Origin of the sequence: Bacillus sp. LBA3-1-1.1 (assembly GCF_040676495.1) — a bacterium.
Classification (GTDB): Bacteria; Bacillota; Bacilli; order Bacillales; family Bacillaceae_G; genus Bacillus_A; species Bacillus_A nitratireducens.
Genome location: NZ_JBEGIB010000018.1, coordinates 57,527 through 288,212 on the forward strand (window position 1 = coordinate 57,527; position 230,686 = coordinate 288,212).

Genomic DNA, 230,686 nt, shown 5'->3' on the forward strand with positions numbered 1-230,686 from the left:
GCGGTTATAAAGAGCAAGTGGAAGTAGCGAGCAGAATTCGTGACATCCTTCAAGATAGTAAGTTAGTGACAAAACAAGGAGAACTTCGTGTACAGGATGCATATTCACTTCGTTGTATCCCACAAGTACACGGTGCTTCTTGGCAAGTTTTAAATTACGTGAAAGAAAAATTAGAAATTGAAATGAATGCAGCGACAGATAACCCACTTATTTTTGATGGCGGGGAAAAAGTAATTTCAGGTGGTAACTTCCACGGACAACCGATTGCATTTGCGATGGACTTCTTGAAAGTTGGAATGGCAGAACTTGCAAATATTTCAGAGCGCCGTATTGAACGCTTAGTAAATCCGCAATTAAATGACCTACCACCATTTTTAAGTCCAGAGCCAGGACTTCAGTCTGGTGCAATGATTATGCAATATGCAGCGGCTTCACTCGTTTCAGAAAATAAAACGTTAGCACATCCGGCGAGTGTAGATTCAATTCCGTCGTCAGCTAACCAAGAAGATCACGTGAGTATGGGAACAATCGCTTCACGTCACGCACATCAAATTATTCAAAATGCAAGACGCGTTCTTGCGATCGAGATGATTTGTGCGATGCAAGCAGCGGAGTATCGAGGAATCGAAAATATGAGTACAGTGACGAAGAGCTTCTACCATCAAGGTCGTCAACAAGTACCTTCTATTACAAATGACCGCATATTCTCAACGGATATTGAAAATATTACACATTGGTTAAAAACGAATTATTCGATAAAAGAAAGATTAGATGTAAACGCAGCACTATAAAACGAGAAAAGGGAGAGATTGAAATGGAAAAAGTACAACAAACAATTCGCGCGCCAAGAGGCACTGAGTTACAAACGAAAGGATGGGTTCAAGAAGCTGCACTTCGTATGTTAATGAACAATTTAGATCCTGAAGTTGCTGAAAAACCAGAAGAATTAGTTGTATATGGTGGAATTGGCCGTGCAGCTCGTAACTGGGAAAGCTACAATGCAATTGTTGATTCATTAAAAACGTTAGAGAGCGATGAAACGTTACTTGTTCAATCAGGAAAACCAGTTGCAATTTTCAAATCACATGAAGATGCACCTCGCGTTCTGTTAGCGAACTCAAACTTAGTACCAAAGTGGGCGAACTGGGATCACTTCCGTGAACTAGAGAAAAAAGGTCTTATGATGTACGGCCAGATGACAGCTGGTAGCTGGATTTACATTGGAACACAAGGGATTTTACAAGGAACATATGAAACATTTGGTGAAGCGGCACGTCAACATTTCGATGGATCATTAAAAGGTACAGTAACACTTACTGCTGGTTTAGGTGGTATGGGCGGTGCACAACCTCTTGCTGTAACGATGAACGGCGGTGTTGTAATTGCTATTGATGTTGATAAGCGCAGCATCGATCGTCGTATTGAAAAGAGATATTGTGATCTGTATACAGAGTCTTTAGAAGAAGCATTAACTATTGCGAACGAGTATAAAGAGAAGAAAGAACCGATTTCAATCGGATTGTTAGGAAATGCAGCGGAGATTTTACCAGAACTAGTGAAGCGTAATATCACGCCAGATTTAGTTACGGATCAAACATCTGCTCATGATCCATTAAACGGTTATATTCCAGTAGGCTACACGTTAGAAGAAGCAGCGAAACTTCGTGAAGAAGATCCAGAACGTTACGTACAATTATCAAAAGAAAGTATGAAAAAACATGTGGAAGCAATGCTTGCTATGCAAGAAAAAGGCGCGATTACATTTGATTACGGAAATAACATTCGCCAAGTTGCTTTTGATGAAGGTTTGAAAAATGCATTCGATTTCCCAGGATTCGTTCCAGCATTTATCCGTCCGTTATTCTGTGAAGGAAAAGGACCGTTCCGCTGGGTAGCGCTTTCTGGTGATCCAGAAGATATTTATAAAACTGATGAAGTAATTTTACGTGAGTTTGCTGATAATGAGCATTTATGTAACTGGATTCGTATGGCTCGTCAGCAAGTTGAGTTCCAAGGTCTTCCATCACGTATTTGTTGGCTTGGTTACGGTGAGCGCGCGAAATTTGGTCGCATCATTAATGAAATGGTGGCGAATGGTGAATTATCAGCACCAATCGTTATCGGTCGTGACCATTTAGATTGCGGATCAGTAGCATCTCCAAACCGTGAGACAGAATCGATGAAAGACGGCAGTGATGCAGTAGCAGACTGGCCAATTTTAAATGCATTAATTAACAGTGTAAACGGTGCGAGCTGGGTATCTGTTCACCACGGTGGTGGCGTTGGTATGGGTTATTCACTTCACGCTGGAATGGTTATTGTTGCAGATGGAACAGAAGCAGCAGCAAAACGTATTGAGCGCGTATTAACTTCTGACCCTGGTATGGGTGTTGTTCGTCACGTTGATGCAGGATATGACTTAGCTGTGGAAACTGCGAAAGAAAAAGGCGTTAACATTCCGATGATGAAATAAGGAGGAGAAAACATGCTGGACACTTTACTAATAAATATCGGTCAATTACTAACAATGGATCAAGAAGATGGCTTGTTAAGAAGGGAAGCGATGAACACGCTTCCTGTTATTGAAAACGGTGTGGTTGGAATTGAAAACGGCGTAATTACTTTCGTTGGAACAGCGGAAGAAGCAAAAGGGATTCAGGCGAAAGAAGTTATTGATTGCGGCGGGAAAATGGTTTCTCCTGGTCTTGTTGATCCGCATACTCATCTTGTATTTGGTGGATCTCGTGAAAATGAGATCGCGCTGAAATTACAAGGAGTTCCGTACCTAGAAATTTTAGAACAAGGCGGAGGTATTCTTTCAACTGTAAATGCAACGAAGCAGGCGACGAAAGAAGAACTTGTTCAAAAAGCGAAATTTCATTTAGACCGTATGCTATCTTTCGGTGTGACAACTGTAGAAGCTAAGAGTGGTTACGGATTAGATGATGAGACAGAATGGAAACAATTAGAGGCAACGGCGCAATTACAAAAAGAGCATCCAATCGATTTAGTTTCCACATTTTTAGGTGCTCATGCAGTTCCGAAAGAGTATAAAGGTAGATCAAAAGAATTTTTACAATGGATGTTAGATCTACTGCCAGAAATGAAAGAGAAGCAATTAGCTGAATTCGTCGATATTTTCTGCGAAACAGGTGTGTTCTCTGTAGAAGAATCAAAAGAATTTTTATTAAAAGCGAAAGAGCTTGGCTTTGATGTGAAAATCCATGCAGATGAAATCGACCCTCTTGGTGGTGCGGAAGCAGCTGCTGAAATTGGTGCAGCATCAGCGGACCATTTAGTTGGCGCTTCTGATAAAGGAATTGAAATGCTTGCAAACTCTAATACAGTAGCAACGTTATTACCAGGAACAACTTTCTATTTAAATAAAGAAAGCTTCGCTCGTGGTCGTAAAATGATTGATGAAGGTGTAGCGGTTGCTTTAGCTACAGACTTTAACCCAGGTAGCTGTCCAACTGAAAACATTCAGCTTATTATGAGCATTGCGATGCTAAAACTGAAAATGACACCAGAAGAAGTTTGGAATGCCGTAACGGTTAACTCATCTTATGCTATTAATCGAGGCGATGTAGCTGGGAAAATTAGAGTTGGTCGTAAGGCAGATTTAGTTTTATGGGATGCTTACAATTATGCTTACGTACCGTACCATTACGGCGTAAGTCATGTAAATACAGTGTGGAAGAATGGTAATATTGCATATACAAGAGGTGAACAATCGTGGAGCACGGCCACTATTTAAAGAAAAATGCAAAATTTATTGATCGTGAAGTGACGAAATGGAGTGAGATGATTAAAGATTGGGAGGAAGGCGTAGAAATATTCGGTGCAGCCTTAATTGGTGCACCCCTTTCTAAACCATCTATTAGTCATTCAGGGGCATGTTTTGCACCGAAAACAATTCGTGCGATGTTAGATGCATATAGCACGTACGCAATTACAGAAGAACACGATATGAAAGAAAGTGTTCTTCATGATTGCGGTGATATTACGATGCATGTGACAGATATAAAAGAAAGTCATAACCGGATTGCGAAAACAGTTGGTCATTTGACGAAAGTAAACCCGAAAATGATACCGATTGTTCTTGGTGGTGACCACTCGATTAGTTTCCCGAGTATAACAGGTTTTGCAAATAGTAAAGGAAAGGTCGGTATTATTCAATTTGATGCCCATCATGATTTACGCAATTTAGATGATGGTGGTCCATCAAATGGTACACCGTTCCGTAGTTTACTAGAAAATGATGTGATTACAGGAAAACAACTCGTTCAAATCGGAATTCGTAATTTTTCAAATGCACGTACGTACCATGGATATGCAAAAGAGCATGGCGTGACAGTGTATACAATGAAAGATGTAAGAGAGCGAGAAATAAAAGATCTTATTTCAGAAAGTATTGAAGTATTAAGAAAACAAGGTGTGACTTCTATTTATATTTCTCTTGATATGGACGTATTAGACCAAGCGTTTGCGCCAGGCTGTCCAGCAATTGGCCCTGGTGGAATGGATAGTACAACTTTACTTGATGCAATTGAATTCCTTGGTAAAGAGCCACTCGTTCAAGGGATGGATATAGTAGAAATTGATCCAACTCTTGATTTTAGGGATATGACGAGTAGAGTAGCTGCACAAGTGATTATGAGTTTTCTGTTAGCGCGAGAAACGATTAGTAAACAGGTTAGTATATAAGCGAAGAATTGTGTGTGTGAAGTTTTGAAGTAACCGTTTTTGTCTTTCATGTTGCATATTATATAAAAATACATCGCTACTTATATGTAGTGATGTATTTTTTGTTTTACAAGGTATTTAAAATTGGAGGAAAAGGTAAAAAAAATGCGGGTTCTTTAGTGTTTCTGTACAGATTGAATTTTTATGTATAAATAAATTGACATGGAAAATAATTTTGTGATATTATAAAAATTTTGCTAAAAAAATAAATGTGTGTTATGCTTGAGAAGGTTACCATATATGGAGGTGGATTATTTGTTTCAAATTGGCGATAACATTGTTTATCCAATGCACGGAGCAGGTATAATTAAAGCCATAGAAGAAAAAGAAATTTCAGGGGAAAAACAACAGTATTATGTTATAAAAATGTCGGCTAGTAATATGGAAGTAATGATTCCTATGGGGAAAATATTGAATTCAAATATACGACCAGTTACAACTCTAAAGGCATTAACACACATAATAGATGTTTTTCAACATGGAGAATCAGATAGATTACTTACGTGGAAACAAAGGTATAAATTGAACACTGATAAAATAAAAACGGGTAAAATACAAGAAGGTGCTGAAGTTGTACGTGATTTATTACGTATGCAGAAAGAAAAAGCACTTAATGCAAGCGAAAAGAAAATGTTAGATAACGCACATGAATTTTTGATTAGTGAACTGGGATTAATTGAAGGTATCACAGAAAATCAAATAAAAAGCTTTTGTTAAGATTCATTACAAATAATGTATTACATCCCAAAAAAGGACTTGAATTTTTTGGGAGCATAATTATAGAGAATCAATCATTTCAAAGACATTCAACTCTTTCAAACCACTTTTAGAGCATTAACCTCTTTTGTTATTACTACAATCAAATCCATTTTTATTTTTTGATTTCTTTTACGAATATTCGAAGTTTAATTAAATACTTCGATAAAATAGTTACTTAATTTTTGCAATCCTGATTCACACTGGCACGGACGAGGAGCCGTAAGGATGAAAGAGAGGTAGGGCTTTCATTGTTTTAGGTATATATAAGTTATTATTTTTAGAAGAATACTGAATCACTCTCACTTCTATTGTTAAAGGTTTTTTATATGTGAAGAGATAATAATTGTTTATTTTCTTTATATAAAAGAGATAAACGAGTTGTCATCCATATTTGGTCAACTAAAAAAGGTTTCCTACTTAGGAAACCTTTTTAATTTTATTTATTCCAGTTCAGGATATTTTTATTTTGTTAGTTATCGGGAAAAAGTAAACGAATATTACTCCATTACAATAATTGGTTTAATCGTTTTTCCTGTTTTAGAATCTTCAAATGCTTGAGCAATTTCTTCAAAAGAATAGAATTGAACAAACTTATCGAATGGGAATAGTCCTTTTTGATAGAAATTAATTAATTTTGGAATGAATAGTTGTGGTACTGCATCACCTTCAACTACCCCTTTAATTGTAATAGCTTTTACGACAATTTCATTTGTTACGTTTAAAGTTAAATCTTTTTTACCAACAGCAACAGTTGCCATTGTACCTTTTACTCGTAAGCATTGAATGGATTGCAGTGTAACAGTATTTACGCCAGTTGTTTCAAATGAGTAATTAGCTCCACCGTTTGTAATTTCTTTAATTTTGGCAACTGGATCTTCGTTTAAGCTATTAATCGTGTGTGTAGCCCCTAATTCCTTCGCTAATTCTAAACGACTATCATGAATATCAATGGCAATAATTGTAGTACATCCAGCAATTTTAGCTGCCATTAAGCCACTAAGGCCAACAGCACCAGTTCCAAATACAACTAGGCTACTACCTGGTTTTGGCTGTAATGAATTTAGGATCGTACCGCTACCAGTCATAATTCCACAACCAAGTGGTCCTAACAAACGTATATCAACATCTTTTGGTACTTTTACAGCATTATTCTCATCAACCACGGCATGGTATGCGAATGAAGATTGGCCGAAGAATTGAGAAATGTCATTATTGTTAAGATCGTGTATAGGTGTTACATTGCGTTTGTTTTTTCCAGAGAAGTTTAATTCAATCATATTTTCGCAAGCGCCAGCATTACCATCTAAGCAATTTTCACAATGACCACAGTAAGCGAACCCAAGTACGACATGGTCACCAGGTTTAACAGAGGTTACATTACTTCCCACTTTTTCTACGATACCAGAACCTTCATGTCCTAAAACAACTGGTTTTGGTGTTGGCATTGTACCATCTAAAACTGTTGCATCTGTATGACATATACCCGAAGCGATAATCTTTACTAATACTTCATCGTCTTTAATCTCGTCTAAGTATACTTCTTGCATATTAAAATCTTTTTCAGGTGTAGAAACGATAGCTTTTGTTTTCATTGTTATCCTTCTTTCTAAAAGTTAAATAAGAAAAAATACTTTCAACTATCTAAGAATCTTTTATTAGTTCCTAAAATTTCGTTGGTATAATTAAAAAACAAATGAATTATTGAAACCTCGTTAGTTTAAGTTTGAACATAGTACATTGGAAACAGGTTCTTTTTTGTTAGTAAATAATTAAATAATTAATTACCAATATATTCTATAGTAATAAAACTAGAAAAAAAAAACATCCACTTAATAAGTATTTTCCTCATCCACTTACTGGACATTAGAATAAACAGTAGAGTCCTGAATTTCAGAATCCTTGAAGTAAAAAACGGTTAGTTTTATTATACGAATATTCCTACATAAGAGCGTATAAATTGACGTTACTATCTAAAAGTAAGTATGATGCGATTATAGTTAGATTTTTTTAGGGGGAAGAAAAATGACAAGTTCAAATAATAAAGCGGCAAGTATTTATGAAGGAACAAATATAAACGCTTGGGGGTCTTTTGATAATATTGAAGAAACGAAGTTATTTCATCCGATTCAAATTGGATCTTGGTCTCTTCGTAATCGCATAGCGATGGCACCGATGACGAGATGTTTCGCGAATCATGAAACGGGAGTAGTTGGTACTGATGTAGTCGAGTACTATAGAAAGCGCGCAGCTGATGGAGTTGGATTAATTATTACAGAGGGAATCGTCATTAGCTCAAGAGCAAAAGGAAATCCAGGAGTACCAGGTATTTATACACAAGCGCAAGTCGATTCTTGGAAACCTGTTACAGAGGCAGTACATAAAGAAGGCGGAACGATTATTGCTCAAATATGGCATGTTGGACGTATGAGTCATCACGAAATAATTGGTGGTCAAATGCCGCAAGCACCTTCTGCTATTGCTGCGGAGGGGAATGTTCCTCGTTTTCGTAAACCATTTGATACACCAGAAGCAATGACAATAGAAGAAATAAAAGAAGTTATCGGTCAATATGCACAAGCTGCAAAGAATGCGATAGAAGCTGGATTTGATGGTGTAGAAATTCACGGTGCACACGGATATTTAATTGACCAATTTACTTATGAATTTGCGAATAAGCGTACTGATAAATACGGCGGTGACTTAAAACAAAGGTTAACGTTTATGAAAGAAGTTGTTCAGGCTGTAATTGAAGCAGTTGGAGCTGATAAAACGCTTCTTCGCTTCTCTGCCTTTAAAGGTGATAATCCTACTTATATGTGGGAACATCCTGAACTTGCAATTGAAACGTTTGTAAATATGTTTAAAGAAGTTGGATTAACGATGATTCACCCTTCAACGATGAATTATACGCAAGTTATTGCTGACGGTAAGAATTTTCATCAATTAGTAAGAAAGTATTGGGATAGTACTATCGTAGGAGTAGGTAATTTGAATCCGAAAGAGGCAGAAGAAGCACTGCAAGAAAAAACAATTGATGTAGCGGCGTTTGGAAGACCATTAATCGCTAATCCGGATTTTGTTCATCGAATTAAAAATGCTGAAAGTTTAGTTGAATATGATGCGAAAGAGCATCTTGCTACGTTAATCTGAATAAGGATAAAAGGAGAACACATGAAGTGTTCTCCTTTTATTATGGAATTTCATAGGGGGAAGCGGGATGAGTGAAACTCTACTCGTTATTATTAGTATATTGCTCTTTTTGATGTTACTTTTAATTGTCTTTTTTATTATTACATTTTTTATAAAAAAACGGACGCACCATTCTATATTAAAACTGCATCCATACTTAGGAAGAATGCGCTATTTACTTGAAAAGATAGGACCGGAATTCCGGCAATACTGGTTTGATCATGACACGGATGGAAAACCTTTTTCACGTTACGATTTTCAAAGTGTTATGTTCTTAGCGAAATATCGTTCTGAAATACTTGGTTTTGGATCGAAACGAGATTTTGATGCATCTGGCTATTATATTGCTAATACATTGTTTCCGATTTTAACAGATGAATTAAGTGTAAATCTCACGAAAGAAAGTGAGGGGAAAAAGTATGTAATTCATAAAGAAGGATTATTTTCAAGAAGAGAGAAATTGACAGCGGATACAACAAATCTTTGGTTATATGAAGATGACGATGCAATTATAGTTGGTGAAAATCGTAAATACCCATGGAAGCTACATGGAATGTTTGGAGCATCAGCGACATCTTACGGTGCGATTGGAGAGAATTATATTTTAGCGAGCGGTTTTGGTGCGAAAATGGCAGGTGGATCGTGGATTAATACTGGAGAAGGGGGTGTAATTCCAGAACATTTACATACAGGTGCGAATATCGTTGCACAAATTGGTCCAGGGTTATTCGGATACCGTGATGAAGACGGGAATTTTTCAATGGAGAAATTTATGGATAAAGCGAAAGAAAGTAATATTAAGGCGTTCGAGTTAAAATTTGGGCAAGGTGCTAAAATACGTGGTGGCCATCTAGAGGGACAAAAAGTAAATGAGAAAATTGCTTCTGTTCGGAACGTACGAGAAGGGGAGACGATTAATTCACCGAATCGATTTTCATTTTTAAAAAATGCAGCGGATACACTTTACTTTATTCAAAAGTTGCAAGAAAACGGTGGTAAGCCAGTCGGGATGAAAATCGTAATTGGACAGCAGAAGCCTCTGGAAGATTTATTAAAAATAATGAGTGAATTAAATATTTATCCAGATTTTATTACAATTGATGGTTCAGAAGGTGGATCGGGTGCTACGTATAAATCGATGGCAGATAGTATGGGGCTTCCGCTTCTACCGGCATTACTTACATTTATTGATACAGCAAATCATTATGGTGTCCGGGATAAATTAAAGGTGTTTGCCTCTGGGAAATTAGTCACACCAGATAAAGTGGCGATTGCTTTAGCTATCGGTGCAGATGCCGTAAATTCAGCACGCGGATTTATGATGGCAAGCGGTTGTATTATGGCGCTTCAATGTAATTCAGGACAATGCCCATCGGGGGTTGCAACTACGAATCCACACTACCAAAAAGCATTAGATCCGTATGAGAAAAAATGGCGAGTAATGAACTATGTTATTAGTATGAGATATAGTTTGTTTTCATTAGCGGCAGCAGCAGGGGTAAAGAGCCCACGCCACTTAACAAGGGAGCATATTGTATTTAAAGATGAGGTGGGGAGAGTAGTACCTCTTTCGGAATTGTTTCCTGCTGTAAGTGAGAAGTAAATATATAGTGGAACAAAAAATGTTGGTAAAAGTCATACGTTTGTATGGCTTTTTTGATTATAGTAGTATGGGTATTAGTTATCAGAATATTGCTTTTGATGAAAAAGTGAAACGATATACTCATTGACAATAAAAATTAATTAGACTATAATAAATCTCGAATTCAAGATAAATTTTAAGGATAGTCAAAATAATAAAGCTAATATTTTAAATAATGTTAAACTAAGCACATTGTAAGAACTGTAGTTTTTTTGTAAATTATCTCGAATTCGAGATAATTTTTGAGCTAAATGAAATGTGGTAGTTTTTTAGAGAAATACCTCAATTTTGAAAAAAATAGTATTGCGGATTGAACTTTATCATATGGACAAAATGAATAATGAATTTTAGCGAATAAATGTTTTTTGTAATGAAATAAAAAAAGGGGTGGAGAAAGTGGAAAAGAAAACGATGGGAATTCATCACATTACAGCAATCGTAGGTCACCCACAAGAAAATGTAGATTTTTATGCGGGTGTATTGGGATTGCGTTTAGTGAAACAAACAGTGAATTTTGACGATCCAGGTACGTATCATCTTTATTTTGGTAATGCAGGAGGAAAGCCTGGAACAATTATTACGTTTTTCCCATGGGCAGGTGCTCGTCAAGGTATTATTGGGGACGGTCAAGTAGGCATTACGTCTTATGTCGTACCAAAAGGTGCAATGGAGTTTTGGGAAAATAGATTAGAAAAATTCGACGTGCCGTATACAAAAATGACTCGGTTTGGAGAACAGTATATAGAATTTGATGATCCACATGGTTTGCATATAGAATTAGTTGAAAGAGAAGAGGGCGAATTAAATAATTGGACTTTTGGGGAAGTTACGCCAGAAGTCGCAATTAAAGGATTTGGCGGTGCTGTTCTTTTATCGGCACAACCTCAAAAAACTGCTGAATTGTTAGAGCGTGTTATGGGTCTTGAGAAAATTGGAGAAGAAGGTGAATTTATTCGATTCCGTTCTTCTGCTGATATTGGAAATATTATCGACTTGAGGTCATCAACAATCGGGCGTGGTCAGATGGGTGTTGGTACAGTCCATCATATTGCTTGGAGAGCGAGTGACGATGCTGATCAACTAGACTGGAAAGAGCATGTGTCTCGTTTTGGATATGGTGTAACCCCTGTACAAGATCGAAATTATTTTAACGCGATTTACTTTAGAGAACACGGTGAAATCTTATTTGAAATTGCAACAGACCCTCCTGGTTTTGCCCATGACGAATCTTTAGAGACGATGGGTGAGGAGTTAAAATTACCGGACCGATATGAACAACATAGAAAACAAATTGAACAGACACTCTTACCATTTGAAGTGAGAAATCGAGACTAAAGTGATTGAAAGGGGAAAAGGATTATGATGAAACATGTTTTTCAAAAAGGAAAAGATACGTCAAAACCAGTGTTGTTATTATTGCATGGTACAGGTGGTAATGAATTAGATCTATTACCACTTGCAGAAAGAATTGATCCAAAAGCTTCTGTATTAAGTGTTCGTGGAAATGTATTAGAAAATGGGATGCCTCGTTTCTTCCGCCGATTAGCAGAAGGTATTTTTGATGAAGAGGATCTTGTTTTCCGTACGAAGGAATTAAATGAATTTTTAAATGAAGCAGCAAAAACATATGAATTTGATAGAGATAATATCGTAGCTGTTGGGTATTCAAATGGAGCAAATATTGCAGCGAGTTTATTATTCCATTATGAAAATGCCTTAAAAGGTGCTATTCTTCATCATCCAATGGTCCCAAGAAGAGGGATAGAACTTCCTAATTTAGTAGAGAAAGCAGTGTTTATTGCTGCTGGAACAAATGATCCAATTTGTTCACCTTCTGAGTCAGAGGAATTGAAGATGCTATTAGAAAATGCAAATGCTAATGTAACAATGCATTGGGAAAATAGAGGGCATCAATTAACGATTGGTGAAGTAGAGAAGGCAACGGAATGGTATGAAAAAATGGTTTCACAGGCATAAATGATAGACTAAAACGGGTATAAAATCATAAAGATTTTATACCCGTTTTTTGTTGTAATTTAAGGGGTTAAAAGAGAATAGGAAAACTATGTTAAAATATAAAGAAAAGTAAAGGGGTTCCTGTTTGTTAATGAGCAGGAGCGTGGATTTTTCTAATAATGAGGGGGAAACTATTAGATGGCAAACTACGAAAATGAAGAAATGCTAACGGGAGGGAATGTTTCAAACGTATATCGTTCGAAAGATACTGTTCGACGAGAATTAAAGAAAGGCAGTACGAAAATTCATAAGCTATTAAATCATTTGGAAAACAAAGGTTTTAGTTATGCACCAAAGTTTTTAGGTATTGATGATAAAGATAGAGAGATATTATCATTTATTGAAGGGAAAGCCGGTAATTATCCTTTAAAAGAGTATATGTGGTCTAATGATGTTTTAAAAGAAATAGCGAAGATGCTTCGGCTTTATCATGATGCTGTGAGTGATTTTCCTTTATCAGATGATTGGAAACCGATGGATAATACGCCAAATAATATTGAGGTTGTATGCCACAATGATTTTGCAATATACAACATTATTTTTAATAACGAAAAACCAGTAGGTATTATTGATTTTGATGTTGCTGGTCCTGGGCCAAGACTTTGGGACATAGCCTATACTCTTTACACTTGTGTCCCATTAAGTAGAGTTTATTATAAGGAAACAGGTGAGGCGGTTTATTATAATTCATTACAGCATGCAGACCGCATAAAGCAAAGAGTTAAATTGTTTTTTGAGTCCTATAAAAGTGATGGCATCGCCGAGGAATATTTGGAGATGGTACTTCTACGATTAGAAGGATTATGTAAATACATGAAAAGAAAAGCACTAGAAGGCGATATGAACTTCCAAAAGATGATAGATGAAGGGCATCTTGAACATTATGAAAATGATATTCAGTTTATTCGTAAACATGGAAAAGAGTGGATTTAATAAAATAAATCGTATACAAAAATAAAGCTCAGAGTCATATAGGGACTTTGAGCTTTTTAACGTATTAGTGTAGATGTTTTCCACAATAACCCGACTACTTATAACAGATGTCTTTTACTATATTAATGTAGCATAGTTAAGAGTTTGTTACAGGCTGAGCTGTAGCAATCGGTAATTGGATATCGACAGTTGTTCCTATGTTTAATTCACTGGAAATGAATAATTTTCCGTGATGCTCTTGAATGATTTTATAGCACATCATTAAGCCAAGGCCAGTTCCTTTTTCTTTCAAGCTATAAAAAGGTTCGCCAAGACGAGCCATGCGCTCTTCAGGAATCCCACAACCTTCATCCATAATGCGTATTGAAACAAAATCATTTTCTAACGAAGCTGTTTGAATGAATATGTTACCACCATCAGGCATCGCCTCGATTGCATTTTTTAATATGTTAATCAAAACTTGTTTTAATTGATTACTGTCACATTGAATGTCAGAAATATAATCGAAATGATCCATGATGATATGAACGCTATGCATAACTGCTGTTGGTAAAATAAAAGTTACAACGTCTTCAATTAATGCTTGTACGTTGCATGTATGAATAGATAACACTTGTGGTTTAGACATCGCCATAAATTGGCTTGTTATAGATTCCATTTGTGAAATTTCACTCAACATAACGTCCACATACCATTTATTTTCCTCATTTATTTCTGGATGTAATAATGTTAAAAATCCTTTTAATGAAGTGAGTGGGTTTCTAATTTCATGGGCAATTCCAGCTGTCAGTTGTCCTACTACTGCAAGCTTTTCGGATTTTCGTAATAACTTTTCAGTTTCTTTTAGTTCGGTAACGTCTCTTCCCATCACTATAAGACCTTTGCGTGAGCCATCAGGGTGGAAGAGCGGAACTTTTGAAATACTTAAAACTAGGTCGGAATCATCTCTATGTATAATAAATTCCTCTCCGTGAAGAATTTGTCCTTTTTGCCATGTTAGTTCATCAACTTCTTCACAATGCAAAAAAGATTCGCGGTACGCTTCGTTATATTGAATGAGTTCATTATCTCTTTTTCCACGATAAGGAACGTTATGGAAATTGAAACAAGAAAGCGCATAGTCATTTGCTTCAAGCCAGCGCCCTTCATGATCCTTAAAAATAACAAACGCAGGCATTGAATTCATTAATGTGCGTAATCGTTTCTCACTCTCTTGTAATACTTTCTCAATTCTTTCTGATTTTTCAAGGGGTTTCATAATGGCGTATACACCTGTTAAACGGTTTTCAACAAAAATAGGAACTAATTTTGTTACGACATCTAGTGAATATCCGTCTTTATGATAAATAGAGACGATATACTCTTTTTGATTGTCAGCTGCAGTATTTTTTATGTATTGTAGTACTTGCTCAGAAATATGTGCTTCTAAAATAGAAGTGATTATTTTTCGCTCTAATTCGCTAGAAGTATAACCTAATATTCTTTCAGCAGCGGGGTTAATATGTAAAATAACTCCTTCTAAATTCAATGAAATAATACTATCAGGATTATGTTCAAAAAGAGATGCATACATTTCTGCTAAAGAACGATTTTGTATATGGTTTCGCAAGCGTCCAGATACGTTCGGATGACGCTTTTTTTGAGTAGATGAATATTTTTTACGACTCATAATATTTCCTCCGTACAACTAGCATCTAAAAAAGATTAATCTAGTACTAACTATAATATAGGTTCAATATGTATTTCTATAAAAAATGGAAATTATATAATAAATTTTCTTTTTTATTTTTAGTGGAAGGTAAAAAAGGTAGTAATAAGAGAATCTTATATTGCTTTATTAATTTTTTCTAAGTTCCATGAATGTATTTTCGTTATAACATTAGAATAGAAGAGGGGGAAGGAATATGAAAAATTATATTCAAGGAATTGATCATGTACAAGTAGCGGCGCCAGTAGGATGTGAAGAAGAAGCACGAGAATTTTATGGTAATAAAATTGGTATGGAGGAAATCCCAAAGCCAGAGGAATTAAAGAAGCGTGGTGGGTGTTGGTTTAAGTGTGGAAATCAAGAGATTCATATCGGAGTTGAGCAAAATTTTAATCCAGCTAAAAAAGCGCATCCAGCTTTTTATGTTTTGAAAATTAATGAATTTAAACAAGGGTTAATAAAGCAAGGTATTGAAGTAATAGATGATCATGTGCGACCAGATGTAATCAGATTTTACGTGTCAGATCCGTTTGGAAATCGAATTGAATTTATGGAAAATAAAAACTAGGTGGAGATCCACCTAGTTTTTTACACTTTTCTAAACAATCCTAATACTTCAACAGTCTCCGTAATATTAACGAATGCATGAGGATCAATTTCCGAAATCGTTAGTTTCATACTTGCCAATTCTTCACGTGAAACGACTGTCATAAGTACACGTTTTTTCTCGTTTGAATAAGCACCTTCACCATCAAGTAACGTAATTCCACGTACTACAGTTGAAAGAAGCTTTTTTTTCATTTCTTCTGCTTGATTTGTTACAATCATAAGTGTAACTTTACGATGTTTCGTATGAACGGCATCAATTACTTTACCAGTCACATAAATTGAAAGTAAGCTTGTAAGGGCAACATCCCAAGTGAAGAAAAATCCTGCAATGACAACAACAACAGTATTTAATACAATAAGGAATCCACCAAGTTTAATATCTCGCTTACGAGATAACAACATACCGATAATATCAAATCCACCAGTTGAACCATGGCAGTTAAAGACAAGACCGATACCAGCTCCGGCGATGACACCGCCAAATACAGATGATAAAAGTGGATCTGTTGCTACGACTTTTACTGGAACATAGTATAATGCAACAGATAATACAATTACAGAAACAACCGTGTTAAAAATTACTTTTTTTCCAAGACCTATGTATCCTAAAATAAGGATAGGTAAGTTCAATACAAAGTTAATAATACCTGTGTTTACAGGGGTTACAATCCCTAAAATAATAGCAATTCCGCCAATTCCACTACTTAATATTTTATGGGGGATAAGGAAAAGATTAAAGGCAATTGCAATAATAATAGAACCAAAAATAACACCAAGAAATCTGACCATCTCTTTCCCGTCCTTCACTAAATAATCATATTATTTCAAGATTATATATGAAATTGAAAGTTTTCGGGGAAAACAGTTTATTTTGGAAAATTAGATTAATCTAAATAGTTTGAGTATTCGGTAAAATGGGAGGGGATACAGATATGAAGATAACAACGTACCAACAGAAGGGTCCTTTAAAACAAGAGTGTGAGGATTCATTTTTTTGTAATGAAGATAAAATGATTTATGGTGTATGTGATGGAGCAACACCGCTCGTTCCGTTTGGTGATGAAGAAGGGCATAATGGAGCATACATCGCTTCACATTTATTTGCAAGTCATTTTACTTCGCTACGAGAGATCAATAGTTTACAAGGTGAAGTTGCAAAGGCGAATGAATTATTGCAAAACAAGATGCTAGAGTACAAGGTTGATACGAGAAAAAAAGACCAACTGTGGTGTACATGTATTGCAGCAGTTCAAATAGAAGGCGAGAAACTTGAATATGCACAATTAGGTGATTGTATGATCGTTGCAATACTTCAGGATGGAGCGATAAGAGTATTAACGAAAGATACAGTTAAGGGAATTAGTAAACGTGCAAAAAAGAAGAGAGAAGAAGATCGTAAAAAAGGATTACCAGTCCCGGAAGAACATGCTTTTCAAGATGTTCGGGAGCAGTTGAAATACAACCGCTATCTTGCGAATGTACCAAACGGTTACTCAGTTGCAAATGGGATGAAAGAGTCAATGACTTATTTACAACATGGGGAATTAGATGTAGCTGATGTAAGTGGGATCTTTATTTGTTCGGACGGATTGTTCCATCCGGAGTGGTCGTTAGAACAAATTGTGGTATATATAAGAAAGAATAGCATAAAAGAATATGTAGCAATCATTGAAAGGCTAGAAGGAGAAAATAGAATAAGACCAGATGATAAAACAATTATTATAATTGATTTTTAAGGGGAGGAAGTTCAAATGGAAATTAAATGTGTAAATTTAACATTTCAAGATGAATTAGTTCCTTTAGAGAAAGTAAATAAACTGATTGTCCACCATACGTCAGAAGATGGATGGGATGTGTATAAAACCCACGAATTTCATCAAAAGGTAAGAGGATGGAGCGGGATTGGTTACAATTATTTTATTGAAGAAGATGGAACTGTAGTCGAAGGGCGAGGTTTACATATTGGAGCACATGCGAAAGATAATAATAGTGACACAATTGGAATATGTATGACGGGAAATTTTGATAAATATGATCCAACTACTGTACAAATGAATTCATTATATTCTTTATGTAAAATGTTTATGAAGCAGTTTGCCATAGAGAAAGGAAATATACTCGGCCATAGGGAGTTAGAAGGGGTTACAAAAACTTGTCCAGGAAATCGCTTTTCTATGGTAGAGTTAAGAAAAGTATTATCTTAAATATAGAGGAGTAACGAATGATGATGAACATAAAAATACCGAATGATAAAAAAGAAGAGCTTGTAGCACAAATTCAGCAATTTTTCGTCGAAGAAGATTTAGATGAAATTGGACGTTTCCAAGCAGAACGTTTAATAGAAGAAATGATAAAGTTAGTAGGACCATTTGCATACAATCAAGCAATTGGAGATGCAAGAAAACTTGTAACTGAAAAATTAACAAATATTGAAGAAGATTTGTATGTGTTAGAGAAGAATGAAGGGAAGTAAAAAGAGCTATTTTGGTCGTCTTCCGTCAATTATAAAATAAGTATATGCCACGGCTTTTTTCCGATGTTTTGTTTGGAAAAGGCCGTGAAATTGTTTTTGGACATATAAAATAAACCTCTTTTTTTCCAAAAGGGACCCTAGAATTAAAAAAACGTTATTCTTTCTTAACAAGCTAGATGAGAAAGAATAACGTTTTTTTTTTGATTGAGATTAAAAATATATTATCTTAATTTTATCTTTTTTTAATAATTTATTTATGGGCAATTTATAGTTGCTATTTATAATTCATATATATAACAGCTATGGATACTACGAAAAAGAACTTTGGAGGTGTAACGATGTAGGTAGCGACATACTTCGTATCAAAGTTGGGGAATTGAAAATTTGTATACAACTAGCTGTAATCAAAATTTAAAACATGAATTGCTCACATAGAATCTTCTTTTGGAAGATCAGTGGTGTAATTCTTTGTTAAATGAAGGAAGGTATTGGGAAGCTATGAATAAAACTATTTTAAAAACATGTATCATATCAGCAGTTTTAGGTGGAAGCTTATTGAGTGAAAATAGTGGAGGGGTGAAAGCGGAAGAGGTTACACCACAAACTATTCATACTGGTGTATTTAAAGATGTTCCAAAGGGGCACTGGGCATATGAGGCGATTCAACAATTAACAGGTAAGAAAATTATTTTCGGCTATGATGATGGGAGATTTGGTTTTGGAGATAACGTGACACGCGAACAAGTTGCAACTTTAATGTATCGTTATTTTAATGTGGCAGAAAACAAAAATCATCAGAACCCATATGGGGACGTAAGCGAAGATTCGACAAGCTATATAAAGGAAATCTTGTCTTTAACAGAAATGGGTGTTTTTAAGGGTGATGAGCATGGGAACTTTAGACCGAAGGAATCCTTAACACGTGCAGAAATGGCACAGGTTCTTACAAATGCTTTTCATTTAAAGGCAAAGAGTGATCATACTTTTAATGACGTTTCGACGAACTCATGGGCAAGAAATGCAATTAGTGCTGTTCAAACAAATAATATTGCAAAAGGAATAGGAGGAGGGCATTTTGCTCCAAGTATGGATGTGACGCGTGAACAGTATGCACAATTTTTATACAATGCAATACAAGAAACTAAGCGAACTCAACAAACGAAAGGCCAACTACTGGCTAGTATACTTGGTGAAACAAATTGGAAAGGGACAAAAGTCTATGACAAAGATCATAATGATGTAACGAAAGAAAATCAAAATTTCATTGGGCTTGCAAAGTATGATGCTAAAACTGCAAGGTATGAATTTTTTAATGCAAATACAGGGGAGAGTCGTAATGATAGCGGCACCTTTTTTATAACCAATGATGGAAAGAAAAGAGTGTTAATTTCTGAAACACAAAATTATCAGGCGGTTGTTGAATTAACGCAATTAGATAAGGAGAAATTTACATATAAAAGAATGGGGAAAGATGCAAATGGGAACGATGTAGAAGTGTTTGTTGAGCATGTTCCTTATCAAGAAAAAGAGCTTTCTTTCACCTGACCTGATAAAAATCTAGAAAACTCGACGGGGAAAATAGTTACAGACGTTGATGGAGATGAAATCTTATCTAGTACTCTATGGAACGGAACAGTGGTATTAGATGAACAGGGTAATAATGTAACAAAGTACAACTCTAACTTAATCAGTCTAGCAAAATATGATAAAAATACAAATAAATATGAGTTTTTCAATGTGAATACAGGGGTAAGTCGTGGAGATTATGGTTTCTTCGATGTTGTACATGGGAATAAAATAAGAGCTCACGTTTCGTTAGGAAATAATAAATATGGTGCGGTTCTTGAACTTACAGAGTTAAATAAAGATAAATTTACGTATACAAGAATGGGGAAAGATGCGGATGGAAAAGATATAAAAATCTTTGTCGAGCATGAACCGTATACAGGTGACCTAAAACCAGATTTCACAAAGTAAATAAAAATAAGATGTAAAATTAATCTTAAAGCAAATAATCTTTTGTAGCAAAGGCATTATCTTAGAAAATGTTAGTAAGGAAAAACCTGAGTGATTAGGATTAGGTAATTATACAATAGAAGTAAAATAGTTGTTTATAGACAAATAGATGCCTTGAGGCATCTATTTGTCATTTTAAAATGATCTTATTGGTGAATATAAAATACAAACTCTCTTTTCTCAGATCTAGTAACTTACTACTTGTACAACCATACATCTTTGCTCTTTTTTATTTGCTCTCTTTATATTCATGAACTTTCTCTTTTACATTACCGACAGTATCTTTAGCAGTGCCTTTTACCTTATCCCATTTTCCTTCAGCTTGTAATTTTTTATTGTCAGTGACTTTCCCAACAACTTCTTTTACTTCACCTTTTACTTTATCAATGGCACCTTCTACTTTTTCTTTTAAACCATGATCATGCTTAGTCATACATTTTTCCTCCTTGTAGTTTGATTAGAATTCTCTTTTCATATTGCAAGTTGAATGATGTATCTAGTAATAGCGTAACGAATATAATTTGAATATTCAAGTGATTGATAGAATAGAAAAGGAATTGTCATAAAATGTATAAGGTTGTAACGGATGGAGAAAGAATGTTAATTATATGTCTTTTGCAGTCCATATTGATTTTGTATAAGCAATTTTCATATGGGCACGTTCCATATTATTTTGACTGCCGCTACCGAATCTTGCTTGTCCAACTATCAAATTACAATTGGCTTCAACAGCGGTCTCAATTCGTTTTTGAATTAATGCAGAATGACAACCTTTACGTTGGAATTCTGGCAAAGTAGCAGATGCAGCTAATGAGGCAACACCGTTATTTATATAAAGAACTCCTATACTAGCAGGAGTGTTTTGAACTTCTGCTATGAAAAAATGCCATCCTGGTTTATCGTAAAGAATTTCGTTATTTTGGCGGACGCCATCTTTTGTAAAGGAAGGCATGTTAAATCCACGTACATATATGTCTGCAAAAATATCAAATTCATTTTCTTTTAGTTGGCGTACTGAAATGTTAGAAGGAAGAAGGGCTGGATCTTCTCTCGGTATACTATATAAAGCGGTATGGAAGCCCGATTGGTAAAATCCTTTTTGAGATAAGTATTGAAATAATTCAGCTGTACCTTGTTGAGCGGGTGTAATTTCAAAACGACAAGGGATTTGTAGCGATTGATAATAAGAGATGATTTCATCTATCTCATCTGTATTTGTAAATGTAATACCTTTTACCGTATTAAAAGCAGGACCAGCAATTATTTTTGATGAAAAGGCAGTGGCGCTCCCGAATTTTTTCATTTGTACTTGCATTGGATTTCCGCTTATTGCTTGTAGTGCCTCTAATCTAGAAGAAAGCATATGTATTTCTGCGTTCTCAATTTTTTGTGCCGTATTGACTGTCATAATTGTACTCATACGATTCCTCCGTCAATAAATATATTTCATAGTACATATACGATGTTTGTTCTGAGACTCCTGTTGAAATGTAAGAGAATAAGAGGTTTTTTGGAAGGGAAATGGAAGTGGACTGTCGAAGGGAGTAGAAACAGATTAAAGGTGGTGCGCTCATGAAACAGAAAGACGTGCAGACATGCTCTAATTGTGGTTCTCATAACATAGGAGAAGGTGAGTTTGTCGGTTATGCACAAATAAGGAAAAAGGAGACGATGTTTACATCATCTCCAGTAGATGCTTATATTTGTACGGATTGCGGGAATATCCTTTTATTAAAGGTACGGAATTATGAAAAGTTTAAGCAGAAGCCGTTATGATTGTTAAGAAGTGGTAATATAAAACGTCGTATACGAAACATCTTACATTAAGTTAATTTAATATAAGTGACATTTTACATATATATGAGTACGCCTTAAAAAAAGAGATAAAAACATATACTGTATGAGATGCTCATCATTCATTACATGACACAGAAAAGTATATAGAAGAAAAAGTAGTCATTTTAGAATGATTCATAACGAAAACTCCTTTAAATGAAGAAAGGAGTTTTTTTGTTTTTTTTATAACAATATTTACCTTTAATTGTTATAATTTGTTATTGGGAGGGGTTGTTTTATTAACGCCATAATCATAGAAGAAAAACAGCTAAAACGTATACAAAACCGCTATATAACATAGTCGCAACCGTAAGTTGACAAAGTGCAACCGCAGGAAGATAGAGATAGGAGCAATGTTTATATACAATTTAGTTAAGAAAACAAGGGGGGACACACATATGGGATTTGGTGAGAAACTTTTTAAATTAAGAAAGGAAAAAGGCCTTTCTCAAGAAGCGTTAGCTGAGAAATTAAACACGACAAGGCAAGCGGTCAAGGTTTTCCAGAAACTGAAAAGTTAATAATGATTGGAAATGTATTTGAAGTATCGCTTGATTACTTATTAAAAGAAACTGCTGAGCAAAGTAATGAAAAGGAACATGGTTATTATGTAAGTAAGGAAATGGCAGAAGGGTATATAGTATATGGGCAAAAAATTTCTAAATATATCGCATTAGGGTTTAGTATGCTTATTTTATCTACAATACCGTATTTATTATTTAAAGAAGATCCAACAATGTCTACATTCCTTACCATTATTATTGCTGTCCTTGGAATTGGAGCGATTATGGTACCTGTAACGATAGAAGAGAGTCGATACAATGTATTGAAAAAGGAAGAACTACTATTTGATCCAAACTTTTTAAAAGAATTGACAAAAAGATATGCGACTATTAAAAAGAAATATGCTGCAGTAGTAATCGTTGGACTTTGTTTCATAGCAGCGGGTGCAATACCATTTTTGTTTGAGAAAAAGCATATCACTTCAGGAGAGTTAGTACAGTATTATCCTTACTGTGTTGTTCTTATTGCTATAGGTTTCTATCTTTTCGTTCGCGTTTTAGGAGTGTTAGAAACATATAAACTTTTAGTTGAAAATGAAGAGTACAGTAATCGTTTCATTTTTAAATTAAAAAAGAAAGTAAGGAAAAAGGTAGATAGTTTTTAAATAGGAGAGAACCATGTTTTGTATCGTATGTATTCAAAACATGGTTTTTCTGTATTTTCTGAATTATTTCCAAAGAAATAATTCAGAAAATACAGAAAAATATCGTAATTATTTGTAGAAGTCTGTTATAATGAACGAAATGAAAACGCTTTAAAGGGAGGATGTAAACAATATGATGATGAATGTACCTCTAACAATTAGTTCTATGATGGAAAGGGCAGAAAAACTATTCCCAAAGAAAGAAATTATTTCACGGACACATGATACAGTTACGACATTAACGTATAAGCAGCTAGGGGAAAGGACAAGAAGACTTTCAAGTGCGTTAAAAAAGCTTGGGATTAAAGAAGGCGAGCGCATAGGAACGTTAGCGTGGAATCATCATCGACATGTGGAGGCATATTTTGCTATTCCAGGTATTGCTTCCGTATTACACACAATTAATATTCGTTTATCTCCTCAACATATTTCATACATTATTCAACATGCAGAAGATCGTATTTTACTTATTGATGAAGATCTTGTACCACTCATTGAGAATATCCAGTCTGAATTATCGACTGTACAAGCATATATTATTATGACTGATAAAGAGGAGCTCCCAAAAACTACACTTCAGCCTGTATATCATTATGAGAAACTTTTAGAAGAAGGCGAGCCAAATTTCCAATTTGTTAAAGATATTGATGAAAATACACCTGCTGGTATGTGTTATACGTCAGCGACTACAGGGAATCCAAAAGGTGTTGTTTATACACATCGTAGTACAGTGTTGCACTGTATGGCACTCGGATTAGCGGATACGACAGCTTTATCGGAAAGTGATGCAGCAATGGCTATTGTGCCAATGTTTCATGTGAACGCTTGGGGACTTCCTTTTGCGGCTACTTGGTTTGGGGCAAAACAAGTTCTTCCGGGACCGATGTTTACACCGAAAATTTTATTAGAAATGATGCAAACTGAAAAAGTAACGATAGCTGCGGGTGTGCCGACAATTTGGCTTGGTGTTTTACAAGAGTTAGAAAATAATAGTTATGATTTATCTAGTATAACGAGATTACTATGCGGAGGCGCAGCTGCACCGAAAAGCGTTATTAAAGCGTTTGAGCAAAAATATAATGTTCCTTTCGTCCATGCATATGGCATGACTGAAACGAGTCCACTCGTAACGCTTGCACGTCTAAAAAGCTATGAAACAGATTTGGCGTATGAAGAACAACTTGAGATAAGATCTAAGCAAGGATATCTTGTCCCTGGTGTAGAGATGAAAGTAGTCGGTACAAGTGGTGAAGTGAAGTGGGACGGTACGGAGATGGGAGAACTATGTTTACGAGCGCCATGGATCGCTGCAAGCTATTATAACGATGAGCGTACTGTCGAAGGTTTTCGTGATGGATGGTTATATACAGGAGATGTCGTTACGGTTGATGAGGAAGGGTGCGTAAAGATTGTTGATCGTACGAAGGATGTTATTAAAAGCGGGGGAGAATGGATTTCCTCAGTTGATCTTGAAAATGCTCTAATGGCACATGAAGCTATATTTGAGGCGGCTGTCGTTGCAATTCCACACCCGCAGTGGCAAGAGCGTCCAGTTGCCTGCGTTGTACAAAAGAAAAATAGTACTGTTACAAAAGAAGAACTATATGAATTTTTAAAACCACAGTTTGCGAAGTGGTGGTTACCAGACGATATTGTATTTATGGAGGAAATTCCGAAAACATCTGTTGGGAAGTTTTTAAAACAGGCGCTTAGGAAAGAACTTGAGCATTTGCATAAAGAGAAATAATCGAATTTTTATTTGTAAACTTATTTTTAATTTCAGTTGACAAGAATCGAATGGAAAGATAATATAACTCCTATAATATGTTATCTAAAAAATATTTTAAGTTTACAAATAGGAGAAGCAAATATGAATACAAAAAACTTAGTTTTCGTCGCTTTATTTAGTTCTATTATGGGAGTGTTAGGGTTAATACCTCCAATTGCTCTTGCTATTACACCAGTTCCGATTACATTACAATCACTCGGTGTTATGCTTGCTGGTGGGTTGTTAGGCTCACGTCTTGGTGCATTAAGTCAGCTTATTTTCTTACTTATAGTTGGAGTTGGAGCACCATTACTTGCGGGTGGACGAGGTGGTCCAGGTGTATTTGTTGGGCCAAGTGCAGGATATTTACTTGGTTATATCATTGGAGCGTTTGTTATTGGTTATTTAATTGAGCGTTTACGTGAAGTTTCTATTATAAAGGTATTATGTATTAATATAATTGGTGGTATTTTCGTAGTTTATGTATTTGGTATTACTGTACAAGCTTTCTTAATGGGGGTTTCCGTATGGGAAACGATGAAAGTGAGTGCTGTGTTCTTACCAGGGGATTGCATAAAAGCAATTATAGCAGCAATTCTCGTGACAAAATTACATCGTTCATTGAAACACATTATTACGCCCGCTTTAAAGAATAGAAAATATACAAATGCGGGATAAGAAAGAGAAGAAACACGTTCATTGCGTGTTTCTTTTTATTATTTTGTAGAGAAAGGATATTTCATATGGGAATTACAAAAGAATACAAAAAGTATGCCTCTTTACAACCGAATAAAATAGCAATTAAAGAAAATGATAGAGTGTTAACATATAAAGATTGGTACGAGTCAGTTTGTAAAGTAGCAAACTGGTTGAATGAAAGTGAATCGAAGAATAAAACAGTAGCAATTGTATTAGAAAATTGTGCTGAGTTTTTACAAATATTTGCTGGTGCTGCTATGGCTGGGTGGGTTTGTGTGCCGCTAGATATAAAATGGAAACGAGATGAGCTTAAAGACAGACTAGTGATTAGTAAACCAGATGTTATTGTGGCGGAGCAGTATAGGCTCAATGATATATCCTGCGAAGAAGGAAGGATTATTGAGCTTGAAGAATGGAAAGAAATGATTGAGAACTATCTTCCTATCTATCATTCTGTAGAAAATGTACAAGACGCTCCTTTTTATATGGGATTTACATCGGGATCAACAGGAAAGGAAAAAGCATTTTTACGTGCGCAACAGTCGTGGGTTCATAGTTTTGATTGTAATGTACATGACTTTCATATGAAAAAGGAGGATTCTATTTTAATAGCTGGGACGCTTGTTCATTCTCTTTTCTTATACGGGGCAATAAGTACATTATTTCTAGGACAAACGGTACACATAACGAGAAAATTTGTACCAGTTCAAGTGCTATCTAGTATAAAGATAGAGAATATTTCTGTAATGTATACAGTCCCTACAATGCTTGAGTCTTTGTATAAAGAAAATAAAGTAATTGAAAGTGAAATGAAAATTATTTCGTCAGGAGCGAAATGGGAAGCTGAAGCGAAAGAAAAGATGAAGAATATGTTTCCTTATGCAAAAAGATATGAATTTTATGGTGCGTCGGAGCTAAGCTTTGTAACGGCATTGGTCGATGAAGAGAGTGAAAGAAAGCCGACTTCAGTGGGGAAAACTTGTCATAATGTACAAGTTCGAATATGTAATGAAGCAGGAGAAAAAGTACGGACAGGCGAGATAGGAACTGTATATGTGAAAAGTGATCAGTTTTTTATGGGTTATGTATCGGATGGAGCTATTATCCCGCAATTGACCAAAGATGGTTGGATGACAGTACAAGATGTGGGCTACCAAGATGGAGAAGGATTTATATATATTGTTGGTAGAGAGAAGAACATGATTTTATTTGGAGGAATCAATATTTATCCAGAAGAGATAGAAAGTTTGCTATATACGCATCCAGCTGTTGAAGAAATTGTTGTTGTTGGTATAAAAGATAGTTATTGGGGTGAAAAGCCTGTCGCTATCGTAAAAGGAAGTGCTACAAAGCAACAATTAAAGAGTTTTTGCTTACAACGATTATCATCTTTTAAAATACCGAAAGAATGGCACTTTGTTGATGAAATACCTTATACAAATAGCGGGAAGATTGCTCGTATCGAAGCAAAAAGTATGATTGAAAACCGGGAGAAGATATATGAATAGGGCGGTTATTGTAGAAGCGAAAAGAACACCTATTGGTAAAAAAAACGGGATGTTGAAAGATTATGAAGTTCAGCAATTAGCAGCACCACTTCTTACGTTTCTAAGCAAAGGAATTGAGAGAGAAATAGATGATGTCATATTAGGAAATGTCGTTGGACCAGGAGGTAACGTTGCAAGATTATCTGCTTTAGAAGCAGGGCTCGGTTATCATATACCTGGCGTAACGATTGATCGGCAATGCGGTGCTGGATTGGAAGCCATTCGCACCGCGTGTCATCTCATTCAAGGTGAGGCGGGTAATTGTTATATTGCAGGGGGAGTAGAGAGTACAAGTACGTCATCTTTTCAAAGTAGAGCGAGGTTTTCGCCTGAAACAATTGGGGATCCAGATATGGGATTAGCGGCTGAGTATGTTGCAGAGAAGTATAACATAACGAAAGAGATGCAAGATGAGTATGCTTGTCTTAGCTATAAAAGAACGCTGCAAGCACTGAAAAAAGGATATATACAAGAAGAGATATTACCTCATTATTTTAATGGATTATTAGACGAAGCTATAAAACGAGAAATGAATTATGAAAGAATGATTAAAAGAACGAAACCTGTATTTTTACAAAATGGAACAGTAACGGCAGGGAATTCGTGTGGTGTAAATGACGGGGCATGTGCCATTCTTGTAATGGAAGAACGACAAGCTCGGAAATTAGGATACAAGCCTGTTCTTCGTTTCGTTCGTAGTGCTGTAGTTGGAGTTAATCCGAATCTTCCAGGGACAGGTCCGATATTTGCAGTGAATAAATTATTAAATGAAATGAATGTAAAAGTAGAGGATATAGATTATTTTGAAATAAATGAAGCATTTGCTTCAAAAATTGTGGCATGTGCAAAGGAGTTACAAATTCCGTACGAAAAATTAAATGTAAATGGTGGTGCAATTGCGCTCGGTCATCCGTACGGTGCGTCTGGAGCTATGCTTGTAACACACTTATTTTATCAGGCGCAAAGAGAGCATATGAAATATGGAGTTGCGACATTAGGAATTGGTGGGGGAATTGGACTTGCTCTATTATTTGAAAAAGTAGAAGACTAGCAAGATAACTAGTTTTCTACTTTTTGAGGAACATAAACATTGCTACCAGGTTTTGCTTTTATTTCATTCCAAGCAGCAATCGCATCAGCTTTTGATTTTCCTTTGTTGTATGGGTCTTCGAAAAAAGCACGAGTAAAACGATTGTATTCAAATTGTGTGCCGATAGTTGTTTTATAGGATGGGTCTTTTTTACGTTCGTTTTCTTCGTACCAAAACAATATAGCGTCTTCATATGTTTTTCCGATATTCTCTTTGAAAAACTTTTGAAGAGCTACTGTAAAGCGAAAGTTTGCTCCGATTTTTTCTTTGAAAAAAGCACGAACATCTTCGCTACAGCGGTGATTGTTAGTAATAACAGTTTGAAGGGAAAGATCTTTATAGGATAGGGAGGCTTTACTCACTTTTTGCCCAGAACTGTTTTTTAATATTTTACCAGTATTTAAATAATGTGAGATACGCTCGGTTATTTCGATCTTAGAGCCACTAGCTGGCAAACCATGCTCACGACAAAATGTTTGGAGTTCTGCTTTTAACCAATAATAGTTTTGGAAATCTTCAAGTGATATAGACTTTGTTAAAGGTGGACGCATGAATGTAATAACTACTTTCTTCCATAATTTTCTTTAATTATAAAACGTATGTTCTTTTAGTGGAAGAATTAATTTGTAAATATAATGGGAAGAGGAGATTACATATGGAAAATGTAATGCAAGTTCGTGTTACGGGGATTTTAATTGAAGATGAAAAGATATTGATAGTAAAGCAAAAAGTGGCTAATCGCAATTGGTCTTTACCTGGAGGAAGGGTAGAGAATGGTGAAACGTTAGAAGAAGCGATGATTCGAGAAATGAGAGAAGAAACAGGGTTAGAAGTTAAAATTAAGAAGCTACTCTATGTTTGTGATAAACCGGATGCTAGCCCATCTTTATTGCATATTACGTTTTTGCTTGAAAGGATTGAAGGTGAAATTACGCTACCTTCTAATGAGTTTGATCATAATCCAATTCAAGATGTGCAAATGGTGCCGATTAAAGATTTAAGTCAGTATGGTTTTTCGCAAACTTTTATAACTCTTATAAGTGATGGTTTTGCAAATGCAGGGAGTTATCAAGGGGTGAAACAAAATATAGGTCTGTAAATAGAGATGAAGGATAGCTATTAGCTATCCTTCGCAAAAATATTTTACACCGCTGACTGTAAAGAAGAAACAAGCTGATTTAAAAATTCGTCCCCGGTCATAATTGCTTTTCCACCGCCGCGAGCACTCTTTTTATTTCCTCCGCCTTTTCCTTCAATTGTAGGAAGGGCATCTTTTAAAAGAGCATTCATATCGAGTGTCACTGCTTTACCACAAGCAAGAATACATTGTAATTTGTCCTCATTTTCAATAACGAAGTATGTAATTGCATGTTCTTGTTGTTCTGTAATAATAGCAGACAGTTTTGCAGTTTCTTGCATAGGGCGGTTTGTAAATACTTTAGAAATAAGTATACCACCGTGTATTTCTAAAGGCTGTTGCAGTAGTTCATTTGCCTCTGCAAATAATAATTTTTCATTCATTGTTTGTATTGCTTTTTCGTTTTCTTTTTGGGATGTAAGAAGTTGGGATACTTTTGCTGGAATATCAGTGTCGCTACTGTTCAATTGTTTAGAAACATCTTTCATAATTTGTTGTTGTTGTCCCATTAATTTTAGTGTGCGCCAGCCAGCGATAAACGTTAAGCGTATACCACCTTTATTGCGCTCCCATCCTAGTACTTGAATAGGCCCTACTTCACCTGTATGTTTCGGATGTGTTCCGCCACAGCCGTTATAATCGAAGTTTTCGATTATAACAACGCGTATATTTTCTGTCATAGTCGGTTCTTTGCGAAGAGGTAGTGTTTTCGCTTCTTCTAAGTTCATCCACTCTATACGGATCGGATGGTTTTCAAAAACAATTTTGTTGGCAATTTGCACTGCCTTTTCAACTGTTTCTACATGCAGATTTTCTGTTTCTAAATCAATTGTTATCGTTTCTTTTCCAAGATGGAATCCGATCGTAGGTATGTTAAAATGATCCCAAAAAGCAGCAGATAAAATGTGCTGAGCTGTATGTTGCTGCATATGATCAAAACGGCGATCCCAATCTATTTTACCCTCTACTTCTTCTGTATGTAATTGTTCTACTATGAAATGACGAATTTCTCCATTTACTTCTTCAACGTTACTTACCGGAATACCATTTAAAGTTCCAGTGTCGTGTGGTTGTCCGCCGCCTGTTGGATAAAATGCAGTTTCATTTAAGACAACATATAAGTTTCCTTCTGTACAATAATCTTGCTTTATAACTTTAGTAGTAAAGTCTATCTTATAAGCGTCGATGTAATATAATTTTTGCTCCAATTTTCTTTCCCCTTTCGTGTTAGCTAGTTTCATTGTAAAGCAATTGAAATTAGTTTCCTAATATTTCAGAAGAAAGAAACTATTTTTAGAATTTTCTTGCTATAATAAGAAGAAAATGCGGGGGTGAAATAAATATGTCATATGAAAACGGCGTAGATAAACTGCTTAGTTTAAGCAGAAATATTTCTGAATTATATCGAGAACTAAATGAAATGACCCGGATTTTAACGGACTGTAACCGAGAAAGTGTGAAATTTGATCGGTTATATGTAAAGGAGTTACTTTGGAAGAAAGAAGATGTACTAGAAAAATATGACCAACTACTTGTACAACTTTGTATTAATGAATGCTTTGATTTAAAGAGTGTCATTACAGGAGAATATAAGTATACATACGAAGAAGTAGAAAGCATAGTTTTACAATTTAATGAAACGTATAATGTCGCGATTTTAATTAAAGATGTTTGTAAGGAATTACAGTTTACATATGGAATTGATATGGACATAACGAGAACAGCTCGGGTACAAACATCTCAAGTATAAAAAGGGAAAAGAAAGCAGATCCTTTGCTTTCTTTTTTTTGTAGGAAAAGGGAGAGTAGGTTAGAGATGAAGGGGAAGTTACAACAGATTCATCCGCTTGGAATGACAATAATAATAGGGACTTTATTTGCGAGGTTCGCCACTTCAATGAGTATTCCTTTTTTAGCAATTTATTTAACGACTGTTAAAGGGGTATCAGCTGGAATGACGGGTGCTATTATCGGAACGAGTGCACTTGTTGGAGTTTTTGCTAGTTTTATCGGAGGGAATTTATCGGATCGATTCGGCCGAAAGATGATTATAATATGGTCCATGATTGTTTGGGTGTTTGTATTTATAGGTTTTTCAGTTGCAGATCATGTTTTAAGTTTCTTTTTATTAAATGCTTTGAATGGATTATGTAGGTCCTTTTTTGAATCGACTTCAAGAGCCTTATTATCAGATTTAACGAAACCAGAGTATCGTTTACTCGTATATAATTTGCGTTATGGTGCAATAAATGTTGGGGTGGCGATTGGTCCACTTGTCGGATTACAGATTGGAAGCGCAAAATCAACAATTCCTTTTTTAGTAGCAGCTGGAGTATACATTTTATATACAGCTATATTGGCGTTCCAATTTAAGAAGTATCCACTGGAACGAAAGAAAATAAATAAAGAAAAGCCTGTTACAATGTTAAATGCAATTCGTATTTTGCGAAAGGATGTAGTATTTTTAGTTGCTTTAGTCGGTATTATTTTGAGTAATTGTGGCTTTTCGCATTTAACGACGACAGTATCTCAATACTTTGCAAATGCACATATATTTCAGGATGGAGTAAAGTTGTTCTCATATATGCTAGCTTTAAATGCAATTACGGTAGTAGTTATTCAATACCCTGTTATTCAAATGTGTAAAAAGTATACGCCATTAGCGTCTATTATGGTTGGAACGTTATTTGTGAGCGGGGGATTGTTTGGATTTGGACTAGTAGAATCCATGTTAGGGGCAGCTATTTGTACAATTATTTTTACATTTGGAGAAGTTTTAATGTTCTCAATGACAGATGTATTTATTGATGAGATCGCTGATTCCAATCTGAAAGGAACATACTTCGGAGCGATGGGCTTTTCAGGAATTGGAGGAGTAATTGGTCCTTGGTTTGGGGGAGTACTTCTCGATTATTACGGGTATCAAAATGGATTTGTAGTATTTTTAGCGCTAGCTATATTTTCAACTGTAGCATTTCCTGTACTTTTAGTTACAAAAGGCTTATTGAAAAAAAGATATGATAGAAATTCTAATATAGAAATGCATGCGAAATAAAATAAGCCCCAGCAAGTTACTGGGGCTTATTTTTGTATTTATATTAACTCTCAATTTGAAAAAAGAACCTTCTTTTCATGCTTATCGGCAGCTTCGTTTTTGGAAATATGAATGGCTAAAAATCCATTCTCTAAGCAGGCCAGCATCTTCTTATAAATAATATTAGCGGGTAAAGGAATGGTCCGCTGTAAAGAAGTATTTTTATGAAGTATGCATATGTTTAGGCCTGTCTCCATCTTTTTAATGAGTACATTTTGTTCGGTCACATTTGGTACATCTGTTTCCAAAATGTATTCTTGTTCTGTTTCACAAAGGTCAATATGAATTTGATTTGGAAAACTAAAATTACTACAAGAATCAGAACAAAATTGTTCCATCCATTCTTCGAAACCATCAACATGAAAAAGACAATCCTTCTTTTTCTTGCCCATGTAAGACACCCTCCGTAAAATCTCAATTCATACTATGTTATGCATGAATGAACCAGGGGTGAAGAATAAATGGAAAAATATAAACATTGTATGTGGCAAAGGTAGCTAGTGTGAATGTTTTGTTTTACATATCATGATGCGCATGATTTTTTTGATGAGAATGATTACGGTTTTTTACCTTATGAGATCCGCTTAATGGTTCAGGTTGTCCTTTTTTTTCTTTCGATTCACGATTGTTTTTGCCCATTGTATATAACACCTCCTCTTCCTATTTAGAATGAGAGAAGTTTGCGAATTTATACGAGAATGTTTTTAGAAAAAAGGGTAAAGATAAATGGGACTAACTATTACAGAAAGGGGATCATATAATGCCATATCATAAAGATAAACAACAAGCTTTTCAAGCTGCACAGCAAGGAGTTACACAAGCAGAAAATATATTCAATAACATTGTGAAAAATGATCCAAACTACGGTCATGATTTAAAAGAGTTACGCCAAGAGGTCCAGGAAGCGTATGAACAGATTCAAAATGCGCTAGAAGTAGCTTCGGAAACACAACGTCCACAACTTGAGCAATACGAAAATAATCTCCAAAATATTATGCGAAATGTAGATCAATTAGAAAAGTAAATGAGGTTGTTGTGAATTCAACAACCTCAAAACTTTTAGAGCTAATATGAAGAAACAAAAAATTATACTACTAATTTTTTCTTTAATTTGTGCAGTACATATATTTCAAGTGGATAAAGTGGAAGCTAAAATGTTGTTACGAAAAGAGTTAGAGCCAACTGGCTATGTAACGTGGGAAGTGCCAAATAATGAAAAGGTTATTGCAATCACATTTGATGATGGTCCAGATCCAACATACACGCCGCAAATTCTAGATTTATTACATCAATATAAGGCGGAAGCAACTTTTTTTATGATTGGATTTCGAGTTCAGCGTAATCCATATTTAGTAAAACAAGTGTTGAAAGAAGGACATGAAATTGGAAATCATACGATGAATCATTTGTATGCGAGTAATTCATCAGATGAAAAATTAGAAAATGATATTTTAAATGGAAAGAAATATTTTGAAAGATGGGCGAAAGAACCGTTATTGTTCCGTCCACCAGGTGGATATATTAACGATGCTGTATTTACTACGGCAAAAAAAGCTGGGTATCAAATTGTTCTATGGTCATGGCATCAAGACCCTCGTGATTGGGCGAATCCAGGTACTGAATCCATTGTAAATCATGTTGTGAAAAATGCTAAAAGTGGAGATATTGTACTGTTACACGATGGGGGAAGTGATCGTAGTCAAACAGTGGCGGCGTTAGCAAAAATTTTGCCAGAGCTGAAAAAGCAGGGTTATCGATTTGTAACAGTTTCGGAGTTGTTACGTTATAAACATTAGAGAAAATCCCAAAAGGTATACCTTTTGGGATTTTTCGTTACTGATTCTTTTTTCTTTTCTTATTGTTTTGTCGTTCTGCTGGTGTTAAAGGTTCATTTGCGAACTCTTCGTTATAACCAGCTCCTTGTCCTTGTGCGGATGCAGCATTCATTCCTGAAATAATATGATTGGCTTTTCTTTTACCCATTTTTTTCACCTCTATAATGTTTTTTTATAGACGAACCATGAGTTGTTCATAGCATATATGAAAGTAAAGTAAAACGCTGAAAGAGCGCTTTACTTTATGGTAATAGTATTCATAAAGAGCATGGACACTATTCAAATTTAGAAAGATAAAGAAAACTTATGGTAATCCATAAGTTTCTTATTATTTACTTATTTAGAAAGTTGTAATAAGATATTATCGTAAGGTATTGAAAAGTTTGTCTACATTTTATATTCAGACAACTTAGTCACGTTTAACAGGGGGGAAACATAATGGTCAAACATAATCCATTTCAATCACGTGCAACTTTCGAAGTAGATGGAAAAACGTATCATTATTATCAATTGAAAGCGCTTGAAAACGCAGGGGTTGGCAACGTATCTCAATTACCATATTCCGTGAAAGTTTTACTTGAATCTGTACTTCGTCAAGTAGATGGACGCGTAATTACAGAAGAACATGTTACAAATTTAGCAAAATGGGGAACGAAAGATGTTCAAGATATCGATGTTCCATTTAAACCATCTCGTGTAATTTTACAAGATTTCACTGGCGTTCCAGCTGTTGTAGATTTGGCTTCACTTCGTAAAGCAATGGCAGACATGGGCGGAGATCCTGATAAAATTAATCCGGAAATTACTGTAGACCTTGTAATTGACCACTCTGTACAGGTTGATAGAGCGGGTACGGCAGACGCGCTTGCATTCAACATGGACTTAGAGTTTAAACGTAATGAAGAACGTTATAAATTTTTAAGCTGGGCACAAAAATCATTTGATAACTATCGTGCAGTTCCGCCAGCAACAGGTATCGTACACCAAGTAAACCTTGAGTATTTAGCACCAGTTGTTCACGCTGTGAAAAATGCTGAAGGTGACTTAGTTGCATACCCGGATTCATTAGTTGGAACAGACTCGCATACAACAATGATTAACGGTATCGGTGTTCTTGGATGGGGCGTTGGTGGTATTGAAGCAGAGGCAGGAATGCTTGGACAGCCTTCATACTTCCCAGTACCTGAAGTAATCGGTGTGAAATTAACTGGTACACTTCCAAGTGGTACTACAGCAACAGACGTTGCATTAAAAGTAACGCAAGTGTTACGTCAAAAAGGTGTAGTTGGTAAATTCGTTGAGTTCTTCGGTAATGGACTACAGAGTATGCCTTTAGCTGACCGTGCAACAATTTCAAATATGGCACCAGAATACGGCGCAACTTGTGGATTCTTCCCAATCGACGACATTTCATTAGAATACTTACGTTTAACAGGTAGAGATGAAGAGCAAATTCGCGTTGTTGAAGAATACTGTAAAGCGAACGGTTTATTCTATACAGCAGGCAGTAAAGATCCAATCTACACTGATCTTGTTGAAATTGATTTAAATACAATCGAATCTAACCTTTCTGGACCGAAACGCCCACAAGATTTAGTTCCACTTTCAGATATGAAAGATGCGTTCCACAAAGCTGTTGTAGCACCAGTTGGAACACAAGGACTTGGATTTAATGAGCAAGAGTTCGATAAAGAAGTGAAGGTTACATTAAAAGATAAAGAAGTAACGATGAAGACAGGTGCAATTGCAATCGCTGCAATTACAAGCTGTACAAATACATCAAACCCATACGTATTAATTGGGGCAGGTCTAGTTGCGAAGAAAGCAATTGAAAAAGGACTTGAAGTACCTGATTACGTAAAAACATCATTAGCACCAGGATCTAAAGTTGTTACAGAGTACTTAGATAAGTCTGGATTAACAACATATTTAGATCAATTAGGTTTCCAAACAGTTGGTTACGGCTGTACGACTTGTATCGGTAACTCTGGTCCATTAGCAGATGAATTAGAAGAAGCGATCGCAGCAAACGATTTATTAGTAACATCTGTTTTATCTGGTAACCGTAACTTTGAAGGTCGTATTCACCCGCTTGTAAAAGCGAACTACTTAGCATCACCACCACTTGTTGTGGCATATGCACTTGCAGGTACTGTTGATATTGACCTGAAAAATGATGAAATCGGTAAAGATGCAAATGGCAATGCTGTTTACTTCAACGATATTTGGCCATCAGCTAAAGAAATTGAAGACGTAGTTCAAAGTGTTGTTACATCTGAACTGTTCAAGAAAGAATATGCGCAAGTATTTAACAGCAATGAGCGTTGGAATGAAATCCAAACTTCAAATGAAGCTTTATATACTTGGGATAATGACTCAACATACATTCAAAACCCACCATTCTTTGAAGGTTTATCTAAAGAGCCAGGTGAAGTTGAAACATTATCAGGTTTACGCATAGTTGGTAAATTTGGTGACTCTGTAACGACAGACCACATCTCACCAGCAGGTTCAATCGGTAAGCATACACCAGCTGGACGCTACTTATTAGAAAACGGCGTACAACCAGTTGACTTTAACTCTTACGGTTCTCGTCGTGGTAACCATGAAGTTATGATGCGTGGTACATTCGCAAACATTCGTATTAAAAACCAAATCGCACCAGGAACAGAAGGCGGATATACAACATATTGGCCAACTGGTGAAGTAACATCTATCTATGATGCTGCTATGAAATATAAAGAAGATGGCACAGGCCTTCTAGTTGTTGCTGGTAAAGACTACGGTATGGGAAGTTCTCGTGACTGGGCTGCAAAAGGTACAAACTTATTAGGTATTAAAGCAGTAATCGCAGAAAGCTTCGAGCGTATTCACCGCAGTAACTTAGTATTAATGGGTGTATTACCATTACAATTTAAAGATGGCGACAGCGCTGAAACATTAGGTCTTGTTGGTGACGAGTCATTTGAAATTCAAATTGACAAAACGGTTAGACCACGCGATCTTGTAAAAGTAGTTGCAATCGATGCAGAAGGCAAAGAAAAAAAATTCGAAGTAGTGGCTCGTTTCGATAGTGAAGTTGAAATTGATTACTACCGTCACGGTGGTATCCTGCAAATGGTTCTTCGTGAGAAAATTGAAGAGTCAAAAGTGTCAAACTAAATAATTGAAATGAATGATAAGGAAGCTAACGTATGTTAGCTTCCTTATTTTATGGAAAGGGATGAAACCAATTGGTTTCATCCCTTTCTTTTTACTAAAAATGGAGGGAACGTCATGAAAGAGTATAAAAGAATATTGTTACCGTTACGACAAGAGAAAATATTAGTAGTAGCAGCCATATGTAGTGGAATAATTGCTGCCATTTTAAATTTATCTAGACCACTTTTAATGGGATTAATTGTTGGTAATCTTATTCAGAGGGAGTTAAAAGATGCATATATGTACATTGCATTGTTTGTGGGGAGTAGATTTATGATGTGGACGAATGCACTTGTGTTTGGTTATATAAGTGCAAAAGCGAGTCAACGTATATTACAAAAGAAGCGTATAGACTTATTACGTCACTTTTTTTCATTACCCTTTGAAGAAAGCGAGAAGGTAAAACAAGGAGAGCTAGAAACATTAGTCGTTTCTGATATCCCGAACTGGATAAGGTTATATGGATCTATATTAATCGAATATATTCATGCACTTGCGCAATTTATTGGTGCGCTCATAGCACTACAACATATAGATATACAGTTCATATGGTGGGTAACTCCGTTTTTATTTTTCAGTGCAATTGTTCCGATGCTTATGGGAAAAAAGGTAAGGAATATTGCGGGGATTGCTCAAAAAAATCAATCAAGTGTTGTAGAGATGATGTCACAGTTTGTAAAAGGTATACAAGATTTGCGCAGTTTACAAAAAGAGAGCTGGGCAATTGGTTTATTTAAAGGAGTTACAGTAACAGCTTATAAAACAGAAGTAAAGAAGACGATGTTGCAACGTTGTATTGGGATAGTTGGAACGGTAATAGAAACAGGCGCATATGTAGTCGTTCTTATTATAGGTGCACAAAAAATAATGAAGGGGGAAATGGAAGTCGGTTCGCTTGTGGCGGTATTAGCTACAATTGAGATGTTATTTTTTCCTGTTCGTTATGCAAGTGATTTATTGATGATGACACAAGTTGCTATTGCTTCGGCAAATCGAGTTTTTTGTTTTTTAAATATAGGAGCTGAATACAGAAATGTAGAGAGAGCGATGGGAATGAGTTTAACAAATGTTTCATTTCAAGAGAACGGTGAAGAGAGATGTAGAGTTAAAAATATTCATTTGCAAATTAATCCTGGTGAACTCGTCATTATTGTAGGAGAAAGTGGTGCAGGAAAAACAACGCTTTTAAAATTAATAACGGGTTTGTATAAAACATCTAACGGTAGCATTGTTTATTATGGTAATGGGGCTCGAATGACTACAGTGTGGCAAGAACCTCGTTTCTTTCGGACGACAGTAAAAGAGAATATGTATTTCGGGGAAGAGTATTTAGAAAACCAGTTAGCAAAAAATATTGAACTTGTAAATGTGAAGCCGATTATTAGGGATCTACCTGAAGGGATTCAAACTGTACTACATAAAAGCGGTGAAGAGTTTTCGGGAGGAGAAAGAAAACGTCTTGCATTATTGCGAGCGATTGTATCAAATCCAAATCTCATTATTTTAGATGAACCAACTGCGGGATTAGATCCGAGTAATCAAGAAGTGGTTTGGAATATGCTGAAAGGGTTAGGAGGGAATGTAACGAGAATTGTGACAACACATGATGTCGAGAGGGTGATGATAGCAGATCGAGTTGTGGTCATGAAGAATGGAATTGTTGTGGAATGCGGGGATCCTAGAGAATTATTAACGTGTAAGTCATTGTTTAAAGAGATGCTAATAAAAAGATAAGAGCTATATAGTGCTCTTATCTTTATTCACTCTTATTAAGTTGATACGTATAAGACTCAGTATCGTTAGTGCTAAACTCTTTGACTAGAGTAAGTTGATTTGTATCCGGATTATATTTGAAAATTTTGACCGTATGTTCGCTACTTAGTGATGGATTATATTCTTGAATAGCAAATGTATTTTCAGCAATCTGTGTCATATTACTGGTTGAAACATTTTCTACGGCATCATGATTTGTAGAAATTTCAACAACTCTTTCACCGTTGAAAAATAAAAGAACGATTACTAAAACAACTAAACATATTCGTATATAGCGAAGTTCTTTACTTATAGGATGTTCTCCCAAAATAATCATCCTTTCTATAACTATTGTATAGTAGTGGTGGTAGTCATCGTGAAGAAACTAAGAATACCGAGACCGGCTAAAAGGATAAATGAGATTAAAGCGATAAGGAGACAAATACGCCCAACTTGCTTTTTTTCAGGATCTTTACTGAAGAGCGAGATGATCCAAGTGATAATCCCGATTGGGGAAAATATAAAACTAAGAATATATAAAAGTATTTTTTCGAATAAATTCATAAAATCCCCCTTTTTGAAAGTTCTATCTGTGTAGTTTTCTTCGTATTAGTGCTGCTGTTATGTAGGAAAGTACAGAATAAACAGCACTATAAATAATCCAAGCGTCTAAGTTTTGTAAAGTTAGGTGTATATCAAATCCCGAGACGATGATGAAAAAAATAAGTGGAACAGTAAAAGAAATAATAATAGCAGCCCATTTGAATTTGTATAGCAAGCCGCTAAAACAAATACATAGTAATGGTAAAGTGAAGAAAATAAAAGTAAAAGGGTTGATAAGTAATTGTAAAATACATATCACCTCGCAGGTTTTGTATTTATTTCTAATTATATGATAAAAAGGTAAATATTTCATCTTAACTGAAAATATTCTAACTATTTCGAATGTGAATATTTCCAAGCTTGTCCGTATAAGCTAAAATAAGGTATATAGTATTTTGGTGATTATGTTATAAGAAGATAAACACGTTAGGGTGATATAAAATGTGGCGGAAGCTTACGATTATTGTAGTGTTACTTTGTTTAGCGGGATATGCAGCTTATGATCAGTTTGGTAAAAAGAATCAAGTGGTACAAGAAAGGCCAGCAAAAAGTGAAGCTGCTATGAAAGAGATGATCGCAAGGAACGGTATTGAAATAGGAAAGAGTGCACCAGACTTTGAATTGACAAAGTTAGATGGAGCGAAGGTAAAGTTATCGGATTTAAAAGGGAAGAAAGTTATTTTAAACTTTTGGGCAACGTGGTGTGGACCTTGTCAGCAAGAAATGCCTGATATGGAGGCTTTCTATAAAGAACATAAAGAAAATGTAGAAATTTTAGCAATAAATTATACGCCTTCAGAAAAAGGAGGGGGAGAAGAAAAAGTAAGAAATTTCGCTAAAGAAAAAGGGATTACTTTTCCTATTTTATTGGACAAGAACATTGATGTGACAACAGCGTATAAAGTAATTACGATCCCAACTTCGTATTTTATAGATACGAAAGGTGTTATTCAGGATAAGTTTATTGGACCGATGACGCAAAAAGAGATGGAGAAACGGGTTGCTAAATTAAAATAACGGTGAAAAGGTAGAGGTGGAAGTTGCCATTTCTGCCTTTTCTTTTTCACGTAGTGATAGCACCATGTTATGATAAAAGAAATATAAACGTTTAGAGATAAAGGGGTGTATAGAGTGGGGAATGTATCCTTACCGTTAGATTATGTTGTAATTGATTTTGAAACAACAGGGTTTAACCCTTATAATGATAAAATTATTCAAGTTGCAGCAGTGAAATATCATAATCATGAACTAGTAGATCAGTTTGTTTCGTATGTGAATCCAGAGCGTCCAATTCCGAACCGGATAACGAGTTTAACAGGTATTACAAATTATCGCGTTTCGGATGCACCGACGATTGAAGAAGTGTTACCTTTATTTTTAGCATTTTTACATACAAATGTTATTGTCGCTCATAATGCGTCTTTTGATATGCGTTTTTTGAAAAGTAATGTAAATATGCTTGGGCTGCCTGAACCTAAAAATAAAGTAATCGATACTGTATTTTTAGCAAAGAAATATATGAAGCACGCGCCTAATCATAAACTTGAAACGTTAAAGCGAATGCTTGGAATTCGTCTAAGTTCTCATAATGCATTTGATGACTGTATTACGTGTGCTGCTGTTTATCAAAATTGTGCAGCTATTGAAGAAGAAGGGAAGCGAAAAGTAAATAAGGAAGTACTTGATGAAACCGTAGTATACGAAGCGGTAAGAGAAATACTTGTACGCAATAAACGAAATGTAGAATGGCTACGTTGTATGAACGTAGGTAGTTATCTAGATGTAAAAGCTTTTTATCCAGTTATGAGATTAAAGGTAAAAGGGCGAAAGAAATACGTATTAACAGAGATATTAGAAGATGATGTAAAGGGAATATGCACGAGCTTAATATGTGAACCGGCGTTAAAAAGTGAAGTTGGTAATACGCGAATTATGCTTAATAGCTTAGAGGATGTCTTGAAATTAGAAAGTTATATTTTAGAACAGTATGATTTTGTATTACAGGCGCTTCATGATTATAAAGAAAATGAAAAGAATGCAGATGAAAAATTGAAAGAGTATTTAAATGTTATGGTATAAAAAAACTCCGTGTGCAAAATATTGTACACGGAGTTTTTTTAGGAGTATTAAAACATAAAATTTTCTTGCAAATCTGATTAAAGAGTTTTTCATTTGCTCATACTATGTAGTAAGAAAGTGAAGGAGAGAGGGTGAACAGCATGAGAAGAAGTCGCCGCAAATCGTTTGAAGAACTTGTAAATGAAAATAAACAACAATTATTAAGCGATCGTGATGCAATCGATCGAATTGAAGAACGTATTGAAAAACGTTATGAAATGAGACTTTTTAAGCAGGCTGAATAATTCTTAACACTAGTACGATACTAGTGTTAAGGAGGCGATAGTAATGGGTAATCCGAAAAAGAATTCAAAAGACTTTGCACCAAATCAAATTGGAACACAATCGAAAAAAGCTGGTGGCAATAAAGGGAAGCAAATGCAAGACCAAACTGGCAAACAACCAATTGTAGATAACGGTTAGAAAAGAAGGATATTATCATTCTTCTTTTTTGTGAGGGAATTAAAGGTGTATTTTCAACAGCGATATGAAAAAAGGGCTGACTTATGTCAGCCCTTTTTCGTGATTGTGAAGTTTTCAACGAGTAAACGCCAATTTTGTGGGAATGGTAGACCAATTTTCCAATAGCTAATGCCGCCTATACCTTGTTCCTTCATTAAATTAAATTTACTTTGAACGGACCGTGAATCTTCAAACCAAACTTCGTGTTGTACGCCGTTTTCGTCAAAGTAATTGAAATGAGGAGCTTGAGCCGTGAAATCATAGCGGATAGGAACATTGTATTTATGAGCTAGTGCAACGGCTGCAACGGAGCTGATTGCTTTTGCGGGTGGATTTCCTTGTTTGAACGGAAGTTTCCAATCGAAACCATATAAATTTTGCCCCATCATAATTTTTTGTGGTGGCATTTGAGATTTTGCATATTGAAGTACTTCTTTCACAGGACCAATAGGAGAAATCGCCATCGGTGGCCCGCCTTGCCAACCCCAGTCGTATGTCATAATGACGACGAAATCAACAATTTGTCCTTGTGCTTTATAATCATGAGCCTCAAAAAATTTCCCTTTTTGATTGGAACTTGTTTTCGGTACAAGCGTTGTACTTAATGTGTACCCGCTAGGTAAACGTGTTTTCACATTTCGTAAAAAACGATTATACGCTTCGCGATCTTCAGGTGCCACACTCTCGAAATCGAAATGAATGTCTCGCATGCCATATTTTTCAGCTGTTTGCAAAATGTTAGTAATGAACTTGTTTTGAATTGTTGCATCGCGTAAAATAACCGAGGTTAGATCGGCACTGAAATTTCCATTTTCGATATTTGTAATAACGAGCATAGGGATGGTTTTACCTTGCGTTGCAATATTAGCGATTTTCGCTGTTTCCGTTGGTTCTTTTAAAGTGCCGTCTCTTTTTGCTTCAAAGCTGAAGTAGGCTAAATATGTTAAAAATGGATTAATAGCACGTGTAGCACTTACTAAACTTTCTTTTATCGGTATTGTTGAAGGCTGTAAATAAGCGATGGATTCTACTGCTCGTTTTGTACCTTTTGGTATATATAATTGTTGTCCGACATGGAGAATAGATTTTAATGAAAGATTATTAACTTTAGCTAAGCTAGCGAGAGGAACGTTATACGTTTGAGAAATTCGATAAAGGCTGTCACCAGGCTGTACATAATAGTTATTACCTTTCGTATTAACGATAAGTGCCTGACCAACAACGAGTGTTTCAGCTGGATTTAGTCCATTGTCTTTTACAATTTCTTCAGGTGTAGAACCATACTTTGATGCTAAACCATAAACACTATCACCGCTACGAACAGTTACAATTTGGATCATGTGCTTGCCCCTTTCGGTAAAAGATTCACTGTTTTTATTTTATTTTTGATTCCACTGTATTATGATTAAATGTATGCAAGGTAGCAGAAGTGAAAGAAGGCGAATAGAAATGTTTGTAGCAGAACATGAAGTTGAAATCCGCTATGCGGAAACAGACCAGATGGGTGTTGTTTACCATTCAAACTATTTAGTGTGGCTGGAACTTGGGCGCACTAAACTTATACAAGAATTAGGATTTTCGTATGTTGAAATGGAGAAAGAGGGAATTATTTCTCCTGTATTAGACTTGCAAATTTCATATCGTAAAGCGATGCGTTACGGAGAAAAAGCAATTGTGAAAACGTGGATTGATACTGTGAGCCCGCTTCGTGTTGTATATGGTTATGAAATATATAACGGTGATGGTGAGCTTTGCATTACTGCAAGTACAACGAATATTTGTGCGAAAAAAGAAGGGTTCCGCCCTGTATCATTTAAAAAATTATATCCTGAGTGGTATGCGAAATATGAGGAAATTAAAAAGAAATAAAAAAGCGTGGCAGAAGCCACGCTTTTTTATTTTTCATAATTAAATTGAGGGAAATCATCACCGTCGTTAAATGTAACAGATAAATTATGTCCATCGAAGAACCACTCATCATCGCCTTCAATAAAGAAGTTAATACCTTCTTCTTGAGTTTGAACAGCAGGATGTGCAGGGTCATCTTTACGAATACCTAAAGAAAGTCCTTTTTGCACAGTACTGCAACCGCCGTATTGTACGAAAAGGCGTAGTGTTTCACCCAATTGTAAGTTTAATTCGTTTTTATACCATTGTGCTGCTTCTTTTGTTACGGAAAGATTCATGTATAGTTCCTCCAAATTATATTGCTTTTTCTTTAGTATAAAAAATAACGCAAAAAGACGCTATTAATATGCTTCACGTTTTCTTTTTGCGTTATGTGGGTTACGATCTTATTTTTGCTTTTTTGAAAAGTTTGCTTTCGGTTCAGTTTTATTTATAATTCGTCCGATATTTGCACGGTGTTTATAAATAACCATACCTGCTAATAAACACATTGCAATAATGAAGATTTTATCCCCGCTAACAATTGATGCAATAACAGCAACGACAGCTGTTACCATAGAAGAAAGTGATACGTATCTTGTTGTAAATAAAAGGCTGAAAAAGACAACAGCTAATATTGCAAAAACAACTGGTGAGTAGCATAATAGCACGCCAGCAGAAGTTGCAACTGCTTTCCCCCCGCGGAATTTCGCGAAGATTGGATATACATGTCCAAGAACTGATGCTAATCCGAACCATAGTGGGTGAACATCTAACCCGAAAATAATCGGTAGACTTGTTGCTAATGTACCTTTTAAAATGTCAGCAATTGTAACGATGAAACCTGCTTTTTTCCCTAGTGTACGGAATGTATTTGTTCCGCCTAAATTACCGCTTCCATGCTCACGAATGTCAATTCCATAGCCAATTTTTCCAACGACTAATGCAAACGGAATCGAGCCAAGTAAGTAGGCAACGATAAATAAAAGATATGTAATAACCATGAGTTCAGTCTCCTTTATACAAATGTGTTGATAAAGGGTAAAAAGAGTTTTTCCCGTATATTGTACCATACATTTGTAAAGAGCACATTTCTTTTTTACAAATGAAAAAGTCATTAATTTTTTAAAAAAATTTCACAGGAATGTTACATTTTTCACAAATACACTTGAACTATATGTTGTATGATTTTAATTAAAAGACAACAACATGTTGGTGGAGGGTTATGAATGTTGAAACAAAATGTACGTGGAGAAGAATTAATGAAAGTATTTGAGACAATTATCCACGGTAATGAACAAGATTTAATGCAGGAAAATGCAAATGTAGATGGCCGATCTCCAATGGGAGTGATGGGAACGTTCGCATCTGAGAGCGCAAAGTATTATGCTGTAGCAAATTTACTATCAGATCAAGTGAAAAAAGCGATAGATCAAAATATATTATATCCACATGATTTGGATTTTTATGCAACAGGAACGACGACTTGTTCGCAAATTCCTTTAGCACAAATGCTTGCTACCGGTTTTCATACTGGACATGGACATATGAGACAACCGCAAGACATTAAAAGTGCGTTGGCGCTTTCTTCAATTATTTTTCAAGCGAATCAAAACATGCAGCATGGTGGTCAATCGTTTGCACTCTTTGATATTGATTTAGCTCCATATGTGAGAAAAACAGTAGCGAGACATAAGAAACGATTACAGTCATATCCGCTTACGAAAGAACAAATAGAAGAATTTGCATGGAAAGAAACAGAAAATGATACGTATCAGGCGTGTGAAGCTTTCATTCATAATTCAAATAGTATGCACAGTAGGGGCGGGGGACAAGTACCGTTTATTTCTATAAATTATGGAACAGACACATCAAAAGAGGGACGGTTATTAGTTAGACAGCTTTTAAAAGCGACACAGGCTGGTCTTGGTAAAGGGGAAACACCGATTTTTCCTATTCAAATTTTCAAAATGAAAAAAGGTGTGAACTTTGAAGAGTGTGATCCGAACTATGATTTATTTGAATTAGCGTTAGAGACAACGGCTGAACGATTATTCCCTAACTTTTCATTTTTAGATGCGCCATTTAATGCAGTGCATTATGATGGAAGACCGGAAAGTGAAGTATGTTACATGGGATGCCGTACCCGTGTTATGTCTAACATACATGGAGAAGAAACAGCGATTGGAAGAGGGAATTTATCATTTACGTCTATAAACTTAGTCAAATTAGCGTTAATTAGTGGTTCAAAAGTAGCGTTCTTTGAAGCGTTAAATTATTATTTAGATCTAGGAATTAGGCAATTATTAGAGAGATTTGAGTATCAATGTACGAAGCGAGCGAGAGATTTTCGATTTTTATATTCACAAGGTGTATGGCGCGGTGGAGAAAAGTTACAGCCTGAAGATTCTGTAGCATCCATTTTAAAACAAGGGACGTTAAGTCTTGGTTTTATCGGTCTTGCGGAATGTTTAGTAGCTTTAACAGGAAAGCATCATGGAGAAGATGAAGAATCATGGAAACTCGGGTATGAAATCATTTCCTTTATGAGAGATAGAATGGATAAAGCGACAGAAGAACATGAACTGAACTTCTCAGTAATTGCAACTCCTGCCGAAGGGTTATCAGGGAAGTTTGTGAAAAAAGATAGGGAGGGATTTGGTGTGATTAGCGGTATAACGAACCATAATTATTATACGAATTCATTCCATATCCCAGTTTACTATAACATTCAAGCGATAAATAAAATTCGTTTAGAAGGACCTTTCCATGCCCTATGTAACGGGGGACATATTACGTATATTGAACTAGACGGAGCAGCTATGCATAACAAAAAGGCATTAAAGCAAATTGTGCAAGCGATGGCAGAGAATGGCGTTGGATACGGTTCAATTAATCATCCAGTTGATCGTTGTAAGTGCTGTAGTTATCATGGAGTTATTGGGAATGAATGTCCAAGCTGTGGAAATGAAGATGAGGCTAATATAGAAAGAATTCGCCGTATAACGGGCTATCTTGTAGGAGATATGTCGAAATGGAATAGTGCGAAACGTAGTGAAGAGATGGATCGGGTGAAGCATAAATGAAAGTTATGAACATCATTCATGATAGTGTAGTAGATGGAGAAGGATTGCGGACAGTCGTGTTTTTTGCGGGCTGTCCGCATCGTTGTTTCGAGTGCCATAATCCGGCATCTTGGAATGTTTGCAACGGAACTGAAATGACAGTAGAAGAAATTGTGAAAGAGATTGCAAGTAATCCATTAACTGATGTAACATTTTCAGGTGGAGATCCATTCTTCCAAGCTGCTGAAGTGAAAAAAGTAGCAAAAGCTGTGAAAGATTTGAAAAAAAGTCTATGGATGTATACAGGTTATACGTTAGAAGAGATACAGAGTTCTCAAAATAATGATATGATAGAGTTGTTACATTATGGGGATGTTTTAGTCGATGGAAGATTTGAAATCGAGAAAAAAGATTTAACACTTCCATTTCGCGGAAGCTCCAATCAACGTATTATTCGATTGAAAGAGTAAAAAGGCGGGATAGATTATATGAATAAAACAGTATTACTTGTTGAAGATGAAAGAAGATTACGTGAAATCGTTAGTGATTATTTTCGTAATGAAGGCTTTGAAGTAATCGAAGCAGAAGACGGAAAAAAAGCGTTAGAATTATTTGCAGAGCATGAAATTGATTTAATTATGTTAGATATTATGTTACCAGAAATAGATGGATGGTCTGTTTGTAGACGAATTAGAAAAGAATCAGCAGTACCAATTATTATGCTAACAGCTCGTTCAGATGAGGATGATACATTACTAGGGTTCGAATTAGGTGCAGATGAGTATGTAACAAAACCTTTTAGTCCAAAAGTGTTAGTAGCTCGAGCAAAGACATTATTGAAACGTGCGGATGGTGCGGTAGGTGTAACTGAAGAAAATGCTATGTCTTTAGCTGGAATAGAAGTGAATCGACTATCTAGAACCGTTTTAGTCGATGGAGAAGAAATTATATTGACACATAAGGAGTTTGAGCTTCTTGTTTATTTAATGGAGAATAAAGGAATTGTGTTGTCGCGTCAACATTTATTAGATCAGTTATGGGGATATGACTACTACGGCGATGATCGAACGGTTGATACACATATTAAAAAACTGCGAAATAAGCTAGGAGATAGAGCGAAGCATATCGGTACTGTCATTCGAGTGGGTTATAAGTTTGAAGAATAACCTTTAAGTTACTATGCACTTTAGCTTCGGGATATAGCAAATTTATACTCTCCTTTGTAGGTGGAATGTACAAAAAATACTTTTCTTGTCTACAATGATAGATAGGAGTATTTTTTAAATTGGATTTCACGATGAGTTCACAAGAAGGACACAAAAAGTGACTATACTGAAAGTACGAGTTCACCAGAGAGGGGAAATAAAACATGGGATATTACGACGGACCGAATTTAAATGAAGAGCATAGTGAAACGAGAGAAATGAAAAAATCAGGTAGTAAAAAAGGATACTTTTTTACAGGTTTAGTTGGAGCTGTAGTCGGGGCTGTTACAATTAGTTTTGCAGCACCTTACATGCCATGGATGCAAAATAATGGCGCGGCAGTTTCATCATTCAATTCTAATCAACAAGTGGAAGGTACGCTAGCTCCTGTTGTTAATAAAGCGAAGGGCGAAACTGATTTGCCAGGTATGGTTGAAGGGGCAAAGGATGTTGTAGTTGGTGTAATTAATATGCAGAAGACTATTGATCCGTTTGCAATGCAACCGGCAGAACAAGAGCAAACAGCTGGCACAGGATCAGGTGTTATTTATAAAAAATCAGGAAATAAAGCATATATTGTAACAAATAACCACGTTGTAGATGGTGCAAATAAACTTGCTGTTAAATTGAGCGACGGAAAGCAAGTTGATGCAAAGTTAGTTGGTAAGGACCCTTGGTTAGACTTAGCAGTTGTAGAGATTGATGGATCTGCTGTTAATAAAGTTGCAACTTTAGGTGATTCTAGTAAACTTCGTGCTGGAGAAAAAGCAATTGCAATCGGTAACCCACTTGGATTTGACGGTAGTGTAACGGAAGGTATTATCAGTAGTAAAGAACGTGAAATTCCAGTAGATATTGATGGGGACAAACGTCCAGATTGGCAAGCACAAGTTATTCAAACAGATGCAGCGATTAACCCTGGTAATAGTGGCGGTGCATTATTTAACCAAAACGGTGAATTAATTGGAATTAACTCAAGTAAAATTGCGCAGCAAGAAGTTGAGGGGATTGGTTTTGCAATTCCAATTAATGTCGCAAAACCAGTTATTGAATCGCTTGAAAAAGACGGAGTAGTGAAACGACCAGCTCTTGGTGTAGGTGTAGTTTCATTAGAAGATGTGCAAGCTTATGCATTAAACCAATTAAAAGTACCAAAAGAAGTAACAAATGGCGTTGTATTAGGTAAAATTTATCCAGTATCACCAGCAGAAAAAGCTGGTTTAGAGCAATATGATATTGTAGTAGCATTAGATGATCAAAAAGTAGAAAATTCACTTCAATTCCGTAAATATTTATATGAAAAGAAAAAAGTAGGCGAGAAAGTAGAAGTTACATTCTATCGCAACGGTCAAAAAATGACGAAAACAGCTACACTAGCAGATAATTCAGCTACAAAGAATCAATAATCGGAATAAAAGAAAGTCTCTTTCATGTTGAAAGAGACTTTCTTTATCGGCTATACTAAAGGAATAGGAGGGATAAATTATGACAATTGAAAACCCAACTCGTACGGAAATTGGTGAAGTATTAAAGAAAAGCAAAACGATTGCGGTTGTTGGATTATCGGATAAAGCAGAACGTACATCGTATATGGTTTCAAAAGCAATGCAAGATGCAGGGTACCGTATTATACCGGTAAACCCAACAGTAGATGAGGTGCTTGGAGAAAAAGCAGTTTCTTCACTAAAGGATATTAAGGGACATGTTGACATTGTAAATGTATTCCGCCGCTCAGAATTTTTAATGGATGTTGCGAAAGAGTTTGTAGAGATTGATGCAGATGTTTTTTGGGCACAATTAGGAGTACAAGATGAAGATACATATAAACTTTTACAAGAAAAAGGCTATACTGTAATAATGGATCGTTGTATTAAAGTAGAGCATGCGATGACAAAGTAGTTTATGTTTTGGTAACGGAAATGTTAATTCCGCCCCTTATATATGATGGGGTAGATGAACGAGGTGTTCATCATGAGATTTTTTAAAGGCTGTTTTTGGGGATTGTTACTTGTTATCCCGTTTTGGATATTGATCATTTGGATCATGATAAAGGTTTGGAATGTGTAATCTTGGAATACATATCCATTTCTCGTTGACAAACGATTATTTTTCTGAAATAGTAGCCTAGAGGAATCCTTGTGAAAAAACAAGGATTTTTCTATTGAAAATGGTATATAAAATAGATAAGATAACTTGCCAAAACTATAGTCGAGGCGTTATTCTATAATAGAAACATATGTTCTGATTTGATTAGGAAAGGGGCAAGGAGTTTGGCGAAGCATCAGTTCCAATATAATGAAGATGCAATTCAAGTGCTAGAAGGACTTGAAGCCGTTCGAAAACGCCCGGGTATGTATATCGGGAGTACGGATAGCCGTGGATTGCATCATTTAGTATATGAAATAGTAGATAACTCCGTTGACGAAGCGTTAGCGGGATTTGGCGACGAAATTTCTGTCGTAATACATAAAGATAATAGTATTAGTGTTATTGATAAAGGGCGAGGAATGCCTACGGGAATGCATAAACTTGGGAAACCAACACCTGAAGTTATTTTAACTGTACTTCATGCTGGTGGTAAGTTTGGTCAAGGTGGCTATAAAACAAGTGGTGGTTTACACGGTGTTGGGGCATCAGTTGTAAATGCCTTGTCAGAATGGTTAGTAGTAACGATTAAACGTGATGGAAGCATTTATGAACAACGCTTTGAAAATGGTGGTATTCCTGCAACGACGTTAGAGAAAATCGGGAAGACAAAAGAGTCTGGTACAACAATGCATTTTAAACCAGATACAACTATTTTCAGTACAACAAATTACAATTATGAAACATTATGTGAGAGATTACGTGAATCTGCATTCTTATTAAAAGGAATGAAAATCTCGATAAAAGATGAACGTAATGATTTAGAGGATGTATTTCATTATGAAACAGGAATTGAAGCTTTCGTTTCATACTTAAACGAAGAGAAAGATTCGATTCACCCAGTTGTATACTTCACTGGTGAACAAAACGGAATTGAAGCAGAGTTAGCATTCCAGTTTAACGATGGCTATTCAGAAAACATTCTTTCGTTTGTAAATAATGTACGTACAAAAGATGGGGGAACACACGAAGCGGGATTTAAAACAGCAATGACGCGTGTGTTCAATGAGTATGCTCGTAAAGTATCGTTATTAAAAGAAAAAGATAAAAACTTAGAAGGTACAGATATTCGTGAAGGTGTAGCGGCTATCGTTTCTGTACGTGTACCAGAAGAAGTACTTCAGTTTGAAGGGCAAACGAAAGGGAAACTAGGTACAAGTGAAGCTCGTTCTTCAATTGATGCAATTGTATCTGAGCATTTAGCTTACTTTTTAGAAGAAAACCCGGATGTTGCTACACTTCTTGTGAGAAAGGCAGTTAAAGCAGCGCAGGCACGTGAGGCTGCTCGTAAAGCGAGAGAAGAAGCGCGTACTGGTAAGAAGAAGAAAAAATCAGAAGGTACTTTAAGCGGAAAGTTAACCCCTGCGCAATCACGTAATCCGCAGAAAAATGAATTATATTTAGTAGAGGGTGACTCTGCCGGTGGTTCTGCGAAACAAGGGCGAGATCGCCGTTTTCAAGCTGTATTGCCATTACGTGGTAAAGTAATTAACACGGAAAAAGCAAAGCTTGCTGATATTTTTAAGAATGAAGAGATTAATACGATTATATACGCAATTGGCGGTGGCGTAGGGAACGAGTTCGCTGTTGAAGATATTAACTACGATAAAGTTGTTATTATGACCGATGCGGATACGGATGGAGCACATATTCAAGTGTTACTACTGACGTTCTTCTACCGCTATATGAAGCCACTTATTGAAGCTGGTAAAGTATTTATCGCACTTCCACCTTTATATAAAGTAAGTAAGGGAAAAGGGAAAAGTGAAGTAATTGAATATGCATGGTCTGATGAAGAGTTAGATGGTGTAACAAAAAAGGTCGGTAAAGGCTATATGTTGCAGCGCTATAAAGGACTTGGCGAAATGAATGCCGATCAATTATGGGAGACAACGATGAATCCTGAAACACGTACGTTAATTCGTGTGAAAATTGACGATGCATCAAGAGCTGAGCGTCGAGTTACGACATTGATGGGTGATAAAGTAGAACCTCGCCGTAAATGGATCGAACGAAATGTACAATTTGGTATGCAAGAAGAGGGAAATATTTTAGAAAATGAAATGATTATGGAGACGGAGGTGGAATAACATGCAGGCAGAGAAGTTTCATGACCTCCCGCTTGAAGACGTGTTAGGTGACCGCTTTGCACGTTATAGTAAATATATTATTCAAGACCGTGCGCTTCCAGATGCGCGTGACGGTTTAAAACCGGTACAAAGACGTATTTTATATTCTATGTATGTAGAAGGAAATATACATGATAAAGCGTTTCGTAAATCAGCTAAAACAGTAGGTAATGTTATTGGTAACTACCATCCACACGGAGATTCCTCTGTATATGAGGCGATGGTACGTTTAAGTCAAACTTGGAAAGTACGTAATGTTTTAGTTGAAATGCATGGTAATAATGGTAGTGTTGATGGCGATCCAGCAGCGGCAATGCGTTATACAGAAGCACGTTTATCACCAATCGCATCTGAGTTATTACGTGATCTTGATAAAGAAACAGTAGAATTTGTGTCAAACTTCGATGATACGAGTGAAGAACCAGTCGTATTACCGGCAATGTTCCCGAACTTATTAGTGAACGGATCGACAGGGATTTCAGCTGGTTATGCAACAGAAATTCCTCCGCATCACCTTGGAGAAGTAATTGATGCGACGATGATGCGTATTGATAAGCCGAATAGTACTGTTGATGATTTATTAACAGTCATTAAAGGGCCAGATTTCCCAACAGGTGGTATTATTCAAGGGATTGATGGTATTAAAAAAGCGTACGAAACAGGGAAGGGTAAAATTATTATTCGCGGAAAAGCAGAAGTTGAAACGATTCGTGGTGGGAAGCAACAAATCGTTATTACAGAAATTCCGTATGAAGTAAATAAAGCAAACCTTGTTAAGAAAATGGATGAATTACGTCTAGATAAAAAGCTAGATGGAATTGCTGAAGTGCGTGATGAGACAGATCGTACAGGTCTTCGCATCGTTGTAGAATTAAAAAAAGAAGTAAATGCTGAAGGTATTTTAAATTATTTATATAAAAATACAGATTTACAAATTCCATATAATTTTAATATGGTAGCGATAAATCATCGTCGTCCAACACTTATGACATTACCTAAAATTTTGGATGCATATATTGGACACCAAAAAGAAGTTGTTACGAGACGTTCACAATATGAATTACGAAAAGCAGAAAATCGTCAGCATATTGTAGAAGGTTTAAAGAAAGCATTATCAATTTTAGATGAAGTGATTGAAACAATTCGTGGGTCTAAAGATAAGCGTAATGCGAAAGATAATTTAAGTGCGAAATTTGGATTTACAGAGGCGCAGTCAGAAGCAATTGTTTCGTTGCAACTATATCGTTTAACGAATACAGATATTACAGCGCTAGAGCAAGAAGCAGCTGAACTTAGTAAGAAAATTATAGAGTTACAGTCGATTTTACAAAGTGAAAAAAGACTTCTTCAAGTTATTAAAACAGATTTGAAGAGAGTAAAGAAAACATATAGTGATGATCGCCGTGCGATAATTGAAGAGGAAATTGAAGAAATTAAAATTGATGTGGAAGTTATGATTCCGCAAGAAGATGTCATCGTTACTGTAACGAAAGAAGGATATGTGAAACGAACAGGTTGGCGTTCGCATAATGCATCGAACGGGAAAGACTTCGGTATGAAAGAGGGTGACATCTTACTTGAGCGTTTCGATACAAACACGACAGAAACCATTCTTTTATTTACGAACAAAGGAAATTATATTTATCTTCCTGTATATGAAATGCCAGAAATTCGTTGGAAAGATTTAGGTCAACACGTTGCGAATCTTGTTACACTCGAGCGAGATGAAACGTTAATTTGGGCAACAGTCGTACCGAATTTTGAAGAAGAAAAACGATTTATCGTATTTGTTACACGAAACGGTATGATTAAGAAAACCGAATTAAACCAATATAAAGTACAGCGCTATTCAAGAGCGTTCGTCGCTGTAAACTTGAAAAAAGAAGATGAAGTTGTTGATATATTTGCGACAGATGGAACGAGTGATATTGTTCTTGCAACTCATGGTGCATATGCACTTATTTTCCATGAAGATGAAGTAAGTCCAGTTGGTGTAAGGGCCGCTGGTGTAAAAGCAATTAATTTAAAAGAAGATGATTATGTCGCTTCTGGTAAACCGTTAAATGGTGAAAAAGATCAACTTATTCTCGTGACGCAGCGAGGTGCTGTAAAACGTCTAAAAGCATCAGAAATTGAGAAATCAACGAGGGCGAAGCGAGGTCTTGTTATTTTCAAAGAGTTAAAGCGTAATCCGTACCGCATTGTCGGTATTGAAATTGTGCGAGACGATGAACTAATTTACATGAAGACAGAGAAACACATCGTAGAAGAGATTGATCCGAAAGCGTATCGAAATAAAGACCGGTATAGTAACGGTAGTTTAGTATTAGATGTTAATGATACTGGTGAAGTTGTAGAAACGTGGACGAAGAAAAGAACGGAGTAAAGGAAGCATCTTGCTATCATTCATAGCAAGATGCTTTTTTATAAGCAAATCATTATGTATATAAAAATAATCTTGTTATAATAATGAAATGAAATCGTTCTCACAAATGGAGGGGCAACATGAAAAAAATAGGTGTAGGGATTGTAGGATTTGGATTTTCTAGTACAACATTTCACATCCCGTTATTACAAACGATAGAAGAATATGATATTCGTGCTATTTTATCATCAAAAGAAGAAGTAGTGAAACAAGCATTACCAAATACTGAAGTTGTTGACACAATTGAGGAATTAGTAAATCGTGCTGATATTGACTTAGTAGTTATTACTTCACCGAATACAACGCATTTTCCATATGTAAAAGAAGCGATTGTACATGGTAAGCATGTTGTTGTGGAAAAACCATTCGTTGTTTCAATTGAAGAAGGAGAAGAACTTATTTCATTAGCGAAGCAACATAATGTCGTTTTAAGTGTGTATCACAATCGCCGTTTTGATAATGATTTCTTAACGATAAAGAAATTGTTAGAAGAAAAAAGAATAGGGAATGTATACGCATATGAAGCGCATTTCGATCGTTTCCGCCCACATGTACGTGATCGCTGGAGAGAAAAGAATTTACCAGGATCAGGAATTTTATATGATTTAGGCTCACATTTAATTGATCAAGCATTATCATTATTTGGGAAACCAGATGCGATACATGCTGATGTAATAAAGCAACGACCAGGTGCAGAAATTGATGACTACTTCCATGTTGTACTTTACTACGGAGTAAAGCGTGTCATTTTACATAGTAGCAGTTACGTAAAGCAAGCAGGCCCACATTTTACACTGCATGGAGATAAAGGTTCTATCGTGAAGTATGGTATGGATTCACAGGAAGAACAATTAAAGACTGGAATGAAGCCAGGAGATAATGGTTATGGAGCAGACTCTGAAGAGAATTTTGCTACTTTAGAAACAGAAGAAGAGTTAGTACGTATTCCGACAGAAGTTGGCTGTTACGAAATGTATTATAAAGGTGTAAGAGAAAGTATTGTAAATGGTGAGAAACCACCTGTAACAGCAGAAGAAGGTTTAGATGTTATTAAAGTGATTCAATTAGCTATTGAAAGTAGTGAAACGGGTAGAGTTATTCCTGTAAAATAAAAAAGACACGAATTTCGTGTCTTTTTTTATTAGGAATATGCGAATGTGACTAAGTATTTAGTTTAGTCGTTTGTCATACATTAATTGGATTTGTATGCCGTAAGGATCTTCAATAATACCATATGCTTCACTAAATATATTTTTTTCTAGTGGAGAGATTATTTTCACATGCTTATCGGAAATTATATTATTATAAAATCTTTGTATTTCTTCTAAATTAGCACTTTGAATGCAAAGTGACATGTTATTTCCAACGCTATAACGTTCAGTAGGATTCATTGTATCTTCTGCTATCATTAGTTTTGTATTCCCAATTTGTAAAACAGAGTGGGCAATATGATCTTTATTTTCATTTGTAATTTTAAAAGAACGATCTCTTTTCGCCAGTTCTTCGTACGTAACAATCATTAACTTCTTGGCTTCTAAATTACGTGTATAAAAATTAATTGCCGCCTTTGCTTGCCCATTCATTGAAAGAAAAATAGCTATTTCTAATGTCATAAATATATAACTCCTTTATTAGTTAATAATTATAATATAGACTAAAAAGGTTTCAATACATGACACCTTTTCGGGAGGGAAATATGAAAAAAACTGAACGAATAAATGATATGCTTATTTTCTTAAATAATAAAAGGTATTTTAATTTAAAAGATTTAATGGCTAGATATGATATTTCTAAAAGTACCGCTCTACGAGATATTCAATCATTGGAAGAAATAGGTGTACCAATATATTCTGAACTAGGTAGAAATGGAAGTTATAAAATTATAGAAAATAGTGTGTTATCGCCAATTTATTTTAGTGTGGATGAAATGTATGCGTTATACTTTTCGATTCTTACATTAAATGGATACAAGACAAAACCATTTAATGTAGAAAGTATTGCGCTTGAAAATAAATTTAAACATGTATTACCTGATAATGTGAGTAAAAATATTTCAATCATGGAACGAACGCTTTCCTTTGAAGTAACAAATCATAGTAATTTTAGTCCGTTCTTAAAAGAAATTTTACAGGGGATTTTTGCTGAGCGAGTTTATCATTTAACATATTTAAAAGAAGATGAGGAGAAAGCATTGGTCGCCCAATTTATTCGAATAGAATCTAAATTTGGCCAGTGGTATGCTAAAATCTTTAATTTTGAGACAAATAATGTTCAAATAATTAGATGTGATAAAATTCTTTCTATTGTGGAAACAAGCAATGTTAATCCAAAAAATCTTGAAGAATTATTAAGTTATCTTACTGCTTTTCACAGAAAGCCTGATGCAACTGATTTTATTGTCATTGTTAATCAAAAAGGAAAAGATATTTTTGATAAAGAGAATTATCCTTCCATGAAGATACAAAAAGAAAATGAAAATTACATTATAACAGGCTATTTTAACAAGAAAGAAGTTGATTTTATTTCAAGTTATTTTCTGAATTTCGGAGAAACGATTATCTCAATTCAGCCTGTTATGCTAAAAGAGTTAATCTATAATAAGGTATTATCTATAAAGCAGCATTTAACTTCGTTAAGATAAAGTTAGTTTTAATAATTTTTATGGACATGAAAAGCCCTTGAGATTTAAATATCCAAAGGGCTTTTTTGTGATTTTGTTTGTTCTTTAGAAAAAATTATTTTTCTGGGACAGAAAGTCCATAAAAAAACATAGTGACTATATCTTGTATATGTTTTTCTCGATCTCCTTCAAGAAGTTGTGCCCCGAAATCATCACCTAACTTAGTGAACATTTGAATGTAAAGTAGCATCATTTCTTTTGAAAGGTGTGGATTAATTTCATTTTTTTGCTGTGCTTGTTCTAATATTTCTAAATACCAAGGCAGGATTTTTTCGTTTTGATAACTATAAATAAATTCTCTGAGCGCTTCGTCTCTTTGCATCATTTGTAGTAACATATCAGGCTGAAATAACCCGCCAGTATTCATTTTTCTTACAATCATTTTTTGCATCATATCATGAAAAGGTAAGTTTTCTTCTGCAAGATCTTTATAATATTGAAATTCAGATATTATAAATTCTTGTATCAGCTCTCTAAATAACGCATCTTTACTTCCAAAATGATTATAAATTGTAACTTGAGAAACGTTTGCTTTTTTTGCAATATGTTCTATTTTCACTTCATTAAATCCACGTTCTGAAAATAATTTAAAGGCCGCATCTTTAATGGCACGTTTTTTCTTTTCTTTCACTTTTTCAAAGCCGTTCAAAGTAATCACCTCATTTAAAATATACAAGAAAAAATAATTGAAAACAATATTTTTGAAATATGGACATATAAATATTTCAAAAAGTTGTTGCGAATATGAAAGGTGAGGAGTACAATGATTTTGAAATATCATACATTAAATATTTCAAAAAATGAGGTGGGCTTATGATTTCAGTTCAAAATGTCACAAAACAGTTTTCAAATGGGAAAGGCTTGTTTGATATTACATTTGAAGTGAAAGAAGGAGAAGTGTTTGGCTACTTAGGACCAAATGGAGCTGGAAAATCAACAACGATTCGTAATTTAATGGGATTTATAAAACCGACGGCTGGTAAAGCGACAATTTTCGGGTTAGATTGTTGGGAAGATGCTGCGAAAATTCAAAGAGAAGTTGGCTATTTGCCAGGAGAAATTTCTTTTATTGAAGGAATGAATGGATTAGATTTTTTAAATTTGATACAAGGAATGCGTTGGTTAAAGGAAACGAAGAGACGTGATGACTTGATAGAGCGTCTGCAATTCGATGTGAAAACACCAATTCGAAAAATGTCTAAAGGAATGAAACAAAAAGTAGGGATTGTTGCTGCATTTATGCATGATCCAGAAGTACTAATTTTAGATGAACCAACATCAGGACTCGATCCACTTATGCAACAAGTGTTTATAGATTTAATATTAGAGGAAAAGCAAAGAGGGAAAACGATTCTTATGTCGTCGCATATTTTCACTGAAATTGAGAGAACTTGTGACAGAGTAGCTATTATTAAAGATGGGCGTTTAGTAACGGTAGAAGATATTCATGATTTACAAGGAATGCGAAGACAAGTAATAGATGTAACAGTATCATCTCAAGAAGAAATTGAGTCTCTTAGACAATGTGATTTGCAATTTGAAGGAGTGAAAGGTAGAGAGGCGTCAATTATTGTGCAAGGAAATTATCAAACTGTTTTACAAATACTTTCAAACTATAATGTAACTGCACTACAAACGAGAGCGACGGATTTAGAACATTTATTTATGCATTATTACGATAAGAAAGAAGGGGTAAAGCATGAATAAGCAACTATTTTTAGCTAGTTTGAAAGAAACGCAAAAAAGTATTTTGAGTTATGCTACTGGTGCAGCTCTTTATTTATGGTTATTAATTTGGATATTCCCATCGATGGTTTCAGCGAAAGGGTTAAATGAATTAATAAGTGCCATGCCTGATAGTGTAAAAAAAATCGTTGGAATGGAGAGTCCAATTCAAAACGTAATGGATTTTTTAGCTGGTGAATATTATAGCCTATTGTTTATTATCATTTTAACAATTTTTTGCGTCACGGTTGCAACGCATTTAATTGCTCGTCATGTAGATAAAGGAGCAATGGCATACTTGCTAGCAACACCTGTATCTAGAGTGAAAATTGCTATTACACAAGCGGCTATTCTCATATTGGGACTACTGATCATTGTAACTGTTACGTATGTAGCGGGTATAGTAGGTGCAGAATGGTTTCTACAAGATAATAACTTAAATAAAGAATTATTCCTGAAGATTAATGTAGTTGGAGGGCTAATATTTTTAGTAGTTAGTGCGTATTCATTTTTCTTTTCTTGTATATGTAATGACGAAAGAAAGGCACTAAGTTATTCAGCAAGTTTAACAATCTTATTTTTCGTATTAGATATGGTAGGTAAATTAAGCGATAAGTTAGAGTGGATGAGAAGTCTATCATTATTTACATTGTTTCGTCCAAAAGAAATTGCTGAAGGAACATATAGTATATGGCCGGTAAGTATAGGCTTAACTCTTGGAGCGCTTTGTATCTTCATAGTAGCAATTGTAGTGTTTAGGAAGAGGGATTTACCGTTGTAAAGTAGAAAGTCCACTTAATTAGTGGGCTTTTTTTGATGAGGAGGAAACTAGTGAATCATTTATTTCGGGTTAAGCTATACGTACATGATATTGAAAAGTCAGTATTGTTTTATGAAACAATACTTGGATTAAATTTGTATAAAAGAAGTGAGCATACAGTACGTTTTAATCATGAGTGTTTTTCCCTATTACTAGCTAGTGATACGAAATTGAATGCAAATCATTATTTTTACAATCAAAAAGAAATGAAAGGAAATGGCTTTGAACTAATTATCGTTGTCGATCGGATTGAAGAAGTATATGAACGTTGTAAAGAGAAGCGATGTGCAATACAAGAAGAGATTCAAACTTATCCATGGGAGATGAGAGGATTTAAAGTTGCGGATCCGGATGGATATTTCTTGAGAATTACGTCTAGGTAAAGGTAAACATGGAGAATGTTTGCCTTTTTTGTAGAAATATTCAAAAAGAATTGAACCTTTTTCTAGGATACTCCGTCTAATATGTGTAAAGTTTAATTAATAGAGAGGCTGAAACAGGAGGACCAATTGTGAAAGTAATTCCTTTATATAAGATGATTGTAAAAGAAGAAACAGATGTTTCTTTAGCAAAAAAGGGTAATCATGAGGCTTTTATGACACTTATACATACAGAAAAAGTAAAGATGTATCGCATTGCGAAGGCGATGTTACGTGATGAGACGAATATAGAGGATGCAATGCAGGCAACAATTTTAAAAGCTTATGAAAATATAAAAAAACTGAAAAAGGAAGAGTTTTTTCAAACTTGGCTCATTAGAATTTTAATAAATGAGTGTAACAATATAATTCGCTCTTATAAAAAAGTAATTGTAATTGAGGATCATGATAGTAATATGGTGGCGTTCGATCGATATGAAGATATTGATCTTTGTAATGCTATTCAGTCCTTAACGGAAGAACTAAGAGCTGTAACCGTACTTTATTATTATGAAGATATGAATCAAGAAAGTATTGCAACGCTTTTAGAAATTCCAAAAGGCACGGTTAAATCAAGATTGTCACGTGCAAGGGAACAATTAGAAGAGCGATTAAAGATGGAGTAGGAGGTGGTTAAAATGGATAAAGAAAAATCATTTGATGAAAAATTAAAAAAGAGAATAGAAAAGGATAATACCGTATTGCCACAGGCACTAAACGAAAAAATTAATGATACACTTCATAATCTTCCTGTAAAAAGAAAGAGTTATAGAGTACATATGATGTTTATTAGTGCCGCTGTTCTAACGCTATCAATTGTATCTATGTCTGAGTTTTCTATACAGAGCTTTGCACAAAATGGAGGGATGTTTAATTACGTAAAGAAGAATGCGTTTTCTGATTATGAGAATGAAGAAGAAATAAAGTCGAACGTCAATTATCCAGATAAGGAAAAGATTCATCAAAAGATGCTTGATTCAATTGATCACTTCCAAAATGTTTCAGGGCAATTCGAAGAATATTCTAGCTCTACAAGAATTGCTACAACATATAAATATGCGATTGATACGGAGAAACAAAGTGGTATTTCATCTAAAGAAGACAAGCTATCGAAAAAAAGCACGATGATTTATAGCGAGGAAGGAAAAAAAGAGTTTAATGATAAGAATAATACGTATAAAGAGACGAGATGGAGTCCAAAAGAAAGAAATAATGGAATAGTAAAATTAAGCCCTACGGAAAGGTTATTGAGAAAATCAGGTGAGAAGAAACGGTATGATGACGAATATGTGGGATTCGCTAAGTACAGTATTCAATCAGAATTTGCTGATCTATTAATTCGATATAAAGATTGGAGTTATAAAGAAACGAAGTATCTTGGACTTGATTGCTACAAAATAGAAGGGGTAATAAACATAGAAATGCCTGTAAGTACATCTGAAGATTTAAGAGGGAAATTTGAAATGGTTGTAGAGAAAAATACGGGGATTATGTTGAAGTTCCTTAGTTTCGATGAAGGTATGATTCAATATTCGATTACGACTGAATGGATACAAATAAACAAAGGATTGAAAGAGAATGTATTTCAAAAGGATAGCACTAATTATGAAAAATTGAAAAACTTATTAGATGAATAGAAAACGGAGGGAACTATATGGAGAATACCTCTCCTTCAAGAGAAAAGAAAAATAAACGAAAATATAAAAAGACAACGATAATAAGTGTATTGTTAGGAGTATTACTATTTGGCGGAGTTGGGTATGGTGCCTATGTATATATGAAAACTTCTAATCTCGTACAAAAATCTAATTTGAACTTATCGCGTGGTGAAAAATCAAATTTACGTGAGAAAGCTGTAAAGCCAATTACACACAACGTTTCAATGTTAATTATGGGAATTGATGAAAATCAAGAACGGCAAAAGGGCTATAATGGTGCATTTCATACGGATGCATTATTGTTAGCTACGTTTAATAAAGAAGATAAGACAGTGAAATTAACCAGTATACCAAGAGATACTTATACATATGTTCCAATCGAAAAGAAAAAAGATAAAATAACACACGCATATGGAAGTGGTTTCGTTAAAAACGGAAAAGATGGAGGGCCACAAGCTTCTGTTGAGGCAGTAGAAAAGTTACTGCAAGTACCGGTAGATTATTTCGTGAAATTTAATTTTGGATCATTTATTAAAATTGTCGATGGGCTCGATGGTGTTGAGGTAGATGTCCCGGTTGAATTTACTGAACAAAATAGTAAAGATGAACCTGATACGATTCACTTGAAAAAAGGGGTTCAAAAATTAACGGGAGAAGAAGCACTTGCTTTGGCGAGAACTCGTCATATAGATAGTGATGCAATGAGGGGACAGCGCCAACAACTTGTTATTGAAGCGATTTTAAGTAAATTAAAAAATGTAGGGTCTATTACAAAAGTTGAGAAAATGGTTGAGGCCGTCGATGGTGATTTTAAAACAAATTTAGCACTGGATGATATTTTATCTTTTTATAAATATGGTTTAGATTGCTCAGTTGAGAAGATTCAGCTAAATGGTGATGATTTATATTTACCAAATGGCCCAAATGGGCAACGGGTATATTATTATAATCCTAATAAAAAAGACTTACAAAATTTGAGTAATACACTCAGAACACATCTTGGATTAAGTGAGAAACAAATTGAGGAAAATTAAAGCAGATCTTATATCTGCTTTTTTCGTTAAATAGTATATCGTTTATATTTAGTTGTTATATACTATTTAAAAATTTCTCGTAATAGTGTAACATAATAACGGGGGTTCAAGTTAAATAACAAGGGGGCTATCACATAAAATAAATGATTGTCATCGATAGAAATAGTATGGGAGAAATGAAAGAAACAGGGGAGTATTGAAAATGAAAATTGTAAAGAATTTAACATTCCAAGTTATTGTGGCAATTATTTGTGGTATTGCAGTAGGAGCGATTTGGCCTAGTGTTGGACAACAAATGAAGCCAATTGGTGAGACGTTCATTAATATGATAAAAATGGTCATTGCACCAATTATCTTTTTAACAATTGTGCTTGGTATTGCAAGTATGGGAAGTATGAAAAAGGTAGGACGCGTTGGTGGGAAAGCGTTATTATATTTTGAGATTGTTACAACTTTTGCTCTTGTCATTGGTATTATCGTAGCGAATGTCGTACGTCCTGGAGATGGATTAGATCCTTCAAAGTTAAAGGGCGGAGATGTTTCACAATATGTACAAAGCGGGCAAGAAATGCAATGGATGGACTTCTTTTTACATATAGTGCCTTCTAATATGTTTGAGGCATTTGCAAAAGGTGATATATTACAAGTATTATTCTTCTCCATTTTATTTGGCGCAGGTTTAACGATGCTTGGGAAAAATGGACAACCTCTTATCGACTTTTTTGATAGGTTGTCGAAAGTGTTCTTTAACATATTATCAATTGTTATGAAATTGGCACCAATTGGGGCGTTTGGTGGAATGGCGTTTACAATTGGGAAATACGGTTTAAGCACATTAATACCGCTTGGTAAATTAATGATTTGCGTATATGCGACAATGGCATTATTTGTTTTTATCGTTTTAAATTTTATTTGTAAACTGTATAAATTTAGTTTGTGGAAATATTTAGTACATATTAAAGAGGAATTACTCATTGTTTTAGGGACATCATCATCCGAATCTGTACTACCGCGAATGATGACAAAGATGGAAGACTTCGGGTGTTCAAAGCCAGTAGTAGGCTTAGTTATTCCGACGGGCTACTCATTTAATTTAGATGGAACGACAATATATTTATCAATGGCAACCATATTCTTAGCGCAAGTTTTTCACATTGATCTTTCACTAGGTCAACAATTAACTATAATAGCTATTTTACTAGTTACATCGAAAGGAGCAGCAGCAGTAACAGGTGGAGGATTTATCGTATTAGCATCTACTTTATCTGCACTGAATGTTATCCCGTTAGAAGGGTTAGCACTTTTACTGGGTGTTGATCGTTTCATGTCAGAAGCAAGAGCAATCGTTAATTTAATTGGTAACGGTGTTGCAACTGTAGTTGTTGCAAAAAGCGAAAATGAATTCAATGATGAGAAGTATACGAGAGTGTTAGATGAAATGAAAAAAGAGAAAATGGCCGGATAAAAAAGTCAGCTTTGCTGACTTTTTTTATTTTTGTAGGAAAAGAGTTTCTAAAAATATACATTATTTATTAACAATAATTCACAGAGATTTAATGTGTAAATATAGTAAAGACTATTAAAATGGTACATTTATATGAATGAGAAATAGAGTTTGAACATTATATGGAATTTTTATGAATATTACTGTAAGAAAATAATTTTTTAAAAATTTTTAATAATAATACTTTACAAATTTTAAAAAATTAGTAGAATAAGAAGTAGTAAGAATCGCCTGATAAATATATAGAGAAAAACAGAATTATCAGAAAATTCTTGATTAGATATCGTTTAGAATTAGGGAGGGTACAAAAATGAAAAAGAAAAAAATGAAAAAACTAACAGCAGTTGTAGTACCGGTTTTAGCAATGAGCATGGCACTAACAGCATGTTCTACATCAGGCGGAGATAAAAAGACAAGTACAAACTCAAGTGGAGATAGCAAGTCAGGGGAAAAATTAGCGGCAAAACAAGTATTGAATCGAACAGTAAACCAAGAGATTCCAACGATGGATTCTTCTAAATCAACAGATACAGTATCTTCACAAATGCTAGGGAATACGATGGAAGGATTATATCGTCTTGATAAAGATAATAAGCCTATTCCAGCTGCAGCAGAATCTAGCACGAAAAGTGAAGATGGTAAAAAATATACATTTAAACTGCGTAAAGATGCAAAATGGTCAAATGGTGATCCAGTAACGGCGAAAGATTTCGTATATGCTTGGCAACGTCTATTAGATCCAAAAACAGCTGCTGAGTACGCATTTATTGCATTCCCAATTAAAAATGCAGAAGTGGTTAATAAAGGAGAAAAACCTGTAGCTGAATTAGGAGTGAAAGCGGTAGATGATCTTACGCTTGAAGTTGAATTAGAGCAAGCAGTACCGTACTTCTTAAACTTAGTAGCATTCCCATCGTACTACCCATTAAATGAAAAATTCGTAAAAGAAAAAGGGGAGAAGTTCGGTATAGAGTCTGATACAACAGTTTATAACGGACCGTTCGTTCTTAAAGATTGGAAGCATGAACAAGGATGGCAATTAAAGAAAAATGATCAATATTGGGATAAAAAGACTGTAAAACTTGAAGAAGTTAACTTCAGTGTTGTTAAAGAGCCAGCAACTCTTATCAATTTATATGATAGCGGACAAGTTGATTTCGCTTTATTAAATGGAGAGTTCGTTGATAAATATAGAAGTAAGAAAGATGAATTTGGCACATATTCACAAGTAAGTACGTACTTCATTCGTATGAACCAAAAACGTGCTGGACAAGACACACCATTAAAGAGCAAAAAATTGCGTGAAGCAATTGCGCTATCAATTGATAAAAAGAATTTAGCAAATGTAATTTTAAATGATGGATCAAAAGAATCTGATTTCTTAGTACCAAAAGGATTAGCGACTGGACCAGACGGTAAAGACTTCCAAGAAACGTTTAAAAATGGTTTGAAACCAGATGCTAAAAAGGCTGCAGCAGCTTGGGAAGAAGCGAAAAAAGAGCTTGGCAAAGATCAAGTTACAATTGAATTCTTAAACTATGATACTGGTAATGCGAAAAAAGTTGGAGAATATGTAAAAGATCAAATCGAGAAAAACTTAAAAGGTGTAACAGTTAACATTAAACTTCAACCATTTAAGCAAAAACTAAAATTAGAATCTGAGCAACAATATGATATTTCATACGGTGGTTGGAATCCGGATTATGCAGATCCAATGACATTCTTAGATATGTTTGAGTCTAAGCATTCTCATAACCAAATGAGCTTCTCTGATCCTAAATATGATGAAATGGTGAAGAAAGCTGGTACTGAATTAATGGGTGATGCGAAAAAACGTTGGGAAGAGTTAGGAAAAGCTGAAAAAACATTACTTGAAGAAGATGTAGCGATTGTACCTTTATATCAACGTGGAGATTCTTATGTTTTACAACCAAATGTAAAAGGTGTAGTAAAACATAATATCAGTCCAGAATTTAGCTTTAAGTGGGCATACGTGACTGAAAAATAATAGAGTTAAAAAAGCATTTTAAAGTAGCTTAGCTACTTTGAAATGCTTTTTTTAGTTCAGTTAAATAGAGAAGAATAAGGCGTATAGTACGTACATATAGTAGATGGGGGATAAATCATACTAATTTATGAAGATAAAAATCAGAATATTTAAAACAAAACTATTTACAAACGTGAAAAAAAGAGTAGAATAACATTAGTTATAATTTTCTGAAAAGTAAAACATTAACAAGGGGTCTCTCAAGGGTTGGTAATGTACATATAATTAGGGAGGGTATAAAAATGAAGAGAAAAAAGATGAAAAAGTTAACAGCGGTTGTAGTGCCAGTTTTAGCGATGAGTGTTGCATTGACAGCATGCTCTGGGTCAGGTGGGGAAAAGAAAACGACTACTACATCTAATAGTGGGGAAGAAAAAAAATCTGATATTAAATATGCAGCGAAGCAAGTATTAAATCGTACGGAAAACCAAGAAATTCCAACGATGGACACTTCTAAATCTACTGATACATTAGGGGCACAAATTTTAGGGAACACGATGGAAGGGTTATACCGTCTTAATAAAGATAATAAGCCTATTCCGGCTGCTGCAGAATCTAGTACGAAAAGCGAAGATGGCAAAAAATATACGTTTAAACTGCGTAAAGATGCGAAATGGTCCAATGGAGATCCTGTAACAGCAAAAGATTTCGTGTTCGGATGGCAGCGCTTACTTGATAAAAACACAGCTGCAGAATATGCATTTATTGCTTACTATATTAAAAATGCAGAAGCGATTAATAAAGGAGAAAAACCTGTAACTGAATTAGGAGCGAAGGCAGTAGATGATTACACGCTAGAAGTAGAATTAGAAAAGCCGGTACCGTACTTCTTAAATTTATTAGCATTCCCGTCATACTATCCTTTAAATGAAAAATTCGTAAAAGAAAAAGGAGAGAAGTTCGGATTGGAAGCGGATACAACGTTGTATAACGGGCCGTTCGTAATGTCTTCATGGAAACATGAACAAGGCTGGCAATTGAAGAAAAATGATAAGTATTGGGATAATAAGACTGTGAAATTAGAAGAAATTAATTACAGCGTTGTAAAAGAAGTGGCTACAAAAGTAAATTTATATGATACTGGATCGATTGACTTTACATTACTATCAGGTGAATTTGTAGATAAATATAAATCGAATAAAGATGAGTATGGTGAGTATGCAGAATCAAGTACATTCTTCTTACGTTTAAATCAAAAGCGTAACGGACAAGATACGCCGTTAAAGAGCAAAAAGCTTCGTGAAGCAATTGCGTTATCAGTTGATAAAAAAGGTTTAGCAAACGTTATTTTAAATAATGGATCAAAAGCAACAGATCAATTGGTTCCAAAAGGGCTTGCGGCAGGACCGGATGGAAAAGATTATCAAGATACATTTAAAAATGGTCTGAAATATGATCTGAAAAAAGGCGCAGCTGCTTGGGAAGAAGCGAAAAAAGAACTTGGAAAAGATCAAGTTACAATCGAATTACTAAGCTATGATGATGGAACTGCGAAAAAGATTGCTGATTATGTAAAAGATCAAATTGAGAAGAATTTAAAAGGTGTAACAATTAACACGAAAATTCAACCATTCAAACAAAAATTAAAATTAGAGACTGCACAAGATTATGAAATTTCTTATGCAGGTTGGAGTCCAGATTATGCGGATCCAATGACATTTATTGATATGTTTGAATCGAAGAGCCCATATAACCAAATGAGTTATTCAAACCCGAAATACGATGAAATGGTACAAAAAGCAGGTAATGAATTACTGTCTGATCCGAAGAAACGTTGGGAAGCGTTAGGAAAAGCAGAAAAATTATTCCTTGAAGAAGACGCTGGATTAGTTCCTTTATATCAAACAGGAAGATCATATGTAATGAAACCGAATGTCAAAGGAATTGTGAAACACAACATTAGTCCAGAATATAGCTTTAAGTGGGCGTATGTAACTGAGGATGGCGGCAAGAAATAATATGAAAGCATTTCAAAAGTGGCTAATATGCTTTTGAAATGCTTTTTTTTATGAATAGGAGAATAAGGCACATGGGAATTTTGAGGCCACTTTTAAAGTTTGACTGTAGGAATAGTAGAAGGGATTCAATAAGACAGCTAGTGATATCATTTTTATAAGAAAAATATAGAACTTAGCGATAGAGAAGAATAAGAGGAGGTATGTTTACATATAGTAGATGGGGGATAATTCATATAGTAGTAATAGTAAAATAACAAGTTACTATCATAAAAAAATAAATATTTAGAAAATTTACAAAACTACTTTACAAAACTCAAAAAAATAGTAGAATATTAATTAATAAGAATTTTCTGATAACGAAAGTTAATAGGGAATCTCTAAATGTTAATATCGTACATATAATTGGGGAGGGTACAAAAAAATGAAGAGAAAAAAGATGACAAAATTAACAGCGGTTGTAGCACCAGTTCTAGTAATGAGTATGGCATTAACAGCTTGCTCGGGATCAGGGGATAAAGATAAGGCAAGCACAACGCCGAAAAGTGGCGAAAAAGAAGGCGGAAAATTAGCTGCAAAGCAAGTACTTAATTTAACGGAGAGCCAAGAGATTCCATCTATGGATTCTTCAAAAGCAACAGACCAAGTATCGTTTCTTGCTTTAAACAACGTAATGGAAGGTTTATATCGACTTGATAAAGATAATAAAGCAGCACCAGGGGTTGCTGAATCATATAAAAAGAGTGATGATGGTAAAAAATATACATTCACATTAAATAAAAATGCGAAATGGTCAAATGGAGACCCTGTAACAGCGAAAGATTTCGTGTTTGCTTGGAAACGTGCGGTAGATAAAAATACAGCAGCTGAATATGCATACATTATGTTTGATTTAAAGAACGCAAAAGCAATTAATGATGGGAAAGCACCACTTGATACGTTAGGTGTAAAAGCTGTAGATGACTACACATTAGAAGTAGAATTAGAAAATCCAGTTCCTTACTTTGTAGAATTAACTTCATTCGGGACATTCTATCCGTTAAATGAAAAATTCGTAAAAGAAAAAGGAGAAAAATACGGTTTAGAATCAGATACAACGTTATACAACGGACCATTTACATTAACAGACTGGAAACATGAAGAAGGTTGGAAGTTAAAGAAAAATGCACAATACTGGGATAATAAAACAGTTAAGTTAGAAGAAATCAACTTTAACGTAGTAAAAGATAGCGGTACACGTGTAAACTTATATGAAAGTGGACAAATCGATCGTGCAGCACTTGCATCTGAAATGGTTGATAAATATAAATCAAATCCAGATTTCTTTACACAAAAAACACCGTCAACGTTCTTCTTACGATTAAACCAAAAACGTGGTAATCAAGATACAGTGTTAAAGAGTAAAGATTTACGTCTAGCGATTGCAATGGCATATGATAAAAAAGGCTTAACGAATGTAATTTTAAATGACGGATCTACACCTGCAGATTACTTAGTACCAAAAGAATTTGCGAAGAGTCCAGATGGAAAAGACTTCCGTAAAGATAACGGAGATATTTTAAAAACAGATGTGAAAAAAGCAAAAGAGCATTGGGAAAAAGCGAAAAAAGAACTTGGAAAAGAGCAAGTAACTGTAGAGCTATTAAACTACGATAGCGATAATGCGAAAAAAGTAGGTGAGTTCTTAAAAGGAGAGCTTGAGAAGAACTTACCGGGCTTAACAGTGAATTTGAAAAACCAACCGTTTAAACAAAAATTAAAATTAGAATCAGATCTAGATTATGATTTATCTTACGCTGGTTGGGGACCTGATTACTTAGATCCAATGACATTCATTGATATGTTCGTTACAAATGGACCTCATAACCAAACTGGATATTCAAATCCGAAATATGATGAAATTGTAGAAAAAGGTAAAGGCGAGCTATTAACGAAAACGAAAGATCGTTGGGATAGCTTACTGAAAGCTGAGAAAATGTTACTTGATGATGCTGTAATTGCACCATTATATCAACGTGGTGATGCTCTTGTTCAAAGAGCGAAAGTAAAAGGTATTATTCACCATCCAGTTGGTGGAGATTACAGCTACAAATGGGCATATATTTCTGAAGATAAGTAAGAGAGAGGGCGCGCGATGCGCCCTTTTTTTATGCACTTTTCTTCCTTCCTGGAATATATAAAATAAAAAAGGGAGAATCCCATGAAAAGAAACTCGTACATTGATTTTTTAGCTTATTACGGAATAGGGAGTGCTCATCCTGGTGGTTTTACGTTAACGAAGCAATTGCTATCTCAATTGCCACTTAGACACGGAGCAAATGTTCTTGAGATAGGTTGCGGCACGGGGAAAACAGCGGCGTATATGACAAAAGAATTGGGTTATAAAGTGACCGCAGTTGAAAAGAATGAAATTATGATTCAAAAAGCGAAAGATAGATGGTTGTTTGATGGTTTAAATATACAATTGATTCAAGGCGATGTAGAAGGATTACCATGTTTAAATGATTCATTTGAACTAGTACTTGGAGAATCTATACTCGCGTTTACAAATAAAGAAAAGGTTATTTCGGAATGTTATCGTGTATTACAGAAGGACGGAAAGCTTGTTGTCATTGAAATGATTACCGAAAAACATATTGAGAAGAAAGAGGAAGAAAAGATTGGACAGTTATACGGTATGAAAGAATTATTAACTGAAAATGAGTGGATTCATTTATTTAAAGTAGCAAATTTTAAAAGAATTACAATTGCGGGTGGCGGAACTATTGCAGAAACAGTTGCAGGACATATGGAAGAGCCAGAGTGGAATGTATCACCGTTTATTCCAGAAGAATTGTATGAGGCGTGGGTGCAACACGAACAAGTATTGCTTATGTATCAACATATTTTAGGTCATCGTATTTTTATATGTGAAAAATAGAGAAAGAGAGTTGGCTAAAGATAGCCAACTCTTTACTATGTTAGATGAAAAATAATGCAGCCAAAGTAATTCCAAAAATAAAGCCAAATCCGAGTTCAACGCCCCAGCCACAACCGCCGCCACCCCAGCCACAACTATCGCAACCACGACCGCCGCATCCACAGCCACTAAATCCACCACCGCATCCAAATCCACAGTTATCACATCTACTAAGACCGCCGCAAATATCACATCCACCGTTTGAATATGCGTTATAGTATCCGAATCCTGTATCAAAAGATGAGCGCTGTTGCATTGGTTCAATCCAAACAGAATCGTTTGTTACATCGATTATTTTGCCTAAGTGAATGCGACCATCGCGATCTTCAATTCGAACAACTTTACCGAAATAACGTTGGCATGTATCATAACATCTTTTTCTATGCATGTTCTTTCCTCCTTCCGCATTACCGTAATACGATATGTAAGCAGGACAAGTGCGGCTTGTACGAATGACCTATCTATCATAATTGTTATACGAAAGGGGAAATATACGAACAGGATACATAACGAGGAGGAAGAGAAATGAAATCTACAGACCAATTTCAGACGTACGAAGTTCCTTGGGAAGAATTTATTGAAGCATTGCGGGGAGAAATGAAGAAACAAGTAGGAGCGGATATTATAGACACAGTAGTTTGTAATTTGGAAGATGGTTTTGAAGTGTATACATATGTGCAAGGAGATTTGGATTTTGAGTATACAGAAGCTCTTGAACGAAAATACGGGAGTGACGGGAAAATCCCTAATTTGTTAACAGTTATGCTGGTAGCTAGCATTTATAATACGCCTGAAGAGAATATACGTTTACATGCAGATCAGAAGGAAAATCCGATTGTTGAAGTATATGTGAAGAAATAAAGAGTGCGCTAATTATAGCGTGCTCTTTATTTCTTGTATTGAAAAGAAAATCAAACTTTAGTGTTGGAATTTATAGCGGGAAAAGTATGAAAGCTATGTGTTATTTCAGATATATAATAAGGAAAAAACTCGAAATAAAATATGGGAGTAGTTCATTTTTATTTACATAATGTACTCGTTGTGAACTGTTGTCCTAAAATACAAGTCATATATCTTGTTTCCTCTCATAAATTTAAACATAGGAATTTGTCTACAAAGGTGGCGAAGCCTCATCATGAAAATTCGAATTTGTGCCACGTTCATGCTATTTCTATTTATATGTTTACCTTTTTCAGTTTTTGCAAAAGGAGAGGAGGCAAAGGAAAGGGTCGTTTCACTTGTATATGATGATTCGGGCAGCATGAGAAATAACGATCGCTGGAAGTATGCCAATTACGCCTTGCAAAGTTTAGTTGCGCTATTAGATGAGAAAGATAAATTTTCTTACGTTCCAATGAGCAAGCCGAATGCTCCATTAAACATTTCATTAACAAAGGATCAAAGGCAAACAGAAATTGAGGGGATTGGGGCGTGGAAAACATATTTAAATACTCCATTTAGCGCAGTAGAAACGGCGATGCAATCTATAAAAAAGGAAGCAGATATAGATGGGAAACGTGAATTTTGGCTTATTGTATTAACTGACGGGGCATTTAATGATTTGGAGAAAGATAAGATTGGCGGAAAAGAACAAATTACACAGAAGTTAGCGCAGTTTAAGAAAGAAATGGATTCGAAAAAGATCTCTTTACATCCAGTCTTAATCACGATGGAAGAGGATTTAGGACAGCAAGAAAAAGAACAGCTAAATACGTTTAAAGAAATATGGAAGAAAGAGATAAATGGTGTTACGATGCCATCTAGTGGTGAGGATGGCATTGTAAAAAGTGTAAATCAAGTGGCAGCATTAGTTGCCAATCGTGACCCATTCTCCTCGGTTGAAACAATTGTCAAAACGAAAATAGTAGGGAAAAAAATAGAAATTACAACGCCGTTCCCATTAAAGCGTATGACGCTTGTACGACAATCATCGTCTTTGTCTAATTATAAAGTTATGCAAATTTCTAAACCGTTACAAGTGCAGTCTTCTTTTTCCATACATGCACCAGGAGAAGCTAAATTATTCGGAAATATAGTACATGTAAGTACAGCGAATCAGGAAGTGATTAAGCCAGGAACATATACGATAGAAGTGGATCAAGATATTGAGAACGAAGGGTTACAAGTACTTGTTGAACCAGCGCTTAATTATACTGTTTCTACGTATGACAAAGATGATAAAGATAGAAAAAATGTTGAGAAAATGTACGAAGGAGTAACGGCTGTTATTGAAGCAAAACCTACGGAGCTACCAATTCAAATTTCTTATTTTGAAGCAGAAGTAGAAATAGACGGAAAGCAGTATCCGATGAAGTGGGATGATAAAAGACATGTGTTTTATTATGAGACAAAAGTTGGCAAAGAGTTAGTACGCGGAAAAGTTCATATGAACATAAAGGGATTTTATCGGCAGACGAAAGAATTCAAAATTGATACATCCGTAAAACCGAAATTAACACTTCAAACTGTTACAAAAGGTTACGAAGAAAAGGTAACGAATTTGGAAAATAGTAAACCATTTATTTTACAGCCGCAGTTAGATGGTAAACCGATGACAGAAGAGGCTGTAAAGAAACTATTAAAATCTACTGGTGTCACATCCAATCAATCAATCAACTATGAAGTAAAACAACATGATAATCAAATTTACGTTTATCCTCGACCTTATTACTCCGACACATTCAATTTTACAGATACAGGCACCGTAGAAGCTACCATCACGATTAATGATTCGAAATTACAAGAAGTAAAGGAAAAGATTGTACTTCGCATTGAAAATGCACCGTTTTTTGAGAAATATGCGCTCATTTTTAAATTTGTAATTCCTATCACTTTATTACTTTTAGTAGTAGGAATTATTATTTTAGGATGGATTGTCCGTCCAAGATTTCACCGGAAAGCACTATTGTATTACGAATGGGATCAAGAGGTAGCGAAAGATTGGTTATATCAATCTGAACCAGAGTTACTTAAAAATAAATGGTGGAAGCACTATTTTGGCATTCCATTCCGAGCAGAAAGAAAGACTGTGCAATCCGTTACGTTTATAGCAAAGAAAGGATCGAAATCGATATTTGTAGCGAAAGAGTCACAAGTAGTAGGAATGATAATTGATGGGATGTTTATAACAGAGGATGAGGTTGGAATGGAACATAAGACACTATATCCAAATGAACTTTTAGTAATTGATAGAGGATATGGTAAAGAGATTTACAGGTACGAGTGTGAATAGGAGATAGGGCAAAGAGGGGAATTTTAGCTTTCTCCCCCTTTTTCAAACAAGCAAGAATAGGAAGGTGGTTCACATGACGTTACAAGTTCCAACGATATTAATTGGTTTAGGTGGAATCGGTAGTACTGTGACACATCAAATATATGAAAGGCTACCTGAGGAGCGCCGAAAAAAGGTAGCGATGCACGTATTTGATACAGATGTGAATACATTGAGTAAATTTGATCATATTCGAAAGTTTAAGACGCAAACAAGTTCGAGTAAAACGCCAAGAGAGTATATTGCGGGAGATCCAACGATTCCAGAGTGGTTTCCAATGGACCCGACTATACTTGATAAACCACTGACAGAAGGGGCAGGACAGTTACGCGTCATTTCCCGTTTAGCGTTACGTGCTGCGATGAAAGAAGATAAACTGACATCCTTTTGGCAAGAAATCGAGAAGATTTTTCCGGTTACAAGCGATCAAACGGAATATGGAGTGCGTGTCATTATAGTAACATCACTAGCGGGCGGAACAGGTTCAGGGATGTTTTTACAAATCGCATTATATTTGCGTGAAATGCTTCGGAAAAAATTGCAGCATCACAACATTTTAATTCGCGGTGCGTTTTTAATGCCAGATGTTTTAGTGAAGACGAGAACGGTTAGTGCGAAAGAGTTTGAAACGGTGCAAGCAAACGGCTATGCCTCGTTAAAAGAATTACATGCTATTACACTCGGCTCTACCGGTGAATTATCAAAACGGGGCGGCGTCACGATTGAATTAGAATATCGTCCTGATCAAGTGGATGAAGATGGAAGAACGAATCATACGATAAAGCAGCATCATTTACCGTACAATTATTGCTTCTTATATGATTATGAAAATTTACATGGGCACCATTTGCACAACTTATCAGATTATATGGAGCAAATGGCAAATACAATTCATTTACAGTTATTTAGTCCAATGTCTGCAAATCATTTTGCACAAGAAGATAATCAAATTCAGCAATTGGCAGAATCGAGCGGGAAAGGTAGATATTGCGGAGCAGGAACGGCAAAACTTATTTATCCGTATGAGCACGTTTTGAAATATTGTGCTTTAAAATGGGCGGTTCAAGGTTTAGATGAATCTTGGCTTCATTTAGATCAACTGTTTCAAGAAAAGAAGCAAAGATACGACCAAGATGTCAAACGTGGTATGCAGCGTGAAAAGCCAGAGCGAGGGAAAAGTTATTTAGAAGATTTAGAGCATCTTGCTACTCGTCCAGAGCAGGCCCATATTTTTTATAGACAAATGTTCAATGAAACGCGTGAAGGAGCAGAGGGCGGTAAGGTCGGTGTCGCAAAGTCTAAGTTGTTTTTAGAGGCTGTTGAAAGCTATGTACACCGTACAGTGCAAAAAGATGAAGAATTAAACCGCCTGCAGCATGAGTGCAAAATATCGGCTGCGAAACTTAAAATAATGGAACAAATGAAAGGTGAAGTAGCGAGAGTTGATCATGCGGTTCGTTTATATGCGTATGCGATTCCGAGCCGTGTACATGAACATGTAACTACCCTTTTATATGACATGATCGAATCAGATCGCTTTACACCGAGTGGCTCAGAAGGACAGTCTTATCAATTAAATACATGGTTTTTAAAGAAAACGGATCCTGTCCATCCCGTCGCAGCGCGTTTTATGCTGTATGAAATTCGAAAGCAGTTAGTAGAGAAGATGAATCGACTACATGAAAATAATGAACAAAAGCGTAATTTAATTCAAAACTACGATAAGAAATTTAATGTGAGTAATATTGATGGAACGGTAACAGCTGTTCGCCGAGTAGAAATCGCGCAGCAACAAGGCTGGTTTGGAAAAATGATTAATAATCAGCAGCGTTTGTTTAAAAAAGAATTTGAAGATATTGTAACGCAGTACGTACACAAATTAAGTGAGTATCGTAAAGAAATGTTGTTAGAACTCGTGTATCAATCGCTATACCAAGCAGTTGATAAAATGATTCAATATTGGGAAAGGTTTTTTGATAACTTACACGAAACACGTGAAAATTTATTGTTTGAAATTCAAAAGCGAAGTAAAGAATTTGAGGGGAAAACGAACCCAACGAATGTATACGTATTAGCTGAAGAGAAATTGCAAGAAAAGATTTGGCAAGATATGCAGCAACATTTAAATTTAGGTGTATTACCGAAAGATATATCAGCCGAAATTTATATGAGCTTGTACGGGGAATATTGTCGTGATGCGAAGGCCGAAGAAATTCAGTCAAAAAAGGTTGAAGACTTCTATCGTGAACATATATTGAGTTATTGTTATGACGAACTTCAAGTGCGCTATCGTGACAAATTAGAGCTTAATATCGTTGAAGCATTGCGAAAAGAAGCAGATTTCAAGAAGCGTGATCGTGATGAATACGTTCGTGAAAAAATTGAAGATCTCTTCCATTTAGCAAGTCCGTTCGTTCCGAAAGTTTCTCATCACAGAGAATTACAATATTGGGGCGTACATCCATCTTTAAAACAAGAATTGCAAGAAGAGTTATTGCAAGAAATGTTCAAAGAAAAAGATACGGTAAACGAGACGTTTTCACCATTTGAAGTGATTTGTTATCGTGCTCATTACGGATTATCGCTACAAGATTTTCCTAAGCTTTCATCTGGGCATATTTCAAATGGTTTTATGAATGATAAAGGTGATTACTTTCAATCGTATTATCGCCGCGTGAACAAATTAAATAGTAAAAAATCTAGTTTGACGCCGCATTTAGATAAATATTGGCACTTGCCAGCCTTTATGCCAGACTTGAATGCAACGCAAACAAAGTTAGATTACGATAAATGTAATCGTGCTCTTCTATACGCGTATATGTACCGCTGGATTAGTTTAGTTGCTGTGGATGGACAATTCGTGTATCAATATAACGGTGTCGGCCGTAGCTTTTTAATCCAGTCGATGGGGAAAAATATTTCAAGCGAAAGTTATAAGTTGCACAGAGCGTTGCTTCATAATCCGTTCATTTATGAAAACATCTTGTCCAGGTTTGAAGAAGAACAAGACAAAGCGATGATACAAGGTGGACATTTATATACACATCCATTTGTATTAGGTGCTCAAGATATTAGATGGCTTCGTAAAGAGCATGTCCATAATATTTTAGATATGATTTTAATGTATGATCGTGAGGCAAAATATGACCCGACGTTAGAAGAAACATCCGACGAGTTGTTAAGATTATTCCTTGATGAAATTGAGTTGTATTTCCAAAATTACTACGGAACAGGCGCGGATATGGTTGCGAAGAAAGAAAAAGAGATGTTTATTAAGCAATTGTGGGATCGTTCGTATGCGAAAGGGTATGTAGATCCAAATAGTGCACCTTATAAAAAATGGCAAAATGTATTACATGTTCACGATGAAGAAGAAGCACCAAAAACGAATGTATAATGATCGAAAAGGGAATCCTTAAGAATGGCAATACAACTTTAGAAAAGAGGGATTCCGATGCCGTTTTTAGGGAGTGTATATCAAATATTTGGATTATATCCAGAAATTTATTATGGAATGATTTCAGCGGAGTTGCAAGAAGAAGTCCAAAAGGAACATATCGATAATAATAGTACAGAAATTGAAGCAGAAGAATAAAGCGCAGATGAAAATCTGTGCTTTTTTTATTTTTTAAGTCAAAATGCCGTGTGTAATGTGTGGAGTTTATATAGGGAGTGGAAGTAAATCATGAATATTATTAATGTGTAATAGCAACAGTAATAAAGATTGTAATGAGTAAGGGATAATTTTGAAAAAGAGGTTTCTACGAATGAGCTTATTAATAAAGAAAGCAATGAATGAAGAAAAGAAAAAAGTGTTAAAGCAAACTTTAGGAGCAATTGATTTAACGCTTTTAGGAATTGGAGCGATTATTGGTACAGGCATTTTCGTATTAACAGGTATTGTAGCGGCGAAACATGCTGGTCCAGCAATTGTATTATCTTTTATGTTAGCTGCAATTGTATGTGCTTGTGTAGCCTTTTGTTATGCTGAATTTGCATCTACAGTCCCGGTCTCAGGAAGTGTGTATTCGTATACGTATATGACATTAGGTGAGATTTTTGCTTTTATAGTTGGCTGGTGTGTCATGTTAGAGTACTTATTAGCTACTTCTGCGGTGGCGGCGGGATGGTCAGCCTATTTTCAATCATTGCTACTAGGGTTTAATATTCATATTCCGGCAATCATTGCTTCTGCACCAGGGATGGGGAATGGCGGAATTATTGACTTGCCAGCGGTTATTATTATTTTAGTTGTTACATTTTTACTAAGTCGTGGTGTGAAAGAAAGCGCACGTATAAATAATATAATGGTTATTATTAAACTGGCTGTTATTTTAGTATTTATTATTGTAGGAGCGAAATATGTAAAGCCAGAGAATTGGCAGCCGTTTCTTCCTTTTGGATACCATGGTGTTATTGGAGGAGCTGCTACTGTATTTTTTGCCTTTTTAGGTTTCGATGCAGTTGCAACAGCAGCAGAGGAAGTGAAACGCCCACAACGTAACGTTCCAATCGGATTACTGGTCTCTTTATGCATTTGTACAATTCTTTATGTTGGTGTTTCATTTGTGTTAACTGGAATGGTTCCATTTACGGATCTGAATGTAGCTGATCCAGTTGCGTATGCACTGCGTATTGTAGGAGAGGATAGAATTGCTGGTCTATTATCAGTTGGAGCGATAGCTGGTTTAACAACAGTTCTGTTAGTTGCTATGTTTGCATTTGTTCGAGTATCATACTCGATGAGCCGAGATGGCTTGTTACCAAAAAGATTTTCGAGTGTTCATAAACGTTATCAAACACCATTTTTTAATACATGGATTACGGGTATTCTTGCGGCTGTATTAGCAGGTTTATTGGACTTGAATTTGTTGGCGAATTTAGTGAATGTGGGAACGATAACAGCGTTTATATTTGTGTCTATTGCTGTAATTGTATTAAGGAAGACACATCCTAATTTGGAAAGACCGTTCCGAGCTCCGTTAGTTCCATTCTTACCTATACTTGCGATAGTAAGTTGTTTATATTTAGCATTAAATCTTTCTAAAACTACTTTAATCAGTTTTGCAATTTGGGTTATTGTAGGTATTTTTATCTATTTTATATACGCGAAAAAACATAGTAAGATTAGAAATAGAGTATAAGGTATTACAATGATGGTTGTAGGTTAAAAAGATTTATTTTTTACCTATAGCCATTTTTATTTGTACGCACCTTATTTTCGTGTTAACATAAAGCGAATTTTTTAAGGGAGAGAAAGAGATGAAATGGATTTATTTTATTATTATCAACGTTATAGCATTTAGTATGATGGGGCTTGATAAGCGAAAAGCAAAGAAAAAGCAGTGAAGAACGCCAGAAAGTACGTTATTTTTATCAGCTGCAGCTGGAGGAGCGGTTGGAGCTTGGATTGGTATGTATATGTTTCATCATAAGACACATAAAAGTAAATTTGTCTTCGGTATTCCAGTGCTCGTTATTATAACAGTAGGAATATTTTTATACATATAAGGGATTTGTAAGAGGAATGTCGAAAGAAATGCAGATTGAATATTGGTAAAGTAAGCATGTGAGACCTTATAATGAAGAAAAAAAGAGAAGAGGAGAACAGGGAAGATGGGGAGTCAAGCAGCACAACAAAAGCAGGGGATTATATATGCCGCGGGTGCGTATACGATGTGGGGAGTCCTTCCGATTTATTGGAAATGGGTGGAGGAAGTACCGGCAGATGAAATATTAGCGCATCGCATCGTTTGGGCATTTGTTTTTATGTTGTTAGTTTTAGGAGTAACGAAGAGATTTCGTCAGTTTGGTGGGGAGTTAGTGGCCCTTTTTAAACGACCTAAATTATTAATGTCATTAATAATTGCTTCGGTACTTATTAGTGGAAACTGGTTTGTATACATATGGGCAGTAAATCATAACCATGTAATCGAAGCGAGTCTTGGGTATTATATTAATCCACTTATAAGTATTTTACTTGGTACAGTTGTTTTAAAGGAGAAGCTTAATTTTTGGCAATATGTTGCGGTTGGTTTAGCTGGATTAGGTGTTGTTATTTTAACGGTACGTTTCGGATCAATTCCATGGGTTTCTCTTTCACTTGCTTTTTCATTTGGATTATATGGATTAACGAAAAAATTATTAAATTACGACGCAACAATCGGGCTTACGATGGAAACGATGTTAGTGACGCCATTTGCACTTATGTATTTGTTTATGACAGGAGTGCATGGTTTCGGTTCGTTCGGTTCTATTTCGGCAATATCAACGTTTCTTTTAATAGGTGCGGGTATTGTTACAGCATTACCACTCTTTTATTTTGCTAAAGGAGCACAACTTATTCCGCTCTATATGATAGGATTTTTACAATACATCGCACCGACTATTAGTTTAATTTTAGGTGTGTTCGTTTTTGGTGAACATTTCACATCTACTCATATGATTGCGTTTTTCTGTATATGGGTTGCTTTATTTGTCTTTTCAATGGCGAAAACAAAGTTTCTATTACAGAAACAACCGAAATTTATTAAAAATAAATCAGCAAAAGTATCATAATGCGTAGTATTTTCTACGCATTTTTCTTTATACTTATATTATATAGAAATTCCATTATAGTCAGTGAGGAGCTGAAAAACATGGAAACAATTTTACATAATGACCCACTTATAGCAGCTATAATTTCTTGGTTTTTAGCACAGTTAACGAAAGTTGTTTTTAAATTAATAAAAACAGGCGAGTTTGATTTTGCTAAGTTTTTCGCTTCAGGTGGAATGCCAAGTTCGCATGCTTCGACTGTTACTGCACTCGCTACAGGTGTCGGAGTGGTGGAAGGTGTGGAGAGTCCAATATTTGCGGTTGCCGCTATTTTTGCTATTATTGTTATGTACGATGCTTCAGGAGTAAGGCTTGCGGTAAGTAAGCAAGCGAAAATATTGAACGATTTTTTCCATGGTAGACAAACAGAATATAAAAAGTTAAATGAGCTCGTTGGACATACACCGTATCAAGTTGTTGTTGGTGCGCTATTAGGAATTGTTGTCGGTGTTGGGTATTGTTTGTAAGCAGAATGTGTGTAATACACGTTCTGCTTTTCTTTGTTTTCATACATATTTAGCTAAGTTTTCGAATATCGTATACGGACTTAGAAAGGGTGGGTGAGCAATGTGCTACTATACGACAAAGTGCGTGAGGAGATAGAGCGGAGAACGACTGCACTTCAAACGATGCAAAGGCGAGACGGAACATGGCAATTTTGTTTTGAAGGAGCATTGCTAACGGATTGTCACATGATTTTTTTACTCAAATTATTAGGACGAAATGACGAAATAGAGCCGTTCGTGAAAAGGTTAGCGTCTCTTCAAACAAATGAAGGGACTTGGAAATTATACGAAGATGAAAATGGAGGGAATTTATCCGCGACGATTCAAGCATATGCTGCTTTACTTGCTTCGGAAAAATATTCGAAAGAAGATATGAATATGAGGCGAGCTGAAATGTTTATTAAGGAACACGGGGGAGTTTCTCGTGCTCATTTTATGACGAAATTTTTATTAGCGATTCATGGAGAATATGAATTTCCTACGCTTTTTCACTTTCCAACGCCAATCTTATTTTTACAAGATGACTCCCCCCTCAGTATATTTGAGCTAAGTAGCTCAGCCCGTATACATTTAATTCCGATGATGATTTGTATGAATAAGAGATTCCGTGTAGAAAAAAAGTTATTGCCAAATTTAAATCATATTGCAGGCGAAGGTGGACAATGGTTTCGGGAGGAGCGGTCTCCGTTGTTTCAATCGTTTGTAGGTGATGTGAAAAAGGTAATAGCTTATCCACTTTCTTTACATCATAAAGGATACGAAGAAGTGGAGCGCTTTATAGGAGAACGTATAGATGAAAATGGAACATTATATAGTTACGCGAGTGCTACGTTTTATATGATTTATGCTTTGCTTGCATTGGGGCACTCTATTCAGTCTCCAATTATTGAGAAAGCTGTGATGGGATTAAAATCTTTTATATGGAAGATGGACAGAGGAAGCCATTTGCAAAATTCTCCTTCTACCGTATGGGATACCGCTTTACTTAGCTATTCATTGCAAGAAGCTAATGTAATGAAAGAAAATAAGATGATTCAAAAGGCAACGGAATATTTACTACAAAGACAACAAACTAAGAAAATGGATTGGAGCGTACATGCACCATCAATTATGGCTGGCGGCTGGGGATTTTCAGATGTGAATACGACAATCCCTGATGTAGACGATACAACAGCTGCTCTTAGAGCGTTAGCACGAAGTAGAGGGAGTAGCAGAGTAGATAGTGCGTGGGAAAGAGGTGTGGAGTGGGTAAAAGGATTGCAAAACAATGATGGAGGCTGGGGAGCTTTCGAACGGGGGGTAACGAGCCGTATATTAGCGAATTTACCGATTGAGAATGCGAGTGATATGATAACTGATCCGTCCACACCAGATATTACAGGTAGGGTGTTAGAATTTTTCGGCACATACGCACCGAATGAATTGCCTGAAGAGCAAAAAAAGAAAGCAGTCAAATGGTTAATGGATGTACAGGAACTGAATGGATCATGGTATGGGAAATGGGGGATATGCTATATATACGGTACATGGGCAGCGATGACAGGTCTACTTGCATTAGGAGTACCTTCTACTCATCCGTCGGTGAAAAAAGCAGCTTTATGGCTTGAACATGTACAGCACACAGATGGAGGCTGGGGAGAATCATGTCAAAGTAGTGAGGAGAAAAAATTTGTTTCGTTACCCTTTAGTACACCGTCACAAACAGCGTGGGCGCTTGATGCACTCATTTCTTACTATGATCAAGAAACACCAATTATTCGAAAAGGAATTTCATATTTGCTCGCGCAGTCTACTATGAATGAAAAATATCCTACTGGTACAGGGTTACCGGGTGGCTTTTATATTCGGTATCATAGTTACGGACATATATATCCGTTGCTCGCTTTGGCACATTATATAAAAAAATATAAAAAATAAACCGAGAGTAGCTCTCGGTTTATTTTTCGGGTAGTAGGTCCCTGTTGAAAAGAATAAGGAACGTTGTAGTGCCTTATTTTTCTGATGACTGGCGTTTTTGACGTGCATCAGCGGCATTTGCACGTGCGTTTGCTTCTAAGTCATTGTGGTCAGCGAGTTCGCGAGAGAACTCAACATCAATGCCATCAGCAGATTTGTTTCGGTTTACATTTTTGTTTTTCATTCGACACAATCTCCCTGTGTTTTATGCGGCGTTGCAAAGTTAGTTTGACACAAATAGACTTTTTTATACAAAGAGGATTTGGAAAGCATAGAGCCGAAATATACAGTATAGCTAATAGAAATGGGGGATAGGGATGGACTTGTTAAATGGAAAAACAGCAGTTGTAACAGGTGCTGCGCAGGGGATTGGAAAAGAAATCGCACGAGTTTTTGCAAAACTAGGGGCTAAAGTATTAATTAGTGATGTAAATGAAGAGAAGCTACAAAAAACGACACGTGAGTTATTGGATGAAGGATATGAAGTGAGCTTATATCGATGTGATGTGAGCAATCAAAATGAAGCGAAGTCGCTAATTGAATATGCGGTTCAAAAATTTGGTACACTACATATTTTAGTGAATAACGCTGGGGTTACAAGAGATGCAATGTTACATAAAATGGAGAAGTCTGCTTGGGAGCAAGTATTACAAGTTAATTTAACAGGCGTTTTTTATTGTATGCAGCCAGCACTTCTTTATATGAGGCAACAAGGATATGGGCGTATTATTAATATATCTTCAATTAGTAGAGAAGGAAACATAGGACAAGCAAATTATGCAGCTACAAAAGCAGGTGTTGTAGGCTTAACAAAAACAGCAGCGAAAGAGGTTGGGAGTTTCGGTATTACTTGTAATGCCATTTGTCCAGGGTTTATGGATACAGATATGACAAAAACGATACCAGATAAAGTAAAAGAAAAGATGATTGGCGCGATTCCAGTTGGTAGAATTGGAACGCCAGAAGATATTGCGAACGCAGCAGCCTTCTTAGCATCAGAATACGCTTCCTATATTACAGGGGAAGTATTAAATGTGAGCGGGGGATTGCAAGTTTAAATGAATACATAATGAAAAGAACCTGACCGGATAGGCCAGGTTCTTTTTCGTTAGTTTAAGTTGAGCCAAACGCTCTTCACTTCTGTATAGTTATTTAATGCGTAAGATCCCATTTCACGACCAAGACCGGATTGTTTAAATCCTCCGAATGGAGATGCTGCATCAAAGACGTTATAACAGTTTACCCATACTGTACCAGCACGTACTTTACTTGCAACATAGTGTGCAGTTTTAACATTTTCTGTCCACACACCAGCCGCTAAGCCGAATTGTGATTTATTTGCACGTTCAATTACTTCATCAATATCGTTAAAAGGTATTGCAGAAATAACTGGACCGAAAATTTCTTCTTTTGCGATCGTCATTTCGTCATTTACGTCAGCGAATACTGTAGGAGAAACGAAGTAGCCTTGATCGAATGGATTACTTCCTCCGCAAAGTACTTCAGCGCCTTCTTCAATCCCTTTTTCAATGTAGCCCATTACACGTTTTTGTTGTTCTTCGGAAACGAGAGGACCGATTGTTGTTTCAGGGTTAAGACCGACACCTTGATTTAGTTTTTTAGAATAGAGGACGAGATCAGCCATGACATTATCATACATTTTCTTCGGAATAAATAAGCGTGATCCAGCAGAGCATACTTGTCCTTGGTTAAACATAACACCAGAAAGTGCACCAGGAATCGCGCGAGATAAATCAGCATCTGGCAAGATGATATTTGGTGATTTACCGCCTAACTCAAGTGTAACGCGTTTTAATGATTCAGATGCTTGTCGCATAATTTGTTTACCGACTGGAGTAGAACCAGTAAATGCAATTTTATCAACGAGTGGATGATTAACAAGAGCTTGTCCAGCTGATTCACCGAATCCAGGAACGATATTAATAACACCTTTCGGGAATCCAGCTTCTTCAATTAATTCAGCTAAGTATAGAGCGGATAGTGGAGTTTGTTCTGCAGGTTTTAAAACGATTGTACATCCTGTAGCAAGCGCTGCTCCCATTTTCCACATTGCCATAAGAAGTGGGAAGTTCCAAGGGATAATTTGACCAACAACACCAACAGCTTCATGGCGTGTATAGTTAAAGTAATCACCAGAAACAGGGATTGTTTGACCAACGATTTTCGTCGCCCAGCCAGCATAATAGCGCATATGCTCAATTGCAAGTGGTATGTCTGCTGCCATTGTTTCACGGATTGGCTTTCCGTTATCTAACGTTTCAAGCTGTGCAAGCTCTTCTTTATGTTCTTCCATTAAATCAGCTAACTTGTACATAAGACGGCTTCGCTCAGCAGTGCTCATGCGAGACCAAGGTCCTTCATCAAAAGCCATGCGAGCTGCAACGACAGCTTTATGAATATCTTCGCGACCAGCTTCAGAAACAACGGCAAGTGTTTCGCCGGTTGCTGGGTTAGGTGTTTTGAACGTTTTTCCGGAAGCGCTTTCAATAAATGCTCCGTTCACATATAATTTCTTTGTGCCTTGAAGAAATTTTTCTACCTTTTCATGAAGATTTACAGCTAGTTGACTCATTGTATAACCCCCTTGAAAATATAATTTAAACGCAGTACGAGACGGCGTTTATTCCGAAATCAAGGATGTGGAAACTAGATGAAAAGCCTCTACTTAAAATCATAAATAATAAATACTGAAAATTCAAATTTCATTTTCGTTACAATTGTAAAAAATATGTAATGAAACATTGTATTCTATATAATTACAAAAAATCCTGCGCGTTTTTGTTTTCTAGTAGGAAAAACTAGAAGAACAGTGGTACAATTATACATCGTGAGAGGGGGGAGAAAATGAAGAATTATCATGATGATCCACGCTTTCGAGTTGCCCATAGAGAAGCGTTAATTGGTCTTGGATTAGCTATTATTAATTTTATAATATGGTATGGATTTGCTTATGGGCTTGGAAGTAAGGATCCGAGTGAATATACATATGTATTAGGTTTTCCAGCATGGTTTTTTTATAGCTGTATCGTTGGATTTATCGTAATGGTTATTTTGCTTATTTTAGTTGTTCGTTTTTTATTTCAAGATATTTCACTCGATGAGGAAGAAAAAAGTGAGGAATGATAGATGAATTGGTATGTAATAATCCCAATGATAATTTCTTTTATCGTTGTGTTTTTAATTGGTGTATATGCATCAAGACGTGTACAAGCAACCGCTAATAATAAATTTTTACAAGAATATTTTCTTGGTGGACGTGAGCTCGGCGGCTTATTATTAGCTATGACAATGATTGCTACGTACGGTAGTGCAAGTAGCTTTATCGGCGGGCCTGGTATTGCTTACAATATGGGTCTTGGATGGGTGTTGTTATCAGCGATTCAAGTTGTAACAGGATATATCGTTTTAACGGTTATCGGTAAAAAGTTTGCTATTATCGCTAGGAAGATGGAAGCAATTACGCTTATTGATTATTTGAAGGGCAGATACAATAATAAAGCGGTAGTTGTTCTTTCTGCGTTATGTATTATAATCTTTTTGTTCTCAGCAACAGTAGCCCAGTGGGTTGGTGGCGGACGATTAATTGAGTCACTAACAGGACTTTCTTATACAACGGCATTATTTTTATTTACATTTTCTGTACTTGTGTACGTGCTAATTGGTGGGTTTCGTGCAGTTGCTTTATCAGATACGTTATTAGGAATCATTATGTTAGTCGGAACAACAATCATTTTAATTGCTACTGTCATTGCTGGTGGTGGAGTTGAAAAGATTATGCAGGAACTCATTCAAATTAATCCGAATTTAATTACACCATTCGGAGCAGATGGCAGTTTAACGAAATCATATGTGACATCGTTTTGGATTTTAATTGGAATCGGAGTCGTTGGGTTACCACAGATTAGTGTGCGTGCTATGTCTTATAAAAATTCAAAAGCTATGCATCAAGCGCTTATCATTGGGACGATTGTCGTTGGTACAATTATGATTGGTATGCATTTAACTGGTGTATTTGCACGAGTAGTACTTCCTGGTATAACGGTACCGGATAAAGTGATGCCGCTACTCGCGATGGAAGTGTTACCACCTTGGCTAGCTGGAGTTTTCTTAGCTGCACCAATGGCAGCGATAATGTCTACAGTAAACTCATTACTTTTACTTGTAAGTTCGTCAATTATTAAGGACATATATGTGAATTACATAAATAAAGATGCAGCAGATAGTACGATAAAGAAAGGTAGTCTATGGATTACTGGTATCGTAGGATTACTCGTATATGCTGCAGCTATTAAGCCACCAGATTTTTTAATATGGTTAAATTTATTTTCCTTCGGTGGTTTAGAAGCGGCGTTCATTTGGCCGATTGTACTAGGTTTATATTGGAGAAAGGGAAATGCAACTGGAGCTCTTGCATCTATTCTAGTTGGAGTAGGCTCCTATATGTTAATTCATCTTTGCTTCCCTAATCCATTTGGTATACATACAGTTGTTTTCCCAATTTGCTTGGCGTTTATCGCTTACATCATTGGAAGTATGAGTGTTGTGAAAAAAAACAGTATAAGTTAGAAGAAAAACGTAGTCCATATAGGACTACGTTTTTCGTATAAATTTGTTCTTTTCTATTCTGTATATCCATGGCTATTCATAAATTAATAACAACTGAGGGGATGGAGTTGAGGTCGATGAAAAAAGTGTTGTTTTTGGGAGACCCGGGAATTGATGACTCTTTAGCCATCATGTATGGATTGTTGCATCCTGATATTGATATCGTTGGAGTTGTAACTGGATATGGGAATGTAACGCAGGAAAAGGCGACGAGTAATGCGGCGTATTTATTGCAAATAGCTGGCAGGGAAGATATACCTGTTATTAATGGTGCTAAAATACCTTTGTCTGGTGATTTTGTGACGTATTATCCAGAAATTCACGGCGCAGATGGCTTAGGACCTATTAAACCCCCAAAAGCTTTTTCACCAAATATAAAACCCTTTTGTGCATTTTTCGATATTCTTGAAAAGTATAAAGGAGAATTAATTATTGTTGATGCTGGTAGGTCAACAACATTGGCAACAGCTTTTATTTTAGAAAAACCGATGATGAAGTATGTGAAAGAGTATTATATAATGGGCGGTGCTTTCTTAATGCCTGGTAATGTTACACCAGTCGCGGAGGCGAATTTTCATGGTGATCCTATTGCGTCACAATTAGTTATGCAAAATGCAAAAAATGTGACAGTAGTGCCGCTTAACGTTACATCCGAAGCAATTATTACACCAGAGATGGTAAAATATATTACGAAACACTCTAAAACAAGTTTTAATAAGTTAATCGAACCGATATTTACGTATTATTATAAAGCTTATAAAAAGTTAAATCCCAAAATAACAGGTAGTCCAGTACATGACGTTGTTACAATGATGGTAGCGGCAAATCCATCTCTTTTAGATTACGTGTATCGCCGTGTTGATGTCGATACGGTTGGAGTTGCAAAAGGAGAAAGTATCGCTGATTTTCGCCCGCAACCTGATGCGAAAGCATTGAAAAATTGGGTGAGAATTGGTTGGTCATTACATTATAAAAAGTTTCTTGAAGATTTCGTGAAAATTATGACGTAGACATAATAGGAGCATACAAGTTAAAATAATGGAGATGATTATTTAAATAATCATCTCCATTATTTTGTGTTTAAGAGATAAATAGAGAAGAGTTACACAATAGGAGAGGAATTTTACTTGAAAAAAACTATGGTATGCGCAGTGATTGTGGGTATTTTTGTTTTGCTGATATCGGGTAACTTTTTAGTGAAAAAAGTGTGGAGTTCAAATAATGATGATGCGCAGTACATAGCATCCTTTATTGAAGAACATAAAGATGAAAAAAATAGCGCTCTTCTAGTAAAGAGAAATGATAAAGTTGTGTATTCTGTAAATCCAGATGTTGTATTGCCAGTTGCTAGTACGATGAAGTTAATTGTGGCGCTTGAATATACGAAACAAGTTACAGAGGGGAAAATCGATCCGTCTAGTTTCGTTTCAATTAATGATGTGAATCGTTATTATGTGCCGAGTACAGATGGTGGTGCACAAGATAGATGGCAAAGTTACTTGCAAAAAAAAGAAAAGATAACTGAAGGAGCGGTTTCTTTAGAAGAAGTTGCAAAAGGAATGGTTAAGTTTAGTTCTAATGCAAATACTGAATATTTAATGGAGGTATTAGGATTAGACAATATTAATCGGAATTTACAAAGTTTAGCGCTTCCTGCACATCAACCGCTATTTCCGATTGTTTCATCTTTATACATTCCGGGATATTTGCATAAAGAATTACATGTTCCAAAATATAAAATAGAGAAAAAGTTAAAAGAAATGTCTCAAGAGCAATATCGTGAATATGCTATGATTATTCATGAACGCTTAAAAAAGAAGGGACCATTATTACAGAAGGAAATTCCTCTTTATTTAGAGGAACGATATGATAAAATTTGGTCTGATAGATTGCCTGCTGCTTCCGCTAACGATTATATGGTACTGCTTCAAAAGGCCAATCATCAAGGTGGTCTTACAGAAGCGGAGGAAAAAGTGTGGGCGAATATCGTTGAAACAGATATGAGTGCGAAGAAATATCGTAAAACATTCAGGCATGCCGGGCAAAAGAATGGTTATACACCATGGACGGTAACTAAAGCAGTTTATGCAATGGATAAACGCGGAAACTGTACAGAAATTGTTTTCTTGGCAAATAATTTAAATGAAGATGACAGTGCTGAAATACGTAAACATTTAGCAAATTTACATTTCCAAGTATTGCAAAGTGATAAGTATGATGCGACTTTTATTAAATAAACTCGGTGCTATGAGCGCCGAGTTTATTTTTACGTACAAGCACTTTTTTTCCATCCCTGGGTATGATGGGTAGTAATACTTAGGTGGGAGGGGAAAAGGTGATGAAACAGAGTAAAGAAGAGTTTATAAAGAGTGAAGGCGCTGATTTCCCTGGGAAAACATATGTGGATTGTGTATTACAGCATGTATTTGATTTTCAGCGTAATTATTTATTGAAAGAAATGTTTCAAGTGCATAGGGCACATATTATTATGTTAACTGAAGAAAAGTTAATGAAAAGAGAAGAAGCGAAAGTTATATTAACAGCCCTTAAAAAGGTAGGGGCAATTCCAAAGGATCAGTTGCTATATACAGAGCAACATGAAGATCTTTTTTTCTTAGTTGAACATTTACTTTCTCAAGAAGCAAAGTGTGAATTTGTCAGTAATATGCATATCGGTAGGAGTAGAAATGATATGGGTGTAACGATGTATCGCATGAGTTTGCGGCAATATGTATTACAGTTAATGGAACATCATTTATTGCTGCAAGAAAGTATGCTGGAGCTCGCTGAGGAACATATGGAAACAATTATGCCTGCGTATACACATACACAACCAGCGCAACCAACAACATTTGGTCACTATGTTTTGGCGATTTACGATACGATGCAAAGAGACTTAGAACGAACGAGAAAAGCGTATCATCTTGTAAATCATTCTCCAATGGGGGCAGCTGCCCTTTCTACAACAAGTTTCCCGATTAAGCGAGAACGAGTGGCACAGCTACTGGGATTTATAAATGTAATTGAGAACTCATATGATGCTGTCGCTGGGGCGGATTATTTATTAGAAGTTAGTTCGTTGCTAATGGTTATTATGACGAACACGAGTAGATGGATTCATGATTTTTTACTATTAGCGACGAAAGAATATGATGGGATTACTGTAGCGAAGCCATATGTGCAAATAAGTAGTATTATGCCGCAAAAACGAAATCCTGTTTCAATTGAACATGCCCGCGCTATTACGAGTAGTGCTTTAGGGGAAGCCTTTACTGTATTTCAAATGATTCATAATACACCATTTGGCGATATTGTCGATACGGAGGATGACTTGCAGCCGTATTTATATAAAGGAATCGAAAAGGCGATTCGTGTTTTTTGTATTATGAACGCAGTTATTCGAACGATGAAAGTAGAAGCAGAAACGTTAAAAAGTCGTTCATATAAACACGCGATTACGATTACAGATTTCGCAGATGTTTTAACAAAAAACTATGAAATACCATTTCGGCATGCACATCATGCAGCAAGTACGATTGCGAATATGTCTATGCAGCAGAAGAAAGAATTACATGAATTAGATTTCAAAGAAGTAAATATGTACTTGCAAGAAAAGTTAAGAGTAAATTTATTAGAAGAAGAGTGGAAAGAAATTATATCACCAGAAGCTTTTATTCAAAAAAGAAATGTATATGGTGGTCCGAGTAAAAAAGAGATGGAGCGTATGATTCAAAAACGCAAAGAATCTTTTCGAAAAGAAGAAGAGATATTTGAGAAGGAAAAGAAGAGAGTGTTGCATGCTGAAAATGATTTGAGCACATTAGTTTCAAATATTATTGAATCGTAAAAGAAGGATTTAATGAATTAATCGCCAATACTTAATTAAAATATAAATCGAGGGAAGAGATTGTCGATGATTCAATTAAACGTATATGAAGAGGTTCTCCGTTTTAAAGAAGATGTTACACCATTTTTAGAAAAGAATGAGCAGGCAAATAATTTAATATTAGGCGTTTTACAAGTTGTTCAAGAACCGATATTTATGGCGGTAGCGAAACGAGGAGAAGAAGTTACGATTGTGTTTCTTCAAACTGTGGAGAAACAAATGATTGTTGCAACTTCTGAAATTGCGGAAGAGGATATAGTGGAACTTGCAAAGGAGTTAATGAAAGTATATCCGGATATTCCTGGTTTCATTGGTAATAAGAAAGTCATACCGAAGTTAGCTGAAGAGATTGCGATATTAGAACAGAAAAAAATTGTAGTTGGAATGGGGCAAGGTGTATATGAATTAAAACGAGTAAAGAAGAAGTGGAACGAGGATGGGATTTTTCGTACGATAAATAGTGATGAGCTACCATTAATAGAAAAATGGATATATCAATTTTGCGAAGACGTGAAGCTACCTACTACGAAAGAGGAAGCGAAACAAACCGCGCATACATTAATAACTACCAACCGTCTATTTGGTCTGGAGGTTGGCGGGAAATTAGTCTCTGTAGCTGCAAAAACAAGACCAACTACAAATAATATAACAGTTAATTTCGTATATACGCCGAAAGAAGAACGGAAAAAAGGGTACGCATCAAATTGTGTAGCTGCACTTAGTCAACGTATGTTAGATGAAGGTTACAAAACAACGACATTATATACTGACCTGGCAAATCCAACATCGAATAAAATTTATCAAGAAATCGGTTATGAACAGATTATGGAGTCTGTACTTCTATTTTTAGAGAAGTAGAATGAAAAGGCACACTAGTATAGCGTGCCTTTTTGTTATTCATCAATTCGAATTACCTCACCTTGCGGGAAGTCCTCTGTTTCTAGTAAGCTACGAATAGCTTTCGCCACATATTCAGGTGATAATAGCTTTCCTTCTTCTTTTAATGTGATGAAGCGGTCTAGATTTGTGAAGTCTTCTTTATTTGTTTCGCGAATTTGTGCTTGCATATTTGTATCCACAACACCAGGTGCAAAAGCGACGATTTTTACTGGATATTCTTTTTCCTCTTCTTCAGTCGCTACGCATTGTGTAAACATATTTACGCCAGCTTTCGTTGTACAATAAGCGCCCCAGCCAAAGTAAGGATTTTTTCCTGCGCCAGATGAAATGTTAATAACGCGTTTATCTACTTTCCAGTCTTTCGTATGTTTCATGAACGTAGATGTAAGAATCATAGGGGCAAGTAAATTAATGTGAACGTTTGTAATGAATTGGTCGCTTTCTGCTTTTTCAATCGGCTTCATAGGTGCAACTGTACCCGCATTATTAATTAAATGAATAGAAGATACATTGTCTTCTTTAATGGATGAAATGATTTCGTTAAAGTTAGTTTCTAAATGATGTACATCTTGAAGATCTAAGGAATGGAAAATGCAATTGCTGTTATATTGTTCTGCGAGTTTAGTAAGTTCTTTATTTTCTCTTCTAGAAATAGAGATGATACTCGTGTTTTCTTCTAACAATTGCGCGGCGATTGCCTCACCTAAACCTTGTGAAGTTCCTGTTATGATAACGTAGCGCATAGTTTTATAAACTCCTCTCGTATGTGCGGAATTTTTTTGGACAACGTACACTCATAGTTTGTCTACATTTTATAGTATAGAGCACTTTTTACTATAAATGAAATGAGATGATTACGTGCCTTTTTTGAATCGCTTTACAACAACAGTAACTGGTGCCGTCACGTTTACTGGGAATACGTTGGGAATTAGTCCTACATCGCCTGCGCCAGGTAATATTTTTGGTACACTTGCTGTATTTACGACAGTAAATACGTCGTTACAAGTACCAGGATTTCCAGCAGGAACAACGGATGACTGGCAATTGAATTCTTCAAGTGCAATTTTAAACCTTCCGGCAGGGAGTAATATTTTGTATGCAGAGTTGGTTTGGGCTGGTACTTTCCGGACTGATACGGAAGATGTATTACCATTTTTAAATGATAATATTACATTTACAACACCAGCAGGAACATTTTCAGTTACGCCAGACCCTGCTACCGCGCAGCAAGGTTCGGTAGGAAACCAGTTTTATTATGCTCGCTCTGCTAATGTAACGAATCTTGTAAGTGCAGGTGGGGCAGGCACATATACAACAGGTGCCGTGCCAGCTGCAAGAACTTCAGCTGATCCAACAATCAGTCGTTCAGCTGGCTGGACGCTTGAGGTAGTTTATCAAAATGCAAGTTTACCACTTCGGAATTTGTCAGTATATGCAGGTCAAGAAATTATCGATGCTTCATCCCCGCCAGTTGATGCTACTATTTCAGGATTTGCTACTCCAGCAACAGGAGCTGTTACAGGAAGAGTGCTCGTAACTGCTCAAGAAGGTGATTCTAACATTGTTGGAGACCAGCTTCGCTTTGGACCGAATGCAAATGCTACAGTCGCATTATTCGGACCGAGAAACCCCGTGAATAATTTCTTTCAATCACAAATTTGTAATGATAGTGGCAATCTAGATACGAGCGGCACATTTGGAGATTTGAATCAGCCGTTAGGAATCGCTTTAGCGGTCCGAAGACAAGGGTGGGATATTACGAATGTAGATGCCTCATCTTCTTTAGTAAACAATCAGACGTCAGCAACTGTTCGCTTTGTCACAAATGGAGATGGATACGCTGCAGCTGGTTTTGGTGTTCAAATTGATGCGACAGGTCCAATCATTAATCCTGTTAAATCGGTTAATAGAACAGTTGCAGGGGTAGGGGATACTCTAACCTATACGATTACGGTCCCGAACACAGGAACAGGAAGTGCAGAAAACGTTGTATTACAAGATAGTATTCCGAACGGAACGACATTTGTAGACTGTAAGTATAATCACCGATATCATATTTATTATATTCAGGTTTTTGATTTAAATATAACATACCAATTTTAGCATCCTCTCTAAAGAAAGTAATGGATATGGAACATTATATGCAAGGTGAAGTAAGGCGAACTATGTTGTATGAAATAGTAATGTGCAAAAATGTTAGTAGGCAAGATGAATAAAAGGGAGTGGAATGTATGAGATACGAAATGGGATTATATAATAAACCTTTTCAGTCAATTCAATCAGGAAAAAAAGTATATGAAGTACGCTTATACGATAAAAAACGTCAACTTATAAAACAAGACGATGAAATTGTATTTACGAACCTTACGACAGCAGAAACGATGGCTGTAAAAGTAACGGAGATAAAACGATACGAAAGCTTTAAAGCAATGTACGAACAAATTGATAAAAAATTATTTGATTGTGAAGAACTTAGTATAAAAGAAATGTTAGAAAGTACATACGAAATATATACGAAAGAACAAGAAAATGAATGGGGAACAGTTGCGATTGGTGTTGAGGTAATAAAGTGAGAAGAAATCGTGGTGCAGCTATTATTGTACAGGACGGTAAAATCGCTCTTATAAAACGTGTTCGAGAAGATGAAATGTATTTTGTTTTTCCGGGCGGGGGAATTGAAAAAGGAGAAACACCTGAAGAAGCAACGAAGCGAGAGGTTTATGAAGAATTAGGGGTACATATACAAGTGAAGAATCTGATCGCAAAGGTGGAGTATAAAGGTACGGAGTATTATTATAATGCCCATATTATAGATGGAGTGTTCGGAAGTGGTAAAGGTGAGGAATTCGAGCTGAAAGATAGAGGGAGTTATATTCCAATATGGACGCCGATAAATGAGTTGCCAAATTTAAATGTAAAACCTTATGATGTGGCCAAATGTGTATTCGATTATTATGGAATATAAGGTCTGACAACATACAAAAAAAACCATTGACATAGCCTTCTGATTTAAGTATTGTATTCGAGTATGTTTATAATCAGGAGGTTTATATGAGCAATCAAACTACTACACATCATGTGAAAATGACAACAGCAGATCCATCTGGAATCGGTCTATTTGGATTAGCGATGGTAACACTTGTAGCATCGTCTCAAAAGTTAGGCTTAACAGATGGCGTTTCACTTGTATTACCATGGGCAATCTTTTTAGGAGGATTTGCACAAATCTTTGCATGCATTCACGATGCAAAGCACAACAATACGTTCGGTACAACAGCATTTGGTGCGTACGGCCTATTTTGGTTAGGTGTTGGAATGACTTGGTTAATTCAACTTGGAGTATTTGGCGAAAAATTAGCCCAAACTGCAGATTCAAAACAGCTTGGTGTAGCCTTTATCGGATACTTGATTTTCACGATCTTTATGACAATTGGTGCAATGGAAACACATAAAGTATTATTTATGATTTTCGTCCTTATTGATTTCTTATTTATCGGTCTTTCATTAAGTACTTTAGGTGTTATGCCACACGCAATGCATAATTTAGCAGCGTATTCTGAGCTATGTATTTCATTATTATCTTTCTATGGTTCAGCAGCAGCCGTGTTAAATACACACTTCGGAAAAGTTGTATTACCAGTTGGAAAACCATTTGGTATTTTTAAAAAGTAATAAAGAAGAACGGATGATTGTATAGTCATCTGTTCTTTTTTTATGGAATTAAATAAAATAGCAAAAAATATAATTGAAATTGATTCTCATTATTAATATAATGAGAATGAGAATCATTTATTGTAAGAGGGGGATGCCAAAGTGGCGAAAATTTTAATAGCGTATGCAAGTATGTCAGGGAATACAGAGAGTATTGCTGATTTAATTAAAGTAAGTTTAGATGCCTTTGATCATGAAGTAGTATTACAAGAGATGGAAGGTATGGATGCTGAAGAATTATTAGCTTATGATGGAATCATTTTAGGATCTTATACGTGGGGTGATGGTGAATTACCATTTGAAGCGGAAGATTTCCATGATGAGTTAGAAAATATAGATTTAACGGGGAAAAAAGTGGCTGTTTTTGGATCAGGTGATACGGCGTATGAACTGTTTTGTGAAGCAGTAACGATATTTGAAGAACGTCTTGTAAAATGCGGGGCAGAACTTGTACAAGAAGGATTGAAAATTGAATTAGCTCCAGAAGATAAAGAAGACGTTGAAAAATGCAGTGATTTTGCAATTGCTTTTGCTGAGAAGTTCTAAGAATGGGAGTGTCAACGTGGAAACAATGTTAAGTGCAACTGCTATTACAAAGTTAAGAGATGGAAAGCTTTTGTTAGCTACTACATATAATGGTTTATTCATTGAAAAAGATGGAGAATGGAAACAGATTTTAACTGGATTCCAAAAACGAATTCGAGATTTACATAGTGAAGATAACGTAGTTTACGGAGTAGGAGACGAAGGAGTTTTTATTCGTAGTATGAATGGTGGAGAAACGTGGACGATCCAGCGCTTTCCAACGAAAGCAACGAGCTGGAATGTATGTAGTAATGAAAATGGAACAGTAATTGCTCATGGAGATAAAACACTGTATCATTCTAATAATTTTGGTTCCACATGGGAGACTATTCAGCCATTTCTTAATTACGATAGCGAGGCACCATCTATTCGATCATTATTTTTATATAAACATTACTTATTTATCGGTACGAAAATACATACTAAATATGGTGGTGTTTGGCTTTTTGATTTAGAGACAGGTAAATTAAAAAGGATTAAAATAGCGATGAACCAGATGATTTCTGCGTTGACTATACATAATTCCTATTTAGTAGCGGCAAGTGGATCGTGCAAGGGAGTTAGTGGGAATATTTCTTTTTGTAAAATAGATGATAGTATTGAGAATGAAAAAATATGTTGGCATACATGTCAAAGTGAACAAAAAGCTAGTAGCTATTTAGATTTAAGTGTAGATCAACATGTGTTATATACAACGTCAACGCAAAATAAGGCGGGAATTAGCACTGTTTGCCGTGTGCTTCTGGAAGAAGGAATTGTTACAGTATGTGATTCGGTTAAAGGGCATGGTTGGCGCATTGTGAATGAAAAAGAAGACTATGTTGTAGCTGGATCAGGTGAATTAAAAGCGATGCAATGGAAGAAAAAAGCTGTATAGCTTAAAAAAACTTTACTTTTATTATATTGATATGATATAGTTACTTTAAACCATTTTACTTTTAATAATATAGAGATTTAAATGAGCTGTAACTTCCAAGGGGGTAGCAATGTTAAATCTCCTTCGGGGGGTTGCAGTTTTTTAATTTATGACGTATTATTGTAAAGTGGTTGAAAATGAATATGTACATATAGGTACATTGTAGGAGGATTTTTTAAATGCAAAACGGTAAAGTAAAATGGTTTAACGCAGAAAAAGGTTTCGGTTTCATCGAAGTTGAAGGCGGAGAAGACGTATTCGTTCATTTCTCAGCTATCCAAGGCGACGGCTTCAAATCTTTAGAAGAAGGTCAAGAAGTTACTTTCGAAGTAGAACAAGGTAACCGTGGACCTCAAGCTACAAACGTAAACAAGAAGTAATTATGAAAAAAAGAAGGGCTTGCCCTTCTTTTTTTTGCGTTCTTATTGAATATCCTCCAATGTACATATGATAATAAGACTGAATTTTTGTTTTTTTACACGAGGTATTTCATGCATAAAGTACATTAATAAATAAATACTGAAAATAAAGTATTTGTGTGAAAAGGAATTTAGAAAGAGGTAAATAAATTGAAAAACGCTACACATTTCATTGTGTTTGATATTGAAAGGAATTTTAGGCCGTATAAATCGGAAGATCCGTCAGAAATAGTTGATATTGGAGCTGTAAAAATAGATGCGAGTACAATGAAGATTATTGGAGAATTTTCAGAGTTAGTAAAACCAAGTGCCCCATTAACTCGTCATACAACAAAATTAACTGGAATTACAAAGAAAGATTTAATTGGTGTAGAGAAGTTCCCTCAAATTATAGAGAAATTTATTAAGTTTATCGGAGAAGATTCTATATTTATTTCATGGGGAAAAGAAGATTATCGTTTTCTATCTCACGATTGCACATTGCATGGTGTAGAATGCCCATGCATGGAAAAAGAGAGCAGATTTGATGTGCAAAAATTTGTTTTCCAAGCGTATGAAGAATTATTTGAGCACACACCAAGTTTACAATTTGCAGTGGAGCAGCTTGATTTAACATGGGAAGGTAGGCAACATCGTGCTTTCGCAGATGCTGAGAATACAGCGAATATATTTCTTAAAGCATATAGTGAGAGAGATATTAATAGGCGATACAAGAGACATGGTGAGCTTGAACTTGTAAAGAACGGAAAACTAACAGAAAAAGCGAAAAAAAAGATGCGAAAATGGGCATTTAAAGAAATGAAAAAAAGTGCAGAGCGTCCTTTTGTATGGAGTGCATTTGAAAATAGTGACACGTGGGAAAGTATAACGGAAAGATATTATATAAGTGAATCTGCAGTAGAACTTCTAAAAAAACACTTTCCTACTGCAGTGAGAAAGGCAGAGCGGCAACTTAGGTATTTGGCTGAGATGGAGGAGAATACAGAGGTTAAATGAGATTCTCCTCCATTTCTAACTACATAAATTTAATTTTATCGCTTTGACGGTGGATAAAGTCTTCATATTAAATAAAAATTAATTTGTTGTTATAATTGCTTTGAAAATAAAGGCGTAGTAAGAATTGTAAAATGTATTAATAAAATAAGAACTCATAGAAATGAAAGAGTGGACAGTTAAATGGAAGCGATCTTTAATATTTTAACCGTTTTAGTTTTTGGTGTAATATTCACGTTACTTTTAGCAGTAATTACACTTCCTCTTATAGCAAAGAAGAAGAATTGGAAAAAGCTTAACATATCTTTAAACCGTGGGGTATTAACGATTAAAATTGAAGAGTAAGATAAGATTTTTATACAAGGGAGATGTGATAGTGATAAACTTGGATATCAAAGATGTCAACGTAAAGATGGAATTAAACGGTGTCTTTTGGAATGAGGATAGAATTGCTGAAATGATGGTGACTACAAAAGCAGAACATTCTCTTATTCTTCGTCTGTTAGTTGACTTAGAAAGTAAAACTATTCGTACGATGAGTGCCGAGATAGTGAATGGATTCTGCCCTCTATGCGAACAGAAAAGGGATGAATGTAGTGAACTTAATGACTCACAAAACAAAATGGATATTTTAGAAGAAGCCTACGATTGGGTGAGAGAACATCCAAAATATCGTTTTCAATTATCTTTTTACGAGTACAATAAATTTGAGGTAGTGAAGTGAAATTTTCATTTTACCAACATACATAGTGACTAAAAGGACACCAAAAACTTATAGAAGGACTTGGTCAACTAGAAATATTGAAGCGGATATCTCTAATGGAAATACGCTTGTACAACAAGGAAGAAATCTACTTGACGCTGCAACAAATGTTATCTTGGATTAAAAATAAGCATATTTTGTATAAAGCAGAGAAACCGATTCTTAGTAGAATCGGTTTTTAATATAAATGTTAACTATGTCCAAAATAAAAGAGCGCTTGTTAAAAGCGCTTAGTAAAAATAATTATATGGAAGCATTTATTCAATCCCGTTCGTATCATAAGAATACTGCTGCTTATTCTCAATCCGCTCAATTACGTCTTGCAACTCATCCGGCTTCAGAAACTCAATGGGAGAGAAGCCTTTTTCAAACGTAAGTGTGTCAGCCTCAATCATTAATACATAGCGGTCGTTTACCTTTGCGATATGTATTAAGTCTCCGAAATCAGCAAGCAGGGCCTTCACAGAGATATGATCTGCTTTTAACTTTAATTCCACTTCAGGAGCATGCTCAACGATTTGAGCGGTAGCTTCCATTACTTCTTCTGTTGAAAATTGTTCCATAATTTCGCGTTTCGGACTGGCAGCCCATACTTCCATCGCTTGGTCGAACTGTTCACGTTCTTCAGTACCTTCTTCAAATACATCTTCAATTTGGTCGTATACCATGTCCATTACTTGTGTTTTCATAATTTCAGGCATAGAGCGTTCGTATTCGACGAATTTTAAGAAGTCTTCAAAGTAGCGGGCGTGTGATGCTTGGTGTATTTTTAGTTCGCCAGGCTCCACCATACCTTCTTCAGGCATGTACGGATATTGGATAGATTTCATGTTTTTTGTTGTGATGGCCATTTCGACGTTACGAATCAGTGTGGATTCATCGGAAATAGAAGCGACTTTCGGCTCGAAGTCACATTTCATAACGAAAACGAATGGATCATCAAAGTATTTACGTAGTTTTGCTTGCGCAATTAAAAATACACCACCGCGTACAGCACTTGTGTCAAGATATGTATAAACGAGAGGCTCGCTCATATCTTTGAAGTTTTCCTTTGTTTCCGCAAAGCGAATACGATTAAAAAGGTTGTAATGAGGGTTTGAATCAAGTTCATGTCCTTCTTCTACAATAAAGCGACCAATTTTGGTTGGGGCTTGTTCCGTTTTTGCGTGACGTTCTACTTTTCGCTTTGAAATTTTTAATAATTCACCATTCAAAAATTCTTTTAAGGAGCTATCTTCATATTCTTCAGCGTCTAATGTTTGAAAATGTTTATAGCGTTTATCAACTGCTTCACCTTTTCCTTCTACTTGTACTACATAAAAGGAAAGAAAATTTATTTCAAAATCCATTTTTATCACCTTGTTTCATTTCATTAACTCTTATCAGTATAGAGATGTAAAAAACTTTCGTCAATTTATATAAGGAAGGGGGAGTCCCTTCCTTATATATTTTTTAGTTTTCGAAATTAAAATCCGTCTTCTAATGCTGAAAATGGAATGTTTAGTCTGTTTTCTATTGTACGTAAACGTTGGTTTAAGCGGTTTAATCTACGTGTATGACGCTCAACCGTGTTTTCTAATTGACGTACTCTTTGCTCAAGCTCATTTACTCGTCTTTCTAGTTGACGGTTTCCAGCACCAGGAAAAGAGATTGGAAGTTGGAATTGTCGATTTTGATCATATGGATTAACTTGTTCTACTGGATCTATATATTGTTGGTATTGTGCTTGTAAATCATATTGAGGCTGATAAGCATTTTGGTTATATGGATCGTATGGATTGTAGGGGTACATAAAACATCCTCCATTTCTTTAAAATAGGTTAAATTCATCATAATGTATGTGCAAAAGCGGAGTAGTGGCACGGCAAATACCTAGATGCGCTGAATGGATTGATTTTTTTGATCTATAAAAAGTTGGTTTCAGTTGTTTAATAATGATCATATATGTGAAATCAGCATTACGTTTTATGAAGCATGTAGGTGAATAAAGAGGTGAAATGAAAGAGTTTTACAATTGTATTTCATCCGTTAAATGGTATATACTGGATAGAGATAGGTTACATAAAAGTTACAATCTTATCAAACTCAAAAATTTATATAAATATGTATAGACATTTACAAAAGAAAAGAGTAATTTAGATAGAGTAAAAAACAACTTGTAACATTTTCTAAATATATTGTAAAATGATTGTAACAAAACATACATAAAATGAAATAAAACTTAAGAAATAATGTTGGGGAAAAGGAGAGAGTATATTGTTCCGAAAAGTAAAGGGTATATTAGTAGGGGTACTATGCGTAGCTGTAGTAAGTGGTTGTGGCGCAAAAGTAAGTGATGTGGCATTAGTGAGTGATATTGGTGGGAACGTTGTAGAGGCTAAGGCTGATGTACAGGATTCAATTAGCTTGGTTGATGCGCGTACTGGTACTGAAGTGAAAAAATTAGACTTATCGAGCTTAGGTTATTTTGAAGATGAAGCGAAATTCAAAAAATCGGTAACGAAGGTTGCAAGTGAAGTTGGGAAAAGCGTTGACAAAAAGATGGTTCCTTCACGTATAGCTCCTGATGGAAGTTGGCAAGAAGGAAAACCTTCTTATGAATTAATGGAAAAAGAATTAGTAGATAAACTATTAAACGTAGGTATGTGGGATTCTTCATATCAATTACCTATTGTTGAGAAAAAACCTATCGCAACATTAAGTGATGCGCAAGGAAGTGGCACGGTAATTGGTAGATATGAAACGAATTTAGGTGGATCAGCAGGTGGCCGTATTGAGAATATTCGTTTGTCGGCAGCGAGCATAAATGGAGTTGTATTAGCAAAAGGAGACAGTTTCTCTTTCAATGCATTAATCGGTGATACAACGCCAGATAAAGGATATCAATTAGGTAAAGAGATTGTAGATGGTAAATTAGTAGATGGTTATGGTGGTGGCGTTTGTCAAACATCATCAACTCTATACAATGCAGCAGATCAAGCTGGTTTGAAAATGGTAGAGAGAACTACACATTCTAAAACAGTAGGTTATGTCCCTCAGGGAAGAGATGCTACAATTGCGTATCCATATTTAGATTTAGTATTTGAAAACACAAATGATGCGCCTGTTAAGCTTTATATGGGCATACAAGGCGGAAAGTTAGTTGCTGAAGTACATAAGATGAAATAAATATTTAGTTAAAAGATAATAAAGTAAAAGATTTATAGTTTCTATAAAAGAAGCCATCTCTTCTGAATTTCAGAGGAGATGGCTTTTTTTATTAACGGCCCACAAAAACTATTAATTCTGATTTTTCTTATTTACATAGTGTGTTTTTAGTTGTATCCTTCATAGTAACGGCTATGTTAATTTATTTTGAAATAAAGGACTAGGAGAGGAAGTTATTCATGGTACAAATTCATCCGAAAACACATATTGGTCATGTGGAATTTAAAGTTAAAGATTTAGGACGTCAAATTGCTTTTTATGAGAATGTAGTAGGGTTAGAAATAATTAAGCAAGAGGGGAATAAAGCATATTTAGCAGGAAAAGGTGGTAAGAATACGTTACTTGTTCTTGAGCAATTAGAGGATGTAGTGTTACAAGAACCACGTACGACTGGTATATATCATGTTGCCTTTTTGGTCCCGACTCGTGAGGCTTTTGCTTCGGCATTATTTGGTGTGCTTCGTAATAAGAACGTAATTGATAGTCCAGCTGAGCAAGAAGGACGTTATACATATTCAAATGAAATTTTGCCAATTTCAAGATTTAATAGCGCAAGCGATCATACGTATAGTGAGGCGTTTTATTTACAAGATTTAGAAGGAAATGGTATCGAGATTTATGCAGACCGTTCTCGAAATCAGTGGGGAGAAGGACCAGGAGGAAGTACACCACTTGATTTAAAAGAACTAGCAACGCTCGTTGATTATGAGTTTGATGGATTACCTGCTGATACTGTCGTTGGGCACGTACATTTACGAATAGCTGATGTAGAGAAATCACATGAGTTTTATGTAGAAACAGTAGGCTTTGAAGTACAGCAGCGTGAAGATGATTGCTTATTTATTTCAGCAGGTGGATATCATCACCATATTGGTGCAAATACGTGGAACGGGGTAAATAATCCACATCCACCAGCACATGCAACTGGACTGAAGGTGTATACGATCGTATTACCTCATAAAGAAGCGTTAGATGAGGTGAAAGAAAGATTAATAGAAAAACAACATGAAATAAATGAAACTTCAAATGGATTTACTGTAGTAGACCCAAGTGGTATTACAGTCCAGTTTGAAATAGAAGCAGTATAAAGTGAAACTTTAATCAGTGGGGGTTTTGTTCATCCACACTGATTATTAGTTAAACCAATCGGGCGTTTATGGGCAGTTAATCTCTTGCCTAACTTCTTTGTTCTAGCTGAATTTTGAGGTGGGAGTTGTAATGCCCGTTAACGCGGGATAAAACAAGCCAGAAAGTGTGTAATCACTTTCTGGCTTGTTTTTGATTATTTATAGCTCAATCCAATACCTTCTCACAACATTACCATCCTCTTCAGTAAAATCCTCATCACGAAGACCACCATTATGTAAAATTGTTTTCTCTGAAGCAGTATTCACTTCGTCGCAAACGACAAGTGCTTTCGTGATGTTTAATTCTTTCGTTTTTTCTAGTGATAACTCTAGTAATTTCGTAGCATAACCTTTTCTTCTTTCAGAAGGGCGAATGCCATAACCGATATGACCACCAGCGTTAAATAGATGATCAGTTAAACTATGACGTATATTAACAGCTCCTACAACTCTATTTTCATCTGTCACGAGCCAATAAGTAGAATCTGGTACCCAAGTTTCAGGAATATTTATTCCGTTATGTGCGTCGTGTAATTCTTGAATCATTGCCGTGAAATTAGAAGGATTTTTTGAAATAACCCATGGAATCATCGTTTCACCGCTATCTTTCCATTCGTTATAAAAATCTAAGTATTCTTCTTGTAAATCAGTAGTAGGTGTAAGTAAAGAGACGTTCATTGTTAGTAAGCTCCTTTTATTTATGTTTTATTTCACAAAAATTATGATATAAAATGAAAGCGTTTTCTGATTTTCTCAACCTCATTTCATGCAACTCATATGCCATTTTTAACTGGAAATAAGTTAGACGTTGAACTTTAAAGGTTTTTGTATGAGAAGTAGGTTGTTTTATTTATGATAATATTTAAAATATTATCATAAATAACTGGGATATTAAATGTATTTTAATAAAATGCTTTTATATCGATGGATAGATGCATGTGATAATTTTTGTTTTATCTCTCTATAATGAATAAAAGGGGGAAGTGCCCGTGAGCTTACATATTGATTTTATTATACGAATCGGTGTTGCTGGTTTGTTAGGGGCGATAATCGGTATTGAAAGGGAAATTCGCTCAAAAGAAGCTGGATTAAAAACACATTTCTTAGTAGCCGTAGGGAGTGCTTTAATAATGGTCGTTTCGAAATATGCTTTTTCGGATATTGTGTTTGAAGAACATATGGCTCTTGATCCGAGCCGGATTGCAGCGCAAGTTGTTAGTGGAGTTGGATTTTTAGGTGCAGGTACAATCATTATTCAAAAGCAGGCAGTGAAAGGATTAACGACAGCGGCTGGTTTATGGGCTACAGCAGGAATAGGGCTAGCAATTGGAGCAGGTATGTATGTTGTAGGGATTGGAGCGATGATTCTCGTTTTGATTGGTTTAGAGATTGTAAGTCGTATTTTTAAGGTGCAATTTTTATTTCCGCAAAATATAACAGTGCAAATGTGTATAAATAAGCAGGAAGCGGTACAACAAATAGTAGAGACGCTACAAGTGAAAGGTATTCCAATACTTTCATATGAAGTTGAAGCTTTACAGCAAGATACAGAAATAGTTTATAAGGTAGGAATGTAATTGAAAAATATATCGTCAGAAGAAAAGAATGCATTTATTCAGCATATGCAAACATTGCCGGAAATTACGTTTATAAAGTTAAAATCATAGTGTTGAAATAGAGGATAGATGTAGCAGGAATTTCGCTATTATCTATCCTTTTTTGACATGAATCACATGTGAAGTCAAGTGTTAATTTCACTTTGAATGGATACATGTGTGAACGTTCCCTTCTTTTTTTCTCAATACAGAATAAATAGTCAGAATAGTAAAATAATGGTGCAGGACACTAAAAAATGTAAGGTAGGGGAGAGTATGAAAGGCTATTCAAAAAAAGTTTTAGTGGGGGTAAGTTTTGCTAGTTTAATGTTAGGGAGTTTTCAAGGAAGCATATTGGCGGAAGATACTAAGGGAGAGCAAGTTTCATATCGAAATGTGCTAAAAATGGAGCCGGTTGGTGTACAACTGCCAGTGGAAGAATTAGCTCATTCATCGAAAGTATTAGAAAGCAAGTCTTTTGAGAAAAGGCTACAATTTGCTGATTTATCGCAAAGACCGCCAGAAGTAAAAAAGGAAAGTAAACAATTAGCTGTAGCAAAAACTTATACAATTGCTGAATTAAATCAATTAAGCAATCAACAATTAGTAGATTTACTTGTAACAATCGATTGGGAGCAAATTACGGGGCTATTTCAGTTTAATAAGGACAGCCTTGCATTCTATCAAAATGATAGTAGGATGCAGGCGATTATTGATAAATTGAAGCAGCAAGGACAAGCTTATACGAAGGATGATTCAAAAGGGATTGAGACATTAGTAGAGGTATTGCGCTCTGGATTTTATTTAGGTTTTTATAATGCAGAATTAAGCAAACTTAATGAACGGAGCTATCATGACAAGTGCTTGCCGGCGTTAAAAACGATTGCGAACAATCCAAATTTCAAGCTCGGTACATTGGAACAAAATAGAGTTGTATCATCATACGGAAAATTAATAGGAAATGCTTCGAGTGATGTGGAAACGATAACATCGGCTGCAAAGATTTTTAAGCAATATAATGATAATTTTTCTACATTGGTAGATAATCTTTCAGCTGGAAATGCGATTTACGATATTATGCAAGGTGTTGATTACGATATTCAATCGTATTTGTACGATACGAGAAAAGCACCGAAAGATACAGTATGGTATCAGAGAATAGATAGTTATATTAATGAGTTAAGTAGATTTGCGTTAATAGGAACGATTACAGAAAAAAACGGATGGCTTATTAATAATGGCATTTATTATACAGGTAGACTCGGTATATTCCATAGTACGGGGACAAAAGGATTACAAGTTGCAACAGATGCGATGAAAATCTATCCTTATTTAGGTGAGCAATATTTCGTAGCAGCTGAGCAAATTACGACGAATTATGGCGGAAGAGATGCAAACGGTAACGTTGTTAATTTAGATCAAATACGAGAAGATGGGAAGAAAAAGTATTTGCCGAAAACGTATACGTTTGATGATGGTGCAATTGTTTTAAAAGCCGGAGATAAAGTGACTGAGGAGAAAGTTAAACGTTTATATTGGGCAGCAAAAGAAGTGAAGGCACAATTCCATCGTACGGTTGAAAGTGACCAACCGTTAGAAAAAGGAAATCCCGATGACGTATTAACGATGGTTATTTATAATAGCCCTGCTGAATATCAATTTAACCGTCAATTATATGGATATGAAACGAATAACGGTGGTCTTTATATAGAAGGAACAGGTACGTTCTTTACTTATGAACGTACGCCAGAAGAAAGTATTTATAGTTTAGAAGAATTGTTCCGCCATGAGTTCACGCATTACTTACAAGGTAGATATGAAGTGCCAGGACTTTGGGGACAAGGTAAGCTGTATGAGAATGAGAGATTATCTTGGTTTGAAGAAGGGAATGCTGAGTTTTTTGCAGGGGCAACGAGAACAGATAATGTTGTACCGAGAAAGAGTATTATAGGAGGACTATCTTCAAATCCAGCAGAACGTTATACGGCAGAGCGAACGTTAAATGCAAAGTATGGAACGTGGGATTTCTACAATTATTCCTTTGCGTTACAATCGTATATGTACAATAAGAGATACGATATGTTTGACAAAATTCATGATCTTATTAGGAAAAATGATGTGACAGCATATGATGCATACCGCTCTGCATTAAGTCAAGATGCGAATTTAAATAAAGAGTATCAAGACTATATGCAAATGTTAATAGATAATCGTGAGAAATATAACGTTCCATTAGTATCAGATGATTATTTAGCAACTCATGCACCGAAACCAGTTTCGGATATTGCGGCAGAAATTACAGCGGAAGCAAAATTAAGTAATGTATCAGTAAAGAAAAATAAATCACAGTTCTTTAATACATTTACACTACAAGGAACATATACAGGAACTTCTGCAAAAGGAGAAAATGAAGACTGGAAAACAATTACGCAAAACGTTAATGATACGTTAAAACGTTTAAGTGCGAAAGAATGGACAGGCTATAAAACAGTAACAGCTTACTTCGTGAATTACCGTGTGAATGCATCAGGGCAATTTGAATATGATGTTGTGTTCCACGGTATTAATACAGAAGAAGGTGCTGTGAATAAAGCGCCAATAGCGGTTATAAATGGTCCGTATAACGGAAATGTAAATGAAGCAATCTCGTTTAAAAGCGATGGATCAAAAGATGAAGATGGGGAAATTGCTTCTTATAAATGGGAGTTCGGTGATGGTGCGGTAAGTAATGAGCAAAATCCAACTCACGTATATACAAAAGAAGGAACGTATACGGCGAAATTAACAGTAACAGACGATAAAGGATTAACTAATACTGCTACAGCAAGTGTAACTGTTCAAAAGAAAGAAGATAACAGTGTAGAAAAAGAGCCGAATAATTCATTCCAAACAGCGAATAAACTGCAGTTAAACCAATTATTACGTGCAAGTTTAGGAAACGGTGATACAAGTGATTACTTTGAAATAAATGTGGAAACAGCTAGGAATCTCCAAATTAACGTAACGAAGGAAAATAATATTGGGGTAAACTGGGTTCTTTATTCAGCAGCAGATTTAAATAATTATGTTACGTATGCTCAGACGCAAGGAAATAAATTAGTGGGCAGCTACAATGCGCATCCAGGTAAGTATTATTTACATGTATATCAATATGGTGGGGGAACAGGGAATTATACGGTAGAAGTGAAGTAACAAAAAGGTCGCCATGAATGGCGACCTTTTTGTTATGCGTTATACCCGAATAATTTTAGATCTTCTCCGGAGTCTGAAATTATTTTTTCGAATCGCAATCCTACTTTTTCTAACAGATTGCCTGAAGCAGCATTATCTATAGAAGTAATTGCTACAATTCGTTTCATACCTAGCTTATGTACACCGTATTCGATTACCGCAGCAGCTGATTCATAGCCGTACCCTTTCGAACGGAATTTTTCTAAAAAGGCAAAGCCGATATCAACATCTTCTAATGAATCTCTTTTAATAAGGCCGCACATGCCAAGTGGAGTGAGATCTTCTTTTCGTTCAACTAAGTAAAGACCAAAGCCCATTTTATTATACATATCGAAAGGTCCGTTTAAGATGTAATTTTTTGCATCTTCTAAGTTTTTAACCCTTTTATCACCAATAAACTGAATCCATGCAGGATCATTTACTAACTCAAGAATGAACGGAGCATCTTGTATATCGAACCAACGAAGAGTGAGTCGTTCAGTTTCAAGAACTATCAATCTATTGCACCACCTTTATAAGTTATAATGATTAGTATGGATTGTGTAACACAAAAGCGCAACATATTTTAATAGAGCCCAGCTTGTTCACATAAAGTTCGATTGTTTTGTATAAAAGGATATTTTATAATTAGGATTGACTGTAAAGAGTGAGATGCTTATACAATGACTCCTAGGAAACTAGGAGTTTTTACTATGTAACTATCATTATTACTAAATATGACGCACTACACATTCTACTTAAGGAGGTACATAATGAAGAAATTATATAATGCATCGTTTACGTATTTAATTATTGGTTTACTATCAGGAATTTTCGCTAGGGAGTATGGAAAGTATAAGGGGATTGTAGGATCTACTTTGTTAAATCTTTTGCATACACATACACTTGTACTTGGCTTTTTCTTCTTTTTAATTGCATTAGGATTAGCAAAAGTATTCGCGTTTCATGAAGCGAAAAGTTTTAATAAGTGGTTTGTTTTACATAATATTGCATTAACTTTAATGTTAGGTTCGCTAGCAGCGAGAGGGCTCCTTCAGCTAAATGGAGCGGACTTTAAAGGGTTAACTTATATTGTAGGGTTTTCTCATTCGTTGATGGCAGTTACTTTAATTTGGTTTATGTTGTTAATAAAGAAGTCATTTAAAATATAGTTTTATTGAAAAGAACTTGCACTAATTAGTGCAAGTTCTTTTTGTTTATTTGACAGTAGGAAGCGAATTTTATATATGTAAAACTTGAATTATTTAATTTTTCGGATTATTATGTATAAAATAGTTAACATATTTTGTAATTCTAATTTGTAGAAAGTAGGAGAGTGTACGATGGAAATAACGGTAGAGCGTTTAGTAAATGAATTAAGGGGTGTACTTCCCGAAGATCGAGTAGTTGTGAATAAGACAGTAAGAGAGTTACATAGTAAAGATGAATCTTATCATACTAGTAGTTTACCTGATGTAGTTGTTTTTCCGAAGACGACCGAAGAGGTCAGTAGGATAATGAAAGTAGCGAGTGAGCATGAAAAACCTGTCGTTCCTTTTGGGGTAGGTTCTAGTTTAGAAGGTCATATAATTCCTTATGAAAAGGGGATTACAGTTGATTTTTCATTAATGAACAAAATACTTGAAATAAGAGAGAAAGATTTTCTAGTGAAGGTACAACCGGGAGTGACACGCTCTCAGCTCAATAAAGAATTGAAAAAGTACGGTCTGTTCTTTAGTGTAGACCCAGGTGCAGATGCAACGTTAGGTGGAATGGCTGCTACGAATGCAAGCGGAACGACAGCGGTGAGATATGGAGTTATGCGTGATCAAGTTCGTGATTTAGAGGTGGTACTTGCTGATGGGGAAGTAATACATACTGGAAATTTAGCAGCGAAGTCATCATCAGGTTATCATTTAAATGGAATTTTCGTAGGATCAGAAGGTACGCTTGGATGCTTTACAGAGTTAACATTAAAAGTATACGGCATACCAGAACATGTTATGGCTGCGAGAGCATCGTTTCCAACTATAAATGATGCGGTAGAAGCTGTTATTAATATACTGCAAGCGGGTATTCCAATTGCGAGAATTGAACTTGTAGATGAATTATCTATGAAACAAGTAAATCATTATAATGAAACAAGTTACAGAGAAGAGCCTACATTGTTTTTAGAGTTTCACGGTAATGAAGCTGGGCTAAAGCAAGACATTGAATTTACGAAGGAAATTGTTTTTGATCATAAATGTAAAGAAGTTGCTTTTGAAACGGAAACTGCGGCGAGAAATAAATTATGGGATGCACGGCATAATCTAGCGTACTCTTACGTTCATAGCTATCCTGGTAAAAAACTAATGAGTACGGATGTTTGTGTACCAATTTCAGAATTAGCGGGTGCAATCCAACATGCGAAAGAGACATTAGATAAAGTGGGTCTTGTTGGTGGTATTCTTGGCCATGTAGGAGACGGGAATTTCCACGTGCTCTTAATGGTTGATCCAAACGATAAAGAAGAAGTGGAAAAGGCGGATGAAATAAATGAAAGTATCGTTTTATATGCTCTTAAACGAGGTGGAACGTGTACGGGAGAACATGGTGTTGGAATCGGAAAACGGAAGTATCAAGAAGAAGAACATGGCGCGGCATTATTCGTAATGGAAAAAATAAAGAAAGCTCTTGACCCGCAAAACATTTTGAATCCGAATAAAGTTTTTCAATTGAAGGATAGGGGATGATTGGGTGAAAGTACTAGAAGCGATAAGTAATATAGCTGGAAAGCATTTTGCATTTTGGGTTATTTGTATTGCAGCTATTGCATATTTCATTCCTGGACCATTTCTAGGGTTGACTAGTTACATAACGATTCTACTTGGAGTTGTCATGTTTGGGATGGGATTAACATTAAAGGCTGTTGATTTTAAAATCATTGCTACAAAACCATTGCCAGTTATTATCGGTGTATGTGCTCAGTTTATTATTATGCCACTTGTCGCATACGTACTAGCTTACGTTATGAAGTTACCAGCCGAATTAGCGGCTGGATTAGTGTTACTCGGTTCTGTACCGGGTGGCACTGCATCAAATGTTATGGTTTATTTAGCGAAAGGAAACTTAGCGTTGTCTATTGCAATGACGTCATTATCAACTTTATTAGCGCCAATTGCTACACCTCTCATTTTATTATTACTTGCAGGACAATGGATGCCAGTGAATCCTATGTCTATGTTTCTTTCTATCGTACAAGTCATTATCATACCTATTATTTTAGGATTATTAGTGAAGAAGTTTTTCCCTAAAACTGTTACTAAAGGAATGACTGTTATCCCTTTAATATCGGTTGTCGCAATTATCATTATAGTTTCAGCGGTGGTTTCAGCCAATGTAAGTAGTATTACTTCTTCGGGACTTCTTATTTTTATTGCAGTTATGCTCCATAATGCATTTGGCTTTTTGCTCGGATATATAACAGCGTTCGTACTTGGACTAGACGAAGGTACAAGAAGAGCTATTTCAATAGAAGTAGGAATGCAAAATTCAGGCTTAGGTGTTGCGCTGGCAACAGCACATTTTGGACCAGCGGCGGCACTTCCAAGTGTATTAGCGGCAGTGTGGCATAACATTGCAGGGCCAATTTTAGCAACAATCTGGTCAAAAAATGCAAAGAATTCTTTCAGTGATGAAAATTTATCGGTAAATATAGAAAAATAGGAGAGCAACCTTTTAGTTGAAATAGAGGAATGATAAAAAATGCAAAAACGTATTGTACATTTTGAAGGGCTAGTTGTTTTGGTAGCCACGATTTATGCGTATTCAGTATATGAATTTAGTTGGATTATATTTTTTGTGTTCCTTTTAGCGCCCGATTTATCAATGTTAGCGTATGGTATAAATAATTATGTTGGTGCTAAAATTTATAATATATGTCACACATATATTATATCCATATTAATTGCTATCATAGGTATCTATTTTAAGGTAGATTCCGTTATAATGATTGGTTTAATATGGACAGCCCACATTGGAATGGATCGAATGTTTGGATATGGATTGAAATATGAGACAGATTTTAAGGATACTCATATTCAGAGGTTATAATTGCTTTTGAGGAGAGGGATACATTGAAACAGAGAATTACTATCGAAGAATATAACATCAAATGGGAAAGTGAATTTTATAAACTACAATCGCTCATTAACAATGTAATAAAAGAACTTATTTTGTCCATTGAGCATGTTGGGAGTACATCTGTTAAAGGACTTGCAGCAAAACCAATATTAGATATTGATATTGTAATAGAAGATTATAAAGTTTTTCCTGAAGTAGTAAAAAAGCTTGAAACGATAGGGTACTATCATCAAGCGGAATGGAGCTTTAATGGGAGAGAGGCGTTTGGCAGAAAGGACGCTTTCGTTCCGTGGGACGGGGAAAGTACAGTTTGGATGGAACATCATCTATATGTGTGTGATAAGAATAGTGAAGAGTTGAGGAGACATGTAGCTTTTCGTAATTACCTTCGTGAACATACCGAAGTTGCTATTAAATATGGAAGCTTAAAAGAAGAGTTAGCAAGAGCGTCAAAAAATCGAGCTAGCTATAATGAAGGTAAGACAGCATTTATTACAAATATATTGGGGCAAATGAACTAAGGCGGCATGGAGTACATGCTGCCTATTTTTTTGAAATAGAAGGCTGCCATTGTAAAACAAATACAATCTGGCCCTGTTGATTGATGCGATTACTAAATATAATAGGAAATAAAATAGAAAAGACTGGAAAAGAGGGAGCTTATGTACATACCAAAATATTTCGCAATACAAGATGAAGAGATGAAGTACGAAATAATTGAACAAAATAGCTTTGCGACATTATTTTCTCAACATAACGGGGAACCATATGCAACGCATTTACCGTTGTTATTAAATAGGGAGACTCTAACTTTACATGGCCATTTCGCACGTCCGAATGAACAGTGGAAAGATAGTGGAAATCAACAAGTACTCGCTATATTCCAAGGCCCACATAGTTACATCTCGCCGTCATGGTATGAAACAAACAATGCAGTACCAACATGGAATTATGTTGCGGTCCATGTATATGGAGAGTTGGAAATTGTTGAAGATGAACAGGAATTAATAGATTCTCTTCAAGATTTAGTACATAAATATGAAGATCCACAGAGCACCTACTCACTTAATGATGTAGACCCGAATTATATGGGAGGATTAAGTAAGGGAATAGTTGGGTTTAAAATAAAGATAAATAAAATAGAAGGAAAAGCGAAGTTAAGTCAAAATCATTCTGTGGAAAGAAGAAAATTAGTTGTAGAGAAACTTGAGAAAGTTGGTAGTGAGGGGAGTAGGGGGATTGCGGAGTTGATGAGAAAATAAAGTTTACTTGAAAGGGAAATATTCTAAATAAGCATATTTAAAAAAGACCTTCTGAATTGAAGGTCTTTCGTTTTTTAAAGCGCTTTTACAGCTGTTGTTGAGTTGTAGTCTTTACTTACGTCAACAGATTGAACAAAGTCAGGTCTTTGTGGTGCGGGAAGATCAGCGTGACTTGCTTTATATGTAAATGAACTATTTATCCCAATAGACACAATTCCAATAACAGATAATCCTAATAAGATAGAACTAATTTTTTTTATCATTTTAATGCCCCTTTCTCAAAAGTTTTTTCTTTTGCTTGTAATGCTTTATGAAAATACTCACTTGCTTTTATGTGATTATTTTCATCGTAAAGTTTAACTGCTAATTTTTCTGAATATTCTTGAGTGTAGTTATATAAAGATTCTTTGTCGAAATACGTAATTCCTTCAAGAATAATATTTTCTAGATCTTCAGTTGTCTCATTATTGTTAAGAGAATTTAAAATTTTAAAATGAAGTATATATTCATCATTGTTTAGTTCTGTACAAACTTCCAAACCTTTTTTGATAAGTTTTTCAGCAATGTTTATTTCACCAAGTTTAGAATGCTCTCTGGCTTGTAAAAAGAGCGCTTTAAAGTGTGTAGGTATTTTGGTTGACACCTCTGATAAATGTCGAATCGCTAGAGAAGACAGGTTTTGACTTGCATAGAGCCAACCTAGATTATTACGAACGCTTAAAACTAAATCATTTTCGTTTAGTTTTTGTAAAATGGAAAGAGCAGAATTAAACTTTTCCTCTGCTTGTTCATATTGCTTTAAAAATACACATGAGGAACCAATTATATTGTCGCAAAGTGCTAATTTTATCTCGAACCCGTTTTCAGTCATGAAAATATTTCTGGCTTTTGTTGCTTGCTGAATTGCTTCAATAGGTTTATAAAAATGTTGATTAAAGATAGCGAATCGGTAATTAAATTCTGCTTCCTCTAGTTTATCTGAAACATTTCCTAGTAGCTTTTCAGCATTTTCGTAATGTTCGCTAGCTAAGTTGTAATTTGTTGTTAAAGTAGCATGAATTGCTTTAAAGAAATGATAGTAGTAAGAAAGTTGGTGATTAGCTGGAATCGAGTAAGAATCTATCTTATTGAAACTGTCTTTTGTAATACTTAAACCATCAGTTAAAACTTTGAAACGAAAATTTAATAGAGAATAGTATAATGCTAAGTTCTCATCTTCCTCAAAGTTTAGTTCCTTTTCCTCAATTTCATGCTTTAAGTTTGTCGCCTGAGACACATCTTGTTTAAGCATAGCTAAATACCAATCATTAAATAATTTCGTAATTTGTTCATTACCTTGTAGTTGAACGTTCATGAAATCCCCTCGCTTTTTGAATATTCTTATAAATATAGTATCAAAAATAACAATATTTAGAAATGATGTTTTATATTTCTCAACATTTGTATAGTAGAGTTGTGATTAAGCTCATTGAAATGGAGTTGAGTTTGTTTTTGGAGTAAAGAAAGAGCAGAGGAGATAGTATAAAAAAGGTGTGTTCAAACAATTTGTATGAACACACCTTTTTTTATGTTAAACAATCACGTCCCACAAAAAGTACGATAAGGGCGATTTGACGGCGCTGGAGGCATGCAGTAATCCGCTTGTTCTTGAGAATATTCATAAGGATTTGCTAAAGCTTGAAGAAGTTTCTCCATTACGCTATAGTCTCCATCTTTAACAGCTGCTTCTAGTGCTTCTTCTACTCTGTGGTTTCGAGGGATGATTACTGGGTTGTTATTTTTCATCAACTTGTAGGCATCATCTTGTGATTCTTTTTGTCTTTCTAACCGAGATTTCCATAGCTCGTACCATTCTTTAAATTCAGGACTTTCAAATAAAGGTGCATTTTCTAATATATTGTCAGTTAATGCACGGAATGTATTTGTATAATCTGCTTTATATTTTTCCATTGCTTTTAAAAGTTTCTCAATAAGTGATTGATCTTGTTCTTCCTTGCTAAATAGTCCTAATTTCTTCTTCATTCCGAGGAACCAATTGTTTTCGTACTGCACACTGAACTTTGAAATTTCATCTTGTGCAATTTTTAGTGCTTCTTCTTCATCTTCATGTAGTATCGGTATTAAAGATTCAGCTAAACGTGCGAGATCCCATGCAGCCATATATGGTTGATTTCCGTATGCATAACGGCCTTGTGTGTCAATAGAGCTAAATACTGTTCCTTGGTTATAACTATCCATAAAGGCACATGGACCGTAATCAATCGTTTCACCGCTAATCGTTATATTGTCAGTGTTCATTACGCCGTGAATGAAGCCAACGAGTTGCCATTTTGCGATAAGGCTTGCTTGTTTCTTAATGACTTCTTGTAGTAGTGCGACATATGGATTTTCAGTAGATTCAACTTCTGGATAATGTCTTTTTATCGTATAATCAGCTAAAGCTTTGAGATCTTCGATTGAGCCTCGAGCTGCGGCGTATTGGAATGTTCCAACGCGTATATGACTGCTTGCAACTCTAGTTAAAATAGCTCCAGGTAACTTCGTTTCGCGATAGATTGGTTCGCCAGTTGAGACTACTGCTAAACTGCGAGTAGTTGGAATATCAAGCGCGTACATCGCTTCACTAATAATATACTCACGTAGCATCGGACCGAGTGCAGCGCGGCCATCACCACGGCGTGAATATGGAGTTGGACCGGAACCTTTCAATTGAATATCAAACCGTTCGCCTGAAGGAGTAATTTGTTCGCCAATTAAAAGGGCACGACCATCTCCTAACATGTTGAAATGACCAAATTGGTGCCCAGCATACGCCTGAGCTAGTGGATGAGCTCCTTCTGGGATTGCGTTACCAGCTAAAATGGCAACTTCGGTTTCCTTTTTTAATTCCTCAGGAGTAAAGCCAAGAGATATTGCTAAAGAATTATTTAGTTTAATTAACTCCGGTGAGTGTACAGGAGTTGGGGGGATTTCTGTATAAAATGATTGTGGTAAAGTCGTATAACTATTATCTAAATTCCAACCTGCTTCATTATTTTTAGTCATTTTATCTCCTCCTTGTTTATTTTTTTATTATGTATTTGTACGTATGTATTCTTTGTAAAATTAGCTAAAAGTATAATATGATATTTCCCCTTGAAATCTATTGTAAGGACTTCATTGCACTATGTCTATTTAACAGCAAATAATAAAACTCCATTTTAAAAAAATGGAGTTTTATTATTATTTGATTTTTACAATTATCTTTCCTTTTGCTCTTCCAGACTCTGAATATTCCATTGCTTTTTGAGTATCTTCAAAAGGGAAAATGCGATCGATTATAGGTTTGATTTGTCCAGATTCAATATACTTTGCAATTATACGTAATTGATCTCCGCTTGGTTTCATAAACAAAAAAGAATATTGAGCATTATGCTTTTTTTCAAGTGCAGTAAGTTTTTTGCTTGCTAATGAAAATAAGAGTGTTTTGAAAAATCCTGAACCAAATTCTTTACCGAAGCGAGCATTTGGCATTCCTGAAACGGAAACGATGTTGCCGCCGCTTTTTATAATATTGAATGATTTTTCGAGTGTTGTCCCGCCGATTGTATCAAATACTGCATCATAATCTTTTAGTATTTCTTCAAACTTTTCTGTTTTGTAATTAATAATTTCATCTGCGCCAAGAGACTTTACTAAATCGGCACCAGCTTCACTAGCAGTCGTTGTAACGGTAGCACCCATTATTTTTGCTAACTGAATTGCGAAAGTACCAACACCACCAGATCCAGCGTGAATTAATATCTTTTGTCCTTTTTCTAGTTGCATGATGTCATGTAGTGCTTGATAGGATGTTAAGCCAACGAGTGGAATCGACGCCGCTTCCTCAAAACTTAAATTTTTTGGTTTTAAAGCTATATCATCCTCATGAATGGCTATATATTCCGCGAAAGTACCAATCTTATTTTTTCTTGGACGTGCATATATTTCATCGCCGACTTTAAAACGAGTTACTTTTGATCCAACCTTTATGATGACACCGGAAAAGTCATTCCCAAGGATTAGGGGCATTTCATATTTAAGCAACATCTTTACTTTTCCATCGCGTATTTTAAAGTCAATTGGGTTAATACTAGCTGCATGAATTTCTGCGAGCACTTCATACTCATTTATTTCAGGAGTAGGTACCTCTGCCATACGCATTGGAACTTTCCCGTATTTATCAATTATCATTGCTTTCATTTCTTATACCTCCAAATTTCAATAAAAGTTGTGCAATAGCTTTTCAATATCTAATACAAGATTTTTTAATACACCTAATTTTGTACGTATATCAATATAATAAAAGTTTTTTGTACCTTCTTTTCGCATTAAAATAATACCGGCTTCTCGTAAAATCTTAAGGTGATGTGATACTGCTGGTCGAGAAAGGTGTGTTTGTTTAGTGATTTCTCCAACACGTAATCCAGTTTGACATTCTGTTTTCATTAGAACTAACAAAATAGCTTGACGTGTTTCATCACCAATTGCCACTAATACTTTTTGACAATTAATAAAATCTTCTTTAATAACATTTAATTGTTCTTGTTTATTCATTTTAATCACTATACCTCCAATAATTAGTCGAAAGGTTTAAGATGATGAACCATTATATCGATACGGTAATGCTACATGAATGTTGTATGAGCTGCAATATTGAGAAAGAAAATCGAGACGAATCAATCTGTACGTATTGAAAATTAGGGAGTATTTATTATAGGTAATAGAAAAAACATTGTAATTAATGGATTTTGAAGGTAGAAAATGATTTAACAATGCGTTGTCTGCGGGGGAAAGGGTAGCCATTTAACAATAAAATAAGCGGTCATAACCTTGTATAATTTAAAAGGTTATGACCGCTTATAATGTTTTTATTATTTTTGATGTCTACATCAGAAAATAGTTCAACGTAAAGTAGGACCTTCTTTTTTATCCTTTCATACACACACAAATTAAGTGATTTGTAGATGTATGAAAGGATAAAAGTAATTTGGGGCGTAATCTATCTATATGATAATTCAAAATGAAATATAAGTCTATATTTTTGTTGGTTTTTTGATTATATTTATGTCACTGAGCTCAGAAGAATATATGTGGAGGGAAAATATATGAAATCGAAACATGTACCAGTTTTAATTGTTGGAGGAGGATTATCAGGATTATCGTCTGCATTATTTCTTGCAAAACATAACATCGATTATTTACTTATTGAAAGGCATCCGTCTACTGCGATTCATCCGAAAGCAGGTGGAATCACTTTTCGTACGATGGAATTATTTCGAGAATTAGGTCTAGAAAAAAGGATTAGATTAGCTGGTAAAGCGTTAGAGAATTGTCGCGGGAGAATTGCGGTTCAAACAATAGCTGAGGTAAATAATGAAGAGGTGGAACAAATAAGGGCGGCTCAGTACGAAAATAATGAAAATTTAGTTCGTAAAGTGGAAGAGATTAGCCCATCAAAACAAACTGCTTGTTATCAAATTACTTTAGAAGAGATGATGTTACAATACGGGCAAAAGTTAGGCGGAAATCTATCTTTTAATCATGAACTGGTTTCTTATGAGCAAAATGAAAACGGGGTAATAGCAACTATTCGAAATCGTGACACGAAAGAAGAGAGTACTATTTATTGTGATTATGTAATCGCAGCAGATGGAGCGAAAAGTAAAATACGTGAACAACTAGGTATTTTAACCGAGGGCCGTGGTACAATCGGTGGTTATTATATGAACATATATTTTGAAGCAGATTTAAGTGAATGTATTAAAGGAGACGCATTCGGTTTTACTATGATACGACATCCAAAAGTAATTGGCGCGCTTATTCCAGTCGATAACGAAAGTAAATGGATTTATCATGTAGCTTATGATCCACTAAAAGGGGAGCGACCAGAGGATTTCTCTATAGAACGCTGTAAACAAATTATTCAAACTGCAATTGGAAGTATGGATATTAAGCCAGAAATATTAAGTGTTTTACCGTGGGAAGCGAGTGAAAGTACAGCGGTAAAATTTCAGGACAATCGCATCTTTTTAGTTGGTGACTCAGCACATATTATGCCGCCAACAGGAGGATTTGGTTCAAATACAGGAATACAAGATGCGCATAATTTAGCTTGGAAATTAGCGGCTGTTATAAAAGGGAAAGCAAATCCAAAATTGTTAGAAACGTATCATGACGAGAGATATCCTGTTGCAAAATTAACGACGGACCATGCGAGTAGTATATTATTTCGTGCTGCGGGCAGAGAAGAAGATAATTTGAGTAATATGGATAGTTTAGCTGTCACTGCTGGTTATCAGTATTGCTCAGAAGCAATTATAGACGAATGTAACACACCGCATAGAATGAATATAGTTGATTTGAACGGACGCCCGGGAACGCGTGCGCCACATTTTTGGGGAACTTATGAAGGAAAAGAAGTTTCTATACTTGATCTATTTGGTAGCAACTTTGTGTTACTTACTGGAGCAGAGCCTAGTACTTGGACTGAAGCTGCACGTGACGTTTCATCTAAATTAGGAGTAAATATAAAAGTGTATCGTGTTGGTTTAAGTGGAGACTTTGTTGCTCAAAAAGATGTTTTGAGTGAACTATATGGGATAGGGCATGGAGGTGCTGCATTGATTAGACCAGATGGCTTTATAGGATGGCGTTTGGAAAAAGAGGTAGTAAATCCAGATGTAGTGCTTGAAGAAGTAATGGGTAATTTATTATGTGATTTTTAAGTAACTAAGGAAGTATTGTCTTATATAGGACGATACTTCTATTTTTTTAGCTTACAAAATAAAATTGTTTAGTGAAGAGCCATTATTATTATAAAAAATATGTAAATTAATTCCCTTTCTTTTTGTTGTTATTAGAATTTTTTTAGTTTTTAGTTATAAGTGTTGGCAATTACTAGATTGAATCATTTTTTTATTGTATTATATTTCCTAGAGATTATATATTACGCTAGAGAGTGGGACTATTTGACTATTGAACCTCTTATTTTATCAAATAAAGAAGTATATGTATTAACTGGTATATTTGACCATGAAACGATGATTGGAATTGAGAACCCCTTTGAAAATTGGTCAGATGAGGAAATAGACAAAGAATTAGATGTAATGTACGAGAATTGGACAAACGAAGAGCTACTCATAATAAAAGAAGATGAAACATTATGTGACAAACAACTTTTAGAATATTTTCGTATTTGTTTAACTACAGGATTTGTTATTGAAGTACAGATAAGTAAAAACAGCGCTTTAGAAAAAAACATTTTCTATTTTAGTGAGAAAAAGGTTATACAAAATGTAATAACAGATGATAACGGTGAAAAACAATGTACATTTAAAGAATGCGGGACACCAGAGGTAGCTTGGCAATTTATATATCAAGCATTACAGCCTAAAAATACTTTCTCTCGTCCAAATTATACATTTAAAATCCCTTCTTCTGCATATAAGGAAACTATTTTAAATCAATCAAACAAGCAATTAGTAGATTACTTGAAACTTTACTTAGATGATCAAGCTTCCTTAGAGTTAGCAAACATTATACATAATCGTGAAGAATTAAATACTGTTCAAGTTCATTATTATATAAAGGACTCATGGTCTACAGACTGTATTCAGTTTTTATATAGTCAAAACCAATATTGGCTAATCCAAAAAGTTTTAGATAATAAGCAAACACAAACGAATTTTATTTGCCTTGATACCTTTACAATTACTGAAGAGATAAAGAAAATGGTACTTTATCTTAAATCATTAGGCGGTAAAACAAGGTGAGCGGTGAAATTAAGGTTACTCCTGATCATTTAAGGAAACTGGCTTCTAATATAGAACAAACAGCTCATGAGCTATCTGAAACACATCAACGTATCAATCAGCAGTTATTTGATATTCCTTTCCAAGTATCTGGAAGAGATGCTGTGTTAAATCAATCCCAATACGCAGGCTCAGTGTTAGCTACTATAACGACAGTTTTAAAAGAACATAGTGATGCATTAAGAAAAGCTGCTGATCGTTTTGAGAAGGCTGATCAACAAGAAGTTTCATTTGGAGAAGAAGCAATTGATGTTAATTGGTTTGCACCGTTGGGTGGCGATATTGGTGATTGGAAAGATAACCCTACGGGATCATTATTTACTTTACTTGGTACTGTAACTGAAGGTGCAGCTGCCTACAAGTTGGCAGCTTTACATAATAAAGGTTTGCGTGTAGCACCCTACACAAATAAAAAAGGAAAAGAAATGGTAAGGTTTCAAAATCGCAACGTACTAAAGGATAAAAATGGACTTAATGTGATAAGGCGTACAAAATTACCTTTAGCCGAAGTAAAGCAAATAGACGATGTAAAAAGACATGTTTTATCACCAAAAGAAATTCTTAAAGATTCATTGAAATTAAAAACAAATGTTTTAGGCTATGCAGCTGTAGGATGGGATGTAATTAATGATACAAAGGAAAATATTGAAAATAAAGCGTCAAAAACTATGATAGCTGGTGATATTATTGGTGATGCAGCAATCGGGATTGGTACAACTGCTGTAAGTGCCTTTGCGGGAGCCAAAGCAGGTGCATTGGTTGGAACTTTTTTGGGAGGTCCAATCGGAACTGTTGCTGGAGCTTGTATTGGCTTTGGTGTTTCTATAGGAGCTAGTATAATAACAGATGGAATTAAGTTTAACAAAGGTGATTGGAATCATGATGGTAAACAGGATTCGATAAAAGATAGAGTTAAATCTGGAATCGGAGCAGCTTTAGATAAAATTTTTTAGTTTTTGGGAGATTAATATGGAAAAATACCACGGAAAAAGCACAGAACAAATTATTCGGAAATTGATGCCTGACAGTGTAAGGTCGAGTGTCGTTATGGTGTGGGTAGTTATTAATTTTATGATTTTAACCCCATTTTTATTTCCTCCAACCTTTACTATATACTTATATATAATTTTACCTTTTCTTTTGTCTGCTAATATATGGGGGGTATGGGTATTTTTTTGTAAACCAAATGAGCCAAGGTTGGTACACATTTTATATAATGGATTTATGGGAATAACTTTTTCTTTTGGAAGCTTTATAGTGATTCAAAAGCTTGCATATACTTTTATTAAAATTGAAACACCTCTGTTTTTTATTGTTACTTTTGTGCTTTACATTTTTACAATTTATAAATTGACTTCTATTGGAATGAAAAGTTTTTTAAAGCGATTAAACAATGAAGAAAATGGAAATATCAAAATTTCTCCAATTGTTTATTTTTCAGGATTGGGATATATTATTGGACAGATATGTATAGGTTCATTATCACAAAATGCTTTAGCGACGGTCTTAATTTTAGTCTTTTCTTTATTTGCTGTTGTGTTTAGTATATCTGGAGCTTACATATGTGTATATATCGATTTAAAGAAGCGGAAAACCAAGCTAGGTTCCTTAAATTCTTAGCAAAAAACAATTAATAAGGAGGGGCCATACAATGAATTCGCAACTTTTTCCTATAGGCTCTATTGTAATTTTAAAAGAAGGTACAAAGAAACTCATGATTTTCGGGAGGAAACAACAAGTAGAAACGGATGAGGTAAGAAAATTCGATTATATGGGATGTCCTTATCCAGAAGGCTATCTGAATCCAGATTTCACTTATTTATTTAACCATGATGATATTCAAGAAGTTGTTTCAACAGGATATGAAGATCAAGAAGAACGTACTTTCCAAGAAAATGTATTGTCTAAAATATAATAAGAAATAATGTAAAAAAACTGTTTAAACAAGCAGTTTTTTTTACATTATTTCTTATTAGTGATGCAGCAAATGGAACCTTTATTGGAGTGGAATAAGCTTGGATGTTTTCATGGAAATTAGTATGTTCACTGATGGAATCAAATTTAACAAAGGTGATTGGAATCATGATGGCAAACAGGATTCGGTAAAAGATAGAGTTAAATCAGGAATTGGAAATGTATTAGATAAAATCTTTTAATTTTTTATGAGGTGTATAATGGACAAATATAATGGCAACAGCATAGATGATTGTATGCGGATATTAATACCATTTGATATAAGAAATATTGTAGGGGCCTTTGTGTGGGTTATCATGAATTTTATGCTACTTATCATTCTATTCATATTTCCGCCGTACAATATATACTCTTACGCAGCTTTTCCATTTTATGTGATATGTAATCTATGGGGAATTTGGGTTTCTATTCATAAGCCTCGGCAGCCTCAATTGCAACATTTACTATATTCTGGATTTGTTGCGTTAAGTATTTCATTTTGTAGCTTTATAGCTGTGCAAAAGTTAGCTTACGAATTCGTAGAAATAGAGTCACCTTTATTTTCTATTCTATCGCTTATTGCATATAGTTTAATTGTTTATAAATCTGAATTATTTTGGATTAAATATTTTACAGCCCGCTTAAGGGGGACAACTGATCAAGATGTGAAAATTCCTAAAATTGTATATTTTTCGGGTTTAGGTTATATGATTGGTCAAGTTATTATTGGGATTTTGAGCCAAAAAGCTATGGCGATTGTGCTAATCGTTATTTTGTCATTTATTTCAGTTGTTTTCCTAGCGCTAAGTACACATTTGTATTTTTACTTTGATTTCAAAAAACAAGGTATTACTTCGCGACATTTAAAAGAATTATATTCTCAAAAGAAGCCTAAATTGTCAAGGAAGGAAAGGAGACAATCCACGGCTGCTTCGGGACATGTAAATATACCACATTCTCAAAAGAAACCTAAACTTACAAGAAAGGAGAAAAGACAATGAATTCACAACTGCTCCCTATAGGTTCTATTGTAATTTTAAAGGAAGGTACAAAGAAACTCATGATTTTTGGGCGGAAACAACAAGTAGAAACGGATGAGGTAAGGAAGTTCGATTATATGGGGTGCCTGTATCCAGAAGGCTATATTAATCCAGATTTCACATGTTTATTTAACCATGATGATATTCAAGAAGTTGTTTCAACCGGATATGAAGATCAAGACGAACATACTTTCCAAGAAAATGTATTGTCTAAAATATAATAAGAAATAATGTGAAAAACTGTTTAAATAAGCAGTTTTTTTACATTATTCCTTAATTCCAGTTTGGATGTTTCATTCCATGTAAACTAGTACCACCTGTGACGATAATTTGTGCACCTAAACCTTGTTGATAAGCATGTAAAGGAGTTTGCCAATTACCAGGATGGGAACCACCGAAAACGAAAATTGCATCACACTGTTGTGGTGTTGATTCTTTTAGGAAAGCGATTTCGGTTATTTCTTCAATTTGTTTTTTCGTAAGATGTGGGACTTCAGGATATTTAGGGATTACCATATGAAAACCTCCTATATAGTGAAATGTTAAATTCATTATATAGCGATGTTGTTTAGTGGAAAAAGGGAAGTTTTTCATTTGACAGTTCCCCTTTTATGATAACTCTCCTATAAACAAAAGTTCTCCTTCATCATAAAATTTATCTTCATCCTTGATTATCTCTTGGAAATGCAATGTTTGGACACTGTTAGAAATTGATATTTTCCATTCATGCCCGAAGTCGGAAGCATTGGAGAGGGGAATCCATTTTTGAAATTCGTTATCTCTATTGAAAAAATTTTGAAAGTAGTCATCGTTTTTAAATATGATGATTTGTGAGTTCCATAAGCTTGCTATTTTGATCATAACAACGACTCGATATGTATTTGTATCGTTCGGTTTCATTGTCATTAATTGATTCGCTTGATTTAACAGGGTTTGAATGCACAATCGCTTTACTTTCCTAGGTGTTGTACTAGAATCGATAAAAGCTTGAGAGCCTGGTAAAGACATATGCCAGTATTCATCGTTATAGAAAGTAGACGGAAATGCTTTAGTAGAGTCTTCAATTCTTTTTATAAGAGTTTTTGTTTTTCGTTTCATTCCGCGTATTTTTTTTTCACGCATTGTTGATCATCTCCATAAATTTTTGCAAGGCAGCTGAGTGGAAAATATCTTTTCGAATAATAAAAGTAGTAGGAACCTTTCTAAAGTGATTTGGTAATGTATTTAAAGATAAACCATGTTCGTAATCTGGAATAATAGATTTCAGCATAATAGCCGTACCCATACCTGATTTTACACATGCAAGTATTGCTTCAATTGTTCCGAACTCTAGTATTCTTTTAGGTGAAATCCCTTCTTCTTGAAGCCAGTTTTCTAATAGTTTTCTGTAATAACAACCTTGACTAAAAGCGAGTAAATTCAGTTCTTCTATTGTTTTAAAGGAAGATAGAGGAGTCTTGCTAATGAGAACGAGTTCTTCTTCTCGAAATGAAAGTGTATGAAGTTCAGTATGCTGAATATTTCCAGCGATAAGAGCCCCGTCTAGTTTTCGCTCTAAAACGAGCTGAGTTAATTGGTCTGTCGTATTTGTTTCTAGAATCAATTCAACTTCTGGATACTTTTCATAATAGGTCGTTAATATAGGCGGGAGACGAACGGCTGTTGTCGATTCTGTACACCCGATTTTTAACGTGCCTTTTGGCTCGGTTCCGTTACTTTGGACAGCTTGAATGGATTGATCGATTAAGTGGATGATTTGTTTTGCATATGTTAATAAAATTTTTCCGTTAGAAGTTAAAGTAACGCCTTTTCCATTTCGATAAAATAAAGGCACACCTAACTCGATTTCTAGTTGTTTTATACGCATCGTTACACCTGATTGTACATAGTTTAAATTTTTTGCGGCATGAGATATATTTCCTACTGTCGCAACTTCGTAAAAAACCGTTAAATCTTTTATGTCCATTTATTATCACCCCGAAAAAGGTATCAATTTTTTTGATGGATTCTATTATTAACACTTATTTTACATGATATCAGAACCTTCATACAATGAAAGGGAGATGGGGGGAGATAACGTTGATAAGTGAAGAAAAAATTGAAAAGTACAGTAGTTCTAATAAATGGATCATGTTAACTTTGGCAACGGTAGCACAGGCAAGTGCAACACTTATAACATATGGAGTAGGGGTACTCGCTTTATTTTGGAAACAGAAATATGCACTTTCGAATATGCAGGTTGGGTTGTTAATAAGTGCTGTAAATATTGGTCCGCTGTTTTTTATGCTTTTTGCCGGAAGGTTACTTGATCGATATAACGAAAGAATATTAATTGGAGCGAGCACTGTATTACTTGGCGGGGGGCTTTTACTTGCTCATATGGCAAGGGGATTTATTGGGCTATTATATGTCCTTCTTTTAATAGGAACTTTTTATAGCGTATCCCAGCCAGGGGGAAGTAAAGTAATCTTGAAATGGTTTCCGAAAGAAATGCGCGGATTAGCTATGGGAATACGGCAAGCCGGTATACCTATTGGCGGGGCGTTAGCAGGAGTAACGATCCCTTTGCTTACACTTAAATTTAGTTTATCTTATACGATAAATGTTATTGTAACTATATGTATAGTAGGTGGGTTATTGTTTTTCATATTTTATAAGGAATCGTACGTACGAGAACACACGAGCCAAGAAAATGTAAGTATTTCTTTTTGGATGCAGTTAAAAAAGGTAATATGTAAAAAAGAGCTGTATCCAATTTTTATTACAGGTATTTGTATGATTTCTTTACAGATGGTATTAGTCGGACATTTTATGAAGTTTTTAGCTGTTGAAAAATCGATAACACCTATTTTAGCAGGGAAAGTATTTTCGGTTATGCTATTTGCGGGAATGATAGGCCGAATTATATTAGCTACAATAAGTGATACATATTACAAAGGGAATCGTCGGACACCGTTGTTTATTTGTGTATGTATTTCTTCTTGCTTAATTCTAGTTGTTGTGATGAGTATACATACAATGAGACTTGGGGCATTATTTGTGGTAAGCGGACTATTAGGATTTTTTTGCAATTGGTTGGTTTAGTCTTTTTATGGTCGAAGTTGCTGAGTCTGCAAGTGAGGAATCGGTAGGTTTAACAATGAGTTTTGCACTTACGCTTAATCAAATTGCTATTATCTTTGCACCTGCTTTGTTTGGTTATATAGTAGATCGAGAAGGCTACACATATGCATGGATGGGGATAGCTGCATTACTAAGCGTTTCAGCAGTAAATTTATGTAAAAGTAAATGAATATTAAAAATGTAAATCTTTTATGAAGAAAATCTAAAGAAATGTCATGGGAGTGACATTTCTTTTTTAATTATGCTGTATAATCAATTTGTAAATGAGATTCGTTTTCATTAACGCTCATTTCCTCTTTTGAAATTACCTGTAATTTTAGCCATAATAAGTTGTTTTTCTTTTTCGTTATTTGCCCGATTTATTTTGTTTAAAAATTTTTCAGCATCATTTCCTTTTAAAATTGTAATCTGTTTTCCGTAATATTCAATTGAAACTATATTGTTTTTTGTTACTCGATAATGAAACATCATATCATCTAAACGATTGCGCTTATCGGTCTTTTTCAAATTAACGCCCCCATTCTTGTTAATGTGTAACGAATGTTACATAAAAAATCTAAATTAAAGTTGGATGTATCCGATTGTAAGGTGGAAATTTTGTAAAAAAGAACTACAATAGAGAGTAGTTAAAATTTGAACGTTAGAAAAAGGAATCTAGTTTAATATGAGGAATAATAGAGTAGATAGATTATAAGATATTTAAAAACTAAAAGATATAGAATAGAATGGAAAAGTATAAAGTGAAACTAGATAAAAGAGGGTTCCCATATGTTTAAGAAATGGTTAATCGCTTTCTTTGTTTTTGCTATTTTTTGTGGAAGTGTCGCTGCACTCATACATGCAAATAAAGAAAAGAAATACAGTTTGAAGGCATTTTCAAATTTTGAGGATAAAGTTGATGCGAATCAGCAAAAACGTTATGATATTGCAGCAACGAAACTCGATCAATATTTAAAAGATAAAGGATTTAACGGAACGGTTCTCGTAACGGATAAAAATAATGTGGTTTTACGAAAAGGCTACGGGTATGCGAATATAAAAGATAAAGTTTTAACAACGCCAAGAACAAAATATCGCATCGGTTCCATTACGAAAACGGTAGTTGCAATATCTATATTACAGCTAAGAGAAAAAGGGAAATTAAATATAGAGGATAATGTGAATAAATATATTCCGTCGTTTCCGGCAGATAAAAATATTACGTTAAGAAATTTGTTAACACACACTTCTGGATTGCCAGAGCAGGGACAAGGTGGTGTTGATGCAGCATCACGCTTAAAGTTAGTAACATGGATTGGATCACAAAAGCTTGAATTTCCTGCAGGAACGGGATGGAGATATACAGATTATAATTATATGGTGCTTGCGTATATTGTAGAAAAGTTATCGAATAAACCGCTTTCTGAATATGTGAAAGAAAATATTTTTACTCCTGTTGGGATGTATGAATCTGGGATGGGGGCAACTTTTCCTGGAGATATGTTTTTAGCAACAGGGTATACGAAAAAAGATAATGAGTTAGTAACTACGCCTCGTTTAAGAATGAATTGGCTATATGGTTGTGGTGAAATGTACACCACTGTTGATGATATGAAAAGGTTAGATGAGGCAATTATGGATGGTAAGCTACTTTCTAAACAAAATTTATCAGATATGTTTACTGTATCACCCGCTAGGAAGTATGGATTTAGTTTCTACATTAATGCAGATTATAATCATAATCATGGAGTATTAGCTGGATGGAACACATTTAATAATTTTAATGGAGATAAGCGAATTTTTGTGGTTCTTTTCTCTAACGTACAAAATGGAATGAATGATGCATTTAATCAAGAGTTTAGAAAGATGGCGAAAGATTTAATAGAAGGAAAATAATTAGGTAACAATCGGTATTGATATAAAATTATCAATACCGATTTTTTTATTTAGTAAAGTTTTATTTAGTGAACAAGCGTGTATGAGAGGGAATTAATATTAGAATAAATTTATGAAGGAAGTTAAATGATATTAATGTTAAATATAGGGAATTTTTTGTGAATGTCATCTATTTGTATTGAAATTATGTGATTATCATGCGGGAGAATAATTGGTAATTTTTACATTGATGAAAAAGCTTGAGCTTCACACTATGTTAAGCCTTACATTATTGTAGACATGAACAGGAGGTTGAAAAATGAAAAAAGTAGTAAAGTTTTGTTTAATAGCTACATTATCTATAACGATTATTAGTGGATGTTCTTTTGAAGGGAATAATGAAAATGTCAAAGGGAAAGAGGATAAAAAAGTAGAGGTACAGAAAAACGCTGGAAAATATACGATGCCGGATGAAAAAGATAAACATGAAGGTACATGGCTACAATGGCCTCATGAATACACATATGGTCAAGAGTATAAACAAGAAGTCGAACCTATTTGGATTAAGATGGCAAGTGCTTTAACTGAGGGTGAAAAAGTCCACATTGTTGCATATGATGAGGAGGAGAAAGAGCGAATCAATAAGCTTTTAATAGATAAAGGGCTGAATATGGCTAAAGTTGATTTCTTTATAGCTCCTACAGATGATGTGTGGGCAAGAGATAGTGGACCGATTTTTGTTTATGACAATAATAAAAACCTAAAAATATTAGATCCAGCATTTAATGGTTGGGGAAAGAAAACTCCTTATAAAAATGATGCCCGTATACGTGAGAATGTTAGTAAACAATTAGGGATTGAAAGAATTGATTGGGGGAAATTTGTCCTTGAAGGTGGCGCAATTGAATTAGACAGCAATGGGACTGCTTTATTAACTCGAAGCGCAGTAACGAATAAAAATAGAAATCCTGATTTATCAGAAGAGGAAATTGAAAAATATATAAGTGACCTTGGGGTGACAAACTTTATTTGGTTAGATGGAGTGCCTAATTTAGATATTACCGATTTTCATATTGATGGATTTGCTAAATTTCATGATAAATCTACAATCGTAACGATGGCGGAAGATGACTTGGCTGAATGGGGCTTGTCAAACAAAGATATGGATAAATTGTTAGATGCAAAAAATGCTTCAGGACAGAAATATAAGTATGAATACTTACCGCTTAGTAAAGATAAAGTTACTTTAGAAGATGGAAAAACTCTTGATTATAAAGGGTCGTATATCAATTATTATATTGGAAATAAAGTTGTATTGGTGCCTAACTATAACGATCCAAATGACAAAATCGCAAACGATACGATTCAGAAGTTATATCCGGATCGTCAAGTAGTGGGAATTGATGTGAGAGAACTTTATAAAAATGGCGGAATGATCCATTGTGTGACACAGCAACAACCGATTCAATTGAAGTGATCGATTATAGTTTCGTTATGTTGCTTTATAGACAAAATAGGTGAAATGCTATCTTTACTTATTTTGTCTTGTTTTAACATCTGTAATAAGAATGAAATGTATAATTTTAATGTAATGATAATTAAATAAAAATATATTATCATTATTGATTTATATGGAAAAGGAGAAAAATGTTTGTGTTAAAGAATTTAAAGAGAGTATTTTCGTTGTTCCCTGTCGTTCTACAGTACATTATAAATGTAGCTTTGATCTGTTTGGGAATTGTTTTAAGTGTGTTTCTTATGAAAGAAGTCATTCAATTTATACAAGAACTGAAATTGAGTGGTGAGGAATCTAGTTATCATTTAATTGATAGCATTGTCGTATTCTTTTTATATTTTGAATTCATCGTAATGATTATAAAGTATTTTCAAATGAACTTTCATTTTCCATTACGTTATTTTATATATATAGGTATTACGGCCATTGTTCGTCTCATTATTATAGACCATGATAGTCCAATGGATTCATTGTTATACGCATGTGCGATTCTTGTGTTAATTAGTGCTTTATTCATTGCAAATTCTAAAATAATGCGACGTGATTTAGTAGAGTAACATTTGCAGTTGGAATTTAAAAAGGAGTGACAGTATTGACAGAGATAATTTTAACTAGCCTCATAATAATAGGGTTTATGATTCTATTATTTAATTGTATCCTTTCATAATTTAAAAGAATAACAGGTTAATAAGGAAAGAGGTTTTTGTAAATATGGTTCATTACAATAATCAAAATAGTTCACATCAAATATTTACATTAAAGGGAACGATTATAAGAGATATCTTCCCGCAAATTTTAGTATATACATGTATTTCAACGGTAGTGGCTGTGATTCATTATTATTATGCTGAAATACATATAAATCAAACACCTTGGGTAATTGTTGGAGGGGCTTTAGGTCTACTTTTAGTTTTTCGTACTAATACTGCCTATGATAGGTATTGGGAAGGTAGGAAGCTGTTTGGTACGATTGGTGCCTCTACTAGAAATTTAGCAGTTAGCTTTTTATGTCATTGGGAGTCTGGAGAGGGAAAGACGGATAAGGAAAAACTAAAATTTGTACAATTATTAGTTGCTTTTCCAAAGATAGCGAAAGGACATTTGAGAGATGAAAAAGATTTATCTGAAATAAAATCATTGCTTGATATTTGTTCTGAGAAGGAAAGAGAAATCTTGGCTAAATCTATTCATTTACCAATTAGTATAGTTTTTATGTTAAAAACTATACTATCAAAAGGTTTAAAAACAGGTCAAATTCATCCAAATGCGATAATTAATATGGAGACTGATTTGAATACTTTGCTTACGTCTGTGGGTGGATGTGATCGTATTAAAACAACACCTATTCCTTTTGCGTATTTTGCTCATATAAAAAGTTTATTGATTATATTTTGCGCAACTTTGCCAATTGGTCTTGTTGATTGCCTGGGATGGTTTACAGTACTTGCAACTATGTTTATAAGTTTTGCATTTATAGGTATTGAAGCAATAGGAGTTGAAATTGAGGATCCATTTGGTCAGGATCCAAACGATCTTCCGTTAGAAGGAATTTGTATAGGGATAGAAACACATTTAGTGAATTTATATAACGAAAACGAACTATTAGAAGTTATGGATTTGAATCTCGATAAAAAAATCATCTAATCCCTCATTGTGTACGACGATTAAAATTAAAAAACCTTGTCAAGAGTCAATTTACGGCTTAACGACGGCTTTATATTTTTTATATAAATATATAATATTTCTCCGTGCTATAATCCATTCATGAAATGTGCACGTTTCAAAAATTGTAATGAAAAGAGAAATGAATTGGGGAATAGTTCGCTTATTGAAAACAGTTATTCAATCATTATTAAAAAGCGAGGTAAATAATATGGAACAAAAACATAGTGGCATTATTTTTACTGCAATACCAGATAAATCGAATGAATATTATCGACCATTTTATGAAGACATTATTTATTTTAATGAATACTTAAATGAAAATAAATCATTTACTGATCAACTTGTTTCTTTATCCGTTGAAGAGCAAGACTTTCATACAAGCTTTTTTGAGTATGATGATATTTGGCTAAGAGATGTTGCACCAGTTGTCACAAATCATTTAGTTAAATTTAAATATCAACCAAATTACTTACCGAAAGATCAATGGAGATATTTAGATCAACAATTTAATAAATGGTTGAAAAAGAACGATTTTGAATATGTGAAGTCTCCATTGATATTAGACGGTGGAAATCTTATTTGGAATAAAAAAGATACTGTTATATTAACGGAACGCATATTTGATGATAATTATGATTGGACGGAAGAAGAAATTATAGAGCAACTGGAATGGGATTTGGATGTGAGTCGCGTTATTATTATTCCTGCTGAAGAAGGGGACGTACTTGCACATGCAGACGGAATGGTTAAATTTATTGATGAACATACGATGTTTATTAGTGATTTTTTAGGGGATCATGAATTTAGATATAATGTTCAAGAGATTATTCAAGAGCAAATGCCAGAGGCTGAATTTATAGTTGTTCCTTCGTCATATACAGAGAAGGGTCAATACGATGAAGAGATAGCGTCAGCAAAAGGTTTATATATAAATATGTTAGAAACATGTGATACGCTTTACGTTCCTAAGTTTGGATTAGCTAAAGATGGGGAAGTTTTACGATATATTCAACAGCATACGGAGAAACAAGTTATTCAAAGTCATGTAGGAGAAATATCGACAATGGGAGGCGCGATGAATTGTTTAACGTGGTATTGTCCTAGTCATTTGTTACCTTCAAAAATGAAAAGGCTGAACGATCAAAATGAAGGTTCTTCAATCAGAAAAATATTTGATTGGTTTTAATAAATAAGCTTATATAAGAAAATGTATTCAAGGGGTATTTATATGTATACAATTACTGAATTTTCACGGATTTGTAAAATGAGTACACGAATGTTAAGGCATTATGATAAAGAGGAAATATTGAAACCAGCGTATGTGAATCCGGTAAATGGATATAGATATTATGAGCAAGGGCAGCTTGAAATAGCGTTGAAAATTAAAAAGCTAAGAGAGTATAAGTTTCCTTTACCGAAAATTAAAATCATTCTTCAGTCATCAGATCAAGATTCATTTATTAAACATATGCAATCGCAAATTATAGAGTTGTCTCATGAGGTGAAACAAAATTTACAGGTTATTTCAGAAATGAATGAAATGGTAAATATGAATCATGCTTTAAATACTGCTTGTCATAGAAATTACGATATATTTATTGGAATGAGAAATGAAATAACAGTAATTGCTCAAAGACTGCAAATAAATATAGATGATATGGATGATTATTTTTATGACTTATATGAAAAAGTACAAAAGCATAACTTACAAATAGTGGGTTCGCCCTCTACGGTCTTTTATGATGAAGAGTATATTCCAAATGAAAGTGATGTTGAATTAAGGATTCCGGTCATGCATGGGAACAATAAAGATGTAGTACAAGAATATGAAATAAAAAAATTAAATCCACATCAAATCGTTACTACTATGCATTATGGAAGTTATGACTATATAGGCTACGCTTATATTGCGTTAGAAAAATGGATTGAAAGAAATGGTTATGTAATAGATGGTTCACCATATGAGGTCTACATAAAGGGATCTGAATGTGATTGTTTAGTAGAAGAGTATGTCACACAAATTTGTTTTTTAGTTATGAAAATAGAATGAGAATAAGGATTGACATTAACATTATGTCAATCCTTATTCTATTTATGTAAGTAATTCATCATAATAAAAAGGAGAAAGAATATGAAAAGAACAATCATGATTATTTGTCTGATTCTAAGTATGACATGGGTTTCAGCGTGTACTCCTGGAGTAGGAGAAGGTGAGAATGGTAGCTTCGTTCTACCAAATCAGTTGCCCAAAAATGTAGTGTTTAAAAATGGTACAATCTATACTTCAAATGGCAAGCAAGACATTGTAGAGGCTGTAGCCGTTAAAGAAGGGAAAATTACATTTGTTGGTTCAAACAAAGATGTAGAAGAATTTATAAATGAAGATACGAAAGTGGTGGATTTACAAGGACGTTTTATTCTCCCTGGTTTTGTGGACAATCATAATCATATATTTGAGGCGAAATCACCAGCAGCAGGGAATTGTAGTGTCTCATCAGATGCTTCGCTGCAAGAACAACGCTCGTATTTAAAGGCTTGTAAAAAAAATGTGAAAGATGGCGAATGGATAAGTGGAACAGGGTTTAGTTTGGAAGAGCTGTTAAAAGATATGGACGAAAAATCAGAACAACAAACGCCATTACAAGTTCTTGATGAGTTATTTCCTAATAACCCCGTATTAATTATGGAAAGAACCTCTCATTCTGTATGGGTTAACTCAAAAGCACTGGAGTTAGCTGGAATAAATAAAGATACGAAAGATCCGCAAGGCGGAAGAATTATTCGGGATCCAGAGACAGGAGAAGCTTTTGGGATTCTTTATGATACAGCAGGAGATATCGTGATGGAAAAAGCATGGAATTCTCAGCCCAATCTGTTTGAAAAAAATTATGAAGGTTTGCTGGACGGATTAGATGAGGTTGCGAAGAATGGTATTACAACAGTCGGTGATGGACGTCTTTATTGGAAGCGAGGCTGGTTAGACGTTTGGAATAAAGTACATGATGAAAAAAAATTAACAACGCGAGTAGTACTTCGCCCATGGGTATATCCAAATGTAAATGAAGCAGAACAAATGGAGTATTTCAAAAAAATTAAACGTGATGATTTGTCATCCCGCATGCTTATTAATCAAGTGAAAATGTATAGTGATGGAATTAGTATTAATAGTACAGCTAAAACGCTTGAAAAATATAAATTTGAGTGGTTTAAAGGAACCCCGTATGGTTTGAACTATATTCCAGAAGAAAAAATGAAATGGTGGTTAACTGAACTTAATAAACTTGGTTACGGTGCACTCATTCACACAATTGGAGATGGCGGGGTAAGAGAGAGTTTAAATGCAATTGAAGCAGCGAAAAAAGAAGGTGCGAATCAACCTTATACGCTTACGCACGTGGAAATGGTAGAAGATAGTGATATAAATCGTTTTGTTAAATTAGGTATTAGCGCTGATTTTCAAGTAGGTCATGATTTTGCGGAAGATCCTAAACAAAGCTGGGCGAGTACGTATTTTACAAATCAACAGATGAAACGAATTATGCCGTTAGAACGAATTTGGAAAACAGGAGCAAACGTATCACTTAGTAGTGATTGGGATGTAAATGAACTAAATCCACTTGTGACGATTTCAAATGCACTAAGCATTGATGAAAAGGGCTTGTCTGATGTATACGCAGCTATCGATGCTTATACAATTAAGCCAGCTAAAGCATTAGGTCTTGATAGTGTTACTGGTTCAATTGAAGTAGGTAAATCAGCCGATATGATATTACTAAATGAAGATATTACTAAAATGAGTACCGATAAGATTCCGAATGCGAAAGTTTTAGTGACGGTTTTACAAGGAGAAGTAGTGTATCACAAGGGAGAATAAAGAATCAGTTTATGAAGTAGTTAATATATTTCTGTTGACCTTAACACGATGTCAAAGTTTAGACTGAACTTACATTCGTAGAAGGGGTGAAAACGTATGAGAAATAGTTTATTTTATATGCCTGCTGAGTGGAAAAAACATGAGGGAACATGGCTCCAATGGCCTCATGATAAGGCTCATAGAGGTGAAGGTTATAGAGCTAAGTTAGATGATATTTGGGTAACGATGGCAAAGGAGCTTCATTACGGAGAGAATGTGCATATTGTTGTATTTGATGAGGAAGAAAAAGTGCATGTCCAATCGAAGTTAATGGAAGCAAACGTAAATATGGACAAAATTAGTTTTTTAGTTGAAGAAACGGATGATGTTTGGATAAGAGATAATGGACCGATCTTTGTAAAAGATAAGGAAGGCAATCTCTGCTTAACACACTGGATTTTTAATGGCTGGGGGGAGAAATATCCATATGAAAATGATGCTGTTATTCCGGAAAAAATAAGTGGAATGTATAGCATTCCAAAAGTTAAATCTAGTGTTTGTATAGAAGGTGGAGGAATAGAGATAAATGGAAATGGCACCTTAATGGCGGCAAAAACTTCTATTATAAATGAAAATCGAAATCCTACACTAAGTCAGGAAGAGATTGAAATAGAGTTAACGAAGTATTTGGGAGTAACGAATTTTATATGGATAACTGGTATTCGCGGAGAGGATAATTATGATGAAGATACAGATTACCATATTGATGGGGCAGCGCGTTTTGTAAATGAAAATACAATTCTTTATGAATATGATCCTTTCGGGGAAAGCGAATCATACCTTTTGGAGGCGTACGAAAAGCATTATCAAGAATTGAGACAAGCAAGAAATATAGATGGAAAGCCATTTCAGCTCATACCAGTACCGGTGACAAGAAAAGTGGTAAAAGAAGCAGACTGTAAGGGCTCATATTTGAACTTTTATATTGGAAATGAAGTTGTATTAGTTCCTATATATGGCGATGAACATGACAAGTTAGGGCTTCAAATCATTGAAGGGCAGTTTCCAGGAAGAAGAATTGTCGGTATTTATGTAAATGAACTGTTTGCGTATGGTGGCATGATTCACTGTGTGACGCAGCAACATTTAGCATAAAGTAACCGAAATGAAAAAAGCATGCAGAGTATATACTCTGCATGCTTTTTTATAATGCTGAAAACTCTTCAACAAGTTGGGTAAATCGATTCAATGCACTTTCAATCGGTTCTGGTGTAGTTAAATCAACACCAGCTTTTTTCAGTAGGTTTAATGGATAATCAGAGCTTCCGCCTTTAAGGAATTCGATATAATTTTTCTGAGCATTTGGGTCGCCGCTTAATAATTTATCAGCGATTTGGATTGCAGAGGCAAATCCAGTTGCGTATTTGTACACGTAAAATGGACGATAGAAGTGTGGAATTCTAGACCAGCCGTATTTTACTTCTTCGTCAAATACGAGAGAGTCACCATTATATTCTCTAAATAAGTTTTCGTAAACTTCGCTGAAGACTTGGGCATTTAATGGTTTACCTTGCTCGGCCATTTCATGTGTGATTTTTTCAAACTCAGCAAACATGATTTGTGTAAAGAAAGTACCTTTAAAGCTCTCAATAAAGTGGTTAATTAAATGATTACGCACGTTCGTTTCTTTTGCTTCTTTTAATAAATAGTGAATTAATAACACTTCATTTACTGTAGAAGCAACTTCTGCAACAAAGATAGTATAGTGTGCAGAAATCCTTGGCTGGTATCCGTGTGAGTAATGCGTATGCATACCGTGACCGCATTCATGAGTAAGAGTGAAAAGGCTATTTAAATCATCATGATGATTTAAAAGAATGAAAGGATGAACACCGTATACACCAAAGTTATAAGCGCCAGAACGTTTTCCAGGTGTTTCTCTCACGTCTATATAGCGTTTATCTTTAAAGCTTTTTAATGTTTCAATATATTCTTCACCTAAAGGAGCGAGTGACGCGATCATTATGTCAAACGCTTCGTCGTATGGAATGTCTTGTTTTACACCTTTTACTAAATCAACACTCAAGTCGTATTGTCTTAGTTCATCTACATTTAATTTTTCTTTTCTAAGTTCATTATATGTATGTAATGATTGAATGTTTTTTTTCGTCGTATCGATTAAATTTTCATATACTTCTTTCGGAACCATATCGCCAAATAATGATTTTTCTAAAGCTGATGGATATTTTCTTAGCTTTGAAACAGTAACATTATTTTTAATAGCAGCAGATAAAGTAGAAGCGATAGAGTTTTTTAACTGAACGTATGGTTTGTAATAAGCTTTATAGGCTTCTTTACGTTTCTCACGATTCTCATCTTCTATTAACTTTGCATACATGCCGCGCGTTAAATTTACTTTTTTTCCATCATCAGTAGTCACGTCACCAAATAGTATATCTGCATTATTTAACATGCCAAATGTATGCTGCGGAGAGGAAAGTGCTTCACCCATTTGTGATAAAATCGCTTCTTGGTCTTTATTCAATACGTGTTTTTTATAACGGTATAATTCAAATAAGTCTTCTTTATAATATTGTAAGCCTTCTGCTTCTTCTATGTAAGAATGTAATGTGTTTTCATCTACGCTAAGTAAGAATGGGGAAAAGAAAGATTTAGCCGCACTTACTTTCACATGTAATTGTGATACTTTATCGACAAGAGATTGAGCGGCAGTATCGCGCGTATCAAGATCAGATTGTAATCGTGCATAAGCGAACATTAAAGATATTATGCTAGAAATTTCTTCACTCTTTGTTAAATAAGCTAATAAGCTATTACCATCATAAATATTTCCATTAAACTCATGTAATTCTTTCGTTAATACTTCAATTTTATGAAAATCGCTTTCCCAATCTTCAATTGTATGATAAATGTCCGTTAAATCCCATTTCTCTTTATCATCTACTTGTAGTCGATCTTTAAGTTCAGTCATAATCATTTCCTTTCTAAATATGTAGTTATATTCCTATATAACTATGAAATACAACAAATTGCAAAAAATCCCTGCTGGAAAATGAAAAGCCTTGCTAAAATGGCAAGGCTTAAAAAATTATAATGTAATTCCGAATTTTGAATGTAAAAGATTTTTATATTGCGCATCTGTAACATTTTCTTTCGTTTTTTTACCGTTTTTCGCTATTGTCAGACTATCCTTTGTTAACGATGCATGCCCATCTTCAGTTAGTTTTACAATAAGAGGTACTTTATTAAATGGTGAGCCCTCATGTTCAACGATAATTTTTTGTGCTGCATTTGCTTTTTCTACATCCACTTCTTCTATATAAAATGCATAGCCTAACGTCCAATCATCAGCAGAAGATTGATCCAAAAACTCATTGTTTTTACGCATCTCTAAAATATAGTTTCCCTTTTCGGTCATTTCTTTACGAATACGATAATCTCCTGTGATAGAGTGAATGACTTCACCTGAGAAAGGGACAGGTGCAAGAGGTAAGTATGATCCGAATCCTACTTCAATTAAATAAAGTTCATTATGGTGTGTTAAAACAGTTGCGATATGACCAGAATCAACAGCCCATATAGAATTTGCAGTATTGTACACTGTTCCTGAAACGAGATGAACATCAAATCCAGCGTCTTTAAGGAAGTAGTACATAGTAGGATTAAGTTCATAACAAAGACCACCACGGTTGTTTACTAAAATTTTTTCTTTTAGATTTTCTTTTGATATTTTTATAAAGTTGTTTTCGAGAATATTTAAGTTTTCAAAAGGGACAGTTTGTGCCATTGCGTACATAATGTCAGATAAATTTTCAAATGAAACTTTGTCTTTTTCTTCTATATGTAATCGCGTGAAAAATTGTTTTTGAAAGTCGGTCATAGAAATCCCTCCGTTATGCTTTTATAGATAAATTGTAAACAATCTTGAATAAGATGTGAAATGAAAACTACGTGGAAGTATTTGTTGAATATGTGAAGTTAGACTAAAAAATAATATGGGAGAGTGAGAGATTGCTACTTTACTAATTGTAGAACGAATATTATAATAATTTCGACAAACTATGCAAACGTTTTCTTTGAAGGGGATGGTGTGAATATGTTAAAAAAAATAATAGTAGTCGGCTTGTCGGTTGTTTTGTTTTTACCTAGCATACATGGAGGAAGTAAAGTATATGCAGATACGGTTAACAATGGAACATTAATGCAGTATTTTGAGTGGTATGCTCCAAATGATGGTGATCATTGGAACCGCTTGCATTCGAATGCTGAAAATTTGGCTCAAAAAGGAATTACATCTGTTTGGATACCGCCTGCATATAAAGGAACTACGCAAAATGATGTAGGATATGGAGCGTATGATCTATATGATTTAGGTGAATTCAATCAAAAAGGAACGGTGCGGACGAAATATGGGACAAAAGCACAGTTGAAATCTGCAATTGAAGCTTTACATAAGCAAAACATCGATGTATATGGTGATGTAGTTATGAATCATAAAGGTGGAGCGGATTATACTGAAAATGTAACAGCTGTTGAGGTGGACCGTAATAATCGAAATATTGAGGTATCAGGTGATTATGAAATTAATGCATGGACGGGGTTTAACTTTCCCGGGCGTGGAGATACTTATTCTAATTTTAAATGGAAATGGTATCATTTTGACGGAACGGATTGGGATGAAGGGAGGAAATTAAATCGAATTTATAAATTTAGGGGGATAGGTAAAGCGTGGGACTGGGAAGTGTCTAGCGAGAATGGAAATTATGATTATTTGATGTATGCAGATCTTGATTTTGATCATCCAGATGTTGCGAATGAGATGAAAAATTGGGGGACGTGGTATGCGAATGAATTAAATTTAGATGGCTTTCGTTTAGATGCTGTTAAACATATTGATCATGAATATTTACGCGATTGGGTAAATCATGTCAGACAGCAAACGGGGAAAGAAATGTTTACGGTGGCTGAATATTGGCAAAATGATATCCGAACTTTAAATAATTATTTAGCGAAGGTCAATTATAATCAATCTGTATTTGATGCACCACTACATTACAACTTTCATTATGCTTCAAAAGGAAATGGGAATTATGATATGAGAAATATTTTAAATGGAACAGTAATGCAAAATCACCCTGCACTTGCAGTTACTCTCGTTGAGAATCATGATTCTCAGCCTGGGCAGTCATTGGAATCTGTAGTAAGTCCGTGGTTTAAACCGTTGGCATATGCATTTGTTTTAACTCGTGCAGAGGGCTATCCTTCAGTTTTCTATGGTGATTACTATGGGACAAACGGAAATAGTAGTTATGAAATACCAGCGTTAAAAGATAAAATTGATCCAATTTTGACGGCACGAAAAAACTTTGCATATGGTACGCAGCATGATTATTTAGACCATCCAGATGTAATTGGATGGACACGAGAAGGTGATGGTGTACATGCGGATTCCGGTCTAGCGACATTAATCTCAGATGGACCAGGAGGATCAAAGTGGATGGAGGTTGGAAAGAATAACGCAGGGGAAGTATGGTACGATATGACGGGTAATCAAACAAATACTGTAACAATTAATAAGGACGGATGGGGGCAGTTCCATGTAAGTGGAGGTTCAGTTTCGATATATGTTCAGAAGTGAGTTGGTGATAGAAAAGAAGAGGAAGACTGAAATATAAGTCTTCCTCTTCTTTTTATATTGTTATCATACCTAAATCTTTATTTTAATAAATGCACTAGTCGACTTTTGAAACAACAAGAGATGCGTTGGAATAAATAATGTCACCCGTGGCTTCTCTTATTCGTACTCGAAGAACATCTCCTTGGTTTAAAGGTAATAGATCAGTTCTGTCGGATGTAGCTCTTACCCCAGACCCACCACCAACTCGTGTTTCAATTGCGAATTGAATCGAATCGTTTATTGTAAGGTTTAATATACTAGACGAAATAGCTTGTATCGCAAATACGATTGAAAAGGATACAGAGTATACACCAGTGGTATTAATTGTAATGGAGTTGTCTACTGGGTTTAGAGTAGTTCCACTAACAGGTCCTGGAACGGTAAAATTAATATTTGTATTAACTACTACTGAAAAACCGATACCTATTTCAGAAGTTATTGCTCCAAATACGGGGAGGATCCCTAAACCGGTTGTACCAGTAGGTCCTGTAACTCCAGTGGGCCCAGTTATTCCAATTCCAGTAGGTCCTGTAATCCCAATGGGCCCAGTTATTCCAATTCCGGTAGGCCCTGTAAACCCAGTGGGTCCAGTTATTCCAATTCCAGTAAAACCTGTCGCACCGGTAGGTCCTGTGATTCCAGTAGGTCCGGTTGGGAATGTAAATGGTGGAATTGGTGGTAGTGTGGGGCCAATTAAATTTGGTTCAAGAGCAGGCCCATGTAAAATAATATATTGTTCGTTCATATAGTAACCCCCTATGATTGCTTGTCATAATTATTAAATGTATTAGGGAAAGTAAATGACATTCGCAATAGCGGAGGCGCTTATTTAATTTTTTCGCAGCGAAATTAAAGTTATTACTTTAAAGTTGGAGACGATAAAAGCCGTACTGTGATTGTTATAGAACTAAATATTAGTATGTTTTTAACGTGATTTTAATAGATGTTATATTTGCTTTACGATAAAATGTTTATAGTGTAAAATTACACTTTAAGTGTAAAGTGAAAACAAATGGGTGTTTTTACACTTGTGGTTATTAGGGCCTTCTAAAGCAAAATGATGAGTTTTTATTATTAATGTCAGAGAAGGCAAAGTGGTGTAGCAATTATTAGAAGAAGTTTTTTATATACATTGTAATTTCAAATCTATAAGGACATTTCTGTATAGGCAGTAGTAGCGAAAGGAGAGGCATTATGAAAAGAACAATAATGAAATATAGCATAATGTTTAGTTTATTACTATTAACATCATGTGATATAACGGATGAAGAACTTGAACAAAAAGCACAAAGTTATACAAAATCGGAGTATGGTATTTCTGTTAAACTAAACCAAGTTGAAACACTGGATAACGGAAAGGATTTCCTTGGTCCAAAGTGGCGGATAGTTTCTGTACAGCAAGTCGATGAACCGTATTTGCAATTTCAACTTTCTTTCGAGGGACAAATCTCTCCAAAAGTAAATAATGATAACTATAAAATAAAAAAAGAAGCGAATGATTTACAAGAAAGATTCAATACATATTATGAAAAAAAAGAGAATAATACTATCCTTATTTTCGCTCAAATACAGGCGGGGGATACTGTTTTCGATAAGAATGCCGAGAAAGAAATAGCGAAGAAAAATTTGAAGCAGTATTATACGGCAGTTTTTAGAAGTAATACTGTTTTAGATGTAAACAATCCTGTACATATGGAAACATTAGCGGAGGCCGCAAGAAGTATGAAGGAATTTAATAAAATGATTGAAAATAGTAAGAGTAGTGTGGAAGATATAACGATTCAGCTGCCAGACGTTAATAAGGATGTATTAAAAAATATTGCAGTAGATTATATATTAACGGCTGAAGATGCGAAAAAGACCCTTGAGAAAAAGGCTGACTATATGAAAGTTTTACAGTCTACGAAGTGAAAAAAGGAACCTTCCTCAGGTGTGAAAGGCAATAGTCTGACACCTTTACTTCTTGCAAAACATATAGTATGATGATTTCAGTAAATTAGATTTCAATGACTATAATATAAATTAATGAGAGGTGCTTTTTGTGAGTGCGGTAGGTACTAAATAGGAAAAATTTAATGAAATAAATCGGATAAGACCAGGGGATTTTTATGTACATCATACCCCTAATTTTGTCATGGATTTATTTCGAAACCTATGAAGATACCTACAATACTTTATAAAGCGTGTAATAAGGGGATTGCCATCTGTTTTTTATGGCTTATTTCCTCATATGTTATTACACATGCCTTGTAAATGTAAAAGCTGCGGTATCCCCGCAGCTTTTTTGTATATTTTTTTAATGTATAAAAATGGTAAATGAATAATGTAGAACTCATTGGAATCTAATGAGTAGGTATCTTCATTTATGATAAAAATCAATCATAGTGAGGAGAAACAAAATGAATACGATGACTTTTGAAAAGTTACAATATAACGAATTAAAGGAAATAGTGAAATCATATTGTGTAAGTGGATTAGGTAAGGAATTATTAAATAAATTAGAGCCGAGTACGAGTATAAAAGTAGTGAGGAATCGCTTGAATGAAACGACAGAAGCACGAGCTATAGTAGATGCAGAAGGGCATGTTCCTTTCTTCGGCATTTCAAATATTGCTAGTACAATTCAAAAATTAGAAAAAGGGATGATTTTAGATCCTGAAGAGTTAGTAAGTGTTTCAGACTTTTTACGTGGCTGTAGAAAGATTAAAAAGTTTATGTTAGATAAAGAATTTTTTGCGCCAGTATTAGCTTCTTATGCGAATTCAATGACTGAATATAAAAGTATTGAAGAGGAAATCAACTTTTCTATTAAAGGTAATAGTATTGATGCAGCTGCGAGTAAAGAATTAAAACGAATTCGCAATAACATTGATTCGGTAGACGGAAAAATAAAAGAGCGCTTAACCAAGTTTTTAAATAGTAGTACAAATAAGAAATATATTCAGGAATTCTTTATTAGTAAAAAGGATGATCGCTATACGATTCCAATTAAATCTTCTTATAAAAATCAAGTTGCGGGAAGTATAGTTGAAGCATCCGCTAAAGGTTCTACTGTATTTATAGAACCGCATACGGTTACAAAGTTAAATGCGGAACTCGCAAGTTTGAAAGCAGAAGAAGTGATGGAAGAGTATCAAATTTTAGCAACTTTATCAGGAATGGTAGTAGAAAACATTTATCATATAAAAATTAATATGGAATTGATTAGTCAATATGATATGGTATTTGCGAAAGCGAAGTTTAGTAAATCAATCGATGGAATAGAGCCGAAATTAAATGATCATGGCTATATTCATTTAGTGAATTGTAAGCATCCGCTTTTAAATGGGAAAGTAGTACCATTAAACTTTGAAATCGGTCAAAACTACCGAAGTTTAATTATTACAGGACCAAATGCGGGCGGGAAAACAATTGTGCTAAAAACAATCGGATTGTTAACATTAGCGACAATGTCAGGCCTTCATATCGCTGGAGATAAAGAAACGGAAATTGCTATTTTCGAAAATGTATTTGTAGACATTGGTGATAATCAAAGTATCGAAAATGCACTAAGTACATTTTCATCTCATATGAAAAATCTTTCTGAAATCATGAGGATGTCAAATAATAATACATTACTGTTATTTGACGAAATAGGAAGCGGTACAGAACCGAATGAAGGTGCGGCGCTTGCGATATCTATTTTAGAAGAATTTTACCTTGCGGGATGTATTACAATTGCGAGTACGCATTACGGTGAAATCAAACGCTTTTCAGAAATGCACGATGATTTTATGAACGCAGCAATGCAATTTAATAGTGAAACACTAGAGCCACTTTATAAATTAGTGATCGGTAAATCAGGTGAAAGTAATGCACTTTGGATTGCGAATAAAATGAATGTGAGAGAACATGTACTGCAAAGAGCGAAAGAGTATATGGGAAATAAAGAATACGCTATAGAAAAAGTGAATGAAAGTAAGATTAGAAAACCGAAAATGGTGCAAGAAAAAAGAGAAAACCATTATGAGTACAAAATCGGTGATCGTGTAAATTTATTAGATTATGATGATTTTGGTATCATCTATAAGGAAATAGATAATTTCTATAACGTCGTTGTATATTATAACGGTGAATTTGTTGAAGTGAATGTAAAACGTATTACGTTAGAGGTAGCAGCAAAAGAATTATACCCAGAGGGATATGATTTAAATACACTATTTGTTGATTATAAAGAAAGAAAAATGCAACACGATATTGAGCGCGGATCGAAAAAAGCGCTTCGTAAAATTGAAAAAGAAATAAGAAAGAATAGAGGATAATATAGAATGGTAACGATTAGACAAGAACAAAAAAATGATTATAGTAAGACAGAAGAAGTTGTAAAACAAGCATTTTTAAATGAAGAATTTAGTGATAAAACAGAACATGAACTTGTAAAACGTATTAGAAAATGTGATGCATTTATTCCAGAATTATCATTAGTTGCGGTTGATGAGGGAATAGTGGGGCACATTTTGTTATCAAAAATTTCAATAGAACAGGATGGAACTTCTGTAGAATCATTAGCACTTGCACCAGTATCAGTTGCTAGGGGCCATCAGAAAAAAGGAATTGGCGGAAAGCTTATTGGAGCTGCGTTAGAAAAAGCGAAAGAACTTGGACACGGATCAGTTGTAGTATTAGGACATCCAGAGTACTATCCGAAATTCGGATTTAAAAAAACAAGTGATTGGAATATAAAAGCACCATTTGAAGTGCCAGATGAAGTGTTTATGGTGATGGAGCTAAGAGAGAATGCTCTTCAAGGTGTAGAAGGAGTTGTACAATATTCGAGTGCTTTTGCTGAGTAGGAGTATCGATTAAGAAATGTAATCATAAAAGATGCTATCTTTTTGTAGGGATATACAGAAAGATAGCTTTTTTTATTAAGGAAATTCACTTACGTATATTTTGCTCAATGAATAATTGAGATGGTAAAATTGATATAGAAATGTAAAGGGAGAGAATAGGATGAAGAAGCGAGAAACAGATAGCAATGAGAATGTAGTTACGTTATATGTTACAAGACACGGTAAAACAATATTAAATACGAATCATCGTGCGCAAGGTTGGGCAGATTCTCCATTAGTAGAAAAAGGTGTGGAAGTTGCCTCTAATTTAGGAACGGGATTAAAAGATGTTCATTTTATGCAAGCGTATAGTAGTGATAGCGGTCGAGCGATTGAAACTGCTAATTTAGTATTAAAGTATAGTGAACAATCAAAATTGAAACTTGAGCAAAGGAAAAATTTACGAGAATTAAATTTTGGTATTTTTGAAGGTGAAAAACTTGAAAATATGTGGGATGTGGTTGGAAAAGCTGCGGGCGTTGCATCACCAGAAGAACTCATGAAGTTTTCTATTCAAGAAGTGATTAACCTGATTAGAGCAGCAGACCCTACGAAACAGGCGGAAGATTGGGAGTTATTTTCTACTCGTATAAAAGCAGAGATTGATAAAATTAGTGAAGAAGCTGTTGGAAATGGTGGCGGTAACGTATTAGTTGTCGTTCATGGGCTTTTAATTACTACCTTAATAGAACTGTTAGATAGTAGCAAAACAAAGCTTGGAGTGGAAAATGCTAGTGTGACGAAGATTGTATATCAAGATGGGAAGTACACAGTCGAGTCGGTTGGAGATATGAGCTATGTTGCAAAAGGGAAAGAAAGTGTGGAAATATAATTATATCTCAAATAGAAATAAGAAAAAGAAGCTAGAAAGATCTTAACGAGATCTTTTTAGGGTGAGTTTTACTCAAAATAACAAATAAGATCGTATGCCTTTTCGCATAAGCGGAAGGGTCTTTTTTTATTGATTTAAATCATTTTCCGTTGAGTTTGTACCAAAAACAGTACCACTTTCAACATAAAGTAAGAGTGTACAATGATTTATGTTACAGTTGATTAGAATAGGTGTATAAAATCTTGGTTGAGTAGTTATGTAAAGAGACTCGCAACTGTTTCAGATAGATTTTCAAAATGGGGGGAAATAATGGATTTTCAAGATTTGATGGAATTTAAAGGGTATATATATTTAAACAAATTGTTTGAACCTGAAGAAAATTCACTGAGGGTACTTATTGATAGGTGTAAAGTTAACAAAACTAAGGGACTCGCGAAAATTACAGATGAGGTTGAAATAGAAGCATCATCCATTGATGTTGATGACAATCTGCCAATTGTGCAATTGGATTTTGAATCGTATGTTGCTTACTCCGTTATTAATGAATCGTTTACTGTAATGGATGACTACGAAATTTCAGAAGGTAGAATTTTTAGAGTTTACTCAAAATCAAGATATTTGGATTTTGTTAAAGCAGGAACAATTGCTGAATTTATATTTCCTGAAGAGCAGTTCGTTCATTATCAAATTCCTTGTTTGAACCATATCATCGACATTATTTCATATGATGAGCCGAAAATTACTGGAATGAAAAGAAACTAATAAAATTCCATACTAAAAGAGCATCGGAATCGATGCTCTTTTAGTATACTTACCTTTCCTTTTTAAAGTGGACAGATTACGGAATTAATAAAATCTTCCCTGTACTTTTTCTGCTCTCTAATAGTTCATGTGCAAGAGCACCATCTTGTAAAGCGAATGTAGTTGGACTCGCGATATTTAATTCTCCTGCAGTGATCCAATCAAATAATTGGGTAGAGCGTTGCTTGCGTTCTTCATACGTAGTAAGAACGTTCCAAAGGTCTCCGCCAGTTAAAGTTTTTGAAGTATCCATAAGCATACGTGGATCTACAGGCGTTGGATTACCGCCAGCCATTCCGTAAAATACGACAGTACCACCAACTTTAGTCGCTTTAAAGCTTTCTTCTAATGTAGAACCTACGGATTCATACACAACATTTACGCCAGCGCCATTAGTCATTTCAAGTACATTCGTATGCCATGCTTCAGTATATAAAAATACGTGATCAGCACCAGCTAACGTGGCTATCTGTGCTTTTTCTTTTGATGACGTAAGACCGATTACTTTTCCGCCTTGTCGTTTAATCATTTGGATGAGAAGCTGACCAACACCACCAGCTGCGGCATGTACTAAAGCTATATCACCCTGTTTTATTTGATAGCTATCTTTCGTTAAATAATGTGCTGTTAATCCTTGTAATAAGACAGAAGCGGCTGTTTCAAAAGAAATAGAATCTGGAAGTGTAATTGCTTTTTCAGATGGAACGGCAACTAATTCTGCATTTGAGAATGGAACGTCAGCAAATGCAATGTGGTCCCCGGGATTGATAGTGGTAACGTTAGCTCCTACTTTTTCAACAATACCAGCGCCTTCATAACCTAATATATAAGGAGGGTTACCAGCGAGATGATAATCGCCGCGGCGTCTATAAATATCAGCGAAATTTAAACCGATTGCTTGCATGCGAACAAGAATTTCATTTGGATTTATGATTGGATCATTTATTTCTTTATATTGTAGTACATCTGGACTTCCAAATTGTTCGAAACAAAGTGCCTTCATATGGAATACCTCCATTTTTATTGTTTGTCGATGCTCTTTATCATACAATACAAATATCAATAGACAAAGAGGATTATTTCGATGAAATCAATCGGAAATATCGATTGAAAAGAGGGATGATAAATGGAGATAAAACAATTAATTACATTTAAAGTAGCGGCAGACACTTTGAATTTTACGCAAACTGCGAAGAAATTAAACTTTGCTCAATCGAGCGTAACGGCGCAAATTAAAACGTTAGAAGCTGAGTTAGGTACGCCGTTATTTGAAAGGTTAGGAAAACGTCTTTTTTTAACTGAAGCAGGCAAAAAGTTTCAATTATATGCCGACAAGATGATTGCACTCAGTAACGAAGCAAAAATGGCTGTGAAAGATGATGAGGAAATAGCAGGTACGTTAATAATCGGTGCGCAAGAGAGTCAATGTACATATAGGCTGCCATCTATATTAAAGAGGTTTAAAGCACAATTTCCTCAAATAAAGCTTATATTTAAACCAGCACATTCCAATAAAGATGCGAAGGAACAATTGATGGAGGGAAAAGTCGATCTTGCCTTTATTTTGGACGAATGTAAAACAGAAGATGCTTTACATGTGGAGCCGCTTATGAAAGAAGAATTAAAAGTAGTAGCTGCTTCAGGGCATTATTTACTCGGGCAAACTTCCGTTTCTATAAAAGATTTAGAGAAGGAAACACTTTTGTTAACAGAACTCGGTTGCTCGTATCGAACTTTATTTGAAGAGCTATTTCGTACAGAAGATGTGTATCCAGCAAATAAGATTGAGTTTGTTAGTGTCGAGGCAATTAAACAATGTGTTATTGCAGATTTAGGTATAGCCGTTTTACCCGCGATAGTAGTAGAAAAAGATATAAGAGAAGGGACGATAAAAGAGTTACATGTAGAAAATGCAATTTCACCGATTTATACACAAATTGCTTGGCATAAAGATAAATGGATGACAGTGCCACTGCAGCAATTTATTGATGTGACTAGGGAGTTTTTTACAACGGATTAAGTGGAGAAATATTTAATTTATGTGACAGATAAATGTTACTTTTCTATTGGGAGAACCGATGCTTGCATGAAACAAGTATCGGTTCTTTTATGTTTTAAATAAAGAATGCTATAAAATGTGTATTTCTCAACTTTTTTTCTTACAAGGATAAGTAAATTTCTTCGTATATTCCAATAATCATAAGGGAATTTACAACGTTTATTCGTTTCTGTAAGATGCCTCTAGGAAGAATGAAAGGAGGGCTTACATAGCGGTATAGCTTGTCTTTATGATACGTACTTATTTTGAGGGAGGAGATTTACAATGTTTAAAAAGTTAATGAAAGTATGTGTGTTAAGTGCAGCGAGTGTAGGGGTATTATTTAGTTTTCAAGGAAGTACATTTGCAGCTACTGATTTAAGTAGTTATTATGACGGGAAAAATCCAGCTACAACGAAAGTATATGGGGGAAGTACAACGTGTGATGCAGATGGATTTAATGCAAAATCTACAGCAGTTTATGAAGGTAGTAAAAAAGTAGGGACAGTGTATTTACGTTACAGTAATAAATGTCACGCAGCATGGTCTAAGCTTGTTTTAGATCAACCAGCCCCTTCCGTTTCTGGAGGGATATATGCTTACGCTGTTATTAATAAATATAAAAACGGTGTATTTCAAAAATCAGTAGACTCCAATAGTGGTAATGGAGCAATAAAAACAGGTCAAACGAGCACGTATACAGGAATGGTATTTGATTTAACTGCTGATTTTGGTTATACAGCTGATGCTGAAGCGGTGACGATTAATAACGGTTACGGAAAAACAGGACGTTATTAATAAAGGAGTGGAATACTATGAAACTTTTTAAAAATGTGGGAGCATTTCTTTTTCTATCTGTGTTTGTTTTAACAAGTGTGTTTAGTACAACTAGTAATGATAAAGCATATGCAGAAGATCATTCATATGATGGAAAAAGTCCATACTATAATAGCTGTGATCAATCCGCTGTAACGAAAGAAAAGAAGTGGATTGATTCAAATTCTTATGTAGAATTAAAGTTTAGTACGACGTGTAAGACGGCGTGGGCAAAAGTTACTGTAACTCGTCCAGCAGTTTATAATAACGAAGCTGATGCAAGGATTGTCAGAAAAACAGATGGAAAAGCATATACTTGCGGGAGTGCTGGAGGAAATGGTGTTGTAAATAAAGGGCAAACATCATGCTATACGCCAATGGTATATGATTTAGATCCAAGAAAGGCGCAAGCGCAAGGGAAACATGCAATTCCTAATAGTGATGCATATAATTATGCTGAGACAATTTGGTATTGATGGAATTATAAAAATTTCAAGATAGCATATTTCAAGAGCATGTTTTGATTGGTTTTCAAAACATGCTCGATCTGTATTCATTCTAATCTTTTCGGTAATCAGGGCCTTTGAATCAACTAATAAGGTCTGTATCAGGAGGAGTATATCCAAGGTGACGAGCCATAGATACGATTTGTCCTTTATGATGAAATTCATGTGTTTCCGTATGAGTTAAAAGCCATAGTGGAGTTGTGCTCCAAGGTTCTTTTTGCCATTTCACTTCATTTGCTATATTTTCGAGCCAACGGTCATTGTATTCATCTAAAAAACGCATTACAACCTCATCGACTAACTTAAATCTAGCACGAACTTTCTCGACATCTGCATGCTCAATTTCATAATCACTAGCAAATGAAAAATCTGCTCGTTTTTGCTTAAATGCGAATGATCCAAGCCAGTATCGGTAGCAATCGGCTACATGAATATGTGTCTTTATAATGCTACCGCTCCCGAAATTCGGAACAGTGCTATGTAATTTTTCTAGTGGGATTTCTTCCAAAAACGAAAATAGAGTTTCTCTTGTAGAGCTAATAAGATTATATTGCTGTTTTAAAACATGTAACATGCAACTACACTCCTCTTTTATTTACTAAACTAAATGCGTAGTAAGTAATTCTATATTTAGGAGGAGTGAACCTTTGTATTATTTTTACAGCTTTTCCCGAACAAGAAAGCCCATTGCCTTTAGGCATGGGATGAAAGTGAGGTTGGATACGGAGTACCACTAAAAATCGCAAGGTTCGTGGTACTTTAAGTATCCAAAGTATAGGTAGTTTCTTCGGATGTTTTTGTTGGAACCTCTCGAAAATAAATGATATAAATAGAATAAATGATGATAGAAGAATGTTTCAAAGTGTTTGAGAAGAAAACCTTCTCGTTTCATACAGTTGTAAAGTTTATAAACACGTCTGATTTTGTTATGATCGCTAGAAATGTATCAAATGAACACGAGGTTGAAAATCAAAAAACAAGGGGATGAAACGTATGTCACAGACCCTAACAGTGAAAGTGAAATTGATTCCAACAAAAGGACAAATCCGTTTATTGGAACAAAGCAGTCACGAATATATCAAAGTTATAAATACACTTGTATCAGAAATGGTGGAAGCAAAGAAAAGTACGAAAAAAAGCACAAAAGATATTGAAGCAAATATACCAAGTGCAGTGAAGAATCAAGCGATTAAAGACGCGAAAAGTTTGTTTGCTACAAAAGTAAAGAAAAGCCATTATAAAATCATCCCGATTCTAAAGAGACCTGTTTGTGTATGGAACAATCAAAATTATTCATTTGACCCTACTTATATTTCAATCCCATTTAAGGTAAATGGAAAGTCGACTCGTGTAAAAATCCGAGCTTTATTAAGCGATAAAAACAATCGTAATCTGAATCTGTTAAAACATAAATTAGGTACACTTCGCATCATAAAGAAATCGAATAAGTGGATAGCCCAAATATCTGTCACACTTTCTATCAATAAAAGGACAGGAACGAAAATTTTAGGAGTAGACTTAGGTCTCAAGGTTCCCGCGGTAGCAATCACAGATGATGATAAGGTTCGTTTCTTTGGGAGTGGTAGGCACAATAAATATAAGAAGCGTAAGTTTCGTAGTGTTCGTAAGAAGTTAGGAAAAGACAAAAAAGTGAAAGCCATTCGGCGAATGGATGATAAAGAGAAAAGATGGATGCAAGATAAAGGTCACAAAATAAGTCGTGCAATTATTAATTTTGCGATTGCAAATCATATTTCTGTCATTCGATTAGAACAATTAACGAATATAAGACAGACGGCAAGAACAAGCCGTAAAAACGAAAAAAATCTACACACTTGGTCATTCTATCGTTTGGCACAATGTATTGCCTATAAAGCAATGATAGCTGGTATTCAGATTGAATATGTGAATCCAGCTTATACAAGTCAAAGTTGTCCGAAATGTGCTGAAAAGAATAAGGCTCGAGATAGAAAATACAAGTGTCCATGTGGGTTTAAGACACATCGTGATATCGTTGGAGCGATGAATATTCGCTACGCAACTGTGATTGATGGTAACATTCAATCAGCCTAAGCACCTTTATGGTCTGGTTTAGGAGGGGCAATGAGATGCCCTTATCTTGAAGGCTGTTCAAAACAGAAATGGATTGCGAACGCTTAGTCATTCAAGAATCCCACCCGTAAATCCGTAAAGATTCGGGCTTGCGACTTTAGTCGTGGGAGTCTCAATAAGCATATTAGATGTATTTCTTAATTGTTTCTGATAGATTAAACAAGGTGAAGCTTTAATAAGTTGAACATTCTTAGTTCGTAATAAATTGTACGTAAAAAGGGGAACGATAAAATGAATAGAATAATTGGTTTAAAACAATTTGAAATAACGCGCGGGGAATTGCTAAAATTAATGGAGACGCTAGACGATAAAACTGTGGATACGCAGCCAGAGGGTTTTAACAATACAATTCGCTGGCATATCGGTCATGTGTTAACGGCAGCAGAAGTTTTCATGTTTGGAAAAGAATTCAAACAATTACCAACTGAATATCCAGGTATGTTTGGGTATGGATCAAGACCATCTAAATGGAAAACAGAAGGACCGTCATTAGAAGTGTTAAAGTCGCAGTTACAAGAACAAGCAAAGCGTATTAATGCAATTCCAGAAGAAGTATTTGAAAATAAACTTCCAGAGCCATTCCTAGGATTGGAAACAGTAGGGGAGCTTTACGGTATGATGCTTTATCATGAAGCAGATCATATTGGTCAAATGAAGGCGATGGAACGTATTATTAAGGCTCTTTAGTTTTTGGTAATGTTAAATAATATATAGACAAAAAAGGGGTAGATAATTTATTATCTATCCTTTTTTGTTGTTGAACTTCTTGAAGGATTAAGGATTATGAACGCTAATCATCGTGATGCTGATGAAGAAGGACAGGAAACCAACCTATTAGGATAAAGAAACAACCTAATAGGTTGGTAGTTATTATTTTTTTGTATTACTTAATAGAAAAATATTGAAGATAGTACAGAAAAAAGTATAAGCTTGCGAAATCTGTATGAAATAGGGTATTCCTAAATATGGAATATACGTATAATAATAGAGAAGAACTAGAAATAGGGGTGAATACTATGATTACATTAGAACAAAAGTTTGAACAATATACACATACATATTCACAGTTAAAGGGAGAACTAAAATGGAAAACGAGTGATTCTCGAACAGGTATGATGATTGCTGCTATGTATGCAAGTAGTGATAAATTGTTTGATCTCGGACGTTTTTTAGAAATTAGTAGTTATATTAAGAATCAGGTAGGGATGTTTTCATACTTAAAGTCTTATCATCGCTTTGTGGTGGCCGCAACATTAGATATTCACTTTACAGATTACAAGAAAGCTTTTCGGAGGTTTTTAGATTTATATGAACAATTGGTTGCTGGTGGTTTTAGCCGGAGTATATTTACTTATCTCGCAGCAACTGTGCTTTTAACAGAAGAAAATGAACAGCATGGCACGCACATTCAGCGGTCGATGCAAGTATATAAACGCATGAAAGAGGATCATCTTTTTCTTACAGGTACAAATGATTATCCGCTCGCGGTTTTACTAGCAGGACAATCAGAGAATGTAGAGATACTTATGGACCGAGTGGAACGTCTTTACCAGAAACTAGCGAAAGCTGGTTTGCGTAAAGGGAATGATCTTCAATTTTTAAGTCATATACTTTCATTAAAGAAGGATGTCCGTGAAGAAATGTTAGTTGCAAAATGCACAAACATATGGAATTTGTTAAAGCAAGGAAAGGTAAAAGTGAAACAGATGCATTACCCAGCTATTGGACTACTAGCGTTACTAGAGGATGGAGAAAAAGAGGTTCATTCTATTCGAGCATTCATTGAAAAATTGAAGGGGGAGAAATTATTCCGTTGGCATACAGATGCGAATATTCTTATTGCTATTCAACTGTTCGTAAGTCAGAAAGGTGAGGAAAGTAAAGCTACCAACACAGGTTTACAAACAATGATAGAAGTCCTCATACAAGCACAACAAGCAGCTATGATGGCAACGATTGCCGCTTCGTCTGCAGCAACCTCTTCTGCTAGTAGTAGTTCATAATGTGCAACTGCTTATGCTCTTGTAAATTATGATGAATCTATAACGAACGATTTAAAAAGTATTAATAAAAAAGGCCCATCACTCTCTAATGAGTGATGGGCTAACTGTTTTTACATAATCAGCATTATCTTTTCGATTCCTTCAAATATTTGAGTTGTGTAACAATCATAATGCTAATAACAACGAGTAAAAACCACGAGCTAATTTTGCTTAAATGAACGAGATTCCACGCTTCCCGTTGATTTGGATATTGCCACGCTCCAAAAAATGTTGCGATGTTCTCTGCAATCCAAATAAAGAAACCGATAAGGAAAAAGGAGATAACGAGTGGCATTTTATATGTAACGCCTCGTAATGAAAATTCTACAAATGTGCGAAAGAAAACAATGAATAATAGCAAAGTTAATACCCATCTAAAATCGTATATAAAATGGTGGGTGAAAAAATTAAAGTAAATCATAGCTCCTAACGGCACGGCAAAAATAGCTTTCGGCCAATGATGCATTTGTAAATGCAATCTTCTCCATGCTTGGCATATGTAACTGGCGACACTTGCATACATAAAACCACTGTAAAGTGGAACTCCAAAAACTTTTGAATACGCCTCTTCCGGATAACTCCATGATCCGAAATGTACTTTATATATTTCTAGCAAGAGTCCGATGAGGTGGAAGACAGTAATTACTTTTAGTTCGTCTTTTGTTTCAAGCCCAGTCTTGTACATAATCCACTGCATAAGAAGACATACGATGAGTATGAAATCATATCGGTACAACCCTGGAATCGATATGATTTTTGAAAGAGCAAGTGTTAAAAAAATAACGACAGGGAACAAACAGGATAATGCTTGTTCATACGTAAAATTAAGTAGTTGTTTTACATAAAACATGTTTTCACCTTCTATGATTTCTTTTTTGATTGAATAATCTGAAGAATAATTAAGTATACTATAGTTCTAAATAATAGAACACAATAATTGGTTTGTTTGAAAAAACAAAAAAATGTAAAATGAAGTTAATTCAATGTAGAGGAGTTGTGCCAATGTCAGCGCTTATTGTAAGTATCCCGTTTATAAGGAAGTTTATGGAACTAGGGGATAAATAGGCTAGAATAATTATCCCCATTATTTAATAAAGGGGGAGTTTGAAATGACAATGAATCTTTTTCAAAATAAAACTATTAAATTATCAGCTATTAGAGAAACAGATGCTAAAGTAATGGCTATGTGGCAAGAGGATAGTGAGTATTTAAGAAATGTCGATACAGACTTAGCATTCCCGCAATCTTTACATGAAATAGAAAGTGATGGGCTATTAAAGGGACGGAGATCGAATAGTGTTTCTTTCATGGTAAGGACAGTTCAAGATGATCGTTTAATTGGTTTTGTGGCGATTCATGGCATAGAGTGGAATAACAGAACAGGTTTATTAGCAATTGGTATAGGAGATGCGAATGATAGAGGGAAGGGATATGGAAGGGAAACAATACACCTTATTCTAAAGTATGCTTTCTATGAATTGAATTTACACCGCATCGGTCTCGATGTTATTTCGTATAATAAACCTGCCATTACACTGTATAAAAAGATGGGTTTTCAGATGGAAGGTTGTATGAGAGAAGCGGTTCAAAGAGATGGGAAGTTTTTTGATCGTATCATTATGGGGATATTGCGGGATGAATGGATAGGGTTGCAAGATTAGGAAGTACATTCGAAATTATATATGTAGTATGCAGGAGATATAATGATAATTGGCGAAATTTTACAGTGAACTGATTGAATTTATCCCGCATGAACGGGCAGTAAAATTCCCACCTCAAAATTCAGGTGGAGCAAAGAAGTTAGGTGGGAGATCAACTGCCCGTAAACGCCCGATTGGTTCAACTAATAATCAGTGGGGGATGAACAAAACCCCCACTGATTAAAGTTTCACTTTATAAGGAGTTATGCAAAATGAATTTAGAAAAAAGTAAACCAGTAAATGAAGAGGTCGCTGAATTAAAAGAACTAATTAAAGAATTACATGGAAGTGTACACCAACTTCAAAGTGAAGTACAACAATTAAGGCACGAAAGACCGGTCGTTGAAGTGAGAAAAGGTGTTCAATTATCACCGGCAATAGTCGGACAAATTGGTGGTATGATTTTAGGTGGATTAGCAATTATAGGTATATTTTGGTGATGGAAAAAGGTATGCGGCGTAGTGCTGCATACCTTTTTTGTTTGAAGATATAATTTCATATAATACAACTTTTACATTAAATAACGTAAATATATATAAGCATGTGATAACAATAGCGCAATGATCGTTAAGGGGAAACCGATTTTTAAGAAGTCCATATAAGAGAACCCATGTCCTTCACGTTTTGCAATACCAGCAACGACTACGTTTGCTGATGCGCCGATTAAGGTTCCGTTTCCTCCTAAGCAAGCTCCAAGTGATAAAGCCCACCATAGTACTTCGATTTGCGGGGAATCGACAGATAGCCCGAGTCCAGTAGCTAAATCTTGAATAAGAGGGATCATCGTTGCGACAAATGGGATATTGTCAATTGTCGCAGATGCGATACCAGATACCCATAAGATAAGTATAGCAGCGAAACCGATATCACCATTTGTTACGTCGATTACTTCTTTTGCGAGTGAAGAAATAAGTCCGATATCAATTAACCCGCCAACTAGAACGAATAGTCCAGCGAAGAAGAAAATAGTTACCCATTCAACGTGGGCAAATACATCTTCAATATCATGCTCTTTCACGCCGATTAGCATAAGAAGTGTAGCACCTGTCATCGCAATTACGGCAGCGTCTACATGAATAATAGAATGAAGTACAAAGCCTAAAATAGTTAGTCCTAAAATCGAAATGGATTTTAATAGGAGGCTTTGATCTTTAATATAATCTTTTTCATTTAATGCCATTAATTTTTCGATTTGCTCAGGTGTTGTTTTTAGTTTGTTACGATACATGAAGTAAATAATGCCAAGTGTAACGATAGAAATAATAATTACGATGGGAGCTAAGTTTAGTAAGAAGGCATTAAAGTCTAAATGCTTATTAGCTGATCCAATCATAATGTTCGGCGGGTCACCAATTAATGTTGCTGTTCCGCCTATGTTTGAAAATAGCACTTCTGAAATTAAATAAGGAACAGGATTTACTTTTAAAATACGTGTAATAGACAGTGTAACAGGTACGATTAATAATACGGTTGTTACGTTGTCCAAAAATGCAGAACCGACAGCGGTTAATAGGGATAGCAATAATAAAATGCGGATTGGTTTTCCACCAGCTGCTTTAGCCGCTTTAATGGCCACGAATTCAAACACGCCTGATTGACTCGTAATATGTACGAGAATCATCATCCCAATTAAAAGGGTGATTGTTTCCCATTGAATATGTGATGTGAAAGCAGTATGTAAATCTACAATTCCAAAAATAATCATAATAGCAGCACCGAATAGTGCGATTACAGCACGATTCAATTTCTCAGAAATAATAAATCCGTACGTGACTAAAAATACGGCAATTGCAAAATAATATTGCCAATTTGCTACTTCATGTGCTGAATGTTCCAAACATGTCACCTTCTTTAAAGTATGTATTCAATTGTAAAAATGCATCCCTCTGCGTAATTTATATTGTAGCAAATTCAAAAAAGAAAGAAAACTATTTAACAAAGTGAAGGGAAAAATATGATTTTTACATATCATATAAAGTGAAACTTTAATCAGTGGGGGTTTTTGTTCATCCCCCACTGATTATTAGTTGAACCAATCGGGCATTTACGGATAGTTGATTTCCCACCTAGCTGGCGTGTGTTCGCTGGATTTTGAGGTGGGAATCTTACTATCCGTTAATGCGGGATAAAAAATATAAAAAACACAGTGCAAATTATTAGGAAAAGTGGGCGTTGTCCTCTAATATAGAGATAGCAATTTACATTATTTTTGCGTAAAATGGTTTAAAGAGGTGAATTCCGATGGAAATAGTAAAAGATAGTTCTCTTATTCAAAATGAAATTGAACGTTTTGTAAATAAAGATGTATATATTCATTTAGAAACGACGAACGGAGCGTATGCGTCACACTTTAATGAAAAGATGATGACAGTTGGAGCATTCATTCGAAATGCGATTATTCGCTTTGAGCGCGGGAAAATAACTGGAACAAATCCATACCGAGTTGGTTTAAAAATGGATCATGGCTGGGTATATGCAGAAGGCATTACGCACTGGGAAGTAGACGATAAAGAGCGTTTATTACTAGCAGGGCATGATAACCAAGGCCGCTTAGCGGTAGCGCTTGAGCTAAGCTTAACGCCATTTAAGTAAGAAGGAGGGAAACTTATGGAGAGACATGTACTTGTTGTATTTCCGCACCCAGATGATGAAGCATTTGCTGCGGGAGGAACAATTCGCTTATTAACAGATCAAGGAGTACCTGTAACGTACGCATGTGGTACTCTTGGACAAATGGGACGTAACATGGGGAAAAACGTATTCGCTAACCGTGAAACGATTCCAAATATCCGTGAAAAAGAATTAAAAGATGCATGTGAGGCGATGGGGATTCAAGATTTAAGAATGCTCGGTTTCCATGATAAAACGTTAGAATTTGAAGATGTTGATTTTGTTGCAGATAAAATCGAAGCGATTATTCAAGAAGTAAATCCATCTCGAATTATTACATTTTATCCAGAACACGGGGTACATCCAGATCATGATGCATTTGGCCGCGCTGTAGTTCGCGCTGTATCACGTATGCCAAAAGAAGAACGTCCAGCCATTCATGCGGTTGCGATTACGAGAAATCGAGAAGCAGTACTCGGTGAACCGGATGTTGTAAATAATATTAGTGAAGTATTTGAACATAAATTAGCTGCACTAGGCGCGCATCGTTCACAAACAGAAGCGATGCTAGAAGAAACGCATGCAAAAATAAAAAACAAAGACGCAGCAACATTAAAATGGCTGCAACTTGAACAGTTTTGGACTTATAAATGGGAGTAGGCTAGAAGGGTACCTTCTAGTAGCTCTTACATAGAAAAAGCGCCGTCACTTGTGATGGCGCTTTTTTGTGCTATTGTTTCGTACTAGCCAAATACATGAGCATGTGGAATTTTTCGTCTCTTACATGATAATCGAAATAAGGTCCTGGATCTGTACAGTAACCAATATTTTCATTTTGCATGATTTGAAATCCGTTAACTGATAAATTTTCTTCTAAGTATTTTGGATGTAAAATATGCTCATGGGAATTTGGATATAAGGCTGAAATATTTTTCAAGGATTTGGCCGAGTTATCATAATACGAGTATCCACCGACAATTGTTGAACTGTTATGTAAATAGTTTTTTAGAACGTGACTTGGGAACTCTGGGTTGAGCAGTGAAAAATCAGTTATTGTAAAACTATCCACAAAAACATCGATGCTAAGCGGTTTCAATGGCAGATTTAAATCGGAATTCAAAATATAAAGGACGCGTGGCTTCGGATTCATACGCTCAATTCTATTTCTCACCTTCTTAAGCATTGCAAGCGAATAGCCACTGAATACATAGGATGCGCTCGGTTCAAGAATATCGATATATTTCGGTAGTGACACAAAAGCGTCAACGTTCGTTTCCACGACTAATTTATTTTTTAAATCTATATTTTGTAGAACTTTTTGAAATTGAAAATTACTTTTTTCAAATAAGTTAATCATTTTGGGATTAATCTCTTTAATCGTTTCTTTATCGTAAAAATAAGATGGATAAGGTGACGTCTCGTACAAGTTCGCGGTAATGATAATACCCTCCTCGATAGCTGCTTCATATCCACAGCTACAAGTTAAACTCCCCGTGTTAATGTAGACTTTTTTAATTGTTACATCTTTCATTTCAAGTGGAATGCGGCACTTCGGACAATAGAGTAGATTTACAAAGTCAAGCGGGATTCCTGTAATATTCTCTTCTTTTTGTGAAGGTGAGCTAGTTTGAACCGCTTTTTCAATCAATTGAATCGCTTTTGATATGTCTTCTTTTTTAATGTTCAGCTCGTTCTTTTTATCAATGAGTAAGTTGTTGTAGTAGTCGATATCCTCATGGTCCGAGAAGTTTGTGACACGACGATACGATAAAATTCGTTGGATTTCTATCAATGAAAAATGAAATTTTTTCAGCTCAGTAATAAAAGCCATGTCGTCTAAACACGATTGGTTCATATGATACTGGGTGTTTTTTTTGTCTGGTATTAATAATCCTAGTTCAATGTAATAACGTACGGTATCAGTTGTAACATGAAAAAGCTTCGCAAATGTACCAATTTTCATAGATGTCCCCCCAATGAAAAAAATGGAGTTACTCCATTTTTTTCGCAAAATGAATTCAAAAAACCCTTAAATGGCTATTGACTTGGAGGAAACTCCAAGTCATATTATTAATTCAATAAATGTGAATATTTTGAATATTTTTGAGTGTATTGTAACATACATGTCACGAAAGGAGAAGGATTAGCTATGGGTAAAATGGATCGAATGGATACTCTCTCACTTTGGAAAGCGACTGCAAACAGCTATGAAAAAGGAAAACCTCTTGAAGGAAATGAAGAAGCGGATGTTGTCATTATTGGCGCAGGTTTCACAGGTCTTTCTTCTGCATATCATTTGCAAAAATTAGGGAAGAGTGTCATTGTCCTTGAGCAGGAAACAATCGGATATGGCGCAAGCGGTCGCAACGGCGGGATGGTATTGCCAGGCTATAAGTCAACGATGCAGGAGCTTGCCAAGAAGTATGGTGCCGAAGAGGCGAGGCAGCTTAACGATCTTTCTCTGCTTAGTGTTGAACTAGTTAAAAACATTATCGACGAGCATCAAATCAACTGTAACTTCAGAAAGACAGGTCACATTGTGGCGGCTTACAAAGCCAAGCATTTTGAAGGGTTGAAACTGGAAAGTGAATACTTAAACAAAAATTTTGGATATGAATGTAGCGTGCTTAATCGAAGTCAGTTGCATCAAGAAATTGATTCCCCGCAATATTATGGTTGCTTAGTCGACGACTCGAGTTACTCGTTCCAACCACTGAACTATGCAATTGGTTTGGGAGAAGCAGCTAAATCGATCGGTGCAAAAATCTTTGAGCATTCGAAAGCACTATCTATTGAGTACGGCCGAAATAGTGTGAAAGTTAGTACAGAAAAAGGTACTGTTACAGCGAAAGACATTATTGTCGCTACAGATGGTTACTCCGGAAAAATTATGGCTGAATTGAATAAAGGTGTACTGCCAATTTCGGCACGTATTATTGGTACTGAACAGCTTCCAGAATCACTAGTGAATGCCGTCATTCCTAAAGATCGCATGGTTTTTGATACAAGCAGTTTCCTTTACTATTTCAGGCGTACACCAGATAATCGGATCATATTTGGCGGTGGCGATATTCGTCCAAACTTAGGTGATGCTGTTTATCAAAATGTTTACGATGCCATGGTTAAAATAATGCCAAAACTAGAAGGAAGCAAGATTGATTACCGTTGGGGTGGATTTATTGGGGTAACAATTGATACGTTTCCGGTTATCGGTAGATCCAAAGAAGGCGCATATTTTGCAACGGGTTATACGGGGCATGGCGCGTCTCTCTCGACATTGTTTGGTAAGTTATTGGCACAATGGATTGTTACAGGGAGTGCAGGTGGATATCGATTTGAAAAAGAACGCCTTAAATCATTCCCATTCTATAATCAGAAAACGATGCTGGTCAATATAGCACATATTGGTTTCAAACTCGTAGATATTATCGCGTAAAGGAGAGGTGTTTATGAAAATTAACATGTTCATTGACGGGAAATGGGTAGAAGCATTATCGGGTGCTAGACGAAACATTATCAATCCTGCAACCGGAGAGGTTATCGCAACGTCTGCTCATGGATCGGCGGATGATGCGAAGATAGCAATCAAGGCAGCGCGTAAAGCGTTTGACAGCGGAATCTGGTCGAACTTATCGGCTGATGAAAGAGCTAACTATCTATATAAGATTGCAGACCGTCTTGAAGAGAAGACAGCTGAAATTGCCCGTTTGGAAACTGAAAATAACGGTAAGGTTATTCGTGCAACAACCTATGTAGATATTCCTGTATCAATTCAATGTTTCCGCTATTATGCTGACTTGATTAAAGGCATGAAAAAAGAATCTTACACTCGCGAGGATGATTCGGAAACGATTATTATTCATGAACCGATTGGTGTTTGTGGACTTATTGTACCTTGGAATTTCCCGCTTATGTTAGCAGTTTGGCAAATTGCTCCTGCACTTGCCGCAGGAAATACAATTGTAATTAAGCCTGCTGACGTCACTCCTGTAAGCGTATACAAATTATTTGAAATTATTGAAGAGATTGGACTGCCAGACGGAGTGGCAAACTTAGTATTGGGACCTGGATCAAAGGTTGGGAATGAGCTTGCAGAGAACCATGATGTTGACAAAGTTGCCTTTACCGGTGGAACAAAAACAGGTCAAAGTATTATGCGCGCAGCTGCGGGCAATATGAAAAAAATCACACTTGAACTAGGTGGGAAATCTCCACTTATTGTGTTCGACGATGTGGATTTTGAAACCGCAGTCGATAATGCGATGTTTGGCATTTTCCACAATGCTGGGCAAGTTTGTTCAGCTGCATCTCGTTTGCTTGTACAAGAGACTATTTACGATAAGTTTGTTGAAAGATTGGCCGAGCGTGCGAACAAAATTGTAGTTGGCAACGGGGAAAGTGAGAACATTGAAATGGGAGCTCTCACAACTGAGTCTCATATGAATGAAGTTTTACATTATATCCAGAGAGGAATCGAAGAAGGTGCAAAATTAGTTTGCGGTGGTAAGCGCCTAACAGAAAATAGGCTTGATCGAGGTTTTTTCATTGCACCAACCATCTTCGCTGATGTAAATGAGAATATGTGTATTGTTAAGGAAGAGATTTTTGGTCCAGTTCTTGTTGTACAGAAATTTAAAGATGAGGAAGATGCCATCCAAAAAGCGAATGATTCCATTTATGGATTAGCCGGTGCTGTATTTACTGAAGATATGGACCGAGCAAAACGTGTCATTAGTAAATTACGTGCGGGAATTACTTGGATTAATAGTTATCATCTCGCTTATGTTGAAGGCCCTTGGGGAGGGTATAAGCAAAGTGGTATCGGCAGAGCGTTAGGTGTTGTCGGACTGGAGCACTTTATGGAAACGAAGCAAATCAATATCCACCAGCATGCAAATCCGGTAGGGTGGTATGCGAATTAATTGAGCTTAACTTGCTATATAAATTATTTGTAAGGGGATATGCTCATGAAAATAGTGGACAACCGTCCGTCATCGAAAATAGAGAAACGAGAAGTAATGAATAAACCGATAGATGATTCAGTGCTGGGAACCAAAAGTATTCCGTTACTATATTTACGGTTTGCTTTGGCAGGAATTATGGCTAACGTAATTCTAGGGGTTGTATCGGTTATCGATGGCTATTTCGTCAGTGGCTTTCAGGAGCTGGAAATCGAAGGGATCGGAATTGGATTTACGGTCATGGTTATTACCCGAATGATTGGTGTTCTTTTGGGGGTGGGGGCCGGAGCGGTCATTTCACTTCGACTGGGGAAAGGGAAAATCGAAGAAGCTAGAAGTATTATGGGACAAACTTTATGGTTTACTCTTTTCCTGTCTTCTTTGTTAGCTATACTTGGGTTGGCCTTTGAAAATGATATTATGATTTTATTTGGAGCAAGTGATGAAGCACTTCCGTATGCGGTGCAATATAGCCGACTGCTATGGATTTCGTTACCATTAACGATATTGGCCGTTGTATTAAGTATTTTAACTAATATCGATGAAAAACCTATATTATCAATGAACAGTTGGTTAGTTGCAGCGGTTGTTGCTGGGATTATGGAATGGATTATGGTAGTGAAGTATGACATGGGGATGATGGGTTCTTCATGGGCTAATACGATTTCGCAATCGATTCCTGTTCTCTTAATCTTTTATTTCTGGTTTGGTAAAACAAAACTTAAGCCAAAAATGAAAGACATGATGATTAATTTTAAGAAAATTGGTGAAGTAGTTTGGACGGGGTTTGCATCTTTCTCGAGTCAGTTCATGATGTTTATTGCGATTATTTTCACCAACAACTTACTGCAAAGCTACGGTGGTGGTCTGCACGTTGCAGCTTTCACGATTCAAAACGGTTACATTACAAATCTCCTCGCCTTAGCGGCGCTCGGTGGGATGACAGGACTTCAACCGATAATTAGTTATAATTACGGTGCAGGCAACCTTGATCGTGTGAAACAAGCAATTAAGATGGGACTCATTTTTACAGTTTCCTTCTTTGTGATTGTGACAACTGTATTAATCATTTTTGCAGATCCAATTGTGTCATTTTTTTCCGGTGGTAATCCTGAATTGCAAAAACTGGGCATTTGGACGACAGTTGTATTCAATTGTTTGTTTACGCTTAGTGCAGTCAGCTTGCTTATCTCCGGTTATTTCGAATCGCAAGAGAGAAACTGGTCCGCAACGTTTATTAGTGTAAGTAAAATATTGTTGTTCATGTTACCGTTTCTATTTATATTCCCGAAATTCTGGGGCGTAGAAGGTGTATGGTACGCCGCTCCTGCTGCAGAAATTCCAGGTGTTCTTATTGCCATATACTTTATGACGAAAGAGTTTAAACGTTTAAAAGATCCAAAGGTTAAGACGGTAGATTTATAGACTTATTTCTTCAAAATTACCAATACGAAAGAGAGAGGATTTTCATGTTTTTTGCGAAAAAACTTACAGCAGAAGAAGCAGAGCAACTAGGTGCCTACACATGGGAACCATGGATAGGCGAACCGAATAAAGGTACTTGGCATGTAGAGGAACAGGAAGTTTTCTATGTGACAGACGGTGAAGTGTTTATTACTGTTGATGGGAAAAAGTATCATATCACAAAAGACTGGGTCGTTTCTTTGGCTAAGGATCTTGTTTGTGAATGGGATTGCCCAGTGTTCTTGAAAAAGAATTATAAAATGAACCACGAGATTATTCTGAAATAATGTGAACTGGGGAGTGGACAAATGCTAAGCAGATGACTACTCCTGCGTGTGAAATGGATAAGAAATTTAGAGTAGTAATGTTGAAGAAATGTATGTAAATAAGTTTATATACCACCTAATGAATGCGCTTTCTTTTTAGGTGCAATAACATAGGATGGTTATCTTAAAATAGGAGGCTTCACCATGGTAGTAACGAAAAATGTACAAACGTTGAAAAATTATATTGGCGGACAATGGATAGAATCCACAAGTAAGCAAGTTGAAGATGTACCAAATCCAGCAACAGGAGAGATTATTGCTCGTGTGCCTCTTTCGACTAAAGAAGATTTAGATAGAGCTGTAGCAACTGCGAAAGAAGCATTCAAAACATGGAGAAAGATCGCTGTACCTCGGCGTGCACGGATTCTCTTTCGCTATCAACAGCTATTGATTGAAAACTGGGAAGAGTTAGCTAAGCTCGTAACCTTGGAAAACGGAAAAAGTTATCAGGAAGCATACGGTGAAGTACAGCGGGGGATTGAATGTGTTGAATTTGCCGCAGGTGCCCCAACTTTAATGATGGGAGAGCAACTTCCCGATATTGCAACTGGTGTTGAATCAGGGATGTATCGTTATCCGATCGGAGTAATCGCAGGAATAACGCCATTTAATTTTCCGATGATGGTACCATGCTGGATGTTTCCACTCGCGATTGCATGCGGAAATACGTTTGTATTAAAACCATCTGAAAGAACACCGCTATTGGCTAATCGTATAGCTGAACTGTTTAAAGAAGCAGGGCTTCCAGATGGAGTACTAAATATTGTACATGGTGCACATGACGTCGTTAACGGCATTCTTGACAATGACGATGTGAAAGCTGTATCTTTCGTTGGTTCTCAACCTGTGGCTGAGTATATATATAAAACAGCAGCAGCTAACGGTAAACGTGTACAAGCTCTTGCGGGGGCAAAAAATCATTCAATCGTATTAAAAGATGCGGACCTTAGTTCTACAGTAAAAGAAATTACAAATGCTGCTTTCGGTTCAGCTGGTGAACGATGCATGGCAGCGGCAGTTGTTGTCGTGGAAGAAGACGTTGCAGATGAGCTTGTTAATAGACTGCTTCAAGAGGCTAATGCAATTACGATTGGTAATGGTCTGGAAGAAGGTGTTTTCCTTGGTCCTGTTATTCGTGAAGGACATAAAGAGCGGACACTTGGATACATTCAATCCGGAGTAGAGCAGGGAGCGACACTTATTCGTGACGGACGTGAAGATGATGCAGCAAACAGCCAAGGTTATTTTGTTGGTCCAACGATTTTTGACAATGTGACACAGGAAATGAAAATCTGGAAAGATGAAATTTTCGCACCGGTTCTTTCTGTAGTACGCGTAAAAGACTTGATGGAAGCAATTCATGTTGCTAATGCATCACCATTCGCAAATGGTGCATGTCTGTACACAAATAGTGCGAAAGCCATTCGTCAATTCCGTGAAGAAATTGATGCAGGCATGCTTGGGGTTAATCTTGGAGTTCCCGCTCCCATGGCATTCTTCCCATTCTCAGGTTATAAGAAATCTTTCTACGGTGATCTCCATGCAAATGGAAAAGATGGCGTAGAATTCTATACTCGCAAGAAAATGCTTACGGCTCGTTATTAAAAGATTCATGTGAAATCATAAAAGAATAGAATGGAGCTGATGATTGTGCAAGTGACAGAGCAAACACAAAGTTTGAAAAAAACAGATGAAAAGTACCTTTGGCATGGGATGAGAGGAGCAGCCCCAAGTCCAACGAATTTAATTATCACAAAAGCAGAAGGGGCATGGGTGACGGATATTGATGGAAACCGTTATTTAGACGGTATGTCTGGTCTTTGGTGTGTGAATGTTGGATACGGCCGAAAAGAGCTTGCAAGAGCGGCATTTGAGCAACTTGAAGAAATGCCATATTTCCCTCTGACACAAAGTCATGTTCCTGCCATTAAATTAGCAGAAAAATTGAATGAATGGCTGGATGATGAATACATCATTTTCTTTTCTAACAGTGGATCGGAAGCAAATGAAACAGCATTTAAAATTGCTCGTCAATATCATCAGCAAAAAGGTGATCATGGACGCTATAAGTTTATTTCCCGCTACCGCGCTTATCACGGTAACTCAATGGGTGCTCTTGCAGCAACAGGGCAAGCGCAGCGAAAGTATAAATATGAGCCACTAGGACAAGGGTTTTTGCATGTAGCACCGCCTGATACGTATCGCAATCCAGAGGATGTTCATACACTGGCAAGTGCTGAGGAAATCGATCGTGTCATGACATGGGAGTTAAGCCAAACAGTAGCCGGTGTGATTATGGAGCCAATTATTACCGGGGGCGGAATTTTAATGCCTCCTGATGGATATATGGAAAAAGTAAAAGAAATTTGTGAGAAGCACGGTGCGTTGCTCATTTGTGATGAAGTTATATGTGGATTTGGACGAACAGGGAAGCCGTTTGGATTTATGAATTATGGCGTCAAACCAGATATCATTACAATGGCAAAAGGTATTACAAGTGCGTATCTTCCTTTGTCAGCAACAGCAGTTAGACGAGAGGTTTATGAGGCATTCGTAGGCAGTGATGATTATGATCGCTTCCGCCATGTAAATACGTTCGGAGGTAATCCTGCTGCTTGCGCCTTAGCTTTGAAGAATTTAGAAATTATGGAGAATGAGAAACTCATTGAACGTTCCAAAGAATTGGGTGAACGACTGTTATATGAACTAGAAGATGTAAAAGAGCATCCAAACGTAGGAGATGTTCGCGGAAAAGGCCTTCTTTTAGGTATTGAACTAGTGGAAGATAAGCAAACAAAAGAACCGGCTTCCATTGAAAAGATGAACAAAGTCATCAATGCTTGTAAAGAAAAAGGTCTAATTATTGGTAAAAATGGTGACACTGTTGCAGGTTACAATAATATTTTGCAGCTTGCACCTCCATTAAGCATCACAGAGGAAGACTTTACTTTTATCGTTAAAACAATGAAAGAATGTTTATCCCGCATTAACGGGCAGTAAAACTCCCACCTCAAAATGCGGCTGGAGCAAAGAAGTTAGGTGGGAGATCAACTGCCCGTAAAAGCCCGATTGGTGAGGGCTAATAATCAGTGGGGGATGAACAAAAACCCCCCACTGATTAAAGTTTCACTTTAGCTCAACTTTAATTAATTATTGATAAATCTTGTTAAAAAGCGGATGAGCCTATTAGGAGATATAACTTTAAATACTGAATGAATTACTCAAAAAGAGTAATTCCGAAAGGGTTGAGTTTATGAAAGCTGATGTTGTATTGATAAATGGAGAAGTTATTACAGTAGATCAAAAGAATGCAGTAGTCGAAGCTGTAGCAATAAAAGATAATCATATCGTAGTTGTTGGCTCAAATCAGGAGGTTAAGAGTTTTATAGGAGAAAACACGGATGTAATTGACCTGCAAGGGAAAACGCTTCTTCCTGGATTCATTGATTCCCATCTTCACATCATTTCTTATGGACTAAATCAGTTGGCTGTCAGTTGTAAAGCTGAACATATTGACTCTATCGATGCTTTGTTAGATGATCTGAAAAAGAAGGCCTTAGAAACGCCAAAAGGTGAATGGATACGTGCTTGGGGCTTTAATGAAACCACTGTGAAGGAAAAGCGTTATCCAACAATTACTGAGCTGGATGAAATTTCAGTTGAACACCCTATTATTATAACCCGTACTTGTCACCACATAAGCGTGGTGAACAGCAAAGCATTAGAAATTGCACAAATTAACGAGAACACACCGAACACGAGTGGGGGAGTTATTGAAAAAAATCAGGCAGGGAGGCTTACAGGAAAGTTAATTGAAGCAGCAAATATGAGTATGAGCGAGGTTGCAAGTTATACAGAAAGTGAAATGATGAAGGCTGTGAAAATTGCATCAGATCATTTCGTTGCAGCTGGCATTACAAGTATACATGACGCAGGTGGAGATGGCTCTGAAAGTTTTCGTTTACTACAAAAAGCTGTGAAGAGTAAGGATATTCGTGTTCGAATATATGCAATGATATGTCAAATAAATAACTCTCATGAATTTGTTAATAAAATGGTCGAAGCTGGCGTGGTAACTGGTACCGGAGATGAGAGATTCAAAGTTGGACCAGCTAAATTATTTACAGATGGAAGTAGCACTGGCCCTACAATTGCAACCCGTAAGTCATATTCAAGTGACCCTAACAATTACGGCATTCTTTATTATAGTGAGGAAGAAATCTATAAGGTTTTAGGTGAAGCGCATAAAAAAGGTTATCAAATCACTGTACATGCACAAGGTGATAAAGCTATTGAAATGTATTTGAATTGTGTAGAAAGGGCGCTAGAGGAATCACCAAGAAAAAATCATCGACATCGAATCGAACACGCGGGAATTTCTTCACCGGATTTACAAGAGAGAATGAAAAAACTAGAGATGGTTCCAATTCCAAATCCTCCATTTCCATATGAATTTGGAGAGATATATGTCCAGCATTATGGCGATCGTGTGAATCACATGTACGCTGCTCGTGATTTTATTGATCGTGGCATCATTGCAGCAGGTAGTTCGGATGCACCAGTTACTGACTATAATCCTTTATTAGGAATTCATGTTGCTGTCAATAGAAAAACCAAGTCTGGAATAGAGGTTGGTGCTAATCAATCTATAAGCGTAATGGAAGCTATTAAACTATACACATGGAATGGTGCTTATGCGAGTTTTGAAGAAGAGATAAAAGGAAGCATAGAGGTCGGAAAGCTGGCGGATTTAGTTATATTAAATGACAGCATTTTAAGTGTCAATCCAAACCAAATTAAAGATTTAAAAGTAGAAACAACAATTATTGATGGTGAAATTATCTATCAAAAAGAACAATCAGTGAAAATTTAGCAATAAAAAAACGCCCCTTCAATTGTGAGACTAATTTTAACAATTGAAGGGGCGTTTTAGTTGTTTAGTTGTGCTTTTTAAATCGTATTAATTTTCCGAGAGAATTGAAAGGACATTCGTGTACTAACCAATATTCAGATTATGAACACTAGAAAACGAACACAACCTATCATATAATTGAAAGACTATATTTTAAAATCAATGTTAATATTACCCTCCTATAAGTATTAACATGCGTAATTGAGGTGTTTTCTTTGTTGTTTTATGATCGAATTTCTATAATGGCCCCTCCTGTTCCGTAGCTAAGAAAGTCTATTCATTTCTGAGATTTTCAAAGTTATAGGAGGGTATTAAAAGTGAAAAAAGTCTCAGTACCATCACTTTGGTTAATGATCATTCTGGTGGCATTTCCGCAAATTAGTGAAACGATTTACACACCGTCTTTACCGGACATTTCAAAGGCGTTGCAAGTAAGTAATAATGAGGTACAGCTAACACTTAGTGTTTATTTTGCTGGATTTGCTTTAGGTGTATTTTTTATTGGATGGTTATCAGATATAATTGGTCGTCGCCCAGCAATGTTATTTGGAATTGTAGTATATGGCGCTGGAAGTTTCTTATGCTATATTGCAAATTCAATTGAATTTTTATTGGTTAGTCGTTTTATTCAAGCATTTGGAGCAAGTGCTGGTTCAGTTGTGACACAAACGATTCTTCGTGAAAGTGTAGAGGGGCATAAACGTCATGTTATGTTTGCTCAAATTTCAGCAGTTATTGCCTTTACACCAGCGATAGGACCGTTAATTGGTGGCTTTCTTGATCAAATATTTGGATTTAAAATAGTATTTTTAAGTTTAGTTGTTATGAGTGTTGGGATTTTGCTGTATACGTTTGTTTCTCTTCCGGAAACAAAAACGGGCGCAGTAACTGATAAAATAAATGTGTTTTCAGTATTGAAAAGGTTAATTACAAATCCGAAAGTAGTAACATATGGGTTATTAATTGGAGGAGCGAATGGTGTTTTATTTAGCTATTATGCGGAAGCGCCGTTTATCTTTATCGAATACTTTCAGTTATCACCTAGTATGTACGGGTTTCTAGGAATTGTTGTTGCTTCAGCTTCTATTATTGGAGCGAAAGTTTCAAAACGGTTACTTGCTACTTATAAACCAGAGAAAATTATATATATCGGTTGTCTTGTAATGACAGGGGGAGCTATCCTCTTAACTGTTATTACTTCATTTGGATCAAATCCAAACATAATATATATGATTGGATTTTTAGTAGCGATGTTTATATTGCTATTCGGAATTGGGATAGCGTTACCTAACTGTCTCAGTCTAGCATTAGTAGATTTTCAAGATGTCATTGGTACTGCAGGTGCCTTATTTAGCCTAGGCTATTATATAATAGTGACGATAACGATTTGGGGAATGAGCCAGCTTCATACAGGTTCCTTAATAGTCATGCCCCTATATTTTTTAGTTATTGTAGTAATTATGGTAGTTTTCACTCGAGTATTTATTTGGAATGATAGAGCTGGAAATTCTGTTTAAATATATAAAAAAGAGAGTCTCATTGAAAAATGAGACTCTCTTTTTAGTACTACAGTTTTACAAATTTTATTTATTAAACAAGAGATTTTTTAGCAATTGTTTTTAATCATCTACAATAAATTGTGAATATAGTTACCATGTGGGGAGATATAAGATTTTATCTAAAACCTGGCATTGGGCTGTGTTTGTTCTGTGTTTGGTTTATATTTGGTTTATGATTGGTTTATATTTGGTTTATGCTTCGTTTTCGTTTGGTTTATGTTTGGTTTCATTAATTACAAAATCAGTTACAAAAGTTACAAAAGCTATTTTTGTTATCAAAATAGACTTATATTACGTAGGAGAGCATGAAAAAATGTCTTTAGGAGGGGACAAAAAATTTTGGTGAATAAAAATGTATTATCAAACTTGGACATACTCATATTATGGATTTAAACATAAAGGGAAATCGTATGAATAAACCAATAGCATTTAAATGAAAACATTATTAATCAAAAATTTATGCTCATTTTAAGATGATAGATATAATACAACATAAGATTTCGAGATCTGATAGGAATGATGAAACGGTGTAATGATTATGATTACAACGATATCAGTAATTGCTTAGTTTATAAATGGTAAAATTAGTAAAGGTAATAGGGGGAATATAGATTATTTTTTGTTTGTACAAAGATTATAAATTAAGTTTATAAGTATGATTCAGAATTAAATAGTCTATATAAAAGTAAGAGGAAAATAGATTTACTTATAGCGTGCCGTTGATCCAAAAAGAAATACAATTGATTTTTATTTAGGTGAAACAAGAAAGATTTGCGGCCCTTGTTATAGTTTAAACCTTTGTATTATTACTCTATACAAGTATATGGTTGATCCTATGGTATTTCATAATGAATACATCATTGTAATAGGGAATTGTTTATTGTTTCTAGTTTGAAAATTTATATTGGGATTCTTAAAGATATAGTAAATATAAAGGAGATGGGTTAAATAATGAAATACACACTTAAAGATCTTATAAGTATAGACAAGTTTAAGAGTATAACAGAGCAATTTTATAATTTAACTAAAGTTCCATTCTGTCTCCTTGATAATAATCAAAATGTTATATTTACCAAAGGTGACCCTTTTTTTCATAACCAAAGAATCCAAAAGCCCCAAGAAATGCATATTCCCATCATTATTGAGAATGAACATATAGCAAGTTTTGTTATAGGAGCAAGTATGAATAAAGAGGTTATTGCGGATTCTCACATAACACATTTTAAATGCATTGCAAATCTAATTGAAGAGATGGCAACACAACAATTACACCTTAAAAAAATTCATGAAAAAGATTCACAAATGAATGCGATAACAAATCATGAGGGAGATTGTTTAGGCAGTATATTACAAAATATGCCGATTATGATTAATGCTATTGATGAAAAAGGAAATATTATTATGTGGAATCGGGAATGTGAATTAGTAACAGGATATAATGCAGATGAAATAATTAACAATCCAAAAGTGATGAAATTGCTACATCCTTATAGACCTAATCGTAACGATTTTAGAGATTGGGAGATGGATATCACATGTAAAAATGGTGAGATAAAAACTATTATGTGGTCCAATATTTTACATAGTATTCCAACTTTAGGATGGAATGTCGGAGCAATTGGAATTGATATAACTAAGCGTAAGAGGATGGAAGAGAAACTTAAACAAACCTCGAATGAACTAGAATTAATTTTTAAAGCGATTCCTGATTTGTATTTTTTGTCAGAACTTGATGGGACCATTAAGGATTGTAAAGTAAATTCTGTATCCAAATTTTATGTTCCAATTGAAGAATTTATAGGAAAGAAATTCCAAGAGATATTACCAGTTCCTATTATAAAGCAATTTGAGAAGGCTATTAATCAAATAAAAACTTCGTCCGCTCCTGTATTAATAGATTATTCTCTACAACTAGATGATGAGATTTATTATTTTGAAGCAAGACTTTTACCGCTTTTTGAGGATAAAATTATGATTATTGTACGTGATATTACAGAGCGTACAATAACGACGGAATTATTAAAGAAATCGGACACCCTTAATGCAGTAGGGCAATTGGCAGCTGGGGTCGCTCATAAAGTTCGTAACCCATTAACAGTAATTAAAGGGTTCATGCAATTATTGCAACAGGAAGTAGGAAAGGATAAAGAATGTTTAAGCCTAATACTTTCAGAAATCAGTAGTATTGAAAAGGTTATTCAAGAGTTTTTATCTATTGCAAAACCGAATGCTGCAGTATTTGAGCCTAAAAACCTTTGTACTATATTAGATAATGTAGTCGACTTAATAAGTACACAAGCAATAATGAAGAATATTCGTATCACATTAAATGTGGATGCTGAAAACTTATTAGTTGAGTGTTGCGAAATTCAATTAAAACAAGTTTTCTATAGTATTTTACAAAATTCTATTGAGGCTATACAAAATGGTCAAGAGATCATTATAAGCGTGAAAAAACATAATAGTACCGAGATTAAGATTAGTATTTTAGATAAAGGAATAGGTATTCCTTCAGAAAGAATAAAAAGGCTAGGTGAACCTTTTTATAGTACAAAAGAAAAAGGGACGGGTGTTGGGCTCATGATGAGTTACCGAATTATTGAAAGTCATGGTGGGAAAATAAGTATAAAAAGCCAAGTTGGGAAAGGAACTACTGTTACTCTGTTTTTCCCAATTTATAACGGTGACTCAGTTGGTGATGTTAGTCCAAATAGCATGTAATTATAACTAGTAAATAAATCTCTTAAAATGAAAAATTAAACTATTATCTTGTAGAAACATAGGTGGTATGAAGTAATTTGATCAGGAATAGAAATTGGATTTAATAGGGATAAATAAAAAATATATTGAACAGAGGTAACTATACGATGATTTTAAAACTATTATTTATACTTTTTGGCGTAGTCTTAGTACTATGGGGGATATACAGAATGAAAACTGATGAAGCATTTATAGGAAAAACACAAACGAGAAAAAATATTTTTAATTTCTTGATTTTGGGAGAAACAGCGGGACTGGGACAATTCTTAAGCGGGATTGCTTGTATAATTATAGGGGTTTTATCTTTTATAATTAAATAGTTTATAAAAAAGGAACACTACTTTAAAACAAAAGTAGTGTTCCTTTTATTTTTGTCACCTATCTATATATTTAGTTACTAATATGACGATGAATTGTATTCGATTCGTATATAACAATCTGCCAGAAAAAGTAATTGTATTTTTCAGATAAATGAATTATTATAAAATAAGCAATTTTACAATTTTGCTAAGGGAGGAAAATGAAGAAGCTTTTACGACTTAATAAGAAGGAAAGGACAACTTTTAAGTGCGCTAAAAATGATACTCGCTTCATCATTTTCAGACCAAAGAAGAATTAGGGTACACCATCTTACTTTAAATGCGGCTATGAATCATCTAAGAGGGGGAAATGAAGTGGCAAACAAAGAATTGAAAAGGGGCTTAGAAGCACGTCATATTCAAATGATCGCTTTAGGCGGAACGATTGGTGTTGGTTTGTTTATGGGGTCAGCCAGCACGATTAAATGGACAGGTCCGTCAGTAATGCTTGCCTATGCGATTGCAGGTATTTTTATCTTCTTCATTATGCGTGCCATGGGAGAAATGTTGTATATGGAGCCAAGCACAGGTTCATTTGCGACATTTGGTCACAAGTACATTCATCCGCTAGCTGGTTATATGACAGCGTGGAGTAACTGGTTCCAGTGGGTTATCGTTGGGATGTCAGAGATTATCGCAGTTGGAGCGTATATGAACTATTGGTTCCCAGATTTACCAGCTTGGATACCTGGTGTTATCGCAATGGTCATTCTTGGTGCTGCCAACTTAATTTCGGTTAAGTCGTTTGGTGAATTTGAATTTTGGTTTGCGATGATTAAAATCGTTACGATTTTATTAATGATTATTGCCGGATTCGGTCTCATTTTCTTCGGAATTGGGAACGGAGGAGAAGCAATTGGTATATCTAATCTATGGAAAAATGGTGGTTTCTTCACAGGTGGTTTTTCAGGATTCTTCTTTGCTTTATCACTTGTAGTTGGAGCATATCAAGGTGTGGAATTAATCGGGATTACTGCTGGTGAAGCGAAAAATCCGAAGAAGACACTTACAAGAGCAATTCAAAGTACAATTTGGCGTATTCTAATTTTCTATATTGGTGCTATTTTCGTTATTGTAACTGTTTATCCTTGGGATCAATTAAGTTCAATTGGTAGTCCGTTCGTAGCAACTTTTGCGAAAGTTGGTATTACAGCAGCTGCGGGACTTATTAACTTCGTTGTTATTACAGCAGCAATGTCTGGTTGTAACAGTGGTATTTATAGTGCTGGGCGTATGCTTTATACATTAGGTGTAAATGGACAAGCACCGAAATACTTTACGAAGATTTCTAGTAACGGTGTACCTTTATTCGGTACAGTTGGTGTAATTATCGGTTTAGCGGTTGGTGTTGTTTTAAGTTATATCGCTCCAAAAAACTTATTCGTATATGTATATAGTGCGAGTGTACTTCCTGGTATGGTGCCATGGTTTGTCATTTTAATTAGTCAAATTAATTTTAGAAAAGAAAAAGGAGCAGCGATGAAAGATCATCCGTTCAAAATGCCATTTGCTCCTGTTACAAACTATTTAACAATTGCCTTTTTAATTATGGTATTAATCGGTATGTGGTTTAACGATGATACTCGTATTTCACTAATTGTAGGTATTGTTTTCTTAGCTATCGTAACAATTAGTTTCTATGCTTTCGGAATAGGGAAGAGAGCTCCGTTAGACGCTCAAGATGATCAAGGGATTTCAAGTAAATAAAGTCAGTAAAGAAAAGGCTGTTCCAGATGAACAGCCTTTTCTTATTGTTGTTTTTTTGCCGGTAAATCGATATGTCTTGTCGAATCGTTGATATAATTTCATACACTGTCGTGTAGTTTAGGAAAATTTAATATGATTAAAATTTTTCTACTACGATCTTCCCAATTGTACGTCCACTCTCAAGCAATGCATGTGCTTTTTTAAGGTTTTCTGCATTTATTGGTGTTAACGTGTCGTTTAAAGTTGTATGAAGGATACCTTCATCTAATAGCTCACTCACTTTATTTAATAGTTCGTGCTGCGTAATCATATCACCAGTTTCATACATCGCTTTTGTGAACATAAACTCCCAAACGAATGTAGCACTTTTACTTTTCAAAATCCCCATTTCAAGAGGGTGTTCATTTTCTACGATAGAGCAAATTTTTCCTTGTGGTTTAATGAGGTCACATATTGCTTGCCAATGTTGATCTGTATTGTTTAAGCAGAAAATATAATCTACATCTTTTAGCCCAAACTCTAATATTTGATCTTTTAAAGGTTGGTGATGGTTAACGATATAATCGGCACCGAATTTTTCGACCCAGTGTATCGTTTCATTGCGGGATGCAGTTGTGATTACATTCAGTCCAGCCCATTTTGCTAATTGAATAGCAATCGAGCCAACACCACCAGCTCCGCCAATAATTAAAATGTTTTTGAATGTATTTGTATCTTTCTTATTATAATCAATACCTAAACGTTCAAATAAACCTTCCCACGCTGTGATGGCTGTTAAAGGAATTGCTGCAGATTCAGCATCACTTAACGTTTTTGGTTTTTTACCAACAATTCTTTCATCAACTAAATGGTATTCACTATATGTACCTTGTCTCGTAATGCTTCCAGCGTAAAACACTTCGTCGCCTTCTTTAAATAACGTACAACCTTCGCCCGTTTGCACAACAACACCACTAGCATCCCAGCCAAGTATTTTCGCTACTTCTTCTTTTTTATCTTTCGGAGATCGAACTTTTGTATCAACTGGATTAACAGAAATAGCGTTAATTTTAACAAGTATATCTCTTCCTGTGGCAACAGGTCTTTCAACTTCAATATCAATTAAACTGTTTTCTTCTTCAATAGGTAAGTATTCATGTAAACCAATTGCTTTCATTTCCATTCCCTCCATTAAAGTAAGAGTTTTTTCTCTTTTATTATAGGGGGGAAAGATTGTTATGTAAAAAAGTACACTTTAATTTTTTTTATGAAATCGGAAATTATTCTAAATATTAAGTATATATGGTATGTTTTTGATAGAAAACATTGCGAGGTGAAGGGCTAATGACAATGCAGTTAAGAAGAAATGACTATTTTGTAGTAACGGCAATTATTATCATGTACCTTTTCATCGGTTACTTATTGGATATTGATATTTTTAAAATTATGACTATTCACGAAGATGGATTTAGCGTTAGTTTCTTAGGGATTGCTATATGTTATATCTCGATTGTTCTAGTATTTTTTACTGCTCGGAAATTGAAAAAATAGTAAGTAAAGATGGAATGACGGTCTAGAAGGATTTTATTTTTAGAAAGAAGAATTTTTACTGTGTGCCTTATCCAAAATAAAATGTAAAGGTGGATACATAATGACGGTAAAGAAGCTTTATTTCGTACCAGCTGGTCGTTGTATGTTGGATCATTCGTCTGTTAACAGTACATTAACACCAGGAAAATTATTAGACTTACCGGTTTGGTGTTATCTTTTGGAGACTGAAGAAGGACTTATTTTAGTAGATACAGGTATGCCAGAAAGTGCGGTTAATAATGAAGGCCTTTTTAACGGTACATTTGTTGAGGGGCAGATTTTACCGAAAATGAATGAAGAAGATAGAATTGTAAATATTTTAAAGCGTGCAGGGTATGAGCCAGAAGACCTTCTATATATTATTAGTTCTCACTTGCATTTTGATCATGCAGGAGGAAATGGTGCTTTTACAAATACACCGATTATTGTGCAGTGTGCTGAATATGAGGCGGCACAACATAGTGAAGAATATATGAAAGAGTGTATATTGCCGAATTTGAAATACAAGATCATTGAAGGGGATTATGAAGTCGTACCAGGTGTTCAATTATTGTATACACCAGGACATACTCCGGGGCATCAGTCACTATTAATTGAGACTGAAAAATCCGGTCCTGTGTTATTAACGATCGATGCATCGTATACGAAAGAAAATTTTGAAGATGAAGTGCCGTTCGCAGGATTTGATCCAGAATTAGCTTTATCTTCAATTAAACGTTTAAAAGAAGTTGTTAGGAAAGAGAACCCAATTGTTTTCTTTGGACATGATATAGAGCAGGAAAAGAGCTGTAAAGTGTTCCCTGAATATATATAAAAGAGAAAGTCATGAGCTAATGTGCCCATGACTTTCTTTTTTATATAATTTTTTTAAATAAGTTATATACTTTTTTTGAATTGCCTTCATTTAATTGATAATAAGTAAGATCTAAGTCATCAGGATTGTTTTGATGGGCAATCATAATTTCACTACTGTTGTTATCTACTATCCAAAGTAAATATTGTTTATAAGTCCCATCTTGGAAAGTAATCCACATGTTACAATCTACTAAATCAGAACCTTCTTCATCTAGCGTTAAATCGCCTTTTTTTGCTGTGTCCATACTGTTAATGAATGTTTTTAACTCATCTGTTTTTGTGAGAAAGATATCCTTTTTTGTTTTAATTGACTCTACATGTATATCTTTTATTTCCTGTTTCCCTAAAAAAACAGGAGGTGCATCCGGGTCTCTTTGAGTTGAAATAATAGTAGCTTTCTTCTTAGGTTTACTTGCTGTATAGAGATCTTGAATAGATTTTCCAGAGTTTAAAAACCATACGGTTCCAAAAATAATCAATGCGCTACCTATCAATATAATGATTTTCTTAATAGGGTATTCTCCTCTCTATTACTTCGTGTGAAGAGCTTTTCTATTAATATATGATAGGTAAGCGCAAAGTATTATAGGTGAACTTGTTTATTCTGTACAGTTTTAATAGGGCGATCAACGAGTAAATTGTAAGTAAGCCCAATTAATACGAAAATCCCACCGACAACTTTTCCTATAGAGAGTTCGTTTGACAGGAAGAAATCAATGATAGTCCCCGCAAATAATTGTCCGATAAAGATGAGCAACGTTAAATAAAACGCTGATATTTTAGGAGTGATATAGTTGGATAATGAAATAACGATAACGCCTACTAATCCGCCTAAGTACACAGCAATAGGAATAGATTGCAACGTATGACTAGGAATATATAATGAATCTGAACTGAAAATTAAAAATAACATAGAGAAAAATAATCCCGTAATATAATTAAAAAACGTGCCTTCCCAATTTCCAATTTCCTTTGCTAAATTCGCGTTAATAATTCTAGCAACGACGATAGAAACACCAGCTAAAATAGCGATAGTAATATATAACATTTTCTTGCCTCCATTAATAAATTGTCATGATTATAATCCCGGAAGAGATGAAAAATAATCCAATTAGTTTTTTCTTTTCAAACTTTGCAACCTTCATTCCTAATAAGCCGAAGTGATCAATAACAATTGCAGCAATGGATTGACCAAGTAAACTTAATGCGATCGTAATAGAGGCACCAAGGACGGAGAAACTTATATTATTAAAAAGAACAGTGAATACCCCAATCGCTCCAGCGCTATATAAAAAAAGTGGAATACCTTTATCAAAATGGATTTTATTTTTGTTTATGATTAAAACGAAAATAACTGCAATTAAACCGACAAGGTGAATGACAACGCTTGCTGTATACTTGCCAATTAACTCAGATAAAATCCCGTTCAAAGGAAGCATAATGGCGATAAGCACGCCAATAAAGACAGAAAAAAAGTTATACAATGTAATATCCCCTTTATATTTCATATTTGTAATGACTGTATCATGCTGAAATTGTCTATTACTATGACATATGTCATAGTGGAAGAAGAAAATTTTAATTACAATGGGGATAGTTGTAAAGGCGGGGGAACTATGAAGAAAGTATGTAATTCTAATAAATTAGCAGAGTATATGAAACAAAATAATATCGATTCATTTTTTAGTAGTGATATGAAACCGTATATGGAACTTATATTTTTTAAAAAGAATGAGTTTATTTGTAGAGAAAATGAAGAGATAGATTATTTATATTTCTTTGTTGAAGGAAAAGCGAAAGCGTTTAATACATTAAGTAACGGGAAGTCTGTATTATTATGCTTTTATGATAGCTTGCAGCTGTTAGGAGATGTGGAGTTAATTCATTCTCAAAAGACTGCTTCAAACGTACAAGTGATGGCAGATTCATATTGTGTTGGTTTACCTTTAGGAAAAGTGAGAAATCAACTATTTCATGATGCGAAATTTTTACGATGTATTTGTGGATCGTTAGCGCATAAGTTAAATCGACTTTCAAAAAATAGTACAATTAATTTACTATATCCACTTGAAAATAGACTTGCGAGTTATATGTTAGCAGCAGGGGAACGAGCTGCTCAGCACGGAAATAGAATTGTGTTTAGTGGGAATTTAACGGAAATAGCTGAATTGTTAGGAACGAGTTATCGACATTTATTAAGAACATTAAATATCTTTTGTGATAAAGGGATAATACAGAAAAACAATGGATGTTTTGAAGTAGTAAACGTGGATGTTTTGAGGGAATTGGCGGCAGATGTTTATAAATAGGAGGAGAGTATAAATGATTACACCTATATTTAGAATTTTTGATATTGAAAAAGCAAAGCTATTTTACTTAGATTTTTTAGGATTTAAAATGGATTGGGAACATCGGTATGAGGAACATATGCCATTATATATGCAAATTTCGTTACATGATGCTGTAATACATTTATCAGAACATCATGGGGATGCTTCGCCAGGCGGTGCGATTCGTGTGAAAATAAAGGATTTAAAAAGTTATTATGCTATTTTCTCAAGTAAAGATTATGCTTATTCAAAGCCTGATATAGAGAGAACACCGTGGGATACAATGGAATTAACTGTAATTGATCCGTTTTTAAATAGAATTATATTTTATGAGGAGAAGGTTTAGAAATTGAGATGTCATAAATAACTTATCAAAGTAGGTGTTACAATGAACAGAAAAATAGCGATAATTTCAGATGTCCATGGAAATAGTCACGCTTTAAAATCTGTATTAAAAGATATTGTACGTCGCAAGGTCGAAATGATAATAAATTTAGGTGATAGTGTGTATGGGCCGTTAGATCCTTTAGGGACAATTGAAATATTAATGAATAACGAGATGATACATATTAAGGGCAACTGTGATCGCATGCTTTGGGAACCTATACAAGAGCAATCTACTACACTAGCTTTTGTTCGAAATCAATTAACAAATCATCATATAGATTGGTTAAAACAACATCTTTCACAATGTATTGTAGACGATATTTTATTTTGTCATGGTACACCGACTTCAGATGAGGTGTATTTATTAGAAGAGATGAATGAAAATGGTGCGGTATTAAAGAGTGAAAAAAATATAATGGATCAACTCCAAAATATAGAACAAAAAATAATAGTATGTGGTCATACGCATATTCCTAGAGTTGTTTATTTAGCGAACGGAAAAATCATTATAAATCCAGTGAGTGTAGGGCTTCCAGCATACAAAGATGAATTACCCGTTTTGCATAAAATGGAGTCAGGAACTCCGCACGCAAAATATGTAGTGATAGAAAAGATTTTGGAAGAATGGATAATTGAACAAATTTCAGTTCCTTATAATTGGGAAGAAGCAGCTCGGTTAGCTGTTCAACAGGAAAGGCATGACTGGGCACAAGCGCTAAAGACTGGAAAGGTAGAATGAAGAGGAGTTTACTTTATAGTAAACTCCTCTTTTTATTTTATGTAGATGTTGAATTATATAAAAATAAAATGTTATGATTATGGAAACATATGAATATATGAACATGTATTCATATATAAGAGGAGGAGGGATTAGAGTGAAAGACCTAATTATTATTGGAGCTGGTCAAGCGGGATTAACAATGGGATATTACTTGAAGCAAGAAGGGTATAATTTTTTATTACTTGAGGCAGGAAACCGAGTTGGTGATTCATGGAGAAATCGATATGATTCTTTACAGCTCTTCACACCGAGGGAATATAGTAGTTTGCCAGGTATGATATTAAAAGGAGAAGGGAATGGATTTCCACATAAAGATGAAATCGCAACGTATTTAGAAAAATATGCAAGGCACTTTAAATTGCCGGTCCAATTGCAAACTGAAGTTTTAAAAATAAAGAAAGAAAAAGATATATTCGAATTACATACTTCTGAAGGAATATTACAATCAAAAAAAGTTATTATCGCATCAGGCGGTTTTCAGCACCCATTCATCCCCTCAGTTTCACAACATCTTTCATCACATATTTTTCAAATACATTCATCACAATATAAATCACCATCACAAATTCCAAAGGGAAGAGTACTAGTAGTAGGTGGCGGGAATTCAGGAATGCAAATAGCAGTAGAACTTGCAAAAACTCATGAAGTAACAATGTCTATCAGTCATCCATTAACATTTTTACCGTTACATCTTTTTAGAAAAAGCATTTTTAATTGGTTAGAAAAATTGGGTTTATTGTATGCTGAAGTACATACTAAGAGGGGGAAATGGTTTCAGAAGAGAAAGGATCCCATTTTCGGTTTTGAAGGTAAGGAACTTATTCGTAGTGGAGCAATAAAACTAGAGGGAAAAGTGGTTAGTGCATCAGAAAATAGCATTATGTTTCAAAATGGTGGCACGTATAGTGGGGAAAGTATTGTATGGTCAACTGGTTTTAATCAGAACTATAAATGGATTGAAATAGAAAAGGCAGTGAATGAGAATGGATTTCCTAATTATCTAAAGGGAATAAGTCCAGTAAGAGGATTATATTATATCGGATTGCCATGGCAATCTCAAAGGGGGTCTGCACTTATTTGTGGTGTAGGAATGGATGCAGCGTATTTGCTTTCTGAAATCAAAAAAATAGATCAGTAGCAACAACTACTGATCATCCATATGTACATGAATTAGGAGAGGTCAAACATTTATTAACTTTATTATAATAGATTTTTATAAGAATAAAAACTGAAAATTCTAATTTTATGTTGAGAAAGTTTTTTGTATCGAAATATATGAAAGAATAGGAATTTTTATTAAAAGGAAAAATGATATTTATATTTTAGTAAATTATGATATAGTCTAAAAAAGAGTATTATCCATAAATGTAATTATTTTCATTTTGATTTCATTTATGTGAGGGAAGGAGAAGTAATTATGAAGTTTGATGATCAACGCTTATTAGGAGTACGATTAGGATCGATACTCGTAACAGAAGAAAATCAATATTTAGTAATTAAGAAAAAAGATCATTATGCACTATTAAACATACATAATTTAGAATGCACACATGTCGAAGTGCAGTTAGAACATATTGAAGAACTGTTGCATGAAGATTTCCAAGAAAGTATAACGGAGATTATCGCACCAGAACATATAAAAATTGTTGCGAAAAATGTTATATAAAGAAAGAAGCTGGAAGGAACAGCTTCTTTCTTTTCATTATAAGGATAACGTTTTTAAAACGTCACCAATAATCCCTTCCATTTGATGAACACCTAAGTCAGCGTTCGTCATAATAACAGCACCATTACCTCGGTAGGGATAGCATACCATCATACATTGAAATCCAACGCCCCATCCAAGTGAATAAATTTGTAAGTTTTTATTAGAATCATCTAGAAAAACACCTAGTCCAGTCCATTTTGAGCAACCTTGAGGAGAAATCATGTCTTGTACTGTTTTTTGAGAAAGTTTTAGTTTGCTATTTCCTTGTAAGGAATGAATGAGTTCGAGTACTAAAGTTGATAAGTCAGTTGGTGTTGTCCAAACGCCTGAAGCTGCTGCGAATGGATAAAATGGATACTTCTCATTTGTAACGGTGCCATCTTTATTATGTCCACAAGCAAATATATCTAATTTATTTATATCTTTAGTAGAGAATACCTTACTATTCTTCAGCTGGAGTGGCTGAAAGATATATTCTTCAAGTAAAAGGTTGAATGGTTTTCCAGTTATATCTTCAAGTAGTAGTTCGATAATACAAAAGTTTGCGTCAGAGTAGTGAAATTCGCTTTCTGGTTTATAAGTTACTTCAATAGGTACGGAGCAATATGATGTTTTACCAGCGAGGAGTTCAGACATGTTTGGTCGCCCTTGTGCAAGGGTATAATGCTCAAAACTATTAGGAGGATCAATCATTCCAGATTGGTGACTTAATAAGTTTCGTAACGTGACTTTTTTCTGCGAAGTAAATAGATTGGTAGGGATGTTCCAAGATGTGAGTCTATCATTTACGTCTTCATCTAAATGTACGATTCCTTGATCTGATAGCGTTAGTACGAGCATTGAAGTGATGAATTTGCTAATAGAACAAGAATTGAATATGGAATTCGTATTGACAGTTCTAGTTGTTCCAGATTCAAGTGTTCCGAAGGAAGTAGTTTCATCAAGTCTACCGTCATGTATAACGGCAAGGCTTAATCCTGCAACGGAATATTGGTTCATTTTCTCATATATATTGTTGTTTTTTAAGTTCATAGTGACTCCTTTCTTTCAAAAGACAGAATATTAGTTTTATTATACAGTAATAAATAGAGAGAAGGAGAGAAAAAGAAACACTTCATCTATTATCGATGAAGTGTTTTCTTAGTTTAAGTTAATTCGAAGTAAAGGCTTTGAAAAATTTATCTCGGTACATGTACATAAGCCATGAGGTTGTTAGTAAGGAAATAATGATTTGTTTGTTTTTAATTGGTGCATTGAAAACAAGCCAGCCAACGATATCAAATAATAAATGTAGTGCAATTGAAAGAACTACAAATTGTAGTAACGTATTTAAAAATCTTTTCATAAAGTATCCCCCCTTAAAGTAAAAGGTTTTATCCCGCATTAACGGGCAGTAAAACGCCCACTGATTAAAGTTTCACTTTATCAACAGTGTTGTATATCATTATTATACATTAAATGTGTTTCATGGTAAAATTTACATAAGTTAGTGAATTAAAACAAATAAAAGCTAATGAGGAGGAATAGTCTTGGAATTTTGGATGATCATACCGATAGCGGTCTGTGGGTTTATGTATATCGTTGAAAAATTAAATAAAATCGAAAAGAAAACGGATGCGCGTTTAAAGCGGATGGAAGATAGATTACAATTAATTTCGAAAGAAATGGGAATTGTAGATAGAGAACCTGAAATTAATAAAGAGTTGCGGCAGCTTATGGAAGAAGGGAAAACAGTTACGGCAATTAAGAGAGTAAGAGAGGCTTTTGGGTTTTCCTTACTAGAAGCGAAGCAATATGTTGATAAATTATAAAAAAGATCATCCATTGGGGTGATCTTTTTTCACTGCACCATACGTGTATTTACATAAGCAGCTATTATAACGTGGTCAATTATAATGATAGGAAATACGATTTTTACATTAGGGGTAGTGAAGACACTACCAATTGTGGCGATAACACCGGCGGTTAAATTATAAAGACCAACTATCTTCGATAACTTAACTTTATCCCGCTTTAATGGGCAGTAAGACCCCCAACTCAAAATTCAGCGAAAGCAAAGAAGTTAGGTGGGGGATCAACTGCCCATAAAGGTCCGATTGGTTCAACTAATAATCAGTGGGGGATGAAGAAAACCCCCACTGATTAAAGTTTCACTTTATCTGACACACGGCGTTCATTGAAACCTGATAAGAGCCAAGTGTATTGTTTTACTCCGATGAAATAAGCTAGTGCAAATGAAATGATTGCTAGTATGAATAATGATGGGGAAGCGAAGAGAGTCATTGAAAACACCTCCGTTAATAGGCTATAAATAAATTATAGTATGAATGTTATAATTTAACAAAATACAATTTTGATTTTAAGTTTATTAAAAATGAGATATTTACGATGAAGGGAGATTACATATGAATATTTCGGAATTCCAGCAATATGTATCAAGTTTCAGTAACGAAAAAGGGTTTCAAGATACAACAATCGAAGAGCGTACGATGTATGCGATGGCGGAATTAGGTGAATTAGCGGAAGTTATATTAAAGCGTGATAAAATACAAGATTCAAAAAGAGAGATTGGTTTAGAAATGTTTGATGTAATTTGGAATGTATGTGATTTAGCAAACAAGTTAGAAATTGATTTAGAGAAGGCGTTTGAAGAAAAAATGATGATTAATAAAAAACGTGAATGGTAAAAAGAAAGTTAAATTAAAAAGCGTACAAAATTTTGTGCGCTTTTATTAATTTCATGAAAAATATGCAAGTGAAGATGGAACAAACATTTGAGATGAATTGTCTAATATAGGTAATGAATATTTAGTTTGAAAGAAGGGGTATGTGTAAGCTTACTAGGAGCAACTCAATTTGTTAGTACAATTTCTTCTGTACAAGCAGAACGAACGGTAGAGCAAAAAGTAATAAAGAATGAGACAGGAACTATTTCACTTTCTCAGTTAAACAAAAATGTATGGGTTCATACTGAGCTAGGTTATTTTAATGGAGTAGCAGTTCCTTCGAACGGTCTAGTTCTTACTACTTCTAAAGGGTTAGTACTTGTCGATTCTTCTTGGGATGATAAGTTAACGAAGGAATTAATAGAGATGGTAGAAAAGAAATTTAAGAAGCGTGTAAAGGATGTCATTATTACACATGCGCACGCTGATCGAATTGGCGGAATAAAAACGTTGAAAGAAAGAGGCATTAAAGCGCATAGTACAGCATTAACTGCGGAACTAGCAAAGAAAAATGGATATGAGGAACCACTTGGAGACTTACAAACCATTACGAAATTAAAGTTTGGAAATATGAAAGTAGAAACGTTCTATCCAGGGAAAGGACATACAGAAGATAATATCGTCGTATGGTTACCGCAATACAACATTTTAGCGGGAGGCTGTTTAGTGAAATCTGCGGAAGCTAAAGATTTAGGAAACGTTGCTGATGCTTATGTAAATGAATGGTCCACATCGATTGAGAATGTGCTGAAACGATATGGAAATATAAATATAAATTCAGTAGTGCCTGGTCATGGGGAAGTAGGGAACAGAGGATTACTTTTACATACATTGGATTTGTTGAAATAAGAAACTGTGGGAATATAAAAGAGAGGAGAAACAATTTTCTCCTCTCTATCTTCTAACTATATTTAAATGCGAAGCTATCAATTATGCCTGCATACCTTACTGAGATTTTAATTCCAAGTATACAAATACCAGTACCGTCATAATTGCTATAACAATGTAAGTAACATCAAGCATTATAAGTGTTTTTAAAGTTTCAGTCATCCTCATTCACCCCTGGTATGAAAATATAACATAATCTCTTATCAATCAGATCAGATTAGAGATTATAAAGATAACAATATACATGAAATTTCTTAAGTAGATTCTATATAAATATATCATATAAATAATGTAAACATTGTTAAGAAAGTGTAAATGTATTGTAAAGAAAGAGGGTGTTCATAATGTCTATAAAGCTTTTAATTTGTAAATACTATGTATCTCTCGTGTGCGGGGTAGAAAACAGTTATAACATGTGAAAAAAACTTACTTTGACACATCAATCACGATGCTAGCTGTTACTACATTTTCCTCTAATACTTCTACCTGTACTTGTTCATCGTTTCTCCAACTGATATTGAAGTTCTCTGTCGTATACATTTCTTTAAGAGTGACCTCTTTATATTTTTCTAAAATGCTACCTCTTTTCCCATAATAGATTCTTACAGTTGAGCTGGGACTTGGTCCTTTTGATTTTATTGTTTCTCTAAACTCAATAATATTTATTAGATTTGGAGATTCACTTTTTTGAAAGGTAAAGGAACTGACCACTTTTTGTACCTTCTTAAAAACAGGACCATTGGATTTATTTGATATGTTAAATTCCACAACTTCAGGTACGGATTCTTTTTCTCGTAGAGTTATCGTTGCTTCGTAATCGTTTTTCCAATCTACGGAAACGTTTGAGGAATCGAGACGTTCCCCGTCATTTGCAATACTAGTGTCAAAATGTTCCCATAAGCCGTATTTAATTCTGACGGGAGAGGAACCATGAGAAGAGTCTGAATCTATTTTCACTACTTTAATCGTATTTTTATTATTTGGAGAATGGCTTTTTTTAAGTGTAATGTCCTGTAAATACAAAATGTAAGACAAACAGCCTACTACTAAAATAATTGGAATTACAACCCGTAAGGCAGTGATGGGACGTCCCCGTGTCGCTTTTTTCTTAGTGCTTTTACTATTTTGTTCAAGTTCTTTTTCAATACTCGTTTGAACCGTTACTTTTGGCGGGCGAATAAGCCACCAAATGAAAGCTATAAGTAGTAAGAAAAGAGGTATTCCTTGAATAAAGAGAAATCCTTTCCAAAAATCTAGTCTAGTACTATATGGAGAATCTGTTGCCATCACCCCTATAAAAAGTGCCACTGGACTTGCAAGTGTATTTATCCCTAAACCGATCATTACGAATGAAAGGTTTTTATTCCTAATTTTTCGTGACCCGGCCATAATAAACAGAAATACTGCAATACCGAGTATAAGAAATAGTATCCCATAATAAAACATCATATATACCATATTATCCCTCCATAACTTTAATTGTACCATCAGCAAGGAAAATTTTGTGAAATATTAGATGGATATGATATTTGTATTCCTTAAAAGTGCGCTGATATATTATGCAAATAATTGATCATGCGCAAGTATGAATATCAGAAGACAGTAAAAATATTATGTCAACAATGTGAACTGTCACAAATTTATACATATTATTGTGAGTGATATCACATCCCTTTTCCTAAATGGGTATTATGCTTAGGTTGTAAGGAATGATTGGGAGAGGGTGGGATGATAATGTTTTGTTATCAATGTGAACAAACGCCAACAGGTGGATGTAAAGTGATGGGTGTTTGCGGTAAAAATGAAACAATTGCAAGTTTACAAGATACGATTGTGTTTGGGCTAAAAGGAATTGCAGCTTATCGTACACATGCTGCTCAGCTAGGGTATACCGATGCATTTGTAGATGCTACGACGCAAGAAGCGCTGTACATGACATTAACAAATTCTAATTTTAATGAACAAGAACATATTGATATGGCTATGAAAGTAGGGAAATCGGCTTTACGAGTAATGGAGTTGTTAGATGAGGCACATACGAATCACTTTGGTGTTCCAGAGCCTGTTCAAATTACGCAAAACCATGTAGAAGGTAAGGCAATTGTAGTTACTGGTCATAATTTATTTGCATTAGAAGAGTTATTGAAGCAAACAGAAGGAAAAGAAATTAATATTTATACGCATTCTGAAATGTTACCAGCACATGGTTATCCGCAGCTGAAAAAATATAAACATTTAAAAGGAAACATTGGTAAGGCATGGTATGATCAACGACGTCTTTTCGAAAAATTTACAGGTGCCATATTAGCGACAACGAACTGTGTTATGCCAATTAAAGGATCATACTCTGATCGATTCTTTTCATATGATATTGCAGGTTTAGAGGGTGTACAAAAAATTGAAAATGATGATTTTGCACCATTGATTCAAAAAGCGCTAGAACTTCCTGAAGTACATATGGAGTCGGATGAACAGTTAGTAACAGGGTTTCATCATAATACAGTATTATCATTAGCTCCAGAAATTATTGAGGCAGTAAAAGAAGGAAAGATTAAGCGTTTCTTTGTCATCGCAGGTTGTGATGCTCCAGGGAAAGGCGGGGAATATTATCGCGAATTAGCAACGTCGCTTCCGCCAGAAACGGTTATTTTAACAACTTCCTGCGGGAAATTCCGTTTTAATGATGTGAGTTATGGTGTTGTACCTGGTACGGAGATTCCGCGTTATATTGACTTAGGACAATGTAATAATTCGATTTCTACAGTGAAAATAGCGGCCGCTTTAGCAGATGCTTTTCAATGTGAAGTAAATGAATTGCCAGTGAGTATTGTTCTATCATGGTTTGAACAAAAAGCGGTTGCCATTTTACTTGGGCTATTTAGTCTTGGGATTCAAGATATTCGCATCGGTCCAAAGGCGCCTGAATTCATTTCACCTGGTGTACTTGATGTATTACAAGAAACATTCGGTTTGAAACTGATTACAACTGCAGCAGAAGATATGGATATGATGTTATCGTAACAAAAGGATGATCTGCCTTATTAAGAAGAAGAGCTAGCCTATAGCGTCCCAAAACAAAAATGTAGAATTTTTGTTTTGGGGTATTTTCTTTTCTTAGCGGGATAGGTATGTGACGTAATTTCTTTAAAAAGAAAATCGGCAGTATCTAATAGGGAATAGTTGACTTTAGAAAAATATTAAAATCGAGTTGACATTTACAGCTACTCAGTCATACAATGTAGTTGTAATAGGTGATACTGAGTAGTGTTGTTTCTCAAAATGTTTTCAGTAAACAATAGGTAATAGCGGATTTTAGAAAAAAATTGAAAATCAGTTGACATCCATCGCTACTTAGTCGTACAATGTAGTTGTAATAAGTAATACTGAATAGTGTGGTTTTACTCAAAAGCTATTCAGTAAAAATTCGCCTTAGTACTCTGTGATACTGAATATAAGTCAGACAGAATAGGGGGTAAAGGAGGATCAGGACATGGAAAATTTAACTGAAATGCTAAAAGGTTCACTGGAAGGGTGTGTGCTGGAAATCATTAGTCGCCGTGAAACGTATGGCTATGAGATTACCCGCCACCTGAATGATCTTGGGTTTACCGAAGTTGTGGAAGGGACGGTTTATACTATCCTCGTACGATTGGAAAAGAAAAAGCTTGTGAATATTGAAAAGAAGCCATCAGATATGGGACCGCCTCGTAAGTTTTATTCATTAAATGAGGATGGCCGTCAGGAGCTTGAATTGTTTTGGAAAAAATGGGATTTTGTTTCTTCAAAAATTAACGTCTTGAAGTCAAACTAGCCTCATAATATAAAATGTTCCGGATCATATTTGGAGAGTTTCTTGTTCTGCTTTATAAAAAAGGAGGAAAATAAGATGTTGGAAATGTTCAAAAAATTAATCGGTGATAAAAAAGAGTACAAAATGATGATGGCACGTGTTGGAGCACTGCCAGAGGACTATCAGTTTGTGTTTAAGAAAATTCAAAACTACATGTGGAATTTCTCAGCGGGTAATGGGATGGATATGCTGCACATACAGTATGAATTAATCGATTTGTTTGAAGCCGGTGCAGCGGAAGGCAGACAAGTGCTTGACATTACTGGGGAGGACGTAGCATCCTTTGCTGACGAACTAGTGGCAAACGCTAAAACGTATGTCTCTAAGTATCGTGAAGATTTGAATGAAAGTATCATGAAGCAATTGAGAAAAAAATAAATGTAATAAGTAATACCGACTGATTAGCTGGTTACAAATGTGAATTGCCGCCATCGCTATTCAGTTATATTTTTAAATCAGTACTAAGTAATACAGATTATCAGTGATACTAAATAGATGTCGTAAGTATTTTATCTTTGCAAATTATTTTAATAAGGGGGAAAAAGTATGAGAAATGCAGCGATTTCGGTAAAAGGGTTAAAAAAATCCTTTAAAGACAAGGAAGTATTAAAAGGGGTGGATTTTGAGGTGCAGCGTGGCGAAATTTTCGCACTGCTGGGCTCAAATGGAGCGGGCAAGACGACGACGGTGAACATACTCTCGACGCTTATGAAGCAAGATGGCGGTGAAGTAGGTATTTGCGGTTTTGACGTCCAGCGTCAACCGGATCATGTTCGTCAAAGCATCAGCCTGACAGGACAGTTCGCAGCTTTAGACGGCATGCTCACTGGGAGAGAAAACTTAATAATGATCGCCAAGTTGCGTGGAGTTTCTAGTCCTGCTCAAGTCGCTGATAATTTACTAGCAAGATTTAGCCTGACCGATGCAGCCAACCAGAGGGCAGATCAGTATTCAGGTGGGATGAAGCGCCGTCTTGATATCGCTATGAGCTTGATCGGGACGCCAGCAGTCATTTTTCTCGACGAACCAACGACAGGGCTTGACCCTGAAGCGCGGATTGAAGTGTGGGATACAGTCAAGGAACTTGCCGGCGGTGGCACAACGATCTTGCTCACGACTCAGTACTTGGAGGAAGCAGAACAACTAGCGGACCGTATTGCGATCTTGCATGGTGGAAAAATCATTACGACTGGTACTCTTACTGAACTGAAAGAGATGTTCCCACCAGCAAAAGTGGAGTATATCGAGAAGCAGCCGACATTGGAAGAAATTTTCCTTGCGATCATCGGCAAAAAGGAGGAGATGTAAATGAAAAGCAAAACAGGGGTATTACTAGGGCGCTTAATGCGCAACATCATGCGCAGTCCGGATACGATTATTACGGTAGCGATTACACCGATTATGATGATGCTGTTGTTTGTTTACGTATTTGGTGGGGCTATAAAGACAGGAACTGATAACTACGTCAATTATTTATTGCCGGGAATCTTGCTAATGGCTATCGCATCCGGTGTGGCTTACACTTCTGTACGGTTGTTTACGGATGTAAAGAGTGGACTGATGGCACGTTTCATTACGATGCCCATCAAGCGCTCGTCGGTATTATGGGCTCACGTATTAACATCACTTGTTGCTAATGCGCTTACTATCGTGGTGGTTATCCTTGTTGCGCTCTTAATGGGATTCCGTTCCAGTGCTAATATTCTCGATTGGCTCGCAGTAGCTGGAATACTCGGGATGTTTACGCTGGCGCTGACGTGGTTGGCTGTCATTCCCGGGTTGACGGCGAAGTCTATGGAAGGGGCGACAGCCTATTCGTACCCACTAATTTTTCTGCCCTTTATTAGTTCGGCCTTTGTTCCTACTGAAACTATGCCAAAAATTGTTCGTGCATTCGCTGAGAACCAGCCTGTGACTTCAATTGTGAATGCGATTCGTGCCCTCTTATATGAAGGGTCTGTTGGCAACGATATTTGGATTGCACTTGCTTGGTGTGTGGGCATTATGGTTATCGCTTACTTCTTCGCAGGTAAAGCATTTAAACGTCAGTTAGGGTAAGTGCACCATCGGTTCGGTTCTCTATGGAAATTAAACTTTCCGGAAAAAATATATGGGGGAAAATGGATTTAAATCATATGATTCTTAGTTATTGCTATAATTATTGGTATTCTTACTGGTTACGCAGTTGGTACGTAAGTAGGTTCAGACGTTGAGAAAAATCAGCCTGAGAGAGTTAAATGGGAAGAGATAATGTTTTGACTGCAATTCTAATCGTCATAAAATCAATGTACAAAATGCCTCTGTAAAAGAGAAGAAAGGGTCCTGACTAATCAGGATCCTTTTTTATAGTACTAGTATCAGTATATCTAAGTTTAGATGGTTACTTACAAACGTTGAGGAGTGTTTGTACCAGAATCAGCTACCGCACTACATCTTGCGGAACATATACAAATTGAACAATTAGATGTACACTCATTACATGCATTTCAATTGTTCCTATTCCAATCGCAAAAAAACTACGCTTCGTTATCCGATTGGAAAAGGGGTAAAGTTTGCTATTGTGATGAAAAAATTACTTCTTTGGAGATGGTGGGAGTATATTGTTTTGAGGGAATTCGCGAAGAAAAAATAGCGCTACTATGCTAAGGTCATTCACACGTTATAGTGCGTTAATTAAATATATGTATATACATAGTTTCTCAGAGTGATGCGATGTCAGGTGTGAGCTGTGTAACAACTAGAGGTGAGTAAAGGATGTTAACGTTTTCGTTTGAAATAGACAAGGATATTCCACAGAAGGATGAGCCACGGTATGTTGCTTATGCAAATGGCTTTATCGAAGGGGATTTAACGATTTGTGTGGGTGACAGAGTATTTTTTCAAAAGTCATGCATGAAGGTCGCAGAGCTGGGCATTTATTTAGGACAGTGGATGGAACAAATTCAACACGGACAGAACGTACATATGAATTATGAAACGAGTGACCGTGCTGACGTAATTCTTGGTTTCTTCTATGAAGAGGACAATCAGTGGAGGGTTTCTTCCAGTTGGCAACAATTAGAACTTCAGGAGTGTATATCTACTACAACATTAGTAGAGAGCGTTCAACGCTATTTGTATGGGCTCAATAAGGAACTCCGCGCGATAGAATATCCTGTGACGTTTGATCAGTATTTAAGAGGAGAGCGAATGATGCAGCTTTCTTACAAACGACTGTGTGATAGTAAAGCGGACACGACGTCGATAGAGGTTTACAATGAAAGCGAGCAAGTAGGCGTAGTACGGGGGTATTATAAAAATGCGCTGATGAAAGTGCTAGACTTCATTCCGAAAGTTGGTAGTAATATCATTTATGAAATAAAGGATAGTAAGGACAATATTCGCGTTATTGCAAAGGATATAAGTAGGCAGCGTCAAAGAAAGATTTTAGTAACGTACATCGATAATAATGATGCAGAGCATGAAGTAATTGTATGTGACGGAAAGTTATTGGATGCAAATTTCTTATTTACCTTTACATATAAGACAGAAGAATATGTTGTTCACAAAACTTCACTTGGGCTTGGAAAGCTATTACGAAAGGGCTATGTAATCGCAGATTGGAATATTCGTCTTGAGGAAGATATGTATTACATCGAGATGAATGTATATGATGAGGGTTATATACAAGATCAATACTTACTGTTAGGCGTATTTCATGCGATTTTGTATGGGTGATAAAGTGAAACTTTAATCAGTGGGAGTTTTACTGCCCACAAATAGCGGGATAAATGAGAAGTACCGGTATTCTTCATGGGAAGGATGCCGGTACTTTTTATCTTTCTGATATTTCATGAGGTGTATCATCTGTTAGCGTCAAACTTCCTCCAACTACTGTGGGTTTAAAATAAGGTTCGATAATTTATAAATCAGTCTGATCATTAAGAATAAAGATTGATAATTTGTAAAAACTTTAATCAGAAGATCTATTTTGTAGTGTATTTCTTTGTTCAACAATCGGGTCTGTTGCAAAGTTCTGAACAGCATAAACCCGTTTACAAAATACGAAAGTATACTATCTTTTTCTAAATATGCAATTATGCATATTTAGAAAAAACTACACTTAATAAATATTACATATGGTAAATGGAAACTTATGGTGTTATTCTCTTAAAAGGCGTAACATGTCAATCATTATAGAAGATGTGGTGGCTCCTCTGTAAAGAAGTTCTTTTTTTCTGAAAAATGTATATTGATTCGAAATTAGTGATAAATATTCAGTTTTGTGATTTTATGTTTTCTTAATTTATTCCTTTATATCTACAAGGATTATTTATTATAACAGTTTTTACGTCCAAAATAAGATATTTCAGCAAAGGGGAATATAACTATCTTTATAATGAGTTCCAAATATAATCAACGTGTTAACAAAAATGATATCTGTATTATTTTCCCCTTTTTACTAACTAATACAGCTTCAAACAATGGACACAATCGCTACATACCAATTGTGATTTATTATCTATTCATTATTCTGTTTATTCAGTCTTTCTAAAAATAAAAAAATATTAGACTCGCAAATATAAACGTTATAATGAGGGCGTCGAGAGGTAACCGATTACCTACGGAGAAAATATCAAACATTTTAAAGTTGGACAGACTGAAACGATTAATTACAGAAGGGTGTGTGACCAGAAGGAGAATTTCTTCAAGAGAGTTTAGTAGCAGCGGACATCGTATTAGCTGGTGTACACAATATCATCAATGTTGACGAAGTACAGGGTTGGAGGATAAATGCCTTGCAACAGGTTTAGGTGGAATCGTTTACAATGTGACGCACCTAGTAAGTGATTCATTTTTTAAGAATGGTCTATATTCTTAAGCCTAAAAAGAGACGTAAGAATAGGATACAAGGGGGATTTATTATATGAATGGGAATACTGCAAAAAAAATAGAATTTCAAGCTGAAAATACTGCAGTGAAAAATGAGAACTATCTAGATCCTAAAAAATGGCATAAACAAGATACTACCTGGGCATTGAGCCTTTTTGGAACAGCAATTGGAGCAGGAGTACTCTTTTTACCTATTAATGCAGGTTCAGGTGGTTTATTATCATTACTGTTAATCACTATACTTGCATTTCCTGTTATGTATTATTCACATAGGGCACTTGCTAAAATGATATACGCTTCTAATTCTGCTGATGAGGGGATTACAGGTACAATAAGAGAGTATTTCGGAAATAAGGCAAGTATAATTTTTAACATAGTATATTTCGTTTCAATTTATACGATCGTGCTAATGTATTCGGTTGCACTTACAAATACTGCAAGTAGTTTTATCGTGCATCAATTGCACATGCAGGAGCCTCCAAGGGCCATTTTATCGCTTGTATTAGTACTCGGTCTTATCGCTATACTAAATTTTGGTCAAGATATCATTGTAAAGATAATGAGCATGCTAGTATATCCGTTTATTGCTTCTTTACTTTTTATTTCAATATCTTTAATCCCACAGTGGAATACGTCAATGCTTAGTTTTTCAAGTGCTACTACTGCTTCAACAGGAACAGGGTATTTTGGAGTGATCTTGATGATACTACCAATCATAGTATTTTCATTTAATCATTCTCCTCTTATTTCGTCATTTGTTATAAAGCAGAGAGCTACCTATGGAATAGAAGCTACTGATGCCAAATGTGCTCAAATACAAAAAGTTTGTTATATCATGACTTTCGTAGTAGTTATGTTCTTTGTTTGGAGTAGTGCACTGAGTTTAACTCCAAAAGATCTTATGATGGCTAAAGAACAAAACTTATCAATTCTATCGTATCTAGCTAATGAGCTGAATTCACCAGTAATCACTATTGCAGCTCCTATCATTGCTTTTGTGGCTATAACTAAGTCCTTCCTTGGCCATTATATAGGAGCATATGAGGTAATGCGTGACGTGATTATGAAGTTTGGTAAAACACGCGGAAAAAATATAGAAGAAAAAACAATTAAAACAGTGATCCTTACTTTTGTCGTATTAACATGCTGGTATGTTGCTTATGCAAATCCAAGTATTCTTGGAATCATTGATGCCCTTAGCGGACCGTTAGTTGCTGCTATCTTGTGTCTATTACCGATGTATGCGATCCGTAAAGTACCAGTACTAGCTAAATACAGAGGGAAAATGAGCAATGTATTTGTCATTGTTGTCGGTATACTTACTGTCTTAGCAAGTATTAAGTCATTATTCTAATTCACTATTGTTGGTTTTAGTTCAAAATAGTGAAATATGAAAAAAGAATGAAAAATCTTATGGATAAGACAAATCCACACTCGAACTTTAACGGAAATTAAACTCTAATATAAAAAGACATGAACGAAGATTCGTTCATGTCTTTTTTTGTGTTGGCTTTATTCCTAGAAGAGCAGCGATAGTAAATAAAATATTTTTTCTATATGCTTGAAAATCGAGGTAACTGTCATCTATTACACCTCAATATTATTGGGGGTGTAACTGGTCACCGCTTATGGGCAGTATAAACATAATATCTCTTTTAAGCCTTGTAACACTTCTTCAGGCACTGCCTTCATTTTGATATCCTTACCTAGGAAAAGTAGCCAATTTGTTATCTCTGTTAATTCATCGAGATTGTTAACATTGATAAAAGTCTTTAGAATGGCTGTGGATTGGTAAGGGTTTGTATAGGAAATTGAAACTTTTAAAGGATGATATTTTTTGAACTGGGCAATTGCTTTTGGACCGAGTTCAAGTACGAGGTTGATTGCTTCGTCTTTCTTACTGAGTTTTTCTAAAACCTTTTTCTTACTTAATTTCTTTTTTGTCGTATAGGGTTCGACATTGATGAGATGATCGACAGGAAACATCTTCTTCTTTTCTTCTTTTACGTCAAAGCCTTCAATTATCCAATGGCTTTTTTCTTGATAAAGGTGCAGTAGATAAATTGGATAAGACTTGATTTCCGCCTCTTCTTTTAGGGTAATCAATAAATGGCTATCCAAAAGAAGGATTTGGATGAGTTTTTCTAACATAGGATGTGGGAGGTCAGAAAGCTCGAGTAAGTCGGGATTGTGGGGATTAGTCCCTTCAAAAAGTAAGAGTTGATTTAAAAGAACAAGGTCATCCTGCTGGATTTCTGAGATGAGTCCTAGTAGTTTTTCAGCTAAAGACTGACGACTCTTTAGATAGGGAAGTTGTTGATTTCTTATGGCCATAAAGGCAATAAAAAGAGCTTTGACCTCGTTATCAGTAAAGCGAACAACGGGCAGAATAGAGTTATGCATAACAGAATATCCCCCATCTCTTCCAACTTCAGCGACAAGTGGCATCCCCATGGCTTCAATCTCTCTAATGTCTCTAATAGCTGTCGATCGAGAGATGTTAAATTCTCGTATGATTTCAGAAATTGTAAAGTGAGAGCGGTTATTGATATACCGCATGATGGTATTAATCCGTTCAACTTTTTTCATGTTGGTCTCCTAAACAGTATCATTTTTTGACATGATTTAAGGTTATTATAAACTCATCAAGAGAAAAGATAAATTACTTGATTAATTTAAAAGTGAGGAAGGTTTTGAATATGAAAAATTATACGCTAGAAGAAAAAGATAGCTTTATCGTGTTAGGTATTGGAACTGAAATTAAGAGTGAATACACAGACTTTGCTGGAATAAATAAAGAAAAGGAAGACTTTTGGTCAGCTGTTAAAGAAGATGGAAGGCTGGACACTTTAAAAGCTTTAGCCACAAATGATTACATTTTTTCTGTGAGTGAAGCGGTGAATAACAAGATGATGTATTATGCTGGTGTCATGACAGAGGAAACGATACAAGAAGAATCTAGAGTTATCCAGTTTCCTAGGGGGAAATATTTAGTAGTTAAAGGGGAAGGTAAGACGGCTGAGGAGCTAAGTAATAAGCTTACTGGCATTGCTTTTGGTCAAGTCTTACCAGAAGTAAATGATTTTGCCTATGTTGGTGGACCAAATACAACGGTTGAGATGGGGCAGCAAAACGGTTTAGTATTTGGTGAAATGTGGATTCCAGTTGTTAGGAAGTAAAGAGATTAAAGGAGGGGTGGAATTGTCCGGTATCGTTGATTTTAAAAATGTAACTATAGCTGGCTTAGAGTCTTCACCTGTAGCAGAAGCACTTGCTGGTTTACGTGCCCATGAAGCACGTTACTTTATGAACAAATACAAACATGAATTTACAGTTGTACCAGCTAATGAAAGCGGGGAGACTCTTGATTATGTGAATCGTATTTTGAAAGAAGAACGTGATATTGAGTTTGCGGCCAAACCTTTAGAAACATCGTGTTTTCAAGTGGAAAATATTAAATTTGCCTATGTCTTTTATGAGGATGGTCTTGCAGTCAACGTCATGTATACGTTGGATAACCCGAAAAAGCGGGCCGTTGGATTTAAGCTTTCTGAAGGAATGGAGATACCAAAGGAGTTAGAAGATAAGTTTAAATTTGCTAGGCAAAAGTCTAAACTTGCTGGAACAATTCGAGGTTCGTTTTTTGTAATAAAAGGAGAATATAGTGTAAGTTGAAGAACTTAGTCTTTTAATGTATTTTAAAAGGCACGAATATGGAAAGTAGGGCTAACGATCTTGAATTGTTAGCCTTTTTTTACATGAGTATAACAAGCGTAGTCTACTACACACTACGTTCTGATAAAATAAAACGAAAGGAAATTACTGTAGGGTGGTGGTGGCGTGAGCAAAAAAAGGCTATTTGAGTTATTCTTAGTAACTTTTGCTTTACTATTCCTTCATGTAAGCACATTTACTAATGAAAAATTGAATGATAAATTTGGTGACTTTACCTTCTTTGTTGTATTTCTCATGTTTTATATCAACGTTGCATTTATAGAACGGTATTTTGATGATATACAAAAGTGGATTCGAAATATCATATTTCTTCTTGTCCTGTTAGTAGTAACTTTAATATCACTATGGATAGGTTACTTTTAAAGCCTTGTGATCACGAAAGTCCCCTAGTTTTAAAAAATGGAGGACTTTTTATAGTCTTCTAAATACAGTGAATCCCGATAGTAATACGCTATGTTAACCTTATATGAATAGGCATACATTAATCTTTTTTCTCCTCAATCATGATAAAATGGACGATAAGAAATTTATGTAAGATAAAGGGGGGAGATTCATGGTCAGCTTTAGTACTGTGCTAGCTTTTGCAATTGTTTCACTTAGCATGGTTTGTTCACCTGGGCCTAACATGATTTATCTCATTTCTCGCTCGATTACGCAGGGGCGTATGGCAGGATTCATTTCTCTTTTGGGTATCATGCTTGGCTTCATAATCTATATAATCGCAACGATGTTCGGGCTTACAGCTCTTTTCCTTGCTGTTCCGTCTCTCTATGAAGCAGTTAAGTGGGCGGGTGCCGCTTACTTGCTCTGGCTCGCATGGAGTTCGATTAAGCCTGGTGCTACATCTATTATGGAACCTCGTACTATTGCTATTGAGCCGCCGCGGAAATTATTTCTAATGGGACTTATGACGAATCTTCTGAATCCTAAGATTGCTATTTTGTATGTGTCACTTCTACCTCAATTTGAAGATCCTGAGAAAGGATCGTTGCTTCTACAAGGTGCAGTTCTGGGCTTTACGCAAATAACGGTTAGCTTTATAGTCAACCTCCTAATTGTATTTACAGCAAGTAGAGTTGCCAAATGGTTTGGCACACGTCCAACGTGGCTGCGAGTGCAGCGTTGGCTTATGGCAAGCGTTTTGACAGGTCTTGCTGTACGTCTTGCTTTTGAACGTCGACAGTAAGAGCCTTCTTGAAAAAATTTACTATCTTTTTGAAACGATTGTAAGGGGAATAAGAAGGATATTAAAAATAAAGCCAGCTACTGTATGTTCTTACTTTTACCTAACGTTTTGTCAAAAATGCTAGTATATGCTGTTTCTTTTTTTAGAGGATACGGTAGGAATACCGTATTTTTTTATTTTAGGGGAATTTTGTTTTGTTGGCTTGATAGCAATGTGAAACCTAAAATAATATGGTCATATTATTTTAGGTACTTTTTTTATAATATGATCATATTATAAAAAAGGAGGAGGATATGAGTGCCTAAAATAGTTGATCAAATACAAAGGAAGAATCAGATAGCCACTGCTACTTGGCGTGTAATATTAGAAAAAGGTATTGATAAAGCTTCTATACAGCAAATCGCTGACGAAGCAAACATTTCAGTTGGACTTGTTCAGCATCATTTTTCGTCTAAAAATGAATTAATTCATTATGCAATGAATTTAGTATTGAATCGAATGGAAGAACGGGCAAACACTCGTACAAGTGAATTTAAGGGAACGAAAGAAGAAGCACTTAGAAGATTAATGAAATTTATTATTCCTTTTAATAAAGAAGAAATGTTGGAAGGGAAGGTTTGGATTACATTTCTGGGTATATCCTTTAGTTCCCCAGAACTTATTGAACTTCGGAAGAAAATGGATGACCATACGAGGTATCTTATGGGAATAATTCTAGATTTAATGAGGGATCTCGGATACGTCACACCAGGTCACAATAGAGAATTTGAATTAGAGATACTGTACGGATTTATTGATGGGCTAGTAATTCATGTCCTTCAAACACCAGAATCATATCCAGAAGAAAAAGTAAATCAACTTATTGAGTATTATTTAAAAGAAAAAAAGAGGGATTAATCGCATGAATAAAGTTTTCATTATTATTCTTGTAGTCGTTATTGTATTGATTATTAGGCAGCTTATCCCGAAGAAAGTAGATAGCTTCGATTTTCTTGGTATACCAATCATGGCTATAATTAGAACTTATATGGGTCTCCCAAATAGATTGGATTATATTATTACAATTGAATTAATTAGCTTGCTTATATTAGGAGCGATAGTTGGTTATTGGCAAGCTAAGAGGGTGAAAGTTTTTCATCATAATAATCAATTATGTAGTGTTGGAGGCTATACGTATATTATCGGATGGATTATTATGCTTTTGGGCAGGATTGTTATTTTATTGTTGTTCAATCTTAACTCGCTCATATCGACATTTCATGCGGGACAGGAACAGTTTACGAGTGAAATAATTCAAGTTCTTTCTCATGCTGGAGATTGGTTAATATGGTCTACTATTCTTGCATCTTCCATCATGTATACCGTTACCTTATATAAGGATCACCCGGATATCAAGAAATTAATACATGATCGTTTTAAAGAAATAAAACAACGAATAAAATATTAATGTAACTAATTGTTGTTATATGGGCAATTGCCAGCAAGTCAAGAAAAACTAATAATCCAAAATAAGCTGTTTTGTTACAAGTTAGTACAACATTTCGTTCTGGGGGTACTATGGAATTTTAGTCTAATAGCGATAATAAATTAAAGAAATGATTAACCTTAGTTATAAAAAATTAATATATAAAAATAAAACCATCAATTTGAACAATCTTTTTTCAAATTGATGGTTTTTATCTTTGAAAAAAATAATTATTTTATAAAAAAAATTTTGACCCCCATAAAATTGTTTATTCCTTCGAATATGTATAGTGAAGAAAGCAAATGAAAGAAAAAGCTAAAATTACCAAAAATATAGAGAAGAGTTATTCAAAGATTGCAGATAAAATAGAAAAAGAGCAAGAAGAACAAGTGATATTACAAAAGAAAATAATAAAGCGGTACAAAATATAGACTTCACTCTAGCACAAGTAGAAGAAATAGGAATTTGAAAAGTCACTCGTGAAAAATATGAACAACAGCAAGAAGACAAGCCCAAAGAAAAGGACTAAGAAAATGTGGTTAAATGGTCACTTATTTAGTGACCATTTTACTATTTGAAGCAGAAGGAGGCAGGGAGATTACTAGTGTTGAGTTTAGTAATGAAAATCTTAAAAAAAACGAAAATAGAAGATATCGTATTTAACATACAAAACAACGGTGGAGATAAGGAAGCTTTTATCGTACAGTATCAGCCGTTTATTAAAAAATCAATCTCGTCTGTCTGCCGTCGATATATTACAGAGCAGGATGATGAATATAGCATTGGATTGTTTGCGTTTAACGAAGCAATTGAACAGTATTCATATAAAAAAGGAAAATCTTTTCTAGCGTTTGCTGATCTTCTTATAAAAAGAGATGTAATTGACTATATACGCAAGGAGTCTAAACATAACCTTGTCTTTTTAAAAGAAGATAAGCAAGAGGAAATGTTAGAAATGCAAGTATCGCTTACGGAGTATATGAAAGAGATGGAAAATAGTAACCGTAAGGAAGAAATTCTTCATTTTCAAAGTGTACTAGCTGAGTTTAAAATCACATTCTCAGAGCTTGCTAAGGAATCTCCTAAACATCGTGATACGCGTGAGCACTTAATAGAAATTGTAAAGATTATTATAAAAGACGAGAAAATGATGGAAGAGCTGTTCCGAAAGAAAAAGTTACCCCTTAAACATATTGAACCACGTGTTAGGGTAAGTCGTAAAACGTTGGAGCGACATAGAAAATACATTATTGCGATGTGTATTATCTTTGCAAACAACTATACATATATTCTGGATTATATTAGAGGGGAGAAGCATGATGAATAAAGGAATTGTGATGGATATAAAAAAACATAATGTAGTTGTTTTAACTCCAAATGGAGAGTTTATTACGTTTAAAAGAAAAGTACACTCTTACATGATTGGAGAGGAAATCTCGTTTAACGAACAAGAACAAAGAGCGCCGCGTTTTTCAATCCCTACTTACTTAAAGCCTGCATCATTACTTGTTACTTGTTTTCTATGTGTGTTGCTGTTTTTCTACAACCAACCGGAAGAAAAAGTATTTGCTTATGTCTCAGTGGATATAAATCCAAGTGTAGAGGTAAGCGTAACAAAGGATCTTCGTGTTATAAATTTGCGAGCTTGTAATGATGACGGAAGGCGTATTTTAAAAGAAATGAAAGGGTGGGAAAATAAGCACCTGCAAGACGTAATACGTACTATTATAAAGCAGAGTCAAGAGGATAAGTACTTAACGAATGATAAGCAAGTTATGCTAACAGCTGTTACAAAGGACAAGTCGCTAGAACCACAGTTGGAAAAGGCTATGCAGGAATTGAAGAAAGAGTATGAGATAAAACATATTACAGTCGAATATCAAAGCAGTACGATGCAAATACGAGAGAATGCTAAGAAAGCAGGAGTTGGCACAGGTGTTTATATAAAGCAAGAGAATGAGAAGCAGAAATCGCTTACTCCTCCTGTACCGCAGTCTAATCAAGAGCAACCAAATTCATCTCCTGATGTATCACCGGAGGCGTCTCCTGTAAAAGAAGAAAGATACGAGAAGCAGGAGCATATAGAACAAAAGCAATCCAAGGAACAGCAACCGAAGCAAATAAAAGAAAATAATGGACATCAGCAAGAAAACAACGGTAGAGGGTCTCAGCAAGGAAATAATGGCCATCAACAAGAGAACAATGGTAGAGGGTCTCAGCAAGGAAATAATGGCGACCAACAAGAGAATGGTGGTAGAGGGTCTCAGCAAGGAAATAATGGCGGCCAACAAGAGAATAATGGTAGAGAGTCTCAAGGAAATAATGGCCATCAGCAAGAGAACAACGGTAGAGGTCCTCAACAAGGAAATAACGGACAACAACAAGAGAATAATGGTAGAGAGTCTCAAGGAAATAACGGACACCAGCAAGAGAACAATGGTAGAGAGTCTCAAGGAAATAACGGACACCAGCAAGAGAACAATGGCAGAGAGTCTCAAGGAAATAATGGCGACCAGCAAGAGAACAATGGTAGAGTATCTCAGCAAGGAAATTCAAACGAAAATAACGAGTTTAAAAATGATGACAAAAATATTCATACAACACAACATCAAGGGAATGGAAAGAAGAATCTATAAAATATTGAAGCCAGGAAATTATAATTCTATATTCCTATTAAGTTATTTTCGAATCAAAACCCTAGAGGGTTAGAGTTTGTATTTGTACTTAGAATAAGAAGAAAAGGAGTATGTAAAAATATAATGGAGAAAAAAATTCAACAAGAGAAAGATAAATCAAAACCTGTTTTTTATGATCCTAAAGGAAGAAGAAAAAAAGCTTTTAGTTGGTTTCTATGTATCTCAATAGTTAGTATAAGTATTGTATTTTATTTTTTCTTTCAAAGTATTTTTTCGGCACCAGAAATTCCAAATATGAATCCTTCTGTAAAACAAGATACTAAACTTGTACCTATTAATCAAAAACTCAGCGAAGAGCAGTTAAAGAAAGAAGAATTTAAACCTAATACCGAAATGAAAAACGATGAAAATATGGTGAATTCAACGAGCGATGGTAAACAATCTAAAGAAGTTTATGGTTTTTATGTAAACTGGGATGAAAATAGTACTGCTTCTTTAAAAGAAAATATCGATTCCTTAACCACGTTAGTACCAGAATGGTATCACTTAAAAGCAGACTTAACAATTAGTAGTGAGATAAAACCTGAGATTGTGAAGTTGGCCAAAGAAAATCATGTGAAAATTACGCCTTTACTTACTAACTATACAGAGGAAGCTTCTGGTCCTGATAGTGAACTTATTCATAAGTTACTGAATTCTCCAGATCATGTAAAGACAACGTTTATTAACAATTTAGTAAAGCAAGTTGAAAAGAATCAATTTTCAGGTATTAATATTGACTTTGAGGCAATACCTGAAAGCGATAGAGAAAACTTAACAAATTTCATGAAAGAACTTACTACGGTCTTTCATAAACATCATTTGCTTGTTACACAAGATGTCCCTGCTAATGATAAGGCTTTTGATTATGGTACGTTAGCCAAAGTAATAGATCGTATGATTGTAATGATGTATGACGAGCACTATGGAGCAGGGGTACCAGGACCAATTGCTTCAAATAAATGGTTTGAACATACGCTCAATGAACTAGACATTCCGTCTGAGAAACTTATAGTCGCTTTCGGTAACTATGGATATGATTGGGAAGTAAATAGCAAAGAATCTGCGAAGTCTGTAACTTTCTCAGAAGTTATGAAAATGGCTCAGGATTCAAATATAAAAATTCAATGGGATAACATTAGTGGAAACCCTTATTTTCGATATAAAACAGGAGAGACAGAACATACTGCTTGGTTCTTAGATGGTGTTACTCTTTATAATCAAGTAAAAATCGCAATGAACAACAATGCAAAGGGATTTGCGTTATGGAGACTAGGGGCAGAAGATCCTACTATATGGAAAGTATTAAAGAATCCTATTGAGGTACAAAAAAATCCTGATGCATTACATAAAATCGCTAGTTTAGATGAAGTAAATTATTCTGGACAAGGCGAAATTTTGCAGGTTGAGAATGAGAGACACAATGGATTGAGAGATTTTAAAGTAGACAAAAATGGTTATTTTACAGATGAAGTGTATCAATCACTGCCATCTGCATATGAAGTGCAACGATATGGAAAGCCAAAAGGCAAACAAGTAGCATTAACATTTGATGATGGACCAGATCCGAAATACACACCGGAAATTCTAGATATATTAAAAGAGTATAAAATAAAAGCTGCCTTTTTTGTACTCGGTGAAAATGCGCAACTAAATCCTAGTATTGTTAAAAGAATATACGATGAAGGGCATGAAATTGGCAATCATACCTTCAAGCATCCTAACGTCGCTGATACATCTTTACTACGTACAAAAGTAGAACTTAATACAACTCAGCGCCTAATCCAGGAAATAACTGGACATTCTACGGTTTTATTTAGGCCACCGTATGAAGCAGATGCTAACCCGGATTCATCAAATGAAATACTGCCTATTTTGCGTGCGCAAAATATGAACTATACAATGGTGGCAGAAGAAGTTGATCCTGAGGATTGGGCGACTCCATCAACAAATGAATTAGTAAAGCGTACTCTTAATCCCATTTATAAGGGGGAGGGAAATGTTATTCTTCTCCATGATGCAGGAGGGAATCGTACCCATACGGTAGAGGCGCTGCCAATGATTATTAAAGACCTTAAAAAGAATGGATATAGATTTGTAACAATTGCAGATTTAATGAATAAAGAACGAGATGAAGTTATGCCTCCCGTTTCTTCTGAGGATAAGCAATATTTACTTTACAATAAAGCTGTTTTTTCAGGAGCAGGATATTCTAAGCATATATTAACAACTATTTTTTATATTGCTATTGGATTAGGTATTTTCCGATTCCTATTTTTAATTTATTTTTCATTCAAGCAAAAAAAGAAAACAAAATCCCGTTTATTTGCTAATTCGTCTTACCAACCTTTTGTTAGTGTTGTAATAGCAGCATATAATGAAGAGAAGGTTATAGCTAAGACGATTCGCTCAATTTTGGATAGTAATTATAGAGATTTTGAAGTTATTGTTGTGGATGACGGATCGACAGATGGTACGTCAAAAGTAATGCAAGAAACATTCTATAAACACCCCAAAGTTCGTTTAATTCAGAAAGAAAACGGCGGGAAATCATCGGCAATGAACTTAGGGTTTCAACAATCGCGAGGAGAAATCATTGTCACTTTAGATGCGGATACTATTATTGCGCAAGACGCTATTTCTCTAATGATTAGACATTTTGAAGATCATAATGTAGCGGCAGTTTCAGGGAATGTTAAAGTTGGGAATAGTCGGAATTTATTGACTACTTGGCAACATGTTGAGTATATTACAGGATTTAATTTAGAACGCAGAGCTTTTGATGAATTAAATTGTATTACGGTAGTTCCTGGAGCTATTGGAGCATGGCGTAAAAAGAATGTAGTCGAATCTGGATATTTAAGCGAAGATACATTGGCAGAAGATACGGATCTTACTATTACATTTTTACGTGAAGGGCATAGAATCGTATATGAAGAAAAAGCGTATGCTTATACGGAGTCACCTGAAGATGTGAAAAGTCTTATTAAACAGCGATATCGTTGGTCATATGGTACACTCCAGTGTCTTTGGAAACATCGAAAAGCATTGTTTAATGCAAAACATAAAACATTAGGTTTTATTGCATTACCTAACATGTGGTTATTCCAATATGTTCTGCAATTTATTGCTCCTTTAGCAGATATATTAATGATTATGGGGCTATTTGGTAGCAATCCGCTAAAAGTTTTAGGATTTTATTTTGTATTTTTTTTAATGGATCTTCTCGCTTCTCTGTTTGCATTTAAATTAGAGAAAGAGAACCCTAAACCACTAGTATGGTTAATTTTACAACGCTTTATTTATCGTCAATTTATGACTTATGTTGTAATTAAATCTATATTTTCATCCATTCGAGGGGTAGCGGTAGGATGGAATAAACTCAAGAGAATGGGAAGTGTTGAGCATTCCCCTGAAAATAAAGAGGCATCATAAGAGAGCAGATAATCTGCTCTCTTTTTGTCATTGACTTTAGTTAGTTGAGTCTAGAGAAGACGAAAAACCAAAATCTCCTATAACGAAATGTCTATTCATTATTGACTACTCATAGTGAGACGTTATATGAAGAAATCCCTTTAGTTTCGGACTGAAGAGGTTTTTAAATATTTTTTTAAAATGACGGACACAAAATCATATATCCGTCCGAATTATATATATGGATATCATTAATGTTTATATAAAAGGGGAGAAAGAAATATGAAAGAAAAAAAAGAAATGTTGGAAGAGATTACTGAAGTATTAAAGGTATTGGCGCATCCTGTCCGTTTATCCTTAGTAGAAATAATGCTTACAAAAGGCCCTACTAATGTAACAACAATGTATGAAACATTACAAATGCCTCAAAGTACAATTAGTCAACATTTATCCAAACTAAGAGCTGCTAAAATGGTTACAGGTACTCGAAAAGGATTAGAAATTTTTTATGAAGTAACGGACGATCGTACAAAAGCGATATTATTAAGTTTGTTCTAAATGCTGACTAGACTACAAAATTAAGAAGAGGATACGAAAGTAATTCCGTTCCCATAACTTTTTAGAATTTTACATAAGAGCTATATGTATAAGAATATGTAATTTTCTTTTACTACAGTTCATTCCTTTGAGAAATAAGCTTTTTTTCATTCTAGGGGTATTTTTTGCTAGATTAATAGTGATGTGACATACCCCTATTATAAAATTTCAGAAGAACTCTTGACATAGAAGATGTAACAAAGTTGATAGGGTTCTTTTAGTCATTTAATCTTTTGATCTGATGGTCTTTTCCCCATTCAAATAATTCATCCATAATTTGCATTAAAGATTTTCCATGTTCGCTTATTGTGTACTCAACCTTTGGTGGTACTTCTTGATATACAGTACGATGGATAATCCCATCAGCCTCAAGTTGCCGAAGTTGTTGTGTGAGAACTTTTTGTGTAATATTTGGGATTTCTCGTCGGATTTCATTTGTTCGCATTTTTCCATCCGCCAAAACACATAAAATATGAACTTTCCATTTTCCGCCGATTACATCGAGTGTCGTTGCAATTGGGCAGTCATCATTTTGATTCATATAACACCTCCAAAGGTACTTTAAGGTTCCTATAGCACTTTAAAGTACGTACTTTTCAATTATATGTGACTCACTCATACTAATACGTAAAGGATTGAATAATTTAAAAAGGGGCTGGGGAATGATGAGAACACTTGTAATTGTAGCACATCCTGATATTGAAAAATCTCGAATTAATAAAAGATGGGTAGAAGAACTTGAGAAATATTCGGATGAAATAACGGTGCATGAATTATATAAAGTGGCACCAAATTGGGAGTTTAATATTGAAGAAGAACAAAAACTGTTAGTAGAGCACGACCGATATATATTTCAATTTCCGCTCTACTGGTATAGCTCACCACCATTATTAAAAAAATGGTTCGATGATGTATTAACATATGGATTTGCCTACGGATCAAAAGGAGATAAAGTGAAGGGGAAAGAATTTGGTGTAGCTATTTCTATAGGTGGATTAGAAAAAGACTATGAAAATAGCGGAATTATGATGGATGAGTTGACGAAACCATTCCAAGCTACTTGCTTATATACAGACATGAAATTTATACCTTCATTTTATTTATATGGTGCAGAATATAAACTAAGTGATGAAGAGATTAATAAAAGTGCACCTGAGTATGTACGATATGTGATGAATAAGCAGTATACTAATATATAAGAGGAAATAGCCATTTACTTGTTAAGTAGATGGCTGTTTTTATTGATTTTATATTCACTAAGTGTAATCTTTAGTAAATTAATAGTTAATCTGGTAAAATAAAAAACCTAACATATATAAAGGGGAGTTTTACTTGAGAACGATGCGACAATTATTACAAAAAAGAGCAATGCAGTCACCAAATTTGGAAGCGCTTATCGGTGGAGAGAAAAGGTATTCGTTTCAGCAGTATAATGAACGAGTAAATCAGCTTGCACATTATTTGTTACATACCGGTGTGAAAAGAGGGGATCGTATAGGAATTCTATGCAAAAATAATCATCCGTTTCCAAGCGTTATGATGGCAAGCTTAAAAATTGGAGCGGTATTTATTCCGCTTAATCATCAGCTTACTGCTTATGAATTAGAATCGATTGTAAAAGAAGCGAGATTAAAAGTATTAGTTATTGATGATGAATTTAGTGAAGTTGTATTAAAGATTGATGCAGTTAAAGAAATTCCTTATGTAATTGAGACGACAAAAGAAGGATTTGGCTCATTTGAATTAAAATTAAAGGAACAGCCAACAACAGAGCCGAATGTGGAAGTTCATGAAGATGATGATGCCATTTACTTATTTACTTCAGGAACGACTGGACAGGCAAAAGCATGTGTAATTGGTCATAAAAACTTACACCATTATTTTACTGAAATTGCGGGGCAAAGAGAAATTCCAGCAGGTGAACGTTTTTTATCAGTGCACCCATTGTTTCATATGAGTGGCGTGCTTTCTATTTTAAATTGTATTTATCATGGCGTTACGATGGTCTTTTTAGCTGATTCGAATCCTACTCTTATTTGGGATAAGATTGAAGAAGAGAAAATTACTACGATGCTTGCGTTCCCAGCTGTTTATAGTTACATGCTTGATGAATTAGATAAAAAAGAGCGCAACATTTCGGCCTTTAAAGTAGCACAAAGTGGTGGTACAAAAGTGCCAGAAACACTCATTCAAAAATATATGGAAAAAGGCATTTATATGGTGCAAGGTTATGGGAGTACAGAAGGTTGGGTAGTAACTTCTTGGCATCCAAATATGGGAAAAGAAAAAATGTCTTCTGTAGGGAAAACTTTGAAACATGTAGAGCTGAAAATTGTTCATCCAGAAACAGGTGATGAGCTAACAACAAATGAAGTTGGAGAGATTCATGTGAAAAGCCCGTACATGTTTAAAGGATATTGGAATAATGAAAAGGCAACAAAGAAGGTAGTAAAAGATAATTGGTTTAACATGGGTGATGCCGGTATGATAGATGATGATGGATTTCTACATATTATGGGAAGATATAAAGACGTTATCGTACGCGGTGGTGACAACGTATATCCAGATCAAGTAGAAGATGTAATTCATGAAATAAATGGCGTTTTAGAAGTTGCAGTAGTTGGGATTCCAAATGACTTTTGGGGGGAGGTTCCAACAGCTTACCTTGTAAAGGACATTCAAACGTCTTTAACAGAAGAAGAGATTATTCAGCATTGTAAAGAAAAACTAGCAAGCTATAAAATACCAGAAGTTGTATTTATGGACGAATTACCGAAAAACGCTTTAGGGAAAGTGTTGAAGAGGGAATTAAGGGATGTTTTTCTTGTAAAATAAAAGGTTATTAAATAATAAAGAATCCAGTTATGTATAAAGCATAACTGGATTTTTGTTTAAAAAAAACATAATAATTTACTAGAATTTGTATTTTGTGTAAGATAATAAAGAATATTCAATTAACAATTAAAGGAAGAGATATAAATGAAGCTGCCACTATTACAAGTAGAGACAGAGAGGCTTATTATCCGTCCATTTCAAAAAGAGGATTATGAAAGTTGGTTAGATGGATTCAATAAGAGGTTACCATCTCAATATAAATACGATGATGGCTATCATGACATGTCGTCTTCAACAAAAGAATGGTTCACGGAATGGATAAGAGGATTTGATGAGGCGGCAAGACGGGATGAAATGTACGTTTTAGGTATTTTTCAGAAAGAAGATGGCGCCAATATTGGAAAGCTAGAACTTATAAAAATTTTACGTATGGACTATCAATGGGCAATGATGGGCTACTCTATTCATAATCAATATTGGAAAAATGGATACGGAGTAGAAAGTGTAATAGCTGCGCTGCCGTTATTTTTTAATAGCCTTCAATTTCATAGAATTGAATTACATATACATATCGATAATGAGCCATCTATTCGTCTTGCAGAAAGAGCTGGTTTTTCATTTGAATGTATAAGAGAGGCATTTTCTATGGGGAATGGTAAGTGGGCAGATTTTCTTATTTATTATAAAAATAAGGAGATGGATATATGAGGGTACTTATTACAGGTGGAAATCGTGGATTAGGGCTAGAGTTAGTAAAAGTATTTCATGAAAATGGACATGTTGTTTATCCGTTAGTTAGAACTGAGGTTTCGGTAATGAAATTGAAGAAAATGTTTAGTTCTAGATGTTTTCCTATATTAGCAGATTTATCGACTGATGAGAGCACTGAGCAAATTAAGAACCAGCTGGAGGAATATACAGAGTATATTGATTTAGTTATAAATAACGCTGGAATTACTGGGAAGGAAACCGAGATTTTACGTACAAATTCAGAAGAGTTAATGGAACTATTTAATGTTCATTGCTTAGGAATTATTCGAGCTGTAAAAGGTACATATGTGGCTTTAACTAAGTCGAATCAACCAAGAATAATAAATGTATCCTCTCGTTTAGGTTCATTACATAAAATGGCCGGAAAAGAATTTCCACAAGGGCAGTTCTCATATTCATATCGGATCGCAAAAGCTGCACAGAATATGTTAACGCTCTGCTTACAACAGGAGTTTGAGAATGAAGGAATTGGTGTAACCGCAATTCACCCTGGGAAGTTAAAGACTGACATTGGTGCTTTTGATGCGAATATGACTCCTGCTGAAGGAGCACAAAATATATATGATTGGGTAATAGATTCAAATGAGGATGTGTCAGGGAAGTTTATTGAGCCGGGTGTAGGGGAATTGAAGTGGTAAAGTACGGTACGATCTTACTGGATTTTAGTGAAGAGTATGAAATGGTTTGCTGTATGTATTAACAATTGGAAAATTAGAAGAAGATTAGGGGATAAAGAAATGAAGACTATAAACGTATTTCATTACGACGCATTTACGAATAAACCAAATATGGGCAATCCAGCAGGTATTGTATTAGAGGCGGATGGATTAACGGAAGAGGACATGCAGCGTGTTGCTGAAAAAGTTGGATTTAACGAAACATCTTTTGTTCTTTCTTCAGAAGTAGCAGATATAAGAATGCGCTATTTTACACCAGGGTTTGAAATGGATTTATGTGGTCATGGGACAGTTGGCACTATATATGCCTTGCGTGAAAGAGGTTTATTAGAAGAAAAAACAAACCTTACGATTGAAACGAAGGCAGGTATTTTACCAATACAAATAGGTGCACATGAAAATGGAGAAACCTTTATTAAAATGAGGCAGGCAGTACCTCAGTTTAAAGGTTTTACAGGTTCAAAAGAAGAATTAGCTCATAGTATCGGTTTAGAAGTAACGGATTTAGATGCAAGTGTACCGATTGTATATGGAAGTACCGGGAACTGGACTGTAATTGTACCGATTAAAAATCTAGATGCATGTGAAAGAATGAAACCTAAAAATGAGGCGTTTCCATCGGTATTAAAAGAAATACCTAACGCTTCTATCCATCCAGTTTGTTTAGAAACTTATGATGAACAGGTGCAAATGCATGGGCGTCATTTCTCATCAGCTTATGCTGGAACGATTGAAGATCCTGTGACAGGAACAGCATCAGGTGTAATGGGAGCGTATTATGCGACGTATTTGGAGAAAGATTTTGACCATGAACTGGAGTTAATCGTTGAGCAAGGACAGGAAATAAATAAAGATGGTCGTGTAACGGTTTATGTAACGAAAGATGTAGAAAATGAGAAGTTGCAAATAGATATTGCGGGAACAGCGGTATATGTGAAAGAGTTGGAAATTTCAATATAAAAGAATAAAGCCCAGCACATAGCTGGGACTTCTCTTTATCTGTTCAACACTTCAATATACGAAGCATCCCCAGTTGTTCGAATTGTAGAGCGGAAATTGTTGTGTTCTAACGTTTCAGCAACTTGTTTTAATTGCTGTGCATCATCATGATGAATGAGTAAACTATCTGCACCACTTTCTTCTATATGAATATGCTCAACATTTCCAATCGCTTCATGTATAGCTTTTAAAAATTCAGGTTTCATATTGTCCTCCTATATGTATGTAACGTCGTTAAATAGTATTTCCTTATTTTTGAAATATAAAAGTAAATGAAAGGAGAAATGAAAATGAATATAGCACAGTTTAAAGAACATATTACATCACTTTTTGAAGAACACCTTAATAAATACGGTGATGATGAGTATGGCTTCACTCACATTAGTAAAGAGGAATTTCACAAAATAGGTTACACGACAAATTTGACGCTAGAGACAATTGAAGAAGCATATAGAAATGGTGTCGATATGATAGTTACACATCATGCGCCGTGGAGTTTTTTATTCGGTATGGAAGAGGCTTGTATTGAGAAATTAAAAGAATATGAAATGAATCATTTTTGGATTCATTTGCCATTAGATTTCATAAAGTTTGGCACGTGTACGTCGTTGTTTAATGAAATTGAGATACATACAATACTGGAGTACTCCACGTATGAGGAAGAAGAGCTACCGGGAATAGGAGAATATAAAGAAGCGATTCCCTTTTCAAACTTAGTTGGAAAACTTGAAGAGAGAATGGAAGAGAAAGTGAAGAGTTGGAAAAATCATGATAAACCAGTAAAGCGGATTGCGATTTTAACAGGTGCAGGGAACAATACAAATCTTATTGAGCGTGCACTAGAAAAAGGTTGTGATACGTACATAACAGGAGAAAAAACATTATATACGGTGCAACATGCGAAATTTAAAGGCATTAACTTAATTGTAGGTAGTCACACATTTACAGAAGTGTTTGGTGTAGAAAGTTTGGCTCGTAAGATAAAAGAAAGAGATAATTCAATAGAAATTACTAGATTAAATGAAGATCATTTGGAGTGAGGGAAATGGTAACTATATATGCAAATTATGGGGAATCAAAAGTGAAGTTAACGTGGAAAAAAGATTGTATATTGCCAGAATACGAAAGAATTACGAGTGTTCACGGTTTTTGTTTTCATAATAATAATAAGATTTTACTAATAGACCATGAGCAGCGTGGTTGGGACTTTCCTGGTGGGCATATAGAAGAAGGGGAACTACCAGAAGAATGTTTTAAAAGAGAAGCGTGGGAAGAAGGTTATGTAAAAGGAAAATGTACTTTATTTGGATATATTATCGTTGACCATAGTGATAATCCAAATTGGAATAAAAATAGTCCGTATCCAAAAGTAGGGTATCAGCCGTTCTACCGGATGGAGATTAATGAAGTGCATAAGTTTGACGGTGAGTATGAATCCGATAAAAGGATGTTTGTTAGAGTAGAAGAGAGTGCAGCGCATCATTATAAATGGAATGAATTATATGATGAAATCTTGAAGGAAGCCGTTTTAATAAAATAAAAATTAATTTCTGCAATATTAAGATGTTAGAAGGGATTCTCTTGCGATTGTCAAATAATAGTGAAGCTGTCTTTTGAATTGAGGGAATCTTCAGATACGAGGGTGAGTGAATGGACATTTCAGTAATCGCTGAACAACTAGTTAATGAGAAGGTTATTTCACATTATCCAAATAGCATGAAAGTTTTGAGCGGAGGAACGACAAGTACTGTATATTTGTTGGATGGAAAATATGTTGTGAAGTCAAATGGATCGGAAGTAATACGTGAAGAAGCTAATTTTCTTTCTTTTTATGAGGGGAATGCGTTGTTTTCAAAGCTTTTGTATAAAGAACCTTTACATACATATTTCGTGTATTCTTTCCTTGAAGGTAGTACTTCGTGCGAACAAGGATATAAACGAAGTACGCTTATTACACTTGTAAAAGAAGTTATCAATAAGTATAAATTTGTTCCAGGTGCAGATGGCTGGGGGTGGAAAGAAAGTCTGGTTCAATCTTGGAATGAATTTTTAACGGCAAATGTGATGGAAGCTTATGAAAATGTAAGACGTTACATAAGTGAGGAAGAGCATAGAATTGTTCTTAAACTAGCGAATAGTCCAAATAGAGGGACTGGAATAAATCAGCCATTTTTATTACATGGTGATTTCGGGTTTCATAATTTTATATTCCAAGAGAATGAGCTGTATGGAGTAATTGATCCATTACCAGTGCTAGGAGATCCTATATATGATTTAATTTACGCGTTCTGTTCAACTCCAGAAGATGTAACAAAAGAAACGATTGATTATGTGATGAAACAATGTGTATTTCATAAAAACGAACGAGATTTATATGAGGAAATAGTCATAGGTTTATATTTACGTATAGATACCTGTATAAGACACCACCCAAAAGATTTAGAAGATTACTTAGTAGCTTGGCGTTATTGGATAGGTGAAATTGAGCTAGCTTTTTAGCACAAATAATTTTGGGGAGATAGTGAAATGAACATTTCAGAAGCAAAAAGAGATTTAGCACAAAAAACGAAGAAGGGATTTCCTGTTATAATAGCTGGTCTTTTATTTTGGATTGTAGCGAGCGTAACTGGTGTTCTTCTTTCAGAAAAGCAAGTTGTGTGGGTATATTTAATTGGTATGGGCTGTGTGTTTCCTTTCGGTTTAATGATAGCTGCTATATTAAAAATTGACATGTTTGCGAAAGGAAACCCGCTAGGGATTTTAGCTGGAGTAATTGGTGGGATAAATGTATTGAATATTCCGTTTGTATTACTTGCATATTTTCAATTTTCAGAGTGGTTACCTTTTGTAGTAGCGATGTTAATAGGTGTTCATTTTTTACCATATGTATGGATTTATGAAAGTAAAAGTTATGGTTTTTTATCAGTAGGAACTGTATTAGTAACGTCAGTATGTGGGATTCTTTTTGCGGAAAAAGGATTTATTGTAATTCCGATGGCAGTTACAGTTGTCTACTTTATTACTCTTATAAGCATATCACTTGAAAATAAAAAAGCAGAAAATGATCAACAAATATCAGCTTAATAAAAAATTAAAGGGATAGGGGAATAACTATGAATAATTTCGTTTGTACAACGTGTGGCGTGCAGTATGCAGCGAGTGTGGAAGAACCGGTAAGTTGTGTTATTTGTGATGAGGAGAGACAATATGTTAATCCGAAAGGGCAGTCATGGACAATTTTAGAAAACTTGAGAACGAGTGATACGTATAAAAATGAAATTATAGAAGAAGAAAATGGACTGTATAGTATTACGACAAAACCAGGATTTGCGATCGGTCAAACGGCATTTGTAGTAAAAACAGAGTCATATCGTTTGTTATGGGATTGTATTACTTATTTAGATGACACGACAATTGAGAAGATAAAAGAGTGGGGCGGATTAGATGCGATTGCACTATCTCATCCGCATTATTATTCAACCCAAGTAGAATGGGCAGAGACATTCGATGTACCAATTTATATACATGAAGACGATAAAGAGTGGGTGATGCGTCCAAGTAGTCGTATTATTTATTGGTCTGGTGAGTCTTTACAATTAGCGGATGGGATTACTATACATCGTCTCGGAGGGCATTTTAGTGGCGGTTCTGTATTACATTGGGAAGAAGGTAATGATGGGAAAGGTATTTTATTAACAGGTGATATTATTCAAGTTGTAGCGGATGAGCGGTGGGTGAGTTTCATGTACAGCTATCCGAACTTAATTCCACTACCAGCAAGGAAAGTGGAAGAAATGGCGAATCGAGTGAAACCGTTACAATTTAATCGTCTATATAACGCCTTTCACCGAGTAGTAAAAGAAAATGCAAATGAGGCAGTTGAACGTTCTGCGGAAAGATATGTGAAAGCGGTAGAAGGAAAGTTGTTTCATACGTAAAAGGAGTGTAGAGTAATGAAAACGTTAGTATGCTTTGGTGATAGTATTACAGCTGAAGAAACGTTTTTTTGTGGAACGCCGAGGTTAACGCCACGTTTGCAAGAGCTGTTTCCAAATTGGAAAGTGGTTAATGCGGGTGTTCCAGGTGATAATACGTTCGATGCGTTACATAGGATTGAAGGTGATGTATTATCACATAAACCAGACTTTGTAACAGTTTTTCTTGGTACGAATGATTCGGTGTTATTTGATCCAGTGCCATTACAATCTTACAAAGAAAATTTAGAGAAAATTGTAAGTGCGATTTCATCAGAAAAAGTATTACTTATTAGTCCTGCACCAGTTGATGAAGCAAGGCAACATAATAGAACGAATGAAGTACTCGGTCAATATGCAAATATGGTTGAGGAAGTGGCGAAAGAAACAGGAAGTCATTTTCTAAATTTGTACGCTGAAATGATTCAAGAAAAGGATTATAAGAGATTTGTAGAAGATGATGAAAAAGACGGTTTACACTTCGGACCACAAGGTTATGAATATTTAGCGAAGTTAATTTGTGAAAAGTTAAAAGGGATTTTGTAGGAAGCAAAGCGTGGGCGCTTTGCTTTTTTTGTATTCACATAAGTAAAATATAGTATCTTTTCGCAAGGGCATTGTAGCACTGCAAAAATGCAAACACCTTAATATATTTTAATTAATCAAGGAAGTAGACAATTCCTGTACTAAATGTTTAATACCTATAGCACTTTAAAGTACATACATTTTTAACGTGTTAAATATAATTCATAATAGCACCATTAAGAAGCAAACAAGCGTTACGGTACTATAGAGTCTGGTAATTCTAAAAAGTGCCAATGTGGTATAAGACAATTAGGGAGGTTAAAGATATGAGTACTTTAAATTTGAGTGAAATAAGTAAACAAATATTAATAGAGGAGGAAACACTTCAATTTTCCTCCTTTACAAATGAAGATGCCTTGCAATTAGGTTTATTTATCGTTGAAACAGCAAAGCGAGAGGGGAAATTGATTGCTGTTGATATAGCAAAAAATGGTGTGCAATTATTTCATTTCAAGATGACAGGGACAACTGAGGAAAATACGAAATGGATTGAGCGTAAAAAACGGGTCGTTTCCCTGCATAATCATAGCTCGTATTATATGCAGATAGAAAGTGAAATAAGCGGAGTTCCATATCATGAAAAATACCGTTTAGATGGCTCGGAATATGCTGCGTTTGGTGGATGCTTTCCTATTCAAATAAAAAACGTAGGGGTTATTGGGATGATAACAGTCTCAGGATTACCACCAGAAGTAGATCATGAATTGGTTATAAGAGCAGTTAAAAATCATTTAAATCAATAATAGAAGTAATTTAAAAGGTTAAATAAAAAGGCAAAAATGAACATATTCCTGTTCGTTTTTGCCTTTTTATTATTTATTTAAGGAAATGGACATGGAGATGATATCCCTAAAAGTACAAAGAGAATGTAGCGTGGATTCTAAGGGGCTACGTTTTCCTAGTAAACAACCATTTAAAAATATTACGAAATAAAAAATCTTCAATTCAAGACACTTTTCTTGACGATAATAATCTATGTAGTTAATATGATAGATATAAAATAACTTAATTACTTTTAATAATTAAGTTATTTTATGTAAGTTCAACTAAGTAAGTAGGATGTGGGGAAAATGCTTTGAATTGCCACTATTAATATTGGGGACAATTAGAAAGCGACAACTATAAAAAATTAGAAGTTAAGAAGTAAGATTGGATCAACAATAATAGTAGCTTCTGTACAATGCATTTTTACTAAGGTGGCAATGACTATACATCACGAGGAGGACTGAAATTGGAATCGATGACCTTTGTTTTATTTGGAGCGACAGGGGATTTAGCGAAAAGAAAAATTTACCCCGCGCTATATAACTTATATAGAGATCAAAAGCTTCCAAAGCCAATATCCGTTATCGGGCTTGGAAGACGTGAAGTATCTCATTTAGATTTTCAAAAAAGAGTAAAAGAATCCATAGAAACTTTTTCTCGTCGCAGAGAAGAAGGCACTCCGAAAATAGAAGATTTTTTAGAGTATTTTCGTTATTGTCCGTTAGATGTGAATAAGCCAGAAGACTATAAAAGGTTATTACAAGTAGTTCGTGAAAGGGAAGAAGAACAAAATATACAAGGGAATAGAATGTTCTACCTTTCAGTTACTCCTGACTTCTTTGAGACCATTGCTTTAAATATTAAAGAAAGTGGACTGGATAAAACGGATGGATGGAAGCGCCTAATGATTGAGAAACCGTTTGGTCATGATCTTACATCTGCTCGAGAGCTGAATGATAGGCTTAGTCGAACGTTTGAAGAAGACGAAATATACCGTATTGATCATTATTTAGGTAAACCGATGATTCAAAACATTGAAGCGCTAGAATTTGCAAATCCTGTTCTTCAATCGATTTGGAATAAAGAACATATAGCGAATGTACAAATAACAGCTAGTGAAACGGTTGGGGTAGAAGAAAGGGCAGCATATTATGATCATGCAGGAGCCATTCGCGATATGGTTCAAAATCATATGTTGCAAATATTAATGATGACTGCTATGAATTTGCCGGAAAAGATAAATGCATGTGAAATTCGTGAGGAAAAGCGAAAAGTAATGGAGACTCTTCGTAAAGTGACAAAAGAAGATGTTCAGAACCATATCATTCGCGGGCAATATGCTTCAGGGGAGGTAAAAGGACAACAAGTTGTAGCGTATAAAGAGGAGCCGGGAGTAAATCCTTCTTCTCAAACAGACACATTTGTCGCGGCTCGCCTATGGATTGATAACCCATTTTGGACTGATGTTCCTTTTTATATACGAACAGGAAAAAGAATGAAAGAAAAGTCTACTCGTATTGTAATTGAGTTTAAAAATACATTAAAACAGCAATATCAAGATAGTAACCCAAATGCAGAACCTAATTTGTTAATCATTGAAATTAGCCCAAATGAAAATGTTTCACTCCAATTAAATAGTAAAAATCCATTGAACAATGGAGAGCTTGAACCGATCCGTATTCATTTTACTTGTGAACAAACAGGAGTGGGAGTACCGGAAGCTTATGAAAGACTCATTTATGATGCTGTATGTGGAGATTCAACATTCTTTGCACACTGGAGAGAAGTTGAATTGTCATGGGAATGGGTGCAGCCAATACTTGAAGCGTTCGAAGAAAACTTGTTACCTCTTCATGAATATGAGTCTGGCTCGTATGGTCCGGATGCTGCTCATGCTCTATTACAAGAAAGTGAATTTAAATGGTGGTTAGATGAGGGATTGAAAAAATAAGTACATTCTTATAAGTAAAGCAATATGACAAAAGATATTCATCATTTTATTAACATGTATTTATGATGAAAGGTAATTCAAGGAGGAATTATATTATGAGAGTAGGATTAATTGGTTTAGGTAAAATGGGATTAAATTTAGGGAAGAATTTAATTGATCATAAACATGAAGTAGCTGCATTCGATTTAAATACGAGTGCAGTGGAAGAAATGAAAGCGTATGGGGCTACAGGTACGTCTAGTTTAAACGAACTTGTTCAATCATTAGAATCACCAAGAATTCTATGGGTTATGGTTCCGCACGCTGTTGTTGATTCTGTTATTAATGAGATTACACCTCTATTATCAAAAGGAGATATTTTAATTGAAGCCGGTAATTCACATTATAAAGAGTCTATTCGCCGATATGAGCAATTAAAGAAAGATGGCATTCACTTTATGGATGCAGGAACTTCTGGCGGAATGGAAGGTGCTCGTAATGGTGCTTGTTACATGATCGGAGGAGACCAAGAAGCTTGGGACATCGTTGAACCTATTTTCCGAGATACAGCTGTAGAAAATGGATACTTATATGCTGGAAAAGCTGGTAGTGGTCACTTTTTAAAAATGATTCACAACGGAATTGAATACGGAATGATGGCTGCTATTGGTGAAGGATTTGAGGTTTTAGAGAAGAGTGAATTTGACTACGATTATGAAAAAGTATCAAGAGTATGGAACAACGGTTCAGTCATTCGTTCATGGTTAATGGAATTGACTGAAAATGCATTTTCTAAAGATGCAAAACTGGATGAAATTAAGGGCGTTATGCATTCTTCTGGTGAAGGGAAATGGACAGTAGAAACAGCATTAGACCTTCAAACAGCAACTCCTGTTATCGCGATGTCTTTATTAATGCGCTACCGCTCATTAGACAATGATACGTTTACAGGAAAAGTTGTAGCAGCTCTGCGCAATGAATTTGGCGGACATGCAGTAGAAAAGAAATAAACATTTTAAAATTATAACTCGTTAGCGTTAAAAAAATGGAGGGAATGAATCATGAAGTTTTTTATTGATACTGCAAATCTTGAGGACATAAAAAAGGCATATAAACTAGGGGTTTTAGCTGGCGTTACAACGAATCCTTCTTTAGTAGCGAAAGAGGGCATTAAGTTTGAAGACCGTATTGCAGAAATTTGTCAGGCAGTACCTAACGTTGAATCTGTTTCGGCAGAAGTAACTCCAGATGTTGTTGCAGCTGAAGAAATGATCTCCCAAGCAGAAGAACTAATTAAAATTAACGGTGGTGATAAAAACATCACGATAAAACTTCCGATGACACTAGCAGGATTAGAAGCTTGCCGCTACCTTACTGAAAAAGGTGTGAAAACGAATGTTACACTTATTTTCACTGTGAACCAAGCACTTTTAGCTGCTCGAGCAGGTGCAACGTACGTCTCTCCATTTTTAGGACGCTTAGATGATATTTCTGAAGATGGCGTATTATTAGTTGCTAAAATTGCTGAATTATTCGATGTTCATCAATTAGATACACAAATTATTGCGGCTTCTGTCAGACACCCAGACCATGTCACTCGTGTAGCGATGGCAGGTGCTCACATTGCAACAATTCCTTATAAAGTCATTGAACAACTTGCTATGCATCCACTAACAGATCAAGGCATAGAAAAGTTTGCTGCGGATTGGGCGAAGGCGCCTAAGTTATAATGAAATGAAGATTTCACTTTTCAAAATAGCACTATAGTTATGAAAAGGACCTCCTTATGAGAGAGAAGTTTATTAAAACGTAGCTCTCATAAGGGAGCGTCTTTTTTGTATACATCATGGTGCTCTTTTGTTATAGGAATAATTTGAAAGGGGTTACATAGTGAGCTCGAAATATATGATTGGTGTAGATATTGGGACAACTAGTACAAAATCAGTTTTGTTTTCGATTGATGGATCAATTATTGCAAGTCATGGGATTGAATATCCTTTATATTCTCCCGCACCAGAAACAGCAGAACAAGATCCAGAAGAGATTTTTCAAGCGGTCATACATACGATTAAAGAAACTATACAATCAAGTAATGTGCAGCCAGTTGATATTCTTTGTGTTTCTTTTAGTTCGGCAATGCATAGTGTCATTGCTGTAGACGAAGCAGGGAAGCCGTTAACGAGATGTATCACTTGGGCAGATAATAGAAGCGCAAGCTGGGCAGAAAAAATAAAGAATGATATGAATGGTCATGAAATTTACCTTCGTACTGGAACACCAATCCATCCTATGTCACCACTTTCGAAATTAGTTTGGCTTAAGAATGAACATGATGAGTTGTTTGCAAAAAGCTATAAATTCATCTCTATTAAAGAGTATGTTTTCTATAAGTTATTTAAGGAATATGTAATTGATTATTCTATTGCATCAGCAACAGGAATGTTCAATTTGAAATCTTTAAAATGGGATGAGGCAGCTCTTCGTGTTGCAGGAATTACCGATGAAAAGCTATCTACAGTTGTTCCAACGACGCACAGTTTAATAGGGATAAATGAAGAACTTGCAAGAGAGATGAATGTACTTGTTACTACTCCTTTTATAATCGGTGCGAGTGATGGGGTACTATCGAATTTAGGTGTAAATGCAATAGAACCTGGAGTAGTTGCTATTACAATTGGTACGAGCGGTGCAGTGCGAGTTGTCACAAATCATCCTGTAACGGATCCGAAAGGTAGGACTTTTTGTTATGCGTTAACTGAGGACCTTTGGGTAATTGGTGGACCGGTTAATAACGGTGGTATGATTTTTAGGTGGGTTCGCGACCAATTATGTACGTTAGAAGTTGAGCATGGGAAGCGTTTAGGAAAAGATCCATATGAAGTGCTTACGGAAATAGCGGCAAAAGTGAATCCTGGATCTGACGGTTTATTATTTCATCCATATTTAGCAGGCGAAAGAGCTCCTTTATGGAATGCGAATGCGCGGGGATCTTTCTTTGGGCTTGGGCTACATCATAAGAAAGAGCATCTTATACGTGCTGTTTTAGAGGGAATCATTTATAACTTGTATACAGTTCTTCTTGCGTTAAAAGAACTAATTGGCGAACCGAAAAAAATTCAAGCGACAGGTGGTTTTGCAAGGTCAGAACTTTGGAGACAGATGATGGCGGATATTTTTCATCAAGACGTATACGTTCCTGAAAGTTTCGAAAGTTCTTGCCTAGGAGCGGCAATCCTCGGTTTATATAGCTTAGGTGAAGTAGATACATTACATGTAGTTTCTAATATGGTAGGTGCCAATTTTTATCATGAGCCAAACATGGAAAGTGTGGAGAAATATAAAGATTTAACACCGATCTATATTCGTTTGGCCCGTCACTTGGAAGAAGAATATGAAAGTATAGCAGCTTTTCAGAAAAAGTGGGTTTAGAGGCTATTTGGCAGAAAAATATGGTAACGTATAAAGAGGTACTCCGATTTTTTAGGATATTCTTTCAATGAAAAATAGTTTTAGGTTGCTTAAAAAGAAGTATGATGAACAAAAACTATAGGGAGAGGGTTATGAAAATGACGGAAAACAAAGAGCTTATTGGATATGTTGGAACTTACACGAAAGAAAATAGTAAGGGGATATATACTTTTACTTTACATACGGAAGCACAAAAAGTTAGTAATGTAACACTTGCGGCTAAGCTGGATAACCCTACATATGTAACGATTAGCAAAAATAATCAATATCTCTATTCTGTTGTTAAGGAAGGCGAATCTGGTGGTGTAGCTGCTTATTCGATTAATAGTCATACTGGAGAGTTACAGGCGAAAAACAGACAAGTAGTAGAAGGGGCTTCGCCTTGTCATATTAGTGTGGATAGTGGAAACCATACGGTAGTTACAGCAAATTACCATAAAGGAACGATTGAGTCTTTTGTAGTAAATGAAGAAACTGGAACTGTAAATGCTGCCAAATCTATTGTTACACATGAAGGTTCAGGTCCAAATAAAGAAAGACAAGAAAAACCGCATGCACACTACGCAGGGTATACCCCTGATGAAAAATATGTAGTGGGTGTTGATTTAGGGATTGATAAAATAATTACGTATGGAATAAAAGATAGTACATTAAAAGAAGTGAATAGCTTGTCTGTGAACCCAGGAAGCGGTCCAAGGCATATTACTTTTCACCCGGACGGAAAGTACGCTTATGTGATGACTGAACTTAGTTCGGAAGTCATTGTGTTAACATATCATCCGGAAGAAGGGTCTTTTACAGAGTTGCAGTATATTTCTACTGTTCCAGAAGAGTTTGATGGAAATAGTCAAGGAAGTGCTATTCATATTTCTTCTGATGGCCGTTTTGTATATGTAGCGAATCGTGGTCATAATAGTATTGCTGTTTTCAGTGTGGATCAAAATTCAGGTCAGCTTACATTTGTGGAACATACATCTACAGA

The 230,686-nt window shown here is 35.2% G+C and carries 225 protein-coding genes and 9 pseudogenes (2 of these 234 cut by a window edge); 180 read left to right on the forward strand and 54 right to left on the reverse strand.

Features of this window, described 5'->3' with window-relative positions; all coding sequences use genetic code 11:
* The 5 genes from hutH to MRBLBA3_RS15155 all read left to right on the forward strand — a co-directional run.
* Window positions 1-791: the 3' portion of a histidine ammonia-lyase gene (gene hutH / locus MRBLBA3_RS15135; protein ID WP_363381919.1), read on the forward strand. The gene continues 727 nt to the left of window position 1, outside the view; 791 of the gene's 1,518 nt are visible here — the last part of the coding sequence; its start codon lies off the left edge, out of view; the stop codon is at window positions 789-791.
* A 23-nt stretch (window positions 792-814) separates the two neighbouring features.
* A complete protein-coding gene (gene hutU, locus MRBLBA3_RS15140) occupies window positions 815-2,473 on the forward strand; it encodes a urocanate hydratase (RefSeq protein WP_000416940.1) in 1,659 nt (552 codons plus the stop codon).
* Window positions 2,474-2,485: 12 nt separating this feature from the next.
* Window positions 2,486-3,757 carry an imidazolonepropionase gene (gene hutI, locus MRBLBA3_RS15145; RefSeq protein ID WP_363381923.1) on the forward strand — a complete coding sequence of 424 codons (1,272 nt, stop codon included), beginning with the start codon at window positions 2,486-2,488 and terminating at the stop codon, window positions 3,755-3,757.
* Entirely contained in the window at window positions 3,736-4,707 is a 972-nt protein-coding gene (gene hutG / locus MRBLBA3_RS15150) for a formimidoylglutamase (RefSeq protein ID WP_363381926.1), read from the forward strand. The genes hutI and hutG overlap by 22 nt, the downstream gene beginning before the upstream one ends.
* 294 nt (window positions 4,708-5,001) lie before the next feature.
* A complete protein-coding gene (locus tag MRBLBA3_RS15155) occupies window positions 5,002-5,463 on the forward strand; it encodes a CarD family transcriptional regulator (protein ID WP_000486322.1) in 462 nt (153 codons plus the stop codon).
* 539 nt (window positions 5,464-6,002) lie between these two features.
* Here MRBLBA3_RS15155 and MRBLBA3_RS15160 read toward each other — a convergent pair.
* Complete coding sequence (locus MRBLBA3_RS15160) at window positions 6,003-7,097, reverse strand: NAD(P)-dependent alcohol dehydrogenase (RefSeq protein WP_363381929.1); 1,095 nt, start codon at window positions 7,095-7,097, stop codon at window positions 6,003-6,005.
* Between the two features lie 430 nt (window positions 7,098-7,527).
* Here MRBLBA3_RS15160 and MRBLBA3_RS15165 point away from each other — a divergent pair, with 430 nt between their 5' ends.
* The 5 genes from MRBLBA3_RS15165 to MRBLBA3_RS15185 all read left to right on the forward strand — a co-directional run bounded on the left by MRBLBA3_RS15165 (window position 7,528) and on the right by MRBLBA3_RS15185 (window position 13,285).
* Window positions 7,528-8,655 (forward strand): alkene reductase, encoded by a 1,128-nt coding sequence (locus MRBLBA3_RS15165; protein ID WP_363381932.1) that lies wholly within the window; start codon window positions 7,528-7,530, stop codon window positions 8,653-8,655.
* Window positions 8,656-8,722: 67 nt separating this feature from the next.
* Window positions 8,723-10,297: an FMN-binding glutamate synthase family protein gene (locus tag MRBLBA3_RS15170; protein WP_363381935.1), complete on the forward strand. Its 1,575-nt coding sequence runs from the start codon at window positions 8,723-8,725 to the stop codon at window positions 10,295-10,297.
* Window positions 10,298-10,732: 435 nt separating this feature from the next.
* Window positions 10,733-11,671, forward strand: coding sequence for a ring-cleaving dioxygenase (locus MRBLBA3_RS15175; protein WP_363381938.1), 939 nt, complete (start codon window positions 10,733-10,735; stop codon window positions 11,669-11,671).
* Window positions 11,672-11,698: 27 nt separating this feature from the next.
* The gene (locus tag MRBLBA3_RS15180; protein WP_116733507.1) at window positions 11,699-12,313 is read left to right on the forward strand and encodes an alpha/beta hydrolase; all 615 of its coding nucleotides are present in this window, start codon (window positions 11,699-11,701) and stop codon (window positions 12,311-12,313) included.
* Window positions 12,314-12,490: 177 nt separating this feature from the next.
* Complete coding sequence (locus MRBLBA3_RS15185; RefSeq protein WP_242399288.1) at window positions 12,491-13,285, forward strand: phosphotransferase; 795 nt, start codon at window positions 12,491-12,493, stop codon at window positions 13,283-13,285.
* A 136-nt stretch (window positions 13,286-13,421) separates the two neighbouring features.
* Here MRBLBA3_RS15185 and MRBLBA3_RS15190 read toward each other — a convergent pair whose 3' ends face one another.
* Complete coding sequence (locus MRBLBA3_RS15190) at window positions 13,422-14,954, reverse strand: BA3702 family sensor histidine kinase (RefSeq protein ID WP_363381942.1); 1,533 nt, start codon at window positions 14,952-14,954, stop codon at window positions 13,422-13,424.
* Window positions 14,955-15,189: 235 nt separating this feature from the next.
* On the opposite strand from MRBLBA3_RS15190, the gene MRBLBA3_RS15195 reads away from it, so the two are divergent.
* Entirely contained in the window at window positions 15,190-15,561 is a 372-nt protein-coding gene (locus MRBLBA3_RS15195; RefSeq protein WP_097811448.1) for a VOC family protein, read from the forward strand.
* A 20-nt stretch (window positions 15,562-15,581) separates the two neighbouring features.
* Here MRBLBA3_RS15195 and MRBLBA3_RS15200 read toward each other — a convergent pair whose 3' ends face one another.
* Window positions 15,582-16,391 (reverse strand): YitT family protein, encoded by an 810-nt coding sequence (locus tag MRBLBA3_RS15200; RefSeq protein WP_363381944.1) that lies wholly within the window; start codon window positions 16,389-16,391, stop codon window positions 15,582-15,584.
* Between the two features lie 143 nt (window positions 16,392-16,534).
* Between MRBLBA3_RS15200 and MRBLBA3_RS15205 the strand changes: the two genes are divergently transcribed.
* The 4 genes and pseudogenes from MRBLBA3_RS15205 to MRBLBA3_RS15220 all read left to right on the forward strand — a co-directional run bounded on the left by MRBLBA3_RS15205 (window position 16,535) and on the right by MRBLBA3_RS15220 (window position 20,052).
* A complete protein-coding gene (locus MRBLBA3_RS15205; RefSeq protein WP_363381946.1) occupies window positions 16,535-17,338 on the forward strand; it encodes a protein phosphatase 2C domain-containing protein in 804 nt (267 codons plus the stop codon).
* 15 nt (window positions 17,339-17,353) lie between these two features.
* The gene (locus MRBLBA3_RS15210; protein WP_363381949.1) at window positions 17,354-17,806 is read left to right on the forward strand and encodes a peptidoglycan recognition protein family protein; all 453 of its coding nucleotides are present in this window, start codon (window positions 17,354-17,356) and stop codon (window positions 17,804-17,806) included.
* A gap of 17 nt (window positions 17,807-17,823) precedes the next feature.
* A complete protein-coding gene (locus MRBLBA3_RS15215) occupies window positions 17,824-18,075 on the forward strand; it encodes a DUF2164 domain-containing protein (protein WP_002076869.1) in 252 nt (83 codons plus the stop codon).
* A 498-nt stretch (window positions 18,076-18,573) separates the two neighbouring features.
* Window positions 18,574-20,052, forward strand: a pseudogene (locus MRBLBA3_RS15220) (DUF4822 domain-containing protein).
* A gap of 268 nt (window positions 20,053-20,320) precedes the next feature.
* Here the strand turns inward: MRBLBA3_RS15220 and MRBLBA3_RS15225 are convergent.
* Window positions 20,321-20,524, reverse strand: a complete 204-nt coding sequence (locus tag MRBLBA3_RS15225) for a CsbD family protein (protein ID WP_212087668.1) — start codon at window positions 20,522-20,524, stop codon at window positions 20,321-20,323.
* A gap of 171 nt (window positions 20,525-20,695) precedes the next feature.
* Window positions 20,696-21,511: a GNAT family N-acetyltransferase gene (locus MRBLBA3_RS15230; protein WP_363381952.1), complete on the reverse strand. Its 816-nt coding sequence runs from the start codon at window positions 21,509-21,511 to the stop codon at window positions 20,696-20,698.
* A gap of 152 nt (window positions 21,512-21,663) precedes the next feature.
* On the opposite strand from MRBLBA3_RS15230, the gene MRBLBA3_RS15235 reads away from it, so the two are divergent.
* From MRBLBA3_RS15235 to MRBLBA3_RS15265, 6 genes and pseudogenes are all read left to right on the forward strand, one after another.
* On the forward strand, window positions 21,664-21,867 hold the full coding sequence (locus MRBLBA3_RS15235; RefSeq protein WP_071711348.1) for a hypothetical protein: 204 nt from the start codon (window positions 21,664-21,666) through the stop codon (window positions 21,865-21,867).
* Between the two features lie 458 nt (window positions 21,868-22,325).
* A pseudogene (locus tag MRBLBA3_RS15245) lies at window positions 22,326-23,095 on the forward strand (helix-turn-helix domain-containing protein).
* A gap of 172 nt (window positions 23,096-23,267) precedes the next feature.
* Entirely contained in the window at window positions 23,268-24,881 is a 1,614-nt protein-coding gene (locus MRBLBA3_RS15250; protein WP_071735560.1) for a long-chain fatty acid--CoA ligase, read from the forward strand.
* A gap of 123 nt (window positions 24,882-25,004) precedes the next feature.
* Entirely contained in the window at window positions 25,005-25,580 is a 576-nt protein-coding gene (locus MRBLBA3_RS15255; protein ID WP_363381956.1) for a biotin transporter BioY, read from the forward strand.
* Window positions 25,581-25,645: 65 nt separating this feature from the next.
* Window positions 25,646-27,109, forward strand: coding sequence for an acyl-CoA synthetase (locus tag MRBLBA3_RS15260; protein ID WP_363381959.1), 1,464 nt, complete (start codon window positions 25,646-25,648; stop codon window positions 27,107-27,109).
* Window positions 27,102-28,199, forward strand: coding sequence for an acetyl-CoA C-acyltransferase (locus MRBLBA3_RS15265; RefSeq protein WP_363381961.1), 1,098 nt, complete (start codon window positions 27,102-27,104; stop codon window positions 28,197-28,199). Before MRBLBA3_RS15260 ends, MRBLBA3_RS15265 begins: the two co-directional genes overlap by 8 nt.
* A gap of 8 nt (window positions 28,200-28,207) precedes the next feature.
* Here the strand turns inward: MRBLBA3_RS15265 and MRBLBA3_RS15270 are convergent, their stop codons facing one another.
* Window positions 28,208-28,789: a DUF6434 domain-containing protein gene (locus MRBLBA3_RS15270; RefSeq protein WP_363381964.1), complete on the reverse strand. Its 582-nt coding sequence runs from the start codon at window positions 28,787-28,789 to the stop codon at window positions 28,208-28,210.
* A 104-nt stretch (window positions 28,790-28,893) separates the two neighbouring features.
* Here MRBLBA3_RS15270 and MRBLBA3_RS15275 point away from each other — a divergent pair, with 104 nt between their 5' ends.
* A complete protein-coding gene (locus MRBLBA3_RS15275; protein WP_363381967.1) occupies window positions 28,894-29,337 on the forward strand; it encodes an NUDIX hydrolase in 444 nt (147 codons plus the stop codon).
* 44 nt (window positions 29,338-29,381) lie between these two features.
* Here MRBLBA3_RS15275 and MRBLBA3_RS15280 read toward each other — a convergent pair whose 3' ends face one another.
* A complete protein-coding gene (locus tag MRBLBA3_RS15280) occupies window positions 29,382-30,584 on the reverse strand; it encodes an alanyl-tRNA editing protein (protein ID WP_363381970.1) in 1,203 nt (400 codons plus the stop codon).
* A gap of 134 nt (window positions 30,585-30,718) precedes the next feature.
* On the opposite strand from MRBLBA3_RS15280, the gene MRBLBA3_RS15285 reads away from it, so the two are divergent.
* Window positions 30,719-31,126 carry a hypothetical protein gene (locus MRBLBA3_RS15285; protein WP_000119681.1) on the forward strand — a complete coding sequence of 136 codons (408 nt, stop codon included), beginning with the start codon at window positions 30,719-30,721 and terminating at the stop codon, window positions 31,124-31,126.
* Window positions 31,127-31,191: 65 nt separating this feature from the next.
* Window positions 31,192-32,430, forward strand: a complete 1,239-nt coding sequence (locus tag MRBLBA3_RS15290) for an MDR family MFS transporter (RefSeq protein WP_363381973.1) — start codon at window positions 31,192-31,194, stop codon at window positions 32,428-32,430.
* Between the two features lie 50 nt (window positions 32,431-32,480).
* Here the strand turns inward: MRBLBA3_RS15290 and MRBLBA3_RS15295 are convergent, their stop codons facing one another.
* The gene (locus tag MRBLBA3_RS15295) at window positions 32,481-32,861 is read right to left on the reverse strand and encodes an Hsp20 family protein (RefSeq protein ID WP_363381976.1); all 381 of its coding nucleotides are present in this window, start codon (window positions 32,859-32,861) and stop codon (window positions 32,481-32,483) included.
* A gap of 124 nt (window positions 32,862-32,985) precedes the next feature.
* Window positions 32,986-33,108: a small acid-soluble spore protein P gene (locus tag MRBLBA3_RS15300; RefSeq protein WP_363381979.1), complete on the reverse strand. Its 123-nt coding sequence runs from the start codon at window positions 33,106-33,108 to the stop codon at window positions 32,986-32,988.
* A 121-nt stretch (window positions 33,109-33,229) separates the two neighbouring features.
* Here MRBLBA3_RS15300 and MRBLBA3_RS15305 point away from each other — a divergent pair, with 121 nt between their 5' ends.
* Together MRBLBA3_RS15305 and pdaB are read left to right on the forward strand one after the other, a co-directional pair.
* Window positions 33,230-33,493, forward strand: coding sequence for a hypothetical protein (locus tag MRBLBA3_RS15305; protein WP_001146298.1), 264 nt, complete (start codon window positions 33,230-33,232; stop codon window positions 33,491-33,493).
* 46 nt (window positions 33,494-33,539) lie between these two features.
* Window positions 33,540-34,265 (forward strand): polysaccharide deacetylase family sporulation protein PdaB, encoded by a 726-nt coding sequence (pdaB, locus tag MRBLBA3_RS15310; protein ID WP_000744280.1) that lies wholly within the window; start codon window positions 33,540-33,542, stop codon window positions 34,263-34,265.
* Between the two features lie 37 nt (window positions 34,266-34,302).
* Here the strand turns inward: pdaB and sspO are convergent, their stop codons facing one another.
* Window positions 34,303-34,452 carry an acid-soluble spore protein SspO gene (sspO, locus tag MRBLBA3_RS15315; protein WP_002111139.1) on the reverse strand — a complete coding sequence of 50 codons (150 nt, stop codon included), beginning with the start codon at window positions 34,450-34,452 and terminating at the stop codon, window positions 34,303-34,305.
* A 290-nt stretch (window positions 34,453-34,742) separates the two neighbouring features.
* Between sspO and acnA the strand changes: the two genes are divergently transcribed.
* Together acnA and MRBLBA3_RS15325 are read left to right on the forward strand one after the other, a co-directional pair.
* Entirely contained in the window at window positions 34,743-37,466 is a 2,724-nt protein-coding gene (gene acnA / locus MRBLBA3_RS15320) for an aconitate hydratase AcnA (protein WP_363381984.1), read from the forward strand.
* 51 nt (window positions 37,467-37,517) lie between these two features.
* Window positions 37,518-39,239, forward strand: a complete 1,722-nt coding sequence (locus MRBLBA3_RS15325) for an ABC transporter ATP-binding protein (RefSeq protein ID WP_363381986.1) — start codon at window positions 37,518-37,520, stop codon at window positions 39,237-39,239.
* Window positions 39,240-39,261: 22 nt separating this feature from the next.
* On the opposite strand, the gene MRBLBA3_RS15330 is transcribed toward MRBLBA3_RS15325, so the two are convergent.
* Together MRBLBA3_RS15330 and MRBLBA3_RS15335 are read right to left on the reverse strand one after the other, a co-directional pair.
* The gene (locus MRBLBA3_RS15330) at window positions 39,262-39,594 is read right to left on the reverse strand and encodes a YmzC family protein (protein ID WP_002076849.1); all 333 of its coding nucleotides are present in this window, start codon (window positions 39,592-39,594) and stop codon (window positions 39,262-39,264) included.
* Between the two features lie 11 nt (window positions 39,595-39,605).
* A complete protein-coding gene (locus MRBLBA3_RS15335; protein WP_001047910.1) occupies window positions 39,606-39,821 on the reverse strand; it encodes a hypothetical protein in 216 nt (71 codons plus the stop codon).
* A 480-nt stretch (window positions 39,822-40,301) separates the two neighbouring features.
* Between MRBLBA3_RS15335 and MRBLBA3_RS15340 the strand changes: the two genes are divergently transcribed.
* From MRBLBA3_RS15340 to sspN, 4 genes are all read left to right on the forward strand, one after another.
* Entirely contained in the window at window positions 40,302-40,877 is a 576-nt protein-coding gene (locus tag MRBLBA3_RS15340; RefSeq protein WP_242399273.1) for a redoxin domain-containing protein, read from the forward strand.
* Window positions 40,878-40,991: 114 nt separating this feature from the next.
* The gene (locus MRBLBA3_RS15345) at window positions 40,992-41,939 is read left to right on the forward strand and encodes a 3'-5' exonuclease (RefSeq protein WP_363381990.1); all 948 of its coding nucleotides are present in this window, start codon (window positions 40,992-40,994) and stop codon (window positions 41,937-41,939) included.
* A 140-nt stretch (window positions 41,940-42,079) separates the two neighbouring features.
* Window positions 42,080-42,223: an FbpB family small basic protein gene (locus MRBLBA3_RS15350; protein WP_001254700.1), complete on the forward strand. Its 144-nt coding sequence runs from the start codon at window positions 42,080-42,082 to the stop codon at window positions 42,221-42,223.
* Between the two features lie 43 nt (window positions 42,224-42,266).
* Entirely contained in the window at window positions 42,267-42,401 is a 135-nt protein-coding gene (sspN, locus tag MRBLBA3_RS15355) for an acid-soluble spore protein SspN (protein ID WP_000527988.1), read from the forward strand.
* An 86-nt stretch (window positions 42,402-42,487) separates the two neighbouring features.
* On the opposite strand, the gene MRBLBA3_RS15360 is transcribed toward sspN, so the two are convergent.
* Entirely contained in the window at window positions 42,488-43,780 is a 1,293-nt protein-coding gene (locus MRBLBA3_RS15360) for a glycosyl hydrolase family 18 protein (protein WP_363381993.1), read from the reverse strand.
* A gap of 109 nt (window positions 43,781-43,889) precedes the next feature.
* Here MRBLBA3_RS15360 and MRBLBA3_RS15365 point away from each other — a divergent pair, with 109 nt between their 5' ends.
* Window positions 43,890-44,309, forward strand: a complete 420-nt coding sequence (locus tag MRBLBA3_RS15365; protein WP_000495819.1) for an acyl-CoA thioesterase — start codon at window positions 43,890-43,892, stop codon at window positions 44,307-44,309.
* Window positions 44,310-44,335: 26 nt separating this feature from the next.
* Here MRBLBA3_RS15365 and MRBLBA3_RS15370 read toward each other — a convergent pair whose 3' ends face one another.
* Window positions 44,336-44,626 carry a HesB/YadR/YfhF family protein gene (locus MRBLBA3_RS15370; protein ID WP_061679918.1) on the reverse strand — a complete coding sequence of 97 codons (291 nt, stop codon included), beginning with the start codon at window positions 44,624-44,626 and terminating at the stop codon, window positions 44,336-44,338.
* A 108-nt stretch (window positions 44,627-44,734) separates the two neighbouring features.
* Window positions 44,735-45,331 carry a glycerol-3-phosphate 1-O-acyltransferase PlsY gene (gene plsY / locus MRBLBA3_RS15375; RefSeq protein ID WP_000237190.1) on the reverse strand — a complete coding sequence of 199 codons (597 nt, stop codon included), beginning with the start codon at window positions 45,329-45,331 and terminating at the stop codon, window positions 44,735-44,737.
* 225 nt (window positions 45,332-45,556) lie between these two features.
* Between plsY and MRBLBA3_RS15380 the strand changes: the two genes are divergently transcribed.
* From MRBLBA3_RS15380 to MRBLBA3_RS15415, 8 genes are all read left to right on the forward strand, one after another.
* Window positions 45,557-47,413, forward strand: a complete 1,857-nt coding sequence (locus MRBLBA3_RS15380; RefSeq protein WP_363381998.1) for an anaerobic ribonucleoside triphosphate reductase — start codon at window positions 45,557-45,559, stop codon at window positions 47,411-47,413.
* A complete protein-coding gene (gene nrdG / locus MRBLBA3_RS15385; protein WP_363382000.1) occupies window positions 47,410-47,862 on the forward strand; it encodes an anaerobic ribonucleoside-triphosphate reductase activating protein in 453 nt (150 codons plus the stop codon). The genes MRBLBA3_RS15380 and nrdG overlap by 4 nt, the downstream gene beginning before the upstream one ends.
* Before the next feature lie 18 nt (window positions 47,863-47,880).
* Window positions 47,881-48,558, forward strand: coding sequence for a response regulator transcription factor (locus tag MRBLBA3_RS15390; protein ID WP_212087639.1), 678 nt, complete (start codon window positions 47,881-47,883; stop codon window positions 48,556-48,558).
* A gap of 203 nt (window positions 48,559-48,761) precedes the next feature.
* Entirely contained in the window at window positions 48,762-50,003 is a 1,242-nt protein-coding gene (locus MRBLBA3_RS15395; protein ID WP_098763348.1) for a S1C family serine protease, read from the forward strand.
* A gap of 79 nt (window positions 50,004-50,082) precedes the next feature.
* Complete coding sequence (locus tag MRBLBA3_RS15400) at window positions 50,083-50,496, forward strand: CoA-binding protein (protein WP_000151378.1); 414 nt, start codon at window positions 50,083-50,085, stop codon at window positions 50,494-50,496.
* 371 nt (window positions 50,497-50,867) lie between these two features.
* A complete protein-coding gene (parE, locus tag MRBLBA3_RS15405) occupies window positions 50,868-52,832 on the forward strand; it encodes a DNA topoisomerase IV subunit B (protein WP_001062211.1) in 1,965 nt (654 codons plus the stop codon).
* A 1-nt stretch (window position 52,833) separates the two neighbouring features.
* Window positions 52,834-55,257 carry a DNA topoisomerase IV subunit A gene (gene parC / locus MRBLBA3_RS15410; RefSeq protein WP_001147456.1) on the forward strand — a complete coding sequence of 808 codons (2,424 nt, stop codon included), beginning with the start codon at window positions 52,834-52,836 and terminating at the stop codon, window positions 55,255-55,257.
* Between the two features lie 119 nt (window positions 55,258-55,376).
* Entirely contained in the window at window positions 55,377-56,408 is a 1,032-nt protein-coding gene (locus MRBLBA3_RS15415) for an oxidoreductase (protein ID WP_363382005.1), read from the forward strand.
* A gap of 57 nt (window positions 56,409-56,465) precedes the next feature.
* Here MRBLBA3_RS15415 and MRBLBA3_RS15420 read toward each other — a convergent pair whose 3' ends face one another.
* Window positions 56,466-56,909, reverse strand: a complete 444-nt coding sequence (locus MRBLBA3_RS15420) for a VOC family protein (RefSeq protein ID WP_363382008.1) — start codon at window positions 56,907-56,909, stop codon at window positions 56,466-56,468.
* A 59-nt stretch (window positions 56,910-56,968) separates the two neighbouring features.
* On the opposite strand from MRBLBA3_RS15420, the gene MRBLBA3_RS15425 reads away from it, so the two are divergent.
* Window positions 56,969-57,937 carry a helix-turn-helix transcriptional regulator gene (locus MRBLBA3_RS15425; RefSeq protein WP_363382011.1) on the forward strand — a complete coding sequence of 323 codons (969 nt, stop codon included), beginning with the start codon at window positions 56,969-56,971 and terminating at the stop codon, window positions 57,935-57,937.
* Between the two features lie 94 nt (window positions 57,938-58,031).
* Here MRBLBA3_RS15425 and MRBLBA3_RS15430 read toward each other — a convergent pair whose 3' ends face one another.
* Window positions 58,032-58,625: a TetR/AcrR family transcriptional regulator gene (locus MRBLBA3_RS15430; protein WP_088009288.1), complete on the reverse strand. Its 594-nt coding sequence runs from the start codon at window positions 58,623-58,625 to the stop codon at window positions 58,032-58,034.
* A gap of 164 nt (window positions 58,626-58,789) precedes the next feature.
* Here MRBLBA3_RS15430 and MRBLBA3_RS15435 point away from each other — a divergent pair, with 164 nt between their 5' ends.
* From MRBLBA3_RS15435 to MRBLBA3_RS15485, 11 genes are all read left to right on the forward strand, one after another.
* Entirely contained in the window at window positions 58,790-59,683 is an 894-nt protein-coding gene (locus tag MRBLBA3_RS15435) for an ABC transporter ATP-binding protein (protein WP_363382014.1), read from the forward strand.
* Window positions 59,676-60,482, forward strand: a complete 807-nt coding sequence (locus MRBLBA3_RS15440; RefSeq protein WP_363382017.1) for an ABC transporter permease subunit — start codon at window positions 59,676-59,678, stop codon at window positions 60,480-60,482. The genes MRBLBA3_RS15435 and MRBLBA3_RS15440 overlap by 8 nt, the downstream gene beginning before the upstream one ends.
* A 50-nt stretch (window positions 60,483-60,532) precedes the next feature.
* Entirely contained in the window at window positions 60,533-60,904 is a 372-nt protein-coding gene (locus MRBLBA3_RS15445; protein ID WP_363382020.1) for a VOC family protein, read from the forward strand.
* Window positions 60,905-61,032: 128 nt separating this feature from the next.
* Window positions 61,033-61,566: an RNA polymerase sigma factor gene (locus MRBLBA3_RS15450; RefSeq protein WP_000864747.1), complete on the forward strand. Its 534-nt coding sequence runs from the start codon at window positions 61,033-61,035 to the stop codon at window positions 61,564-61,566.
* A gap of 12 nt (window positions 61,567-61,578) precedes the next feature.
* Window positions 61,579-62,577, forward strand: coding sequence for a hypothetical protein (locus MRBLBA3_RS15455; RefSeq protein WP_000356676.1), 999 nt, complete (start codon window positions 61,579-61,581; stop codon window positions 62,575-62,577).
* Between the two features lie 17 nt (window positions 62,578-62,594).
* Entirely contained in the window at window positions 62,595-63,632 is a 1,038-nt protein-coding gene (locus tag MRBLBA3_RS15460; RefSeq protein ID WP_016130069.1) for an LCP family protein, read from the forward strand.
* 202 nt (window positions 63,633-63,834) lie between these two features.
* Entirely contained in the window at window positions 63,835-65,097 is a 1,263-nt protein-coding gene (locus tag MRBLBA3_RS15465; protein WP_363382025.1) for a dicarboxylate/amino acid:cation symporter, read from the forward strand.
* Window positions 65,098-65,446: 349 nt separating this feature from the next.
* Window positions 65,447-67,144 carry a peptide ABC transporter substrate-binding protein gene (locus MRBLBA3_RS15470; RefSeq protein WP_363382028.1) on the forward strand — a complete coding sequence of 566 codons (1,698 nt, stop codon included), beginning with the start codon at window positions 65,447-65,449 and terminating at the stop codon, window positions 67,142-67,144.
* 281 nt (window positions 67,145-67,425) lie between these two features.
* Window positions 67,426-69,141 carry a peptide ABC transporter substrate-binding protein gene (locus tag MRBLBA3_RS15475; protein ID WP_363382031.1) on the forward strand — a complete coding sequence of 572 codons (1,716 nt, stop codon included), beginning with the start codon at window positions 67,426-67,428 and terminating at the stop codon, window positions 69,139-69,141.
* Between the two features lie 421 nt (window positions 69,142-69,562).
* Complete coding sequence (locus MRBLBA3_RS15480) at window positions 69,563-71,257, forward strand: peptide ABC transporter substrate-binding protein (RefSeq protein ID WP_212087619.1); 1,695 nt, start codon at window positions 69,563-69,565, stop codon at window positions 71,255-71,257.
* An 81-nt stretch (window positions 71,258-71,338) separates the two neighbouring features.
* A complete protein-coding gene (locus tag MRBLBA3_RS15485; protein WP_363382034.1) occupies window positions 71,339-72,058 on the forward strand; it encodes a class I SAM-dependent methyltransferase in 720 nt (239 codons plus the stop codon).
* A 40-nt stretch (window positions 72,059-72,098) separates the two neighbouring features.
* On the opposite strand, the gene MRBLBA3_RS15490 is transcribed toward MRBLBA3_RS15485, so the two are convergent.
* Window positions 72,099-72,485, reverse strand: a complete 387-nt coding sequence (locus MRBLBA3_RS15490; protein WP_363382037.1) for a hypothetical protein — start codon at window positions 72,483-72,485, stop codon at window positions 72,099-72,101.
* A gap of 137 nt (window positions 72,486-72,622) precedes the next feature.
* Between MRBLBA3_RS15490 and MRBLBA3_RS15495 the strand changes: the two genes are divergently transcribed.
* The 9 genes and pseudogenes from MRBLBA3_RS15495 to MRBLBA3_RS15535 all read left to right on the forward strand — a co-directional run bounded on the left by MRBLBA3_RS15495 (window position 72,623) and on the right by MRBLBA3_RS15535 (window position 84,388).
* Window positions 72,623-72,958 (forward strand): hypothetical protein, encoded by a 336-nt coding sequence (locus MRBLBA3_RS15495; RefSeq protein ID WP_000842908.1) that lies wholly within the window; start codon window positions 72,623-72,625, stop codon window positions 72,956-72,958.
* Between the two features lie 274 nt (window positions 72,959-73,232).
* The gene (locus MRBLBA3_RS15500; protein WP_363382040.1) at window positions 73,233-75,329 is read left to right on the forward strand and encodes a vWA domain-containing protein; all 2,097 of its coding nucleotides are present in this window, start codon (window positions 73,233-73,235) and stop codon (window positions 75,327-75,329) included.
* 73 nt (window positions 75,330-75,402) lie between these two features.
* On the forward strand, window positions 75,403-78,765 hold the full coding sequence (locus tag MRBLBA3_RS15505) for a tubulin-like doman-containing protein (protein ID WP_090813942.1): 3,363 nt from the start codon (window positions 75,403-75,405) through the stop codon (window positions 78,763-78,765).
* 57 nt (window positions 78,766-78,822) lie between these two features.
* A complete protein-coding gene (locus MRBLBA3_RS15510) occupies window positions 78,823-78,963 on the forward strand; it encodes a hypothetical protein (protein ID WP_001116183.1) in 141 nt (46 codons plus the stop codon).
* 172 nt (window positions 78,964-79,135) lie between these two features.
* Complete coding sequence (locus MRBLBA3_RS15515) at window positions 79,136-80,512, forward strand: APC family permease (protein WP_000054726.1); 1,377 nt, start codon at window positions 79,136-79,138, stop codon at window positions 80,510-80,512.
* Between the two features lie 118 nt (window positions 80,513-80,630).
* Window positions 80,631-80,879 (forward strand): annotated as a pseudogene (locus MRBLBA3_RS15520) (DUF1294 domain-containing protein).
* A 105-nt stretch (window positions 80,880-80,984) separates the two neighbouring features.
* A complete protein-coding gene (gene rarD, locus MRBLBA3_RS15525; protein ID WP_363382045.1) occupies window positions 80,985-81,926 on the forward strand; it encodes an EamA family transporter RarD in 942 nt (313 codons plus the stop codon).
* 80 nt (window positions 81,927-82,006) lie between these two features.
* Complete coding sequence (locus MRBLBA3_RS15530; RefSeq protein ID WP_000447809.1) at window positions 82,007-82,432, forward strand: divergent PAP2 family protein; 426 nt, start codon at window positions 82,007-82,009, stop codon at window positions 82,430-82,432.
* A gap of 102 nt (window positions 82,433-82,534) precedes the next feature.
* On the forward strand, window positions 82,535-84,388 hold the full coding sequence (locus tag MRBLBA3_RS15535) for a prenyltransferase/squalene oxidase repeat-containing protein (protein WP_363382048.1): 1,854 nt from the start codon (window positions 82,535-82,537) through the stop codon (window positions 84,386-84,388).
* Between the two features lie 73 nt (window positions 84,389-84,461).
* On the opposite strand, the gene MRBLBA3_RS15540 is transcribed toward MRBLBA3_RS15535, so the two are convergent.
* On the reverse strand, window positions 84,462-84,611 hold the full coding sequence (locus MRBLBA3_RS15540; protein WP_000792006.1) for a YfhD family protein: 150 nt from the start codon (window positions 84,609-84,611) through the stop codon (window positions 84,462-84,464).
* A gap of 133 nt (window positions 84,612-84,744) precedes the next feature.
* Here MRBLBA3_RS15540 and fabG point away from each other — a divergent pair, with 133 nt between their 5' ends.
* On the forward strand, window positions 84,745-85,485 hold the full coding sequence (gene fabG, locus MRBLBA3_RS15545) for a 3-oxoacyl-ACP reductase FabG (RefSeq protein ID WP_000365010.1): 741 nt from the start codon (window positions 84,745-84,747) through the stop codon (window positions 85,483-85,485).
* 50 nt (window positions 85,486-85,535) lie between these two features.
* On the opposite strand, the gene dhaS is transcribed toward fabG, so the two are convergent.
* The gene (dhaS, locus tag MRBLBA3_RS15550; protein WP_363382051.1) at window positions 85,536-87,020 is read right to left on the reverse strand and encodes an aldehyde dehydrogenase DhaS; all 1,485 of its coding nucleotides are present in this window, start codon (window positions 87,018-87,020) and stop codon (window positions 85,536-85,538) included.
* Window positions 87,021-87,292: 272 nt separating this feature from the next.
* Between dhaS and MRBLBA3_RS15555 the strand changes: the two genes are divergently transcribed.
* The 6 genes from MRBLBA3_RS15555 (at window position 87,293) to MRBLBA3_RS15580 (ending at window position 93,797) form a co-directional block, all read left to right on the forward strand.
* The gene (locus MRBLBA3_RS15555; protein ID WP_002014357.1) at window positions 87,293-87,571 is read left to right on the forward strand and encodes a YhdT family protein; all 279 of its coding nucleotides are present in this window, start codon (window positions 87,293-87,295) and stop codon (window positions 87,569-87,571) included.
* A 3-nt stretch (window positions 87,572-87,574) separates the two neighbouring features.
* Window positions 87,575-89,014, forward strand: coding sequence for a sodium/pantothenate symporter (gene panF, locus MRBLBA3_RS15560; RefSeq protein WP_363382054.1), 1,440 nt, complete (start codon window positions 87,575-87,577; stop codon window positions 89,012-89,014).
* Window positions 89,015-89,130: 116 nt separating this feature from the next.
* Window positions 89,131-90,063 carry a nucleoside hydrolase gene (locus MRBLBA3_RS15565; RefSeq protein WP_000756441.1) on the forward strand — a complete coding sequence of 311 codons (933 nt, stop codon included), beginning with the start codon at window positions 89,131-89,133 and terminating at the stop codon, window positions 90,061-90,063.
* Window positions 90,064-90,180: 117 nt separating this feature from the next.
* The gene (locus MRBLBA3_RS15570; RefSeq protein ID WP_363382057.1) at window positions 90,181-91,290 is read left to right on the forward strand and encodes a serine hydrolase; all 1,110 of its coding nucleotides are present in this window, start codon (window positions 90,181-90,183) and stop codon (window positions 91,288-91,290) included.
* A gap of 101 nt (window positions 91,291-91,391) precedes the next feature.
* Window positions 91,392-92,900 (forward strand): argininosuccinate lyase, encoded by a 1,509-nt coding sequence (gene argH / locus MRBLBA3_RS15575; protein ID WP_363382396.1) that lies wholly within the window; start codon window positions 91,392-91,394, stop codon window positions 92,898-92,900.
* A 60-nt stretch (window positions 92,901-92,960) separates the two neighbouring features.
* A complete protein-coding gene (locus MRBLBA3_RS15580; protein ID WP_363382060.1) occupies window positions 92,961-93,797 on the forward strand; it encodes a GNAT family N-acetyltransferase in 837 nt (278 codons plus the stop codon).
* Window positions 93,798-93,832: 35 nt separating this feature from the next.
* Here MRBLBA3_RS15580 and MRBLBA3_RS15585 read toward each other — a convergent pair whose 3' ends face one another.
* Window positions 93,833-94,582 carry a (S)-benzoin forming benzil reductase gene (locus MRBLBA3_RS15585; protein ID WP_001271035.1) on the reverse strand — a complete coding sequence of 250 codons (750 nt, stop codon included), beginning with the start codon at window positions 94,580-94,582 and terminating at the stop codon, window positions 93,833-93,835.
* 115 nt (window positions 94,583-94,697) lie between these two features.
* Between MRBLBA3_RS15585 and MRBLBA3_RS15590 the strand changes: the two are divergent.
* A pseudogene (locus tag MRBLBA3_RS15590) lies at window positions 94,698-95,867 on the forward strand (DUF11 domain-containing protein); the annotation flags it as partial.
* Window position 95,868: 1 nt separating this feature from the next.
* On the opposite strand, the pseudogene MRBLBA3_RS15595 reads toward MRBLBA3_RS15590, so the two are convergent.
* Window positions 95,869-95,931: pseudogene (locus tag MRBLBA3_RS15595) on the reverse strand (antibiotic acetyltransferase); the annotation flags it as partial.
* Between the two features lie 139 nt (window positions 95,932-96,070).
* Here MRBLBA3_RS15595 and MRBLBA3_RS15600 point away from each other — a divergent pair.
* The 9 genes from MRBLBA3_RS15600 (at window position 96,071) to MRBLBA3_RS15640 (ending at window position 101,187) form a co-directional block, all read left to right on the forward strand.
* Complete coding sequence (locus MRBLBA3_RS15600) at window positions 96,071-96,412, forward strand: ASCH domain-containing protein (protein ID WP_363382063.1); 342 nt, start codon at window positions 96,071-96,073, stop codon at window positions 96,410-96,412.
* Window positions 96,409-96,804, forward strand: coding sequence for an NUDIX hydrolase (locus MRBLBA3_RS15605; protein WP_363382065.1), 396 nt, complete (start codon window positions 96,409-96,411; stop codon window positions 96,802-96,804). The genes MRBLBA3_RS15600 and MRBLBA3_RS15605 overlap by 4 nt, the downstream gene beginning before the upstream one ends.
* Before the next feature lie 86 nt (window positions 96,805-96,890).
* On the forward strand, window positions 96,891-97,511 hold the full coding sequence (locus MRBLBA3_RS15610) for an acetate uptake transporter (protein WP_000070943.1): 621 nt from the start codon (window positions 96,891-96,893) through the stop codon (window positions 97,509-97,511).
* Between the two features lie 141 nt (window positions 97,512-97,652).
* Window positions 97,653-98,096 (forward strand): flavodoxin, encoded by a 444-nt coding sequence (locus MRBLBA3_RS15615; protein ID WP_001062757.1) that lies wholly within the window; start codon window positions 97,653-97,655, stop codon window positions 98,094-98,096.
* Between the two features lie 16 nt (window positions 98,097-98,112).
* Window positions 98,113-99,012, forward strand: a complete 900-nt coding sequence (locus MRBLBA3_RS15620) for a WD40/YVTN/BNR-like repeat-containing protein (RefSeq protein ID WP_363382068.1) — start codon at window positions 98,113-98,115, stop codon at window positions 99,010-99,012.
* 218 nt (window positions 99,013-99,230) lie between these two features.
* Window positions 99,231-99,431, forward strand: a complete 201-nt coding sequence (cspB, locus tag MRBLBA3_RS15625; RefSeq protein ID WP_001179147.1) for a cold shock-like protein CspB — start codon at window positions 99,231-99,233, stop codon at window positions 99,429-99,431.
* A 189-nt stretch (window positions 99,432-99,620) separates the two neighbouring features.
* Window positions 99,621-100,466, forward strand: coding sequence for an exonuclease (locus MRBLBA3_RS15630; protein WP_363382071.1), 846 nt, complete (start codon window positions 99,621-99,623; stop codon window positions 100,464-100,466).
* A gap of 180 nt (window positions 100,467-100,646) precedes the next feature.
* The gene (locus tag MRBLBA3_RS15635; protein WP_212087582.1) at window positions 100,647-100,808 is read left to right on the forward strand and encodes a hypothetical protein; all 162 of its coding nucleotides are present in this window, start codon (window positions 100,647-100,649) and stop codon (window positions 100,806-100,808) included.
* Between the two features lie 31 nt (window positions 100,809-100,839).
* Window positions 100,840-101,187: a hypothetical protein gene (locus tag MRBLBA3_RS15640; RefSeq protein WP_363382074.1), complete on the forward strand. Its 348-nt coding sequence runs from the start codon at window positions 100,840-100,842 to the stop codon at window positions 101,185-101,187.
* Window positions 101,188-101,483: 296 nt separating this feature from the next.
* Here MRBLBA3_RS15640 and MRBLBA3_RS15645 read toward each other — a convergent pair whose 3' ends face one another.
* The gene (locus MRBLBA3_RS15645) at window positions 101,484-102,575 is read right to left on the reverse strand and encodes a DUF3900 domain-containing protein (protein ID WP_363382077.1); all 1,092 of its coding nucleotides are present in this window, start codon (window positions 102,573-102,575) and stop codon (window positions 101,484-101,486) included.
* 116 nt (window positions 102,576-102,691) lie between these two features.
* Window positions 102,692-103,018 (reverse strand): hypothetical protein, encoded by a 327-nt coding sequence (locus tag MRBLBA3_RS15650; protein WP_212087578.1) that lies wholly within the window; start codon window positions 103,016-103,018, stop codon window positions 102,692-102,694.
* Window positions 103,019-103,482: 464 nt separating this feature from the next.
* Here MRBLBA3_RS15650 and MRBLBA3_RS15655 point away from each other — a divergent pair, with 464 nt between their 5' ends.
* Both MRBLBA3_RS15655 and MRBLBA3_RS15660 read left to right on the forward strand, forming a co-directional pair.
* The gene (locus MRBLBA3_RS15655; RefSeq protein ID WP_000488981.1) at window positions 103,483-104,394 is read left to right on the forward strand and encodes a VanW family protein; all 912 of its coding nucleotides are present in this window, start codon (window positions 103,483-103,485) and stop codon (window positions 104,392-104,394) included.
* Window positions 104,395-104,612: 218 nt separating this feature from the next.
* A complete protein-coding gene (locus tag MRBLBA3_RS15660; RefSeq protein WP_363382080.1) occupies window positions 104,613-105,521 on the forward strand; it encodes a VOC family protein in 909 nt (302 codons plus the stop codon).
* A gap of 198 nt (window positions 105,522-105,719) precedes the next feature.
* On the opposite strand, the gene MRBLBA3_RS15665 is transcribed toward MRBLBA3_RS15660, so the two are convergent.
* The gene (locus MRBLBA3_RS15665; RefSeq protein ID WP_212087572.1) at window positions 105,720-106,238 is read right to left on the reverse strand and encodes a GNAT family N-acetyltransferase; all 519 of its coding nucleotides are present in this window, start codon (window positions 106,236-106,238) and stop codon (window positions 105,720-105,722) included.
* Between the two features lie 311 nt (window positions 106,239-106,549).
* Between MRBLBA3_RS15665 and MRBLBA3_RS15670 the strand changes: the two are divergent.
* Window positions 106,550-107,227: pseudogene (locus tag MRBLBA3_RS15670) on the forward strand (MgtC/SapB family protein).
* 204 nt (window positions 107,228-107,431) lie between these two features.
* Window positions 107,432-110,347 carry a collagenase ColA gene (gene colA, locus MRBLBA3_RS15675; RefSeq protein WP_363382083.1) on the forward strand — a complete coding sequence of 972 codons (2,916 nt, stop codon included), beginning with the start codon at window positions 107,432-107,434 and terminating at the stop codon, window positions 110,345-110,347.
* 32 nt (window positions 110,348-110,379) lie between these two features.
* On the opposite strand, the gene MRBLBA3_RS15680 is transcribed toward colA, so the two are convergent.
* The gene (locus MRBLBA3_RS15680) at window positions 110,380-110,883 is read right to left on the reverse strand and encodes a GNAT family N-acetyltransferase (protein WP_000636218.1); all 504 of its coding nucleotides are present in this window, start codon (window positions 110,881-110,883) and stop codon (window positions 110,380-110,382) included.
* A gap of 255 nt (window positions 110,884-111,138) precedes the next feature.
* Here MRBLBA3_RS15680 and MRBLBA3_RS15685 point away from each other — a divergent pair, with 255 nt between their 5' ends.
* From MRBLBA3_RS15685 to MRBLBA3_RS15710, 6 genes are all read left to right on the forward strand, one after another.
* Window positions 111,139-111,537, forward strand: coding sequence for a DUF2871 family protein (locus MRBLBA3_RS15685; RefSeq protein ID WP_000737900.1), 399 nt, complete (start codon window positions 111,139-111,141; stop codon window positions 111,535-111,537).
* Between the two features lie 171 nt (window positions 111,538-111,708).
* Complete coding sequence (locus tag MRBLBA3_RS15690) at window positions 111,709-113,100, forward strand: FAD-binding oxidoreductase (protein WP_363382088.1); 1,392 nt, start codon at window positions 111,709-111,711, stop codon at window positions 113,098-113,100.
* A gap of 4 nt (window positions 113,101-113,104) precedes the next feature.
* Complete coding sequence (locus MRBLBA3_RS15695) at window positions 113,105-114,073, forward strand: bile acid:sodium symporter family protein (protein WP_363382091.1); 969 nt, start codon at window positions 113,105-113,107, stop codon at window positions 114,071-114,073.
* Between the two features lie 39 nt (window positions 114,074-114,112).
* Entirely contained in the window at window positions 114,113-114,460 is a 348-nt protein-coding gene (locus MRBLBA3_RS15700) for a DUF4260 domain-containing protein (RefSeq protein ID WP_016130046.1), read from the forward strand.
* Between the two features lie 23 nt (window positions 114,461-114,483).
* A complete protein-coding gene (locus MRBLBA3_RS15705) occupies window positions 114,484-115,011 on the forward strand; it encodes a GrpB family protein (RefSeq protein WP_363382095.1) in 528 nt (175 codons plus the stop codon).
* Between the two features lie 141 nt (window positions 115,012-115,152).
* Window positions 115,153-115,752, forward strand: a complete 600-nt coding sequence (locus MRBLBA3_RS15710) for an FMN-binding negative transcriptional regulator (RefSeq protein ID WP_363382098.1) — start codon at window positions 115,153-115,155, stop codon at window positions 115,750-115,752.
* 74 nt (window positions 115,753-115,826) lie between these two features.
* Here MRBLBA3_RS15710 and MRBLBA3_RS15715 read toward each other — a convergent pair whose 3' ends face one another.
* From MRBLBA3_RS15715 to MRBLBA3_RS15735, 5 genes are all read right to left on the reverse strand, one after another.
* Window positions 115,827-116,015: a Phr family secreted Rap phosphatase inhibitor gene (locus tag MRBLBA3_RS15715; protein ID WP_000592005.1), complete on the reverse strand. Its 189-nt coding sequence runs from the start codon at window positions 116,013-116,015 to the stop codon at window positions 115,827-115,829.
* The gene (locus MRBLBA3_RS15720) at window positions 116,012-117,106 is read right to left on the reverse strand and encodes a Rap family tetratricopeptide repeat protein (protein WP_001102722.1); all 1,095 of its coding nucleotides are present in this window, start codon (window positions 117,104-117,106) and stop codon (window positions 116,012-116,014) included. Before MRBLBA3_RS15720 ends, MRBLBA3_RS15715 begins: the two co-directional genes overlap by 4 nt.
* 224 nt (window positions 117,107-117,330) lie before the next feature.
* Window positions 117,331-118,797, reverse strand: a complete 1,467-nt coding sequence (locus MRBLBA3_RS15725; RefSeq protein WP_363382101.1) for a protein adenylyltransferase SelO — start codon at window positions 118,795-118,797, stop codon at window positions 117,331-117,333.
* A gap of 177 nt (window positions 118,798-118,974) precedes the next feature.
* A complete protein-coding gene (locus MRBLBA3_RS15730; protein ID WP_363382104.1) occupies window positions 118,975-119,973 on the reverse strand; it encodes an NADP-dependent oxidoreductase in 999 nt (332 codons plus the stop codon).
* An 18-nt stretch (window positions 119,974-119,991) separates the two neighbouring features.
* Window positions 119,992-120,336 carry an ArsR/SmtB family transcription factor gene (locus MRBLBA3_RS15735; RefSeq protein ID WP_363382107.1) on the reverse strand — a complete coding sequence of 115 codons (345 nt, stop codon included), beginning with the start codon at window positions 120,334-120,336 and terminating at the stop codon, window positions 119,992-119,994.
* Between the two features lie 542 nt (window positions 120,337-120,878).
* Here MRBLBA3_RS15735 and MRBLBA3_RS15740 point away from each other — a divergent pair.
* The 8 genes from MRBLBA3_RS15740 to MRBLBA3_RS15775 all read left to right on the forward strand — a co-directional run bounded on the left by MRBLBA3_RS15740 (window position 120,879) and on the right by MRBLBA3_RS15775 (window position 126,798).
* Window positions 120,879-122,498, forward strand: coding sequence for an FAD-dependent oxidoreductase (locus MRBLBA3_RS15740; protein ID WP_363382110.1), 1,620 nt, complete (start codon window positions 120,879-120,881; stop codon window positions 122,496-122,498).
* A gap of 243 nt (window positions 122,499-122,741) precedes the next feature.
* Window positions 122,742-123,545, forward strand: coding sequence for a hypothetical protein (locus MRBLBA3_RS15745; protein ID WP_002033419.1), 804 nt, complete (start codon window positions 122,742-122,744; stop codon window positions 123,543-123,545).
* Window positions 123,542-124,537, forward strand: a complete 996-nt coding sequence (locus MRBLBA3_RS15750; protein WP_363382113.1) for a WXG100 family type VII secretion target — start codon at window positions 123,542-123,544, stop codon at window positions 124,535-124,537. Before MRBLBA3_RS15745 ends, MRBLBA3_RS15750 begins: the two co-directional genes overlap by 4 nt.
* Before the next feature lie 16 nt (window positions 124,538-124,553).
* Entirely contained in the window at window positions 124,554-125,204 is a 651-nt protein-coding gene (locus MRBLBA3_RS15755; RefSeq protein WP_363382115.1) for a hypothetical protein, read from the forward strand.
* Window positions 125,205-125,235: 31 nt separating this feature from the next.
* Complete coding sequence (locus MRBLBA3_RS15760) at window positions 125,236-125,499, forward strand: DUF4176 domain-containing protein (protein WP_012261358.1); 264 nt, start codon at window positions 125,236-125,238, stop codon at window positions 125,497-125,499.
* Window positions 125,500-125,599: 100 nt separating this feature from the next.
* Window positions 125,600-125,740, forward strand: a complete 141-nt coding sequence (locus MRBLBA3_RS15765; protein WP_327909326.1) for a hypothetical protein — start codon at window positions 125,600-125,602, stop codon at window positions 125,738-125,740.
* An 18-nt stretch (window positions 125,741-125,758) separates the two neighbouring features.
* On the forward strand, window positions 125,759-126,538 hold the full coding sequence (locus MRBLBA3_RS15770) for a hypothetical protein (RefSeq protein WP_407707560.1): 780 nt from the start codon (window positions 125,759-125,761) through the stop codon (window positions 126,536-126,538).
* Window positions 126,535-126,798, forward strand: coding sequence for a DUF4176 domain-containing protein (locus MRBLBA3_RS15775; RefSeq protein ID WP_326997384.1), 264 nt, complete (start codon window positions 126,535-126,537; stop codon window positions 126,796-126,798). The genes MRBLBA3_RS15770 and MRBLBA3_RS15775 overlap by 4 nt, the downstream gene beginning before the upstream one ends.
* 55 nt (window positions 126,799-126,853) lie before the next feature.
* On the opposite strand, the pseudogene MRBLBA3_RS15780 reads toward MRBLBA3_RS15775, so the two are convergent.
* The 3 genes and pseudogenes from MRBLBA3_RS15780 to MRBLBA3_RS15790 form a co-directional block, all read right to left on the reverse strand.
* Window positions 126,854-127,093: pseudogene (locus MRBLBA3_RS15780) on the reverse strand (hypothetical protein); the annotation flags it as partial.
* 93 nt (window positions 127,094-127,186) lie between these two features.
* Window positions 127,187-127,699, reverse strand: coding sequence for a DUF3916 domain-containing protein (locus tag MRBLBA3_RS15785; RefSeq protein WP_363382120.1), 513 nt, complete (start codon window positions 127,697-127,699; stop codon window positions 127,187-127,189).
* Entirely contained in the window at window positions 127,692-128,543 is an 852-nt protein-coding gene (locus tag MRBLBA3_RS15790) for a LysR family transcriptional regulator (protein ID WP_363382123.1), read from the reverse strand. Before MRBLBA3_RS15790 ends, MRBLBA3_RS15785 begins: the two co-directional genes overlap by 8 nt.
* A 113-nt stretch (window positions 128,544-128,656) precedes the next feature.
* On the opposite strand from MRBLBA3_RS15790, the pseudogene MRBLBA3_RS15795 reads away from it, so the two are divergent.
* Window positions 128,657-129,869: pseudogene (locus tag MRBLBA3_RS15795) on the forward strand (MFS transporter).
* Window positions 129,870-129,979: 110 nt separating this feature from the next.
* Here MRBLBA3_RS15795 and MRBLBA3_RS15800 read toward each other — a convergent pair.
* Window positions 129,980-130,207, reverse strand: a complete 228-nt coding sequence (locus tag MRBLBA3_RS15800; RefSeq protein ID WP_363382126.1) for a hypothetical protein — start codon at window positions 130,205-130,207, stop codon at window positions 129,980-129,982.
* A gap of 261 nt (window positions 130,208-130,468) precedes the next feature.
* Between MRBLBA3_RS15800 and MRBLBA3_RS15805 the strand changes: the two genes are divergently transcribed.
* The 8 genes from MRBLBA3_RS15805 (at window position 130,469) to MRBLBA3_RS15840 (ending at window position 139,743) form a co-directional block, all read left to right on the forward strand.
* Window positions 130,469-131,575, forward strand: a complete 1,107-nt coding sequence (locus MRBLBA3_RS15805; protein ID WP_363382129.1) for a serine hydrolase domain-containing protein — start codon at window positions 130,469-130,471, stop codon at window positions 131,573-131,575.
* A 298-nt stretch (window positions 131,576-131,873) separates the two neighbouring features.
* On the forward strand, window positions 131,874-133,031 hold the full coding sequence (locus MRBLBA3_RS15810; protein WP_363382132.1) for an agmatine deiminase family protein: 1,158 nt from the start codon (window positions 131,874-131,876) through the stop codon (window positions 133,029-133,031).
* 176 nt (window positions 133,032-133,207) lie between these two features.
* A complete protein-coding gene (gene psiE, locus MRBLBA3_RS15815; protein ID WP_000916788.1) occupies window positions 133,208-133,627 on the forward strand; it encodes a phosphate-starvation-inducible protein PsiE in 420 nt (139 codons plus the stop codon).
* A 154-nt stretch (window positions 133,628-133,781) separates the two neighbouring features.
* Complete coding sequence (locus MRBLBA3_RS15820; protein WP_363382136.1) at window positions 133,782-134,714, forward strand: bestrophin family protein; 933 nt, start codon at window positions 133,782-133,784, stop codon at window positions 134,712-134,714.
* Between the two features lie 229 nt (window positions 134,715-134,943).
* Entirely contained in the window at window positions 134,944-135,921 is a 978-nt protein-coding gene (locus MRBLBA3_RS15825) for an agmatine deiminase family protein (RefSeq protein ID WP_363382399.1), read from the forward strand.
* 42 nt (window positions 135,922-135,963) lie between these two features.
* Window positions 135,964-136,785, forward strand: a complete 822-nt coding sequence (locus MRBLBA3_RS15830) for a MerR family transcriptional regulator (RefSeq protein WP_363382139.1) — start codon at window positions 135,964-135,966, stop codon at window positions 136,783-136,785.
* An 81-nt stretch (window positions 136,786-136,866) separates the two neighbouring features.
* On the forward strand, window positions 136,867-138,609 hold the full coding sequence (locus tag MRBLBA3_RS15835; protein WP_363382142.1) for an amidohydrolase: 1,743 nt from the start codon (window positions 136,867-136,869) through the stop codon (window positions 138,607-138,609).
* Between the two features lie 96 nt (window positions 138,610-138,705).
* Entirely contained in the window at window positions 138,706-139,743 is a 1,038-nt protein-coding gene (locus MRBLBA3_RS15840) for an agmatine deiminase family protein (protein ID WP_001246149.1), read from the forward strand.
* A 49-nt stretch (window positions 139,744-139,792) separates the two neighbouring features.
* Here MRBLBA3_RS15840 and pepF read toward each other — a convergent pair whose 3' ends face one another.
* Window positions 139,793-141,580 (reverse strand): oligoendopeptidase F, encoded by a 1,788-nt coding sequence (pepF, locus tag MRBLBA3_RS15845; protein ID WP_363382145.1) that lies wholly within the window; start codon window positions 141,578-141,580, stop codon window positions 139,793-139,795.
* A 117-nt stretch (window positions 141,581-141,697) separates the two neighbouring features.
* The gene (locus MRBLBA3_RS15850; protein WP_363382147.1) at window positions 141,698-142,489 is read right to left on the reverse strand and encodes an arylamine N-acetyltransferase family protein; all 792 of its coding nucleotides are present in this window, start codon (window positions 142,487-142,489) and stop codon (window positions 141,698-141,700) included.
* A gap of 216 nt (window positions 142,490-142,705) precedes the next feature.
* Between MRBLBA3_RS15850 and amyS the strand changes: the two genes are divergently transcribed.
* On the forward strand, window positions 142,706-144,247 hold the full coding sequence (gene amyS, locus MRBLBA3_RS15855; protein WP_363382149.1) for an alpha-amylase: 1,542 nt from the start codon (window positions 142,706-142,708) through the stop codon (window positions 144,245-144,247).
* Between the two features lie 94 nt (window positions 144,248-144,341).
* On the opposite strand, the gene betA is transcribed toward amyS, so the two are convergent.
* Window positions 144,342-145,031: a collagen-like exosporium glycoprotein BetA gene (gene betA, locus MRBLBA3_RS15860; protein ID WP_363382152.1), complete on the reverse strand. Its 690-nt coding sequence runs from the start codon at window positions 145,029-145,031 to the stop codon at window positions 144,342-144,344.
* A 449-nt stretch (window positions 145,032-145,480) separates the two neighbouring features.
* Here betA and MRBLBA3_RS15865 point away from each other — a divergent pair, with 449 nt between their 5' ends.
* From MRBLBA3_RS15865 to MRBLBA3_RS15885, 5 genes are all read left to right on the forward strand, one after another.
* Window positions 145,481-146,197, forward strand: coding sequence for a hypothetical protein (locus tag MRBLBA3_RS15865; protein ID WP_097809848.1), 717 nt, complete (start codon window positions 145,481-145,483; stop codon window positions 146,195-146,197).
* A gap of 488 nt (window positions 146,198-146,685) precedes the next feature.
* On the forward strand, window positions 146,686-148,587 hold the full coding sequence (locus MRBLBA3_RS15870) for an endonuclease MutS2 (RefSeq protein WP_363382155.1): 1,902 nt from the start codon (window positions 146,686-146,688) through the stop codon (window positions 148,585-148,587).
* A gap of 6 nt (window positions 148,588-148,593) precedes the next feature.
* Window positions 148,594-149,118 (forward strand): GNAT family N-acetyltransferase, encoded by a 525-nt coding sequence (locus MRBLBA3_RS15875; RefSeq protein ID WP_363382157.1) that lies wholly within the window; start codon window positions 148,594-148,596, stop codon window positions 149,116-149,118.
* A 160-nt stretch (window positions 149,119-149,278) separates the two neighbouring features.
* Complete coding sequence (locus MRBLBA3_RS15880; protein WP_000745510.1) at window positions 149,279-149,989, forward strand: histidine phosphatase family protein; 711 nt, start codon at window positions 149,279-149,281, stop codon at window positions 149,987-149,989.
* A gap of 309 nt (window positions 149,990-150,298) precedes the next feature.
* A complete protein-coding gene (locus tag MRBLBA3_RS15885) occupies window positions 150,299-150,751 on the forward strand; it encodes a hypothetical protein (RefSeq protein WP_097809851.1) in 453 nt (150 codons plus the stop codon).
* Window positions 150,752-150,827: 76 nt separating this feature from the next.
* On the opposite strand, the gene MRBLBA3_RS15890 is transcribed toward MRBLBA3_RS15885, so the two are convergent.
* Window positions 150,828-151,793 carry a quinone oxidoreductase family protein gene (locus tag MRBLBA3_RS15890; RefSeq protein ID WP_363382162.1) on the reverse strand — a complete coding sequence of 322 codons (966 nt, stop codon included), beginning with the start codon at window positions 151,791-151,793 and terminating at the stop codon, window positions 150,828-150,830.
* Window positions 151,794-151,916: 123 nt separating this feature from the next.
* Here MRBLBA3_RS15890 and MRBLBA3_RS15895 point away from each other — a divergent pair, with 123 nt between their 5' ends.
* The 3 genes from MRBLBA3_RS15895 to MRBLBA3_RS15905 all read left to right on the forward strand — a co-directional run bounded on the left by MRBLBA3_RS15895 (window position 151,917) and on the right by MRBLBA3_RS15905 (window position 154,120).
* Window positions 151,917-152,810: a LysR family transcriptional regulator gene (locus MRBLBA3_RS15895; RefSeq protein WP_363382165.1), complete on the forward strand. Its 894-nt coding sequence runs from the start codon at window positions 151,917-151,919 to the stop codon at window positions 152,808-152,810.
* Between the two features lie 303 nt (window positions 152,811-153,113).
* On the forward strand, window positions 153,114-153,626 hold the full coding sequence (locus tag MRBLBA3_RS15900; RefSeq protein ID WP_328023764.1) for a DUF2690 domain-containing protein: 513 nt from the start codon (window positions 153,114-153,116) through the stop codon (window positions 153,624-153,626).
* Between the two features lie 17 nt (window positions 153,627-153,643).
* On the forward strand, window positions 153,644-154,120 hold the full coding sequence (locus MRBLBA3_RS15905; RefSeq protein WP_000765247.1) for a DUF2690 domain-containing protein: 477 nt from the start codon (window positions 153,644-153,646) through the stop codon (window positions 154,118-154,120).
* Between the two features lie 112 nt (window positions 154,121-154,232).
* On the opposite strand, the gene MRBLBA3_RS15910 is transcribed toward MRBLBA3_RS15905, so the two are convergent.
* Window positions 154,233-154,724: a DinB family protein gene (locus tag MRBLBA3_RS15910; protein WP_363382170.1), complete on the reverse strand. Its 492-nt coding sequence runs from the start codon at window positions 154,722-154,724 to the stop codon at window positions 154,233-154,235.
* A 419-nt stretch (window positions 154,725-155,143) separates the two neighbouring features.
* Between MRBLBA3_RS15910 and MRBLBA3_RS15915 the strand changes: the two genes are divergently transcribed.
* The 3 genes from MRBLBA3_RS15915 to MRBLBA3_RS15925 all read left to right on the forward strand — a co-directional run bounded on the left by MRBLBA3_RS15915 (window position 155,144) and on the right by MRBLBA3_RS15925 (window position 158,265).
* Complete coding sequence (locus MRBLBA3_RS15915; RefSeq protein ID WP_363382173.1) at window positions 155,144-156,223, forward strand: transposase; 1,080 nt, start codon at window positions 155,144-155,146, stop codon at window positions 156,221-156,223.
* Window positions 156,224-156,493: 270 nt separating this feature from the next.
* Entirely contained in the window at window positions 156,494-156,949 is a 456-nt protein-coding gene (locus MRBLBA3_RS15920; RefSeq protein ID WP_363382175.1) for a DinB family protein, read from the forward strand.
* A 278-nt stretch (window positions 156,950-157,227) separates the two neighbouring features.
* Window positions 157,228-158,265, forward strand: coding sequence for a DUF4003 domain-containing protein (locus tag MRBLBA3_RS15925; protein WP_363382178.1), 1,038 nt, complete (start codon window positions 157,228-157,230; stop codon window positions 158,263-158,265).
* 124 nt (window positions 158,266-158,389) lie between these two features.
* On the opposite strand, the gene MRBLBA3_RS15930 is transcribed toward MRBLBA3_RS15925, so the two are convergent.
* Window positions 158,390-159,154: a DUF817 domain-containing protein gene (locus tag MRBLBA3_RS15930; protein ID WP_363382181.1), complete on the reverse strand. Its 765-nt coding sequence runs from the start codon at window positions 159,152-159,154 to the stop codon at window positions 158,390-158,392.
* Window positions 159,155-159,413: 259 nt separating this feature from the next.
* On the opposite strand from MRBLBA3_RS15930, the gene MRBLBA3_RS15935 reads away from it, so the two are divergent.
* The 3 genes from MRBLBA3_RS15935 to MRBLBA3_RS15945 are packed head-to-tail and all read left to right on the forward strand — an operon-like array spanning window position 159,414 to window position 160,444.
* The gene (locus MRBLBA3_RS15935; RefSeq protein ID WP_328023774.1) at window positions 159,414-159,965 is read left to right on the forward strand and encodes a GNAT family N-acetyltransferase; all 552 of its coding nucleotides are present in this window, start codon (window positions 159,414-159,416) and stop codon (window positions 159,963-159,965) included.
* A 49-nt stretch (window positions 159,966-160,014) separates the two neighbouring features.
* Window positions 160,015-160,188 (forward strand): hypothetical protein, encoded by a 174-nt coding sequence (locus MRBLBA3_RS15940; RefSeq protein ID WP_170960716.1) that lies wholly within the window; start codon window positions 160,015-160,017, stop codon window positions 160,186-160,188.
* A 28-nt stretch (window positions 160,189-160,216) separates the two neighbouring features.
* Complete coding sequence (locus MRBLBA3_RS15945; protein WP_001047523.1) at window positions 160,217-160,444, forward strand: hypothetical protein; 228 nt, start codon at window positions 160,217-160,219, stop codon at window positions 160,442-160,444.
* A gap of 71 nt (window positions 160,445-160,515) precedes the next feature.
* On the opposite strand, the gene MRBLBA3_RS15950 is transcribed toward MRBLBA3_RS15945, so the two are convergent.
* Window positions 160,516-161,841: an ArsB/NhaD family transporter gene (locus MRBLBA3_RS15950; RefSeq protein WP_000401242.1), complete on the reverse strand. Its 1,326-nt coding sequence runs from the start codon at window positions 161,839-161,841 to the stop codon at window positions 160,516-160,518.
* A gap of 404 nt (window positions 161,842-162,245) precedes the next feature.
* Here MRBLBA3_RS15950 and MRBLBA3_RS15955 point away from each other — a divergent pair, with 404 nt between their 5' ends.
* Window positions 162,246-162,596 carry a YojF family protein gene (locus tag MRBLBA3_RS15955; protein ID WP_000407039.1) on the forward strand — a complete coding sequence of 117 codons (351 nt, stop codon included), beginning with the start codon at window positions 162,246-162,248 and terminating at the stop codon, window positions 162,594-162,596.
* 15 nt (window positions 162,597-162,611) lie between these two features.
* Window positions 162,612-163,274, forward strand: coding sequence for a bacillithiol biosynthesis deacetylase BshB2 (bshB2, locus tag MRBLBA3_RS15960; protein WP_000439465.1), 663 nt, complete (start codon window positions 162,612-162,614; stop codon window positions 163,272-163,274).
* A gap of 70 nt (window positions 163,275-163,344) precedes the next feature.
* Here the strand turns inward: bshB2 and MRBLBA3_RS15965 are convergent, their stop codons facing one another.
* Complete coding sequence (locus MRBLBA3_RS15965; RefSeq protein ID WP_000690185.1) at window positions 163,345-164,577, reverse strand: MerR family transcriptional regulator; 1,233 nt, start codon at window positions 164,575-164,577, stop codon at window positions 163,345-163,347.
* Between the two features lie 186 nt (window positions 164,578-164,763).
* Here MRBLBA3_RS15965 and MRBLBA3_RS15970 point away from each other — a divergent pair, with 186 nt between their 5' ends.
* From MRBLBA3_RS15970 to MRBLBA3_RS16020, 11 genes are all read left to right on the forward strand, one after another.
* Entirely contained in the window at window positions 164,764-166,050 is a 1,287-nt protein-coding gene (locus MRBLBA3_RS15970) for an NAD(P)/FAD-dependent oxidoreductase (RefSeq protein WP_363382190.1), read from the forward strand.
* A gap of 13 nt (window positions 166,051-166,063) precedes the next feature.
* Complete coding sequence (locus MRBLBA3_RS15975) at window positions 166,064-167,536, forward strand: aldehyde dehydrogenase family protein (RefSeq protein ID WP_363382193.1); 1,473 nt, start codon at window positions 166,064-166,066, stop codon at window positions 167,534-167,536.
* 45 nt (window positions 167,537-167,581) lie between these two features.
* Window positions 167,582-169,000, forward strand: coding sequence for an MATE family efflux transporter (locus MRBLBA3_RS15980; protein WP_097882415.1), 1,419 nt, complete (start codon window positions 167,582-167,584; stop codon window positions 168,998-169,000).
* A gap of 44 nt (window positions 169,001-169,044) precedes the next feature.
* Window positions 169,045-169,326 (forward strand): cupin domain-containing protein, encoded by a 282-nt coding sequence (locus tag MRBLBA3_RS15985; RefSeq protein WP_000464528.1) that lies wholly within the window; start codon window positions 169,045-169,047, stop codon window positions 169,324-169,326.
* 183 nt (window positions 169,327-169,509) lie between these two features.
* Window positions 169,510-170,970: a CoA-acylating methylmalonate-semialdehyde dehydrogenase gene (locus tag MRBLBA3_RS15990; RefSeq protein ID WP_242399191.1), complete on the forward strand. Its 1,461-nt coding sequence runs from the start codon at window positions 169,510-169,512 to the stop codon at window positions 170,968-170,970.
* Window positions 170,971-171,000: 30 nt separating this feature from the next.
* A complete protein-coding gene (locus MRBLBA3_RS15995) occupies window positions 171,001-172,365 on the forward strand; it encodes an aspartate aminotransferase family protein (RefSeq protein ID WP_363382197.1) in 1,365 nt (454 codons plus the stop codon).
* A gap of 253 nt (window positions 172,366-172,618) precedes the next feature.
* Window positions 172,619-174,238, forward strand: coding sequence for an amidohydrolase (locus MRBLBA3_RS16000; protein ID WP_363382200.1), 1,620 nt, complete (start codon window positions 172,619-172,621; stop codon window positions 174,236-174,238).
* Window positions 174,239-174,594: 356 nt separating this feature from the next.
* On the forward strand, window positions 174,595-175,794 hold the full coding sequence (locus tag MRBLBA3_RS16005; protein ID WP_016130012.1) for a multidrug effflux MFS transporter: 1,200 nt from the start codon (window positions 174,595-174,597) through the stop codon (window positions 175,792-175,794).
* 993 nt (window positions 175,795-176,787) lie between these two features.
* Complete coding sequence (locus MRBLBA3_RS16010) at window positions 176,788-178,557, forward strand: ATP-binding protein (protein ID WP_363382203.1); 1,770 nt, start codon at window positions 176,788-176,790, stop codon at window positions 178,555-178,557.
* Window positions 178,558-178,703: 146 nt separating this feature from the next.
* Entirely contained in the window at window positions 178,704-178,916 is a 213-nt protein-coding gene (locus MRBLBA3_RS16015) for a hypothetical protein (RefSeq protein WP_016130010.1), read from the forward strand.
* 354 nt (window positions 178,917-179,270) lie between these two features.
* The gene (locus MRBLBA3_RS16020; protein WP_001284401.1) at window positions 179,271-180,662 is read left to right on the forward strand and encodes an amino acid permease; all 1,392 of its coding nucleotides are present in this window, start codon (window positions 179,271-179,273) and stop codon (window positions 180,660-180,662) included.
* A 136-nt stretch (window positions 180,663-180,798) separates the two neighbouring features.
* Here MRBLBA3_RS16020 and MRBLBA3_RS16025 read toward each other — a convergent pair whose 3' ends face one another.
* Window positions 180,799-181,818, reverse strand: a complete 1,020-nt coding sequence (locus tag MRBLBA3_RS16025) for a zinc-binding alcohol dehydrogenase family protein (RefSeq protein WP_363382206.1) — start codon at window positions 181,816-181,818, stop codon at window positions 180,799-180,801.
* A gap of 167 nt (window positions 181,819-181,985) precedes the next feature.
* Here MRBLBA3_RS16025 and MRBLBA3_RS16030 point away from each other — a divergent pair, with 167 nt between their 5' ends.
* Together MRBLBA3_RS16030 and aiiA are read left to right on the forward strand one after the other, a co-directional pair.
* On the forward strand, window positions 181,986-182,192 hold the full coding sequence (locus MRBLBA3_RS16030) for a hypothetical protein (RefSeq protein WP_363382209.1): 207 nt from the start codon (window positions 181,986-181,988) through the stop codon (window positions 182,190-182,192).
* Between the two features lie 100 nt (window positions 182,193-182,292).
* On the forward strand, window positions 182,293-183,045 hold the full coding sequence (gene aiiA, locus MRBLBA3_RS16035; RefSeq protein ID WP_363382211.1) for a quorum-quenching N-acyl homoserine lactonase AiiA: 753 nt from the start codon (window positions 182,293-182,295) through the stop codon (window positions 183,043-183,045).
* A 40-nt stretch (window positions 183,046-183,085) separates the two neighbouring features.
* Here aiiA and MRBLBA3_RS16040 read toward each other — a convergent pair whose 3' ends face one another.
* The 3 genes from MRBLBA3_RS16040 to MRBLBA3_RS16050 form a co-directional block, all read right to left on the reverse strand.
* Window positions 183,086-183,565, reverse strand: a complete 480-nt coding sequence (locus MRBLBA3_RS16040) for a hypothetical protein (RefSeq protein ID WP_002079440.1) — start codon at window positions 183,563-183,565, stop codon at window positions 183,086-183,088.
* Between the two features lie 104 nt (window positions 183,566-183,669).
* Complete coding sequence (locus MRBLBA3_RS16045; RefSeq protein ID WP_363382214.1) at window positions 183,670-184,134, reverse strand: DMT family transporter; 465 nt, start codon at window positions 184,132-184,134, stop codon at window positions 183,670-183,672.
* 13 nt (window positions 184,135-184,147) lie between these two features.
* Window positions 184,148-184,594, reverse strand: a complete 447-nt coding sequence (locus MRBLBA3_RS16050; protein ID WP_002078536.1) for a DMT family transporter — start codon at window positions 184,592-184,594, stop codon at window positions 184,148-184,150.
* A 108-nt stretch (window positions 184,595-184,702) separates the two neighbouring features.
* Between MRBLBA3_RS16050 and yeiL the strand changes: the two genes are divergently transcribed.
* The 5 genes from yeiL to MRBLBA3_RS16075 all read left to right on the forward strand — a co-directional run bounded on the left by yeiL (window position 184,703) and on the right by MRBLBA3_RS16075 (window position 188,250).
* Entirely contained in the window at window positions 184,703-185,395 is a 693-nt protein-coding gene (yeiL, locus tag MRBLBA3_RS16055) for a transcriptional regulator YeiL (RefSeq protein ID WP_000754860.1), read from the forward strand.
* A 13-nt stretch (window positions 185,396-185,408) separates the two neighbouring features.
* The gene (locus MRBLBA3_RS16060; protein WP_000632396.1) at window positions 185,409-185,762 is read left to right on the forward strand and encodes a glyoxalase superfamily protein; all 354 of its coding nucleotides are present in this window, start codon (window positions 185,409-185,411) and stop codon (window positions 185,760-185,762) included.
* A 42-nt stretch (window positions 185,763-185,804) separates the two neighbouring features.
* Entirely contained in the window at window positions 185,805-186,542 is a 738-nt protein-coding gene (locus MRBLBA3_RS16065) for a metallophosphoesterase family protein (RefSeq protein ID WP_363382219.1), read from the forward strand.
* Between the two features lie 136 nt (window positions 186,543-186,678).
* A complete protein-coding gene (locus tag MRBLBA3_RS16070; protein WP_000653882.1) occupies window positions 186,679-187,722 on the forward strand; it encodes a flavin-containing monooxygenase in 1,044 nt (347 codons plus the stop codon).
* 279 nt (window positions 187,723-188,001) lie between these two features.
* Window positions 188,002-188,250: a hypothetical protein gene (locus MRBLBA3_RS16075; RefSeq protein WP_000666936.1), complete on the forward strand. Its 249-nt coding sequence runs from the start codon at window positions 188,002-188,004 to the stop codon at window positions 188,248-188,250.
* Between the two features lie 36 nt (window positions 188,251-188,286).
* On the opposite strand, the gene MRBLBA3_RS16080 is transcribed toward MRBLBA3_RS16075, so the two are convergent.
* Both MRBLBA3_RS16080 and MRBLBA3_RS16085 read right to left on the reverse strand, forming a co-directional pair.
* Entirely contained in the window at window positions 188,287-189,324 is a 1,038-nt protein-coding gene (locus MRBLBA3_RS16080) for a serine hydrolase domain-containing protein (RefSeq protein ID WP_001049912.1), read from the reverse strand.
* A gap of 118 nt (window positions 189,325-189,442) precedes the next feature.
* The gene (locus tag MRBLBA3_RS16085; RefSeq protein ID WP_000819647.1) at window positions 189,443-189,637 is read right to left on the reverse strand and encodes a hypothetical protein; all 195 of its coding nucleotides are present in this window, start codon (window positions 189,635-189,637) and stop codon (window positions 189,443-189,445) included.
* A gap of 184 nt (window positions 189,638-189,821) precedes the next feature.
* Here MRBLBA3_RS16085 and MRBLBA3_RS16090 point away from each other — a divergent pair, with 184 nt between their 5' ends.
* Window positions 189,822-190,103, forward strand: coding sequence for a hypothetical protein (locus MRBLBA3_RS16090; RefSeq protein ID WP_000397704.1), 282 nt, complete (start codon window positions 189,822-189,824; stop codon window positions 190,101-190,103).
* A gap of 331 nt (window positions 190,104-190,434) precedes the next feature.
* Here MRBLBA3_RS16090 and MRBLBA3_RS16095 read toward each other — a convergent pair whose 3' ends face one another.
* A complete protein-coding gene (locus MRBLBA3_RS16095; RefSeq protein WP_002079444.1) occupies window positions 190,435-190,575 on the reverse strand; it encodes a hypothetical protein in 141 nt (46 codons plus the stop codon).
* 122 nt (window positions 190,576-190,697) lie between these two features.
* On the opposite strand from MRBLBA3_RS16095, the gene MRBLBA3_RS16100 reads away from it, so the two are divergent.
* Window positions 190,698-190,979, forward strand: a complete 282-nt coding sequence (locus MRBLBA3_RS16100; protein ID WP_001026769.1) for a MazG nucleotide pyrophosphohydrolase domain-containing protein — start codon at window positions 190,698-190,700, stop codon at window positions 190,977-190,979.
* A 117-nt stretch (window positions 190,980-191,096) separates the two neighbouring features.
* Window positions 191,097-191,867, forward strand: a complete 771-nt coding sequence (gene bla2, locus MRBLBA3_RS16105; RefSeq protein ID WP_363382402.1) for a BcII family subclass B1 metallo-beta-lactamase — start codon at window positions 191,097-191,099, stop codon at window positions 191,865-191,867.
* 465 nt (window positions 191,868-192,332) lie between these two features.
* Here the strand turns inward: bla2 and MRBLBA3_RS16110 are convergent, their stop codons facing one another.
* Window positions 192,333-193,364 (reverse strand): hypothetical protein, encoded by a 1,032-nt coding sequence (locus MRBLBA3_RS16110; RefSeq protein WP_363382225.1) that lies wholly within the window; start codon window positions 193,362-193,364, stop codon window positions 192,333-192,335.
* Window positions 193,365-193,640: 276 nt separating this feature from the next.
* Between MRBLBA3_RS16110 and hcp the strand changes: the two genes are divergently transcribed.
* The 8 genes and pseudogenes from hcp to MRBLBA3_RS16150 all read left to right on the forward strand — a co-directional run bounded on the left by hcp (window position 193,641) and on the right by MRBLBA3_RS16150 (window position 201,982).
* Window positions 193,641-194,927: a hydroxylamine reductase gene (gene hcp, locus MRBLBA3_RS16115; RefSeq protein WP_363382227.1), complete on the forward strand. Its 1,287-nt coding sequence runs from the start codon at window positions 193,641-193,643 to the stop codon at window positions 194,925-194,927.
* Window positions 194,928-195,396: 469 nt separating this feature from the next.
* Window positions 195,397-195,717 carry a PadR family transcriptional regulator gene (locus MRBLBA3_RS16120; RefSeq protein ID WP_000429486.1) on the forward strand — a complete coding sequence of 107 codons (321 nt, stop codon included), beginning with the start codon at window positions 195,397-195,399 and terminating at the stop codon, window positions 195,715-195,717.
* A gap of 75 nt (window positions 195,718-195,792) precedes the next feature.
* The gene (locus MRBLBA3_RS16125) at window positions 195,793-196,134 is read left to right on the forward strand and encodes a DUF1048 domain-containing protein (protein ID WP_000891991.1); all 342 of its coding nucleotides are present in this window, start codon (window positions 195,793-195,795) and stop codon (window positions 196,132-196,134) included.
* A 168-nt stretch (window positions 196,135-196,302) separates the two neighbouring features.
* Entirely contained in the window at window positions 196,303-197,064 is a 762-nt protein-coding gene (locus MRBLBA3_RS16130; RefSeq protein ID WP_363382231.1) for an ABC transporter ATP-binding protein, read from the forward strand.
* Window positions 197,065-197,814 (forward strand): ABC transporter permease, encoded by a 750-nt coding sequence (locus MRBLBA3_RS16135; protein ID WP_000837807.1) that lies wholly within the window; start codon window positions 197,065-197,067, stop codon window positions 197,812-197,814.
* A 451-nt stretch (window positions 197,815-198,265) separates the two neighbouring features.
* Window positions 198,266-198,388 (forward strand): annotated as a pseudogene (locus MRBLBA3_RS16140) (short-chain dehydrogenase); the annotation flags it as partial.
* 122 nt (window positions 198,389-198,510) lie between these two features.
* On the forward strand, window positions 198,511-199,473 hold the full coding sequence (locus MRBLBA3_RS16145; protein WP_000955148.1) for a tubby C-terminal domain-like protein: 963 nt from the start codon (window positions 198,511-198,513) through the stop codon (window positions 199,471-199,473).
* Window positions 199,474-200,662: 1,189 nt separating this feature from the next.
* The gene (locus MRBLBA3_RS16150; RefSeq protein ID WP_001014147.1) at window positions 200,663-201,982 is read left to right on the forward strand and encodes an aromatic amino acid transport family protein; all 1,320 of its coding nucleotides are present in this window, start codon (window positions 200,663-200,665) and stop codon (window positions 201,980-201,982) included.
* Between the two features lie 272 nt (window positions 201,983-202,254).
* On the opposite strand, the gene MRBLBA3_RS16155 is transcribed toward MRBLBA3_RS16150, so the two are convergent.
* Window positions 202,255-203,217: a helix-turn-helix transcriptional regulator gene (locus tag MRBLBA3_RS16155; protein ID WP_363382236.1), complete on the reverse strand. Its 963-nt coding sequence runs from the start codon at window positions 203,215-203,217 to the stop codon at window positions 202,255-202,257.
* A gap of 110 nt (window positions 203,218-203,327) precedes the next feature.
* On the opposite strand from MRBLBA3_RS16155, the gene MRBLBA3_RS16160 reads away from it, so the two are divergent.
* The 11 genes from MRBLBA3_RS16160 to MRBLBA3_RS16210 all read left to right on the forward strand — a co-directional run bounded on the left by MRBLBA3_RS16160 (window position 203,328) and on the right by MRBLBA3_RS16210 (window position 213,661).
* Entirely contained in the window at window positions 203,328-203,807 is a 480-nt protein-coding gene (locus MRBLBA3_RS16160) for a GyrI-like domain-containing protein (protein WP_000801057.1), read from the forward strand.
* A complete protein-coding gene (locus tag MRBLBA3_RS16165; protein WP_016130003.1) occupies window positions 203,794-204,303 on the forward strand; it encodes a hypothetical protein in 510 nt (169 codons plus the stop codon). The genes MRBLBA3_RS16160 and MRBLBA3_RS16165 overlap by 14 nt, the downstream gene beginning before the upstream one ends.
* Before the next feature lie 165 nt (window positions 204,304-204,468).
* Window positions 204,469-204,726, forward strand: coding sequence for a DUF3963 domain-containing protein (locus MRBLBA3_RS16170; RefSeq protein WP_363382240.1), 258 nt, complete (start codon window positions 204,469-204,471; stop codon window positions 204,724-204,726).
* Window positions 204,727-204,916: 190 nt separating this feature from the next.
* A complete protein-coding gene (locus tag MRBLBA3_RS16175; RefSeq protein WP_000253403.1) occupies window positions 204,917-205,549 on the forward strand; it encodes a LysE family translocator in 633 nt (210 codons plus the stop codon).
* 297 nt (window positions 205,550-205,846) lie between these two features.
* Complete coding sequence (locus MRBLBA3_RS16180) at window positions 205,847-206,446, forward strand: TetR/AcrR family transcriptional regulator (protein WP_001124458.1); 600 nt, start codon at window positions 205,847-205,849, stop codon at window positions 206,444-206,446.
* 4 nt (window positions 206,447-206,450) lie between these two features.
* Window positions 206,451-206,996, forward strand: coding sequence for a hypothetical protein (locus MRBLBA3_RS16185; protein WP_363382244.1), 546 nt, complete (start codon window positions 206,451-206,453; stop codon window positions 206,994-206,996).
* A gap of 320 nt (window positions 206,997-207,316) precedes the next feature.
* Window positions 207,317-207,445 (forward strand): hypothetical protein, encoded by a 129-nt coding sequence (locus MRBLBA3_RS16190; RefSeq protein WP_255257148.1) that lies wholly within the window; start codon window positions 207,317-207,319, stop codon window positions 207,443-207,445.
* Window positions 207,446-207,618: 173 nt separating this feature from the next.
* Entirely contained in the window at window positions 207,619-208,341 is a 723-nt protein-coding gene (sigI, locus tag MRBLBA3_RS16195) for an RNA polymerase sigma factor SigI (protein ID WP_098220765.1), read from the forward strand.
* Window positions 208,334-209,650 carry an anti-sigma-I factor RsgI family protein gene (locus tag MRBLBA3_RS16200; protein WP_363382406.1) on the forward strand — a complete coding sequence of 439 codons (1,317 nt, stop codon included), beginning with the start codon at window positions 208,334-208,336 and terminating at the stop codon, window positions 209,648-209,650. Before sigI ends, MRBLBA3_RS16200 begins: the two co-directional genes overlap by 8 nt.
* 123 nt (window positions 209,651-209,773) lie before the next feature.
* Window positions 209,774-213,124 carry a glycosyltransferase gene (locus MRBLBA3_RS16205; protein WP_363382247.1) on the forward strand — a complete coding sequence of 1,117 codons (3,351 nt, stop codon included), beginning with the start codon at window positions 209,774-209,776 and terminating at the stop codon, window positions 213,122-213,124.
* A 261-nt stretch (window positions 213,125-213,385) separates the two neighbouring features.
* Window positions 213,386-213,661 carry an ArsR/SmtB family transcription factor gene (locus MRBLBA3_RS16210; protein ID WP_363382250.1) on the forward strand — a complete coding sequence of 92 codons (276 nt, stop codon included), beginning with the start codon at window positions 213,386-213,388 and terminating at the stop codon, window positions 213,659-213,661.
* Window positions 213,662-213,917: 256 nt separating this feature from the next.
* Here the strand turns inward: MRBLBA3_RS16210 and MRBLBA3_RS16215 are convergent, their stop codons facing one another.
* A complete protein-coding gene (locus MRBLBA3_RS16215) occupies window positions 213,918-214,241 on the reverse strand; it encodes a winged helix-turn-helix transcriptional regulator (RefSeq protein WP_001072960.1) in 324 nt (107 codons plus the stop codon).
* Window positions 214,242-214,365: 124 nt separating this feature from the next.
* On the opposite strand from MRBLBA3_RS16215, the gene MRBLBA3_RS16220 reads away from it, so the two are divergent.
* The 5 genes from MRBLBA3_RS16220 (at window position 214,366) to MRBLBA3_RS16240 (ending at window position 218,943) form a co-directional block, all read left to right on the forward strand.
* Window positions 214,366-214,899, forward strand: coding sequence for an NAD(P)H-dependent oxidoreductase (locus tag MRBLBA3_RS16220; protein ID WP_141490984.1), 534 nt, complete (start codon window positions 214,366-214,368; stop codon window positions 214,897-214,899).
* 133 nt (window positions 214,900-215,032) lie between these two features.
* Complete coding sequence (locus MRBLBA3_RS16225; protein WP_142328196.1) at window positions 215,033-216,535, forward strand: class I adenylate-forming enzyme family protein; 1,503 nt, start codon at window positions 215,033-215,035, stop codon at window positions 216,533-216,535.
* Between the two features lie 144 nt (window positions 216,536-216,679).
* Window positions 216,680-217,243, forward strand: a complete 564-nt coding sequence (locus tag MRBLBA3_RS16230; protein WP_363382255.1) for a GNAT family N-acetyltransferase — start codon at window positions 216,680-216,682, stop codon at window positions 217,241-217,243.
* Window positions 217,240-217,944, forward strand: a complete 705-nt coding sequence (locus MRBLBA3_RS16235) for an SDR family NAD(P)-dependent oxidoreductase (RefSeq protein WP_329764997.1) — start codon at window positions 217,240-217,242, stop codon at window positions 217,942-217,944. Before MRBLBA3_RS16230 ends, MRBLBA3_RS16235 begins: the two co-directional genes overlap by 4 nt.
* 99 nt (window positions 217,945-218,043) lie before the next feature.
* Complete coding sequence (locus MRBLBA3_RS16240; RefSeq protein ID WP_000849354.1) at window positions 218,044-218,943, forward strand: PhzF family phenazine biosynthesis isomerase; 900 nt, start codon at window positions 218,044-218,046, stop codon at window positions 218,941-218,943.
* A gap of 35 nt (window positions 218,944-218,978) precedes the next feature.
* Here the strand turns inward: MRBLBA3_RS16240 and MRBLBA3_RS16245 are convergent, their stop codons facing one another.
* Window positions 218,979-219,188 (reverse strand): hypothetical protein, encoded by a 210-nt coding sequence (locus MRBLBA3_RS16245; RefSeq protein WP_000801638.1) that lies wholly within the window; start codon window positions 219,186-219,188, stop codon window positions 218,979-218,981.
* Between the two features lie 84 nt (window positions 219,189-219,272).
* Between MRBLBA3_RS16245 and MRBLBA3_RS16250 the strand changes: the two genes are divergently transcribed.
* The 12 genes from MRBLBA3_RS16250 to MRBLBA3_RS16305 all read left to right on the forward strand — a co-directional run.
* Window positions 219,273-220,022, forward strand: a complete 750-nt coding sequence (locus MRBLBA3_RS16250; RefSeq protein ID WP_363382260.1) for a Nif3-like dinuclear metal center hexameric protein — start codon at window positions 219,273-219,275, stop codon at window positions 220,020-220,022.
* A gap of 5 nt (window positions 220,023-220,027) precedes the next feature.
* Window positions 220,028-220,522, forward strand: coding sequence for an NUDIX hydrolase (locus MRBLBA3_RS16255; RefSeq protein ID WP_000256578.1), 495 nt, complete (start codon window positions 220,028-220,030; stop codon window positions 220,520-220,522).
* Window positions 220,523-220,632: 110 nt separating this feature from the next.
* Entirely contained in the window at window positions 220,633-221,481 is an 849-nt protein-coding gene (locus tag MRBLBA3_RS16260) for an aminoglycoside phosphotransferase family protein (RefSeq protein WP_363382263.1), read from the forward strand.
* A 27-nt stretch (window positions 221,482-221,508) separates the two neighbouring features.
* Window positions 221,509-222,066, forward strand: coding sequence for a DUF7010 family protein (locus MRBLBA3_RS16265; protein ID WP_363382266.1), 558 nt, complete (start codon window positions 221,509-221,511; stop codon window positions 222,064-222,066).
* A 29-nt stretch (window positions 222,067-222,095) separates the two neighbouring features.
* Entirely contained in the window at window positions 222,096-222,920 is an 825-nt protein-coding gene (locus tag MRBLBA3_RS16270) for a hypothetical protein (protein WP_363382268.1), read from the forward strand.
* Between the two features lie 15 nt (window positions 222,921-222,935).
* Entirely contained in the window at window positions 222,936-223,502 is a 567-nt protein-coding gene (locus MRBLBA3_RS16275) for an SGNH/GDSL hydrolase family protein (protein ID WP_363382271.1), read from the forward strand.
* 305 nt (window positions 223,503-223,807) lie between these two features.
* Window positions 223,808-224,284 (forward strand): heme-degrading domain-containing protein, encoded by a 477-nt coding sequence (locus MRBLBA3_RS16280; RefSeq protein WP_363382274.1) that lies wholly within the window; start codon window positions 223,808-223,810, stop codon window positions 224,282-224,284.
* A 488-nt stretch (window positions 224,285-224,772) separates the two neighbouring features.
* Window positions 224,773-226,257 (forward strand): glucose-6-phosphate dehydrogenase, encoded by a 1,485-nt coding sequence (zwf, locus tag MRBLBA3_RS16285; RefSeq protein WP_363382276.1) that lies wholly within the window; start codon window positions 224,773-224,775, stop codon window positions 226,255-226,257.
* A 95-nt stretch (window positions 226,258-226,352) separates the two neighbouring features.
* Window positions 226,353-227,246 carry a phosphogluconate dehydrogenase (NAD(+)-dependent, decarboxylating) gene (gnd, locus tag MRBLBA3_RS16290; protein WP_001263668.1) on the forward strand — a complete coding sequence of 298 codons (894 nt, stop codon included), beginning with the start codon at window positions 226,353-226,355 and terminating at the stop codon, window positions 227,244-227,246.
* A 51-nt stretch (window positions 227,247-227,297) separates the two neighbouring features.
* A complete protein-coding gene (gene fsa, locus MRBLBA3_RS16295; protein WP_000667685.1) occupies window positions 227,298-227,966 on the forward strand; it encodes a fructose-6-phosphate aldolase in 669 nt (222 codons plus the stop codon).
* A 157-nt stretch (window positions 227,967-228,123) separates the two neighbouring features.
* Window positions 228,124-229,665 (forward strand): gluconokinase, encoded by a 1,542-nt coding sequence (gene gntK / locus MRBLBA3_RS16300; RefSeq protein WP_033658511.1) that lies wholly within the window; start codon window positions 228,124-228,126, stop codon window positions 229,663-229,665.
* Window positions 229,666-229,802: 137 nt separating this feature from the next.
* Window positions 229,803-230,686: the 5' portion of a lactonase family protein gene (locus MRBLBA3_RS16305; RefSeq protein ID WP_363382410.1), read on the forward strand. The gene runs 178 nt beyond the window's last position; 884 of the gene's 1,062 nt are visible here — the first part of the coding sequence; it begins with the start codon at window positions 229,803-229,805; its stop codon lies off the right edge, out of view.

Coding starts and splice junctions, on each gene's coding strand:
- MRBLBA3_RS15720 (WP_001102722.1), bottom strand. CDS start 117,106: ATGAACGTTCAACTACAAGGTAATGAACAAATTACGAAATTATTTAAT.
- MRBLBA3_RS15890 (WP_363382162.1), bottom strand. CDS start 151,793: ATGAAGGCACTTTGTTTCGAACAATTTGGAAGTCCAGATGTACTACAA.
- MRBLBA3_RS15755 (WP_363382115.1), top strand. CDS start 124,554: ATGGAAAAATACCACGGAAAAAGCACAGAACAAATTATTCGGAAATTG.
- fsa (WP_000667685.1), top strand. CDS start 227,298: ATGAAGTTTTTTATTGATACTGCAAATCTTGAGGACATAAAAAAGGCA.
- hcp (WP_363382227.1), top strand. CDS start 193,641: ATGTTTTGTTATCAATGTGAACAAACGCCAACAGGTGGATGTAAAGTG.
- bshB2 (WP_000439465.1), top strand. CDS start 162,612: ATGGAGAGACATGTACTTGTTGTATTTCCGCACCCAGATGATGAAGCA.
- MRBLBA3_RS15435 (WP_363382014.1), top strand. CDS start 58,790: ATGATTTCAGTTCAAAATGTCACAAAACAGTTTTCAAATGGGAAAGGC.
- MRBLBA3_RS15585 (WP_001271035.1), bottom strand. CDS start 94,582: ATGCGCTACGTTATCATAACAGGAACTTCACAAGGTTTAGGTGAGGCA.
- MRBLBA3_RS16075 (WP_000666936.1), top strand. CDS start 188,002: ATGAAGTTTGATGATCAACGCTTATTAGGAGTACGATTAGGATCGATA.
- MRBLBA3_RS16080 (WP_001049912.1), bottom strand. CDS start 189,324: ATGAACTTAAAAAACAACAATATATATGAGAAAATGAACCAATATTCC.
- amyS (WP_363382149.1), top strand. CDS start 142,706: ATGTTAAAAAAAATAATAGTAGTCGGCTTGTCGGTTGTTTTGTTTTTA.
- MRBLBA3_RS15420 (WP_363382008.1), bottom strand. CDS start 56,909: ATGACATTAGAAATAGCTATTTTTCTTTCAATGAATGGGCAAGCAAAG.
- MRBLBA3_RS15835 (WP_363382142.1), top strand. CDS start 136,867: ATGAAAAGAACAATCATGATTATTTGTCTGATTCTAAGTATGACATGG.
- MRBLBA3_RS15965 (WP_000690185.1), bottom strand. CDS start 164,577: ATGAAAATTGGTACATTTGCGAAGCTTTTTCATGTTACAACTGATACC.
- MRBLBA3_RS16085 (WP_000819647.1), bottom strand. CDS start 189,637: ATGAAAAGATTTTTAAATACGTTACTACAATTTGTAGTTCTTTCAATT.
- hutI (WP_363381923.1), top strand. CDS start 2,486: ATGCTGGACACTTTACTAATAAATATCGGTCAATTACTAACAATGGAT.
- plsY (WP_000237190.1), bottom strand. CDS start 45,331: ATGGTTATTACATATCTTTTATTTATCGTTGCCTACTTACTTGGCTCG.
- MRBLBA3_RS16150 (WP_001014147.1), top strand. CDS start 200,663: ATGAATGGGAATACTGCAAAAAAAATAGAATTTCAAGCTGAAAATACT.
- MRBLBA3_RS15865 (WP_097809848.1), top strand. CDS start 145,481: ATGAAAAGAACAATAATGAAATATAGCATAATGTTTAGTTTATTACTA.
- MRBLBA3_RS15195 (WP_097811448.1), top strand. CDS start 15,190: ATGAAAAATTATATTCAAGGAATTGATCATGTACAAGTAGCGGCGCCA.
- MRBLBA3_RS16045 (WP_363382214.1), bottom strand. CDS start 184,134: ATGTTATATATTACTATCGCTATTTTAGCTGGTGTTTCTATCGTCGTT.
- MRBLBA3_RS15635 (WP_212087582.1), top strand. CDS start 100,647: ATGGAAGCGATCTTTAATATTTTAACCGTTTTAGTTTTTGGTGTAATA.
- MRBLBA3_RS16260 (WP_363382263.1), top strand. CDS start 220,633: ATGGACATTTCAGTAATCGCTGAACAACTAGTTAATGAGAAGGTTATT.
- MRBLBA3_RS15555 (WP_002014357.1), top strand. CDS start 87,293: ATGAAGAATTATCATGATGATCCACGCTTTCGAGTTGCCCATAGAGAA.
- MRBLBA3_RS15340 (WP_242399273.1), top strand. CDS start 40,302: ATGTGGCGGAAGCTTACGATTATTGTAGTGTTACTTTGTTTAGCGGGA.
- sspO (WP_002111139.1), bottom strand. CDS start 34,452: ATGGGTAAAAGAAAAGCCAATCATATTATTTCAGGAATGAATGCTGCA.
- MRBLBA3_RS16280 (WP_363382274.1), top strand. CDS start 223,808: ATGAGTACTTTAAATTTGAGTGAAATAAGTAAACAAATATTAATAGAG.
- MRBLBA3_RS16145 (WP_000955148.1), top strand. CDS start 198,511: ATGTTAACGTTTTCGTTTGAAATAGACAAGGATATTCCACAGAAGGAT.
- MRBLBA3_RS15990 (WP_242399191.1), top strand. CDS start 169,510: ATGGTAGTAACGAAAAATGTACAAACGTTGAAAAATTATATTGGCGGA.
- MRBLBA3_RS16230 (WP_363382255.1), top strand. CDS start 216,680: ATGAAGCTGCCACTATTACAAGTAGAGACAGAGAGGCTTATTATCCGT.
- MRBLBA3_RS15500 (WP_363382040.1), top strand. CDS start 73,233: ATGAAAATTCGAATTTGTGCCACGTTCATGCTATTTCTATTTATATGT.
- MRBLBA3_RS16050 (WP_002078536.1), bottom strand. CDS start 184,594: ATGAAATATAAAGGGGATATTACATTGTATAACTTTTTTTCTGTCTTT.
- parC (WP_001147456.1), top strand. CDS start 52,834: ATGCAGGCAGAGAAGTTTCATGACCTCCCGCTTGAAGACGTGTTAGGT.
- MRBLBA3_RS15840 (WP_001246149.1), top strand. CDS start 138,706: ATGAGAAATAGTTTATTTTATATGCCTGCTGAGTGGAAAAAACATGAG.
- MRBLBA3_RS15370 (WP_061679918.1), bottom strand. CDS start 44,626: ATGAATCTTTCCGTAACAAAAGAAGCAGCACAATGGTATAAAAACGAA.
- MRBLBA3_RS16030 (WP_363382209.1), top strand. CDS start 181,986: ATGACAATGCAGTTAAGAAGAAATGACTATTTTGTAGTAACGGCAATT.
- MRBLBA3_RS16220 (WP_141490984.1), top strand. CDS start 214,366: ATGAGAACACTTGTAATTGTAGCACATCCTGATATTGAAAAATCTCGA.
- MRBLBA3_RS15885 (WP_097809851.1), top strand. CDS start 150,299: ATGGATTTTCAAGATTTGATGGAATTTAAAGGGTATATATATTTAAAC.
- MRBLBA3_RS16130 (WP_363382231.1), top strand. CDS start 196,303: ATGAGAAATGCAGCGATTTCGGTAAAAGGGTTAAAAAAATCCTTTAAA.
- MRBLBA3_RS16095 (WP_002079444.1), bottom strand. CDS start 190,575: ATGACTCTCTTCGCTTCCCCATCATTATTCATACTAGCAATCATTTCA.
- MRBLBA3_RS15180 (WP_116733507.1), top strand. CDS start 11,699: ATGAAACATGTTTTTCAAAAAGGAAAAGATACGTCAAAACCAGTGTTG.
- MRBLBA3_RS15870 (WP_363382155.1), top strand. CDS start 146,686: ATGAATACGATGACTTTTGAAAAGTTACAATATAACGAATTAAAGGAA.
- MRBLBA3_RS15485 (WP_363382034.1), top strand. CDS start 71,339: ATGAAAAGAAACTCGTACATTGATTTTTTAGCTTATTACGGAATAGGG.
- MRBLBA3_RS15920 (WP_363382175.1), top strand. CDS start 156,494: ATGAATAGAATAATTGGTTTAAAACAATTTGAAATAACGCGCGGGGAA.
- sspN (WP_000527988.1), top strand. CDS start 42,267: ATGGGTAATCCGAAAAAGAATTCAAAAGACTTTGCACCAAATCAAATT.
- MRBLBA3_RS16135 (WP_000837807.1), top strand. CDS start 197,065: ATGAAAAGCAAAACAGGGGTATTACTAGGGCGCTTAATGCGCAACATC.
- fabG (WP_000365010.1), top strand. CDS start 84,745: ATGGACTTGTTAAATGGAAAAACAGCAGTTGTAACAGGTGCTGCGCAG.
- betA (WP_363382152.1), bottom strand. CDS start 145,031: ATGAACGAACAATATATTATTTTACATGGGCCTGCTCTTGAACCAAAT.
- MRBLBA3_RS15650 (WP_212087578.1), bottom strand. CDS start 103,018: ATGTACCCCTACAATCCATACGATCCATATAACCAAAATGCTTATCAG.
- MRBLBA3_RS15905 (WP_000765247.1), top strand. CDS start 153,644: ATGAAACTTTTTAAAAATGTGGGAGCATTTCTTTTTCTATCTGTGTTT.
- MRBLBA3_RS15945 (WP_001047523.1), top strand. CDS start 160,217: ATGAATTTAGAAAAAAGTAAACCAGTAAATGAAGAGGTCGCTGAATTA.
- argH (WP_363382396.1), top strand. CDS start 91,392: ATGAAACAGAGTAAAGAAGAGTTTATAAAGAGTGAAGGCGCTGATTTC.
- MRBLBA3_RS16245 (WP_000801638.1), bottom strand. CDS start 219,188: ATGAAACCTGAATTTTTAAAAGCTATACATGAAGCGATTGGAAATGTT.
- MRBLBA3_RS15770 (WP_407707560.1), top strand. CDS start 125,759: ATGGACAAATATAATGGCAACAGCATAGATGATTGTATGCGGATATTA.
- colA (WP_363382083.1), top strand. CDS start 107,432: ATGAAAGGCTATTCAAAAAAAGTTTTAGTGGGGGTAAGTTTTGCTAGT.
- MRBLBA3_RS16205 (WP_363382247.1), top strand. CDS start 209,774: ATGGAGAAAAAAATTCAACAAGAGAAAGATAAATCAAAACCTGTTTTT.
- MRBLBA3_RS15935 (WP_328023774.1), top strand. CDS start 159,414: ATGACAATGAATCTTTTTCAAAATAAAACTATTAAATTATCAGCTATT.
- MRBLBA3_RS16235 (WP_329764997.1), top strand. CDS start 217,240: ATGAGGGTACTTATTACAGGTGGAAATCGTGGATTAGGGCTAGAGTTA.
- MRBLBA3_RS15170 (WP_363381935.1), top strand. CDS start 8,723: ATGAGTGAAACTCTACTCGTTATTATTAGTATATTGCTCTTTTTGATG.
- MRBLBA3_RS15235 (WP_071711348.1), top strand. CDS start 21,664: ATGAAACAGAAAGACGTGCAGACATGCTCTAATTGTGGTTCTCATAAC.
- pepF (WP_363382145.1), bottom strand. CDS start 141,580: ATGACTGAACTTAAAGATCGACTACAAGTAGATGATAAAGAGAAATGG.
- panF (WP_363382054.1), top strand. CDS start 87,575: ATGAATTGGTATGTAATAATCCCAATGATAATTTCTTTTATCGTTGTG.
- MRBLBA3_RS16185 (WP_363382244.1), top strand. CDS start 206,451: ATGAATAAAGTTTTCATTATTATTCTTGTAGTCGTTATTGTATTGATT.
- hutU (WP_000416940.1), top strand. CDS start 815: ATGGAAAAAGTACAACAAACAATTCGCGCGCCAAGAGGCACTGAGTTA.
- MRBLBA3_RS15495 (WP_000842908.1), top strand. CDS start 72,623: ATGAAATCTACAGACCAATTTCAGACGTACGAAGTTCCTTGGGAAGAA.
- MRBLBA3_RS16010 (WP_363382203.1), top strand. CDS start 176,788: ATGAAATACACACTTAAAGATCTTATAAGTATAGACAAGTTTAAGAGT.
- MRBLBA3_RS15515 (WP_000054726.1), top strand. CDS start 79,136: ATGAGCTTATTAATAAAGAAAGCAATGAATGAAGAAAAGAAAAAAGTG.
- MRBLBA3_RS15470 (WP_363382028.1), top strand. CDS start 65,447: ATGAAAAAGAAAAAAATGAAAAAACTAACAGCAGTTGTAGTACCGGTT.
- MRBLBA3_RS15925 (WP_363382178.1), top strand. CDS start 157,228: ATGGAATATACGTATAATAATAGAGAAGAACTAGAAATAGGGGTGAAT.
- MRBLBA3_RS15330 (WP_002076849.1), bottom strand. CDS start 39,594: ATGATTATTTTGGGAGAACATCCTATAAGTAAAGAACTTCGCTATATA.
- MRBLBA3_RS16250 (WP_363382260.1), top strand. CDS start 219,273: ATGAATATAGCACAGTTTAAAGAACATATTACATCACTTTTTGAAGAA.
- MRBLBA3_RS15665 (WP_212087572.1), bottom strand. CDS start 106,238: ATGAACGTCTCTTTACTTACACCTACTACTGATTTACAAGAAGAATAC.
- MRBLBA3_RS15830 (WP_363382139.1), top strand. CDS start 135,964: ATGTATACAATTACTGAATTTTCACGGATTTGTAAAATGAGTACACGA.
- MRBLBA3_RS15980 (WP_097882415.1), top strand. CDS start 167,582: ATGAAAATAGTGGACAACCGTCCGTCATCGAAAATAGAGAAACGAGAA.
- MRBLBA3_RS15685 (WP_000737900.1), top strand. CDS start 111,139: ATGAAGAAATTATATAATGCATCGTTTACGTATTTAATTATTGGTTTA.
- MRBLBA3_RS15530 (WP_000447809.1), top strand. CDS start 82,007: ATGGAAACAATTTTACATAATGACCCACTTATAGCAGCTATAATTTCT.
- MRBLBA3_RS16215 (WP_001072960.1), bottom strand. CDS start 214,241: ATGAATCAAAATGATGACTGCCCAATTGCAACGACACTCGATGTAATC.
- MRBLBA3_RS15970 (WP_363382190.1), top strand. CDS start 164,764: ATGGGTAAAATGGATCGAATGGATACTCTCTCACTTTGGAAAGCGACT.
- MRBLBA3_RS15825 (WP_363382399.1), top strand. CDS start 134,944: ATGGAACAAAAACATAGTGGCATTATTTTTACTGCAATACCAGATAAA.
- MRBLBA3_RS15275 (WP_363381967.1), top strand. CDS start 28,894: ATGGAAAATGTAATGCAAGTTCGTGTTACGGGGATTTTAATTGAAGAT.
- MRBLBA3_RS15645 (WP_363382077.1), bottom strand. CDS start 102,575: ATGGATTTTGAAATAAATTTTCTTTCCTTTTATGTAGTACAAGTAGAA.
- MRBLBA3_RS15325 (WP_363381986.1), top strand. CDS start 37,518: ATGGAAAGGGATGAAACCAATTGGTTTCATCCCTTTCTTTTTACTAAA.
- dhaS (WP_363382051.1), bottom strand. CDS start 87,020: ATGAGTCAACTAGCTGTAAATCTTCATGAAAAGGTAGAAAAATTTCTT.
- MRBLBA3_RS16240 (WP_000849354.1), top strand. CDS start 218,044: ATGAAGACTATAAACGTATTTCATTACGACGCATTTACGAATAAACCA.
- MRBLBA3_RS15900 (WP_328023764.1), top strand. CDS start 153,114: ATGTTTAAAAAGTTAATGAAAGTATGTGTGTTAAGTGCAGCGAGTGTA.
- MRBLBA3_RS15380 (WP_363381998.1), top strand. CDS start 45,557: ATGTTGAAACAAAATGTACGTGGAGAAGAATTAATGAAAGTATTTGAG.
- MRBLBA3_RS15600 (WP_363382063.1), top strand. CDS start 96,071: ATGAGATACGAAATGGGATTATATAATAAACCTTTTCAGTCAATTCAA.
- MRBLBA3_RS15425 (WP_363382011.1), top strand. CDS start 56,969: ATGACACCTTTTCGGGAGGGAAATATGAAAAAAACTGAACGAATAAAT.
- yeiL (WP_000754860.1), top strand. CDS start 184,703: ATGAAGAAAGTATGTAATTCTAATAAATTAGCAGAGTATATGAAACAA.
- MRBLBA3_RS16000 (WP_363382200.1), top strand. CDS start 172,619: ATGAAAGCTGATGTTGTATTGATAAATGGAGAAGTTATTACAGTAGAT.
- MRBLBA3_RS15730 (WP_363382104.1), bottom strand. CDS start 119,973: ATGAAAGCAATGATAATTGATAAATACGGGAAAGTTCCAATGCGTATG.
- MRBLBA3_RS15255 (WP_363381956.1), top strand. CDS start 25,005: ATGAATACAAAAAACTTAGTTTTCGTCGCTTTATTTAGTTCTATTATG.
- MRBLBA3_RS15985 (WP_000464528.1), top strand. CDS start 169,045: ATGTTTTTTGCGAAAAAACTTACAGCAGAAGAAGCAGAGCAACTAGGT.
- MRBLBA3_RS16175 (WP_000253403.1), top strand. CDS start 204,917: ATGGTCAGCTTTAGTACTGTGCTAGCTTTTGCAATTGTTTCACTTAGC.
- MRBLBA3_RS16060 (WP_000632396.1), top strand. CDS start 185,409: ATGATTACACCTATATTTAGAATTTTTGATATTGAAAAAGCAAAGCTA.
- MRBLBA3_RS15215 (WP_002076869.1), top strand. CDS start 17,824: ATGATGATGAACATAAAAATACCGAATGATAAAAAAGAAGAGCTTGTA.
- acnA (WP_363381984.1), top strand. CDS start 34,743: ATGGTCAAACATAATCCATTTCAATCACGTGCAACTTTCGAAGTAGAT.
- MRBLBA3_RS15805 (WP_363382129.1), top strand. CDS start 130,469: ATGTTTAAGAAATGGTTAATCGCTTTCTTTGTTTTTGCTATTTTTTGT.
- MRBLBA3_RS15250 (WP_071735560.1), top strand. CDS start 23,268: ATGATGATGAATGTACCTCTAACAATTAGTTCTATGATGGAAAGGGCA.
- MRBLBA3_RS15660 (WP_363382080.1), top strand. CDS start 104,613: ATGGTACAAATTCATCCGAAAACACATATTGGTCATGTGGAATTTAAA.
- MRBLBA3_RS15690 (WP_363382088.1), top strand. CDS start 111,709: ATGGAAATAACGGTAGAGCGTTTAGTAAATGAATTAAGGGGTGTACTT.
- MRBLBA3_RS15365 (WP_000495819.1), top strand. CDS start 43,890: ATGTTTGTAGCAGAACATGAAGTTGAAATCCGCTATGCGGAAACAGAC.
- MRBLBA3_RS15295 (WP_363381976.1), bottom strand. CDS start 32,861: ATGGGCAAGAAAAAGAAGGATTGTCTTTTTCATGTTGATGGTTTCGAA.
- MRBLBA3_RS15510 (WP_001116183.1), top strand. CDS start 78,823: ATGCCGTTTTTAGGGAGTGTATATCAAATATTTGGATTATATCCAGAA.
- MRBLBA3_RS16270 (WP_363382268.1), top strand. CDS start 222,096: ATGAATAATTTCGTTTGTACAACGTGTGGCGTGCAGTATGCAGCGAGT.
- MRBLBA3_RS15455 (WP_000356676.1), top strand. CDS start 61,579: ATGGATAAAGAAAAATCATTTGATGAAAAATTAAAAAAGAGAATAGAA.
- MRBLBA3_RS15190 (WP_363381942.1), bottom strand. CDS start 14,954: ATGAGTCGTAAAAAATATTCATCTACTCAAAAAAAGCGTCATCCGAAC.
- MRBLBA3_RS16155 (WP_363382236.1), bottom strand. CDS start 203,217: ATGAAAAAAGTTGAACGGATTAATACCATCATGCGGTATATCAATAAC.
- MRBLBA3_RS15760 (WP_012261358.1), top strand. CDS start 125,236: ATGAATTCGCAACTTTTTCCTATAGGCTCTATTGTAATTTTAAAAGAA.
- MRBLBA3_RS16265 (WP_363382266.1), top strand. CDS start 221,509: ATGAACATTTCAGAAGCAAAAAGAGATTTAGCACAAAAAACGAAGAAG.
- MRBLBA3_RS15395 (WP_098763348.1), top strand. CDS start 48,762: ATGGGATATTACGACGGACCGAATTTAAATGAAGAGCATAGTGAAACG.
- MRBLBA3_RS15610 (WP_000070943.1), top strand. CDS start 96,891: ATGAGCAATCAAACTACTACACATCATGTGAAAATGACAACAGCAGAT.
- rarD (WP_363382045.1), top strand. CDS start 80,985: ATGGGGAGTCAAGCAGCACAACAAAAGCAGGGGATTATATATGCCGCG.
- MRBLBA3_RS15975 (WP_363382193.1), top strand. CDS start 166,064: ATGAAAATTAACATGTTCATTGACGGGAAATGGGTAGAAGCATTATCG.
- MRBLBA3_RS15460 (WP_016130069.1), top strand. CDS start 62,595: ATGGAGAATACCTCTCCTTCAAGAGAAAAGAAAAATAAACGAAAATAT.
- MRBLBA3_RS15300 (WP_363381979.1), bottom strand. CDS start 33,108: ATGGGCAAAAACAATCGTGAATCGAAAGAAAAAAAAGGACAACCTGAA.
- MRBLBA3_RS15230 (WP_363381952.1), bottom strand. CDS start 21,511: ATGAGTACAATTATGACAGTCAATACGGCACAAAAAATTGAGAACGCA.
- MRBLBA3_RS15305 (WP_001146298.1), top strand. CDS start 33,230: ATGCCATATCATAAAGATAAACAACAAGCTTTTCAAGCTGCACAGCAA.
- MRBLBA3_RS15285 (WP_000119681.1), top strand. CDS start 30,719: ATGTCATATGAAAACGGCGTAGATAAACTGCTTAGTTTAAGCAGAAAT.
- MRBLBA3_RS15480 (WP_212087619.1), top strand. CDS start 69,563: ATGAAGAGAAAAAAGATGACAAAATTAACAGCGGTTGTAGCACCAGTT.
- MRBLBA3_RS15390 (WP_212087639.1), top strand. CDS start 47,881: ATGAATAAAACAGTATTACTTGTTGAAGATGAAAGAAGATTACGTGAA.
- MRBLBA3_RS16200 (WP_363382406.1), top strand. CDS start 208,334: ATGAATAAAGGAATTGTGATGGATATAAAAAAACATAATGTAGTTGTT.
- MRBLBA3_RS15820 (WP_363382136.1), top strand. CDS start 133,782: ATGGTTCATTACAATAATCAAAATAGTTCACATCAAATATTTACATTA.
- MRBLBA3_RS16110 (WP_363382225.1), bottom strand. CDS start 193,364: ATGGTATATATGATGTTTTATTATGGGATACTATTTCTTATACTCGGT.
- MRBLBA3_RS15850 (WP_363382147.1), bottom strand. CDS start 142,489: ATGACCGACTTTCAAAAACAATTTTTCACGCGATTACATATAGAAGAA.
- MRBLBA3_RS16065 (WP_363382219.1), top strand. CDS start 185,805: ATGAACAGAAAAATAGCGATAATTTCAGATGTCCATGGAAATAGTCAC.
- MRBLBA3_RS15700 (WP_016130046.1), top strand. CDS start 114,113: ATGCAAAAACGTATTGTACATTTTGAAGGGCTAGTTGTTTTGGTAGCC.
- MRBLBA3_RS16275 (WP_363382271.1), top strand. CDS start 222,936: ATGAAAACGTTAGTATGCTTTGGTGATAGTATTACAGCTGAAGAAACG.
- MRBLBA3_RS16125 (WP_000891991.1), top strand. CDS start 195,793: ATGTTGGAAATGTTCAAAAAATTAATCGGTGATAAAAAAGAGTACAAA.
- MRBLBA3_RS16025 (WP_363382206.1), bottom strand. CDS start 181,818: ATGAAAGCAATTGGTTTACATGAATACTTACCTATTGAAGAAGAAAAC.
- MRBLBA3_RS15715 (WP_000592005.1), bottom strand. CDS start 116,015: ATGATAAAAAAAATTAGTTCTATCTTATTAGGATTATCTGTTATTGGA.
- MRBLBA3_RS15565 (WP_000756441.1), top strand. CDS start 89,131: ATGAAAAAAGTGTTGTTTTTGGGAGACCCGGGAATTGATGACTCTTTA.
- MRBLBA3_RS15260 (WP_363381959.1), top strand. CDS start 25,646: ATGGGAATTACAAAAGAATACAAAAAGTATGCCTCTTTACAACCGAAT.
- MRBLBA3_RS15475 (WP_363382031.1), top strand. CDS start 67,426: ATGAAGAGAAAAAAGATGAAAAAGTTAACAGCGGTTGTAGTGCCAGTT.
- pdaB (WP_000744280.1), top strand. CDS start 33,540: ATGAAGAAACAAAAAATTATACTACTAATTTTTTCTTTAATTTGTGCA.
- MRBLBA3_RS15265 (WP_363381961.1), top strand. CDS start 27,102: ATGAATAGGGCGGTTATTGTAGAAGCGAAAAGAACACCTATTGGTAAA.
- MRBLBA3_RS15930 (WP_363382181.1), bottom strand. CDS start 159,154: ATGTTTTATGTAAAACAACTACTTAATTTTACGTATGAACAAGCATTA.
- MRBLBA3_RS15335 (WP_001047910.1), bottom strand. CDS start 39,821: ATGAATTTATTCGAAAAAATACTTTTATATATTCTTAGTTTTATATTT.
- MRBLBA3_RS15400 (WP_000151378.1), top strand. CDS start 50,083: ATGACAATTGAAAACCCAACTCGTACGGAAATTGGTGAAGTATTAAAG.
- MRBLBA3_RS15440 (WP_363382017.1), top strand. CDS start 59,676: ATGAATAAGCAACTATTTTTAGCTAGTTTGAAAGAAACGCAAAAAAGT.
- MRBLBA3_RS16100 (WP_001026769.1), top strand. CDS start 190,698: ATGAATATTTCGGAATTCCAGCAATATGTATCAAGTTTCAGTAACGAA.
- nrdG (WP_363382000.1), top strand. CDS start 47,410: ATGAAAGTTATGAACATCATTCATGATAGTGTAGTAGATGGAGAAGGA.
- gnd (WP_001263668.1), top strand. CDS start 226,353: ATGAGAGTAGGATTAATTGGTTTAGGTAAAATGGGATTAAATTTAGGG.
- MRBLBA3_RS15505 (WP_090813942.1), top strand. CDS start 75,403: ATGACGTTACAAGTTCCAACGATATTAATTGGTTTAGGTGGAATCGGT.
- MRBLBA3_RS15210 (WP_363381949.1), top strand. CDS start 17,354: ATGGAAATTAAATGTGTAAATTTAACATTTCAAGATGAATTAGTTCCT.
- MRBLBA3_RS15785 (WP_363382120.1), bottom strand. CDS start 127,699: ATGCGTGAAAAAAAAATACGCGGAATGAAACGAAAAACAAAAACTCTT.
- MRBLBA3_RS15415 (WP_363382005.1), top strand. CDS start 55,377: ATGAAAAAAATAGGTGTAGGGATTGTAGGATTTGGATTTTCTAGTACA.
- MRBLBA3_RS15915 (WP_363382173.1), top strand. CDS start 155,144: ATGTCACAGACCCTAACAGTGAAAGTGAAATTGATTCCAACAAAAGGA.
- MRBLBA3_RS16160 (WP_000801057.1), top strand. CDS start 203,328: ATGAAAAATTATACGCTAGAAGAAAAAGATAGCTTTATCGTGTTAGGT.
- MRBLBA3_RS15995 (WP_363382197.1), top strand. CDS start 171,001: ATGGAGCTGATGATTGTGCAAGTGACAGAGCAAACACAAAGTTTGAAA.
- MRBLBA3_RS15875 (WP_363382157.1), top strand. CDS start 148,594: ATGGTAACGATTAGACAAGAACAAAAAAATGATTATAGTAAGACAGAA.
- MRBLBA3_RS16210 (WP_363382250.1), top strand. CDS start 213,386: ATGAAAGAAAAAAAAGAAATGTTGGAAGAGATTACTGAAGTATTAAAG.
- MRBLBA3_RS15200 (WP_363381944.1), bottom strand. CDS start 16,391: ATGGTCAGATTTCTTGGTGTTATTTTTGGTTCTATTATTATTGCAATT.
- MRBLBA3_RS15350 (WP_001254700.1), top strand. CDS start 42,080: ATGAGAAGAAGTCGCCGCAAATCGTTTGAAGAACTTGTAAATGAAAAT.
- MRBLBA3_RS15270 (WP_363381964.1), bottom strand. CDS start 28,789: ATGCGTCCACCTTTAACAAAGTCTATATCACTTGAAGATTTCCAAAAC.
- MRBLBA3_RS16255 (WP_000256578.1), top strand. CDS start 220,028: ATGGTAACTATATATGCAAATTATGGGGAATCAAAAGTGAAGTTAACG.
- MRBLBA3_RS15225 (WP_212087668.1), bottom strand. CDS start 20,524: ATGACTAAGCATGATCATGGTTTAAAAGAAAAAGTAGAAGGTGCCATT.
- MRBLBA3_RS15725 (WP_363382101.1), bottom strand. CDS start 118,797: ATGACTAAAAATAATGAAGCAGGTTGGAATTTAGATAATAGTTATACG.
- MRBLBA3_RS15360 (WP_363381993.1), bottom strand. CDS start 43,780: ATGATCCAAATTGTAACTGTTCGTAGCGGTGATAGTGTTTATGGTTTA.
- MRBLBA3_RS15540 (WP_000792006.1), bottom strand. CDS start 84,611: ATGAAAAACAAAAATGTAAACCGAAACAAATCTGCTGATGGCATTGAT.
- MRBLBA3_RS16120 (WP_000429486.1), top strand. CDS start 195,397: ATGGAAAATTTAACTGAAATGCTAAAAGGTTCACTGGAAGGGTGTGTG.
- MRBLBA3_RS15465 (WP_363382025.1), top strand. CDS start 63,835: ATGAAAATTGTAAAGAATTTAACATTCCAAGTTATTGTGGCAATTATT.
- MRBLBA3_RS16015 (WP_016130010.1), top strand. CDS start 178,704: ATGATTTTAAAACTATTATTTATACTTTTTGGCGTAGTCTTAGTACTA.
- MRBLBA3_RS15910 (WP_363382170.1), bottom strand. CDS start 154,724: ATGTTACATGTTTTAAAACAGCAATATAATCTTATTAGCTCTACAAGA.
- MRBLBA3_RS15790 (WP_363382123.1), bottom strand. CDS start 128,543: ATGGACATAAAAGATTTAACGGTTTTTTACGAAGTTGCGACAGTAGGA.
- MRBLBA3_RS15290 (WP_363381973.1), top strand. CDS start 31,192: ATGAAGGGGAAGTTACAACAGATTCATCCGCTTGGAATGACAATAATA.
- MRBLBA3_RS16190 (WP_255257148.1), top strand. CDS start 207,317: ATGAAAGAAAAAGCTAAAATTACCAAAAATATAGAGAAGAGTTATTCA.
- MRBLBA3_RS15895 (WP_363382165.1), top strand. CDS start 151,917: ATGGAGATAAAACAATTAATTACATTTAAAGTAGCGGCAGACACTTTG.
- MRBLBA3_RS15775 (WP_326997384.1), top strand. CDS start 126,535: ATGAATTCACAACTGCTCCCTATAGGTTCTATTGTAATTTTAAAGGAA.
- MRBLBA3_RS15160 (WP_363381929.1), bottom strand. CDS start 7,097: ATGAAAACAAAAGCTATCGTTTCTACACCTGAAAAAGATTTTAATATG.
- aiiA (WP_363382211.1), top strand. CDS start 182,293: ATGACGGTAAAGAAGCTTTATTTCGTACCAGCTGGTCGTTGTATGTTG.
- MRBLBA3_RS15740 (WP_363382110.1), top strand. CDS start 120,879: ATGAAATCGAAACATGTACCAGTTTTAATTGTTGGAGGAGGATTATCA.
- MRBLBA3_RS15490 (WP_363382037.1), bottom strand. CDS start 72,485: ATGCATAGAAAAAGATGTTATGATACATGCCAACGTTATTTCGGTAAA.
- MRBLBA3_RS15810 (WP_363382132.1), top strand. CDS start 131,874: ATGAAAAAAGTAGTAAAGTTTTGTTTAATAGCTACATTATCTATAACG.
- MRBLBA3_RS15955 (WP_000407039.1), top strand. CDS start 162,246: ATGGAAATAGTAAAAGATAGTTCTCTTATTCAAAATGAAATTGAACGT.
- MRBLBA3_RS15205 (WP_363381946.1), top strand. CDS start 16,535: ATGAAGATAACAACGTACCAACAGAAGGGTCCTTTAAAACAAGAGTGT.
- MRBLBA3_RS15880 (WP_000745510.1), top strand. CDS start 149,279: ATGAAGAAGCGAGAAACAGATAGCAATGAGAATGTAGTTACGTTATAT.
- cspB (WP_001179147.1), top strand. CDS start 99,231: ATGCAAAACGGTAAAGTAAAATGGTTTAACGCAGAAAAAGGTTTCGGT.
- MRBLBA3_RS15165 (WP_363381932.1), top strand. CDS start 7,528: ATGACAAGTTCAAATAATAAAGCGGCAAGTATTTATGAAGGAACAAAT.
- MRBLBA3_RS15185 (WP_242399288.1), top strand. CDS start 12,491: ATGGCAAACTACGAAAATGAAGAAATGCTAACGGGAGGGAATGTTTCA.
- MRBLBA3_RS15710 (WP_363382098.1), top strand. CDS start 115,153: ATGTACATACCAAAATATTTCGCAATACAAGATGAAGAGATGAAGTAC.